Below are 230686 nucleotides of genomic sequence, written 5' to 3'. Positions count from 1 at the left end.
GGTATTTATCGTAGTGGTAAGCCTGCTATCTGTGGTCAACCTAAGCCACCAGCTACAGTTGCAGCGCACGCTGACGATATTAAGGCTGAGTTGTATCAAGTCGGTATTCAATACACCTACGATGTGGATGGCGATACTTGGAACTGGCGCAGCGGTGCATTCCAATTAGAATCTCTACCTATTCCAAGCCTACCGCTACCAAACGCAGCAACCGCGTTGATGGCATTGGGCACTTCAGAACTTAGCATCAGTGATGTGAATGTCGTTAATGGCATGAAGAACGCACAGCTTCCAGGGCGTATGCAGCAAATTAGCGATCAACCTGTGATTGTTCTTGATGTGGCGCATAACCCACATTCAGCCGAGTACTTTGCGCAGCAAGTAACGAAGCAATACGCAGACAAAAATTTACACGTTGTAGTCGCTATGCTTCATGACAAAGATATTCCAGCGACATTGGAAGTATTAGCTCCTATCACAACACATTGGTATCCAGCTTCGTTGCAAGGCCCACGCGCAGCAACAGCGGCTGAACTGTGTAAAAGTCTACCTCAAGGCGTAGAGCAGTATTCAAACCCTGTCTCAGCGTTTGAAGCGGCTTTAGCTGCTGTTCAAGGCGACGATGTTGTGTTGGTGGTCGGTTCTTTCCATACCGTAGGTGAAGTCTTGGAGCATTGGCAGAAAAAAGGAAACTAAATGGCAAGTAAATTCCAAAGCCGATTAGTCGGCACCATCATTTTAGTGGCCATTGGCGTGATTGTATTGCCAGATGTGCTCGATGGTAAGAAGCTCCACTATAAAGAAGAGTTTGCAAGCATTCCGATTAAGCCAGAGCTTGATAGTAATGTTGAAGTGTTTGAAGTACTCGATCCTGTTGAAGATCAGATAGCGTTACCGGACTCTCCGGTCGAGCGAGTGGTCGAAAGCGGTGTTGATGATCATTCAGATACGCAAACGGCGTCGGCTTCTGAAAAAGAAGCAGACAAAGTGGCAGTGGTGGTTAAGCCGGTACCAGAAAAAAATGAATACCAAGACAGCGCTTGGATCATTCAATTGATGGCTTTAAAGAATGCTGACAACGCAAAAAACGTTGTTAAGGATTTACAGAAGCGTGGTTACCAAGCTCACACCAAGCAAGAAAAAACTTTTACGCGAGTAATTATTGGCCCGGATGTGTCTAAATCCAAACTTGAGCGACAAATTAAGGAATTAGAAAAAATTACGGGTTCAAAAGGCCAATTGCTCAAATTTAAACCGTTAAATCCATAAGAAAACGTTTGCGTCAGCATTTTTTCTGTTAAAATGCGCGCCAACTTAAGATGAAGAATTCATGAATTGGTTAGATTTTGTCATTTTAGGCGTGATCGGCTTCTCTGCCGTGATCAGTTTAGTTCGTGGTTTCGCTAAAGAAGCCTTGTCACTCGTAATTTGGTTTGGAGCATTTTTCATTGCTAGCCAGTACTACGCTAAATTAGCGATGTACTTCACCAATATCGAAGATGAGATGTTTCGAAACGGAACTGCGATAGCAGCATTGTTTGTTGCAACGTTAGTTGTTGGTGCCTTAGTTAACTATGTCATCGGTCAGCTAGTTCAGAAAACAGGCCTGTCAGGTACAGACAGAATCCTCGGTGTCGTCTTTGGTGGCTTACGTGGTGTTTTGATTGTTTCTGCAGTGTTGTTTTTCATGGATGCGTTTACTGCATTCCCAAGTTCTGAGTGGTGGAAGAATTCGCAGTTGGTTCCGGAGTTTAGTCGAATCATTGCGCCGTTCTTCGAGCATTTACAAGCAACATCTAGTTTCTTATCTGGCGCGCTCTAGCGCCAGTTAATGTCGAAAAATCGAGGATTAGGACATGTGTGGTATTGTTGGAATCGTGGGTTCAACACCTGTAAACCAGTCTATTTATGACGCTTTAACGGTATTGCAGCATCGTGGCCAAGATGCCGCTGGTATTTGTACCATAGAAAGCAATCGTTTCCGTCTGCGTAAGGCGAACGGTTTAGTAAAAGATGTTTTTGAAGCAAAACACATGCAACGCCTCCAAGGTAACGTTGGTATTGGCCATGTTCGTTACCCGACAGCAGGTAGCTCAAGCGCGTCGGAAGCTCAGCCTTTCTACGTAAACTCGCCTTTTGGCATCACATTGGCTCACAACGGCAACCTAACGAACGCAAATGAAGTTCGTGAGAAGTTGTTCGAGAAAGACCGTCGTCATGTAAACACAACGTCTGACTCTGAAGTTCTACTGAACGTATTAGCTCATGAGATCGATACCGTTAAAGGTAACGTGACTTCTGACGACGTTTTCCGTGCTGTATCTAATGTACACCGCACGATTCGTGGTGCTTACGCAGTAACGGCAATGATCATCGGCCACGGTATGATTGCATTCCGTGACCCACATGGCATTCGTCCACTGTGTCTTGGTAAGCGTGAAGTTAATGGTAAAACAGAGTACATGGTTGCATCTGAATCGGTAGCACTTGATGCTGTTGGTTTTGATTTCATGCGCGACGTAGCACCTGGTGAAGCTATCTACGCAACGTTCGACGGTGAACTTTTCACTAAGCAATGTGCAGACAATCCACAACTAAACCCATGTATCTTTGAGTTTGTATACTTTGCACGCCCAGATTCATTCATCGACAAAATCTCGGTTTACAGCGCACGCGTTGAGATGGGTGAGATGCTAGGTAAGCGTATTAAAGAAGAGTATGCAGACTTAGACATTGATGTGGTTATCCCAATTCCTGAAACATCGAACGATATTGCGCTACGTATCGCTCAAGCGATCAATAAGCCATACCGTCAAGGTTTCGTAAAAAACCGTTATGTTGGCCGTACGTTCATCATGCCTGGTCAACAACAGCGTAAGAAGTCGGTTCGTCGTAAGCTGAATGCAATCCGTTCTGAGTTTAAAGATAAGAACGTTCTATTGGTTGATGACTCTATTGTTCGCGGTACAACATCAGAGCAAATCATTGAGATGGCTCGTGATTCGGGCGCTAACAAAGTCTTCATGGTTTCAGCTGCTCCAGAGGTTCGCTTCCCTAACGTTTACGGTATTGATATGCCGAGCGCGACAGAGCTGATTGCTCATGGTCGTGACAACGAAACGATTTGTAAGCAGATTGGCGCAGACGCTTTGATCTTCCAAACGCTACCAGACTTAATCTCTGCAGTAGGTATGGGCAACCAAGACATCTCTCGTTTTGATACTTCGGTATTTAACGGTGAGTATGTAACGGGCGATATCGACCAAGCGTACCTAGATTTCCTAGACTCTTTGCGTAACGACGATTCAAAGGTTCAACGTGAGATTCAACAGGATCTAGCGAACCTAGAGCTACACAACGAAGGCGCTTAGTTTTCGTTAGTATTGAAAGTATAAAAAACCAGAGCATCGGCTCTGGTTTTTTGTTTTTGAGATAGGGGGTTAATCTAATGAATGTGGTACGCGATCACAAAATCAATAAACAATCTAACTTTCTCTGGTAGGTGGTCTTTGTGGTTATAAAGCATGTAAATATCACGAGGGTTAGCACTCCAGTCTTCTAGGACTTGCACTAAGCTGCCATCTTCAATGTATTCACGAATCATCACGTCAGGCATCAGGGTGATACCTAGACCTTCAGAACACGCTTGTCTCACAACATTTAGCGCGTTCGCATTGAAACGACCTTTCTCGCTGTTCACCACCGTCTCTTCATTCGAATTGCTCAGCTGCCACTTAATCAGTGGGTAGCCTTTTAGAAGAGAGTGGTTAGCCAGTTCTTCAGCGTGGCTTGGTGCCGGGTTCTTCGCTAAGTACTCAGGGCTAGCAATAAGAATGTCTTTTACTTCACTGATCTTTCTCGCGATTAGGCTTGAGTCACGTTGTGGTCCGACACGGAAAATCACGTCCCACTCGGTTGGATCAAGCTGATCGGCTTGGTTGTTCATCATCAACTCAATATTAATATCAGGGTATTGAGTCATGAAGTCGCTGAACATTGGCATCATCATGCGCTTGGTCAGGTTGGAGGGTGCCGTAATACGAATCTTACCGGAAGCTCCTTTGCACACGTCGGTGAGCTCTTCTGCAGTAGAAGACAGACGTTGCAATAGCGGAGAGCATTCATTGAAAAAACGTTCGCCAGCCTCTGTTAAAGAGAGTTTACGCGCGTGTCTATTGAGAAGCCTCAGGTTCAGTGAGTCTTCTAAGGCTTGGATGCGTCGTGTAATGGTCGCAACCGGAATCATAGTCTTGCGCGATGTTGCGGTGTAGCTCCCATTTTCAACGACGAGTCGAAAGAGGTTTAAATCATCTAATTTCATAAATCCAGACACATTTGTTTACAATCTCATCTAATTTATACGTAACAGTGAGATCAATGTTTGCGTTACGTCAACTCGTTGCATTATTTACAAGTATTCCAACCCTCGTCACGAATTACCAGTAAAGAGTGCAAATTTGTGTATTTAGCATTTTATTACTAAGTTTTATATTAGTTCTTAGAACAGATAACAATAATAATTCGACTTAGTTTTGTGAGGTTATAGATTATGTACAAAACTCACAGTCAGCCAGTAATGACCTCGGCTCAGGAAGTAATTAACCAAAAATGCGTAATGTTGGTTGATGATGATCCTATTTTTCGCCGTATAACCAGCGCGTATTTAGACAAGATTGGTTATAAAGTGGTTGAGGCTGAAAATGGGCTGGACGCTCTGCAGAAACTTAGAGACTCAGCACCAGATTTAATTGTGTGTGACTTATCAATGCCGATCCTGGACGGCATCGAGCTAGTAGAAGAGCTCAGTTTAGAATATCCGTCACTGCCTATGATCGTTGTGTCTGCTACCGACGACATGTCTGATGTGGCGAAAGCATTACGATTTGGTATTAAAGACTTTTTGGCAAAACCTTTAGAGGATCACGGTCACTTAGGAAGCGCGATAGCGAATACGTTAAAAGATTCATTCGACAATATTTCAGACCAGCGAGATTTTTCAAGCCAATGGTTCTGTGTGGATGACGGAGGAGAGATCCCTGAAGACCAGGAACTGCATTGGCATCTTAACTACCTACAAGATAACCCGAGCGCGGCAAAAGACTTACTGCATGCCTTGCTTCCTGAAAAAGACACAAGACAAGGCTCATGGCGTTGTAGTTACCGACTGCTGCAATCAACAGAGATGATGCCACTCGTGTTTGATTACGCTTGGATGATGAATGGGCAGTTTGCCTTTTACCTCGTCGATTCGTCTTCTTCTGATAATGGCAGTTCAGCGTCAACACTGTTGGTGAGAGCCTTATTCCACGATTACATAAGAAATCGAAAAGATTTTAATGTTGATCTCAAAGATATTGCCGAAATTTTAGAGAAGGGGATTGAGTGCTCTAAATGTGCCACGGCCGTTAATGCGTTATTTGGTGTTGCCAATCTTGCTGAGGGTACCATCTCTATTTTACCGGCGGGTTTAGATGGACGTTGGTCGAATGGTGAGATGAATCAACACATTGCCGCAGGTGAGCGCTTAGGCGAAAACTGTAAGAAGAATTTCATTACGAGAGACTTGCCGATTGAGCAAGGCTGCCAACTTTCATTAAGTCTGCTTGGAGCAGCGAGTTTTAGTTTAGACATACACCAAGGGTCTACCGATTAACCCTATATTTCCTCGGTTTTTGTGAATAATTGATTAAGGTATAGTTGCGCAAATGGTGTGGCTATGCCTTTTTTGTTAAATGTTGATTTAGCAAAGCGGGTTTGGTTCGCCAGATACTTACCTTTACTAACAAAAACAAGAAGCAATCATGGCAGATAACAAAGACTTTCAAGACCCGTTTAATGTATTCTACTTTTTAGGATTTTTAGCCGCATTTTTAATGATTCCATTGCTACCAGCAACACTTACGTTGATCCGAGTATTCAATGGTTACGCAACATTCTAGTTAAGCTGTCATCGCAGACTGGTGATAGCTGACTCAAGGAGGCCACAATTAGCGTTCGAGTTTTAAGCCTGAATATAGCTGGTGGCCTTTGCATATTTCTCGCAGTTCTAGGGATAGTTTTACCTGTTCTGCCAACCACTCCTTTTCTCCTTCTTGCTAGCGCATGCTTCATGCGAAGTAATCCGAAAGTTCATAAATGGATGCACGAGCACAAAACGCTGGGTCCTTTACTGAACAATTGGTACCAACATGGCGCCGTCACCAAACAAGTTAAAACGCGTGGCGTATTCTTTATCTTGTTGAGTTTTGCGTTATCCATCTACTTTGCCCCTATCATTTGGGTCAAGGCTTTCCTAATTTGTGTACTTGTTATTCTTCTCACATGGTTTATGCGACTTCCAACCCATGAGTTGGTTGCTGACAGCAAAGAAAATCACTACCATTAAGCCAGTGTGCCTGCTTGTATAGCGGGCGTTTATTATTTCAGCAATCAGAGTTATGACTCTCGTTGCAATGAATACCAATCGTACCTTTCCTTAATTCCAAGCGTTGATGTTTGATTCGTTAACGAGAGTTTGGAAAGCGGCCTAATGAAGTGCATAAGATTATGAACACAGAAAAAATCTCTCTGATCAAAGCAAGCATCAAAAGCATTCCTGATTACCCTAAAGCAGGTATTTTGTTCCGTGACGTAACAAGCTTGATGGAAGACCCAGCGGCTTACAAAGCGACTATCGACCTGCTAGCGGAAACATATAAGGACATGGGCTTTACTAAGATCGTTGGTACTGAAGCTCGTGGTTTCTTATTTGGTGCGCCTTTGGCACTAGAGCTAGGTGTTGGTTTCATTCCTGTTCGTAAACCGGGCAAACTGCCTCGTGAAACGGTGGCACAATCTTATGAGCTTGAGTACGGCACAGATACGCTAGAAATCCATACTGACGCTATCGTTGAAGGCGATAAAGTGTTGATGGTTGATGATTTGCTAGCAACGGGCGGTACGATTGAAGCAACAACAAAGTTGATTCGTCAGCTAGGTGGTGTGGTAGAGCACGCTGCATTTGTTATTAACCTTCCAGAAATCGGTGGTGACAAGCGCTTACAAGGCTTAGGTCTAGAAGTGTTTAGCATCTGCGAATTCGACGGTCACTAATCCTTTTCGGAATTATTCATGAGCTATCTTGCGTTAGCGCGAAAATGGCGACCAACCAAATTCAAAGAAGTGGTTGGTCAAGCCCATGTTTTAACAGCACTAGAGAATGCCCTTAGCCAGAATAGGTTGCACCATGCATACCTGTTCAGCGGTACACGAGGTGTTGGTAAAACAACCATCGGCCGTTTGTTTGCTAAGGGACTCAACTGTGAAACAGGCATTACCTCAACCCCTTGTGGTGAATGTGCAACCTGTAAAGAGATCGACGAAGGTCGTTTTGTTGACCTGCTAGAGATTGATGCGGCATCACGTACAAAGGTAGAAGATACCCGCGAGCTTCTGGACAATGTTCAGTACAAGCCGGCACGTGGTCGCTTCAAGGTTTACCTTATCGATGAAGTACACATGCTTTCTAGGCACAGTTTCAACGCGCTTCTAAAGACGTTAGAAGAACCGCCTGAGTATGTGAAATTCTTGCTCGCAACGACCGATCCACAAAAGCTTCCTGTGACGATTTTGTCGCGTTGTCTGCAGTTTCATCTTAAGCCGATCAGCGTTGATAATATTCACGAACAGCTTGACCACATTCTTGAACAAGAGAATGTGACGTCTGAATCTCGTGCGCTTGGGATGATTGCTCATGCTGCTGACGGCAGTATGCGTGATGCTCTGAGTTTAACGGATCAAGCTATTGCATTAGGCAACGGCAATGTTGTGACAGACACCGTGGCTCACATGCTCGGCACGCTAGACACCGACCAAGCCATTCACTTGCTTGAAGCGATCAGCAGTAAGCAGCCTCAACTGGCAATGGCCTGTATTCAGAATCTTGCTGAGAATGGTGTAGAGTGGGATGGTTTGTTGAATCAGCTTGCGACTCAACTGCATCGTTTGGCGATGTTCCAAGCTCTGCCGTCAACATTAGATAAAGCACAGCCGGATGCTGAGAAGCTAGAACTGTTGAGTAAGGCACTAAGCCCTCAAGACATTCAGCTTTATTACCAGATCGTGTTGAAAGGTCGCGAAGACTTACCGTTGTCGCCAACCGCTCGTGTTGGTATTGAGATGGTAGTTTTACGCATGTTGGCCTTTAGACCTGCTGCACTAACGGTTGCAACAGCAATCTCGACTCAGTCGACAAACACTGCGCCAGCACCAGTAGCTCAAGCTCAAGCTCAAGCTCAAGCTCAAGCTCAGGGCGTTGCTCAACCTGTGAGCCAACCTGCGCCAATGGCAGCTCCGAGACAGCCTCAGATGCAACAACAGGCGCCTCAACAGCAAGCTATGCCGCAGCAACACGTACAACAGGCTCCGCAGCAGAGTCCGGCACAGTATTCAGATTCGCAAGGTTACGCTGACCATTCAGGCAACCAAGGTTATCCTGAGCAGGATTACCCACACAGTCAGTATGATGCACCACCGGCTTATGACGAACGTCCTAGCTACGGTGCAGAGCAGCCTCAACAAGCGAATTATCAGAATCAAGCTCCTGCTCAGCCACAGAACGTTGCGCCTTCTGCGCCACCTGCTTCTGCTGCTCCGCAAGGACAATCAGAACGACCTGCTTCGCCTGTCAGTGGTTTACGCCACCAATTGCGTTCTCAGCGTAGAGGCAGTGCGGCGCCGGAAAACAAAGGTTCAGCGCCAAAAAAGGCTAAAGCGACACCAGCTAAAACTTCAGTTCTTGACCGAGTTGCTCAGCAACACGGTGGTTCTGAGCGGGTGTCGCCAGCTTCTTTATCTGCCTCTTCTGCAGAAAAGGTAACCAATGATAATGAACCTTATCGCTGGAAACCGTCTAAACCTGTAGTGAAAGAGGTGAGCAAAGAGCTTACACCTACTCAGATCAAGCGTGCGTTAGAGCATATTAAGACACCAGAAATGGTCGATAAATTGCTACAAGAGTCGATTGCTCAAGATGAATGGTCCGCCACGATTCAAAAGCTAGAGACAGCCAAGCTTGTTGAACAGTTAGCATTGAACTCAGTGTTTGCTAAAAACGACACATCAATCACTTTAACGTTAAGAGCGAGCCAAGCTCACTTGAATACGGACCGCGCACAGAGCGAACTATTACAGTCGCTCAATACTGTGCTCGGAGAAGAGTGTCATTTGAGTGTTGAAATCGGTGATGGTGGAGAAACGCCACTAGAATTACGAGAAAGGTTGTACCAAGGTAAGTTGAAAGACGCGTTTACCAGTTTGGAAAACGATGCCAACGTACAGTTTATCGAAAGACGTTTTGCTGCAGAACTCGACAGAGACAGCGTTCGTCCTATCTAGAACATTTTCTCGTTTAGTGACTTGTATATCATCCCAGACAAGCAAATCTGAGAACTGAACATCGAGGGGTTGAATCGCACTGGCTTAACCCCCATTTAAGCACGTATAGCTTAATTAATTTTAATAAACCAATTAGACCAGAGAGTATTAACATGTTTGGTAAAGGCGGTATGGGCAACATGATGAAGCAAGCCCAGCAAATGCAAGAGCGCATGCAAAAGCTTCAAGAAGAAATCGCAAATATGGAAGTTACAGGTGAGTCAGGTGCTGGCCTTGTAAAAGTAACGATCACTGGTAGCCACAGCGTTCGCCGTGTTGATATCGATGAAAGCCTAATGGAAGACGATAAAGAGATGCTTGAAGATCTTATCGCTGCTGCTTTTAACGATGCGGCTCGTCGCGTTGAAGAAACTCAAAAAGAGAAAATGGCTAGCGTAACTGGCGGAATGCAACTTCCACCAGGTATGAAGATGCCTTTCTAAGAAACTATTTCTAAAGGTTTATTCAAGCTGCGGTTTATCTTGAGTAAATCGTTACTTGAAAATTAGAACGGTTAAATATGCGTACCAGTCATATGCTGGAGCATTTGATGGAGGCCTTACGTTGTCTACCTGGGGTTGGCCCCAAGTCGGCGCAGCGTATGGCCTTTCATTTGTTACAGCGCGATAGAAAAGGCGGCCTACAGTTGGCTGAAGCTCTTAGCCAAGCAATGACCGAAATTGGTCACTGTAATGAGTGCCGTACTTTTACTGAAGAAGATACCTGCCACATTTGTACCAATCCTAAACGTCAGGAAAATGGTCAAATCTGTGTAGTAGAGAGCCCTGCAGACATTGCAGCTATCGAAGCAACTGGCCAATATTCTGGTCGTTACTTTGTGCTTATGGGTCACCTTTCACCACTTGATGGTATTGGTCCAAGTGATATCGGTCTCGATGTTCTGGACTACCGCTTACGCCGTGGTGATATCTCTGAAGTAATCCTAGCGACCAACCCGACAGTTGAAGGGGAAGCGACAGCGCACTACATTGCAGAGCTATGTAATGCCCATGAAGTGAACGCAAGCCGTATCGCCCATGGTGTTCCCGTTGGTGGTGAGCTAGAGCTGGTGGATGGCACCACGCTTTCGCACTCCTTACTCGGTCGTCATAAGATCTAAAAAAGCCGCTTGGTGAATCATCACTAAGCGGCTTTTTCTTTTATGGCTTTCAAAGGTTTCTATTTCAAAACACTTCTCTGAGCTTAATCTGAACCTCTCACTGCTTTGTATATCATCGCGCCAATCACGGCACCGATAATTGGTGCAATCCAGAATAGCCATAGTTGCGAAACTGCCCAATCACCAACAAATACAGCCACGCCGGTACTTCGAGCGGGGTTCACAGAGGTGTTCGTTACAGGGATACTGATAAGGTGGATTAAGGTTAGACAGAGACCAATTGCGATAGGAGCAAACCCAGCAGGTGCTTTTGAATCCGTCGCGCCCATAATCACGAATAGGAACACCATGGTCATGACCACTTCACAAACGAGAGCCGCTGTGAGCGAGTAGCCGCCCGGTGAGTGTTCTCCATAACCATTGGAAGCAAAGCCAGAGGCAGCAGCATCAAAGCCAGCTTGGCCTGAAGCAATCACAAATAACACGCCACCTGCGATAATACCGCCAATCACTTGGGCAATAATATAAGGTGCGACATCTTTGGCATCGAAGCGCCCGCCACTCCAAAGGCCGATAGTAACGGCAGGGTTAAGGTGACAACCGGATATGTGGCCAATAGCAAAAGCCATAGTGAGCACAGTTAAACCAAAGGCAAGAGAGACTCCGAGTAAGCCAATTCCTACATCGGGAAAAGCAGCGGCTAAGACGGCACTACCACAACCACCCAACACCAACCAAAACGTACCAAACATTTCTGCGATATACCTATTCATAACGATCCTTATTAATCTGTACCAGTATCAACAAGATAGTTTAGATTTCGCAACTTTGTGAAATCTTGGGCATATAGGAGGTAGAAAAGGGTAAATATGCTTAGGTAATTGCTTCTAATTCGATCAGGTTATCAAGGGCTTCTTGGTCGGTCTTACCACAAATGACAGGGCAGGCTTTGAATTGATGACACACTTTAGGGCGTGAAGCTTGACCGAATAACTTACACAGATCTTGTTCATTTAATTGAATGCAACGCACGCCTGCAGGCTTGCCATTAGGCATTCCAGGAATAGCAGATGTAATACTTGGAGCGATACAACAAGCTCCACAACCTAAACGACATTCCATCAAATTAAACTCACTAAATAACAGGGTGCGCGATAGTAGCAAAAAATAATGGGAGTGACAGCTATTGATTGGATCAAAGAATGAACAATTATTATCCTTGAACTTTTTATGGGCTAGCGGTATAACACGCACCCCAGTAAAAGAGTAAGAAGTAATCCTATGACGAATCCATTTTGGCAAGAAAAAACACTAGAGCAGATGACCGAGAATGAGTGGGAATCACTGTGTGACGGCTGTGGTAAGTGTTGCCTACATAAGCTAATGGATGAAGATAGCGATGAAGTGTACTACACCAACGTGGCGTGTAGCTGGTTAAACGACAAAACATGTTCATGTAAAGATTACCCAAACCGCTTCACTTCAGGTGAAGAGTGTTTGAAGCTAACTCGTGACAAGATCGATGAGTTTCACTGGTTACCAGACACTTGTGCTTACCGTCTTCTATCAGAATCTAAACCGATTCCTGAGTGGCACCCATTGATCACCGGATCAAAAACAGAGATGCATGCAGCAGGTGAAAGCGTTCGTAACAAAGTGGTATACGAAATTGATGTTGTCGATTGGGAAGACCACATCTTAAACCACCCGAACCGTTAGTTACTTATTAGTAGCAAATGACCCGAATAAAAAAAGGCTCACATTTCTGTGAGCCTTTGTCGTATTTAGGAGGGTCCAAATCAATGGACTGCGTCATGGCTAATGTCAAGCAAGCGGTAAGTCTGCAACCACCTGATTGAACGTGATACGAGCATTCTGAGCTTGCTCAGATAACTCGATCTTTTTCGCTTGTGCGGCACTAAGATTACTCTCGGCCTGCTCAAGTGCTTGTTGTAGGTTCTCTGGTAACTCGTGAGTTTCCATTTGCGAACCTTGCTCTAACACATAAGCGCGAATTTCTTTTTTCACTGCGGCAAGTTCTGTGTAAGCAACACGCTCAAGTTCTGCGGCTTCTTGTGCTGCATCTCTTTCTTTCTCAAATTGAGCCAACGCCATACCTTCTGCAGACCATGGATCCATGTCTGGCAGTTCTTCGATGTTAATCGTTGGTTCGATGTACGCGTCTTGATGGCGCAGGTCGAGGTTAGTTGCACGAACTGCAGATATCATCAGCATCACAGAGATAGCCAATAACGGTAAACCACCAACAATTGCTGCAGTTTGTAGTGTACTTAGGCCACCCAGGAACATCAGAATCGTTGGTAAGAACGACAGAGTGAATGCCCAGAACATACGGTTCCAACGCATTGGCTCTTCAGTCACATTGTTTTGAACCACAGATGCAAGGATGTATGAGATAGAGTCAAACGTCGTTGCTGTAAAGATGATACAAAGCAAAGTGAATACTGCGATAACTAGAGTGCTCATCGGCAACTGCGCTAGCATTGAGAAGATTGCTTTGGTTGCGCCTTCAGCATTTAGAATTGCAACTACATCTAATTCACCAGAAAGCTGAAGTGATAAGCCGTAGTTACCTAGAATCATGAAGAATAAGAAACAACCCAGTGAACCGAAGAAGATCGAACCTGACACCATTTGTTTGATGGTTCTGCCGCGAGAAATGCGCGCAACAAATAGACCCATACTCGGTGCAAATACTAGCCACCATGCCCAGTAGAAAATTGTCCAGTCTTGTGGGAAGTGGGTGTTTTCAAATGTACCGTAGCCACCAAATGGTTCCGCCCATGTCGCCATCACGAAGAAGTTAGACAGTAGACGACCAATTGAATCTAGACCGGTTTCAAGCATGAAGATAGTTGGACCCGCAATCAGTACGAAAACCAACAGACCCATAGCACCCCAGAAGTTGATATTACTTAGGATCTTGATGCCTTTTTCCAATCCAGCATAAGAAGAGTAAGCAAAAATCGCAGTACAAACTAAAAGCACCATCACTTGCGTTAGGTTGTTTTTAGGTAGACCGAATAGGTGATTCAGACCTTCAGTAATAAGAGGAGCGGCTAAACCTAATGTTGTTGCTGCGCCGCCAAGTAGACCGAAAATGAAAAGGATATCGACGATTTTTCCAGGTACGCCTTTACTGCGGTGCTCACCAAGAACTGGCATTAACGCGCTAGAGATCTTTAGAACAGGCTGTTTACGTACGTAGAAAAAGTAAGCAATAGGAATTGCAGGGATTAGGTAGATAGACCAAGCAATTGGTCCCCAGTGGAACAAACCGTAAGTTGCTGCCCAACGAACTGCCTCTTCACTGCCCGGCTCTAGTTGGAAAGGAGGTGATTGGTAGTAGTAAGCCCACTCAATACAGCCCCAGTACAAGATACTTGCACCGATACCACCACAAAATAGCATTGCTGCCCATGATGCAGTTTTGAATTCAGGCTCTTCATCAGCTTCGCCCAGTTTAATCTGTCCCATATCACTGAACACAACGTAAACCATAAATGCACAAGCCGCGAGACCTAGCGCAAGATATAGAAATCCTAGTTGATCAGTCATGAATGTTTTCGCAACCGCAATCCAGTCTGCACCCTGAGTCGGGAACAAAATGAGCGGGAAAACTATCGTGAGTAGGAGTGCAATAGCACCAAAGAAGGTTGGCTTATCAATAAGCTCAAAAGTGTTTTTCACGAGTATTATTCCATTAAAATGAGAGAGGAATTATGAAGTGAACTCGTTTTTTAGAACAAATCGGGTCTATTGTCGTGACGACAAATTGCTTTTGGCAAAGAGTAATAGGCAAGGCATGAGGTGCCAATGCAAAAGAGGGCAGTGGAAGGGATAGTGTAGAGTGAGGGTAACGTTAAATCAGAGCGAGAAGAATGCCACCAACGGTTGCCGCTGCGGACAGGTATTGCCCTGCTGAATAAGAACCATCGTCTTCTTCTTCAATCTTATCAGGGTGATCCATACCTAGTGCGCCGTGAGCAAATGACTCAACCTTATCGGTCACGGTTTCGTTTTCCGCTTCGATTTTCTTCGCTTCTTTATCGATCTCTTTAAGAGCCGATAATAGGGCTTTGCCCTCATCAGAGAGCTTAACGGTATTTTGCTCAACCTTAAGAGGGGCGGGCTTTTCAGCTTCGGTACTCTTGGTTTGTGTGTTCATTTGCGACGGTGAATACAGCTGAGTGTTACTCGTTCCTACTGGCGTCATATCGCTCTCCTTACCTATCCTTAAATATAGTATCGGCAGAGGTGTGAAAAACTTGTGCAATTAATCATCGATAGTGATGTTTTTTATTCGCACATTACATTTACTTCTGCTTAATCAAAACTGCTTGGTATTTAAGCAATTCCTATGCCGATATTTATATTTGTCTTGGAGCGTTTTTGAGCAAATTCTTAAGGTGTCAGACTTAAACTTAAAATAAGCTTAAGTCTGAATCGCGAGTTTAATCGCACTTAAGATCGGCACCACGCTTAGATAGGTGTTTGTATGCCTTCATTCGGTTCTCTTTTTGAACAAAGCGTGCCGGTGGAGAAAGTACTTTTAGTTGGTAATCAGTCGTATCCGATGAGAACTCAGCAACCGGGCTAATAACTGCTACTTTTAGATCTGGGTTACGACGTAGAATCGAAGCCGCCGTGCCTAAGCCACCTTCAGTGTGGAACTTGCCTGCTACATGAATTACTTGCTTATTTGGATTTGACGCTAGGTAATTAACAATCGATTCAGCCATGGTCTCGTCCCACGTAACCTGAGCGGCAAACTGCTTTTCTGTTTGCTCTGGCGTACCGTGATGCATGGAAGCCATGAACTTTTCTTTGTAAGGGCTATCGCCAATATTAACCTCAGTCGCAACCCAATTTCGTTGTTCTGAAGAAAGCTGTTCTAGGTAAGGTAATCCCTTACGGCCAATACACTGAACGAAAGGCTTTGGAGCGTTTGCTGCGATAACATCTAAATCATTCGCTTTAGCAAACTCAACCAGTGCGCGGTAATCACTTTCGTAATTTGGCCAAGCAGCTGCCTTGGAGATAAGCACTTGCTCACCAATTTCACCGTTTAAGTATTGGTTTAGCGTGTCTTGATGTTCTCGAGTGAACTGTTCCATTGAAAGCGCAATGTTTGATGTTGCGTTGCGGCGCGCTTTTAAGAAGTCGGTTTGGAAACGATGAATTGCCGAGTGAGTGTGCCATTCGCCAATAAGGATCACATCAGCGTCAATCAACTGTTCGGGTAAAGCATTGAGAGAAAGCGTTTCACCTTGTGGAGACGCAAACTGGTAATCATAGAATGTGGAAACGGTGTCCGTTTGCGTGTTAGCCACTTGTTGAGAAGTGCTGTTTGAAGGTTGATTAGCACAAGCCGTAAGCAGGGTAGCTAATCCGATAAGAATAATACGTTGCATGAAATGCCTCCTTGAAGAACACGCATATTAAAGGAGGCAAGATGACATTTCAATGCAAACGATAATCAATATCAGTTAAATCTGTTTGCGATACACTCTCAGCATAAAGTCCGCTTCACAGTTGAATTGCTCAGCTTTGGTGAGTTGTTGTTTAAACTCCTCTGTCGCTTTCCAAGCAAACGGCGTCATCTGTAGCAGGTCGAATGCATCTGACCCCGATAGTTCCATCATATAGTTTAGTTGCTCTTGGTGCTCAAGCGTAAAACCTTCGATCACTTCTGGATCTTCGTCATGCAAGCGAACGCCGTCATAAATCGCATCACGCAGTTGGTATAGGTGTCGACTGGCTGGTGTCACGGTGATCACGACGCCATTGTCTTTGATGGTACGTTGGAGCTCTTCTGCCTTACATGGTGCATAAATGCGTAGAATGCCGTCTAAGCTGTTTTCAGCGAAGGGTAGACGATGACTAGAGGCAACAGAGAAGTCGACAGCAGGGTAGCGCTTAGCGGCGTATTTGATAGCAATCTTAGAAATATCTAGGCCAAAAATCGCGCCGTTTTTATTTTGAAGGTTCAACGCGATTTCGTTGGTGTAATACCCTTCGCCACAGCCAATATCCAACAGGCTAGGGTCAGCGTCTGGCAGGTAGCTAGAGCATAAGCCAACGACTGCTTGGCGCATTGGAGCGTAATGGTTGCCTTCAAGGAAGCGACGACGTGCCTGCATCATCTCTTTATTGTCACCTGGATCTTTTGAGCGTTTGTGGTGTGCTGGCATCAAATTGACATAGCCTTCTTTCGCTAGGTCGAACTGATGGTTCTTTTCACACTTAAACGTACGATCGTGTTGAGATAAAGGTTGGTGACACAAAGGGCATTGGTAAGTCATTGCGAACTCGAGGTAGAAATTTCAAGTCCAAAATTTTAACAGGAAGCATAGTGGGGCGCTAGAATAAACGCAGTTGTCTTAGCTAGTGATAATTCATGAAGAGATAGAGCCAACGATGGCTGGCTCTATTGATGCTTAGTGAGTTGTTTAATGGAACGTCTATTAATAATTAGCTAAAGAAGTTCACTTGATTTTTCAACGATTCCGCTTGCTTTTGAAGCTCATCAGCACTTCGAGATGTCTGAGCGCTGGTCTCACGGCTTTGTTGGTTGAGGTCGCTTATCGCATGCGCGTTGGCCGCAATTTCTTGAGAAACCTGAGCTTGCTCCTCTGATGTAGCAGCAATTGTTTCAGCTTGAGAAGCGATTGACTCAACTTGAGAAGCAATAGACTCCAATGCCGTACCCGCTTCTTGCGCTTTATCAAGTACTTGGTTGGCATTTGATTGGCTTTGTGTCATCAAGTTCACGGCATTGTTGGTCGAAGACTTTAGCTTCTCGATGATGCTTACTACGTCTTGCACTGATGTTTGAGTACGATGAGCGAGTGTTCTTACTTCATCAGCAACAACAGCAAAACCACGGCCTTGTTCACCTGCACGTGCGGCTTCGATCGCAGCGTTTAGCGCTAACAGGTTAGTTTGCTCGGCGATATCGTCGATCATCTTAGTGACGGTTTGTATGCTTTCGCTGTCTGCACTTACTTGCTCGATGGCAGATGCAGATTTATCGAGTTGGTCATTTAACTGAGCAACATCGATACATACTCCCTCAACCACCTCTAGACCTTGTTGACTGTCTTCATTCGCAAGTCGAACGTTTTCAGCAATGCTATTGACTTGCTGTGCTACGGATTCCGCAGAGGTCGCCATCTCTTCGATTGCTGTCACCACTTGTTCCACTTGCGCCTGTTGGCGGTCAGACTGCGTTAAGTTGTGGCTGGCATCTTGTGACACACTGCTCGAGCTGTTTTGGACTTGATCGCTGGTCGCGCGAATCTCGCCTACTAGGGTGTTCAGCTGAGCTGCCATAGTTGCAACGCCAGTATTAAGGTTGCTGATCTCGTTTTTAGTTTGCTTGCCGGTGTTTGGAATGTGCAGGCTGACTTCACCTTTACCTAATCGAAGCATGTATTCGTTTAAAGTCGTTAGCGGCGTGAGCGTGCGATTCAATACGAAGGTTAACGCTACGATTGTCGCGGCGGCAATCAAGGCCGAAATGATCGCGATAAGTTTTAGCAGATCGTCACTGCCCTTGGTCACCTCTTTAATGAATGTACCGCCAAGTAGTTTCCAGTCCCAACCGGGAACTTCGGTATATACCAGGTACTTTTCACCAACCGTTTCTTGGAATTTATATGGGTATCGAATCAATCCAGATGATTGTTCGAATATCTGGTAGAAAGGTTTATTCCCGTCGTAATCAGCAACGTCAATTATCGATTTACCGCCGCCAGCGTGAGTAGGGTGCAGTAAGTACTGGCCTTGGTGCTCTTGCTCATTATCAACAATGATGGTGTAACCAGTATCGCCCCATGATACCGAGCGCAAAGATTCAAACAGGCTTTGTGTTGCTTCCTCAACCGGTAAGCCGATAAAGGATACACCATTGACCTTACCTTGTGCGTTCATAAGAGGCGCGTAATAGGTAATGTAGCGTTGACCGAAAAGTTTTACTTGAGCGTAATAAGGTTGGCCACTTTTCAGTTTGCTGTAACCGGGATGATCTTTGCCGAGAGTTGTGGCAACTACACGCTCGCCTGAAGGTTTTTTTAGAGAGGTAGATACGCGGATAAAATCGTCACCAAATGGGGCAAATAGGGTAGCAACGGCTCCTGTGTCTCGGGTAAAGCTATCCACTAGTTTGGTATCGTTGATCAGGCTCTCACCATATTGAGTCATGTTTGGTATGGAGTGACCGCTAAACTCAACATCATAGTTTTCTACGTAAACACCTGCTAAGTAACCGTTGCGAAAGGTAGATTCTAAAACTTTGGCGGTATGCAGGTAGGCGTCAAATTGGCCGGATATGGTTTTGGCCATCGCTTCTACTTTTGATTGATGCTCCTTTAATGTGTTCTCTAAAAGTACCTGTGAGGCATTACGATAAACGAGGGTCGCTATCGAGCTAAAGGCGATAAGCAAGCACAATAAAATGACCAACTTAAGTTGGAAGCCAACACTTTGATTTTTGTATTTCTCGAGCATGAATTCACTATCCTGTCTTCATTGAGGTGTTGTTAAGTGGTTTTAGGTAAATTTGTTATTGAGTTTTCTATCATAGGAACTTATTTATCGGTAGTAATTGATAAGAATTAATGAATTGATAGTTATATTTATAAATTAAATGAATAAATCGTAAGCTGGCGTTGATTTGAACAGATGAGGATTCTATTTCGGTGAAAAGATTCAGTTGCTTAGGTGTGAGCGAGATTAGACGGATAAAAAAATGCAGCCAATATGGCTGCATTTTTGTTTCGAACTAGATTACTTAGGAGCTTATTTTTAAGCCTCGTTTGAAGAGAGCACCGTAATCAGCTGGTGACTTTCACCTGGCTGTAACGTTTTGCCTGCTTCTAGGCTTGGTGCGTGCAGTGTTGATTCAACACATAGCATGGTTAGGTAACCGTCGTCTTGCATGTCGCCCATACTAGTAGCTCCTTCCGCCCACGGGTTCCACAATACTGCAGAGTTATGGCCGTGGTTTTCAACCGTTAGAGTACGATCCAGCTTCTTGTCAGCAACAAAGATTTGCGCTTCTGGCTGAGTGTAAACACGGTCAATCGTATCGGTTAGCACAAGTTCAGCACCACCTTGGCAGATCTTGCTACCTTGTAGGCTATCGATGTACTCAGCACCCATACCTGTGGTCGTTGTGTTGTGGATATCGCCGACGTTTAGGTAAGTGTGCAGCGCGCCAGAGAAAGTCCATGGTTGAGAATCTGTGTTCTTCACATCTAATGTTACTTTCAGCTCATCGCCAATCTCAATATTTAAACGTGCATCAAACTGATGAGGCCATACTGCCAGCGTCTCTTCGCTAGGCTTAAGACCTAAGCTTACAATCACACCAGCTTCGCTTTCGCGGTGCTCAACTAATTGCCACTCGCTTGAACGAGCAAAACCATGTGCAGGTGCTGCAATGCGGCCAAACCAAGGCCAACATACTGGAATACCACCGCGCAGTGCTGTTTTGCCATCAAACTTAGCTTGTTGGCTCATCCAAATAAGGTCTTCTTGGCCTTGCGGTTGGAACGACACAACATGGCCGCCAAACAGTGAAATCGCTGCGTTTGCTTTATCGTGGATAACGCGAACCAGTTTTACACCTTCGTGTTCAACGATAGTGACGTTGTCAGAAAGTACAGCCAGTGCAGGTAGAGTTGATAAATCCATTACATGATCCTTCTAAGGAAATTGAATTCAAATGCTGACTAGAGCGGTGCTTGTACTTTCGTGAGTAACAAGCAAGAGTCAGTATTAGAATTGAATTTTGCGTTTGGGCTATCTCGATGAAGTTAGATAGACGCGGTTTAAAAGATAGCAGGTATTAAAAAGGCGACACTAAGGTCGCCTTTTTCAAAGTCTGCTCAAAACAGTCTTCGCTAATGCTTATCTAAAGCTATTTCTAAAAAGAAATTACTTAGAGATGTGAGCGATTAGGTCTAGAACTTTGTTTGAGTAACCGATTTCGTTGTCGTACCAAGATACAACTTTAACGAATTTGTCAGTTAGAGCAACACCAGCTTTAGCATCGAATACTGAAGTTTGAGTTTCGCCGATGAAGTCTTGAGAAACAACTTGGTCTTCTGTGTAACCTAGAACGCCAGCCATTTCGCCTTCAGAAGCTTCTTTCATTGCAGCACAAATTTCTTCGTAAGATGCAGCTTCTTTTAGGTTAACTGTTAGGTCAACTACAGATACGTTAGCAGTTGGTACACGGAAAGCCATACCAGTTAGAAGGCCGTTTAGTTCTGGAAGAACAACGCCTACAGCTTTAGCAGCACCAGTTGAAGATGGGATGATGTTTTGAGAAGCACCACGGCCACCGCGCCAGTCTTTAGCAGAAGGGCCATCTACAGTTTTTTGAGTTGCTGTAGTAGCGTGAACTGTAGTCATAAGACCAGACTCAATGCCCCACTTATCGTTAAGTACTTTAGCGATAGGTGCAAGACAGTTAGTAGTACAAGAAGCGTTAGAAACGATGTCTTGACCAGCGTAAGATGCTTGGTTAACGCCCATTACGAACATTGGAGTTGCATCTTTAGAAGGACCAGTAAGAACAACTTTCTTAGCACCAGCAGTGATGTGCTTACGTGCAGTCTCGTCAGTTAGGAAAAGACCAGTAGCTTCAGCAACAACGTCTACGTTGATTGCGTCCCACTTAAGTTCTTCTGGGTTACGCTCAGCTGTAACACGTACAGTTTTACCGTTAACGATTAGGTTACCGCCTTCAACTTCAACAGTACCGTTGAAACGGCCGTGAGTTGAGTCGTACTTAAGCATGTATGCCATGTATTCAACGTCGATAAGGTCGTTGATACCAACAACTTCGATGTCATTGCGCTCTTGCGCTGCACGGAATACGAAACGACCGATACGGCCAAAACCATTAATACCTACTTTGATAGTCATTGTAGTTGCTCCACAACTTAATTTCTGATTAAAGATAACTGGTAGTAAAATTACAGAATCCAGTATACATCTGCAATAGATAATCCGACTTAACTTGTTTAATGTCAAAAAAAAGCGACGCTTTTCTTAACAATTGGGTGTAAGTGGTTGAAAATTGACCATTGCGAGTGGCTCTGTACCCTTCCAGTTGGGTAAAATACCCCTAAATGATGATTCACTTATGAGTGTATATGTACAATGTTTTCTAGTGAGAAAGTATGTGCTACAAAACGACTCATATGCAAGCCTTTATAGAAAAAAGTAAATATAATAAATGAGAATGTGGAGAGATATTAACGTGATTCAAAAGGGAGGAAATATGATAAAGCCTGATGAATACTGGCGTGAACGCCTATCAGACGACGAGTTTGCAGTATGTCGTCAACGTGGTACTGAAGCCCCATATAGCGGTAAGTTACTACACAACCAAGACACAGGTGTCTATAGCTGTACATGTTGCGAAAGCCCTTTGTTTCTGTCGGATAACAAATACGACTCTGGATGCGGTTGGCCTAGCTTTGATGCACCAGTGAATGACGAAGCTGTACGCTATATAGAGGATCTAAGTCACGGAATGAAGCGTGTAGAGATCCGTTGTACCGCTTGTGATAGCCATTTAGGTCACGTTTTTCCTGATGGACCGAAGACAACCGGTGAACGTTTCTGTGTTAATTCGGTGTCGTTAATTTTCAACAAAAATGACAAAAGTACGAAATAACTTGTAACTATTGTTTAATCCTTACAGGTCGCATTTGCTGATCGACTATTACTGAATTGCCCAAGACTTCAGAATTTCAGAGTTAACTTTAGTACAAATAAAAACAGCTACCATGATGGTAGCTGTTTTTTTATGTATATAGACGGTGCGATCAATAACTCGGGACGATCGTTGGGCTGTAGACACCATCCTCAATAGCTTCGACAATTTTGTCGGCGTCTTTATTTAACTGTTTGTATTTTGAATCTTCAAAACGATAGAGAACGGCCAGTTCCGCTTCTGATGCAATTGGTACATCAAACTCTTTGGCAACCATTGCCCAGACATACGCTTTTTCCATATGGCCCAAACTATGGTTGATGCTGGCCATCGACTTAAAGATCTCAGTATTAACGGCTGAGTTGCTCGACAAAGTTAAGGCATTATTAAGCAGCTTAAGCGTTTTAGTATGATCTCTGGTGGTATAGAAGGTGGCTAGGGCGTATTGCATATCTGCCGTGTTTAATGCTTCTGTTCCTTCTAACTGTAAGAAACTGCGCCTTGCGTTGGTGTCGCCAGTTTGTGACCATAGGAAGTAGAGTGTTTCAGGCGTGTCTGATTGAGCTAGCTCTTCAACAATGCGTTCAGACTCTTCAATACTGTGCATTAAAGAGGTAAAGCGGCGTTCTTGCAGTTTAGATTGGTCAATCGTTTCAATCTGTGCAGCAAGCTCTAAGCATTTTTTATAAGCCGTAACTAACTTGAACTCTTTAATCTTGTTGATTTCGGTAGGTTGCTTTTGAACTTCAAAGCGATGCCAGATTAAGTCGGTACGTGCGACACGACATTGCCCATCGTTCATGTTCAACTGTTCGCACTGAAGCCCTGGGTTACTTTGGCACAGTTGATCGGTATTTTTGTTCCCTTCAAGACACCCAACCAGAGTGAAAGGCAATAGGCTCATCGCCAACCATTTCATAATTTTCATATTCCTTCACTTGTGATCAAATACACTTATTTTCGGTCAGGTTCTTGACTCAATTCTGTTACGGGTTATTTTCTGGTGAAAATTGTTAAAACTAAGGCTCTACCATGGATGCAGAACAACTTCTTAGCGCAATGACACCCGAGGTCTACGAACGTTTAACTTACGCAGTTGAGACGGGTAAATGGCCAGAAGGTACGGCGCTCTCAAAAGAACAGCGCGACTCGTGTATGCAGGCGGTTATGTTATACCAATCTAAACATAACTCTGAAGCTCAGCACATGACAATTGCAGCTGGTGGTGAGATTAGCTTTAAATCTAAGTCTGAACTCAAGAAACAGTTTAAGTCAGACCAAGAAGATATTGTTAGGGTTAACCCGAATCATTAAGCTTAAATTACAACAAAGGGGTGGCAATGTGCCACCCCTTTTGCTGTTAAGCCGTTTATTTATAAGCAGTAAAACGATTTAGTTCACGTTAAACCGTTTTATTCGCATTCAAGCGTTCTGTTTACTCGCATTTAAGCGAAGGCTTATAAGCTCATCTCACCACGCAACACTTGTTGCATCTGAGTCTTCACTTCTTCGTAGCTTAGGTTTTGGCTTAATAGGTAGTGTAACTTCGCCAGCGCCGCTTCTGGTGTCATATCATAGCCACTCACCACGCCAGCTTCTGCAAGTGCACAACCCGTCGCGTAACCACCCATGTTCACTTTACCCGCCAAACATTGAGTTAAGTTCACCACAATTACACCGCGCTCGGATGCGTCTTTTAGGTGTTGAAGTAGCTCTGGGTTTTGTGGGGCATTACCGACACCAAAAGTAAGCAGAATCATTGCGTTAACAGGCTGTAGTAGCGTGTTACGGATCACTTCGTGTGAGATGCCCGGATACATAGTGATTACGCCGATAGGTTGCGGAGTAATGTTATGAACCTTGAACGCACCTTTAGGTTGCTCATTTACCACAACGTTATTGCTAATTTGGATGTTGATACCCGCTTCTAGCAATGGATTTAGGTTTGGAGACGTAAACGCATTGAAGCCATCAGCGTGAGATTTGGTGCTGCGGTTACCACGCATCAACTTGTTGTTGAAGAACAGTGTCACTTCATTGATTGGGTAGTTAGCTGCAATGTGCAGTGCATTCAGTAGGTTTGCTTGTCCGTCTGAACGTAGCTCTGCCAGAGGGATCTGAGAGCCGGTTACAATCACTGGTTTGCCAAGGTTTTCTAACATGAACGACAGCGCAGACGCGGTGTAGGCCATTGTGTCAGTACCGTGCAGGATAACGAAACCATCGTACTTATCGTAGTTCGCGCGAATATCATCAGCGATAGTCTGCCAATCCAATGGTGTCATATCTGATGAATCCATTAATGGAGAGTATTCATGAATGGTGTATTCAGGCATCTCTGGGCGATGGAATTCAGGCATGCCAGCAAGCTGCTTATCCATGAAACCTGCGACTGGAACATAACCGTGGTCAATAGACTTTTGCATGCCAATTGTGCCGCCGGTGTACGCGATATAGATGTGTTTTCTTTCCATGGCGATTAATACTTAGTGTGATGTAGGGAACAGGTGGGCGATTATAGCGAATTATCATGCAATAAAAAGAGGCGCCTAACACACAGGCGCCTCTTGGTTTATGACTTATAGGTTTAACTTATTGAACTTGGCAGTTTAGGCAGAAAGCGTAACGGCCTTGTGGGTCGTTAAAGTTACCTAATAGTTGGCTATCTTGAGCTAACTGCTGCGTAACAGGCTGTAAACTGCTTGGAATCATTGACTGAATATCTAGCCCAATCGACATCTGAACTTGGTTCATAAATTCTTGAATAAATTGTTCAGTTGCTGAAAGTGGCTTTTCTACCCAGTAAATGTTGTAGCTTTCAAGCTCTGCAAGTGAAGCCGCTGCTGCAATCGCATCGTCAAAGTCACCAATCTCATCGACCAAGCCTTTCTGCATTGCATCTTGACCTGTCCATACACGACCTTGAGCGATTTCGTCGACAGCATTAACGTCCATACCGCGATTTTCTCCAACCAAGCTGATGAAACGGCGGTAACCATTTTCAATACCCATTTGGAAAGCGTCTTTAGCACCATCAGTTAAGCCTGTTGTGATACCAAGGCCAGAGAAAGGTGAGGTGCCTACACCATCGGTGTAAACGCCGATATCGTTCAAGCCTTTCTCAAAGGTTGTGATAACGCTGAAAATACCAATCGAGCCTGTTAGCGTGGTCGGTTGAGCTAAGATCTTGTCTGCGCCCATCGAGATCCAGTAACCACCAGAAGCAGCAAGGCTAGACATAGAAACCACAACCGGTTTACCTGCTTGTTTGATCGCTTCGATTTCATTGCGAATAACTTCAGAAGCAAACGCACTGCCACCTGGGCTGTCTACACGAAGTACAACTGCTTTAACTTTGTCGTCATTACGAGCTTGGCGAAGTAGGGCTGCGGTGGTATCACCACCAACAGTGCCGCGAGGTTGTTTACCATCCATAATGGCACCGCTTGCCACAATCACAGCAACATCGTGTGATTCGCTGTTCATGTCTGGAAGCATAGTTGTACGGTATTCGTAGTAACCAAATGCGTTGTAGCTGTCTTGACCGTCACTGCCGAACACGTCTGCAAGTTCTAGTCGAACTTGTTGGCGGGTCGCTAGTTCATCCACTAAGCCCAGTTTTTCGGCCAGTTTCGCGATATCACCATCGACAGACTCAAGCTCTTTCAAGAAAGTGTCCATGCTTGGGTTCAGCGTTTTCGCGTCTATTTGGCGGTTATGGCTCACATCATCAACGTAAGCACCCCATAGTTGGCCTAACCAACGAGAAGCCGATTCTTTTGCCGCGTCTGACATGTCATCACGAATGAAAGGTTCGATGGCAGACTTGTAAGTACCTACACGGAACACATGGGTGTTCACGTCTAATTTCTCTAATAAGGTTTTGTAGTAAAGCGAGTAAGCGCTGTAGCCTTTAAGAAGCACACCACCATCTGGCGATAAGTATACTTTGGTCGCGTAGCTGGCTAGGTAGTATTGGCTCTGGTTGTAAAAATCACCCACCGCATAAATCGGCTTACCCGCTGCTTTAAACTCGTTCAGTGCTTTAGCAATATAACGAAGCTTGGTCAGGTTAGTTTCTGGTAGCTCTTTAAGCGCTAATACAATGCCCGTTACGTTCTCGTCATCTTTGGCATAGCGAATCGTTTCAACGATATCAAACAGAACGTTTTCTTTTGGAAGGTCTTTGCCAAGCAGTGAACCTGTCACGGAATCCATCGGGTTGATATAGCGGCTTTGTTCTACAATCGGACCAGAAAGGTTGAGCACCAAAGCCGATTGTTGTGGAACCGTTGGCTGAGCCGTATCTGAGTGGAAGTACACAAAGTAGATGATGGCAATACTGAGTAAAAAGATGATGTTAACAAGCGCAAGACGCACAAACGTAATGAGCTTCCAAATCCCTTTAAAGATCATGCCTATAAATTTGAATATTTTTTTCATTCTGTCTCCGCAGTGAGATCACGTCGCTTTAACAAGCCGTAGTACCATTAATCTCAATAATATGAACTGCTTAGTATCCTACGATAATTCCCAAGCTCAAACTATACCAAGAATTGTTAATCGATATATATTCTCATTAAGTGTAGTCAAATTAAGGACTTTTGAACGATTAATACGCTCTGCATTATGATCGGTGTTACAAAAATGTAAACGGTTGTTTGAACTTTTGGTAATTGAACTATACTGTGGTCAGACCACGAGGATAAAATAATAGAAGTGATGTCTGCCATGTACCCACATTTACTTGAACCACTCGATCTTGGATTTACTCAGTTACGTAACCGTGTATTGATGGGATCAATGCACACAGGTTTAGAAGAAAATAAAGAAGGCCTACACAAACTCGCCGCGTTTTATGAAGAGCGAGCAAAAGGAGGCGTTGGTCTTATTGTTACAGGTGGTTTCTCTCCTAATTTACGTGGCAGATTAACCCCATTCAGTGCTGAATTCAGTAAAGTAAAGCACGCTAAAGCGCACCAAGTTGTTACCGAAGCCGTCCACAAGCACGGCGGTAAAATTGCGCTTCAACTATTGCATGCAGGTCGTTATGCGATGCACCCATTCGCGCAAAGTGCTTCTGGCATTAAAGCGCCTATCGCTAAGTTCGCTCCGAGTGAGATGAGCCCTCGTCAAATCAAAAAGACCATTGGTGCCTTTGCCAACAGTGCCGAACTTGCTCAAGTCGCGGGTTACGACGGCATTGAGATCATGGGTTCTGAAGGTTACTTGATTAACCAATTCATCTGTAAACGTACCAATATGCGTTACGACGAATGGGGCGGTTCTTATGAGAAGCGTATGCGTTTCCCACTGGAGATCGTTAAATCGATTCGCGAAGCAGTAGGTGACGACTTCATTATTATTTTCCGACTGTCGATGCTCGATTTGGTTGAGCAAGGCAGCACCTTTGAAGATGTTGTTCTCTTGGCTCAAAAGCTTGAAGAAGCAGGCGTTACCATTATCAATACCGGTATCGGTTGGCATGAAGCACGTATTCCGACTATCGCGACACAAGTACCACGTGGTGCGTTCTCATGGGTAACCGAGAAAGTTAAACCGCACGTTTCTATCCCGGTGATCACTTGTAACCGTATCAATACACCAGAAGAAGCAGAACGTATTCTTAGCTCTGGGCAGGCTGATATGGTGTCTATGGCTCGTCCGTTCTTGGCGGACCCTGATTTCGTCAACAAAGCGGCTCAAGACCAAGCTCAGTTCATCAATACCTGTATCGGTTGTAACCAAGCCTGTTTGGATAACGTGTTTAAAGGTAAACGCGCGAGCTGTTTGGTTAACCCACGCGCGTGTTACGAAACTGAAATTGTTGTTCAGCCAGCGCAAGCGACTAAGACCATTGCGGTAGTCGGTGCAGGCCCTGCAGGTTTAGCTTGTGCGACAACGTTAGCGCAGCGCGGACACAAGGTTGATTTGATTGAGAAAAATGACCGTATCGGCGGCCAGTTCAGATTGGCAATGCAGATCCCGGGTAAAGAAGAGTTCAGAGAAACGATTCGTTATTTTGCTAACCAAATAGACGCATCGGGTGTGAATTTGAAATTGGATACCGAAGCAACGTTTGAGATGTTGTTGAAGTACGATGAAGTCGTGATGGCGGCCGGCGTAGAGCCAAGAAAGCTCGATATTGAGGGTATTGACCAAGAAAACGTGGTCGATTACCAAACCTTGATTCGCGAAAAGACACCAGTAGGCGAAAAGGTCGCGATTGTTGGTGCTGGTGGTATCGGTGTCGATGTGGCAACCATGCTGACAGAGCCGACGTCACACAGCCTAGACGATTGGCTGCATGAGTGGGGCATTGATAAGAATATGGAACACCCAGGCGGACTTTACCCTTACCCTGATTCGTTCAGCGATAAGACAGTCTGGGTAATGCAGCGTAAAGCGGGTCGTGTTGGTAAAGGTCCGGGTAAAACAACGGGCTGGATTCACAAACGCACACTAGAAAAACGCGGTGTGAATCTACTGGGCGGTGTAAGCTACAACAAGATTGATGACCAAGGTCTGCATATCAGCGTTGGTAAGCAAGAACAGGTACTTGATGCCGATTCCGTCATCGTGTGTGCAGGTCAGGTATCGGTTCGACCATTCGAAGATATGTGGCAAGAGTTTGGTGGCAAACTGCACGTGATAGGCGGTGCCGATTATGCCGGTGAGCTGGATGCAGTACGTGCTATCCGTCAAGGTGTTGAGCTAGCGATTAAGTTATAGAATCAACTATCAAGCTATAATGTTATCGGAAGATATTGTTATTTAGTTTGCTGAGTTAGATTTTGAACAAGGCTCCTAAGTCATAGATTTAGGAGCCTTTATTGTCTCTAATCTAACCTAAATGGGCGGTGGTTGAGATTTATTATCGTTTGTATTCTGTGCTAAAGTTCAAGTATACAAATAATAAAGAAATAGTAAGGACTTCAAATGGATGCTTTGGATCTATTGCTCAACAGACGCTCTATCGCAAAACTCTCTGATCCGGCACCTGAAGGTGTAGCGTTGGAAAACATCATCAAAGCGGGCTTACGTGCTCCTGACCACGGTGCGTTAACACCTTGGCGCTTTGTCATCGCGCAAGGTTCAGGGCTACAGAAACTTTCTGATATCTTAGTTCGTGCCGCTGAAGCGGATGAAAGCGAAGAAGCGGTGATCGAGAAAGTTAAGAAAGCGCCGTTCCGAGCTCCTATGGTGATCACCGTGATTGCTAAAGTGACTGAGCACGAGAAAGTACCAGCGATTGAGCAACATCTTTCTGCAGGTTGCGCGGCACAAGCAATGCAAATGGCCGCTGTCGCACAAGGTTTCCAAGGCTTTTGGCGTTCAGGTAAATGGATGTTCCACCCAGAAGTGCATCAAGCATTTGGCCTAGAAGGCGACGACGAAATCGTTGGTTTCCTTTACCTAGGTACTCCGGGCTGTACACCAATGAAAGTACCAGAGCGCGACTTCGCTAAGTTCGTTGAGTTCTTATAAAGAGCACTACGTTGAAAATGACTTAGGTCTGTGGGGAATTGTGAACTTGTTGGTTATGAATTCTATTGAATTGAATATTCAGTGCAGCACATCATTTTTAGAAAGAACCTTGCTAGACAGGACTTCATGAAAGCAAGCAGTGATACAGCCCACTAGGGGCTGATTCGATCACTAGACTGTTAGCGTACTTGTTAAGTCCAACATGATAAGTGGTATAAGCACAAGATAGTAGATTGTTCTTACCACGTTGAGTAAAACAGTTGTTAACTCAATCAACTTCATAAACACCGCCTTCGTTATGCGATTGTCGAATGTTGTCTTTAGCGTGAACTTTGATATGATTATTAATGTAATATGTCATCGTACTCTCAGTTCAGAAGACTGCAATCTTCTTGCTAAAAACGTGTATGTGACTGATAAATCAGCCCGCCTTTGTGTGGGCTTTTTTATTGCTTAGACTCTTGCATCTTACCTCCCGTAATTCGATTTGTCCTTAGTACAACATGTTGTGTTCGTTTGATTTTTTTGTCCTTTATTTTGTGTTATTTATCTGCTTTCTTGTGTCGTATTTAACGAGAACCACCAACTTTTAGTTTTGATTCAGATCAATAAAAAGAGAACGCTGAATAAGATCAATTCAATATTATTACGCTAGTTCTCGCTTTAGAAAAAATAAATAAAACCAATAATATAGTGTAAAAATCGTTGCTTTTTCTAGAGTCATTGCCGGCTGTGGCCGCATAGTTATTGGTAGATTCAAAACAACGCAGTTGGTTACTAAAGTTTGTATAAGGCATGTTTTAATTAGTGCATATTTAGTAGTCAGTAGTTTTTTGAATGTTAACTGTATAAACAACCAGTTTTTCTTGATTTATTAGGGTCACATTAGATAATGTGACCCTAATTGTTTGTAGCATCTGGAAAAACATGTCTCGCCTTATTATTGCTGAAAAACCAAGCCTCGGCCGCGCGATCGCCGCTGCACTGCCTAATCCACAGAAGAAAGACCAAGGGTTTATCAAATGTGGCAATGGAGATGTGGTGACTTGGTGTATTGGACACTTATTGGAGCAGGTTGAGCCAGATGCTTATGACGACCGTTATAAGAAATGGAACTTGGCCGATCTTCCTATCGTGCCAGAGCAGTGGCAGCTAAGACCTCGTAAGACATCGAGTAAACAGCTCACGGTGATCCGAAAGCTATTGAAGGACGCTACTCAAATCGTTCACGCCGGAGACCCAGACAGAGAAGGGCAGCTACTGGTTGATGAAGTGATCGATTACTGCAAAGTCTCTAAGGCTAAGAAAGAGTCGATGGACAGGCTACTGATTAGTGACTTGAACTTACCTGCCGTAAAACGTGCGCTCTCTCAAATGCGCAGTAACCGCGACTTTATCCCACTATCTATTTCTGCGTTAGCACGCTCTAGAGCCGATTGGTTGTATGGCATGAATATGACTCGCGCCTATACTTTGCTTGGTCAAAAAGCGGGTTACCAAGGCGTCTTGTCGGTAGGGCGTGTGCAGACTCCAGTACTTGGCTTGGTGGTGAGGCGTGATGAAGAAATCGAGAACTTCATTCCGAAAGATTATTTCACTCTGCATGCCTTGATTCCTTACCACAACAACGGTCAGAGCTTTGATATTCGTGCTCGTTGGAAGCCAAGCGAAGCATGTAAGCCGTGGCAAGATGAAGAAGGTCGTGTGCTCAATCGAAAGCTGGTTGAAAACGTCGCTCAGCGAATTGCGAATCAACCTGCGACCGTGATGGAATCAGAGCAGAAGCAAAGCAAACAAGCCGCGCCGCTTCCTTACTCTCTATCAGCCCTGCAGATTGATGCGTCTAAACGTTTTGGTATGAGTGCTCAACAGGTATTAGACACTTGTCAGTCTTTATATGAGAAGCACAAACTCATCACTTACCCGCGTTCTGACAGCCGCTATCTTCCTAAAGAACACTACTCGCAGCGAGAGTCGATCGTAGACGCCATCGCTAATAATGCGAAAGAGCTGCAAAGTGGTGCTCAAGGCGCAGATCTTTCACTTAAATCCAAAGCATGGAACGACAGCAAGGTTGATGCTCACCACGCGATTATTCCTACTCCGAAGAAATCATCGGTAAATGGTTTGTCTGCCAATGAGATGAAAATCTATCAACAAATCGCCCGCCAGTATCTGATGCAGTTCTACCCACCGGCTGTTTTTGCAGACGCTAAGTTGGTTTTTGATATCGCTGGTGGCGTGTTCATCGCGAAAGGACGTCAGCTTATCAACCCTGGCTGGAAAGTGTTGATGGGCAAAACGGACACCGAAGAGAAAGGTGATGGTACTGATACGGTTCCACCGCTAGATAAAGGGACTGTGCTCACCTGTCGTGAAGGTGTCATTGGCGATAAGAAAACCGAGCCGCCAAAACACTTTACAGAAGCGACGTTGCTGCAAGCGATGACGGGTATTGCGCGTTTTGTTGCGAACAAAGACCTGAAAGCCATTTTGAAAGAGACGGACGGTCTTGGAACAGAAGCGACTCGTGCAGGCATTCTAGACACTCTCTTTAAAAGGCAGCTGCTCACGCGCCAAGGTAAGAGTATTCATAGTAGCCCTGCTGGTCGAGGCTTGATTCATGCCTTACCTGAGGATTCGACCTTTCCTGACATGACAGCTCATTGGGAACACCAGTTGCAAGGCATGGCAGAACGCAATCAAGCGTATCAACCTTTCATGCAAGCGCTGGAAAGCAAGATAGATGGTTTGATGGGCAAGGTAAAAACTGGAGAGGTTCCTGAATCACTCCGCCACCTTCCTAAAGTCGACAGACCTGCTTTTAAACGTCGTAAAGGAGGTGGTGCGAAGAAGTCTTATACCAAGAACGGGTCGTATGCGAAGAAAGGTACTTCCGCTAAAAAGGGCACTAAGAGCTAGTACTTATCGGTAGAGGGATTAGCGTCCAACCTTGCGTCCACAACGCTTAAACAACTGCTGCCAGTAATCCACATGGCGGCGAGTCGATGTGCGAAAGGCTTGGTGCGTATCTTGGATGGGAAAGTAATAGCTGTGCAATTCTGGCTGAGCATCAAACATAACAAGCTGCGATGCTAACTGCTGATAATAGCCATCCAGTTGTGCCATGTAAGGTTGAACCTTACCAATATACTGTTGTTCGAACACATTGTTGAGATAACGAAACTTAGTAGTGTCTCGTTGTTTCCCGCAGATGATATTGGCATCAAAGGTTGTGAGTTGCTTGGTGATGGTATCGAGTTCAATTGAGGCTCGAGCGAGTGAGTAGTACAAATCTCCAAGCGTTGAACTCTTCTCCAGAACTTCTTGAACTTCAATGGTTTTGCCCGAAACGAGCGACGTGTTTAACGCTTGATTGATATGTTTTAGGGCGTCACTTGTCTGTCTCACTTGATCGCCAATATCAGCACGTAACCACTGACTCCCCCGCATTTGCGACTGCATAGCATCACTGGCATAGATGAGATTCCATTGATGTAGTGGAAACTGTGCGAGTTTCTGCTGCTCAATTTCTTTTAGTAATTCTACGATCTCTGGGTCTAATTCGTTATTCGCTAAACATTGCCCCACACCTTCCAGTAGAGCGACTTGATAATCATAATTTCGGAACTCGTCCGCGACTTTTCCGAGAACTGAGTTCCTTTCGGCAATCAGGTTGAACAATCCACATTGGCGAAGCTGATAGCTGTCAATGAGCCCGATAGAGAGCGAAGGGACATCCAGTAACAGCTCTCGTTTTCTCGGTAGGCTTTCAAATTCCCAGTTCTCTTTTATCTCGTCAGCGTCTTGTACTCTGGCTATTTTAGTTTGGTAGTCGTCAAACAAGTCTCCAGGGCCTTCCCCAAAACACCCACCGATCACCACGGTTAACAAAACCAGTGGTGAACGTCGCAGTAAATTTGGAAGAAGGCGAGGATTCATATGGAGCCTACCAGTCTATTTCAGTGCCATCGAAATTGAAGAAGTGACCACTTACTTCGGTATTAGCAGATTCGATGACTTTGATAAGGCCAGATGCCGAAGTGTCGGTGTCGATGAGAGCGTTTGGCCCACCCATTTCGGTTTGTACCCAACCTGGGTGCAGTGCTAACACAGTAAAGCCACCATCGGTTAGGTCGTTGCTTAAACTCTTCACAACGGAGTTGAGAGCCGCTTTAGAGGAGCGATAGATGTAGCCTCCGCCGGAGGTGTTCTCTGTCATGCTGCCTACTCGAGAAGACAAGCAAGCGACCTTTTTCACGTCACTTTTTTCTAGAACAGGTAATAGCGTTTCGACAAGCTTCAATGGCGCAATCGTATTGACTTCAAAAACACGTCGCCACTCTTCTACATCGGTATTACCCAATCCATAACCTTTTGGCCCATAGTAGCCAGCGTTGTTAATCAAGATATCAATCGACGGAATTTGAGAGGGAAGTTGGTTCACCGTTTGGTAATCGGTTATTTCTAACTGAATGCAGGTTAGGTCGCTGTTGTGATCTGCAAGTGAGAGCAGTTCTGTTGCTGAAGCGGCGTCACGGTAGGTTGCGTATACCTTGTGGTTACCTTGCAAGTATCGTTGAGTCAGACTTAAGCCAATGCCGCGGTTCGCTCCAGTAATAAAAATAACGCTCATGGTGATTCCTTTTCAGTTCAATTAGTTAAGTTTGATGGCTTAACACCAGAAAATCAACGGCCCACCAACTGGCCATTAGCATTCCGACAAAAATCATTACTGCTGTCGCTGAGCCACAGATCACCCCAAGGGTAAGTATTAAGTTTTTCATTACTTTCTCTGAATATATTTAAAGATAATGATAATTGTTATCATTAATTTGTGTTGTCGCCAAGTCTGAGGCTGTTATGATTTTGAGAAAGATAAGCAATTAACCCGATTATGATTCCTTTAATTTACCACCCAATTTATTCGCAGTTGCCTTTACCTGAGGGCCATCGTTACCCAATCAACAAATACCAGTTGTTACATAGCGCAGTTGAGGCGTTAATAGATAGCGATCCACTATGGAACAGCAAGTTTGAAGTGTTCCAACCAACGCCCGTTTCGGTTGAGCAAGTCAAACAGGTACACGATAGCGAGTATGTGGATTTGCTTGTTTCTGGAAACCTACCTGCGGCAAAGATGAGGCGTATAGGCTTTCCGTGGAGTGAGCAACTGATTGAAAGAACGCTCTACTCCAGCGGAGGAACTTGTTTGGCCGCAGAAATGGCGATAGAGAGTGGTTTAGCGATTCATTTGAGTGGTGGCTACCATCACGCGCATCATGATTTTGGCAGTGGTTTTTGTCTGTTGAATGATCTTGTGCTGGCAGCAAAGCAAGCGTTGACCTTTGAGCACATAGATAAAGTGTTGATTGTCGATAGTGATGTTCATCATGGCGATGGCACAGCGACTCTTTGCCAAGATAGCGATGAGATTATTACTCTGTCTTTCCACTGTGATAAAAACTTCCCGGCACGTAAACCTCTGTCGGATTTAGATGTGCCGTTAAGTCGTGAAACTGAAGATGAAGAGTTTCTAAGGTGTTTCGAACAAGTCACCAAGCTGGCGATTGCTCATCACCAACCTGACCTCATCATCTATGATGCGGGCATCGATATCCATCAAGACGATGAACTGGGCTATTTGAATGTGTCTACTCAAGGCATATTTGAACGCGACTGCTTGATGATTGAATTAGCGAAATCAGAATCTATTCCGATGGCGTGTGTTGTTGGTGGTGGCTATCGAACACAGCATGAAGATCTGGTTCCTATTCACATGCAACTATTGAAAGCGGCTCATCATGTTTACGATTAGCTTCTCAAATTAACCACTGAAATCTCATTAAAAAGGTGATAATGAAGAAGCATCTGCTGCACCAAAAAAGACATGGCTTGCACCACCTTGATGCGCAAAAATTACTTTTTTATTAATTAGTTACGTATTTGTGTGATTAATTCTGGTCTGTAAATTGCTTTACCCATGTGAATATAAAAACACAAGGGATGTAAATGAACCTGACGGACAAGGAACGCAGTTGGCTTAAGTGGTTTGGCGTAACAGGTAAACTGGCAATGCGTAGAGCCTGTTTTCTAAATCGAAGTAGGACAGAAGAGCTCGAGCAAACATTTGAAAGTATCGCCCATACTCGAGTGCAACTTCTTCATAATTGGGTGAAGAACCAATGGGACTTTTTAGAAGACTCTGCCGTTTATTTGGCAAGTCGAACGGAAGAACAGGCGGAAGGTACATTATCAAGTCTTCTTAAACGTGGCACGGATTTCTCTGAGCTGGCGATCGTCGATTCTAAAGGTGTCGCGCAAGCATCGAGTTATCACGACCATATCGGAGCCACTCTCGCAGATAAGAAGGCTTTAGCCGAAGGGGCATCGAAGCGTTATCTACACGGGCCGTATATGGACCCACGCACGTTGAACGTAGGAGCTTCGAGTTCATCGTTTCATGATCAAGTCACGCTGATGTTTTATGTGCCCTTTTCTCGGGACGAAGGGACTCAGCAGTTCTTATGTGGTCGTGTTCCTAATGATGTCATTGGTGACATTATTCAGCGAGAAGCGGGGCATATTTATAGTGAGTCGGGTGATAACTATATCTTTATGGTCGACTCTATTCATGACCCTCAAATTCAGCCAGGTGTTGCGCTCTCTCGCTCCCGCTTTGAAGATAATACCTTTTCACATGGCGAGAACTTAAAACAAGGGATTCATACTGACTGGGGAACGGTTAAGATCCAACAGCACACCGAATTTGAGATTCGATTTACGGATCCTGCCACGAATCAACTTCATCCCGGCGTCAGAGAAACCATCAAAAATGGCAGCAACCTGTTTATCGGTTACCCAGGGTATTCCGACTATCGCCACATACCGGTTATCGGCAAAGGTATTACTTTTCAGCTCGACGGTTCACCAGACACCTTCGGCATGATGTGTGAGTCCGACTTAGAAGAGGTCTATAGAGATCGAAGTCTCAGTTACACCTTATCTAAACATTTTATCGGCTGCATGTTATTGCCTTTGTCTGTTCCATTGCTGCTTGCTAACTTTTATACGTTAACTCCTCTTCTACACAGCGGTGTCATGTTCGCTTGCGCGCTTCTCGCTCTCGGTTTATTCCGTCTAGTGAGTGCTAAACCGTTAGCAAATAAGGTTCATGAAATGACTGGGGTGATGCAAACCTTAGCCGAAGGTGATGGCAATTTAAGTAGGAGGCTTGACCCAACCACATTCAGTCATAATGAACTTGGTAATTTGGGGCGATGGACTAACAGCTTTATCGATAACTTAGATAGCACGGTGAGTGACTTGATTCATGCGAGCCACGAAGTTAGGGAAGTATCGGAATCGATGTTTCGTCGCAGTGTCGTGATGAAGCAAACCAGTGATGATGCATCACAGGCGCTCAGTAATATGTTGGACCTAAGTCAGTATCAACAGAGTGAAATTACCCATGCGACCGTTTCGGCTACGCAAATGGATACAGTAATGAAGCAAGCCGTTCTTAATGCGGAGAAGGAATACAATCAATCAGTTGAAGGCATGGAGATTGTGCGGAATATTGTAGAAAGCTCAGCCCACAGCGTGAATGAGGTGAATAATGAAATGACCAAAGTGTCTGACATTATAGACATCATTACCGACATTACAGCGCAGACGAACCTTCTGGCATTGAACGCGGCCATAGAATCAGCAAGAGCAGGTGAACACGGAAGAGGATTTTCTGTGGTTGCCTCTGAAGTAAGAACTTTAGCTGACCGAACTTCACAAGCCGCCAACCATATTAGTGACTTAATGAAAGAGCTGCATACTAAGTCTCGCAGCGCAGTAGAGTCTATGGAGCGAGGCGTCGAGAATGTGAGTAAAGGTAATTTAACCGTCGACTCGAACGCACGCAGTGAGCAAATTCAAGCAGCAGTAGCCGATCTTTTTACGACCATGTCAAACCTAGATGAGAACAGTCAGAAAAATGGACAAACGGCAGACAAAGCCCAACGTTCTATCTCTGACCTACAACTGTCGACGAAACAACTCGCACGCCGAGTTTCGTTAATGGGTAATGCATTGAGCCGCTTAGACCAACTGATAGGACGCTTTGAAGTGAGCCGAAAGGTGGCGTAGTGAAAAGGCTGTGTAAGCCTGATACGTAAACTTCAGATACAAAAAAGCCGCTGATTTCTCAGCGGCTTTCTTTAATGTGGTGGAGGGATAGGGATTTGAACCCTAGAACCGCTATTAACGGTTGCCGGTTTTCAAGACCGGTGCTTTCGACCACTCAGCCATCCCTCCGATGGCGCGTATAATATAAGGGTGGCTTTCGCTTGTAAATACCCTTATCAACTGACTGCTTTTTTTATGAACGCTTTTCGATAATTTTGTGCTGAATGGCTATTTGTTGTGCTTTTTATCGAACGTGGAGGCGAAGTTCTGCGGTTAAAAATCATCTTTGTAATGTTGGCGATGAGCTTTGTTTGTGTGATAAACCAATCGCAGGCTATAGATGGTCTGGTTTAGATATCGATTTGTTGGCTGAGCGCGAATTGAGGACAACAATAAAGTACGACAGATAAGACTGGTGGGTTTGTGGCTTTTTGTGACAAGGATGAAAGTCGATAACCTAGTTTCCAATATTAAAAAGCTTCAGATGCAAAAAAGCCGCTGATTTCTCAGCGGCTTTCTTTAATGTGGTGGAGGGATAGGGATTTGAACCCTAGAACCGCTATTAACGGTTGCCGGTTTTCAAGACCGGTGCTTTCGACCACTCAGCCATCCCTCCAGTGGCGTGAATAATATAAGGGGCGGAGGATCTTGTAAACCCTTAATTTTCATAATTTTGTTTTGTTGCTTGTTTTCTAATCATTCACGGCAATAAAAAAGGGAAGCCACTGGCTTCCCTTTTCTCATTGATGATCATTTAGTCATTTTTTGTGTAGAAACGCTGCAGCTCTGTGAGGCCTTGCATCAACACTGGTAAGCGAGGGCTTACGTTTTTCAGGCGTTTGTAGTTCTGGTCGTACAATTTGTAGTTACCAAATTTATCTAACACCGTTGTTTGCTGATCAGTAACCAGTGCAAGCTCGCGAGAATCACCCGCTAGAATCCATTTTCTCTTACGCTCATCAAACAGGCTGCGACCGCTACTGAAGTCCGTTGGGTTCGATGACACGCCTAACAGCTCCTGCATTAGCGTTACCGACACATCTAGGTGACTAGAGCGGTGAGTGTATTCAGAAGCAGACTTACCAGGCCAGTTGATGAATAGAGGCACCTGTAATTGGTAACGGCTGTAGTTAGAGTTTGCACCCCAGCTGTTGGTTTTGGTTTCGTTAAACTCAGTACCGTGGTTAGAAGTAATGATAACCACCGTATTGTCGATAAGATCTAAGCGCTCTAGTTCAGCGTAGATAGTCGCTAGTTGAGCATCGGCCGCTTGAGCAGATTTCTGATAGTCTGCCGCAAAACGTTCTGCTGTGCTCAATGTCGAATCTGATTCAGAACTTGAATCGTAGCTAGAGAAGTTATCCAGCGTGGTCAGTTCAATAAAGTTAAACCAAGGGCGTTTAGCTTGTGGTGATTGAATCCAATCCGACCAAGCTTGTATCGCGCTTTGGTCATCATAAGTTGCTTGCTCTGGCATCACGTCACGGCCTCGGAATATGATTTCCGAGTAAAGTGCATCGTCAAAGTTGTCGCCACTGAAAGCGGCAAACTTATAATTATGATTGTCTAAAACATCTAACAGTACTGCGCTTGAGCCTTGTGCTTCGATGCTGCTTGCGTAGCTGCTCGGAAGGCCATAGAACAGGCCGAAAATACCAAACATATCGTTACTTGAACTGTAATGGTTGGTGAAATTGATCGACTGTTGCGCGTAAGCGTAGCTGTTTGGCATCGCTGTGGCATTAAGTGCATCAGAGCGAAGGTTGTTTACACTCACCATCAGGATATTCAGATCATCACTGCGGCGGTTGTATTGAATTTTTTCTAGCGGGTAGCTAACTATGTTTACGTTCTCTTTGTTCGCTTCTAAACGCTGTAGATACTCTTCACGGTCTAATAGGCCATGTTTTTCCATAAAGCTTTTCGCTGTCATTGGGTAAGACAGTGGGAAGTTCGCTTTTTGGCTAGTAATCGGGTTATAGAAATACGCATCAGCCCACATGTAGGTCAAGTGGCTGCTGATGAAACACAAGAAGAATACGGCGGTAATTGGACGGCCGATGTGTTTATGAGACAGTTTACGCTGCTTACGCCAAACCCACTCAGACAGACCGAGTTGCAGTAGGAAGATAAGCGGCATAACAATGAAGAGGTGCTGCAAGTCAGATGTGAATGCAGACTCCTCTCCACTGAATAAAACCTCCCACACGACAGGCGTCAGGTGGAGGTTTATATTTTGATACGTTTGGGTATCAATCAGTAGGACAGTTAAACCTATGGTCGCGAAACAAACGGCAACCAAACGTAATAACTTCCTCGACGGAAGAATAAAAGTGAGCGGGAACAGCACTAATAGATAGAGCGCGAACACTAAAAAGCCGAAATGACCAACCCACGATGCAGCCAAATAGAATTGACCCAGCAAGGTTTCTGGCCAAGCAGATTGAGTAATATAACGAGTACCAATCAACATCGCAGCAATGATGTTGAAAAATGCAAACCAGTGACCCCAACCAACCAGTCGAGATACACGATCGCTATATGAGTTTGCGCTGTCTACCATTTATAATTCTTTTATCCGTCAATCAAATTTAGTGAGACTTTTTATCTTCAAGAGAAGAAATTAAAGCCTCGGCAAATTTTTCAGCAATTCCTTTGCGTTGTGAAGCAGCAACATTCTGATTTAAGACATTGGTTGCGATATTTCCAGCGATCATCAGTGAAAGTTCTGGTGAAGCTTTGTGCTTAGATAGTACAGCACCTACTTCAGCTAGGATTTTTTCAACTTGTTCATCTGTGTATTTAGATATAATCGGCATAAGGACTCTAATAATGATAGTAAAAGCGGCTTATGATAACCTACTATGCACGACAACTGAAACCTGAACGGTAATATTTTCACTATGAGCCTTCACCTTTCCAACGTAATTTTACACCAGCTGAGCAAGAACGATCAGGATGAACTGATTGTTAACTATCGTGCTGAATCTCTAGAAAACGATGCTTCATCTGAAAGCCTAGTTGCTGAACTTCACCGTGTTTTTAATTCAAAAGCAGGCAAAGGGTTTGGTTCTTTCAAATCTGACAGCGAATTTCAGCAGTGGTTGCATCAACTTCGTGCTGGTGAGACAAACTTTTACGATTTTTCTCAAAAGAGTGCGCAACGTCTAAAAGACGAGCTATCAAAGTACCCATTCGCTGACGAAGGTATCTTGGTAATGGCTGAATATCAGTCACTTGCGACAGATTACCTTTTCATCGGTCTGCTGCCTTCAAACCAAAGCTTAAAGGTGACAGAAGGGCTAGATATTAGCGCAACTGACTACCTAGATATCTCTAAAATGGATATCGCAGCTCGCCTAGACCTGTCGACTTATGAGACAGACAAAGAGTCAAACCGTTACTTAACTTATATTAAAGGACGTGTTGGCCGTAAAGTCGCGGATTTCTTCCTAGATTTTCTTCAGGCTGAAGTTGGCTTAGATGCTAAACAGCAAAACCAAGTGTTGATGCAAGCGGTAGAAGATTTTGTTTCTGACTCTAAATTAGAGAAAGAAGAAGCGATCAGCTACAAAAAGCAGGTTGCAGACTACTGTAACGAGCAGCTAAAAGCGGGCGATGAAGTGCAAGTTCGTGAGCTTTCTGGCGAATTACCAGCAAGCACAGATGGCACGAGCTTCTTTGACTATACTAGTGAGCAAGGCTATGAGTTAGAAGATAGCTTCCCAGCCGATCGCGCAACTATGCGTAAACTAACAAAATTTGTTGGTGCTGGTGGCGGTTTGAATGTTAGTTTTGATAGTCTGCTTCTAGGCGAGCGTATCTTCTACGATCCGGAGACAGACACGCTAACAATTAAAGGCACACCACCGAACTTACGTGATCAACTGACTCGCAATAAGTCATAGTCCGAAGTTAACGGGTAGAAGCGGCAGCAGGATGTTGTCGCTTGTTCTGTGCTGAGTCTTTTAGCTACCAATAATGGCTGACAGCAAATACGCACAAGGAATATAGATGGAACAATCAGTAGCAAAGCCCAATCGCTTTAAAAAACCAGCCACTTTCTTGGTTGTGCTCTTGGCTCTGTGGCTACTGCCTTCATTAGCACTTCTCAATCTAAGCCGTTCCTACACACATTCTCTTGCTCAAATTGAAGAACTCGGTATTCGCGTTAATGAACTAAGGCAATCGCTTTATTTCTCGGAGCCACTGCGTGTGTCTCGAATCAATGACCTCGCACTTGATGCTCAATTGGTTTACTCGATCAGGCTGCAGATTGAATCTGATTTCCAACACGCCTTCTTTCGTCCTGATGTGAATCAACTGCTTTACGTTGCGGACCAATTTCTAGAAAAGTTTGATGAGTTCATCCCAATCGAAAGTCAGGTTCAAGACATTGTAGATAACATCAAGCTCTTGCGTGCCGATACTGAGCTCTCTCCTAAGCTAAAACCGCTACTGAATGAATTTGGAGTGGTGGTTTTCGAAGCAATGTATTCTGATAATCAAAGCTCGTCTGCCACTTATCGCGCCTTTGATTCTATTCTTGATAAGTCGTATGCATTAGAAACCGAAGAACAAGATGCTATTCAACAGTTGCTGGCAGATGCATCTGCATTGCTGAGTGATTACGCTCAACTTAACTATTTGGTTGATAAGATTAAGAAAAATTCGGTCAACGAGCAGATCATCAAGCTTGAAGCTGAGTTTCACGATCGTCAATTTAACCTATTATTGGTGATGCTTGGTTTAAGCTTAGTGGCGATGATAGCGTTGGTTTTATGGGGCGCTAATGCAAAAAAATTGACAAAAGAAACAGACGAAGAATTCAATCCTGAGCCTGAAATCGAACCAAGTAAGCCAAGTGCTTCCCGAACTTCTCATGCGGAGGTTGAGCTAGGAGAAGCCGATTCTGGAAATGTTGCTCGCGAAAAAGACAGCGTATCTCATGAATCGAATCACAGTGCCGCTTCCTCGGTCTTAAAACCGGCTGGTAACGCTTCTGAAGTTGCAGATAGCCAACATTCCGATTTTCAATCACAGCAGAATTTTAGTGTGCCGAGTCACTCCGCGATCCAACAAAATATTGAAGATACGCCAGTAGTAGAGAAACACGTCGCCAGTGTCACGGATTCAAAACCTGCGATTGATATTGAAGACATGTTAGAAACACTCGATGGTGACGCAGAGTCTGTCGAATTGTTGCTTGGTGTCTTTGTACAAGATCACGCTGATGATTATGAGAAGTTTAAATCGCTACTGACCAAAGATGAAACCTCAGCTGCTCGTGTTGTGCATAGCCTAAAAGGCGTGGCGGGTAGCATCAAAGCCTCTCGATTAGCAATCATTGCGGCGAGTATCGAAATGACGATGAAGCAATCAAGAGCCATCAGTGAGCATGATTTAACAGAGCTAGAGCAGGCAATAAAAGCCTCAGTAGATTCTGCTCATGCATATTTAGATAATCAACGTTAACTTTTGTAGGAATTTTGACAATACTCTGACGAAGTGCTCATACAATCCGCGCCCTTAGTCTTTGTCAGAGGTTTATATGTTACGAGTTTCGAGTCGAAGTTGGATGGTGTTGGTGCTTAGCATTGTGCTAAGTGGTTGTTCTCTCTTAGAAGTTAAGTTAGATAGTCAGACGACGCCTCTCACTCAACAAGAGCTGAATGCTCGCCTCATGACGCGTGAATACGCCAAGATGTTTTTCACACGAGTAGAAGACTCGGCGGACGTAATCGCGCAATCTTACCCGGCTGATGACACTTTGCATCAATCTTATGTGTTGCTTTGGAAGATCCACGCAGAGCAAGGCTTACAGCAAGCGGCTTATCAAACTTCTCCTATGTCAGCCTTAATTGACTCGTGGGTGTTCACTGCACAAATGAATCAGTTTTACGCCCAAGGTGACGGTGCTGACTTGTTTGTGACCGATGATGCTGTAGAAACAGCGCGTTTTCTTGACCAAGAAGCTGAGAAGCTAGCAAAGGGCGTATTGAGCTCAAGTGATTTCAAGAAGAGCAAAGCATTCGTTGCAGAGTTTGCCGCGAGTAATCCTTTTAAAGATCTAACCTTCAGAAGTACGCCTGCTTATCGTGAATGGCTAACTTATCTGGGTAAAGACGAATCTCAAATCGTTCAGAGCCTAGGTACTATGCCAGAAGCCATGAGCGATGCATCAGACCGCTTAAGCTTAATGGCTGACCAAACGCCAAAATTGATGACCTGGAAAGCCGAGTTGGTTGCAATGAACAGCTCACTCACGGGTGAAGATTTGTCGATGACACTGGAAAGCCTTCGTCAAACGTCAGCAAGCATGCAGGACTTCATTGAGAACAACCCTGAATACATGCAAACACTGGCTTCTATTATGTCGACAGAAATGCAGCCATTGCTAAACGACCTCAGCGATAAAACAGACCAAAAGTTAGCAATGCTGAGCGATGAGCGTGTAGCACTGGAAAAGATGGTGACGCGTGAGAGAGAAGCTCTGGTTCAGATGATTGAGAAAGAACGCATCGAGATTGCTGGTATCGTGACATCTGAAAGAGAACTGTTCACTCAGGATTTAGATCGTGTATCTCAAGAGGTGGTCGTGCTTGCGATTGATAAGCTGATGGAGCTGATCAAAGGTGTGATTATCTACTTCATCTTGTTTATCTTAGTGGTGTTCTTTGCACCGTTAGGTATCGGCTATTGGTTGGGTAAACGAACCGCCAACAAATAAGTAAATCAAGCAGATAAAAAAGAGCGCTCTAGGGCGCTCTTTTTGCATTTATACCATTAACGTTTTGTTTTACGTTCTAACGCCCTGAACGATGAAGTGCTAGGCTTGTTGCTTAGTCAGCTCAGATGCTTCTTCAGTTTCAAGTGCTGGCGCCGTTGGTTCACACTTATCAACGAACCAGCCCATGTAAGACGTCACGATAGTCACGATGATACAGATGAAGCTTAACCACATGAACGGCGCGTAAGACAGCGTCGCAACGCCTAGAATACTCGCCATGTAGATGCCGTTATCACTCCAAGGCACCATACCCGACGTTAGCGTGCCGCCAAACTCAGCGTTACGAGACAGGTTCTTACGTTTGTAGCCTAAACGGTCGTAGTTCTTCGCACAGATTTTTGGCGTAAGGATTAACGATACATACATCGCAGAACCGAACACGTTACCCATGAACGCCGTACCAATGGTGCTGGTTGCTAGTGAGCCTGCGCTGTTTACGCGGCGCTCGAATACCTTAGCGACAGTCTCTAGCACACCGACTTTATCTAGTAAGCCACCAAAACCTAAACCAAATACAATAACCGCAACCGAACCCAGCATTGAAGACATGCCGCCACGGTTAAGAATTGAATCAATGAACTCGACACCTGAAGAGATAGAGAACGGTGCCCAAGCTGTGTTGAATGCTGTTAGGAAGTCTATCTCTTGAATCATCACTGCCCAGATAATACCTAGCAGAGAACCGAAGCTGATCACTGGGAATGAAGGCATGCGGAAAGCCAGTAGGCCAAGCACGATCAACACTGGAACGAATGAATAAGGCGTGATGTAGAACTGTACTTCCATTGCTTTGATTACAGACTCTACTTGGCTCATATCAACGTTGCCCGCGTAGTGGAAGCCAAACGCAGTAAACATGATGCCGGTAATTACGTAGCTGATTAACGCAACTGGCAACATACCTTTAATGTGCTCTACAACTTCAACATTCGACATTGAAGAAGCAAGAATCACTGAATCAGATAACGGAGACATCTTGTCACCGAAGTAACAACCAGAAAGTACCGCACCTGCCGTGATTGGTGCTGGAACACCAAGGCCTTGGCCAATACCCATCATCGCAATACCCGCTGTACCCGCTGCGCCCCAAGAAGTACCGGTAGCCAATGCAGTTAGAGAACAGATGATCATGGTCGCTAAAAGGAAGATAGAAGGGTGGATAGCTTTCAGACCATAGTAAATGATGGTCGGTACGATCCCGCCTGAGATCCAAGTACCAACAAGAGCGCCAACGGCTAAAAGTATTAAAACTGCGCCTAAGCCATTAGATATTCCTTTGAGTGCTGCTTTTTCTAAGTCTTTGTATTGATGACCAAGACGAACACCAAGAACCATGATAATGAACCAGCCAATATACAAGGCAAGTTGGATTGGAAGGTCAAACTTTGCAGTAAAGGAAAAAGCAAGGGATAGAAATAGTCCTAACGCGATGAATACCTGTAATAGGTTCGGTAGGCAAGTTTTACTCTGCTTCATAAAAGCCTCTTGTGATTTCGAGCATTTATAGTGCTTCGTTATAGTGTGTGGTACGAAACGGACACTACAGTAATTAGTTTATTATATCGAAAAAATACGTCTAAGTTGTGATATTTGACTGTTAACTCAATCAATTGTGGTTTCATAATCTAAAATATTGTTAAATTCATGATTGTTACATGTTGATTTCTGTCGCACGTTGTTTTCGTTTTGTAAAATATAATGCTGAGTAACCTTGATTTAAAAGAGGGAATTACTGTTTGTGATCAGGCTGAATTTCAACGATTTCTACCGTGCAAATGTTTGAATTTGCCGATATTGAGATCTTTATGGGTGATGAGGATATTGAGTGTCGACACAGGGATAACTGCACGATTCATTACGTTCACTTAAAAGAAACGAAAAAGTTACACTTTTTGACAAAAAGCACTTGAGTTCTGTTTCTGAAAAACTTATAGATGGGGGAGAGCAATTTTTAATTTTATACATGGAGAGTGAGCGATGAGAGTAGGTCTAGTTGGTTGGCGCGGTATGGTTGGTTCTGTACTGATGCAACGTATGGTTGAAGAGAAAGACTTCGACCTGATTGAGCCTGTTTATTACAGCACATCTCAGATTGGTATTCCTGCCCCTGTTTTAGGCGGTAAAGATGCTGGTCTACTTCAAGACGCTTTTGATATTGATAGCCTAAAACAGCTAGATGCAGTGATTACCTGTCAAGGTGGCGACTACACGTCAAAAGTATACCCAGCGCTGCGTCAAGCAGGTTGGAAAGGCTACTGGATTGATGCGGCTTCTACTCTGCGTATGGACGCTGATTCAATCATCACTCTTGATCCTGTTAACTTGGCTCAAATCCAACAAGGTATTCATAGCGGCACCAACACTTTCGTTGGCGGTAACTGTACTGTGAGCTTGATGCTTATGGCACTAGGCGGCCTATATGAAAAAGGCATGGTCGAGTGGATGAGTGCGATGACTTACCAAGCGGCATCGGGCGCTGGCGCTAAAAACATGCGTGAGCTTATCTCACAGATGGGCGTGATCAACGACAGCGTAAGCTCTGAACTAGCAAACCCATCAAGCTCAATTCTTGATATTGATAAGAAGGTCGCGGATACGATTCGTTCATCTTCATTCCCAACAGACCAATTTGGTGCTCCTCTTGCTGGCTCACTGATTCCTTGGATCGATGTGAAGCGTGAAAACGGCCAGAGCAAGGAAGAGTGGAAAGCGGGCGTTGAAGCGAACAAGATTCTTGGCCTAGATGGTCAGCCAATCCCTATCGATGGCACTTGTGTACGTATCGGTGCAATGCGTTGTCACGCTCAAGCACTAACGATCAAGCTTAAGCAAGACGTTCCAATGGACGAAATCGAAGAGATCATCGCGACGCACAACGATTGGGTTAAAGTGATTCCTAATGACCGTGACATCACTGCGCAAGAACTGACTCCGGCTAAAGTAACAGGCACGATGTCTGTACCAGTAGGTCGTCTACGTAAGATGTCTATGGGTAACGACTTCTTAAACGCATTCACAGTTGGTGACCAACTGCTTTGGGGTGCTGCAGAACCACTACGTCGTACATTACGTATTATTCTCGCTGAGAAAGCGTAACTGCCTCATTTCTGAGAATAATTAAAGAAGAAGCGCCTTAGGGCGCTTTTTTTGTATCTGATGACAGAGGTCTGACTTTAAAACCTTACATTTCGTGCGTCTTAAAGTTGGAGCTAGAAAATGAAAGCAAACCTCAAAGGTTTTACTCTGATCGAGTTAGTTGTTGTTATCGTCATTATTGGTGTTTTAGCGGTTGTTGCAGCGCCTAAGTTTTTAAACATACAACATGATGCTAGAGCTTCGGTTATAGAAGGGTTGGGAGCATCGGTTCACACAGCCTCTGATTTGGCATTCGAAAAAGCCGCTGTTGAGGGTATGGAAGATCAAGAGTCTTATCTGATCTCTGACTACGGGCGTGTGACGTTTGGTTACCCCGCAGTTGAGAAGGGGGGAATGGAAAACTTTTTAGCGATTGAATCTGGGTTTCATGACCTAACTACAGAGTGGACGTGGGCTGCGCATAATAATGGTCCTGTAAGTGACCCTGACTTATGGCTGATTACCCGATCGGAATATTTGTCGGATGTTCTTCCAAATGATTTCAACAGCGCGATCGAGAAAACGCAGTGTTATGTAAAGTATACGGCTGCAATGGAAGCCAACGATGACTATAAAGTCGAAGTGTTTACCGACGGTTGTTAGTTGCTTTAGTCTGATAGTTAAGAAAACAAAAAGAGCTCTTAGGAGCTCTTTTTTGTGGGCGTTTATTCTTTATCTTCAGTAACGACTCGTTTGTCGGGATCAGCCAACTCACTAGCACAGTGTTTACAATAGATGGCATCAGAATCGTGGCCTGAACGGTTGCAGTTTGGACATTTGACCAACTCTTTGTGCGAGTTCATTTCATTACTGAGTTCTGCGGTAATAATCCCGGTCGGCACAGCTAAGATTGAGTAACCCAAAAGCATAGTCAGAGATGCGATAGCCTTACCTAATGCGGTTTGCGGCACCATGTCACCGTAACCCACAGTTGTGATGGTCACGATTGCCCAGTAGATACTGTGAGGAATACTGGTGAAGCCATTCTCTGGGCCTTCAATAACAAAGATCAAAGCACCAAAGATAACGACCAAGATGCCGACTGTACTGAAGAAGATCAGAATCTTTCGTCTCGCCATCAATAATGAGCGCAGCAATATGTTGGAATCTTGTAGGTAGCGAACCAATTTTAGGATACGGAAGATACGCATCACACGAAGCAGTCTCACCACACCCATAAATGAAGCACCCGGGAAGATGATCGCTAGGTAAGTTGGGAGAATCGCTAACAGGTCAACGACACCATAAAAGCTGGTGGCATAAGATTTTGGTTTTGGAGAGCAATAGAGCCTCAACAGATACTCAAGCGTAAAGAGGGCAGTAAAGCTGTATTCAATGTAACGCAACTGTTGTGACCACTCGGTCATCACATTAGGGATCGACTCTAAGATAAGCACCAACAGCGAAGCCAAGATTGCAACGATCAGTGAAATATCAAATGCGCGTCCGGCTGGAGTGTGAGTGCCAAAGATAATGACGTACAAATGATGCTTAAGTGGCTTACGTGACATAAGGAGAGGTTCATCTTCTGTTAAATGTATTAACAGTCATTATACAAGCTTCATAATAACGAGGCGAGTGAAAGCCCAATCGCTTTACTCGCCTCATCTATATATCAATCTTGATTGCTCGCAATACACGAGCCAATTTCGCTAAACGTTATGCTAACCCTGGGAATAGGTTACGTAAGCCGTTGGCGATGAACTCGATGCCTAGCGCACCCAGGATCAAGCCCATGATACGTGTAATAACGTTGATGCCGGTTTGACCTAGGAAGCGAACGATAACTGGCGCTGAACGGAATAAAAGCCAAGAACAGGTAGCGAAAGCAATGATGCTAATGCCGATGCCTACCGTATCAATAGCAGCAGGGTAGCGAGAACCGTAAACAATCGTCGAGCTGATTGCACCCGGACCAGCCATTAGAGGCATAGCCAGTGGAACCACGCCGATCTGCTCTTTACTGATGTATTCCGATTTCTCTTGTTTGTTCTGCTTATCTTCACCGAGCTTACCGCTCATCATCGAAAATGCGATGCTCAATAACAGTAAACCGCCTGCAACGCGGAATGAATCCAACGAGATGCTAAACATATCAAGAAGCATTTGCCCTGCAACAAGCGAGACAATCAAGATAACGGCAACAGCAATGTTGGCTTGTAAGGCTGTCCTGTTTCGCTCTTCTGGTGGCATATGAGCAGTTAAAGAAACAAAAACAGGCATGATGCCGATTGGGTTTACGGCTGCAACAAGCCCAAGGAAGAATTGCATAAAGATTGCGAGTTCTAAACCTTGCATGAGAGCGATCTCCAGTAACGTTAAGTAGGATAGTGGGTTTGATCTGACCTTTGTCAGAGTGCGTAATGTAAGGGACAAATTCAATGAGAGCGAATGAAAAAAACTAACTTGAAGAAGGGGCTATTTTTTAGAAAAACTAATTGAGTGTGAGATGTGTAATGTCAGTGTTGCAAAATGTTTTCTCGTGTTTCGTGTTGTAACTTGATTTGAACTAAATGTTATCTCACGCACGCTTTTAATAAAAATTATGACAGTTTCTAGCTCGTTGCAACGGTATGGATATACTCTCAGTAGCACAGTTTTGGCCGTATACATGTAAGTGAGCTGACTAAAAATGAAACTTTTTTACAGTTTATGACGCAATGTAGAAAAAAGTTGTCTGTTTGCTTGTTTTTTGCACGAACGAAAAGTGTGATATTAAGCCATATAAATCATAGTCTTAAGTTTATTTTTGCGATTGCCTTACTACTTTCTGGTTAATTCTTTTTGGGTAACTGATCTGGGTCAATTTTTTTCACACTGTGAAATAATATACTCAGCCCTGAAAGCAATTTACTAAGAACGCTGGTGTTTAAGGTTAACGGCAAGCAGCGAATTTAATAAAAAGTTTTTAATATTTATTATTTTAGGAGATCCACCATGCCTGTAACTAACTTAGCGGAACTTGATGCTCTAGTAGCTCGCGTTAAAGCAGCACAAGAAGAGTTTGCAACATTCTCTCAAGAGAAAGTAGACGCAATCTTCCGCGCAGCTTCTCTTGCTGCTAACCACGCTCGTATTCCACTTGCACAACAAGCAGTTGCTGAATCTGGAATGGGTATTGTTGAAGATAAGGTTATCAAAAACCACTTTGCATCTGAATTTATCTACAACAAATACAAAGACGAAAAAACATGTGGCATCTTAGAAGAAGATGATAACCTAGGCACAATGACTATCGCTGAGCCTGTAGGTATCATCTGTGGTATCGTTCCAACAACGAACCCAACTTCTACAGCAATCTTCAAATCTCTAATTTCTCTTAAGACACGTAACGGCATCATCTTCTCGCCACACCCACGTGCAAAGAACTCAACTAACGACGCAGCGAAACTGGTTCTAGACGCAGCTGTTGCAGCTGGTGCTCCAAAAGACATCATCGGTTGGATCGACCAACCATCTGTAGAGCTTTCTAACGCGCTTATGAAGCACGACGGTATCGCACTTATCCTTGCTACTGGTGGTCCAGGCATGGTTAAAGCAGCATACTCTTCTGGTAAGCCTGCTATCGGTGTTGGTGCTGGTAACGTTCCTGTAGTTATCGATGAAACAGCTGACATCAAACGTGCTGTAGCATCTATCCTAATGTCTAAAACATTCGATAACGGCGTTGTATGTGCTTCTGAGCAAGCTGCAATTGTTGTTAGCGATGTATACGAAGAAGTTAAAGAGCGTTTCGCTTCTCACAAAGCTCACGTTCTGTCTAAAGCTGACGCAGATAAAGTACGTAAAGTGCTTCTTATCGACGGCAACCTAAACGCTAAAATCGTAGGTCAACCTGCTCCAGCAATCGCTGAAATGGCTGGTGTTAAAGTTCCTGCTGATACAAAAGTACTTGTAGGTGAAGGTCTTGGTAAAGTTTCTTACGATGACGAGTTCGCTCACGAGAAACTATCTCCAACTCTAGGTCTATTCCGCGCAGACGACTTCGAAGACGCTGTTGCTCAAGCGGTAACTATGGTTGAAATCGGTGGTATCGGTCACACATCTGGTCTTTACACTAACCAAGATACTAACGCAGACCGCATCCGTTACTTCGGTGACAAGATGAAAACTGCTCGTATCCTAATCAACATCCCTACTACTCACGGTGGTATCGGTGACCTGTACAACTTCAACGTTGCACCTTCTCTAACTCTAGGTTGTGGTTCATGGGGTGGTAACTCTATCTCTGAGAACGTAGGTCCTAAGCACCTTATCAACAAGAAAACTGTAGCGAAGCGAGCTGAAAACATGTTGTGGCACAAACTACCTAAGTCTATCTACTTCCGTCGTGGTAGCCTTCCAATCGCAATGAGCGACCTAGAAGGTAAGAAACGCGCATTCCTAGTAACTGACCGTTTCCTATTCAACAACGGTTACGCTGATGACGTAGTTAGCCTGCTTAAAGCACAAGGCATCGAAGTTCAAACTTTCTTCGACGTAGAAGCGGATCCAACGCTATCTGTTGTTGAGAAAGGCGCTGAAGCAATGAAGAGCTTCCAACCTGACGTAATCCTTGCTCTAGGTGGCGGTTCTCCAATGGATGCTGCTAAGATCATGTGGGTTATGTACGAGCACCCAGAAACTCACTTCGAAGAACTAGCAATGCGCTTTATGGATATCCGTAAACGTATCTACAAGTTCCCTAAAATGGGTCAAAAAGCTGAGCTTGTATGTATCACTACAACTTCAGGTACTGGTTCAGAGGTTACTCCATTCGCTGTTGTTACAGACGACAAGACTGGTGCTAAGTACCCACTAGCTGACTACGAAATCACGCCAAACATGGCTATCGTTGATGCGAACCTAGTAATGAACATGCCTAAGTCTCTAACAGCGTTCGGTGGTTACGATGCAGTAACTCACGCTCTTGAAGCTTACGTATCTGTTCTAGCGAACGAATACTCAGACGGTCAAGCTCTTCAAGCTCTTAAGATGCTTAAAGAATACCTACCATCAAGCTACAAAAATGGTGCGGCTGACCCAATCGCTCGTGAGAAAGTACACAACGCAGCAACTATCGCTGGTGTAGCATTTGCGAACGCATTCCTAGGTGTGTGTCACTCAATGGCTCACAAAATTGGTGCTGAGTTCCACCTACCACACGGTCTTGCTAACGCACTACTTATCTCAAACGTTGTACGTTACAACGCGAACGATAACCCAACTAAGCAGACTGCATTCTCTCAGTACGACCGTCCACAAGCACGTCGTCGTTACGCTGAAGTTGCTGACCACCTAGGCCTAAGCCAAGCTGGTGACCGTACTGCTCAGAAGATTGAACGTCTACTGACTTGGTTAGAAGAGCTTAAGAAAGACCTAGACATCCCACTATCTATCCAAGCTGCGGGTGTTAACGAGTCTGATTTCGTTGCTAAACTAGACGAGCTAGCTGTTGAAGCGTTCGATGACCAGTGTACAGGTGCTAACCCACGTTACCCACTTATCACTGAGCTTAAAGAAGTACTAACAACTTCTTACTACGGCGAAGCATACGTTGAAGGTGAAACTTTCGAAGGTACTACAGTTATCCTTAAGAAAGCTGACCAAAAACCAGCTGAAGCGAAAGCACCAAAAGCTAAAAAAGAAAAAGCTAACGCATAATAAGTAAGCATTAGTTTTGAGATAAGTTTTCGCTAGCACGATACTTATCTATCGGGAAAAGTTTAAAGCCCCAGTCGAAAGACTGGGGCTTTTTTTATGCTGTTGATTTGTGAATTGCCCTTAGATCAGGAACTTTATCTGAGCAGGAATAGGCGAGGCTAAACCTCTGCCGCAACAACACGCCCGCTAAAATAATCATTAGAGATAATGTACTCTGCGGTTCGGGTGAGTTCATCTTGCAGTTGTGCCCAATGACAACGGTTGAACTTGCCATCGGCATTGTGAATCGCGGGAACGACACCACCAACACGGATCTTAAACGGGGTGAGTTCTTTGGCCCAACTGTGTGTGAATCCGGTGATCATGGAGTTCGCGCTCTCTAAGCCAGATACGTCATGAAAATCATCGTGTGATATCACGTTCACAATCACGCCTTCTTTCTTTTCATCTCGTAATCTCTCTGCACTGATTTGACCAAATGCGAAAAGGGTCGATGCCATAGAAGAAAGATCATTAATAAAGCTGCTGACGGGCTGATCACCAATTAGGCTTGGCATTGGTGAGCTTATCCAGTTATTGACCAATACATCGGGTGTGGTGTTGAAAGTGGTTTGGATAAAATCAAACACGCTGAGAATCGATTGGTTGTCATGACTTTCGAGCGGGTAGTGGTAAACAGAATCAGAGAATCGGGCACACTGTAAATAGGTAGCCTGAAGTGCTTCGGTATCGTTATCACAAAGGATGACTGTGGCTCCAAGGTTAACAAAGTGGTTCGCAATCGTCCCTCCCAGTCGCGAGCCGGCAGATGTCACCAATATGATTGAGCTTTTTATTTCCATCCCAGTACCTAAACAAATCATCCGTGTCGGATAAGAATGGGTTAAATTTCATACAATGGGTGTGAATTGGTTCAAACTAAGGTGCGCCAATTAATAAGTTTTTATGAACTTAGTGGCACGTCACATTTTGTAGTAACTTCAAGCGGTAATCGACAACGGGTGTTTCGAGTATGCCCAAGGCTGGTGGCTCATATCACTCACGTGAATCATTTAAGAAAGTGAATTGAACAAAGTCGATAGAGAGGCAGAAATAAATCGAGAAAGCGGGGCTGAAGTTATACCTGAGCTTGAATTTGATACTGACGTTGGGCAGTCGATAGCTCGTTATAGAGTGTGGCATGAGGCAAGTCAGGGACATGCTTGTTCGCCAGTTTACGTCGATCGTGACCTGAAAGGTTTTGGTAAACCTCTTCCGGGAAGTCAGCCGTATCTTCAGGCATAAAAGCCAAGGCTTCGGGTTTCAAGTAATGGCTGAGTTTTGCGCTGGCAAGGCTAGCCTGATGAAAATGATTAGATTGTTGCGCTGAAATCTCATATGAAGATTGGTTTGAACGCAGTTGCTGTGGTTCTGCTACGCCAAATTGCTTGCGTAGGCGATCTTCGTTTGTTTCTGTAACTTCAATGGTATCGATGGGCGTGCAATCGCGAACATCATTAGAAAACATAGATAGCAGCAACGCGAAATCTGCACGGCGACCTTGCTCAACCGCTTGGCTGATTCCGATGCCGAACTTCAGTTCGTTGATGATTCCTGCTTTGTCTAAAGTATGTATTTGCATGACGCCTCTCGTTTGATACACCTTTAACGGCATGGAGTCGGCAAACTTTAGCCTTTAATTACAGGCGAATAGAGAATTTATGCAGGGCGATTAAGAAAGGTAAGAATAGGTTAAAAAGCAGGCTTGATTGGCTGATTTTTTTCGTCATGTTCGTATTGATAGGAATACGACAAATACAAAAAAGCTCACGCCGAGGCATGAGCTTTTAACAGGTAACTCGCTATAAATAGCGTAGCTTAAGTAATAGATTACTTAGCTAGGTTCTCTTCTACGAAAGACCAGTTTACTAGGTTCCAGAATGCAGCCATGTAGTCAGGGCGAACATTGCGGAAATCGATGTAGTAAGCGTGTTCCCATAGGTCAACAGTTAGAAGTGGAGTAACACCTTCTTCTGTTAGAGGAGTAGCAGCGTTAGAAGTGTTAACGATGTCTAGAGAACCGTCAGCTTTCTTAACTAACCAAGTCCAAGAAGAACCGAAGTTGTTGATTGCTGAATCAGTGAATTTCGCTTTGAATTCTTCGAAAGAACCGAATGCAGCGTTGATAGCTTCTGCAACAGCGCCAGTTGGTTCGCCGCCTGCTTTAGGAGCAAGACAGTGCCAGTAGAACGTGTGGTTCCAGATTTGAGCAGCGTTATTGAAAACACCACCAGTAGAAGTCTTAACGATCTCTTCTAGTGTTTTGCCTTCAAACTCAGTACCTGGGATAAGACCGTTTAGCTTAACAACGTAAGTGTTGTGGTGCTTACCGTGGTGGAAATCTAGCGTTTCTGCTGAGATGTGTGGTTCTAGTGCGTCTTTCGCGTAAGGAAGAGCCGGTAGTTCAAATGCCATTGCTCAATTCTCCATTGATATGAAAGAGTTAACTCTTTCGATTGCTTCCAGTGATATTATTATTCATGGCTCGCTATACTGCCAACCATGGTCAATTTGCTGACTTGCGATATAGTTTAGCAAGTTTTTACTTTATTAAAAGCTTATTTCATCACTTTTGTGTGAATTGTTAGCTTAGCTTGTTAACCGCTTTTTTTATATGGTTTTTATTCTTTTGGTTTGGGGTAGAATAAAGGCAATAAAAGCCGTAATCCATTAACGAGGAAGCAATGGAAACTATCGATAAAATCAAACAGCAAATTGAAGAAAACACTATTCTACTGTACATGAAAGGTTCTCCTAAGCTACCTAGCTGTGGTTTCTCTTCTCAAGCGTCTCAAGCTCTAATGGCATGTGGCGAGAAATTTGCTTACGTAGATATTCTACAAAACCCTGATATCCGTGCAGAGCTTCCAGCTTACGCACAATGGCCAACTTTCCCACAACTTTGGGTTGAAGGTGAGCTAATCGGTGGTTGTGACATCATTCTTGAGATGTTCCAAAAAGGCGAACTTCAGCCAATCATCAAAGAAGCAGCAGCTAAAGTTGCTGGTGATGACGCTGAGTAAGCTCTAGCCTTTGCGCTGAATAGTTAAAATGAGGGGCCTTAATCAGGCTCCTTTTTTGTTGGAATTGATAGAAGAGTCGACTCGATAAGGAACGAACAATGAACGTAAAACTTCATTATGTGCATGATCCAATGTGCAGTTGGTGTTGGGGATACAAGCCAACGCTTGAGTTGTTGAAGCAACAATTGCCTGCGAGCATTGAGTTTAACTATGTAGTGGGTGGCTTGGCTCCGGATTCTGATGAGCCGATGTCAGAAGAGATGAAAGGCAAGCTGCAAGCGATCTGGAAGCAGATCGAAGCTAAGCTAGGTACCGAGTTTAACCACGAATTTTGGACTGAGTGTAAGCCTGTTCGCAGCACTTACCCTGCGTGCCGTGCTGTAATTGCCGCAGGTTTTCAAGATCACTATGAAGCGATGCTGGAAGCGATTCAACATGCGTACTACCTTCGTGCGATGTTGCCACACAGTCAAGAAACGCACCTGCAGTTGGCTGAAGAGCTAGGCATGAACGTACAACAGTTTGAAAATGACCTTTCTAGTAAGTTATTGGAAAGTGAATTAGATGACCAGTTAGGCTTTAAAGAAGCGATGGGTGTGTTTTCTTACCCAACGTTAATGCTTGAAGTGAATGGCATTTTTAGTGAAGTTGAGTTGGATTACCATTCAACGGAAGCGACGCTTAAGTCTATTCGCGAAATTCTAGTGAATAACGCCCCCGCTGCATAATTCAGCGAGAGCTGTCTGTATTGACGCAACGACTTCTAAGGCTTACTCATAAGAGTAAGCCTTTTCTTTTGTCTGACGTAGTTGGTTTATCTCCTCTGTAAACCGTTCGAATGTTGCCAATACTTCTTCGATTGATGCGTCAATTGTTGATTCAACATTTTCTAAGTCCGTGGCTTCGGTTCCTAGATCGTTTGCTTGTGCCTCAATGATTGCGAGCGGAGAAGCAATCGTGTCACATGCCACCATTTTGGCCGCGCCTTTAAGTCGGTGTGCCGTGGTTTTAAGTTCTCGGTATTCCTTGTTAGCCCACAGCTCGTGTATCTGTTTATTCTCTTCAATGAAGCTTACGGCAAACTCATCAAGCAAGGTCATTACTACATCGTGATCTTCGAAGAGATCATAGAGTGCGGCGTAGTCGATCACTTGATTGTTTGTATCGCTGAAGGAGTCGTGGGTGCTTGCAGGAACGAGATCTTCGCTTGCCTCTAGGCTCTGATTATCCTCAAAGCTCTGTTCAATACCTTGGAACAGCATCGAAAATTCATTGACTTCTTCGTCTTTATTGGTTTCCTCGTCTTTAGGTGAAGAGTTTGATGAAGCACTGACTTCCTGGTTCTGTGTATCTAATTCCTCTGCATCGTAAACATCAGTTTCACGAGTCGGGTTGGAAGCGTCGGTTGTGGGTAACCACTTCTCAATGGTTAATCTCATCTGCTTAATAGATACGGGTTTAACCAAGAAGTCATCCATGCCGTGTGCGTAGCAGTTAGCATCTTCACCTTGCACTGCATTTGCCGTCAGCGCGACGATTGGCAGTCTTTGAGTTTCTTGATTAAGTTCCTCTTTGCGTTGTTCTATTTGACGAATGCTTGAGGCAAGTGTGTATCCGTCCATTTCGGGCATGTGGCAATCGGTTAGCAATAGGCCATAGCGTTTATCTTTCAAGGCGTTCAGAGCCAACACTCCGTTATCAACGATGTCGGCGTGGACACCGATATTTTCAAGCTGCTTAGCGATGACTTGTTGGTTGATGGGGTGATCTTCCGCGACCAGAATCAGCCTGCCGTTGAGTTCAGCTTGTTCGCGAGTCTCTGTGGCGATCGGCGCTTTAGTTTCGTTGTCTAATGGCGAGATTAGATTATCGTGACTGACGGGCTTCGTTAGAACGTGAACCAAGTTATCGGGCAGGAATGGATTAACCGACAAACACCACGAGTTGCCTAAAGGCTCAGGCGAGAGCATTGGATTTTGGTTGATCACGGTGAATCGTGTTGAGCTCGCATGTTGTTGAATCCAGGCATCGGTAATCGCCAACTGTTGCCATACAGACATTGCTACAAAGATGTGTTTTGGCTGATGTTTGACGACCATTTCTTTGAGCAGGTGCTTTTGATTAATATGCAGAACCTTAGGTTCAAGGCCGAAGTGTTTTAGATATCGACACAGCTCTTCTTGTTGAAGCACGTAACCAACCACATACACCTCGTAAGAGTGATTGCCCACACCTAGTTCAATAGTATTCTCAACATTCGAAGTACATAGCAGGGTTTGTGGCAGAGCCAAGGCGTTGCTGACTGCCTGTTCAGGCGTACAAGTTGGGAGGGTAACGGTAACTGTAAAGTGGCTGCCTTTTCCTTCTTCACTCGACAACTCTATCGTGCCATTCATCTGTTCAATTAACTTCAAGGCGATAGACAGCCCAAGCCCTGTGCCCCCAAAGCGGCGGCTGGTGGTTTTGTCGGCTTGTTCAAAAGGTTGGAATAAACTTTGTTGTCTGTCTTTCGGGATACCAATGCCCGTGTCTGAGACGGTGAGGCTAATTGTTTGTTGATGTTCGTTTTTCTCAATGACGTCGACATGTAATGAAATTGTCCCGTGTTCGGTGAACTTAATCGCATTATTGAGGAAGTTGTTCAGAATCTGATGGAGTCGTATGTCGTCCGCAAACAACCATTGAGCAAGGTTTGGGTCTTGCCAATAGTGGAAGGCCAAGCCTTTTTGCTGCGCGTGAATGGATTGCGGCTGTACGATGCGCGCTAGTACTTTGCCAAGTTCGATCTCGGTCGGGTTAAGCTCTAGTTTTCCCGCTTCAATCTTGGAGTAATCGAGTACGTCATTAACGATGTGCAGTAAGTTACGAGCAGACTGATTCAATCCTCCGTGTAAGTTGAGTAACTCTTCACTCAGCTGATGTTCTTGCATTAATTCCAGTAATCCTAAGATCCCACTGATTGGGGTGCGAACCTCATGGCTGATAGTCGCTAGGAATTGCGACTTAGCGGCGGTGGCACTTTCTGCTTTCTGGCGAGCATTGTCTAAAGCCTGTTGCTGTTTTTTCAGTAGGGTGATGTCTGTAATCACCGTGTTCCATTCGATAGCGTGGCCGTTTGATACTTGGCTATTAAATTTCACCCATTTCACTTCACCAGATTCTAACTGTACTTGCTGTTCGCTTTCCCAATGCCCGGTTTCAATAGCATCAAGCATACTGGCTTCAAACTGGGGCAAGTCCTCCTCAGAGATTAGACCAAACAGATTTTGAGGGTGCTCTTTTACACTATCCACGGATAAGCCGAACATATCGGTTACACCGGCACTGACGAAGCTAAACTGGATATTCAAAGGCTGTTGAGGGTGCGTTTGAATATGTTTTAGTACCACCCCATCAATGTTGTCGGCCAATGTTTGTAAATGGGCTTCTGCGGCTTTGGCGCGTTGTTCTGCGACTTTTCGCTGCTCGATTTCCGCCGCCATTTTACGGTTCCAGAATACGATCACGAAAATGACCACAAAGATCCCAAGCCCGATGATCACCGACCATTTAGCCACTTCGCGTGGCGACAAACCTTCTTGGTATTCATAGGTCAGCCATTTTTTCTCCAAGCGTTCAAGTTCATTGGCAGGCAATGCGCCAATGGCTTTGTTGAGAATACTCAACAGCATGGGGTGGCGGAAGTTAACGGCTAAAGCCAGTGGTGCGCTGTTTTGTTCGTTGATGGTGCCGGTGATTTTGAATTGCCCTACATAGTCTTGATGCAATAAAGGCGCGGCATGATGAAGTGAAGCAAGCGCAAAACTGATTTCGTCTTTCTGTAATGCTTGGAAAGCGCTGACGTGATTGATGTAAGGGACGGCTTGGCAAGTCAGGCAGAGAGAAGGTAGAACCGTTGTGCCTCCCGAACTTTCAATCACACCAATCGCTTCGGTGCCACTTGGCGCAAAGTTGCCTAATCGATCAGAGCGACTCAATAACACCCAAGGTTCAAAACTGTAAGCTTGAGTGAAGTCCATGTATCGGATTTTATCTGTGGTTGGCGTGATGTTGGTTAGCACCATAGTCTCACCATTATTGAATGCGACCTCTGCTGCTTCTGGTGTTAGGTAAGTGGTACTTTTAAATGACACGCCGAGCACATTACTTATTAGATTTAAGACGTCAGCAGATAAGCCGGAGTGTTGCTGTTGCTCGTTGGTAAAGTCGTAAGGATACCAATTGGAGTGTGTGCCTACAGGGATGGACGGGTTGTTATCAAGCCAGTTCTTTTCGTCTTGAGTTAAATTCAATGTTCCATAATCCAGCAACATCGAGTGTTGAGAGGGAGCAAGCCATTGATTGTAAATCGATTGCAGAGAACCTTCCTTGATGTCCTCTAAAGCGAAATTGATTCGGCTGAGTAGTTTGTGTTTTCCTTTTTTGACCGCAAAGTGCAAGTGATCGGCTGGCAAGTCGGGAAGGACCGACAGTGTAAGTGAGTCTTTAGGTTGTTCTCGCAGTAACGCAGAAAGCGCAAGTGCATCACCAATGTAAGCATCAACACGATTCTCTTCAATCGCTGTGAAGGCCGCTTGTGTGCTGTCTAGCGTGGTAATTCGACTCTCTGGAAGCAAACTAGGAAGAAGGTCATTGAGCGCAAACCCTTTCTCTAGCGCTAAGTTTGCGGTTGCCAGTTCACTCAAGTCGTTTATTTTCAGATTTTGAGTAATGACCGCTCGTCGAATCGAGAACATCGGCTCACTGAACGTCATATATTCTTGGCGCTCTTTGGTCGAAGAGACACCGACCAACAAATCCAATTCACCTCTTTCAAATGCACTGAGTACGCCGCTAAATGTTGGGTACAGCTCAATCTGATATTTGAAGCCAGCGTTCGCTGATACCTCGTCCAACATATTGATAAGTAGCCCTTCAGAAACAATGTTCCCAGAGGGCGTTTGATGTTGATAGCTATAAGGAACCATGTTGTAAGAAGGCAGGCCGACACGTAATACAACTTGGTTATTCGACGAGTTTTCTAGGGGTGTGCTTTCAGCAAGGCTGTGCAGTGGCCACATGAATACCGTAAGGCAACTCAATAGAAAGGCGACACACCACGTTTTCGTTTTTGTAGCATTGTTCTGCATAAAGACATCCTGTCGTTTACGTACTCATTTGGGTTTGACGGCATGCTCAACTAACGGCGGCCAAAGGTGCTTTGGTTAGTGTGGGTAATGCAAAATTGTCTGCTTGTTGTAATGCCATACGTTGCAAAAGGGCGAGGCTGGTGTGGTCTGCTTTTAGATGGATCTCAATTTGGCGCTTTATTTGATCGACTTTGTCTTGTAGACCCAAGGCTTGATAGCACAGTGCCAACAAGAAGAAGGCTTCGACATCATTGTCTGAGAACTCATTCATCGAAATGCTATCAATGCGCTCCTTTGCAACCTCATGTTGTTCGAGTTGAATGAGCTGTAAGGTGCGACAAAGCTTCAACAACGGCTTACTGAGTGCGTGTGACTTTTCAGAATGAGAGAGTCTTTGCCATGCACCTTCTGGTTTCCAAAGTGCTAGTTCTTTTTGAGTGAGGGTTAAACTGTCTGCCCATAAGATCAGTGCTCGCTTACCCGCAGAGTCCCAAATCGAGTGGGGAATGAGTTGAGCAAGCGATTTGAGGTGTAGGGTCGCTTGTTCAACGTTTTTATCTAATAGTTGTAGCCAAACCATGGTGTTGGTCAGCTCAATATTACTGCCATTTACGGTGAGCACTTGGTCGATTAGCTCGTTAGCCGATTCGAAGTCACTGGTATTGAGACAGATTTTGACCTTAAGTTGCTGCAATTTGATGTTACGTGGATTGTTTTCTATCAAGCCATCTATCTGACTGAGCGCGTCGTGATAATTCTGTTTATCGATATGGATTTCAACCAGCTTGACCTTGGCTGGCAAGTAATCATGGAGCTGCAACAATCCATTCAACATGGCTTGTGCTTCATCTAGGTGGTGATTCTTAATCAGAATGTTCGCCATGTAGATAATAGCGTCTTTCAATGTCGATGGGTCAGGAGCTTTACCAAAGAGTGGCTTTACCGCGTTGAGCCCATTCTTAAGATAGGCTTGCTCTAGTGCCGAAAAGTATTGCTGTCGACACAGGGCTGATGTCACTCGTTTTATGATGTCATCGGCTCTTATTGGTTTGATCAGGTAGCCATCAGGTTCGAAGTGAGCATAACCAAAGAAGATGTCTTGGCTATCATTACCCGTCACAATAAACACAAGGGTTTGTGGTTTGATTAACTCTTTCTGCTGCAAAAACTCAAGCAGCTGTAAGCCATTACTACCTGAGCCTAAATCATGGTCAATCAGTAAGATATCGAATCGATGTGCACGGCAAGCCTCAATCGCATTTTGGGCGTTGGAGGCGCTGATTACATTGTTGTTCGGAACACCGAGTTTGATAAGCAGTGCGCGTGTCGCACTTTGAATAACGCTGCTGTCATCAATGATGAGGTAGCGCGATCGGGCGAGTATATCCATATAGTAGCCTTCTGACGTATTGAGCCTTGCCACTTTATTACACCAATCGTAGTAAATAACTAATCATCCTAGCTGGTTAAAACGCTCGATAACTGCGTTAGAATTTTTGATTGTAGAATAACTACTTACCAAAAAATCTGCCTTGTTCTCGAACCTTTTTCCTGCGCTATTTCTGATCATTTACTTACTGTGATTGGTGTTCTCTATGAATTAGCGGCTTATTTATTAAACACTTAAGTGTAGAAGTGAATTTAATGAATAGCCATAAGTTGCATATCAATGCGCACGGAATAATGTATAGAAAGTGATGTTGGTTCAGAGGGTTAGCGCGTTTCTAAAGTTAGAGATAAAAGGGGAAAGAGGCTAGGGTCTGTTGACTTTTCGTGGTTAAATTTTGTTCGAGATAGAATCGTTTTAGGCGCGGCAAGGAGTATGTAGCCTAGTCACTCTAAGTAAATACTTCTTAACAAAGCATAAAACGATTCTAGCCGAACCCTTCGGGCAGCCTTTGTGGTTCATTTCTACTGCGTTATCGGCTTTTCATGTAGGCTTGCTACACTTCAAAGCCTCTGCCTTGTGGAAATTTCCCACAAAGCGCTGCAAAAATCAGCTCGAAAGGTCAACAGACCCTATATACAAAAAGACCGCACGAGGCGGTCTTTATAAAAGTGAGCGTAGGACTGTTTAACTGCAGAACCTAATTACAGAACCATGGCTGCAATCCAACCGAATACGATCAGTGGGATGTTGTAGTGCAGGAACGTCGGTACTACTGTTTCCCATACGTGTTCGTGTTGACCATCAGCATTAAGACCAGATGTTGGACCTAATGTTGAGTCAGAAGCAGGAGAACCCGCATCACCAAGCGCTGCAGCTGTACCTACTAGAGCGATCGTTGCCATTGGTGAGAAACCAAATGCTGCCGCTAGTGGAACGTAGATAGTTGCAAGGATTGGAATCGTAGAGAACGAAGAACCAATACCCATAGTCACCAATAGACCAACAATTAACATAAGCAGTGCAGCTAGAGGCTTGTTATCACCGATGCTGGTTGAAAGCGCTTCAACCAAAGATTCAACGCCGCCAGTTTGCTTCATTACTGCTGCGAAACCTGCCGCTGCAATCATGATGAAACCGATCATTGCCATCATGTGAACGCCCTTGGTGAAGACATCTTGTGTCTCTTTCCAAGCGATTACGCCACCGAATGTGAATACCATGAAACCAGCAAGAGCACCGATGATCATAGAACCCGTCGACAGTTGAACCGTTAGTGCTGCAACGATACCCGCCGCCGCTACTAGGATGTGCTTTTTGTTGATCTCTTTTGTCTCAGTTGAAACAATCGTGTGAGACGTTTCTTTGTACTGACGAGGCTTACGGTAAGTAAAGAATACTGCCGTTAGAAGACCGAAGATCATGCCGGCAGCTGGTAACAACATCGCCATTGGTACTTGGCTTGCTACAACGTTTTCAAGACCATTGTCGTGAAGGTTTTTAAGCAGGATGTTGTTTAGGAAGATACCACCAAAACCAATCGGCAAAACCATGTAAGGTGTAATCAAACCAAAAGTCAGCACACACGCAACCAGACGACGGTCTAGGTTCATTTTTGCGAATACGCCTAATAGAGGTGGGATTAAGATTGGGATGAAGGCGATATGTACCGGAATCACGTTTTGCGAAGACATGGTCACTAAGATCAACGACGCAAGGATGCCGTATTTAAGACCAGTCGATGCTGCACTGTTCTCTTTGCCGTGAATACGTTTGATAACGCTTTGAGCAAGTAGGTCTGTGATACCAGAACGTGAGATAGCAACAGCGAATGTACCAAGCATAGCGTAGCTAAGTGCAATCGTTGCACCGCCGCCTAATCCACTTTCGAACGCCGCAACTGCATCGTTCAAGCTCATACCAGAGGCTACGCCACCGATAATTGCACTGAACGTCAGAGCAACGACTACGTTTACACGCATCAAAGCTAAAACAAGCATGATGCAAACTGAAATTACAACAGGATTCATATTATTCTCGGGATGTTGTGTTTTTTATGAAGGCAATACGAAAAAACGTTTACCGACTCTATTTTTATTCTTCGTCAACAAGAGGCCAACCACCAAGGGCTTTCCATTTGTTTACTATGCCGCAAAATAACTCTGTGGTTTTTTGCGTATCATACAAAGCAGAGTGTGCTTCTTTGTTGTCAAATTCCATCCCTGCAGTGCGGCAAGCTTTAGCCAAAACGGTTTGACCGTAGGCAAGACCACTAAGAGCTGCAGTGTCAAAAGTTGCAAATGGATGGAACGGGACGCGTTTAAGCTTACAACGCTCACTTGCCGCATTAACGAAGTTCAAATCGAATGTAGCGTTGTGAGCTACCATGATTGCACGACTGCAATCTGAAGCTTTTTGTTCTTTTCTCACTAGCTTGTAGATTTCTTTAAGGGCTTCTTGTTCCGACACAGCACCACGTAATGGGCTAAATGGGTCTTTAATTCCGTTAAAGTCTAATGCTGCCTGCTCTATATTTGCGCCTTCAAAAGGCTCAATGTGAAAATGAAGCGTTGATGCAGGTTGCAGATCTCCGTTCTCATCCATTTTTAATGTAATGGCACAGATTTCTAATAATGCATCGGTTTCTGCGTTAAACCCTGCGGTTTCCACGTCGATGACCACTGGAAAATAGCCGCGAAAGCGTTTTTTTAGGGTCAGAGCTTCGTTTTCTACAGTCATGTTAGCCCAAATAAGTGTGATTAAGGCTGCATTATTGCAGATAATAGCAGTGATAAAAACTAGGGAAGGGCAATAAATCATAAATTAGCCGACCCATTGCGGCTTGATAATTGCATATTTAAACGCGAGAGAAAAATGCGGCAATTGGCTGCATTGTTAAACGAATTGCTTAAGAGATACTCCACTTTATGAAGAAACAACTCATAACAGGTTCAATGCTATTTTCGCTTCTTATGTCGTCATCGGTAATGGCACAAGAAAAGCGTTACGGAGCATCTCCTCAACAGTCTACGTGGGAGATGGTGGCTAACACGCCACTAGAATGTCGCTTAGTTCATCCAATCCCAAATTTTGGTGACGCTGAGTTTTCATCTCGTGCGAGTAAAAAAATCATTTTGGACTTTGAGCTTAAAATGCGCCGCCCAATGGGTGCGACACGCAATGTCAGCTTGATTTCAATGCCACCACCTTGGCGTCCGGGGGAAAGTGCTGATCGCATGACAACCATTAAGTTCTTCCAACAATTTGATGGCTACGTAGGTGGACAAACGGCTTGGGGTATCTTGAGTGAGCTGGAGAAAGGGCGTTACCCGACATTCAGCTACCAAGAGTGGCAAAGCCGAGATCAACGTATCGAAGTGTCCTTGTCGTCGGTGTTGTTCCAAGAAAAGTACAATGTGTTCAGTGATTGTGTTGCCAACTTACTGCCTTACAGCTTTGAAGATATCTCTTTCACTATCTTGCATTACGATCGTAACAGCGATCAGCTGAATAAGTCGTCACGTAAAAGGCTGAGCCAGATTGCTGATTATGTTCGCTACAACCAAGACATTGATCTTGTGCTGGTGGCAACGTACACCGATTCTGTGGACAGCAAAGGCATTAGCCAAAACCTTTCAGAAAGAAGAGCGGAGTCGTTGAGAGAATACTTCAAGTCTCTCGGCTTGCCAGAAGATCGTATTCAAGTACAAGGTTATGGTAAACGTCGTCCAATTGCCGACAACAACTCGCCAATTGGTAAAGACAAGAACCGACGCGTTGTTATCTCATTGGGCAGAACGCAGGTTTAGCTCTAAAAAATCTAAAGCTCAAATTAAAAAGCCCGTCGTCATGACGGGCTTTTTGTATCTGAATCAAAAGGCTAAATATTTCGTCTGCGAAAGGAGCTTGCTTAGTTTAAGCGGAAGCGAGCGATCATTTCACAATTGGTCGCGGTATCGATCTTTTCCACCATAGAAGCAATTTTAGGGTTGGGATGGCGTTTCATGAAATCGATAAGTGCTTTCTTACAACAACCAATAGAATCGATAAAGCTGGAACATTGCGTGTTAGGGCATTGAGGGATCAGAGTCAGCACTTTTTCTGAAGCTAATTGAAGATACTTAAGTTCGTACTCAGTATCACCGGCCCAGCGCCAGAATTGCGCAAGATTGTGACAAGAAATCACTGAAATCAGTAAGCGTTCATCTGCCTGAATATCGGTACGTTCTGTGATCTCTTCGCTTAAGTTCAATGCTTGCTGATAGTGAAGAATACTTCGTACAGGATCATCGAGCTGCAATGCCGTATCGGCGAGTAACGTGTGTTTTTCCCATTCGCTAATCATTGTATTACCTCACTAATCAATAGGTGGTTAATTTAAATGATAATCATTATCATGTAAAGTTTCATCAGTGAGATTGTTAATAATATATAGGGCGTGTTGACCTTTTGAGCTTGTTTTTGCAGCGAGTTGCTGGGTTTATATGGAAGGATGAGGCTTTGATATATTGTTTGTAAGAGAAGTTGATAACGTAGTCGTTAATAACCAGCAAACGCTGCCCAAAGGGTTCGGCAAAAAGCGTTTTTCTCTTTGTTGAGGGAGACTTGCTTAAAATGACTAGGCTACGTCTCCCTCGCCGCGATTAAAACGCTTTTATCTCGAACAAAATTCAACCGCAAAACATCAATAAGCCCTAATAAAGAATATCGATTATGGGGAGAGTGATAAAAAAGAAGCGAGCATAGTGCTCGCTTCTTTGTTCATTTTATCAGACGTTCTAGCCTAATCTTGCAAAGGTATTTAGGGATTAACCTTCTAAACCTGCGCTTGCTTGTTTGTTTTGAATCAACTCAATCATGTAGCCATCAGGATCTTTAACGAATGCGATGTGCGTAGAGCCACCTTTTACTGGGCCTGCTTCACGAGTCACGTTACCGCCTGCTGCTTTAATCGCGTCACACGTTGTGTAGATGTCATCAACACCGATAGCAACGTGGCCGAACGCAGAACCAAGGTCATATTCAGTCGTGCCCCAGTTGTACGTTAGTTCAATCACAGCGCCTTGAGATTCGTCGCCAAAGCCAACGAAAGCCAGTGTGTATTCGTACTCTTTGTTTTCGTTCTTACGTAATAGCTGCATGCCCATTACATTGGTGTAGAACTCGATAGACTTGTCTAGATCACCAACGCGTAGCATGGTGTGTAAAATACGACCGTTTGACATGATTTGCTCCTAGCTTTAACTATGTTTACGTTTTTGTAATTCGGTTCTTACCGCGAGAAAAATGCGGTGATATTTAGCTTCTTAGCTTCTTAGCTTCTTCAGCTTAGAGCTAGCCTAGACGTCAGTCTTCTCTTTGAACTCACATAGGTCTTCAATGATACAACTGCCACAGCGTGGTTTACGTGCAACACAGGTGTAACGTCCATGAAGAATGAGCCAGTGGTGGACATCCAGTTTGAATTCTTTTGGAATGACTTTGAGAAGCTTAGCCTCAACATCGTCGACCGTTTTACCCATTGCTAGCTTAGTACGGTTTGATACACGGTAGATATGAGTATCAACGGCAATGGTTGGCCAACCGAAAGCGGTGTTCAATACTACGTTAGCTGTCTTACGACCAACGCCAGGAAGGTCTTCTAATGCCGCACGATCTTCCGGTACTTCACCGTTGTGTAGGTCAAGCAGCATTCGACACGTTTTAATCGTGTTTTCTGCTTTTGAATTAAATAGGCCGATTGTCTTGATGTACTCTTTCAAGCCATCAACACCTAGGTCGAAAATGGCTTGTGGAGTATTAGCGACCGGGTAAAGCTTATCCGTTGCTTTGTTGACACTGACATCGGTGGCCTGTGCTGATAAAAGTACCGCGATCAGCAACTCGAAAGGGCTGTTCCAGTTAAGCTCAGTCTCTGGCTTTGGATTGTTTTCTCTTAAACGCTCAAGTATTTCTACTCGTTTTACATTGTTCATAGCGACATTACTTTCAAATAGTTAGGGCTTGAGTTCCGGAGTTGGTATTCAATAAACTCTCAATGCTCAGGCTTTATCATCGGTTACGCGCCCTTATGAGCGTCATTATTATGTGTACTTGGTCAATCTAATTACCTGCTGAGCGGTTGAGCTACTCATCAGGGGTTTAAGCTACTGTAACTTATTAAGCATTAGTAACGCGAGCGCGTTCAATGACTGGTTTTTCTTGTTTAGGCTGTCTAGATTTTGCTTGGTTGTCGATGATGTTTTTCAACGCAATCAAAAAACCAACACCAATAAAGGCACCTGGCGGAAGCAGGGCTAGCAAGAAGCTGTTATCAAATTGGAATATCTGGATTCGTAACACAGAAGCCCAATCACCAAGAAGCAGGTCTGCACCATCAAACAAGGTGCCGTTACCAATAACCTCACGCATTGCACCCAGTACAACCAGTACCGATGTCATGCCAAGACCCATCCAGAAACCATCTTGAGCAGCAGGCAGCACTTCGTTTTTAGAAGCGAAGGCTTCAGCTCGGCCAATGATGATACAGTTGGTTACGATCAGTGGGATGAAGATGCCCAAAGACAGGTAAAGGCCATACGCGTAAGCATTCATCAGAAGCTGAACACAGGTTACCAGTGATGCAATGATCATTACGAATACTGGAATACGCACTTCTTTTGGTACGTGGTTACGAACCAGAGAAACAGCAACGTTCGAACCGACCAATACAAGCAGAGTCGCAATACCCAGTCCAAGTGCGTTCGTCACCGTTGAAGACACAGCCAACAGAGGACATAAGCCAAGAAGTTGAACTAGGGCAGGGTTGTTAGCCCACATGCCATTTTTGATTAGTGTTTTATGGTCACTCATTATTCACCACCACAATTTAGAGGTTGAGCAAGCAATGCTTGGTTGTTTTGGTTAACGTACTGAACCGCTTTTTTAACCGACTTAACGACCGCTCTTGGCGTAATGGTTGCGCCAGTAAACTGGTCGAAGTCACCACCGTCTTTACGAACCTTCCAACGGTCTAGATTAGAGTCCGTCACTTGCTTACCTGCAAACGAAAGAATCCAATCACTCACACGTAGGTCAATCTTATCACCCAAGCCCGGAGTCTCTTGGTGTGAAAGCACGCGAGTGCCTAAAATCGTACCGTCGATTTTCATTCCAACAATGACTTTAATCGCGCCATTGTAGCCGTCTGGTGCAATCGCTTCGATAGCAATCGCGCTTGGCTCACCATTAAGTTTAGCGATGTAAGCTGGCATCGCTTGCTCAGTACCAAGCTCTTCTGCTTGAACCAAAGTACAAGACGAAAACAGTTCGTTGTCGTGAAGATCGTGCGGGATCACTTGGTTAAGTACAGACAGCAGTTGAGCCTGTTCTTGCTGTTTGATCTGATCTTTGGTTAGGTAGTGCGTTACCGCCACCAAACCTGTTGAAGCACAAGCAAAAATCGCGAGTACAAGGCCGTTTTTCTTAATAGCATTTAGCATGGTATCCGCTCCTTAGTGACCGTACGTACGAGGTTTGGTGTAGTAGTCAATCAGTGGAACACACATGTTGGCTAACAATACAGCAAACGCCACGCCATCAGGGAAGCCACCCCAACTGCGGATAATAAACACCAACGCGCCAATCAGAGCACCAAATACTAAGCGTCCCTTTACTGTCGTCGAAGCCGAAACCGGGTCGGTTGCAATGAAGAATGCACCAAGCATGGTTGCGCCAGACAATAGGTGAATGGTTGGGGAAGCGGTTTCACCTGGAGTTAGGATTAAGAACACTAGGCTAAACAACGCAAGGCTGCCGATGAACGCCACTGGAATATGCCATTGAATCACGCGTTGCTTGATCAGTACCAAGCCGCCAACGAGGTAAGCAAGGTTCACCCATTCCCAACCTACGCCAGCTAGCCAGCTAAATTGCGGTTGAGACAGAGCTTCAGAAGCGGTGTTACCTGCTGCCAATGCGGTTTTGAATGCATCAAGCGGCGTTGCCATTGTGGTGCCATCAATACCAAGACGTGCTTGTTGAAGAGACAAACCTTCGTTATTGAAACCGGTAAAGATCATCAAAAATGAGTCAACAAAGCTCGTTGCTTCAGCGGTTAAGCTAGTAGGAGCATTCCAACTGGTCATCTGAACTGGGAATGAGATCAGCAAAACAACGTAAGCGACCATCGCCGGGTTAAATGGGTTTTGCCCAAGCCCGCCATATAGGTGTTTCGCGATAATAATAGCGAAGAACATACCAATCACTAGAATCCACCACGGTGAGTGCGGAGGAATAGCGACACTGAGTAGCCAGGCGGTCACAACCGCACTGTAATCACGCAGCGCCATTACTGGCGGACGTTTTCTTAGTAGCATTACAGCTGCTTCAAAGGTAACAGCAAGTGCGATAGCAAATACTAACTGGATGAGCGTACCCCATCCAAAGAAGTAGGTTTGAGCTAGTAGACCTGGCAATGCACAAATAGCCACCCATTTCATTAGATCTGGGGTGCTTCTACGATTGTGTGCGTGCGGTGAGCTGGCGATAAAGAAGGCCACTACTCTTTCTCCTCATTGTTCTTTTTATCTTGCTCTTGCTGCGCTTTTCTTGCTTTAGCACGAGCAATTGCGGCAGCAACGGCTGCTTTCTTAGGATCGACGGGTTCTGATTGAGCCTCAGATTCAACCACAGTCTCTTTTTCAATTAATGGTTCAGCCACGGCTTCAGGAGTGATTTCTTCAGCTTCGACCTGCTTAGCTTGCTGTGCTTTCTTCGCTTTAGCACGTGCGACAGCGGCAGCAACCGCGGCTTTCTTAGGATCGACAGCTTCTGGTTGAGCATCAGCTACTACTTCGATCACTGGTTCTGGCGTTTCTGCTGTCTCAGCCTGTTTCGCTTGCTGGGCTTTCTTAGCTTTAGCGCGTGCAATAGCGGCAGCAACAGCCGCTTTTTTAGGATCGACTGACTCTTGTTGAGTTTCAGCTTCAACTTCAATTACCGGTTCAGGCGTTTCTACTGTTTCAGCTTGTTTTACTTGCTGAGCTTTCTTCGCTTTAGCGCGTGCAATGGCCGCAGCAACTGCGTCTTTTTTAGCATCGCCAGAGCTTCCAGTTGGAGCTTCACTTTCTGTTTGAATAGCCGATTCCGCTTGCTGTGCTTTCTTCGCTTTAGCACGTGCAATCGCAGCAGCAACCGCATCTTTCTTGGCATCACCAGTACTTTCAGCAGGAGCATCAGAAGCTGATTGCGCTTGTTGAGCTTTCTTCGCTTTAGCACGTGCAATCGCAGCAGCGACTGCATCTTTCTTGGCATCGCCAGTACTTTCAGCAGGAGCCTCAGAAGCAGATTCTGCTTGTTGTGCTTTCTTGGCTTTAGCACGGGCAATAGCTGCAGCAACTGCATCTTTCTTAGCGTCGCCAGAGTTTTCAGCAGGAGCGTCAGAAGCTGACTCTGCTTGTTGAGCTTTCTTCGCTTTAGCACGAGCGATGGCGGCAGCAACGGCATATTTCTTGCCGTCACCAGTACTTTCCGCCGGAGCATCAGAAGCTGATTCCGCTTGTTGAGCTTTCTTAGCTTTAGCACGAGCGATAGCTGCAGCGACAGCATCTTTCTTGCCATCACCAGAGCTTTCATCTGGAGCGTCAGCAGCAGCTTGTTGTGCCTTGCGTTCTCGAGCTTGACGCTTACGCTCTTCACGTAGCTTCGACATTTCAGAGTTGTCTGGTTCAGCACCGTCTGCTTTCTGAGCCGCAGCTTGTTTCGCTTTTGCTTTAGCAATCGCAGCTGCAACCGCAGGTTTCACTGCTGGCTCTTCACTTGGAGCCTGATCAGCAGCGGCTTTTTGTGCTTTAACTCGTGCAATCGCAGCAGCAATTGCATCGTCACCGTCTGCTGATTTCATGTCTTTGCGACGGTTATCCGCGGCTTTCTTGAAGCGGTTTTCGCGTTCTGCTTTGTCACGCTCCATACGAGCGTTTTTCTCTTCGAAACGAACCTTGGCGCGCTCTGCGGCCGTTGCTTCGTCTTTTCTTGTTTTGATTTCGGCTTTCGCTTGGCGATAGTACTGAACCAGAGGAATTTCACTTGGGCAAACAAACGCACAAGCACCACATTCAATACAGTCTTTAATATTTAGCTCTTCGCACTTGTCCAGCTCATTGGCTTTAGCGTGCCATTGCAGCTGTTGAGGCAGTAGGGAGGCAGGGCAAGCTTCGGCACAAGCACTGCATCGAATACATTCCATTTCGTAAGTGCTTGGAGAAATCTCACGACGCGTTGGCGCTAAAATACAGTTCGACGTTTTAGTGATTGGCACATTGGCATGTGGCAAGGTGAAGCCCATCATAGGGCCGCCCAAAATCAAACGCGGCAGCTTTTTATCGGCTTTGTAGCCAAACTCTTCAAGCAACTCATGTACTGGCGTGCCTAATAGCGCCCAAACGTTACGAGGTTGCTTAAAGGTCTTGCCGGTTAAAGTCACAACGCGGTTAACGACAGGTTCGCCGTCTATTACTGCTCTCTTAATCGAATAGAGAGAACCGACGTTCTGAACTAAAACACCAATGTCGGCAGGAATACCGCCAGCTGGAACCTCTTTATTGGTGAGGATCTTGATCAGTTGTTTCTCACCACCTGAAGGGTATTTTGTTGGGATAACACGAATGACGATATCTTTGTCTTTCGCTGCAATCTCAAGTGCTTTTATCGCGTCTGGCTTATTGTCTTCAATGCCAATCACGGTCAGTTTTGGTTGAAGGATGTGTTCAACCACTTCGATGCCTTTTAGTACTTCTTCGGCATGTTCTTGAAGCAACTTGTCATCAGAGGTGATGTAAGGTTCACACTCAGCAGCGTTGACGATCAAAATGTCAGTACGACCAAGTCCTGACTGAAGCTTTTTCGCAGTAGGAAAGCCTGCGCCGCCCATACCTGAAATACCAGCTTGGCGAATCACATCAAGCAGTTCGTCTGAGTTTTTTGTCGAAAAGTCTTCAACTGGGTGTTTTTCAATCCAAGTGTCTAAGCCGTCAGGTTTAATGACTACACTGAGTTCGCTTAAGCCTGAAGGGTGAGCGGTAGTTCTTGGTTCAATAGCGGTAATCACACCCGATGTTGGTGCGTGTACTGGTAACGTAAAACCCGTGTCCAAGGCTGTCAGTTGTTGGCCTTTTAGTACGGTGTCACCCGCAGCAACCAATAAGTTACCTGGCTTACCGATGTGCTGTTTTACCGGAAGAACGATTTCTTCAGGAAGCCTTGCGTGAACGATATCAGTGGTATTGGATTGTTTCTTGTTTTCAGCAGGGTGTACGCCGCCCGGGAAGTTCCAAATAGAGCCCGTGCGAATTTGTTCAATTAAAGAGATCATACTAACCCTACGCCTTAGGCTCTGACGCAGTCGCATCAGTTGCTTGGTTAGTGATATCTGTAACAGGAATGATGTTCATCTGCCATTTCCAATTTTCAGTCGTTGTTGCCACTGGAATCATTTCGATACAGTCAGTAGGGCACGGTGCGACACATAGATCACAACCTGTACATTCATCTTTGATTACTGTGTGCAGTGCCTTGGTGCCACCAACAATGGCGTCAACAGGACAAGCTTGAATACACTTGGTACAGCCGATACACATATCTTCATGAATGAAAGCAACGGTTTTTACTTTGTTATCTAAGTCATGAGCGGAGTCTTCAACTTCTACGCCCATTAAGTCTGCTAGCTTCTCAATGGTTGCTTGGCCGCCAGGAGGACATTTGTTGATCTTGTCTCCGTTAGCGATCGCCTCTGCGTATGGACGACAACCTGGGTAGCCACATTGGCCACATTGAGTTTGCGGTAAAATGGTGTCGATTTGATCGACGATAGGATCAGCTTCTACTTTAAATCGGATAGAAGCAAAGCCCAAAATAGCGCCAAAAACAGCGGCTAAAACGGCTAGCGCAATGATCGCAATTAAAATGGTACTCATGCTTATTTCACCAACCCAGTAAAGCCCATAAATGCCAGAGACATTAGGCCTGCTGTGATCATCGCAATTGATGCGCCTTTGAATGGCATTGGAACATCAGCAACCGCAATACGCTCACGCATCGCAGCAAATAGGATCAGAACAAGAGAGAAACCCACAGCCGCGCCAAAACCATAGATGATCGACTGGATGAAGTTGTGGTTTTCATTGATGTTCAAAAGTGCCACACCTAATACCGCGCAGTTGGTGGTGATAAGAGGTAGGAAGATACCCAATAGGCGATAAAGAGTCGGGCTGGTTTTGTGAACGACCATTTCCGTAAATTGAACAACTACCGCGATAACCAAGATGAAGCTCATGGTACGCAGGTATTCAATACCCAGAGGGGTAAGGATGTAGGTTTCTACTAGGTATGCAGATACCGACGCTAACGTCAGAACGAAAGTCGTCGCGAGGCCCATGCCAATCGCAGTCTCCAGTTTCTTGGAGACTCCCATGAAAGGACATAGCCCTAAAAACTTCACTAGCACAAAGTTATTGACTAGCACTGTGCCAACCAACAACAAAAGGTATTCGGTCATAATGGATTAATTCTTGAGATTCCGATCCCGATATTATCCTGCTTTGCTCACCTAATAACAACCAAGGATCACTAGGGATTTAGACACTTGGTGAAAAAATCAACGAGTAAACGTTTGATTAAGATAGATCAGGTTAAGTATAGGTGGGTATTTGATGGGAATGAAAAATAAGATTAACCGAATGATAACTCATCAAATCAATCCTATTTTCTTTGTTGTAAAAAGTGTCAGGAATCGAAAACACCAAGCCCGAGTAACTGTTCGTTTTATGAAGCTACGCTTTTAGTGCCCCGAGTATTCTTAACTGATGTTTCTAACCGAAGCTCTGCGCACCAGTATAGGCATAAACAACTTATGTTCTGACTGTTCTTTCGGTTCATCGCTTGCGAGTTGAAGAGATAATTTAACCGCTTGATTTGCCATGACTTGAATTGGGTAGCGAATGGTCGTCAATCTAGGGTAAATGAAGCGTGCAATGTGTCCATCATCAAACCCAATAACGGACATGTCTTCTGGAATTCGAATGCCGTTTTCTTGCAGCAGTGCCAAGCAGCCTGCAGCCATGTAATCGTTATAAGTGGCAATCGCTGTGATGTCGGTGTTTTTAGCCATTAGGTTAACCATGGCTTGTTCACCACCTAATTCGTCAGGCTCGCCGTATTCGATGTATTCGTCACTAGGTTCAATACCATTGTCTTTCAGTGCATCCAAATAACCCGCTAAGCGATCATGAGCATCTTCAATGTTGTGACTCGAGCAGATGTAACCGATGTGCTTGTGACCGTTTTTAATCAAATATTCCGTCGCGATGTAAGAGCCTCGGCGGTTGTCGAGAGCAATACAGCGGCTTTCGATATCGGGAACAATTCGGTTGATGAGAACCAAGCCGGGCACTTCATTCGCTAGCTTAACCAATTCTTCGTCGCTAATGCCTTTGCTATGAACCACGAGAGATTCGCAGCGGCTGTTGATCAGCAAGTTAATCGCATTGCGCTCTTTAGTCGCGTCATGATACCCACTGCCAATCAGTAACTGTTTTTCTTGTTCACTTGCCACGGTATCAATGGCTTTGATCATCGAGCCAAAGAAAGGGGCAGAAACATCATTAACCAGCACACCAATCGCGTTTGAAGACTTGCTGACCAGTGCACGAGCGTTGGCATTTGGGCGATAGCCAAGTTTCTCCATTGCCGCCTTTACTGCTGTAATGGCGGTTTCACTGGTGTGAGGCGCATTGTTGATCACTCGAGAGGTGGTCGCAATTGACACGCCTGCTTCTTTCGCAACATCTTTAATGGTAGCCATTCCGCTCTCTTATTCTAAATTTAACGCTGTGTGGTGGTGATGGTTGGACATTTAACACCGGATACTTAGGCAATTCAAACACTAAACGCTAAATATGACGGGGTTTGAGGGTTTATTTGGGAGTGTTCGACAGTTTAAAAATGAAAAGCCAAGCTCTTAGGTAGAACTTGGCTTTATAGTCACATTGGCGTGTGAATTAAGCGAATCAGGACATCGTAAAACCAAGCGGATTCAGGCTGACCCGCTGGTTTAACTTTGCCTATGATGTGCTTTTTAGTATTACCTGATAACGGTATTGGTTTTCAGTGAGTTGGAATTCTTGATGGACACTTGGGCTCCAAGAGTCATCACCGCCAACGCCCATATGTTTATGATCAACACGTACGTAAATTTTCTCTTCTCGAGTAAGATCATTGGTGTGTTTGGCACTCGTCAATTGTTGCTGACTGTATTGACCGACACTGAATGAGAAATCGCCTTCGACACTGATGTTACCGACGTTCAAATGCTTAGTACCACAACGTAAGCCACTGTCTGTTGGGAAGATATAAGGCGTGTGCATTTGATCTAAGGTTTGCTTGTGTGCCCCAAATCGAGCAGCAGCCAAACGGTCAGGGTAGTTTTCAAACGGCCCTAAACCTTGCCATGAAATTGGTGTTTTATTTGCGGTTTCGATTGGTAAAGGCAGTTCCATTTCAAGACCAATACGTGGCATTGGTGGTAAATGGTCGGCTAGGGTGACATCAACCGCTATGTGCATTTCACCTTGATTGTTTAACGTGTAGAGCCATTTTGTCACAGCTTGGATTTGACCATTAAACTGGTAAGCGAACACAGAAGTCACTTGTACCGAATCCGCGAGGCCTTGCATGACAAAGCTTGTACATTGACGTTCCCATTGACCAATTCCCGCGAGCTCCCATCGACAAGCCCATGCGTTCGGGTCGATGTTGTCGATTTCACTGATACCAATGTCGTTATCAAGTGGCGCGCGATAGAAATTATCTTCAGGGGCTTTGAGTACCTGAGGTTGTCCGTCGACAATCCAGTTGGTGAGTAATCCGCTTTGTGTATCCCATTGCCATTGATGTGTTTCATCTAGGCTAGACACCATAACGTGAGTGTCGTTTTGTTTCACTTGAGGTGCGAGGGCGTTCTTAGGCTCAGGAATTTGTAATCCAGCTTGGTTACGCAAGGCAAACTGTTCTGTTGCACAAACATGGCCTTTTTCTGCCCATTGGGTTGCATGAGTCAAAGTGATATCTGTGTTGAGATGATATTGAGTCTCTGTTTTTGGTGCGAACGAAAGATCTATTTCAAGCGCTTGCGAGCTGTCTGCAGCGATGGATAAAACTTGCTGGCCCGATTGAACCGCGATGCCATTTTCAAGCAATTGCCAGTTCAGTGTTTCATTGTCAGTCGCACGGAATAGGTTCTCATTGGTCACCGTTAGGCGGACTTGGTTTTCAGTTTGCTTATCCAAGGTCACGCTGATCATTCTTTGGCAGTATTTTGCTTCTTCCAAGGTTGGATGTACGCTGCGATCTGGGAAGATCAAACCATTGATGCAGAACTGACGATCGTTGATCGTGTCACCGAAGTCGCCACCGTATGCCCAGAAGTGTTCACCGTTTTCATCCCATTGGCTTAGACCTTGGTCAACCCAATCCCAGATGAAACCACCTTGCAGACGAGGGTACTCTCTGAATGCATCCCAGTAATCGTTAAAGCTGCCTAAACTGTTACCCATTGCATGCGCGTATTCGCAAAGGATCAGTGGGCGTTGCTCATTAGGCAAAGAAACCCATTTCTTGATAGACCATTTCGGAACTGCATCGTCTTCGATAGTGCTGTTAACGCGTGCGTACATAGGAGCAATGATGTCGGTTGCTGTGGTGTTTGAACCGCCGCCTTCGTATTGAACTGGGCGAGAAGGGTCATACTGTTTTGACCATGCATACATCGCATTGTGGCTGCTGCCGTGTCCGGACTCATTCCCCAAAGACCAAATGATAATTGAAGCGTGGTTTTTATCGCGCATCACCATTTGTGTATAGCGACTCATATACGCGTGTGCCCATTGTGGATCGGCAGATAATCGGTTCATCGGCTGCATGCCGTGAGTTTCGATGTTCGCTTCATCACACACATATAAACCGTATTCATCACACAGTTCGTACCATCGAGAATGATTAGGGTAGTGGGCTGTGCGCACCGCATTGAAGTTGTATTGCTTCATTAAGCAGATATCACGGATCATATCTTCTTCCGTCATTACATGCCCAAGCTCTGGGTGATGTTCATGACGATTCACACCACGGATCAATATTGGTTTTCCGTTTAGCTTCAGCTGACCGTCGGTCATTTCTACTTTTCGGAAACCGACTTGATAGGCTTCGCTTTCGATGTGGTTACCCTGTTTATCCAGTAGAGACACAACAACCCGGTAGAGATTAGGAACTTCTGCGCTCCATTTTTTTGGCTCTCGGACATGAAGAGTTTGGAATACCACATCATCATAAGTACCGCGTTCATCAATGCGGCGATTGTGTGGACGGTCGATAATCGGCTCGGTAACTGCGTTCTCGCCTTCAAACAATTGAACCTGTACTTGGAAGGTGTCTGGTGCCGTAATTTTTGTCACGATAGACAGAGAACCATCGCGATAGCATGCGTCTAGGTCTGGAGTAACGAATACATCTTCAATGCACTGCTTTGGTTTTGCTAGCAAGGTAACATCACGGAAAATACCGCTTAACCACCACATATCTTGGTCTTCAAGATAACTACCATCACACCAACGCATCACCATGACTGAAAGCGTATTTTCGCCAACGGTCAGGTACTGAGTTAGGTCAAACTCGGCAGGTAAACGGCTATCTTGGCTGTAGCCAACCCAGTCACCGTTACACCAGAGATGAAAAGCAGAGTTGACACCATCAAAGATAATACGTTGTGTGTTTTCTAAATCTTGTTCCATCAATATAACTTGAGTGCGGTAACAACCAGTTGGGTTATCCGCTGGAACAAACGGTGGATTCACTTCAAATGGGTATTTTACGTTGGCGTAAATCGGCTTATCGTAGCCTTGAAGTTGCCAGTTAGCAGGAACGGTTATTTCGTCCCATTGCGAGTCATCAAAACTCGTTTCGATGAACTCACCGTTAACGTGTTCCGGTGCATCAAAGTATTTGAACTTCCATTGTCCATTAAGAGATTTACGTTGTGATTCAATGCCGTCTCGAGCGTGTTCGAGGCTGCGGTAGCTTGATAATGGGCTGTGCGCATTTAGGCAGTGGATATTCACAGACTGCGGGTTTTCCCAATCGCGTCTTTGGATGATGTTTGAAAATGCCTTCATGGTATTCCTACTCTTAAAGTGTTCAATATTGATAATTATTCTATTGAGTCACCACTTTCTTAAGCTGTGGTGACCGTTGTTCAAATGGTTTGTATTACGTGTTTCTTTTGCTACTCAGCGAGTCGTTTTAGTAAATAATCTTTCGCTTGTGGCAAGCCCTGTTCGGCCGCTTGGTTAGCAATAAATGCGGCTTGTTTGACGTCGTTACTATCGAGTGCTTGGTCAATTTCTTGTTGAACGTTCAACCATTGTGCTTGTTGGTTCGTTTCGACAGGTGATGGCTGAGAAGGTGGCTGCGAACCTAAGGTTTCAGGTTGAGTATTTGATGAAACACCAAGCTTAGCCAAGAGAGTCAATACCGCACTGTTTGTAGATTCGCTCGCCGTAAGATCAATGATCCCAACATTGCTAAATGTGGCGGTTAGAGGCAGTTGCTTATTGCCGATGATTTGCTGAGATTCTGAATACAGCTCTTCAGGGTGAATACGACTGATAGTGCTGTCTAATTTGGTGCTATCGGCACTAACCACAACATATTGTGCATTGTCTCGTTGAGGCATAAGTGAAATGGATACCTCAATTCTTTCTAGCCCTTGCATAGCGGTTGGGTAATAAGTGAAGTCGTTCGCGCTGTACTGGCCGAGCAGTTGCCATTGCTTATCAAAGATATAGATCGATGGAGCGAACAAGCCATCATCTTTTATGTATGAGCGCACTAACAGTGAGAGCGATTCTGCATCGTCACTAATTTGATATGCGGTCGTTGGAAACCGTTGGTTGTTCGCTGCTACGTTTTCATTCAGTGTTGAAGCGGGCAGGGTCGGTAAATCACCGTCCATGATGACTTGCTGGTGGAATGGAATAGACAATTGAGTGACAGGGAGCGTGCTGAGTTGAGAGCAACATGCACTGCTATTGAAATCAGTATTGAGTTCTTGTTCTGGTATGCCGCTACATGCGCTTAAAGTTAATGCCGCGACAATGACTACCAATGATTTTAATTTCATCTGATTACTACCTTTGTAAAGGGGGAACCATCGGCTTCCCCATTAAATTGCTATTCCAGTTTCAAGCGCCAACTCAATGGTTGAATCAACGCTTGGTTTCTGTGTTTACCACCAAGTTTCTACGTTGAAACCAAAGGTAATTTCATCGACGGTCTCTGCATTGATGCTCGTCGCCGTGCCATACACTTCGTTACCACGGTCCCATTCGTTGTTGGATTCAGAGTACGTCGCAAAAATACGAATAGATGGACGAGCCCATACCCCTTTTCCAGCTTGGAACATTTGAGCCACGGTCACTTTATACATATCGTTGGTGCCCGAGCCGTTTTGAGCTTCTACCGTTTCGTAACCCACCTCTAATGCTGTCGACATGTAATCTGTCCAAGCATATTGAGGACGAGCTCCGACACTGAACCACTTCTCACCATCGTTGTTATCTAGGTTTTTGTCTTGATAAGCGATGGAGTACATCACTTGAACATCTTCACTGATATTCAAGTCACCGTGGTTAAATAGGCGCCAGCTAGAACCATCGTGTTCCACGCCCGTGCTGTATTTTCTGTTTGAGCCACCTTCAGCACTCATTAACCCGCCTGCCAACGCATCGGTACCATATTGGAAAGCCAAGGTGTTTGAACCGTAGTTCCAAGCTTGACGGTAAAGAGCAGAGAGCATTGCGCCAGAAGTAGTAATGTCTTTATCGTCGTAGCTTGAGTTCTGCGTAGTTACGTAGTTTAGGCCGAGTGTTAGGTCCGCAGTTTCACTCAGTTCAATGCCACTTAAGCGGGCATCGATGTTATGAAGGCTGCGTCCATCGTCACTTGAAGAGTTTGGTGCCATCCAAGCTAAGTGAGCATCAGCAAAGCCGAGATCCCAATCTTCAATACCAAGACCGGTGCTGGATGTATCCCAGTACTTCACATCTATCATGTGGACTTCGTGGCGACGGTAAAAACGTTCACCTGCCCAAATTTTTGCGTTGGGTTGGCCGTCGATAAGCCCATGGCCTGCTGACCAAAGCTGAATCGTACTCACGTCTCCCCAGCTATCACCACTACCTAGATAAATCGTGGTGTCAAAATAGGCGTCATTGTCACGCCATACATCGGCTTTCACCCCCGCTTCCCACCAATTTAGTTCATTACCTAAACGGTAGTTACCGTAACCTTGGCCTGCTCGAATAACGTCGTTGCGTTCTCCTTTGCCGTCGTTATGTTGGTCATTGTCGGTGTAGATGTTGCCCCATTTTGCATAACCAAAATACGTTACGTTCTCCACTGCAGCGAAGCTGACTAATGGGGCGAGGGACAGAGTGAATCCTAATGCTTTGACTAGCATTTTTTGTTTCATGAAGTGTCTCCATTATTTTTTATTTATGGATATTTTTATGTTTGAGTCCTAACTCGAGCGAGAGTGTAAATAAACTCTGGAAACGTTTTCATGATGAAGTTGGCATTTTCATGCTATTGATGGGTTTGTGATTATTTTGTGTGATTTTGATCTGATTATTGGGCTTGTAGAGACGGTTTTACGCAAGGATTTGTGACTTTTAAGTGGAATCGTTTTCTTTACTCAGTGCTGTGCGGTGGTTTAGAAGGAGTGATGATGCTGTTGTTTGTCTTGAAAGTAGAGGTGAAGTGGGCGTGGTGTGCTTTGAGTGTCAGTTGTTCGAGGGCTTTGGGGAAAAGTAGCCCAGTTAATGATAACTGGGCTCGTGAGACAAGGAAGTAAGTATCAAAGCAAATGCAGCAGCAAGGCTACAAGCATTGTGTTCTGTACCGTCAAGCTGGAATGTAAAAGTTAGGACCCAGAGAGACACTTCATAGATGTACTCGAAGATCTAAGAATACGAGTGTGATGTGATCAGTTCAAGAGGAAATGTATTTTAGCCTATGTGTTAATGGGAACTTTGATTTAATTTGCTGAATTTAAAGGATTAAATTGCCGTTAATTATCGTTTTATATTGCTTTATTTAGAGTGGAAAGTTCAATTCTACCTAGAGGTAGGCAATATGAGATGGAATGGTGGTCAATCTAAATCTTTGAATTAGGAGCTATTTACCAAAGTTATCAGTCTTAGATATTTACTGGAAACGTTTTCATGATTTCGAGTTTGATCACAGAAACTCTGGGCTCAATAACTATGATACGGGGTAATTAAACGCGTTAAGGTTAAAAAAATGACGAATAAATCCCTAATTGATATTACCGGTAAACACTCGCAACTGATTGTGGAACTTGGCGATTTTGCCGAAATTCTTCATTGGGGAGTCCCCGTTCGTGGTGATTTAGCCAACTTCCGTGTTTCTCTTGAAAGGCCTGTTCCATATGGCCGCCTTGATAATGATGTTGCAATGTCACTGAGTCCCGAGCTCGGACGTGGCGTTTTCAGCAGTCCTGCACTGGAAGGGCACCGAGATGGCATGGATTGGGCGCCAGTTTTTTCTATTACGGAGATTCAACAGACGCCATCGAGCTTACTCATTGAGAGTGAAGACCTACGAGCTGGCTTACGTTTGACAACGGAGCTATGCCTTGATGGACATGACGTCGTTAAATCCCGTCACACGCTAACCAATATGAAACCTGGGCTTTATCAGGTGAGCCGTCTGGCAAATACCTTGCCGTTACCTGCTAGAGCCAATGAGCTTATGACGTATTACGGCCGTTGGGTTCATGAGTTCCAAACGGTGCGTCAATCCTTACAACAAGGCGGGTATCAACAAGAAAACCGTCGCGGACGAACGTCTCATGAGCATTACCCTGCAATGGTTGTCGGTACATCCAACTTCAATGAAATGAACGGTGATGTATGGGGGATTCACTTCGCTTGGAGTGGAAACCACAGATTACGTGCTGATGTAAAAGCAGATGGTCGTCGCTATGTGCAAGCCGAAGTGATTTATCTTCCGGGCGAGATCGCATTGGATGAAGGCGAAACCTTAACAACGCCTTGGCTTTACGCGAGCTTCAGTGCTGCCGGCTTAAATGGAATGAGTCACCAATTCCATTCACACGTACGTCATTCAATTTTGCCGGAATCTTTCGTACAAAAACCTCGACCTATCCACCTGAATACATGGGAAGGTATCTATTTCGACCATGACCCTGATTACATTATGTCGATGGCTAGCCAAGCCGCTGAGATGGGAGTAGAGCGCTTTATCATTGATGATGGCTGGTTTAAAGGGCGTGATGGCGATAAAGCAGCATTAGGCGATTGGTTCTTAGATGAAGAAAAATACCCGAATGGTTTAAAGCCTGTTGTCGAACACGTGAATCAACTAGGTATGGAATTTGGCTTGTGGTTCGAGCCAGAGATGATCAACAAAGATTCAGACTTATATCGAGCGCATCCTGATTGGTTGCTGGCGGTTGACGGCTATGATCAGCCGACAGGGCGAAATCAATATGTTATCGATCTCCAGAATCAACAGGCATTCGACTTCTTATTTGAGCGTCTTGACCATTTTTTGAGCCAATACAATATCGCTTACATCAAGTGGGATATGAACCGAGAAGTTGTACAACCTGCACACTTGGGCAAAGCGGCGGCTCACCAACAAACGGCTCGCTATTATGAGCTGGTCGACAAAGTGCGAGCGAAACACCCAGCAGTCGATATCGAATCCTGTGCAGCGGGTGGTGGACGTATTGATTTTGAAGTCCTTAAGCGTACACAACGTTTTTGGGCATCTGATAACAATGATGCTCTGGAAAGACAAACGATTCAGCGTGGAATGAGTTACTTTTTCCCGCCAGAGGTGATGGGAAGCCATATCGGAGCAAGCCACTGCCACAGTACTCGTCGCCGCCATAGCATCGAGTTTCGGGGGCTCACGGCACTTTTTGGTCACATGGGTATTGAATTAGATCCTGTGAAAGAAGTCGAAGAAGAGAAACAGGGTTTTGAGCACTATATTCGTTTACATAAGATGTTGCGCCCATTGCTGCATAGTGGACGAACCTGGCGAATTCCGACAGACGATAACGCTCATCAAATACATGCGGTGGTGTCAGAAGATACATCAGAGGCTGTTATTATGGTGGCACAACTGGCGATGCCAACTAATTCACTGAGTGGGCACTTACGAATCCCTGGGTTAGATCCGCAAAGTATTTATAAGGTGTCTGTGATAGATAAGCCTGCTAATTACAGCGACATCGTTAATTATCAACCACCTTGGACGGAATCTGGTTGCGAGCTGTCTGGAGCATGGTGTGCTGAGGTTGGTTTGACAATGCCAATCCTTGATGCTGAAACCGCGATGTTGATTAAGTTTGAGCGTATCGATTAACTCATATAGATAATTTTGAAATCCATGAACCGCACAGGGAGACTTGTGCGGTTTTTTTATTGCCATTAACAACGTTACTTTTGCTACACAAAAATGAATCGAGCTCGTTATTGTCAGTAAGAACCCATGTTGATAACAGGTCGTAGCATTCGCTTTCTGTAATCGTTCTCATAAAGGTGAGTGCGTAGTAGATGATTTTCATGACTTAAATCGCGCTTTTTCTCTAAAAATAAGAGTGATTTATTGTTTGATCTCTCACTTTGATAATTGGACTGAAAACGTTTCCATGAAGTGGTTGTTGATCACAGTATCAATTAAGACTAATGGTTACATTAGCGTCGGACTTGATACTTGAGTGTTTTAAGAAGCGACCAAAGAGTGGCTCTAAAACGGAACTTAAGTGGATGAATTATTATAAATAAAAGGTGAGCGTTTCAACGTCTGTTAGGAGATGGGGTTACGTGCCTGAAGGAAATATTATGTCTGATCAAATTACTCTACAAACCAAATTATCTTATGGACTTGGGGCTCTCGGTAAAGACTTTGCCTGTGCTCCGATCTACATCTTCCTGATGTTCTATTTTACGGATGTTGCCGGGCTTTCAGCTGCGTTCGTGGGTACCATCTTTTTAGCCGCTCGTATCGTCGATGCGGTGACCGACCCAATGATGGGCGTTATCGTTGATAACACACGATCTAAGTTTGGTAAATTCCGACCTTGGATTGTGATTGGTACCTTATTAAATGCGGTAGTGCTCGTTGGTCTTTTCAGTACGCACATGTTCGAAGGCACTACGTTATACATTTATGCGGCTGCTGCTTATATCCTATGGGGTCTTACTTACACCATTATGGATATTCCATACTGGTCTATGATTCCTGCGCTATCAAGTTCTCGCCAAGAGCGTGAAAAGCTTGTGGTATGGCCAAGACTGTTTGCTAGCTTAGCGTGGTTTATTACGGGTACTTACGGGTTACACATTGTTGGTAAGTTGGGTGATGGTGACCAAGGACAAGGCTTCTTCAACGTTGCTATGTTGATTGCGGTATTGTTTGTGATGAGCGCATTCTTGATTGCTCGTAATGTAAAAGAAAAATCTGCACCAGCGAATGCTAAACCTGCTGAACGTTTTAGCTTTAAAGATGTACTGGTTATCATCGGCAAAAATGACCAACTAAAAGCACTTATCGGTACGGTATTGTCGTTCCAAATCGCTAACTTGCTAGTGGGTGGTTTTGCCATTTACTACTTCTCTTACGCATTAGGCAACGCAGACTTGTTCCCTGTTTATATGATGGTTGCAGGTATTGCTGAAGTTGCTGGTGTGTTCTTGTTCCCTCGTATTGCTTCTGCATTGCCACGTAAGCACCTATGGGTTATCGCTTGTGGTTTCCCTGTATTGTCTTGTATCACTCTGCTAATCATGGGCTTCATTGCTCCAGGTAACGCGATTTTAATTGGTATCGCAGGTGCGGCAATCAAGTTTGGTGTGGGCATCGCAAACGCACTTCAAACGGTTATGCTAGCGGATGTTGTGGATTACGGTGAGCATAAAACAGGTCGTCGTAGCGAGAGTGTTATTTTCTCTGTTCAAACTATGCTTGTGAAGTTTGCAGGTGCAGCGGGTGGTTTCATCGTGGGTATCGGCTTATCAATCGTGGGTTACGTACCAAACGTGGAACAGTCTGACAGCACAATTATGGGTTTACAATTTATGATGGTAGGACTGCCTGCCATTCTAATGACAGTAAGTGCTCTTGTTTACAAGCGTTACTACCATCTGCATGAAGGTTTTGATAAAGAACAAGCGGATCAACAGACACAGGTTAATGCGGTTACTGCTGAAGCATAACCACACTGTTTAACCTAGAATAAAGCTCAGTTTAGTCACTAAGCCAAACGCCTCCTTGTGAGGCGTTTTTTTATGGGTGTTAGCTAATCACAGCTGTGTCTGTTGAGCTTTTTTTTCGACTAAAACGCAAAAAGCCGCATCGAGTGATGCGGCTTCTTTAAATTTTGCCCCACTGTCGAGACTTGACCCGGGCGGGTGGGGCGGTCCGACGATTCGGGTGTGACATTAACTTGGAACAAGTTAGTCGCAATTATATACGAAAAAAGCCCAATCTTTCGATTGAGCTTTCTTCTAGAATTTGGCTCCCCTTGCAAGACTTGAACTTGCGACATACGGATTAACAGTCCGCCGTTCTACCAACTGAACTAAAGGGGAATTGCTTGTTAGCGACGCGAATTCTAATAACAGTCCGTTTTTCTGTCAACAAAAAATAGCAGAAAAAAGTAAGATAAAAAACTTTACTTTCTAGAACGCCTTATTGGATTTAGGTTTGCTTTAGTTATCCACCAAAATTGTGGATAAGTGTGTGTGTGAAACTTTAACAACAATAATTGGGATAAATCTGAAAATATAAAAATTGGATCTAACTTGATGTATTTAAAGAAATAGTATCAAAATATCACGGTTGTATAACTTTTCTAGATTATAAATTGAGCAGTAAAACAAGCGGTATTTTTAGGTTTTTTGGGGAAAAGTGGTGGATTAAAATTCGAGTAATTTAGCTGGGGAAACTTTGCAGGGGCACGGATAATACCAAGTTCTAAAAATAAAAGCTATAACTGATCTCGAATCTTAAGAAGCATTTCTCTAGATAATAGTTGCAACGACACTCCTCCTAGAGTGACAATGACCTGATTAAAAAAACAGTATGGAAATGGCGACCTATGAGTAAACTCTTTGACTTGGTATCGGACTACAGCCCGTCCGGTGACCAGCCGACAGCGATAACCAAATTACTAGATGGATTAGATTCTGGTTTGGCACATCAAACTCTACTAGGGGTAACGGGCTCAGGTAAAACTTTTACCCTTGCTAACGTCATTTCCCAATCTCAAAGACCTGCGATCTTGTTAGCACCTAATAAGACGTTAGCGGCGCAGTTGTATGGCGAGATGAAATCCTTCTTTCCTAATAATGCCGTTGAATATTTCGTGTCTTACTACGATTACTACCAACCAGAAGCCTACGTTCCGACAACAGACACATTCATCGAGAAAGATGCGTCTGTGAACGCCCATATCGAACAAATGAGGCTTTCGGCAACCAAGGCCTTGCTAGAACGTAAAGATGCCATCATCGTCGCGTCTGTATCGGCTATCTATGGTCTGGGTGACCCTAAGTCTTACCTGAAGATGATGCTTCATTTGAGTCGCGGTGAGGTCATGGACCAACGCGATATCTTACGCCGCTTGGCTGAGCTGCAATATTCAAGAAACGACGTCGTGTTCGAGCGTGGCCAGTTCCGCGTTCGTGGTGAAGTGATTGATATCTTCCCTGCTGAATCTGACCAAGATGCTGTGCGCATCGAAATGTTCGATGACGAAGTAGATTGCATCAGTATCTTTGACCCACTAACTGGTGCGGTCAAGCAAAGAGACTTACCGCGCTTTACTGTTTATCCGAAAACTCACTATGTAACGCCAAGGGAGAAAATCCTTGAGGCGATTGAGAACATTAAAGACGAACTTCGAGACCGAGCTCAATACCTAAAAGACAACAACAAGCTTTTGGAAGAGCAGCGTATTTCTCAGAGAACTCAGTTTGATATCGAGATGATGACCGAACTTGGTTTCTGCTCGGGTATCGAAAACTACTCACGATACTTAAGTGGCCGTGCCGAAGGGGAAGCGCCTCCGACGCTATTTGATTACTTACCTAATGATGGTCTGTTGATTATCGATGAGTCACACGTGACCGTGCCACAAATTGGCGCCATGTATAAAGGTGACCGCTCGCGTAAGGAAACTCTGGTTGAGTTTGGTTTCCGTTTGCCTTCTGCATTGGATAACCGTCCAATGAAGTTCGACGAGTTTGAATCGATCGCGCCGCAAACGATTTTTGTCTCTGCCACTCCGGGTAATTACGAGATTGAAAAATCAGATGGCGAGATTGCCGATCAAGTCGTTCGTCCTACTGGCCTGTTAGATCCAATTATTGAAGTAAGACCGGTTGCGACTCAGGTTGATGACTTGTTGTCTGAAATCAGAATCCGTTCAGCGAAAGAAGAGCGTGTTTTGGTTACCACGTTGACGAAGCGAATGGCGGAAGACTTAACCGAATACCTAAGCGAGCATGGCGTTAAGGTTCGTTACTTGCACTCGGATATCGATACGGTTGAGCGTGTAGAGATCATACGAGACCTGCGCTTGGGCGAGTTCGATGTGTTAGTGGGTATTAACTTACTTCGTGAAGGTTTGGATATGCCTGAAGTATCGCTGGTGGCGATTCTTGATGCAGACAAAGAGGGCTTCTTACGTTCTGAACGTTCTCTGATCCAAACCATTGGTCGTGCCGCACGTAACCTAGAAGGTAAAGCGATCCTATACGGTGACTCGATTACTAAGTCGATGAAAAAAGCGATTGATGAAACCGACCGTCGTAGAGAGAAACAGCAGGCTTACAACGAAGAGCAGGGTATTACGCCGCAAGCGCTTAAGCGTAATATCAAAGACATTATGGAACTGGGTGATATCACCAAGTCGAAACAACAGCGACAATCTAAACAAGTTCCGCTGTCTAAGGTGGCTGAGCCTTCAGAAAGTTATGCAGTGCTTACGCCGCAACAGCTTGATAAAGAGATCAGCAAGTTGGAAGCGGCAATGTATCAGCATGCTCAGAACTTGGAATTTGAATTGGCGGCACAGAAGCGTGATGAAATAGAGCAGTTAAGAAAGCAATTCATTACTAATAGCTAACTTCTCTTCAGCTAATCGCACTTCTTAACTCAAGTATTAACTAAAGAAGTTCGCCTCAAAAGACAACATTTGAGAGTGTTTCAGACAAAAAACAGCCAGTAGTAATTGTTCTACTGGCTTACGTTTGTGGACACTCAGTCCACTAACAACGTCAGTTGGCTAGGTGACCCGAAGGTCATCTGTATAATTGCATCGTTCGTGCCATATAGATAAAACATTGATTACTTGAAGCAAGTAAAAAAATACAATACAAATATTGTGGCTAATTTGCATAATGCAAAGCGGAATGCGACTATAATAAGAAATGCAAATTATAAATGGCTAGGATATGCAATCAAAAACGCTAGATAACAAATCAAAGTATTTGTTGATGGTGGAGGATACGGCTTCAGTCGCAGCGTTATATCGCTCGTATCTTACACCGCTCGAAATTGATATCAACATTGTCGGCACTGGCCGCGATGCAATTGAGAGTTTGAATCATCGAATCCCTGACCTCATTTTATTAGATTTACGTCTGCCTGATATGACGGGTATGGACGTGCTCTTTGCTGTAAAACAAAAATACCCTGAAGTGCCCGTTATCTTCATGACAGCGCACGGCTCTATCGATACTGCCGTAGAAGCGATGCGTCATGGCTCTCAGGACTTCCTTATCAAGCCGTGTGAAGCCGACCGACTTCGTATTACGGTGAACAACGCGATCCGCAAAGCGACCAAGCTCAAGAACAGCTCTGAACATCCGGGAAACCAGAATTACCAAGGCTTCATTGGCAGTAGTCAAACCATGCAGCAGGTTTACCGAACGATCGATTCTGCAGCATCAAGTAAAGCGAGTATTTTCATTACCGGTGAAAGTGGTACGGGTAAAGAGGTATGTGCAGAAGCGATTCACGCGGCTAGCAAGCGTGGCGATAAGCCTTTCATCGCCATCAACTGTGCGGCAATTCCTAAAGACTTGATTGAAAGTGAGCTGTTTGGCCACGTAAAAGGGGCGTTTACGGGGGCGGCAACCGATCGTCAAGGTGCTGCTGAGCTAGCTGATGGAGGCACACTGTTCCTCGATGAGCTGTGTGAGATGGATCTTGAACTGCAAACCAAGCTTCTGCGTTTTATTCAAACCGGTACTTTTCAAAAAGTGGGCTCTTCGAAGATGAAGAGTGTGGACGTTCGTTTTGTTTGTGCGACCAACCGTGACCCTTGGAAAGAAGTGCAAGAAGGTCGCTTTAGAGAAGACTTATACTACCGTTTGTACGTGATTCCTCTGCACTTGCCGCCATTGCGTGAGCGTGGTGAAGATGTTATCGAGATTGCATACTCACTGTTGGGTTATATGTCGGTTGAAGAAGGCAAGGCGTTTGTTCGTTTTGCGCAAGAAGTGTTGGATCGCTTTAACCAATATGAGTGGCCGGGTAACGTTCGTCAGCTACAAAACGTATTGCGGAATGTGGTGGTGTTGAATAATGGTAAAGAGATTACTCTGAACATGCTTCCGCCACCATTGAATCAGCCGATTGAAAACAGTCTGCGCCTGAAAGAGAAGCAGAGTGAAGACATCACAGTAAAAGATATTTTCCCATTGTGGATCACTGAGAAAACGGCAATCGAACAGGCCATAAAAGCGTGTGATGGCAACATCCCTCGCGCGGCTGGTTTCTTGGATGTCAGTCCATCAACGATATACCGTAAATTGCAAACGTGGAATGCGAAGCAGTAATCGCCAAACAATAAGAAAGAACGATGATGAAAGTATTAAATCAGCAAAAAGTTGATGAGCTTGCCGGTGAGATTGGGCAAGAGAATGTCCCAGTGTTATTGGAAATCTTTTTAGGTGAATTGAAAGGATACTACGAGCACCTAGAGCTAAATAAAGATACCGATACGTCTAAGTACTTGGCCGACATCAGCCATGCATTGAAGAGCAGTGCTGCGAGTTTTGGTGCTGATTCTCTGTGTAATTTTGCTATTAGCTTAGACGCAAAAGTGAAGCAAGCATTGCCCGTGACTGATATTGATTTTCAAGATATGCAGGAGCTTCTGCTATCGACTTATACTGAATATCAGCAGTTGATGACGGATCTCTAAAACGGTTAATTGCCAAATATACAAGTAGAGATACAGAGACTAAAAAAGGAGCATGATGCTCCTTTTTCGTTTTCTATCACTTGAACTTATGGACTAAGCCAGCTGAGCTTCGATCGCTTGTTGAAGCTTCACTCGGTCGTGTCGCCAATCTCGATTTGCAGATGCAAGATCCGTGGTCACACAATTCCATTGCCCTTCTAGTTCTGGGTGTGGTTCATTGCCTAGTACAACGTCTATTTTACGTGCTTTACAAGTACGTTCACACCACTCCAATTGCTCTTGAAGCGTCATTTTACCTGCAGGACCGTGTTCTGGAGACAGGTTTTCAATGAAGATAACTTTTGCTTTGGTGTTTTCTGAGATTGCTTTACCAATTTCTGGCAGTAGCAGCGGAGGCATCACACTGGTTAAAAAGCTGCCTGGGCCAAGCACAATACAGTCTGCTTCTTCCACCGCGGCAACGGCCTCTTTGGTTGCTGGTACTTCTGGCGACAGGTCCATCATGCGTAGCTTTTCTGTCATGTCATCAACGTTGGTTTCGCCGGTTACCCAGCGGCCGTCCATGGATAAGGCTGTGAGGTCAGAAGGGTGCTCGGTCATCGGAACGATATTGACGTCGACTTTGAGCATGCTACGAATTAGATTAATCGCTTCCAATGGGCGAACGGAAAGGTTGTCTAACGCCGTTAGCATTAGGTTACCTAAGTTGTGGCCGTCTAACTCACCTTGGCCGCGAAAGCGGTATTCAAACATCATCGAGCTGATTGAAGGTTCAGTGATCAATTGGTTGATACAGTTGCGTGTATCTCCCCAAGCGATACCACCTTGGCAGTCACGAATTCGTCCGGTTGAACCGCCATTATCCGTTGTTGCAACAATGCCAGTTGCGTTGTTACCAAAGTCTTTTAATGCAGCAAGCATACGACCTAAGCCATGGCCTCCACCGATTGCTACGACTTTCTTTGAAGAGTAAATATTCATTTTTTGTTCTTGTTAGATTATTACCAACTATAATTTAGGTTAAATGCTTCTCGCTATATACTCAACAAGAGTTATTTTGAGCGTTTGATACGTTTTTTTTGCCGATGTGACCCGTTTTTTACCATCAGAGCTAGATTCACGTACAAATATTAAGTATTTTATTACTCAGCTACTGCGCGTATGAATATAACGTGCGGTTGCCATAACTCCGAGCTCTCGCATGCTAAGTCGCACAGTGGTATTTGCTGTACCGATACGCATCAAGAGCCAGTGACATGTTGTCACAAGGGCTTAATTGGAAATGATTATGCCTCCCGTGTTTGGAAAGGTGTTCCGTGGCGCAACAATTCGAAGATAGATTCCATCGCAAGTTTTATTACTTGCGCTTGTCGGTTACAGACGTCTGTAACTTTAAATGTACTTACTGCTTGCCGGATGGTTATAAACCGTCAGGGCAAAAAAACTCGTCTTTTTTAAGTGTTCCCGAGATCAAACGCATTGTAAAAGCGTTTGCAGATTGTGGTACCTCAAAGATCCGCATTACAGGCGGAGAACCGAGTCTGCGTAAAGACTTTCCTGAAATCATACATACCGTTGCTTCTACTCCAGGCATCGAAAAAGTAGCCACGACAACAAATGGCTATCGCATGGAGAAACAAGTAGGGCAGTGGCGTGATGCTGGTTTAACCCATATAAACGTCAGCGTGGATAGCTTAGATTCACGTATGTTCCATCAGATCACTGGTGAGAATAAGTTCACTGAGGTTATGCGAGGTATTGATAAAGCGTTTGAGGTTGGCTATGAACAAGTCAAAGTCAACGTTGTATTGATGAAAGACCTCAACAGTCAGGAATTACCAGCCTTCCTTAATTGGATCAAAGACAAACCCATTCAATTACGTTTTATCGAGCTGATGAAAACCGGCGAGATGGACGAGTTGTTTGATAAACACCATGTATCGGGCGTTGCTATTCGCAATCAGCTTATTGCTAACGGTTGGCTACTGAAAGTCAAAGCCGTTAATGATGGGCCTGCACAAGTGTTTGTCCACCCAGACTACAAGGGTGAAATTGGTTTGATCATGCCTTACGAGAAAGACTTTTGTGAGAGTTGTAACCGCCTGCGTGTTTCTGCGACCGGTAAACTTCACCTATGTCTGTTTGGCGACCACGGTGTTGAACTGAGAGATCTGATTCAAGAAGATCAACAAGAGCAAGAGCTCATTGACCGAATTCAGGCTCAGCTTCAAACCAAGTCCGTTAGCCACTTCTTACATGATGGCAACAGCGGCATGACTCCAAACTTGGCGTCAATCGGCGGTTAACCCGCTATATACTCTAAAGCATTTTATCGCTCAGCTTCTTCAGGCTGGGCGAATCAGTCTAGGGCGTGTTGCTCTTTCGAGCTGATTTTTGCAGCGAGTTGCTGGGTATTTATACAAGGCAGAGGCTTTGATGTGTAGCTAGCCTACATGAGAAGCCGATAACGTAGTAGAAATGACCAGCAAACGCTGCCCGAAGGGTTCGACTAAAAGCGTTTTACTCTTTGTTGAGGGAGATTTACTTAGAATGACTAGGCTACTTCCCCCTCGCCGCGATTAAAACGCTTTTATCTCGAACAAAATTTAATCACGAAAGGTCAACACGCCCTCATAATTGAAAAATTTATATAGGTGAACAAATGGGTCACGCAGAAAGCAAATTCCAAGCAGCAAACATCGCAGTACTAACGGTTTCAGATACGCGTACAGAAGAAAATGACACATCAGGTGGTTACCTAGCGGAGCATGCTAAAGAAGCGGGTCACAACGTTGTTGATAAGCAAATCGTTATCGACGACATGTACAAGATCCGTGCGATCGTATCTAAGTGGATCGCTGATGAAAGCGTACAAGCGATCATGATCACTGGCGGTACGGGCTTCACTTCTCGTGACAGTACGCCTGAAGCGCTTAAGCCACTATTCGACAAAGAAGTAGAAGGCTTTGGTGAGCTATTCCGTCAAGTGTCTTACGAAGAAATCGGTACATCGACAATTCAATCTCGTGCGATCGCGGGCTTTGCTAACCACACAGTAATCTTTGCGATGCCAGGTTCTACAGGTGCTTGTCGCACAGGTTGGACTAAGATCATCAAGCAACAGATGGACGCTAGCCACCGCCCTTGTAACTTCATGCCACACCTTTCTGTATAAGGTGGTTTGAGTATGAGCCAATTTACACACATTAACGCGTCTGGCGAAGCAAACATGGTCGATGTATCGGCTAAAGCTGAGACAGTACGTGAAGCGAGAGCGGAAGCATTCGTTCAAATGTCTGCTGAAACGCTAGAACTGATTGTTTCTGGTAGCCACCATAAAGGTGATGTTTTCGCAACGGCACGTATTGCGGGTATTCAAGCGGCTAAGAAGACGTGGGATCTGATTCCACTGTGTCACCCTCTGCTATTAACTAAAGTAGAAGTGCAGCTTGAAGCTATCGAGTCTGAAAACAAGGTTCGCATCGAATCTGTTTGTAAGCTTGCAGGTAAGACAGGCGTAGAAATGGAAGCGCTAACGGCTGCTTCTGTTGCTGCGTTAACGATTTACGATATGTGTAAAGCTGTTCAGAAAGACATTGTTATCGAGAATGTACGCCTGTTAGAGAAGACGGGTGGTAAATCTGGTCACTTTAAGGTGGAATCATGATTACAGTACTTTTCTTTGCTCAAACTCGTGAGCTTGTTGGTGTGGACAGCGTTGAAGTTGATGCACAATTTAAGACGATTGAAGCGATTCGCAGCCACCTTGTAGCACAAGAAGGAAAATGGGATATCGCTTTGGAAGAGGGCAAGCTTCTGGCTGCGCTTAACCAATCTATCGTGCCTTTGACGACTGAAGTGAAAGACGGCGATGAAGTCGCTTTCTTCCCACCAGTGACTGGAGGCTAAGCATGGATCCAAGAGTATTAGTGACAGCAGAGGATTTCTCTGTAGGCGACGAATACGACTACTTGGCTCAAGGTACAGCTGCCGGAGCGATTGTGACGTTCGTTGGTAAAGTTCGCGACATGAACCTTGGCGACAATGTGATTGGCTTGTCTCTGGAGCACTACCCGGGTATGACAGAGAAATCACTGAGCGAGATCTGTGATCAAGCTGAGGCACGCTGGCCGATTCAAAAGATGCGAGTTATCCATCGTGTTGGTGACCTAGATATCGGTGACCAGATTGTTTACGTTGGTGTCTCCAGTGCACATCGCGGTGCGGCCTTTGAAGCCTGTGAGTTTGTGATGGACTTCCTGAAAACCAAAGCGCCGTTTTGGAAGAAGGAACGTACCACTGAAGAAACTCGTTGGGTTGACTCTCGAGATTCAGATGCGAAAGCTGCAGAGCGTTGGGAAAAATAACCACCTAAGGTTACTTACCTTCAGATCGAATATTAAAAGCCGACTATTAAAGTCGGTTTTTTTGTGCGTGCTACAAAGCTATTTATAAATAAGTGGTTTATTAATAAATGGTTAATCATTCAAGTTGCATATAAATTCGGTGCGTGATTTTGTCTGTCTTGGTGCATTTCTAAATCTGTTTTGGTGCAGTGCATTATGCTGTTTTGTATAAAGTGATAATCCTCACAAATAGTGGAGTCTATTTAGGGGGTATGTGATGTGCAATTAGATTTCATGTGGCATTAATGTTAATTTGCTGACCGTGTTCTAGCATAAGATGCTAAAAAAAAGTATCAATACAGATACATCAACACTAAAGGCTGTTTTTTAATTAATCCCTATGTGTAACTCACTATTCATTAGGTTTTTATTAGAGATTTACACTGTTACCTTGAATGATTCGGAGAATTATCCGATTTTTTGCGACTTGTTTATGGCAAATTACTTCAATGGTTGATAGTGTGTGCCTCAATCTTTGTAAGGTTTTAGGTTTTTATGCTTAAATTTTGAGCTAAATAAATCTAAATCACTGCCGTTCAGTGAACCAAGCAAAGAAGTCATGGATGCAATACATAAAACTTGGAGTTTATTAAATGTACAAGAATAAAATCACTCAGGCCCTTCTTCTAGGTGCTGGTTTGGCAGTGGCTGCCTCTTCTACTCTTTCTATTGCTGCTGAAGTTCCAGCAGGTACAGAACTGGCAAAAGTTCAGGAACTTGTTCGTGGTAACGGTACTGAAGTTGCGACAATCGACCCACACAAATCTCAAGGTGTACCAGAATCTCACGTAATCCGTGATCTTCTTGAAGGTCTAGTGAACCAAGACGGCGAAGGTAATACTATCCCTGGTGTTGCTGAAAGCTGGGAAACGACAGACAACAAAACATTCACTTTCCACCTACGTAAAGACGCAAAATGGTCTAACGGCGATCCTGTAACAGCTCAAGATTTCGTATACAGCTGGAAACGTGCAGTCGATCCTGCGACGGCTTCTCCATACGCTTGGTACATGGAATATACCAAGATGGCGAATGCGAAGGACATCGTAGCGGGTAAGAAAGACAAGAGTGAGCTAGGCGTTAAAGCTGTAGATGCAAACACGCTTGTTGTTGAATTAGAAACAGCGGTACCATACTTCGTAATGATGATGGGCCACACAACAATGAAGCCAGTACACCAGGCGACTGTTGAAAAATACGGTGACCAGTGGACTAAGCCAGAGCACTTTGTTGGCAATGGTGCATTCTCTGTTGATAAATGGGTTGTTAATGAGCGTCTAGTACTTAAGCGTAACGACCAATACTGGAACAACGATAAGACGGTTCTAAATAAAGTAACCTTCCTACCAATCGAAAACCAAGTAGCGGAAATGAACCGCTTCCTATCTGGCGAAATCGATTTCACAAACGAACTTCCAACTGAGCACTTCAAGCGTCTTCAAAAAGAATACGCGGAAGATGTATCTGTAGCGGGTAACCTATGTACTTACTACTACATCTTCAATACGAAGAAAGCACCATTTGATGATGTTCGTGTTCGTCAGGCAATCTCTTACGCAATCGACCGTGATATCGTAACAGGTGCTATCCTAGCGCAAGGTCAAAAACCTGCGTATTTCCTAACGCCTGAAATCACAGCTGGCTTCGATCCTGAGCTACCTGCTTACGGTAAGATGTCTCAGAAAGAGCGTAACGCAGAAGCGGAACGTCTTCTTGAAGAAGCGGGTTACGGTAAAGACAACCCACTTAAATTTAACCTACTTTACAACACTTCAGAGAACCACAAGAAGATTGCTGTAGCGCTAGGTTCTATGTGGAAGAAAACACTGGGTCTTTCTGTAACACTTGAGAACCAAGAGTGGAAAACGTACCTATCTTCTAAAGATTCTGGTGACTTCGAAGTAGCACGTGCTGGTTGGTGTGGTGACTACAACGAAGCGTCTTCGTTCCTAACGCTAATGAAGAGTAACAACACTACCGGTGGTGTTCACTACGACAGCGCGGCTTACGATCAAATCATCGATAAAGCACTTAACTCAACTTCAGAAGAAGAGCGTAAAGCACTTTACCTAGAAGCTGAGGCGCTAATGGCAAAAGACATGCCAATCGCTCCTATCTACCAATACGTTAAATCTCGTCTACTTAACCCGCATGTGGGTGGTTTCCCAATCAACAACGCGGAAGATAAGATCTTCTCGAAAGACCTATACATCAAAGCTCAATAATAAGCTTCGATTCTAAAAAGTTAATATAACTATAACGATACAGACACTACATGCGCAGGGCGCGCATGTAGCGTCTTTCTAATTTTAATTGTCACAGACTGAAAGAGTGAGTTTATGCTTAAATTCATTATGAAAAGGATATTTGAAGCGATTCCAACCATGTTGGTGTTGATCACTATATCTTTCTTTCTCATGCGTTTCGCACCGGGTAACCCGTTTTCAAGCGAACGTCCATTACCGCCAGAAGTTATGGCTAACATCGAAGCTAAATACGGCTTAGATAAACCAGTATTTGAACAATACACCACGTATTTGACAAATATCTTACAAGGTGACTTCGGTCCCTCGTTTAAATACCAAGATTACACAGTAAATGAGCTGATCGCGGTTGCACTTCCAGTATCTGCGAAGGTAGGTTTTGTTGCCTTTATCTTCACACTATTGATGGGGGTCACCGTCGGGACGATTGCTGCCTTGAAGCACAATACCTGGGTCGACTACACCATAATGTCGACCGCCATGCTCGGGGTGGTGATGCCATCCTTCGTGTTGGCACCGGCGCTTATTTACCTTTTCTCTCTGCACTGGAACATATTCCCAGCAGGTGGTTGGCATGGCGGTACATTCATGTACATCGTGCTGCCTGTTATCGCGATGTCTCTTCTTTACGTAGCAACCTTTGCTCGTATTACTCGCGGTAGCATGATTGAAACGCTAAACAGTAACTTTATCCGAACTGCACGTGCAAAAGGCCTAAGCTACCGTTATATCATTCTAAAACATGCACTTAAGCCAGCAATGCTGCCTGTTGTTTCTTACATGGGACCTGCGTTCGTAGGTATCATCACAGGTTCAGTTGTTGTTGAAACCATCTTCGGCCTACCAGGTATCGGTAAGCTGTTTGTTAACGCCGCGTTTAACCGTGACTACTCGCTAGTAATGGGTGTAACCATCTTGATTGGTTTCCTATTCATCTTGTTCAACGCAATCGTTGATATTTTGCTAGCGCTGATTGACCCGAAAATTCGCTACTAACAGGGACTGGTTATGTTGAAGAAAAAAGAAAATTTAGAAGCGATCGAAAAGTTCTCTGAGAGTTTAGAGATTGAAGGTCGTAGTTTGTGGCAGGATGCACGCATTCGTTTCATGCGTAACAAGGCAGCGATGGTCAGCCTGTTCATCCTTACTATTATGGTACTGGCGGTTATCTTCTTACCGATGCTAGCTCAGTACACTTATGATGATACTGACTGGTACGCAATGCACGTAGGTCCTAATGCGGATCACTGGTTTGGTACAGATAGCTTAGGCCGTGACTTGTATGTTCGTACGCTTATCGGTGGCCGTATCTCACTGATGGTTGGTGTGATGGGTGCCTTCGTAGCGGTACTGATTGGTACGCTTTACGGTGCAGCTTCTGGCTTCATCGGTGGCCGTACTGACCGAGTGATGATGCGTATCCTAGAGATTTTGTACGCGGTTCCATTCATGTTCCTAGTTATCGTTCTAGTAACATTCTTTGGTCGTAACATCATCCTAATCTTCGTTGCTATTGGTGCGATTGCTTGGCTAGATATGGCGCGTATTGTACGTGGCCAAACGCTGAGCTTACGTAGTAAAGAGTTCATTGAAGCAGCACACGTATGTGGTGTGAGCAAATGGAAGATCATTACACGTCACATCGTACCAAACGTACTGGGTATCGTAGCGGTTTACTCTACGCTGCTTATTCCAAGCATGATCCTTACAGAATCATTCTTATCTTTCCTTGGTCTTGGTGTTCAAGAGCCTATGACAAGCTGGGGCGCATTGCTTCAAGAAGGTTCGCAAACAATGGAAGTTGCAATTTGGCAACTGACATTCCCTGCGGCATTCATGGTAGTTACGCTGTTCTGCTTTAACTACGTAGGTGATGGTCTGCGCGACGCGCTTGATCCAAAAGACAGATAAAGAAATAGCAATTAAAAGCTATAAAAGATTAAGGAAGCAATAATGAGCTTATTAGATGTCAAAGATCTGCGCGTCGAATTTACCACGCAAGATGGTATCGTAACCGCAGTAAACGATCTGAACTTCTCACTCAACCAAGGCGAAACGCTGGGTATCGTGGGTGAGTCAGGTTCAGGTAAATCACAAACTGTATTCTCTATCATGGGTTTGCTGGCTAAGAACGGCATCATCTCGGGTAGCGCGAAGTTTGAAGGTAAAGAGATTCTTAACCTTCCAGAGAAAGAGCTGAACAAAGTTCGTGCTGAACAGATCGCTATGATCTTCCAAGATCCGATGACATCACTGAACCCTTACATGAAAGTAAGTGATCAGCTGATGGAAGTACTTATGCTGCACAAAGGCATGGGTAAAGCAGAGGCGTTTGAAGAATCAGTACGCATGCTTGAAGCGGTTAAAATCCCTGAAGCACGCAAGCGTATCACTATGTACCCACACGAATTTTCTGGCGGTATGCGTCAGCGTGTGATGATAGCAATGGCACTATTGTGTCGTCCTAAACTGCTTATCGCGGATGAACCAACAACCGCTTTGGATGTAACTATTCAAGCGCAAATCATGGAATTGCTGAACGAATTGAAAGATGAGTTCAACACGGCAATCATCATGATCACCCACGATTTGGGTGTGGTTGCAGGTTCATGTGACAAGGTACTTGTGATGTACGCTGGTCGTACAATGGAGTACGGCACGGTTGATGAAATCTTCTACGAGCCAAGTCACCCATACGCAGAAGGCCTACTGAAAGCGATTCCTCGTTTGGATACAGAAGGTGAAATTCTACCGACTATTCCAGGTAATCCACCAAACTTACTTCGCCTGCCAACAGGCTGTCCTTACCAAGACCGTTGTCACCGCGTAATGGATCGTTGTAAGCAAGAAGCACCTATTTTGACGCCATTTGGTAATGACCGTCAGCGTGCTTGTTTTTCTGACTGGGAGACTTGGACAAAATGAGTGTAGATAAGCAGTTATTACTAGATATTAAAGACCTGAAAGTTCACTTTAGCATCGCAGCTAAATCAGCGTGGCCTTGGGCAAAACCGTCAAACCTGAAAGCTGTTGATGGCGTTGATATTCACCTTTACGAAGGAGAAACGCTAGGTGTAGTAGGTGAGTCTGGTTGTGGTAAATCGACATTTGCTCGTGCAATCATTGGTTTGGTTGAAGCGACAGACGGCGAAGTTATGTGGTTAGGTCAAGACCTAACTAAAATGCAGGAAGTACAGCGTCGTGAAACTCGTAAAGAGATTCAGATGATCTTCCAAGACCCACTAGCATCGCTTAACCCGCGTATGTCTGTTGGTGACATCATCGCTGAGCCTCTAGAGACTTTTTACCCAGAACTTTCTAAACAGGAAGTGAAGGACCGAGTTAAAGAGATGATGGCAAAGGTTGGTCTACTACCAAACGTAATCAACCGTTACCCGCATGAGTTCTCAGGTGGTCAGTGTCAACGCATCGGTATCGCACGTGCACTTATATTGAAGCCTAAGATGATCATCTGTGATGAGCCAGTTTCAGCATTGGACGTATCTATCCAAGCTCAAGTAGTTAACCTTCTGAAGGAGCTACAAAAAGAGCTAGGTTTGTCTTTGGTATTCATCGCGCACGATTTGTCGGTTGTTAAACACATCTCTGATCGCGTGTTGGTGATGTACTTAGGCAATGCGGTAGAACTTGGCGAATCAGATGCATTGTTCTCTGATCCTAAGCACCCATACACCAAAGCGTTGATGTCTGCAGTTCCGATTCCAGACCCACGTTTAGAGCGCAGTAAAACCATTCAGATGCTGGAAGGTGATCTACCATCGCCAATCAACCCGCCATCAGGTTGTGTGTTCCGTACTCGTTGCCCACAAGCAACAGAGGCGTGTGCGCAAACTAAGCCATCGATTCAAGGCGATGACGTTCACGCAGTATCTTGCTTGCACGTACAAGTCTAGAGCCTATTTAAAACGGTTCAGCCTGTGACAGGCTTAAGCGCGACTAGTTATTAGAGTCGCGCTTTTTTTGTCTTAGGTTTAGGCTTATTGGTCCGCTCAACGAGCTTCATCAAAATATTCGAACAACTAAGCCAACTTCTTCTAGTTTTGAAAAAGTTGGCTTTTTTTATACTAGAGAAAAGTTAGCATCACAGAGGTTTGGATATGGGCAAGTTAGTTGAAGGTGTTTGGCACGATGTGTGGTACGACACCAAAGAAAGCGGTGGTAAGTTCGTTCGTGAAGATGCGGGCTTTCGCAACTGGGTTGAAAATAAAGCCGGAGCGCAATTTGAGCCAGAAAGTGGTCGTTACCACCTATACGTATCGTTAGCTTGTCCGTGGGCGCATCGCACGCTGATCTTCCGTGAATTGAAAGACCTAACCGATCATATTGATGTGACGGTGGTTTGCCCTGACATGATGAGCGAAGGATGGCAAATGGGCTTGCCTGAGCCTCTGTTCGGTCACACTCGCATGCACCAAATCTACACCCAAGCTAAATCGGACTATTCAGGTCGAGTCACGGTTCCTGTTTTATGGGATAAGAAAACCAACACCATCGTGAGCAACGAGTCGTCTGAAATCATCCGCATGTTCAATTCAGAATTTAATGAGTTAACAGGTAACACCGACGATTACTACCCATGGGAGTTGGCGAGCAAGATTGACGAATGGAACGACTACATCTATCCAAATATCAATAACGGCGTTTATCGTACCGGCTTTGCGACCACACAAGAGGCTTATGAAGAAGCGTATGACGCGTTATTTGACGCGTTAGACAAAGTGGACGCCTACCTTAGCGAACACCGTTATCTGGCGGGTAACGAGATTACAGAAGCGGATTGGAGGTTGTTTACGACCTTGGTTCGATTCGATGCTGTGTATGTAGGTCACTTCAAGTGTAACAAGCAGCGAATTGCGGACTATGCAAATATTCAGGGTTACCTAAAAGAGCTGTATCAGATCGAAGGCATCAAAGAGACGACTGATTTTTATCATATCAAACGTCACTACTATTACAGCCACACGGGCATTAACCCAACTCAGGTCGTTCCTAAAGGACCAGCGCTAGATTTAGAGTCCGATCATAGGCGTGTTCTCTAAGCGGGTAGGATAATATTCCGTCCTGACTCTTTGGCTTTATAGAGTGCTCTATCGGTATTTTGTAAAGCTTTATCTAATTGATACTGAGTACACTGGTTGGGTAGTTCGATTAGCCCTCCGCTGATCGTCACATTTAAACTGGATTGATTATTAAGTATTACGAGTTTCTCAATACTCGATCTCAGTTTTTCACTGTCTTCTAGTGCTTGTTGAAAGTCAGCGGTGCAAAAAATGACACAAAATTCTTCTCCGCCAATACGGTAAGTTTTGCTGGTGGGGATGACTCTCCCTACCTCTTTAACAATTGCTTTTAACACTTTGTCTCCGGCACTGTGGCCATAAGTATCATTAATGCGTTTGAACCAATCTAAGTCGAAGTGAAGAAGGTGACTTTTTGCACAACAGTGCAACTTGTAGGAAGCATCTTGCTGCAAAGCTAAACGGTTCCAGGCACCTGTAAGTGCATCTGTTCTTACCAGTTGTTCTAGACGCTTTTGCACGCCAATTCTCACTGTTTCATGGTTATAAGCAACAACCCAAATCATCACGTAAGGGATCATGAAATTTACGAAAGCAAATGGATAAGTACCCTCAATAAATAGGTTCGGGAAGTAAATGAATGTGGTTGCGATGAGCATTAAAAAGGTGGCGATAGAACCTAAAAGCCGATCGAAAAGTAGCTGATAAAGAGCCGGTAAAACGTAAACCCACATCACAATCGCAGAGTGCGGTTTTGTATGAGCGAAACCATAAAGTAATCCGATAGTCACCGCTGCAGCTATAGCAAATGGCTGCCAGGAAAGTGTTTGATTATTTTTAACTTTATAATAAACATGGAGAAAGGTCGTCGATATTAAGAGCTCCATTGCTCCTAAGATGTAATCATGGCTAATGAAAAAATTTGTCGCAGCTACTACAAGAACAAACAGCGCGAGTATAATGCTGACATTCTTGAGAACGAGATCTCTGATTGTGGTGTTATTGGCGAACTCTATAGACATGGGACTTACTTAATAAAATACCTTATCGGAATGGTATACCTTATTTAAGTCAAAAAAAACCCTAGATAAACATCTAGGGTTTTTGCTTTCTACTAAAGAAAAATTAGTTAATTACTTTTTCTTCAGCTTGAGCGGCTTGGTCTGCTTGGATAGCCGTGAGAGCTACTGTGTAAACGATGTCGTCTACTAGAGCGCCACGAGACAAGTCATTTACTGGCTTGCGCATACCTTGAAGCATTGGACCGATAGATACTAGATCTGCTGAACGCTGTACCGCTTTGTAAGTCGTGTTACCAGTGTTTAGGTCTGGGAATACGAATACTGTCGCTTTACCTGCTACTGGAGAGTTCGGAGCTTTAGAAGCTGCAACGTTTTCCATGATAGCCGCGTCGTACTGTAGAGGACCGTCGATTACTAGATCAGGACGTTTCTCTTGAGCAATCTTAGTTGCTTCACGTACTTTATCTACGTCTGCACCCTTACCAGATTCACCAGTAGAGTAAGAGATCATAGCAACGCGTGGGTCGATACCGAATGCCGCAGCAGAATCTGCAGATTGGATAGCGATTTCAGCAAGCTGTTCAGCTGTTGGATCTGGGTTGATCGCACAGTCACCGTATACAAGAACTTGATCAGGCAGAAGCATGAAGAAGATTGAAGATACGATAGAAGCATCAGGAGCAGTCTTGATGATCTGGAACGGAGGAACGATAGTGTTCGCCGTTGTGTGAACAGCACCAGAAACTAGGCCGTCAACTTCACCAGCTTCAAGCATCATAGTACCTAGGAATACTGAATCTTCTAGCTTCTCACGAGCTACAACTTCAGTCATACCTTTAGCGCCACGAAGTTCTACTAGACGAGCTACGTAGTTTTCGCGAACTGATGCAGAGTCGATGATTTCAACGCCAGCGCCAAGCTCAACACCTTGCTGTGCAGCAACACGACGGATTTCTTCTGGGTTACCTAGAAGTACACAAGTCGCGATACCGCGCTCAGCACAGATAGCCGCAGCTTTAACTGTACGTGGCTCATCACCTTCAGGAAGAACGATGCGCTTAGCCGCTTTACGAGCGAATTCAGTTAGCTGGTAACGGAATGCTGGTGGGCTTAGACGGCGGATGCCTTGAGTGCCTTCAGATAGAGAATCAATCCAAGGGCCATCGATGTGGCTTGCAACGTGATCGTTAACGAACTCGATACGCTCTTTATCGTCTGCAGGAACTTCTAGGTTGAAGCTCTGTAGGTTAAGAGAAGTCTGCCAAGTGTTACCTTGCGCTTTGAAGATCGGTAGACCTGAAGCGAATGCTGGTGCACATAGGTTAGCAATGCTTTCTGGGATGTCGTAACCGCCAGTAAGCAGGATTGCGCCAATCTCAACACCGTTTTTCGCAGCAAGAGCCGCAGCAACGATAACGTCAGGACGGTCTGCAGAAGTTACTAGCAGTGAACCTGGCTTAAAGTGCTCAATCATGTGCGGTAGAGAACGTGCACAGAAAGTGATGCTCTTAATACGACGAGTTGCGATTTCACCTTCGTTGATGATTTCAGCGTTAAGGTGCTTAGCCATATCAACCGCACGAGTTGCGATTAGGTCGATGCTCCATGGCACACAGCCAAGAACACGGATAGGGCTAGAGTTGAAGATTTGCATTACTTCAAGGTTCGCTTGCTGAGCTGTATCTGCATCGTCAAAGATTTCAGATAGGTCAGGGCGAGTACGGCCAGCTTCATCAACAGGAGCGTTAAGCTTGTTGATGATTACGCCTTTGATGTTTTTGTTTTTAGTACCGCCGAAGTTAGAACATGCTACTTCGATACGCTCTTTAAGTTGCGTAGGGTTGTCAGTACCAGGAGTCGCAACGAATACGATCTCCGCGCCAAGTGTCTTCGCGATTTCCGCGTTTACTTGGTTAGCAAATGGGTGCTTACGAGTAGGTACTAGACCTTCGATTAGCGTTACTTCTGCGTCTTTGTTGATCTTGTTGTATTGCTCAACAACAGACTCAAGAAGTACGTCCATTTTTTCGCTACCGATCAAAGCTTCAGCTTTAGTCATTGCGATTGGCTCACCAATCTTAATGTCGCTGTTTACGCTGATAATAGTAGACGTTAGATCGGGTTGATCACCACCGCTGCGAGGTTGAGCGATTGGCTTGTAGAAAGAAACACTTACGCCCTTACGCTCCATAGCGCGAAGAACACCCATGCTAACACTAGTAAGACCAACACCAGCGCTTGTAGGGATAAGCATAATAGTACGTGACATTGACGAACACCTTTGACTATTGGAAATAAAAAAAGCTCAACTGCTATTCCCACCGATATTTAAATTGGGGTAGGAATAGAAGTTGAGCCCCATTTTCTTGATATGAAAAACTGACTAGCTTCGAGTGAAGCTAGTTAGGAAAATCAATTAAAGACCTGCTAGTTTCGCAGTGTCTTCAGCAATTACTAGCTCTTCGTTAGTAGAGATAACCATTGCTGGGATACGGCTGTTAGCTGTAGTGATAGTACCTTCGCCGCCGAAACGAGCTTTAAGGTTAGCTTCACCGTCAACTTCGATGCCGAAGATGCCTAGGCGGTTAAGAACCATTTCACGGATTGGGCCAGAGTTCTCGCCGATGCCGCCAGTGAAAGTGATTGCGTCTAGACGACCTTCTAGAGTTGCAGTGTAACCAGCTACGTACTTAGCTAGACGGTGACAGAACACGTCCATTGCACGAGTTGCTTCTTCTTTCTCACCGTAGTTGTCTTCAACGAAACGACAGTCAGAAGTCACTTCAGTTAGACCAGCAAGACCAGACTCTTTAGTTAGCATGTTGTTGATTTCTTCAACAGAGTAACCAAGAGCGTCATGTAGGTGGAAGATGATCGCAGGATCTAGATCACCACAACGAGTACCCATTACAAGACCTTCAAGAGGAGTAAGACCCATAGAAGTATCTACAGATTGACCGTTCTTGATAGCACATACAGAAGCGCCGTTACCTAGGTGACAGTTGATGATGTTAACTTCTTCAACTGGCTTGTTTAGTAGGCCTGCAACTTCACGAGTGATGAATAGGTGAGAAGTACCGTGCATGCCGTAGCGACGGATGCCGTGCTCTTTGTACAGGTTGTACGGTAGAGCGTATAGGTAAGACTCTGAAGGCATTGTTTGGTGGAACGCAGTGTCGAATACAGCAACGTTTTTAAGGCCTGGGAAGTTCTGTTGAGCCGCTTCGATACCGATAAGGTGAGCTGGGTTGTGAAGAGGTGCGAAAGTCGCAGCGTCTTGAATACCCTTAAGTACTTCATCAGTGATAAGTGCAGAAGAAGTGAACTGCTCGCCACCGTGTACGATACGGTGACCGATAGCGCCAAGGTTAGCTTTAAGCTCAGGCTTAGAAGCAAGAATAGTTTCTACCATGAAAGATAGTGCTTCTACGTGAGCTGCGCCCGCGCCTAGTTGTGCTTCGTGCTTGCCATCAAGTTTCCACTTCATACGAGCTTCTGGAAGACCCAGACACTCAGCAAGACCAGTTAGGTGCTCAGCACCTGTTTCTGCATCAACCACAGCGAATTTAAGAGAAGAACTACCACAGTTTAAAACTAAAACTAGCTTAGACATTAATGACTACCTGTTAATTTTTCTGATCGAAATCAGTTAAGGATGAAAATTAATCTCAAGAATAGACGAAGCACGGTAGCTTGCGTACTAACCTTGGTCAAAAAAACGTTAATTTCCGTATAAAGTGAAAGCGCACTTTTTCAAAAAAAGAGGCTTGTGCATTCCTTGCAGAAGTCTTCTCAAAGTTGCTTAAATTGTAAATAAGGGCAACAATGAGATTGAGGTCTGCAAATAATAGCGATATTGTGCAAATATAACAAAAAAATTTGAAAGAATATTATTTTTCGTCAAATTTTTGTGTTTTTAGTTGATGATTTCAACTTTTTTTTAATGGGAGACTCATATGAGCAATAGAGTTGGTTTAGCTAGCAGTTTAAAAGATGGCCAAAAGTACATGGATCTCTGGCCTGTTCGAAAAGAGTTAAACGCTATTTTCCCTGAGCAACGCATCATTAAGGCGACGCGCTTTGGTGTTAAGGTGATGCCCGCGATAGCTGCTATCAGCGTTCTTACACAAATGGTCTTTAATAATTACCAAGCGATGCCACAAGCAGTGGTTATGGCTTTGTTTGCTATTAGTTTGCCACTTCAAGGCATGTGGTGGTTAGGTAACCGCTCCAATACACAACTTCCGCCAGCATTAGTATCGTGGTATCGCGAACTGCATGAGAAGATCACTGAAACGGGTTTTGCGTTAGAGCCAATGAAGCCACGCCCCCGTTATAAGGAATTGGCGATTATTCTGAATCGAGCATTCCGTCAGTTAGACAAATCTTCAATGGAACGCTGGTTCTAAGAAAACCTCACTTCTCCCTATCGTCTGAGAACAGCTATACAGAGTTGATGGCATGTTCTCAGATTCGTTCTTCTTGGCCCTGTTTGCTCATCTTACCCTTCGTTGTTTGTTTCATTTGCTTCTTGTTATTCACTTCGTTTCTTACCTATGGATTCAACCCAACCAGCCTTTTGACGCATAATTCGAGCTTTGTTGTGTTTTTGTTAAATATCACTTCAAGTTATCAAAAGTTACTGGTAATAATATCAATAGTGAATTTAATGTTGTGATCTCTCTAGATCGAGCAATAACAACGAGCGCTTGATGAAGGGAGTATTGATGGGTTCTGTAAGAAAAGTATTAACGGCTGCGTTAAGTGGCTGCCTATTGCTATGGGCTAGTAATGTAACAGCAAATATTGCCAAGGTATCGGTGTCACAAGTTGTAGATCATCCAGATCTAAATGCAACACGCTTAGGGCTTCTTGAAGGATTAAGAGCTAAAGGCTATGAACCCGGAAAGAACTTAGAGTTTTCTTATGAAATGGCGGATGGGAATCCAGCGCAAGCTGCCAAAATTGCCAGAGAGCTCGTCAGTGAAAATCCCCATGTATTGGTAGGTATCGCAACACCGACCTCACAAGCCTTAGTGTCGGCGACTCGCTCGATTCCTATCGTGTTTACCGCGGTTACGGATCCTATCGGCGCTAGGCTCGTTAAACAATTAGAAAAACCGGGGCGTAATGTCACGGGGCTTTCTGACTTATCTCCGATCACTCAGCATGTGTCATTAATCAAAGAACTGCTTCCTGAAGCTAACTCAATCGGTGTTGTGTACAACCCAGCAGAGGCAAATGCAGTTGCCTTGGTTGGACTGTTAAAGAAAGCGACACGAGACTTTGGTTTTACCCTTTATACAGAAAGAGCACTCACCATTGATGATGTGGAATCAAAAGCAGAATCAGTGGCAAAGAAATCGGATGTTATCTACGCCTTAACGGACAATACTGTTGCAAGCGGCATGGAAGGTCTTATCAACGCGGCTAACCAAGCTGATACGCCCGTCGTCGCAGGCGCTACATCTTATGTAGGAAAAGGCGCTATTGCAGGTTTAGGTCTAGATTACTATGACGTTGGTGTACAAACTGCGGATTATGTAGCGGCTATTCTCAATGGACAAAAGCCTGGAAAATTGAGCGTTAAAACCGCACAAAGCTCACAGCTGGTGGTGAATTTGGAAGCTGCTCGTGAGTTAGGTGTGACATTGCCTCAATCAGTCATCGACCGCGCGGTAGTCAGTCGTTAATAGGTCTACTTCAAACGCGATCTACGCTTGGTAACAGGCTTATTCATTTGATCATTTTGAGAGAAATCGTCTTACTGAAAACAAAGTGGGTCTACAAAGCGTGATCGACTTTGACTGACGATGTTTTTCTGATTGTCGCCAACAAAAAATTTCATATCTTAAGCAAATTAAACATTGCTCGAGAACCACTATGAAGCCATTTATCTTTCATGCTCAAACCTCCGATTACTTCCACGAAAAAGACGGCATTCTGACCGTTAAGTTAATGACTGACCGCAGTGATTGGAATAGGGTTCTGTTGAGGCATGAGCCGGATAACGAAGAGTATCTGCTTGATATGGTCAAGGTTGGTACTGAAGGTCGATTGACGGTTTGGCAAGTCTCTTTTCCAGTTAATTCAGACAGAGATATTACTCACTATGTGTTCAAGTTAGTCGACTCAACAGAACAGCACTGGCTTGATGCTAGGGGCGTACATAGTCGCGTTCCAAGCCGTGAGTTTCATTTCAAGTTTAATGCCCATCACCGCCCACCATCATGGGTCTCGGAGCAGGTCTTCTACCAAATCTTCCCAGAACGCTTTTGCAATGGTAACCCGAGTATCAGTGTTAAAGCCGGGGAATATCGCCTAAAAGAAAACACATTAGATGTCGTTGTTAAAGAGTGGGGCGATTCTGTTGAAGGGCACAATGGAACAGGAGCTGCTGAGTTTTTTGGTGGCGACTTAGCGGGCATTCACAACAAGCTAGACTACTTACAAGACCTAGGTATTACCGCTTTGTACCTCAACCCGATCTTTCAATCACCGAGTAATCACAAATACGACACGACCGATTACTACAAAGTCGACCCTCACTTTGGTACGAATGAAGAGTTCGCAACGCTCTCTAGCGATATTCACGCTCGTGACATGAAAATTGTCTTAGATGCCGTGTTTAACCATACGTCAGTAGAGCACCCTTGGTTTGATAAACTAAACACTCACAGTTCAAATCTGAACTCAGAGAAAGGGGCTTATGGTCATTCTGATTCTCCTTATCATGACTACTATTTTTTCGAACCAAGTGATTCGACTCAGTACGTAGGATGGAAAGGTATCTCATCGCTCCCTGTTTTAAATTTCTCTAACGAAGCAGTTCGAGATCATATCTACCAATCCGAAGAGTCGGTAATCAAACACTGGCTGAAAGCGCCTTACCACATAGATGGTTGGCGTTTCGATGTGATCCATATGCTAGGGGAAGGTGAGGGAGCCTATAACAATGCGCATTATGTAAAGGCATTCCGTGACTCAGCTAAGGACGAGAATTCAGAGGCTTATATCTTGGGAGAGCATTTCTTTGAGGCCAGCCAATGGTTACAGGGAGAGCAAGAAGACGGGTCAATGAACTACTACGGTTTTGCCCATCCTGTACGCGCGTTATTGGCGAAGCAAGATATCGCTTATGAGCCCATCAATATTGATATGTTCACTTTCTCTGATTGGTTAGCAGAAGCAAGAGCTAAGGTGCCATGGCTTAATCAATTATCGCAACTGAATCAGTTGGATAGCCACGATACGGCAAGGCTTTTGACGCTTCTCAATGGCGATGAAGCGAAACAAAAATTGGCTCTGACTTTGTTATTCACTTACGTTGGGACACCGTGTTTGTATTATGGAACCGAGGTGGGCTTAGAAGGTGGTCAAGACCCGGATAATCGCAGATGTTTTCCGTGGGGAGCAGAGCAAACCTCTCATTGGTTCTCATTCCATCAAGCGTTGATAAGTTTGCGAACTGAACGCAGAAGCTTACAAAGTGGTGCTTACTTAGAGTTGTATTGTGACGCTGAAACTTTAGTGTTTGCGCGTTGCCTGAAAGGGGAAAAGACCTTAGTTGTACTAAACTTGTCTAACAAAGAAAAGTCGCTAGTTTTACCTGTATGGATGCTTGGACAAGAGCAAGGTGAACTGGTCGCTTTGCTTGGTCAAATAGAACGTGTTTTGATCTGTAACGGTACCGTAGATATTGTTATTCCAGCGATGCAGTCGATGATTTTTGACGTCGGCAATAAACTGGATTAAATCACTCAAGACTAGCCCTGCTTAGTCTGGGCTAGCTTTTAAAGCTTCGAGTGAATGGGAAAGATCGATTCATATCAATTTACACTCTTTTACCTCGTGGGAAATGACAATTAATGTAATAATATTAATGGGGTAAATGAAAATAGCTGAGCGCTAAGAGCAAATTATATGAAAGTAAATAGGCACTTTAGCCTTACCTTTATCTTCGGGTTTCCCGCGGTGATCGCGACGATGCTGCTTGGCTTAATCGGAAAGAACCATTTTGATTCGGTTAAAAAAGACATCGACAGCGAGTTCCACCGTATCGAAGAGGTGTTCAAAAGAACCACAAAAGTGGTGACTGCTCTAGATTACAGCTTCTCCAACTACTACAAATCCGGAAACCCTCTCTTTCTCGATCACAACAAACAAGTTGTGGATGGGCTGTGCCAAATCTGGCCTATTGATGTGTTACTCCTAGCGGATGGTAAAACTTCAGACATTCCTTCTGTCGATATCGACTATATGCTGGTCGGCCAAGAATCCCTGTGTTCAGAAACCAGTGACAGCTACAAGAGCGCCTCAGAGAAGATAGCTCTAGCTCCTATTCTTTCGTTTTTATCTCAGCTTGACGAATACCACGACGGCGTGCATTTTATTGATACGAGTGGCTATGTGATCTCTTCGCCGGAAGATTTTGCCAAAGGGCTGAGTAAAGAGCTGCTCTCGACTATAAAGAGTCGTCCTTACTGGCAGAAAACCGCCAACAACCCTGACCAACTCACGCTCTCTGGCCCTGGCTATCGTTTTGATTCCCTTGACCGCATGATCAGTATGACCATCCCTGTGTTCCATAAAGGTGTTCACCAAGGGATGCTGTCGGTGGATATTAATGCTGGTAGGTTGCTTGAGAACTCTAATGAGCATCTGGCTGGCCGGATAGATATTATCGATACCACTCGCTCTGCGCCGATTGATAGCGCGGCTTTCTATCATGAGATTAACCTCGAAGGTGTCGCATCCCACCATGCCATGTACTACGAGTTGGATATTGCCAAAGAGATCGAACACTTTTTCGTGTATGAGAAAGACAGCCTTATCGTTGCTATCATTGTCTATCTTTTCTCTGTAACGATCTTTTTCTACGTCAATTCGACTATTGAACGGGGTTACTTCAAAGAGCTCGCTGCGAAAGACCCTATGACGGGGCTGTTAAACCGACGTGGTTTAGAAGCGTTTTGGCGAAGCGTAGACCACGATCAGTTGTTTGCCTTAACGGTATTTGATATCGATGATTTCAAGTTAATCAATGATACTTATGGCCATGACAAAGGTGATGATGTGATTCGTTATATGTCGCGCCAGATCAGTAACAGTGTTCGCAGCAGCGATGTGGCCGCAAGGTTTGGTGGAGAAGAGTTTGTCGTTTACATGAAAGGCGATGACCGTGAAACTCTAATGAGAACACTAGAGCGCGTTAAAAACGCAATCAGTGCTAAATCAGTCGATATTGTTCCGAATGGGTTCACCGTGTCTGGCGGTGTCTGCATTGTAGAAACAGAGCAAAGTAAGCTCAACTTTGAAGAGATATTTAAGTACGCCGATGAAAAGCTTTACGTGGCTAAGACGACGGGTAAAGATCGTCTAGAATTTTAACCACGTTATTTAATCGGCGTATTGTTAGAAGGCGGGAACAGCCAACTTGTTTGGAGATTTAAACAGGTTGGCAGTATTGCTCTTGATAACGTTTAATCTGCTCGACAATCGGAGCCGCTTTTTTATAGGTTCTGATCTCACGAAATAGCTCTTCAGCTTCCGGGTATTCTTTGCGTAGATACACAAACCACTGTTTTACGCGGTTCGGATAATACAGACCTTTATCACCCTCAATTTCAAACTCAGAGTAACGCAGCAGCAGTGCAATCACTTGTTGCCAAGGCATTGGCTGGTGGTTGTGTTTAACGACGTTACCAAGGTTTGGAACATTGAATGCACCACGACATACCATTAATGAATCAATGCCTGTGGTTTTGATACAATTTTGACCATCTTGGTAATTCCAGATCTCACCATTTGCAATCAACGGCAGAGAGGTTTTCTGACGGATTTGATTGATGTAATCCCATTTGATTTCACTGGCCTTGTAACCACCGGTTTTGGTTCTAGCATGCACAGTCAGTTCGTCGGCTTTTGCTTGTTCAATAGCATCGACAATCTCAAAGCACTCATCTGGGTGCTCCCAACCTAAGCGAATCTTCGCGGAAACAGGAATATGTGCAGGCACGGCTTCTCGAGTTGCTTTGACTACTTGGTAGATAAGCTCTGGTTCTTTCAACAGAGACGCACCACCGTTACTTTTGTTTACCGCTTTTGCTGGGCAACCAAAGTTAAGGTCGATACCTTTCGCACCAAGGCTTGCAGCTTGGATAGCGTTCTCTGCCATCCATTTGGGGTGTTGTCCAAGCAGTTGAACGTGAACAGGAACACCAGCCATGGTTTGTGAGCCTTGGTGGAGTTCTGGACACAAGCGGTGGAATACATGCGGTGGCAGTAATTGATCCGTAACGCGGACAAATTCAGTGACACAGAGATCGTAATCATTGATCTCTGTGAGAATTTCACGCATTAGGTGGTCTAGAACGCCCTCCATCGGGCCAAGTATTACTCGCATGCTGATCTACCGAAACATCTCTGTCCTGAAATTAAGAGGCGTGATTGTACGGTGTGCTTACAGGATTGTCACTATGAGCTCGGACTATCTGCTGTAATGGTTACTTCTCCGGTTAGTGGGAAGTAGTTGAGTCTCGGGATATCTTCGCCAAATGAAAAACCACTCGTGTAATAGTAATAGCAGCTTGGATCTGCAGTATACCAGCCGACGATATTCTCTTCAGATGGAAAAACGGAACTTCCATGGGCTCTTATTGTTAGGTCAGTAGTCATTAGTGCATTCCAAAGCTCAACACAGTCGTCACCAGATAATCCTACACCAGCGCTGACTGGAGCATTACCAACGGCGAATGGAAACCCTGAAGAAGAAGGATAAATGTCACCCTGACCGTAATTCACCACTTGATCAAAGCCGGGCTCTCCATCAACAAGCCATTGAGAATGGTACATATCAATGCTGTTTCTGAACGCAGCAAATGCGCCTTGTGCTAATGCTTCATGAGCGTCTCTCTGAACACCAAGAAATCGAGGTGCAGCGGTCACTGCCAATATTCCTAGAATAACGATCACAACGACAAGTTCGAGTAATGTAAAACCTTGGGATTTTGATTTCATGTTGACAACGCCTAAATGTAACTAAATGTTTATGGTAGCGTTTTACACCCAAGGTTCTGATTATCAAAGCGAAATAAGTGAAATCTCGCCAATATCTGAATAGCAATGGTTTGCGTATCGTTATCGGTTAGAAAACAGAGGGAAGTGGTTGGCGACATCTTAGCGGGGATAACGTTATAATATCGAAAATGCCCAAATATCCAGAGCTTTCATGACATATCAATTATTAAGCCTACCAGAATCTATTTCAGACATTACGCCGCAGTTTATCGAAGGTGCTATCCTTGCGTCTAACTTAGCGACAAAGCCGCTCGATCCTGAAGAGTGGATTGCTATCGTAGCTCCTGAAGCGGGCAAAGAGCTTGTAACATTAGTGACGGAACAGATTAATCGCCAGCACAACCTGATTCAGCGTAGTGAATACTTACTGACTGATGTGTTTACAGAAGGTGACTTCAATGAGCAGTTCGCAGATTTTGCGGAAGGTTTTATGATGGTTTGGCCGACAGTGGAAGAACAGTGGCAAAGCATTACGGTTGCGGACGGCACTCTGCGCATGCTGCAAGCTCTGTTGACGACATTAATGTTAGCGATTGATGAAGAGCAAACTCAACAACAAATGGTAGCGGCTGGGCTTCAAACCCCGCCATCGCTTGCCGATTTAGTGGGTCAGGTCGATCTGATGATCTCAGAAGTGGCAATGGCGGCTGATGAGGCGATGCTCGGTAATAAATCGCAGAGCGTGAATCCATTTAAAGATATCGGCCGCAACGATGCTTGCCCATGTGAAAGTGGTAAAAAGTTCAAACAATGTTGTGGTAAAAACAGCTAATCGCAGTTTGTTGATGAACATTACTTGAGTCAGTAACAGACTCTCTTTATATGTTCAAAAGCTTAAGTAATAAAAAGTCGACCTCATGGTCGACTTTTTTGTTGTCCAAGTTTCAACGGCTTACTGTTAGTCGTTTTTCGACTTAACAAATTGAGAAATAACCACAATACCGAAAGCAACCAAGTTACCTGCGAATATAATCACTAACCACTGCGGCATAGAAAGATCAAAGAACTGCCACACCACCTTGCTGCAATCGCCGTAAGCTTCAAACATCCACGGAGCCCATTGGTTTAAAGGCGCCCAGCTAGGGAAGGTGACGAATAAGTCGCAGGTTGCGAAAGGAGACGGATTGAATTGGTAATCGACGTGCTCTAAAGCAAGCATCAAACCTTTGTATGCGCCAAATCCCCAACCAGCAAGGCCTAACCAACGTGATATTGGGTTATTCGGGGCAATAGCACCAATCATGGCAGCGACACCGATAGCGAGCATAGCAACGCGCTCATAGATACACATCACACAAGGACCAAGCATCATCACGTGTTGGAAGAAGAGAGCGCACGCTTCAAAAAAGACAATAAAAGCCAGCAGTAAAAGCCAAGATAAACGTCCCTTAGAGAAGTCTTTGATCATTGCTAAAAAGTTCACGAATTGAATCCTGTCTATAAAATAAAAAAGCCCTGATTACTCAGAGCTTTTTATCTTGGATAAGTTTCCTAATCAACTAATATTTTTGATTAGTTAGATACACTTATTGTGCTTTACAACACAAAGTCAGATTAGTGACCGCCAGAGATAACTGGAGCAACAACTTCACCAGTGCGCTGAATGATCCAACCTGCATCATAGAACCATGCTGTCATCGGTTCTACGAAGAACACGATACCAGCAAGGCCAACCAGTGCTAACACGATGGTGTATGGCAGAGCCATGAGAACCATGCGGCCGTAAGATAGTCGAATTAACGGAGCAAGTGCTGATGTTAATAGGAATAGGAATGCAGCCTGGCCGTTTGGCGTCGCAACAGAAGGTAGGTTAGTACCTGTGTTGATAGCAACAGCAAGTAGGTCGAATTGGTCACGGGTGATGATGCCTTCCACTAATGCAGTTTTCACTTCGTTGATGTAAACCGTACCTACGAATACGTTATCTGAAACCATCGATAGAATACCGTTGGCAACATAGAAGAGAGCGAGTTGTGCGCCTTTGTCTTCAACATGAAGTACAGCATCGATTACTGGCTTAAATAGAGCTTGGTCGATGATTACAGCAACAACAGCGAAGAAAACGGCAAGAAGTGCAGTAAATGGTAGCGCTTCTTCAAATGCTTTACCCATAGAGTGCTCTTCAATAACACCCGTAAATGCTGTTGCTAAGATGATCACAGAAAGACCAATCAAACCTACTTCAGCAACGTGAAGTGCAAGGCCAACAATAAGCCAAACTGCAATGGCACTTTGAACCCATAGTTTTGCTACGTCTTGCTTGGTGCGGTTTGCGCGTTCTTTGTTGTCGAACTCAACCAAGATTTGGCGAACATTCGTTGGCAGCTCAGAACCGTAACCAAATACTTTGAATTTTTCTACTAGCGCACAAGTCACAATACCGCAGAAGAAAACAGGCAGTGTAACTGGCAGCATGCGGATAATAAACTCACCGAATTCCCAGCCTGCTTGTTTAGCAATTACCAAGTTTTGTGGTTCACCTACCATGGTCATTACACCACCCAGTGCTGTACCAACACCAGCGTGCATAAGCAGTGAACGTAGGAAAGCACGGTAGTTTTCTAAGTCATCACGAGTTAGCTCAGAGATCTCTTCATCATGCGTATGGTCGTGTGCAGACGTTGTGCCTTTACCCGATGCAACTTTGTGATAAATAGAGTAGAAGCCGACCGCAACGCTAATAACTACGGCGATTACTGTTAGTGCATCTAGGAATGCTGATAAGAAAGCGGCAGCAACACAGAAAGCAACAGAGAGTAAAATTTTAGATTGGATACCAAGCAAGATCTTCGTGAAAATGAACAAAAGCAGTTCTTTCATGAAGTAAATGCCAGCAACCATGAATACGAGCAAGAGTAATACAGGAAGGTTTGCTTGCAGCTCGTGATAAACCATTTCTGGTTTGGTCATGCCAATGGCGACTGCTTGAATAGCTAATAGACCACCCGGTTGAAGAGGGTAGCATTTGAGAGCCATAGCTAGAGTGAAAATAAACTCAACCACCAATAGCCAGCCCGCAACAAATGGGTCAACTAGGAAGAAAACAAACGGGTTGATGATTAAAAAGGAAATGATGGCAAGTTTATACCAATCAGGAGCTTTACCAAGGAAGTTCTTGATAAAAGCGTTTCCGAGAGACATCGGCATGTTAATACTCTTTTATGTTGATTATGAATAGACAAGCAATACAACATTTTGAGAATCGAGCTATAGAAATTGTTAAAAACTATAACTAACAGTGACTTAGAAAAACTACATTCCATGTAATGTTCTGTGGTCTTGCCAAGTCACTCCCTTAGAAACTCAAGCACTGCTTATTTTTGAGCGCAACTCTACTCTTAGATAACATTTAGTCAACAGGAAAAGCCCTGTAGCACTAAAAATACCTCTTTTTTGTTGAGAAACGCGATCAAAGTAGCGGAAGCATACCACTTAAAATGTGATAAAAACCGACTAGAATCAATATTTCAGCGAAATGATTGAAATTTACAGAATAAAGACGGTTTATATATGATTATTACAACTTAATATTGCAATTTAATGGCTTTAAAATTATGACCAATCTCATTGATTTTAAAGAAAATTTGTTGTGTTAATGATTTGTTGAAATAGTGATTTATAGTCGCTTGCTTTCTAAACCTAGAGTGCAAACGTGTGCTGAACTTTAGAGTTTTAACTCTACTGATGTTTTGAGTGAGTAAAATTTTTGAGGGTGTTTCCGCTAGGTGTTAACTAGTGGTATGATGAGTAAATTAGAACAGAATAATTAAATTGGATTGAAGTGTAGATGGTCATTAAGGCGAAGAGCCCGGCAGGATTTGCAGAAAAGTATATCATTGAAAGTATTTGGAATGGCCGTTTCCCTCCAGGTTCTATCTTGCCAGCAGAGCGTGAGCTTTCTGAGCTAATTGGTGTTACACGTACTACGCTTCGTGAAGTACTTCAACGTCTTGCTCGTGATGGTTGGTTGACAATCCAACACGGCAAACCAACCAAAGTTAACCAGTTTATGGAGACATCAGGTCTTCACATCCTAGATACGCTAATGACGTTGGACGTTGATAACGCAAGCAAGATGGTAGAAGACTTACTTGCTGCTCGTACTAATATCAGCCCGATCTTTATGCGTTATGCATTCAAAGCAAACAAAGAAGCTTCAGAGCGCACTATTAGTAACGTGATTGAATCTTGTGAAGCGCTACTTGCGGCACCAACATGGGATGAGTTCTTAGAATCATCGCCATACGCTGACAAGATCAAGCAAGCAGTAAAAGAAGATTCAGAGAAAGATGAAGCGAAACGTCAGACGATCTTAATCGCGAAGACTTTCAACTTCTACGATTACATGCTTTTCCAACGTTTAGCATTCCATTCAGGCAACCAAATTTACGGCCTGATCTTCAACGGTGTACGTAAACTGTATGATCGTATTGGTAGCTACTACTTCTCTAACCCAGAAGCACGACGTTTAGCGATGGACTTCTATAAAGAGTTGTTCGTTATCTGTGAGAGCGGCCAACGTGAAAACTTGCCATTGGTGATCCGTAATTACGGTATCGCAAGCGCGCAGGTTTGGAACGAAATGAAAACAACGCTGCCAACGAACTTCACTGAAGACGACAGCTAATCTTTTGGGCTAACTAAATAGCGTTAAAGAAAGAACAAAAAAAGCGGCGAGATAATTCAATTATCTCGCCGCTTTTTATTTATAAAGAATCTGGCTAGTTTACCAGTAGGTTGTTTTTAACCTGCAAACTCTTCTGAGTCAGGGCGGTTAGTAAACTGAACGCCATTTAGGAAGTCGCAAAGTAATTGGTCTTCACACACTTTGTAGTTTTTGTTCTCTGGCTTACGGAAGTAGGCACCAATCTCATATTTACTTAGACTTACGCCAACCACTTCTAACACGTCTAGCACATCTTCTGCTTTCATGTTTAACGCGATACGTAGCTTCATGAAAATCATGTTGTTTGTCAGTGCTACCTCAGGTTTAGGCTGAGCACCTTCTTTTTTACCACGCTTCAGGTTGATGAAACCATTTAGGAATACCGCTAGCTCTTTATCTTTCATCTTAGAGCATGACTTGTCATTGTCGTCTTTCAGCCAGTTAATCACTTGGTCATGAGCAACAGTCACATCAGCTTGTTCGATAGCTTTGATGATTTGTGCATTTTTAAGGTTTAGTGCGTGCTGAATACGACGCAAGATTTCATTGTTAGTCACTGAGGTGTCCTAAAGAGGTTTAGAGAGTAAAGTGGATTCAAATGGCGCTTTGCCATTCATAAACCATTTCATACTTTACTTAGCATAGTTGACGGCGACTCTAACAGAGAACGCCTATTTTCGGTAGATATAAAAAATCCCCAATGCTGGTTAGCTCTTTCAAGCTAAAAGTGCATTAGGGATTTTGCTATGAGTGTTGTCTATCTGACTGAAGTCAGAATTACATTACACGCATACCAGGTTGAGCACCTTCGTGTGGCTCAAGGATCCATAGGTCGCTGCCGCCAGGGCCAGCTGCTAGGATCATACCTTCAGACATACCAAACTTCATCTTACGAGGTTTTAGGTTTGCTACCATAACAGTTAGCTTGCCTTCTAGCTCTTCAGGTTTGTATGCTGATTTGATGCCAGAGAATACTTGGCGCGTTTCACCACCGATGTCCAATTGGAATTTCAGTAGTTTGTTCGCTTTTGGTACTTCTTCACAAGAGATGATACGAGCAATACGCATATCAACTGCAGCAAAGGCATCAAACTCAATCTCATCTGCGATTGGCTCTTTGTCTAGCTCAGTTTGGCTTGCTTGCTCTTTCTCTGCGTCTGCTTTTTCTTTTGCTGCTGCTTCAGCGGCTGCATCTTCTTTAGAAGACTCGATCATCGCTTCCACTTTCTTAGGGTCAATACGGCTAAATAGCGCTTTGAACTTAGTGATTTCGTGATCAGTTAGCGGCGATGCAACACCTTCCCACGTTAGCTCTTCGTTTAGGAAAGCTTCAGTGCGAGCCGCAAGCTCAGGCATAACTGGTTTCAGGTAAGCCATTAGTACGCGGAATAGGTTGATACCAACAGAAGAAACTTCTTGAAGCTCTTTCTCTTTACCTTCTTCTTTTGCAAGAACCCAAGGTGCTTTCTCATCGATGTACTGGTTAGCTTTGTCTGCTAGTGCAGTAATTTCACGGATAGCGCGGCTGAACTCACGAGTTTCGTATAGCTCACCAATACGATCAGCAGCAGCAACGAATTCGTTGTAAAGTTCTGGTTCTGCAAATTCAGCAGAAAGCTTGCCTTCAAAACGCTTAGTGATGAAGCCAGCGTTACGCGAAGCTAGGTTAACAATCTTGTTTACTACATCAGCGTTTACACGTTGAGTGAAGTCTTCAAGGTTAAGGTCTAAATCATCGATACGGCTGTTTAACTTAGCAGCGTAGTAGTAACGTAAACACTCAGGGTCTAGGTGGTTTAGGTACGTGCTTGCTTTGATGAATGTGCCTTTCGACTTAGACATCTTCGCGCCGTTCACAGTTACGTAACCGTGTACGAATACGTTGTTTGGCTTACGGAACCCCGCGCCGTCTAGCATTGCTGGCCAGAATAGGCTGTGGAAGTAAACGATGTCTTTACCGATGAAGTGGTAAAGTTCAGCAGTGCTGTCTTTCTTCCAGTATTCGTCGAAGTTTAGGTCGTCACGCTTGTCACATAGGTTCTTGAAAGAAGCCATGTAGCCAACAGGTGCATCTAGCCATACGTAGAAGAACTTGTCTTTTTCGCCTGGGATTTCGAAGCCGAAGTAAGGTGCGTCACGTGAGATATCCCACTGTTGTAGGCCAGACTCGAACCATTCCTGCATTTTGTTTGCAGTTTCGTTCTGTAGAGAGCCAGAACGAGTCCACTCTTTAAGCATGCTTTCGAACTGAGGTAGGTCGAAGAAGAAGTGCTCAGAGTCTTTCATTACTGGAGTTGCGCCAGAAACCGCTGATTTAGGGTTAATCAGTTCAGTTGGGCTGTATGTCTCACCACAGTTATCACAGTTATCACCGTACTGGTCTTCTGACTTACACTTAGGGCAAGTACCTTTTACGAAGCGGTCTGGTAAGAACATCTCTTTCTCAGGATCGAAAAGCTGAGAAATAGTACGGCTAGAAATGAAGCCGTTCTTTTTAAGTTCTAGGTAGATGTGAGAAGCCAGTTCACGGTTCTCTTCGCTGTGTGTGCTGTGGTAGTTATCAAAGCTGATATCAAAGCCAGCGAAGTCTTTTTGGTGCTCTTCACTAACAGCAGCGATCATCTCTTCTGGTGTGATACCCATCTGTTGAGCTTTAAGCATAATTGGCGTGCCGTGAGCATCGTCAGCACAGATGAAGTTTACAGTGTTGCCACGTAGACGCTGGTATCGAACCCAGATATCAGCTTGGATATGCTCAAGCATATGGCCAAGGTGAATAGAGCCGTTAGCGTACGGAAGCGCACAAGTTACCAAAAGTTGTCTTGGATCAGTTGCCATACTTAATAATTCGCTTTTTTGATAGGTATAAATTTGAGAGGTAATACTACTTTATAACGTGTGATACGCCAAGGTATCAGACAAAGGATTCCCCTAGTTTTTTAGGGGTTCAGTCTTCATCTCGTGGGTGATAGCATAAATAAAAAAAGGAGCCCCAATGCGTAACTTTACTTCGAAGCAAGATTTCTGTTCATGGTTGAATGAGTTTGAGTCACCAATCCTCATCCCAGAGTGGGCGCTACACCAAAACATCGTCTCTGTTGATCCCCGAGGATCATTTGTTATTACCTTGCCTTTCGCGGCTAACCAGCTTGCTGTTGATCTTGAAGATTGGATTAATGCCCAAATTGAGCAAAAGCTTGTGAGTGCTTTCCAATTTGAAGTGAAGGTGAAGCCATCTGCGTTAGAAACGACAGTAGCGACACCATTGAAGGGCGTGAAGAACATCATCGCCGTGACGTCTGCAAAGGGTGGGGTGGGGAAATCGACGACTTCAGTCAACCTTGCTCTGGCTTTATCTAAGTCTGGTTCAAAAGTGGGTTTATTGGATGCCGATATCTATGGCCCTTCTGTACCTATGATGCTTGGCCAATTAGATGCGAAACCAGAAGTCCAGAATAACAAGTGGATGATGCCAATCGAAGCGCACGGCATTTTCACTCACTCTATCGGTTACCTTGTTTCGAAAGATGATGCTGCAATTTGGCGTGGCCCAATGGCGGCCAAGGCTTTAGGTCAGCTTGTTAACGAAACCGTATGGCCAGAGTTGGATTACCTAGTTATCGACATGCCACCGGGTACGGGTGATATTCAGTTAACTCTATCTCAGCAAATCCCAGTAACAGGCGCGGTTGTTGTTACTACTCCTCAAGATTTGGCATTAGCAGACGCACGTAAAGGTGTTGCGATGTTTGATAAAGTGAGCGTGCCAGTTGCGGGCTTAGTTGAAAACATGAGCTACCATATCTGTAGTCACTGTGGTGAGAAAGAGCATATCTTTGGTGCGGGTGGTGCAGAAGCGATGTCAGAAGAGTTTTACCTCGATATCTTAGCGCAAATTCCACTGCACATTGACGTTCGTGAAGACATCGATGCTGGTTGCCCGACAGTCGTTCGTCGCCCTGATAGCGAACATACTCGTCACTATTTAGAGCTTGCAGAGAATGTGGCTGCGAAGATGTTTTGGACGGGCAAGGCGAGACCAGAGGCGATTAACTTTTCTATGATTGAATAGCGAATATATAGTTGAATAGCGCAAGTTAATCACAAAGTCGTTTAAATATTGTTTGGATTAGATAAACAGCGGTGGATTTAATCCAATATCCATTGGGCTTGTGCAAATAGTTGTAGGCAAGTTATTTGAAAGCAAACGATTGTCTTAAGTAAATGTATTGAGATCATCAATTTGACTGCAATTAGCTAAAATGGTGACTAGAATCTATGTGCTTTAGCCCCTATAATCAGGCGGTTTATCTATTCCCACCACCAAACCATATCGGGTGCAAAATAATGTCTGATAATAATCAATGTGTCATCGTAGGTATCGCTGGCGCTTCAGCTTCAGGAAAAAGTCTGATTGCTAGTACGATTTATAATGAGCTGCGCGAAAAAGTAGGCGACCATCAAATTGGTGTTATCACGGAAGATTGCTATTACAGCGACCAAAGCCACTTGAGTATGGAAGAGCGAGTTAAAACTAACTACGATCACCCAAATGCACTAGATCATGACCTTTTATGTGAACATCTACAGCAGCTAATGAGTGGCAATGCCGTAGAAGTTCCTGAATACAGCTACACAGAGCACACACGTACTTCTGAAACGACTACACTTACTCCTAAGAAAGTGATCATTTTAGAAGGTATTCTGCTTCTTACAGACCCGCGTCTTCGTAAACTAATGCACGCAAGCGTGTTTATGGATACACCGTTAGACATCTGTCTACTACGCCGTGTTAAGCGTGATGTGGAAGAGCGTGGTCGTACAATGGACACAGTACTTAAGCAATACCAAGAAACGGTACGTCCAATGTTCATGCAGTTTATCGAGCCTTCAAAACAACATGCAGACATCATCGTTCCTCGTGGTGGTAAAAACCGTATTGCGATTGATGTGCTAAAAGCCCACATTGCGAAGTTGTTGAAGTCTTAATCGAATAAAAATTTGCCTAAGTGACTCACTTAGCTTTATTTTTTACCGAATCAGTGGCACTTTTATAGTGCCACTTTCTTTTGGAATCTAAGCAAGGAATATGCGGATGAAGAAACTACTCATTTTCATAGCTGTACCAGTGTTTGTTGTTATTGCAGCAATTCTGGCACTAGTGCTGTTAGTGAATCCCAACAAATTTAAGCCATTAATTGTCGAACAAGCCCAAAAACACACAGGCCTAGAGCTAGTGATCGAGGGCGATATCAGCTGGCAATTCTTCCCATCTATTGGCTTTGAACTTGGTCAAACTGAATTACGTAACCCAGAAGGGTTCACCCAACCGAACCTATTCAAGGTTGATACCGTTGGCGTTGATGTTTCGGTTACTCCGCTGTTTAGCAACCAACTAGAGATCGGCAACATCACTCTAGACGGTGCAGAGTTCTATTTAGAAACGCTTAAAGATGGTCGTAAGAACATCGATGCGTTAACACAAGCCTCAGCGCCTCAAGAATCTGAGACTGCTGTTGCAGACACAACCCCTGAATCAGCTCCAGCACCTCAAGAACAAAGTGCAACGGAAGCATCTGGTTGGACGATTAACCTTGCAGGTGTCACTGTCTCAAACGCACTGTTTGAAATGGACGACAAGCAAGCGGGTTCATTCACTAAGTTGTACGATGTGTCTTTGAATTTATCTGAATTTGCTGTGGATACATGGACAACGGCAACTTTCGCTGCTTCTGGTGAAAACAATCAACAGAAATTCTCTGCAAACGGCAGTGCTGAATTTAAACTAGCGGAAGGTTTCGCAAGTTACGCACTACGCAATATTGACCTCAATGCGAAATTCAATGATCCAGCAACGTCGATTGACTCAGCGAAGATTGGCTTGGATACGTTTGAATTCGATAAGGTGAACCAACTGACTTACGCTGTGGTAGGTAAAGCTGCGGGTCTTGACCTAGACCTGAAAGGTGGCGGTGAGTTAACTGTTGATAGCGCGATTTCAAAAGTGACACTGAATAAGCTAACGCTTGACTCAACATTCAAAGGTGACACGCTTCCGCAATCACCAATGAAAGTCGATATGTTGTCTGATTTGAGCTTTGACCTAACTAAGAGCCACTTGAGCTTCGTGTTAGAGAAGCTACAAGCAAACTCGATCGCGCTAGATGGTAAAGCTGACGTAACCCTGTCTGAAATTCCAAAGGTTCGTTTCTCCCTTCATAGTCCGAACATCGACCTTGATGAGTTCTTAGGCTTAGGTAACACAACAGGAACGGCGAGCACGGCTCCTTCTGAGTCTGCTGGTGGTTCAACGTCAAACTCAGGTAGCTCTGAACCTGCGAAAGAAGTAGAACCTGATCTGTCGGCACTGAAAACGTTAGACGTTAAAGGTGATATCACGATTGATAAGTTCAAGGCGAGCAATGCGAAAATGCAGAATGTTAAAACAGCATTCTCGGTTAACCGCGGTATCGCAGAACTTACCTCATTCACATCGAACCTTTACCAAGGCTCTATTTCTGCAACAGCTAAGTTAGATGCACGTAAAACACCAGCGACTTACACAGCTAAGAAGAAAATCAAAGGCGTGAAAGTTCAGCCGTTACTGGTTGATGTTGCAGATAACGATATGCTGGAAGGTACCGGTAATATCGATGTTAACGTGAAAGGTAAGAGCCTGACTCCGACGGGTATTAAGAAGAACCTAGTCGGTACTATCGCGATTAACTTTGAAGATGGTGCGGTTAACGGTATCAACGTTGCGCAATTGATTCGTGAGAATTACGCGAAGATCAAAGGCGAGAAAGTTGAAAGCACAAATGAAGCTCAAAAAACGGACTTCAGTGCAATGAAAGCGACGCTGAAGGTCGACAAAGGTTGGGTTTCAACCAACGACTTATCGGCACAGTCACCACTACTGCGCGTTACTGGCCAAGGTAAAGCGAACTTCATTAATGAGACTGTAGACTTCCTAGTAAGAACGTCGATCGTTGGTTCGTTAGAAGGTCAGGGTGGTAAGAGCATTGATGACCTGAAAGATGTGACTATCCCAACTAAGGTAACTGGCCAGTGGGCAGACCCGAAATTTGCACTTGTTTTTGATGATGTATTGAAACAGAAAGCACAGAAAGAAATTGATCGTGGTTTAGAAAAGCTAGACGAAAAGTACGGTGACAAGATCAAAGATGAGAAAACAAGAGATGCAGTAAACGGCCTACTAAAAGGTTTGTTTAACTAGTCTTCATCTCATTTGAAAAAGAATAAAGCGCCATTCCTGTTATAGGAATGGCGCTTTTTATTTTGGTTTAGATAATCTTAAAGAGAGATTCACTATGGTACTCGTTCCTCGCTCTAGGGAATGACGATAGGCCGTCGTCCGTCGTCCTTTGTTCAAGAGCGTAACGGCCTAGTGGTCGTCATCCTCGAGAGGGAAGAATGACCGAGTCGGGGATCTCTAGTTGAAGACTATTACCAATCCACGCCTTGTAGCGCTTTAACACCAGATTCGAAAGCGTGTTTCACGTTACGAACTTCAGATACAGTATCTGCCATCTCTGTAAGAGTACGGTGCGCGCCACGGCCTGTAATGATTACAGACTGCATCTTCGGACGGTTATTCAACGCCTCAACTACTTCATCGAGTTCGATGTAACCGTAGCTGACCATGTAAGTCAGCTCATCAAACAGAATCACATCAATCGACTCGTCAGCTAGCATGCGCTGACACTCTTTCCATACACGCTGCGCGGCTTCAATATCTTGCGCTTTGTTCTGAGTTTCCCAAGTAAAACCTGTGCCCATCACTTGGAACTCGACATCGAGCTTTTGCAGAACGTTTTTTTCGCCGTTATCCCAAGTGCCTTTAACAAACTGAGCAACGGCACATTTCTTACCGTGACCCACAGCGCGAGTAATGGTGCCGAAACCTGATGTCGACTTACCTTTACCGTTACCAGTGATCACCAATAATAGGCCTTTGACTTCTTGTGCTGCAGCCACACGTGCGTCGACTTGTTCTTTTACTTTCTGTTGTCTTGCTTTATGACGTTGTTCTTTGCTGTCTTCGGTCGACATAACAAATCCTTTTAAGTTGTGATTGCGTCTATCATAGCCTAACTTAACGATAGCAAAAACCATCGGAAGAACAGGTGATTACGGATGAAAAAGATACTCGTGGTTTGCATGGGGAATATTTGTCGCTCGCCAACAGGTGAGGCGGTACTCAGAGAGAAAGCGCAACAGCTAGATATTGATGTTGTAGTCGACTCTGCGGGGACGATTGGTTTCCATCAAGGAAACCCACCGGATTCGCGTTCAAAGGCAGCTGGCGAGAAGCGAGGCTACAGCTTCAAGGGCATTACCTCTCGTAAAGTCGTCATGAATGACTTCGAAGAGTTTGACCTGATACTCGCGGCAGATAAGGCCAATTTAGATGACTTAATGAGTCAGTGCCCAGCGCATCTGCAATACAAGCTTGCGTTATTTTTGAGTTTTGGAGAATCGGACTATCAAGAGGTTCCGGATCCATATTATGGAGAGGGCGATGGTTTTGAGCTGGTTTTGGATTTAATTGAAGAGTCTAGTGATGCAATACTCCGGTCTATTTAACATCAAAGCTATGTTCAGTGCTTTACTGCCTAGTGACTAAATACGACGTATAAAAAAGGCCGACATTTAATGTCGGCCTTTTAAATCTAGCTTTACGTTCTGCCTAAGATTACTTAGACATTACTTTGTAGATTGGGTCTTCTGCAACGTTCGCTTCAACTAAGCTACCGGCTTTGTGCAGCATAGCAACACAGTCTTGGCTTAGGTGGCGAAGGTGAAGCGTTTTACCTAGTGCTGCGTAACGCTCTGCAATAGTATCAATCGCTTCAATAGCTGAGTGGTCGGTAACGCGTGAGTTTGCGAAATCAACGATAACATCTTGTGGATCGTTGTATGCGTCAAACAACTCTAGGAAGTTAGCCGTTGAACCAAAGAAGATTGGGCCATTAACTTTGTACTCTTTAGAGCCTTTGTCGTTTACCGATGTGTCTGCGTAGATATGCTTAGCATGTTGCCATGCAAACATTAGTGCAGATGCAATTACACCTACAAATACAGCAACCGCTAGGTCTGTCATTACAGTTACAACCGTAACCAGAACGATAACGAAGAAGTCTTGCTTAGGTACGCGACGTGCAAGCTTGAAGGTTGCCCATTCGAATGTACCAATTACAACCATGAACATTACACCCACTAGCGCTGCTAGAGGAATCATCTCGATAAGTGCAGAGCCGAATAGGATGAACATCAGTAGTGCAACGGCAGCAACGATACCAGAAAGACGACCACGACCACCTGAGTTTACGTTGATCATCGATTGACCGATCATCGCACAACCACCCATCGCGCCAAATACTGAACACGTCACGTTTGCCATACCTTGACCAACACATTCACGGTTAGATTGACCACGAGTGTTTGTCATTTCGTCTAGTACGGTAAGCGTCAATAGTGATTCGATTAGACCAATCGCTGCCAGAATCACTGCGTAAGGCAGGATGATGTATAGCGTTTCTAGGCTAAATGGTACTGCTGGAATAGAGAATGTTGGTAGAGAGCCCGCTAGTGTTGCTGCTTCGTCACCAGACATAGTGCGCAAGAAATCGACAACAGTACGAGTTTCTAGGTCAAGGCCAACAACCAAAGCCGTTACCGTAACAATAGCAACCAATGACGATGGTACCGCTGTTGTTAGTTTAGGTAGGAAGTGGATGATTGCCATAGTCAGAGCTACAAGGCCTAACATCAGTGTCATTTGACCGCTTGGTAACCAAGTTAGCGCACCTGTTACGTCTGGTGCTTTAAATTGTCCAAGCTGTGCTAGGAAGATAACGATCGCTAAACCGTTCACGAAACCAATCATTACTGGGTGCGGAACGATACGGATGAATTTACCTAGCTTAAATACACCCGCTGCAATTTGCAGAAGGCCGGCTAGCATAACTGCCGCAAATAGGTATTGAACGCCATGGGTTGCTACTAGGCTCACCATTACAACAGCCATTGCGCCAGTTGCACCAGAAATCATACCTGGACGACCGCCGAAGACAGAAGTAATTAAACCTATGATGAATGCTGCGTAAAGACCAACCATTGGGTCAACGCCTGCAACAAAGGCGAATGCTACGGCTTCAGGTACTAGAGCTAGGGCTACTGTAAGACCTGAAAGCACATCATTCTTTACAGAGTGCTTTGAAAATTGTGGGAATTCGAACATGTTTGCTCAGCTATGCTTTAGATGGATTTACCCGACACGAGTGTATTGCGTAGCCAAACGGTGATTGAAAAGAGCGGCAATAGCGAAGTGTCGAAAAGATAAGTGCGCGAATGCTACCCAAAAATGTGATTAAGTTCAAGGTTGAACCTAACTTTGAGTAATATATCTATTAATTTTTATTCGATTAGCAGATATGAAAAAGGCTGCTTTAATAAGCAGCCTTTGATTCGATTTTCTAGTGATTACTTAGCAGTAAACGCTAGTAGTTTGGCTTAGTCATGCCTGCGCCAGCTTTGTTTGACGCTGCTTGACTGCCTGCACCTTTCGGTACAAAACGCTCAGTACGGAATGGAGCAGCAACAACTTCAATCTCTTTGATCTCTTGAGGACCAGGAGCTTTAGTCATTGGCGAACCCGCTTGTTTCTTAGCAACTGCCGCTTTTGGTGCTGCTTCTGAAACTGGTGTTTCTACCACCGGAGCTTCTTCAACTTTCACACTTTCAGCTTTAGGCGCTTCAACTGCTGTTGGTTCAACGACAGGCGCTTCAGTTTCAACTGCTGGTGCTTCAACAACCGCTTCCTCTGCTTTCACAGTCTCAACAGGTGCTTCAACTACTGCAGTTTCAACGACAGGAGCCTCAACTTTCACTTCAGCAACCACTGGAGCTTCTTCAACTACAGCAGGAGTCTCAGCTACTTGAGCTTCAACAGCAGCGTCTTCGCGACGGATAATCACTTTGCCCATAGCCAGTTCAGGACATGCAAAGCCGCCTGCCATTGCTACGTTGCTTTGTGGAGCCGTCTCTTGAGCTACGTTTTGCTCTTGTTCTTTAACAGAAACTTGAGTTTCAACTGCTACTTGAACTTCAGCCACTTCAGGTTTTGCCTGTTTGTGGTGAGGTTTTGGAATGAAGCGAGGCATCACTTTACCCATAGCCATCTCTGGAGAAGCTACACCACCTTTACGTAGGCGGAATGGGTTAGGGCGACGATCACGACCGCGACGACGACGTTGACCACTTGCACGTAGGTGACGTGGAGAACGACGGTTACGACGTTGCTTCGGCTCTTCCTGTTCAGTTTGCTCAGCATTTGCTTGAGTTGCTTCTACTTGTTCCGCAACTTTTTGCTCTTGAGCGACTGATTGTTCTTTCGAAACAGCTTGTTCTTTTGACGCGTTGTCTTCAGCTTGAGCTTGTTGGTCTTTAACACGAACTTGCTTGTTCAGTTTACGACGTTGACGACGCTCTTTGATCTTAGCTGCTTTCGCTTCAGGCTTAGCTTTAGGCGCTTCTGGCTTATCAGCTTGAGCTTCTGCCGCTAGCTGTAGACCTTCTTCTGCTAGCTTAGAAGGAACTTGCTCTTCGCGTTGCTTCTGCTCATCACGTGGCTTGTTGCGACGATCTTGCTTAGGCTTGCGAGGTTGACGATTTTGCTGTGGAGCTGCTTCTTTCTGCTCTTCAGGCTTCTCGTCACGAGCTGGCTTACGACGGCGCTTGTTGTCACGGTTTTCGTTACGATTGTCACCACGCTCACCACGTTGGTTGCGACGACGGTTATCGTTACGATCACGGCGTTGACGGTTGCCGTTGTTGCGATTGTTCTTAGGTTTTTCTTCTTCTTTCTTCTCTTCTTCTTTCTTCTCTTCTTGAGTTGAAGAGCCGAATAAGAAGCTACCGATAGCTTTGAAGAAACGACCAATTAGACCTGGTTCTTGAGTCGCTGCTGGCTCAGCTTTCTTCTCTTCTACAGCTTTAGGTGCTGGAGCAGGAGTTGGTGCTGATTGAGCAGGGGCTGCGAAACCTTTCAGAGCTGGCTCTTCGATCTTCTTAGGACGAATAGTCTGTTCTGCTGGTTCTTTGCTTTCTGCTTCTTTAAGAGCGTCTAGCTTCTTAGGAAGTAGGTAAGACAGTAGATCGAACTCTTCGCCTTCACGAACACGGATAACCTCAAAGTGTGGTGTTTCCATGTCTGAGTTAGGAACAACAGTGATCTTAACTTCTTGGTTCTTCTCGATGTGGTTTACTGAGCGACGTTTTTCGTTCAGAAGGTAAGAAGCGATTGGCACAGGCACAACAGCAAGCACTTGCGCTGTGTTGTCTTTTAGAGCTTCTTCTTCGATCAAACGTAGAACAGACAGTGCTAGAGATTCGTTATCACGAACAACACCAGTACCTGTACAACGAGGACAAATGTGGTGGCTTGCTTCCGCTAGTGATGGGCTCAAACGTTGACGAGACATCTCTAGAAGACCAAAGCGAGAAATACGACCAATCTGAACACGTGCACGATCTAAACGAACGGCATCACGTAGACGGCTTTCTACTTCGCGTTGGTGGCGAACCGGAGTCATATCGATGAAGTCGATAACAACAAGACCACCTAGGTCACGTAGACGTAATTGACGTGCAATTTCATCCGCTGCTTCTAGGTTAGTGTTTAGCGCTGTTTCTTCGATATCGCCGCCCTTTGTTGCACGAGCAGAGTTGATATCGATAGAAGTTAGAGCTTCTGTTGGGTCGATTACGATAGAACCACCAGATGGAAGACGAACTTCACGTTGGAAAGCTGATTCGATCTGGCTTTCAATCTGGTAATGGCTGAATAGTGGCACTTCACCATCGTATTTCTTAACGCGATTCATGAAATCTGGGCGTATTAATTGAATGTGCGCTTGTGCACGTTCAAAAATAGTGTTGCTGTCGATTAGAATCTCGCCGATGTCACGACGTAGGTAGTCACGAATCGCGCGAACGATAACGTTACTTTCTTGGTGAATTAGGAAAGGAGCTGCATTTGAATCAGAAGCTTGCTTGATAGCGCCCCAGTGATTCAATAGAACATTCAGGTCCCACTCTAACTCTTCTGCACTTTTGCCAACACCTGCTGTACGCACGATTAAGCCCATACCTTGAGGAAGCTCAAGAGTGCTTAATGCTGCTTTCAGTTGAGTGCGCTCATCACCTTCGATACGACGAGAAATACCGCCAGCACGAGGGTTATTAGGCATCAAAACTAAGTAGCTACCCGCCAAAGAGATGAAAGTTGTCAGTGCAGCACCTTTGCTACCACGTTCTTCTTTCTCTACTTGTACGATTACTTCTTGGCCTTCTTTTAGCACTTCTTTAATGCTAGGACGGCCTTGGTATGTATAACCTTCAGGGAAGTATTCGCGGGCAATTTCTTTAAGAGGGAGGAAACCGTGACGTTCTGCGCCGTAATCAACAAATGCCGCTTCTAGGCTTGGCTCAATACGGGTAATACGTCCTTTGTAGATATTCGCTTTTTTTGACTCGTGACCTGGACTTTCGATATCTAGATCGAACAGTCGCTGGCCATCAACCAAAGCGACACGCAACTCTTCTTTTTGAGTTGCGTTAATTAACATTCTTTTCATTTAGAAATTCTCATTGTCTTTTCTTATTTTCATCATTGTTCTTATCGCTTTATTTCGTTTCTCATGGTGCCAGATCCCATGGCTTTATCGGTGCAGCCTCCCGGCTGGAGAGGGATGCTCTGGGGCACGTCAGTCATCATAGGGAGTTAGCCTATGATCCGCGATGTGGCGGTGAATACTCAACATGAGCGTACGTGAGTAGAGCGATAAGGAACTCAGTTGACCGTGTCTTACGCCGATTGCAGCACTGTCTAATCTGAGTTATCTACTCATTTACTTGCTTATGAATGGTTAGCTGTTTAAATAATAGTCAAACCACTGATAGCAGCTGTGAACTATAGCAGCGGTCGGTAAACACAGCAATCTGCTTTGTCGGAATGCTGTAAAAAAAACAGTTTTTGTTTGGGTTTTGATAGCTCTAACTCACTGTCTATAAATAATTTATCAATTGATATTTTAATTTGCAGGAATCTTGGTGCTTTTTTGTTCGAAGAATCAAAGAAATATAGAACTTCAACGAGCATTTGAGGATAGATCGGTAGGGATTATGGATAAATAAGTTCGGAATCGAGCTAAGAAAATCTCAATTATCAAAAGTGACAGTGATACAATAGCCCAATGAGCGAAATTAGAACCCAAGTCCAATTTGTCGACATTGACGAAGATATGGCTGGTCAGCGTATTGATAACTTCTTACGCAACCAATTAAAAAACATCCCGAAAAGCATGATTTACCGAATCGTGCGTAAAGGCGAAGTCCGCGTAAATAAAAAACGCATCAAGGCTGAGTACAAACTAAAAGCTGGTGATTTAGTTCGTATCCCGCCAGTCACGATTGAAGAGAAAACTGAAGAGAACGTGCCAAGCACGAAACTCAACAAGGTTTCAGAATTAGAACAGTGCATCATTTATGAAGATGATCACATGCTGATTCTAAACAAACCTTCGGGCACTGCTGTTCATGGTGGCAGTGGGTTGAAGTTTGGCGCAATCGAAGCATTGCGTGCACTTCGTCCTGATGCTCGTTTTCTAGAGTTAGTGCATCGTATTGATAGAGATACATCTGGCATTTTGCTTGTTGCTAAGAAGCGCTCGGCGCTAAGACACCTTCAAGCACAGTTCCGTGAAAAAACGGTTCAAAAATATTACTTCGCTTTAGTCATGGGCGAATGGAAGAACAGCTGTAAGGTTGTTAACGCTCCATTATTGAAAAACGAAGTGAACAGCATTGTTCGTGTGAACCCGAATGGTAAAGCCTCTGAGACGCGCTTTAGAGTTTTAGAAAAATTCAAAGATGCGACGTTAGTTCAAGCAAGTCCAATTACGGGGCGTACACACCAAATCCGTGTGCACACTCAATATACTGGCCACCCAATCGCTTGGGATGATCGCTACGGTGATCGTCGTTTTGATGCTTACACGGGTAAGGTTGGCTTGGATCGTTTGTTCCTACACGCAGCAAACATTAAGTTCACGCACCCAGGTAGTGAAGAGAAGATGGATATCTCTGCACCAATGGAAACGAGACTTGAAAAAGCACTGACCGGATTGCGTAAGATCTAAAAAGTTACGAGATACGAAAGGGAGAATTCTTTCGGGATTTACTCTCAGCTATATGAAAATGGTAAAGGTTGACGAATATCGTCAACCTTTTTTGTTTGTGCCTACTGTAGAAGATCCCCAACTCGCTCGTGCCTCGCTCTTGAGGATGACGACACATTGCATTATTAATGACTGAATAAAGAAAAAGCCCTCGGGACTGTAACAATCATTAGTCTTCGTCATTCCCTAGACTGACGAAGGAAGGAGTAGGGAATCTCTGTAAGTGTGACAAGCGCCAGTTAAAGCACACTCATTCCTTGTACTTCGAGCATATTGACCAAGTCGATCAGTGGCAGGCCAATCAAGGTGTTCGGATCTTTGCCTTCCATCTGTTTAAATAATGCAATACCTAACCCTTCGCACATAAAACTGCCCGCGCAGTAATAAGGCTCTTCTTTCTCAACGTAAGAGATGATCTGTTGTTTGGTTAAATCACGGAAATGAACGATGAAGGTGTCGAGACGCGTGTCAGCTTTGTTGGTCTCGCTGTTCCAAACAGAAAGGCCAGTATAGAAAGTGATGCTCTTGCCGCTTTGACGGGATAACTGTTCAATTGCTTTTTCACGAGTATGTGGCTTACCAATGATCTCTCCATCAATCACACAAACTTGATCAGAGCCAATCACCAAGCTCGGTTGCTCGACCGCGCAAGACTTAGCTTTGGTCTCAGCAAGGCGCATGACTAACTGTTGAGGCGTCTCATTTGAAAGTGGCGTTTCATCGCAGTCTGGTTTGGCGGTAATGAAGCTTAACTGTAGTTTTTTGAGGATCTCTTGCCTAAATGGTGATGTAGAGGCTAAAACTAGTTGGTAATTTCTCATTTTAATTTACAATTCAAGGAAGCATTTATCTCAGGATAACGTAACTTGTCCTGCTATTCATAATGCTCTGAATAGGAAAGGCAGGAAAGTACATTTTTTTTGCCATTTCCTTTGACTAAACATGATTTGGAAGATAAGATTCGCGCCCTATGCAAAAGGAAAAAATACCGCGTACAGTTGATCCGGCAAGAACGGCTCAAAAACGACTGGATATGAATGGCATCATTCAAGTCAGTCTTTTAAAGCGTTTAACTGAAGCAACTGAAGGCGTAAAACGTGACGCGCAAGTCTCAATGTCATTTGGGCTTGATGAACAACGATTAGTCGTTATCTCTGGTAAAGCTAACGTCGAAGTCGATTTAGAGTGTCAACGTTGTAATGAGGTTTTCGCACATGAGTGCGATGTCCAATTTACTTATACTCCTGTTTACAGCGAGAAAAGTGAAGAGGAAGCACCGGAAGAGTACGATTTGGTAGATCTGAACGAGTACGGTGAGTTAGACCTGATTCAATTAGTTGAAGACGAGTTCATCCTTGGATTGCCACAAATAGCAATGCACGACGATGCGGACTGTAGCGTTAACTCAAATAATTTGGTGTTTGGCGAACTTCCTGAAGAAATTGAGGAAGATAAAAAGCCGAATCCATTTGATGTTTTAAAAAGCTTGAAGAAGTAACAGCTTCTTTAAGAATTTACATAGGAGTAGGGTCAATGGCCGTACAAAAGAGCAAGAAATCACGTTCAATGCGTGGCATGCGTCGTTCACACGATGCACTAACTACAGCTGCACTTTCTGTAGACGCAACTTCAGGTGAAACTCACCTACGTCACAACGTGACTGCCGAAGGTTTCTACCGCGGCAAAAAGGTTATCAACAAGTAAGGTTGACCTTTGCAAAATCTAACCGTTGCGCTTGATGCAATGGGCGGGGACTTCGGTCCTCGTGTAACAGTGCCTGCCGCCGTGCAGGCACTGTCGTATTTCCCAGAGCTAAAAGTCATTCTCATAGGTGATCGAAACGCGATCACATCTCAATTATCTTCATTAGGTCGAATGCCTGATTCTCGTTTGAGCATCCAGCATTGTGATCGAGTGATTTCCAATTCTGAAAAACCTTCACTAGCCTTACGTAATAGTCAGGGCAGTTCTATGCGTGCCGCTATCGATCTGGTTGCCGAATCACAGGCTGATGCTTGTGTGAGTGGTGGTAACACTGGCGCACTGATGGCTTTGTCTCGTTTCCGACTTAAACTCCTTCCTGGTATTGATAGGCCTGCATTGGTTTCAGCTTTGCCTACCGCATCAGGGAATCGCACATGGATGCTTGATTTAGGGGCGAACGTTTCTAGTGACGCGGATTCACTCTTTCAGTTTGCCGTGATGGGCAGTGCATTAGCGGAACAACATTTAGGTCGCGCTCCACGTGTCGCTATATTGAATATCGGTGCAGAAGAAATCAAAGGCAATGACCTTGTAAAACGATGCGCTGAAATGTTGTCGAATACTCAGTCTGTGAACTTCATAGGCTATATTGAAGGTAATCAATTACTTCAAGATGCTGCTGATGTCGTCGTATGTGATGGTTTTGTGGGCAATGTCTGCTTAAAAACGTGCGAAGGTACAGCTCAGCTCTTTATTGATAAGCTAAAAACGCGCATGATGGCTTCAACAATAAAGGGTTGGATAGCCAGAATGTTGTTTTCTGAGCTATTTACTGAATTAAAAACCTTGAACCCCGACCAGTATAACGGCGCAAGTTTGTTAGGATTGCGCGGCATTGTCATTAAAAGTCATGGAAGTGCTGATGTGTCTGCAGTCGTCAACGCGATTGGTGAAGCAGTACACGAGGTCAAACGACAAGTCCCCAGCCGCATTAGCGATCGTTTGGAAGCGGTTTTACTCGAGAGGCATTATTAGTCTTCATGTATAGCAAAATTTTAGGTACTGGCAGCTACTTGCCATCTCAGGTGCGTACAAACGCAGACTTAGAGAAAATGGTAGAGACTAGCGATGAGTGGATTGTTGCTAGAACAGGTATTAAAGAGCGTCGTATTTCAGCGGAAAACGAAACCGTTGCTGATATGGCGTTTTACGCTGCTGAGAATGCCATTGAGATGGCAGGTATCGACAAAGAAGATATTGATTTAATCATCGTTGCGACAACCAGCAGTAGCCACACATTCCCGTCTTCGGCATGTCAGGTACAAGGTAAGCTTGGTATTAAAGGCTGCCCTGCGTTTGATTTGGCTGCAGCGTGTTCTGGTTTTGTTTACGCACTGTCTGTTGCTGATCAACACATCAAGACTGGCATGTGTAAGAACGTTTTGGTAATTGGTGCGGACGCACTGTCAAAAACCTGTGATCCGACTGACCGCTCTACTATCATCCTATTTGGTGATGCAGCAGGCGCGGTGGTTGTAGGCGCAAGCGAAGAGCCAGGTATTTTGTCTACTCATATTTACTCTGATGGTAAATACGGTGAGCTTCTAAGCCTAGAAGTACCAGAGCGCGGTGGTGATGCAGACAAATGGCTGCACATGGCGGGCAACGAAGTATTTAAAGTGGCGGTAACTCAGCTTTCTAAGCTAGTTAAAGACACATTAGCTGCGAATAATATGGACAAGTCAGAGCTTGATTGGTTAGTTCCACACCAAGCGAACTACCGTATTATCTCGGCAACGGCTAAAAAGCTGACAATGTCGCTTGATCAGGTGGTGATTACCCTTGATAAGCACGGCAATACGTCAGCAGCTACCGTACCAACAGCACTCGATGAGGCTGTTCGCGACGGGCGAATTAAACGTGGTCAAACGCTTCTTCTTGAAGCCTTTGGTGGCGGCTTCACTTGGGGTTCTGCGTTAGTTAAATTCTAACCTCAAGCGATAATCAACAAACAAGGCACATAACTTATGTGCCTTATTCAATTTTTTGCTTTGCTTAAAGGATAATTACAATGAGCAAGTTTGCTATCGTATTCCCAGGCCAAGGCTCTCAAGCTATCGGTATGCTTGCTGACCTAGGCGAACAGTATGATGTTGTTAAACAAACATTTGCTGAAGCTTCAGAAGCACTTGGTTACGATCTATGGGCATTGGTTCAAGATGGTCCAGTAGAAAATCTAAATGAAACTTTCCGCACTCAACCGGCTCTCTTAACAGCGTCTGTTGCAATTTGGCGTGTATGGCAAGAGCTTGGCCTAGAGCAACCTGTAAACCTAGCAGGTCACAGCCTAGGCGAATACTCTGCACTCGTATGTGCTGGCGTTATCGACTTTAAAGAAGCGATCAAGCTGGTTGAACTACGTGGTCAACTGATGCAAGAAGCAGTGCCAGCGGGTGTTGGTGCAATGTACGCAATCATCGGTCTAGATGATGAAGCGATTGCTAAAGCGTGTGAAGAAGCTGCGCAAGACGAAGTTGTGTCTCCAGTTAACTTTAACTCTCCAGGCCAAGTTGTTATTGCAGGTAACAAAGCAGCAGTTGAACGTGCTGGTGCACTATGTAAAGAAGCAGGTGCTAAGCGTGCACTTCCTTTACCTGTTTCTGTGCCATCTCACTGTGCACTGATGAAGCCTGCAGCAGACAAGCTAGCGGTGGCTCTAGAAGCTCTAGAGTTCAACACGCCAGCACTGCCTGTTATCAATAACGTTGATGTTATTGCTGAAACAGACCCTGCAAAAATCAAAGACGCACTTGTTCGTCAGCTATATAGCCCAGTTCGTTGGACTGAAGGCGTACAAGCAATGAACGAGCAAGGCGTTGAGAAGCTATTAGAATTAGGTCCAGGTAAGGTTCTTACTGGTCTAACAAAACGAATCGTAAAAACTATGACAGCTGCTGCAGTTAATGACACTGCATCACTAGAAGCTGCTAAGTAAATAACCACTTAATAGAGAAGTTATGATGAATTTAGAAGGCAAAGTTGCACTCGTTACAGGCGCAAGCCGTGGCATTGGTCGTGCAATCGCTGAACTTTTAGTTGAGCGTGGTGCTAAAGTTATCGGTACTGCTACTTCTGAAGGCGGCGCTGCTGCAATCAGCGAGTACCTTGGTGAGAACGGTAAAGGTCTTGCTCTTAACGTAACGGATGTTGACTCAATTGCAGCTACACTGAAAACCATCAACGATGAGTTCGGTGCGATTGATATTCTAGTTAACAACGCAGGTATCACTCGTGATAACCTTCTTATGCGTATGAAAGACGACGAATGGAATGACATCATCGATACTAACCTAACGCCTATCTTCCGCATGTCTAAAGCTGTATTGCGTGGCATGATGAAGAAGCGTCAAGGTCGTATTGTAAACGTTGGTTCTGTAGTAGGTACTATGGGTAACGCTGGTCAAGCTAACTACGCAGCTGCTAAAGCTGGTGTAATTGGCTTTACTAAATCAATGGCTCGTGAAGTTGCATCTCGTGGCGTTACAGTGAACACTGTTGCTCCAGGTTTCATCGAAACTGATATGACTAAAGCGCTAAATGATGACCAACGTGCAGCAACTTTGGCGAATGTACCAGCAGGTCGACTAGGTGACCCTCGCGAAATCGCTGAAGCTGTGGTATTTTTGGCGTCACCTGCGGCAGCTTATATCACAGGTGAAACACTTCACGTCAATGGCGGTATGTACATGGTGTAAATTATGTGCAACATTTGTGCATGATTTAAGTCAAGATCATACGTAATTTCGGTTAAAATCGTGAAAATTGTGGTTTGACCAGAAAAGTTGACCTTGCAACTTTCAATAGATTGAATAAACTACGGAAAACATCGCATAAAGCGAACTCTGTAAAGGAAAAGAAAAAATGAGCAACCTCGAAGAACGCGTAAAGAAAATCATTGTTGAACAGCTAGGTGTAGACGAAGCTGAAGTTAAAAACGAAGCTTCTTTCGTTGATGACCTAGGTGCAGATTCTCTAGACACAGTTGAGCTAGTAATGGCTCTAGAAGAAGAATTCGACACTGAAATCCCAGATGAAGAAGCTGAGAAAATTACTACTGTTCAAGCAGCTATCGATTACGTAACTAGCGCTCAGTAATAATCTCTCCCAGGCGGTCACCTCGACCGCCTGTGTTTTATCTAACTCATCTATCCTCATCTTAAATCACCTCAATCTCCGGAGTGTAAAATCGTGTCCAAGCGTCGTGTAGTTGTCACTGGCATGGGTATGTTGTCACCGGTAGGCAACACTGTAGAATCTTCTTGGAAAGCCCTGCTAGCTGGTCAAAGTGGTATCGTTAATATCGAGCACTTTGATGCAACCAATTTCTCAACTCGTTTTGCAGGTCTAGTTAAAGACTTTAACTGCGAAGAGTATATGTCTAAAAAAGATGCTCGTAAGATGGACTTGTTCATCCAGTACGGCGTCGCAGCAGGTATTCAAGCTTTAGATGATTCAGCCCTAACTATTACTGAAGAAAACGCTCCACGTGTGGGTGTTGCAATCGGTTCTGGTATTGGTGGTCTTGGTTTGATCGAAGCAGGTCACCAAGCTCTAACTGAAAAAGGCCCTCGTAAGATCAGCCCGTTCTTCGTACCGTCGACGATCGTGAATATGATTGCTGGTCACATGTCTATCATGCGCGGCCTACGCGGTCCAAACATCGCGATCTCTACTGCATGTACGACTGGCCTACATAACATTGGTCACGCGGCACGTATGATTGCATACGGCGATGCTGACGCAATGCTAGCGGGTGGTGCTGAAAAAGCATCTACACCACTAGGTATGGGCGGTTTTGGTGCGGCTAAAGCACTGTCTACTCGTAACGATGAGCCTCAAAAAGCTTCTCGTCCATGGGACAAAGGCCGTGACGGCTTCGTTCTTGGTGACGGTGCAGGCATGATGGTTCTTGAAGAGTACGAACATGCGAAAGCTCGTGGCGCTAAGATTTACTGTGAGCTAGTTGGCTTCGGTATGTCGGGTGACGCTTACCACATGACATCTCCAAGTGAAGATGGCTCTGGTGGTGCACTAGCGATGGAAGCGGCTATGCGTGATGCTGGCATTACTGGTGAACAAATCGGTTATGTTAACGCACACGGTACATCGACTCCTGCGGGTGACGTAGCGGAAGTTAAGGGCATTAAGCGTGCTCTTGGCGAAGCAGGCAGCAAGCAAGTATTGGTTTCTTCTACGAAATCGATGACTGGTCACCTTCTAGGTGCTGCCGGTTCTGCTGAAGCTATCATCACGGCTATGTCTCTGGTTGACCAAATTGTTCCACCAACAATCAACCTAGATGATCCTGAAGAAGGCTTAGATATTGACTTAGTACCTCACACTGCGCGTGAAGTTAGCAACATGGAATATGCTGCATGTAACTCATTCGGTTTCGGTGGTACAAACGGCTGTTTGATCTTCAAAAAGATTTAATCATCTTATTAAAGACGTAAACACTCGTAGATAGTCACAATTAGACTTGTTTTTAAACGGCTTGATGCTTTAGCATTGAGCCGTTTCTTTTTATGGGGAAAAACATGTTTTGGGTTGATGGAGAAAGACAGCAAACTGTCGATATCTTGGACCGCTCGTTTCAGTACGGAGATGGCTGTTTTACCACCATGCTTGTTCAAGGTGGCCAGATTCAACATTTTCACGATCATCAGCGTCGTGTCGATGAATGCCTGAAAGCGTTACGCATTTCTGCTCTTGATTGGGATGTGGTTAATGTTTGGCTCGATTGTGCGCTTCAACATATCCAAAACAACGCGCTTCATGGGACAAAGAGCCTTGATGGTTCAGAGAATCGCTATGAGGCAAACAAGCCTCATGATGAAAAAGCAGGAATAAAGCTGCACGTTAGTCGCGGTTCTGGTGGCAGAGGTTATAGCACCAAGAATATCGCTAAACCCACGATCACTATCAGTACGTTTGATTTCCCAAGCCATTATTCAGCGTTTCAAGATTCTGGTGTTGAACTCGGTATCTGCCAACAAGCTTTAGGTTTGAGCCCATTGCTTGCAGGGCATAAGCACAACAATCGCCTTGAGCAAATCTTGATGAAAGATGAAATGGATCAGGCCAATGAAGTCGATGGTGTGGTGCTTGATATTTCAGGTAATGTCATTGAAACCACTATGGCTAATCTGTTTTGGAGAAAAGGGGACACCATCTACACACCTCAACTGACGCAGAGTGGCGTCGCAGGGGTTATGCGTAAGCAAGTGTTAACCGCGCTGAATCAAGCTGAACTTTCCGTTACTATTAGTGACTACTGCTTATCTCAACTCATGCAAGCTGATGAGGTTTTCATGACCAACTCCATTTTAGGGGTTGCCCCAGTTACCCGTATTAGTGAAACCCAATTTAACATTGGAACCGTTACTCGTAGCCTTCAAGGACAACTAAACTCGTGATCAAAAAGTTATTTATTTTTCTTATCTTGTGCCTAATCGCAGCGGGCGCTGCTGGGTTCTATGTTTACAACCAAGCGCAAGATAACCTGAAACAAGTCATCCAATTGGAAAAACCACAGGTCGTAACCGTTGCTTCAGGTAGCAGCTTTAATCGTGTTCTGGCACAGTTGATAAATGAGGGGCTATTTGAGGCTTCTCCTTATGAGAAATTAATCCGTAAGTTGCATCCTGAGCTGGTTGACGTAAAAGCAGGTACATTCCTGCTAGAGCCGGGGTTGACTCTAGAGCAGGCACTACAAGTACTGGTTGAGGGTAAAGAGCACCAATTCACAATTACTTTCGTTGAAGGCAGTCGCTTTGATGAATGGCTAGTGCAGCTAAAAGACAACGAATTCATTCAACAGACGTTAGATGGTGTATCTGAAAAAGAGATCGCTGAAAAGCTGGGCATCGAAAATGAGAAGCTAGAAGGTCTTTTCTTAGCGGAAACCTATCACTACACCTACGGCACAACCGATTTAGATTTGTTGAAACGCGCCCATCGTGACCTAATGAACGTTGTGAACGATGAATGGGAAAACAGAGCGGATAAACTGCCTCTTAAGTCACCTTATGAAGCTCTGATTCTTGCGTCTATCATTGAGAAAGAAACCGCCGTTGCTTCAGAGCGCGAGCGTGTGTCTTCTGTATTCGTTAACCGTTTGAACAAGCGTATGCGTTTGCAAACTGATCCAACGGTTATCTATGGCATGGGCGACAGCTACAAAGGTAATATCCGTAAGAAAGATCTGCGCACGCCAACACCGTACAACACATACACAATGAGCGGTTTGCCACCAACGCCGATTGCTATGGCGGGTCGAGCGTCAATTAATGCGGCTCTGAATCCAGAGAACAGCAACTACCTGTATTTTGTTGCGAGCGGAACAGGCGGTCACGTATTTTCAAAGAGTTTGGCTGAGCACAACCGTGCAGTACGAGCTTACTTAAAGCAATTAAGAAAAAACAAATAAAGAAAGAATTATGAATCAGTCGAAATTTATCGTGGTTGAAGGCCTTGAAGGCGCGGGCAAAAGCACTGCAATCAATGCTATCGTAGAAACATTGAAAGCATCTGGTGTAGAAGAACTCGTCAACACTCGTGAACCGGGCGGTACCGTGTTGGCAGAAAAGATGCGTTCACTGGTTAAAGAAGAGCACGAAGGCGAAAAGCTTCAAGACATGACTGAGTTACTGCTGATGTACGCTGCACGCGTTCAATTAGTAGAAAACGTTATCAAGCCTGCACTAGACAGTGGTAAGTGGGTATTGGGTGATCGCCATGATATGTCTTCTCAGGCTTATCAAGGTGGTGGTCGTCAGATCGCACGCACAACGATGGAATCATTGAAAGCAACCACGCTAGGCGATTTTAAGCCAGATCTAACCCTATACTTGGACTTAGACCCTAGAGTAGGGCTGGAACGTGCTAGAGGTCGTGGTGAGCTAGATAGAATCGAAAAGATGGATATCTCATTTTTCGATCGTACACGTGAGCGTTACCTAGAGATTGCCGCACAAGACGACACGGTGCTTGTGATTAATGCGCAACAAGAGATAGATCAAGTGGCTGCGGATATTAAGCAAGCGCTTGGTGTTTGGCTCGACAAACAGTAGGTAGTCATGGCTGAAGTGTATTCTTGGCTCACTCCCGTATGGAATGAGTGGAAAAAAAGTCTCGATGCTGAGCGTTTTCCTAATTCGGTGATTGTTAATGCGCCGGAAGGGCTTGGTGTTGATGCGTTGATTGATCAACTTACCGCAGCATTAATGTGCACTAACTACGAAAGTGAGTCGTGCGGGTTTTGTCATAGCTGTGAATTAATGAAGTCGGGCAGTCATCCTGATTTTCACGTTATCTCGCCAGAGAAAGAAGGTAAGTCGATCACCGTTGATCAAGTGCGTGCCAGTAACCGCTGGGCTCAAGAGTCATCTCAATTGGGTGGCTTACGCGTTATCTTGCTTAATCCGGCAGAGGCAATGAATGAGTCGGCCTCTAACGCGTTGCTGAAAACGCTGGAAGAGCCATCAAGCAAGTGTATCTTCATTCTTTCTACTCGTAACAGTAACCGTTTGATGCCGACTATCATTAGCCGTTGCCAACAATTTAATGTGGTAAGCCCACAGTTGGAGGCAGGGTCGGCTTGGTTAGATGGTGAAGTTGGTAAGGCTGTTCCACAATATATTTTAGCGCTTAATGACAACGCGCCTTTAAAAGCAAAAGCGATGTTTGAGCAGGGCGGCGTAGAGGCTTCTACCAAAGTGCTCGATGGCTTTGTTAATGTCATCAAGGGCACTCAACCTGACATGCTAAAATTCTCGACAGAGCTTAGCAAAGACCCTTTGATTCAATTGGGTTGGCTATGGCACTTATTGTCTGACGTACAGAAGCTGCATTTTGGCTTGGCGAATCAGGCGATCACTCCCAGCGCGAAAGCACTGGTTGAAGTGATGTCTTATCAAAGTGCTTATGCAGCATCGAATAAGCTGCTCATATTGATTGAGCAGTTAAAGCAACACCCTGGGCTCAATACGGAGCTACTCATAATGAATTGGCTGATAGCCACTTGCGAGGAAACATGTTCGTAGATTCCCACTGTCATTTAGACAAACTGGATTACCAAGATTTACACACCAGCGTAGAAGACGTTGTGAACAAGGCGAAAGCAGCGAATGTTGACCAACTACTTTCTGTAGGTGTGACACTTGACTCGTTTGAAAATATGCTCGAGATGATCTCGCCGTTTGATAACGTTAAAGCCTCTTGTGGCGTTCATCCTCTCGATGTAGAGAGTGATTTTTGCTTAGAGAGAATGCGTGAATACGCGAGCAACCCAAAAGTTGTTGCGATTGGTGAGACAGGCTTAGATTACCATTACCAACCAGAGACGGCGGAATTGCAACAACTGCGATTCAAGCAACATGTCGCGTTGGCCGTAGAGCTGAACAAGCCTTTGATCATCCATACACGTAACTCACGTGAAGACACTCTCGCGATTCTGCGTGATGGTGGTGCTGAGAAGTGTGGTGGTGTGATTCACTGCTTTACCGAAGATCAAGCGTTCGCTGAAGCGGCAATGGAATTAGGTTTCTATATCTCAATTTCAGGCATTGTGACCTTTAAGCAGGCAACAGAACTTAAAGAAGTTGTTAAGAACCTACCGCTAGACAGGTTGCTGATCGAGACAGATTCTCCATACTTGGCGCCAATCCCATATCGTGGGAAGCAGAATCAACCTGCATATGTCGTGGAAGTGGCGGCCTATATTGCGCAGTTGAAAGGTGTATCGATGAAAGAGGTTGCTGAACAAACGACCAAAAACTATCAAAAACTTTTTTTGCGATAAAAAACTAAGTAAACAAATAAAAGGGAGCGAAAGCTCCCTTTTTGTGTTTTTGATCACCAAAAATGCGTTTTTTTTTAATGTTTACGAATTATGTTGAACTTGAGAGCGCTAATTATAACATTTGTAATTTTGTTACTAAAAATAACATTCCCTCCTATTTTATTTACCCAGTAAAATAATAGCGTTCTTGAAAAATAACCATATATTTCAACTAATTAAACTCTTGTAAAGCATTGCATTTCTAGATTTGACATGTGATCCAAGACGTGTTTTGAAACTAAATTTCGTAAGTGACTAGAAAGTTAGTTCCCCATCAATATATATTTAGCGGCAGAAAATATAATGCAATACATGGTTACATTTTCGCAGGGTGCTAACATATAGGCTACGGGGGTGTGCCGTTAGTACCCATATAATTATTTTATCTTTATCAGGAGCATAAACATGTTTAAGAACCTTTTTGCTAGCCTGCAGAAAGTTGGTAAGTCTCTGATGCTTCCAGTATCAGTTTTACCAGTTGCGGGTATTTTGCTAGGTGTCGGTGCAGCAGATCTTCCTTTCATTCCAGAAATCGTTTCAAACTTAATGGAACAAGCTGGTGGTTCAGTATTCGGTCAAATGGCACTACTGTTCGCAGTAGGTGTTGCACTTGGCTTTACTAACAACGATGGTGTAGCTGGTCTAGCTGCAATCGTTGGTTACGGCATCATGACTGCTACACTTGGCGTAATGGCTGGTGTAATGGGCGTTGATAAAATCGATACTGGCGTACTAGGTGGTATCCTAGTCGGTGGTGTTGCTGCTTGGGCATTCAACCGTTTCTTCCGTATTCAACTACCAGAGTACCTTGGCTTCTTCGCTGGTAAGCGTGCTGTGCCAATCATCACAGGTTTCTCTGCGATTGGTCTAGCAATCCTACTATCTATCGTATGGCCACCAGTTGGCGGCGCAATCTCTGCGTTCTCTGATTGGGCTGCTCACCAAAACCCACAAGTGGCGTTTGGTATCTACGGTATCGTTGAGCGTTCTCTGATTCCATTTGGTCTTCACCACGTTTGGAACGTACCTTTCTTCTTTGAAGCTGGTACTTGTGTAAACGCTGCTGGCGAAACTCAAAACGGTGTTCTTACTTGTTACCTAGTTGCTGATGACGCATCTCGTGCAGCGGGCAATGGCTTCGGTCAGCTAGCTGGTGGTTACATGTTCAAGATGTTCGGTCTACCTGCTGCTGCAATCGCTATTGCACACTCAGCTAAGCCTGAAAACCGCGCTAAAGTAATGGGTATCATGGCTTCTGCTGCGTTAACTTCATTCCTAACGGGTATCACTGAACCAATCGAATTCTCATTCCTATTCGTTGCTCCTGTACTGTACGCAATCCACGCTCTACTAGCTGGTTCTGCTTACGTTCTTGCGAACACTCTAGGTTTTGTACACGGTACATCTTTCTCACACGGTCTAATCGACTTCCTAGTTCTATCTGGTAACGCGTCTAAGATGGGCCTAATGGTTGTATGTGGTATTGCTTACGCTGCAATTTACTACATCGTATTCCGCACTGTGATTAAAGCTCTAGACCTTAAAACTCCAGGCCGTGAAGACGAGACTGAAGAAGAGTCAGTTGCGACTGGTTCTGAACTTGCTGGTGAGCTAGTTGCTGCATTCGGTGGCAAAGCGAACATCACTGGTCTTGACGCTTGTATTACTCGTCTACGTGTTGCAGTTGCTGATACAGCAGTTGTTGACCAAGACAAACTGAAGAAACTAGGCGCAGCAGGTGTTGTTGTAGTTGCTGGTGGCGTTCAAGCTATCTTCGGTACTAAGTCTGACAACCTTAAGACAGACATGGATGAGTGGATCCGTAACAACGGTTAATTCACTGATTCAATAAATTGAAAGGAGGCCGAGAGGCCTCCTTTTTTGTTTTCTGCCTTATGACAGTCCTTCCTGCACTTATTCTTTTCCACTCAATCGGTTATCGAACAACTCGATGTTCTGATGCTCTATTCCCCGCTTTGGGTACCTCTTATCTTTAACTTTATGATGACAACATCCGTTGTGATTTAAGTAATCTACCGTTTTTAAACACATTCTGAGAATATTATGAAACATCGTTACTTGATTGGCCTTATGTGCGGCAGCCTTGCCTCGTTAGCTCACGCTTCTGAAGCTCCTGCGTTAGAAGTTGGTCTAGCCGTTGACCAAGATCTGAGTGCCGTTGTTGAGTTTGACCAGAAATACCGTGTCACCATTGGTAATGACGGCGCTGCATTTGATTACATCTGGAAGCGAGGTCAGTTCGAGACTGAAGCTCCGTTGAGCTGGTACGTCGGCGCGGGTGCTTGGGCTGAATGGAATGACGATTTTGGCTTGCGTTTGCCATTAGGCGTGAAAGTGAATTTCTACGAAGGCTGGAATGCTTACGCACAAGTTCACCCTGAGCTAGACATGTACAAAGGCGTTGAGCTGCAAGTCGGTGGTGCACTGGGTGTGACTTATAAGTTCTAAAATGAACTTACACCGTTTTTATAATGAAAAAGCCAGCATCTCGCTGGCTTTTTCGTATTATCAGCTACAGTAATTAGAACGTAAAACTCAGTCCGACATTGGCTTGGAATTGATTCATCCAATCAGTATCAAAGCGGATAATACAGTCTTGACCTGTGCTAGGGATGTTACATACACCAGATGTGTCGTTATCAACAACCGTACCCAACCAACGTATTTGTGTGTTGAGTGCTAAACGGTCGCTGAATTTGTATTCCAAGCCGCCAAAGATAGAAGTCGAAAAGCCATACTTATCTTTCGCCCAGTCAACATCCACGTAAGAAGCACCAAGACCTAATCCAAGGTATCCGGATAACACAGGCGAAGCCGGGTAGTAGATGCTGCTTTGCAAGTGCAGGTATTGGATTGAGGAGCTTAGATTGAGCGTTTCTAGCTCAGAGCTCTGGTTAGAATAGAAAAAGCCGATGCGACCTTTATCAAGTGGTGTTTCAATGGCAAAGGTGTAGTTTTCAGACGCTTTCATGTCGTAGGTTTTGCCATCCTGGTCTTCGACACTACCACCGCCGGTATAACCTACCATTGGGGTAATGATGATCTCCGGCGAAGCATACACGATCGATACAGAGAAAAGCGCGATAAGCGCTATCATATTTGCTTTGTTATTCATGAGTATATCCTTATCCATACACTTACTAATTGTGATGGTTACATCAATATTGTGCGACTAATTTCGACGATTCTTGAAGATACTTCACACACCTGATAGTACTTAAATAGAGACTCGACAAATTAATAATAAGCCAGAGGTGTCTATGGACCATAATCTGAAAAATGCCCTACAAATTACCGTGTTTATTTACATGATCATTCTTTCATTTGGCTTTATTGCGATTGGTAGTTAATACCATCTATTGCGAGGCTGAGTTTTGATACTCAGGGACTAATGAATAGTGGGCTTGTAACCAATATTGATACAGCAATAGACTTGGATTACTACGCTAAGTTTATTGCTGGAAAAACAGCACTGGTCGCTCAAGGTGGCGGACAGAGAAGTATTTTTACTTCAGGTGTGCTGGATGCTTTTCTTCTTTCTAATTTTGACCCCTTCGATGAATTTTTTGGTACCTCTGCAGGTGCCCTTAACCTGTGTGCGTATCTTTGCCGCGATAAAGGCCTTGGCCGCTCTTTCGTGCTCGACCTCACCACCTCACCAGAATTCTTCAATATCTTCTCCTATATACGACACAGGAAGAATCTGGGATTAGAGTGGGCTTTAGAACAAATCATGGCTTACCCCTATAAGCTGGATCTTGATTTAGGGCGACAAACCTTAGGCGACCGACATTTCTACGCGGCAGTGACAGACTCTAAAGATCTACGCGATCACTACTTCCCGTTATTGGGAGAAGATTGGTACAAGGTGATGATCGCCACCTGTGCGATTCCTCGTTTGTACAATGATGAGATCTTCATTGGCGACAGTGCTTATGTTGACGGTGGTGTGTCTGCTTGTATCCCAGTTCAAGAAGCTTGGCGTAGACAAGCTCGTTCTATTGTTGTGATTCGTACTGAACCTGTAGTCGAGGAGGGAGGTGAACTCTTGGTTGAAGCTCCTAGTCGCGGCACCGCAGTGAAAGCGCCTAAGCCTATATCTACGGAAGAGCTGGAATGGTTCAGAGAGTCTTTCGACAGTGTTCAAGATCACTGGCAACAGAAAGTGGAACAATGGAAAACCGATTGGACTTCTTTCTTCCAACAACAAATTCTTCGCTCTAAAGAGCAGAAGCGCGATCGTGGACACTTGGACCTGCTCAACGGTGGGCGATGGTTGTTTGGCGCTGATGATATCTACCGCTTAAGTCATCTAATCGGTGATAAATTTGATTCAGGCTTGGCAGACATGTTGATGGTGCACTATCAAACTTACTCCTTAACTCAGGACTTTTTAAACTCTCCTCCGGACGATGCGTTTGTTGTGCAGATAGCACCTAGTAAACCACTAAAGTCGAGTTCATTAATGAGTGATAAAGAAGACTTGTTGCATGATTACGACCTGGGGCTAGAAGCAGGTTATCGATTTGTCGAAACCTATACCTCAACAGAGAATGCTCGTAATTCACACATACCAAAGTTGGCAACCAGTGCCGCGGATAAATGATATGTTAAGTGGGCAAATCAATGTGTGGTTAGCTCACTCTATTCAAAAAGAAAAAGGGGTATTGAACTTGGTTCGATAACCCTTTTTTTTGTACTTGCTAGCTAATTATTTATACAAGCTCTTAGTGTTCAGAGTCAGGTGACCGGTAAGATTCGCATACAGTTGGTTGAGCCCGCGACGTCCATAATATCGCCTTGAGTGACGATCACTAAGTCGCCAAACTTCAAGTGTCCCGCCTCTTTCAGACAAGCAAGAGTCGACAGTGCTATATCGAAGCTGTCTTCGGCTTCAGTTTCGAAGTAGATAGGTGTCACGCCTCGGTACAAAGTACAGCGATTTAGCGTTCCTTCGTTACGAGACAGCGCGTAGATAGGCATGTCGGCACTGAGTCGCGACATCATCAAGGCTGTGCGCCCTGACTCGGTAAGCGTGACCACGCCCTTGATGCCTTCCATGTGGTTGGCAGAGTAGATGGTCGCCATCGAAACGGTCTCTTCTGCCGTCACAAAGGTACGGTCAATACGGTAATTCGATTGGTTAATACCCGCCATCTTTTCAGCACCGATACACACTTCGGCCATGGATTTCACGGTCTCGACTGGGTAAGCACCCGCAGCGGTTTCACCTGAAAGCATCACGGCATCGGTACCATCTAATACCGCGTTAGCAACGTCCATCACTTCGGCACGGGTTGGCATTGGCGCGGAGATCATCGACTCCATCATTTGAGTTGCAGTGATCACTGTTCGGTTAAGCGCTCTAGCACGGCGTATAAGCTGTTTTTGTACCCCGACCAACTCTGGGTCGCCTATTTCCACTCCAAGGTCACCACGGGCCACCATGACCACATCTGAGGCCATTATGATGTCATCCATGTTCTCTACGGTCGCAACGGTCTCTGCTCGCTCGACTTTAGCAACTAAGTGAGCTTCTAACCCTGCTTCTCGTGCTAATTGGCGAGCGTAGTGCATGTCTTCGCCATTACGTGGGAACGAGACTGCCAGGTAATCGACTTGAATTTGAGCGGCGGTGACGATGTCTCGCTTGTCTTTGTCGGTCAGTGCTTCAGCAGAAAGGCCGCCCCCTTTTTTGTTGATGCCTTTGTTGTTCGAGAGAGGGCCGCCAATAATCACTTCGGTATGAACGCGACAGCCTTCCACTTTGGTTACTTTGAGTTGAACACGACCATCGTCAAGCAACAGGATATCGCCGGCGGATACGTCGTTAGGCAGTTCTTTATAATCAAGGCCAACGGCTTCTTGGTTGCCTTCGCCTAAACCTAGGCTGCTATCGAGAGTGAACAGGTCGCCCACGGCAAGTTGGATCTTGCCATCTTTGAATGTCGACACACGAATCTTGGGACCTTGCAAGTCTCCGAGAATGGCGATTTGAGTGCCGAGTCTTTTTGCTATCGCTCTGACTTTTTCTGCGCGTTGGATGTGGTCGTCGCTGCTGCCGTGAGAAAAGTTCATACGGACGATATTGGCACCGGCTTTGATGATTTCTTCAAGCACGTTACCTTTATCTGTTGAAGGGCCTAACGTTGTGACGATTTTCGTTTTTCTTAATTCGGCTGTCATGAATACTCCTAGAGTGAGACCAAGTAATCTTTTACAAGACTGAATTAAGTATATGCATTAATTGATAATTTATTGGGAGCTAGGAAGATATTTCTGTATTTACTGATATTTATTGTACTTAGTACTCAAGCGCGATGTTTTTTTATGAAAATTAAGTCTCGATTTATCGATGTGGGTGTTAATTTTCCTCGAACTATTTGACTCGATACACAAAGATTCATGTATATACGTGATACTGGTCACGGCGATATACCAAGTGACTTCACAATTACTTCGCAAAGTAAAAAAATTACCTCGTTGATGATTTCTGGAGCGTAAAATGTACATGGCTCAACCGGGCCATATTGATCATATCAAACAGGTCAATGCTGGTCGTGTATATAAACTAATTGACCTTAAAGGTCCTATTTCTCGTATCGATCTGTCCAAGCAAAGTGAGTTGGCTCCGGCGAGTATTACTAAAATTACCCGTGAACTCATTGAAGCTCACCTTATTCACGAAACCACGGTTCAAGAAGCCACGACTCGTGGGCGTCCTGCTGTCGGTCTGCAAACCAATAACGAAGGTTGGCAATTTTTGTCGATGCGTCTTGGTCGTGGTTACCTCACGATCGCGCTCCATGAATTGGGTGGCGACGTGCTTATCGATACCAAAATTGATATCCATGAACGTGATCAAGATGATGTGCTTGCACGTCTTCTCCATGAAATCGATGAGTTCTTCCAAACCTATGCCGAGCAACTCGACAGGGTGACGAGCATTGCCATCACACTGCCTGGTCTTGTGAATTCAGAGCAAGGTATTGTGCTACAAATGCCACATTACAACGTTGAAAATCTAGCGTTGGGTCCGGAGATCTACAAAGAAACCGGTCTGCCAGTCTTTATTGCCAATGACACCCGAGCTTGGGCACTAGCAGAAAAGCTATTTGGTAATTCACAAGACAACGACAACTCTGTTCTTATCTCTATTCACCATGGTTTAGGTGCCGGGATCATTCTTGATGGCCGCGTTCTTCAAGGGCGTCACGGTAACATCGGTGAACTGGGTCATATCCAGATCGATAAAGAGGGCAAGCTTTGCCATTGTGGTAACCGAGGCTGTTTAGAAACGGTCGCGAGTTCACAGGCGATCCGTGAGCAAGTGAAAGAGCGATTAGCCAATGGTGAAGAATCAACGCTGACTGTGTTTGAGGATGTTACGATTGAGCAAATCTGTGCTGCTGCGGCTGATGGCGACCCTCTGGCTGTTGAAGTGATTGAACAGTTAGGTCGTTACTTAGGCTCTGCGATTGCTATTGTGATTAATCTGTTTAACCCAGAGAAAATCTTGGTCGGTGGTGTTATTAATCAGGCTAAGAGCGTGTTGTACCCTGCGATTCAAAAGTGTATCGAAGAGCAGAGTTTATCGGTTTACCATCAAGACTTAGAGCTGGTGGAATCTCGATTCTATAAGCAGGCAACCATGCCAGGCGCTGCACTTATTAAGCAGGCCTTGTATGACGGTCAGCTGTTAATGAAAGTTATTGAAGGCTAACTCTTTTTCTCTTCTTTTAGCCTTACCCCAAATCTTTCCATGTACTTAAGCTTTGTATAACATCATTTGTTGTACTTAGTTTAAGCATTCTGTGCATTAGCGCTTTGCTTTAACCCATTGAAGTAGGCTATTGTAGCCACAGTTATTATTTGTCACTAAGGTGTTGTATGTCTGGCGTTTTAAATTCGGTTGATCAGAGAACCAAGCTAGTCGGTGAAAACCGTCTGGAACTCTTATTATTCAGCTTAAATAGTCGTCAACTATTTGCGATTAACGTATTTAAAGTGAAAGAAGTCCTAAAAGTGCCTGTACTTACTCGCTTACCGGGCTCTCACCACCACATTACCGGTGTTGCTTCTTTACGTGGTGAATCGGTGCCTGTGATTGATCTGCGCAGTGCGATTGGCTTTCCACCGTCACGTGCAGAGGCTCAGGAGAGCAACCTGATCATTACTGAATACAACCGAACCGTACAAGGTTTCTTGGTTGGGCAAGTGCGTAATATCGTTAATACAACTTGGACTGAAATCCAGCCGCCGCCAAAGACCACGGGTCGTGCAAACTACCTAACGGCTATCACGCATATTCAAGAAGAAGAGCAGCACAAAATCGTTGAGATCATCGATGTTGAAAAAGTGCTAGCAGAGATCATCGATTACGATGTGTCGATCTCTGAAGGTGTGTTAGATGAGCAGTTAGCCAACGAAATGATTGGTCGAAACGTGCTTATCGTTGATGACTCTTCAACCGCACGTAACCAGATTAAAGGTACCTTGTCTCAGCTTGGTTTAAACATTATTGAGTGTTGTGATGGCTTAGAAGCACTGAACCTACTTAAGGGGTGGTGTGATGAAGGTAAAGACATCAATCAAGAGATTTTGTTGATGATCACCGATGCCGAAATGCCTGAAATGGACGGTTATAAACTGACTCACGAAGTACGCACTGACCCGAGAATGCATGACCTGTTTATTACGCTAAATACCTCATTAAGCGGAAGTTTTAATGAGGCTATGGTTGAGAAAGTAGGGTGTAACCGCTTTATTTCTAAGTTCCAACCGGACCTCTTAGTTGAAGTGACTCAAGAGCGAATGCGTCAACTTTTATAATTAATACTGCTGTACGGTTTGTTTTGAGTGACCTGATAGAAAACGTTTGCTAATATTGATGCAGCATATTAATCGACACGAAATATGCCCACTACTAACGTAACTTTTCATGCACAATCTAAGGTAGTTCCTCTTAATGATATGGTTAACGTCTAAAGTCGTTATGACTTTGAGCTTATTACTATATAGGGAATTTAAGAAAAGACGTACGGAAGCTGACGTTGAGGTATAACTCAACAATTTGAAATGAAGGGAAGCAGATGCTTCCCTTTTTCGTTTCTAGCGTTTCTAGGGGGAAAGCGATTTGAGTCGCTAATGAAAATCTCGTGATTTGGTTTTCAACCCAACAATCTCATCGGTAATATCGATGAGCTTCCCGGCAATCACATGCACAACTTCACCTTCTTTTTCTAATATTCCTTGTACCTTTAATGCCTTGGCTGTGAGATAAGCTTGCTGTTGAGCACGCGCTGTGGCTCCCCATACCACCACATTGATATTGCCAGTGCTGTCTTCCAGTGTGACAAAGGTGACACCTGCCGCAGTACCTGGTGATTGCTTACCTGTAACTAGCCCGACAACGGTAACCATGGATTTGTGTCTTTGCTGTATCAAGTCTTTCATATGAGTGAATCGACCTAATCGATTTGCTTCTTCTAACAAAGTGATAGGGTGCTTGTTTAATGAAATCCCGACACTGGTGAAGTCCTCGAGTAAATCCTGCATCTCATTGGGTTTATGCCGTGTGTGTTCGCCATGACCATCTTTAGTATCGTCATAGACTTGGCTAAACAAAGGTAGGTCAGAAGCGGAATCCATTATCGCCCAGCGCGTCTGGAAACGGTCTCCCGAAACGTTGTGCAGCGCGTTGGCTGATGCGAGTAACTCAATGTCCTTCTTATTCATCGATAGCTGTTTTACTTGGCTAGGATGGCGATAACCAGAATGCGGGCGATTGGCAAGTACGCTCTGGATACCGTGCTCACTCAAACCTTTGATTTGTCGCAGCCCTAATCGAATCGCTAAACCATTCTGTTGAGAGACAACCGTGTGGTCGTTTTGAGAAGCGTTCACACATACTGGAAGTATCGTCACATTGTGTCGCTGTGCATCTTGAACCAACTGCGATGGACTATAAAAGCCCATGGGTTGGCTATTCAACAAAGAAGCATAGAAGCACTCTGGGTAGTAGCATTTCAACCAAGCTGAACAATAGGCTAATACCGCAAAGGAAGCCGAATGGCTTTCAGGGAAACCGTATTCACCAAAGCCACATATCTGTTTAAAAATCTGTTCGGCAAACTCGGTTTCGTAGCCTCGCTTTTGCATGCCTTCGATGAGCTTGGTTTTGAACTTAAAGACGTTGCCATTTTTTTTCCAAGCGGCCATTGCGCGTCTGAGCTGATCCGCTTCACCCCCTGTGAAACCTGCGGCCACCATCGCGAGCTTAATCACTTGCTCTTGAAATATCGGCACGCCTAAGGTACGCGAGAGTACCGATTCAACATCCTTAGATGGGTAGCTGATTGGCTCAATACCATCGCGACGCTTTAAGAACGGATGAACCATATCGCCTTGAATCGGCCCTGGGCGCACGATCGCGATTTGAATCACTAGGTCGTAATAAGTTCTCGGCTTAAGCCTTGGTAGCATGCTCATTTGCGCGCGTGATTCAATTTGGAATATACCGACCGTGTCTGCTCGTTGAATCATGCCGTAAACCTGAGGATCATCCTTAAGGCGAGTGATCTCTGCGATCGTTAACGAGCGGCCATAAATACGCTTGATCAGGTCGAAACATTTTCGAATTGCAGACAGCATACCCAGTGCTAGCACATCCACTTTTAGTAACCCTAAGGTTTCAAGATCATCCTTATCCCATTGAATAATGGTGCGATCGTGCATCGCCGCATTTTCGACAGGAACCAATTCATACAGAGGGCCAGAAGAGATCACGAAGCCGCCCACATGCTGAGACAGATGACGTGGAAAGCCGATAATTTCATTCACTAAATGGATAAACTGCTGACCTTTCAAAGAATCTGGTTGCAGCCCCAATTGAGTGAGTTGAGCTTGCCAACCTAGGCTTTTGTCTCTGCGATTGGTGTTCTTAATGAAGTAATCAAGCTGGGTTTCTTGCAGCCCTAATGCTTTTCCGACATCCCTTACCGCGCTTTTGAAGCGATAAGAAATGACCGTAGCAGCAAGCGCAGCACGTTCTCGGCCGTATTTTTGATAGATGTATTGGATGACTTCCTCACGGCGTTCGTGTTCAAAATCGACATCAATATCAGGCGGCTCGTCACGCTCTTTACTGATGAAGCGTTCAAACAGCACCGAGATTTGTCTTGGGTCGACAGAGGTGATCTCTAGGCAATAACAGACCACGGAGTTAGCCGCTGACCCTCGACCTTGGTAAAGAATCCCTTGGCTTTTAGCAAACATCACGATGTCGTGAATCGTGAGAAAAAAGAAAGGGTAGTCGAGCTCGCCAATCAGCCCTAGTTCTTTATCTATGATCTGTTGGATGTCATGAGGGACACCTTGTGGGAAGCGAGCCTTTTTTCCTTTCTCGACCAACATGCGCAGATAACTCATGGGTGTCTCCCCTTGAGGTATCAGCTCACTTGGGTATTCGTAGCGTAGGCTATCTAAATCAAAGTCGCACAGCTCAGAGATTCGGTTGCTCTCTTCTAACCACTCAGCTTTGAAGATATGAGAGAGCTTATTGATGCTTCGCAAACAGCGCTCGGCATTCGCCAGTAAGTGACTGCCAACTTCGGTCACTGATTTTTGATATTTAATCGCGGTGAGTGAGTGCTGTAAGGGCAAGCGATTAGCATTGTGCATCAACACGCCACCACAAGCAGTGATCGGAAGATGGTGATGTTTTGACAGCTCAACGCAGTAATCTGTGTATTGCTGATCGGTCTGTTTTAGGTGTCGCTGTAAGCCAATCCACAACCGACCGGAATGATGTTGAGAAAGCCACTGTCCCCAATGTGCGTCTTCATTTTTTTGTTGCGGTAGCCACAGGATGAAGCAGTGCTTAGCCGACATGATATCCCACTCAGAGAGCTGATAATGTCCTTTGCTGCTACGACGTCTCGCATTGGTAATAATGCGGCACAGCTCGGCATAGGCTTGTCTGTTTGGGCATAACAATACTACTTGGCACTCTTCATTTAGCCAAAACATGCTCCCGACAATTTGTTTGAGCGACAGCTTGTGTTGCTTGATTGCAGAGTGAACCTTCACGATGCCCGCGACCGAGCATTCATCAGTAACAGCGAGTGCTTTGTAACGTAAAAAGTCGGCCTGTAAAACTAGCTCTTCCGCGTGTGAAGCCCCCTCAAGAAAGGAGTAATTACTTTGACAGAAAAGCTCTGAGTATTGCTGAGACATAATGGAATCTCACTTAACCGTTGCGAGTGAACATGATTGAAAAGGGGCGTTTTAATGGGACAAATCGCAATAACTACTTACCACATTAACTAGCTGAATAAGCCGTGTAAGAACCACTGTTTATCGGGTGTTCTGAACACCCATAGCCATCGACCGTTTTCACTGTGAGCAATAAAGTAGTCTCGAATGATTTTTTCGCCATCCCACCACCCAGAAACGATACGCTCAGGCCCCTGAGATAAGGTAACGTTCTCGGTTAATGCTTCAGGTTCTGGCAGTAAAATACTGGGCCTGAGTCGCTGTTGGTTAATGCTGTTCGTTGCTGTGGTTTGTTGATTGAGTTCTTGTGGAGCTAGCCCCTTTTTCGCCGTATGACTTAGTGTTGGTAGCGAATATTGATTGGCTTTCTCTGGCCTAGGATCTTGCTGTATTTTCGGCGTTTGAATACAGGCCTGCCCAAGCTTTGCTTGTAACAGTGAAAGTAGGTCTAGTGCAGCAAGCGTTCCGGTATTGCCATCAAAAAGATCATGGTAGGCCATTTGAGGCTCACCATGACGAGTTAACGAGAGAGTGAGTCCTTGAACGGGGGCTATGATCTTCAGTGACTCTAAGGTGAGATGCGTTAGGTTCGCCCATTTGCTGGCAAGATAATCGCCCTGCGCTGAATAGAAAGAGACATGATGATCGTCTCTATCTCTTAGATGCAGAGTCAGCGTTAACTCAAACGCCACTCTGTCACGTAGCTTCAAAAAGCATTCCAGTTGATTCAATAATTTCAGCAGTGGCTTTTCGATAAATAGAATATTTTCAATATCAAACAGCAGCTCCAGATATTGCTGGAAGCTTTCTGGTGGATGATAAAAATCAATTGGGTGCTTGAACTGCCCATTAAGGCGACCAACATAATTCACCAAGTCGATATCAAAGCGACGTGCGACTTCTTGCAAAGGCAGTTTCAATAGGTCTTCAACGATATTAATGCCGACACGGTTCAGGCGTTCAACTTGCTTAGGCGGTAGCTCACTAGAACTCAGAGCTTGTTGGTTAACCCAAGTCTTCATGTGTTGAACATTGTTCGTTGCTTGGTTGATCGCTTGTTTGCCCAAAAGGATCGCAGAAAGCGGCGAATAACCCGTCGCAAAGCTGAACTGGATGTTGAGTGCTTCTAAATGATTTTTGAGTTCATGCCAGTAATTATCTAGTCCGTCGTAAAGTGACAACATGTTAGAGGCTTTAATCAACAAACCATTAGGCGGCAATAACGCCATATCAGAAGTGACCAGATACGCCCATTGAGCTATCTCTTTCAGCTTATTTTTCTCTAGCTCAATACTGTAAGGGTGGACGTGTAAGTGATGGCAAAGCGCCGCCGCAGACCCTAGCCCCATGTCCAGTGTAATGCCTGAGTCCAGCGCGGCTTGATTAGCTTGCAGTACACGATGATCTTTTTCATCCACGATGATAATAGGTTGCTCATGTGATTCTTCGTTCGAACCCAATTCATTAGAGTTAAATAAAGTATCTAACTGCAGAGATGGAAAGTGCAGATAAAGCCACAGCATGCGCTAACCTTGCTTCGCAATAGGAAAGGCCAACACAGTATTACCTGACAGACCGTGATGTGAACTGTCGGTGCTGATGACTTTCTCTGTCAGTAACGGCCAATTGTGGGTCATATCGAGAATAAAGCTGCCATACGACCAACTGCCTTTTCTCTTAGTCACCTCAACCTTTAAACCCTGCGCGTGAGAAGAGAGTTTCATGCTTAAAGAAACGGGCAGGGATAATTGATTATGGCTGGTGGTTTTAAAGTGAAATTGCAGGCACTTGCCCGTTTCACTTGCGGCTTGTAGGCGTTTGGTTTGGTGGATTTCGAGATCGGCTCCCCATAACAATACTGAATGACAAGCACCGCTTTTGAGGCATTGTTCAGCAGCCCACAAGGCATCGAGATCGCGTTGAGGCTCAATCACCAAGATGTTATTGAGCTCAATCCCTTGGCTGCTAAAAAACTCGGCACAGATCTTCCCTGGCGGGTTAATGAATATGGCTAGCTTCTGTGAGTTTTGCTGAGCTAAATAGGGCGTAAGCAGGCGCAGTTCGCCAATCCCTTGTTGTGATTCAACTTCAATAACGCCGTGTGTAGGAAAGCCACCATCAAGCTGTTTATCCAATTGCGGATAGCCTGTCGAAGTGGTACTTCCTTGCGTTGTTGATTGCAGCCCTTTCCAGATTAGCTGGCGGTCTTGTAAGTTTTTTATGAGTTCATGCATAATTAAATACCTGTATATTTATACAGTATATTTAACAATGAAAAAGATGCAAAGCAAAATGATGAAAATTAGCAGAAGTAAGTGCTAGTAGATTGATTTAGATACAAAAAAAAGCCGCTATTAAAGCGACTTTTTACGATTGGTTATAATATCAACTACTTAGGTTGAGCGTCGATACATTGGCCATTAATGTCTGTCACACTTGGGTTCATTAAGTGTAGGTACAGTGGGATGATGTCCAGTGGCGTTTTCAGCTTGTTAGCATCTTCACCTGGGTACGCTTTTGCACGCATACGTGTTTGCGTGCCGCCTGGATTGATCGCGTTAACACGGATGTTTGTGTCTTCAAGCTCATCCGCTAAGATCTGCATCATACCTTCGGTAGCAAACTTAGAAATCGCGTAAGTGCCCCAGAATGCACGGCCAGAGTGACCAACGGTAGAAGAGGTGAATACGATACGACCCGCTTCCGCTTTCTTAAGTGCAGGTAAAAGTGCTTGAGTCATCAAGAACTCAGACTTCACATTGATCTGCATAACATCATCAAAGGTTTCTTCATCAATCTGCTCAAACGGGCTCAGCGTACCTAAAACGCCAGCGTTATGAAGTAGACCATCTAAACGACCAAACTGCGATTCAATGGTTTCAGCCATATCAATGTAGTTCTGTTTTGTCGCACCTTTTAAATCCAATGGGATAATTGCAGGCTGCGGGTAACCAGCGCTTTCGATTTCATCGTAAATGAATTCTAGGTTTTTTACATTGCGGCCTAACAGAATGACAGTTGCGCCATGTTGAGCGAAGCTTAGTGCGGCTTGGCGACCAATGCCAGCACCGGCACCTGTAACCAAAATTACTTTATCTTTGAGGGCATCTGTAGAGATTGGGTAATCCACTGTGCTTATCCTTCTTTCTTTTATTATGTTCGTCATTCCATTGATGTTTAATCACACAGATAACCGCAGGAATGATGAGAAATTCTTGGTAATCGTGACAAGATGGTTACAATACACTAATTCATACAATAGGGGATATGACATTGGAATTTTTGTTGGACTACGGCTTGTTTTTAGCCAAGATTGCGACCGTTGTAATCGCCATCATTGCAATTTTAGTCATTGCTAAATCTGTGGGTGGAAAATCAAGCGCGATTAAAGGTGAGCTGGAAATCACGAACCTATCTGAACACCATAAACAGACAATCGAACAATTAGAGCACCATCTACACGATGATGCTTTCATCAAAGTCCGTGATAAAGCAGAAAAGAAAGCGGAAAAAGAGAAAGTAAAATCACGCGGTAAAGAAGTGAAGAAAGCAGCGAAAGAGGGTGAGCTTGACAGCAAGCGAGAGCCACACCTATTCGTTCTTGATTTTAATGGCAGCATTGATGCGAAAGAAGTGGCTTCATTACGTGAAGAGGTAACGGCGGTTCTGGCTGTGGCTCGTGAAGGCGATGAAGTATTGCTTAAGCTTGAATCTGGCGGTGGCATGGTTCACGGCTATGGTTTGGCGTCTTCTCAACTTGATCGTATTAAAGCAGCAGGTTTGCCTTTGACTATCTCGGTAGACAAAGTAGCAGCAAGTGGCGGTTACATGATGGCATGTATCGCAGACAAAATTGTGTCAGCACCTTTCGCTATCGTTGGCTCTATTGGTGTTATTGCTCAACTGCCAAACTTCAACAAATTGCTTAAAAAGCACGACATTGAGTTTGAACAGTTAACTGCGGGTGAGTATAAGCGCACTCTAACCATGTTTGGTGAGAACAGCGATAAAGCTCGTGAGAAGTTCAAAGAAGAGCTAGAAGAGACACATGGTCTATTCAAAGACTTCATTCGTGATCACCGCCCAGCGCTAGACCTTGATAAGGTTGCAACGGGTGAGCATTGGTTTGGTACACAAGCACATGAACTTGGGCTGGTGGATGAGATCCGTACTTCTGATGACTTAGTTGTTGAAGCATGCAAAGACAAGACGGTTCTGGCGATTCACTACGTACAGAAGAAAAAGCTGTCAGACAAATTAGCTGGCGTGGCAGGTAAATCTGCAGACAGCGTGTTGATGAAGCTGATTGAACGCGGTCAAAAGCCGATTATTTAAGCTTATTTAGTTCGAGTGCCTCACGTTTATTTAAAAACGTTTGAGCCTTGAAAAGAAAGCGCATAAGTCATCAGACTTATGCGCTTTTTTATTGCTCCACTTCCGAGCGGGTGACCACTATGTTGTAGGGGGAGCGGAGTTTTATACCCATTATCTACTTACTATGATGGATATTAAATCTTGGCTCCATAATCATTGCGTTTCGGACAAGTGGTCAGGATTTCTCGATGACCTGTGTCTTTGAGCTCCTCAAGAATTACGTCAAAGCCCCACAAGCGATAGAGATGCTTCATTACTTCGTCGTAGCCTTTATCAAGCGGGATACGGTCATGAGGTACATATTGCAGCGTCATTGAGCGATCGCCACGTACATCAACGTTAAACACCTGAATATTCGGTTCAAGGTTGCTGAGGTTGTATTGCGCCGCAAGCTTTTCACGAATCAGGCGATAGCCAGGATCATCGTGAATCGCACTCACTTCAATGGTGTTTTTTCGGTCATCATCAAGCACAGAAAACAGCTTAAAGTCACGAATGATCTTTGGAGAAAGATATTGGCTGATAAAGCTTTCATCTTTGAAATTGTGCATTGCAAAGTGTACCGCTTCTAACCAATCACTTCCGGCGAGTTCAGGGAACCACTCTTTGTCTTCATCGGTTGGCTCTTCACAGATGCGTCGAATGTCTCTAAACATCGCAAAGCCGAGTGCGTAAGGGTTTATCCCGCTGAAGTAAGGGCTATTATAAGCAGGTTGTGCGACTACACTGGTATGGCTGTGCAGGAACTCTAAGATGAATTTGTCACTCACCAAACCTTCGTCATAAAGGTGATTCAGAATGGTGTAGTGCCAGAAGGTCGCCCAACCTTCATTCATCACTTGCGTTTGTTTCTGAGGATAGAAGTACTGGCTCACTTTACGAACAATACGAACACACTCACGTTGCCAAGGTTCAAGTAGTGGGGCGTTCTTCTCAATAAAGTAGAGAATGTTCTCTTGAGGCTCGCTAGGGAAGCGGATTTTGGTCTCTTCTTCCTTACTTTTGTTTTGAGGAACAGTTCTCCAAAGCTCGTTCACTTGAGACTGTAGATAAGCTTCACGCTCTTCTTGTCTTGCCGTTTCTTCTGCAATGGAAATCTTTTCAGGGCGTTTGTACCTGTCTACGCCGTAATTCATCAGCGCATGACAAGAATCAAGCAGTTGTTCAACTTCAGCCACGCCATACTTCTCTTCACAATCATTGATGTACTTTTTCGCGAACAGCAAGTAATCGATGATGGAGCTCGCATCTGTCCAGGTTTGGAATAGGTAGTTACCCTTAAAGAACGAGTTATGGCCGTAACAGGCGTGCGCCATCACTAGTGCCTGCATTGTTACCGTGTTCTCTTCCATCAGGTAAGCGATACAAGGATCGGAATTGATCACGATTTCGTACGCGAGTCCCATCTGGCCGTGCTTGTAGTTTTGTTCGGTTTGAATGAATTTCTTACCAAACGACCAATGATTATAATTGATGGGCATACCGATACTGGAGTAAGCATCCATCATCTGTTCTGAGGTAATCACTTCAATTTGGTTTGGGTAAGTGTCTAAACGGTAATGCTGCGCCACACGCTTAATTTCTACGTGATATTGCTCTAAGAGGTTGAACGTCCAATCTGGACCATCAGGCAGCATCTTGTCGTTTTTCTTTTGTGCAGCTTTTTTCTCTGCAACGTTTGATTTCGCTGTCATGGCAAGCCCCCTTACGCTGTCTCTTTCTGGAACAGTTCTCTAAACACAGGAAAGATATCATCCACCGTTTTGATGTTTTTCATTGCGAAGTTGTCGAAGCTTGCTTCTAACTTCTCATACTCGTGCCAAAGCGTCTGGTGAGAGCGGCGTGTGATTTCGATATAAGAGTAATACTGACAAGTTGGTAGAAGCGTATTGACCAACAGTTCTTTACAACGAGGTGAGTCATCAGCCCAGTTATCACCATCAGAAGCTTGTGCCGCATAGATATTCCACTCATTAGCTGGGTAACGGTCTGCGACAATTTCTTTCATTAATTTCAGTGCACTAGAAACGATGGTGCCACCGGTTTCTTGTGAGTAGAAGAACTCATGTTCGTCGACTTCTTTTGCTTGAGTATGGTGACGAATAAACACCACATCGACGTTTTCGTAGGTACGATTGAGGAACAAATAAAGCAGTACGTAGAAGCGTTTTGCGATGTCTTTGGTGGCTTGATCCATTGAGCCGGACACATCCATCAAACAGAACATTACCGCTTGGCTAGATGGAATAGGGCGCTTCTCATAGTTTTTGAAACGTAAGTCGAAGGTGTCAATGAATGGCACGTTTTCAATTTTTTTGCGTAGCTCGGCAATCTCTTCTTTTAAGCGACTTTCTTCGAAGGGTTGTGCCGGTTCCGTCATTTTAACTTGGTCAAGTTGCTCCATCAGTAGGTTAAGCTCACGCTTTTTACCGGCTGTCATTGCGGTTCTGCGAGCTAGAGATTGCTGCAGTGAACGAACAATAGCGATGTTGGAAGGAATCCCCGCACTTTGGTAACCAGAGCGGTGAGTTTTCCATTCGGTGATTTTGTTGACCTGATTCTTCTCTAGATTAGGCAGAGCTAAATCTTCAAAGAGAATATCAAGATACTCATCTTTTGAAATTTGGAAGGTAAATTCATCTTGGCCTTCGCCATCAGGGCTTGCATCACCTTGGCCTGAACCGCCACCTTGCCCGCCACCTTTAGGACGCTCAATTTTGTCGCCCGTGATGAACTGATCATTACCAGGGTGAACACGTTCTCTTACGCCGCCTTGACCTTGATGAAAGCTTGGCTCTTTGATGTCTTTATGAGGAATAGTGACGTCCTCACCGGTTTCAGTATTGGTGATTGAGCGTCGGTTGACTGCATCGGCCACAGATTCTTTGATTTGCTCTTTATGGCGTCGTAAGAATCGCTGTCTATTTACAGCACTCTTATTCTTGCCATTGAGCCTCCGATCGATAAATTGTGCCATAAGAACTCCCTCTCAGCTGATGTCACGATCCTACTTTTTATTAGGGTATAAGAGTTATTAGGATATAAGAGTTATTGCTTTGTACGAGCTGCTCACGTGAGCAGCTCAATACAGTTTGGTTTATGAGGATTTACGAACTCTTAGATACCACTCAGATAGCAGTCTAACTTGTTTCTCGGTGTAGCCTTTTTCCATCATACGAGCAACGAAGTCGTCGTGTTTTTTCTGATCATCCGTTGAGGTCTTAGCATTGAACGAAATAACAGGAAGCAGCTCTTCTGTGTTAGAGAACATTTTCTTCTCAATCACAGTGCGCAGTTTTTCGTAGCTCGTCCAAACTGGGTTTTGACCGTTATTGTTGGCTTTGGCACGAAGCACAAAGTTCACAATCTCATTTCGGAAGTCTTTAGGGTTACTGATACCGGCTGTTTTCTCGATTTTCTCTAGTTCACCATTTAGAGAAGCACGATCAAATAGCTGGCCTGTTTCTGGATCGCGGTACTCTTGGTCTTGAATCCAGAAGTCAGCGTAGGTGACATAGCGGTCGAAGATATTCTGACCGTACTCAGAGTAAGACTCTAGGTATGCGGTTTGAATTTCTTTACCGATAAACTCTACGTAGCGTGGCACTAGGTATCCTTTCAAGAACTCTAGGTACTTCTCAGCAGTTTCTTGAGGGAATTGCTCACGTTCGATTTGCTGTTCAATCACGTAGAACAGATGCACTGGGTTTGCAGCCACTTCGGCTTGGTCGAAGTTAAACACACGAGACAGGATCTTAAAGGCGAAACGCGTTGATAGACCAGACATGCCTTCATCAACACCCGCATAGTCACGGTACTCTTGGTAGCTCTTCGCTTTTGGATCGGTGTCTTTTAGGGTTTCACCATCGTAAACACGCATCTTAGAGAATAGAGAAGAGTTTTCAGGCTCTTTCAGTCTCGATAGGATGCTGAATTGCGATAGCAGATCGAGTGTGCTTGGTGAGCAAGGCGCTTGGGATAGTTCACTGTGCTCAAGCAGTTTCTTGTAGATCTTAACTTCTTCAGACACACGCAGACAGTAAGGGACTTTTACAATGTACACACGGTCGAGGAAGGCTTCATTGTTCTTGTTGTTACGGAAGGTCTGCCACTCGGATTCGTTCGAGTGAGCCAGAATCATACCGTCGAATGGCAATGCAGAAAGCCCTTCAGTACCGTTGAAGTTACCTTCTTGAGTCGCTGTTAGTAGAGGGTGCAATACCTTGATTGGTGCCTTGAACATCTCCACGAATTCCATCAGACCTTGGTTTGCTTTACATAGCGCACCAGAGTAGCTGTAGGCATCAGGATCATCTTGAGAGAAGTGCTCAAGCTTGCGAATATCAACTTTACCTACCAGAGATGAGATATCTTGGTTGTTTTCATCACCTGGCTCTGTTTTCGCAATCGCGACTTGATCGAGAATAGAAGGGCGCAGTTTGATGACTTTGAATTTAGAAATATCGCCGCCAAAATCATGGAGACGTTTCGCTGCCCACGGAGACATAATCGAGCGAAGGTAGCGTTTCTCAATGCCATATTCGTTCTTCAGTAAGTCACCGTCTTCGTTGACATCGAACAGACAGAATGGGTGATCGTTTACTGGGCTTCGTTCACCGTCAGCAGACAACACATAAATTGGCAGCTTTTGCATCAGGGCTTTGAGTTTTTCAGCAAGCGAAGATTTACCACCGCCCACAGGGCCAAGTAGGTAAAGGATCTGTTTGCGTTCTTCTAAGCCTTGAGCCGCATGTTTTAGATAAGAAACAATCTGTTCAATCGCGTCTTCCATGCCGTAAAAATCTTCAAATTCACGGTAGCGAGATATGACTCGGTTCGAGAAAATACGACTGAGATGAGGGTCTTGAGCGGTGTCAATGACCTCCGGTTCGCCGATGGCAAGAAGTAAGCGTTCCGCAGCGTTAGCGTAAGCACTTTTATCGTCTTTACACAGCGCCAAGAACTCTTGCAGTGTCAGCTCTTCTTCCTTGGCTGCTTCATAACGTGATTGATAGTGGTCAAATATACTCATAGTCACATTCCCCTTGTTAACCAGTCAAAACTGACGAGCGATTGAAAAATAGGCTCTCCCTACATTTTAAGGTTAGACCCGCTTCCACAATTTTGCTTAACAATTATGTATTTATTTACAATTTTGCGTGTTGAATGGCTAACGAAAGCAATGGGCAACTTGAGCCGAGAGGAATCGAATTATTTTACATTCATGGGGTATCGACGGTTTGTTTTATGATTTTAGGAGGCTTTCCAATTCTTGCCGTGGATTTCTGGGTGTTAGATGTATAACGAAGCCTTATTGATTTTTTGGAATGAAATACCATATAATGCGCGGCGTTATCAAAAATCGCTTAAAAAATAGGTAGAAATAGTGAAGAGTCTCTGGTTAAAGATCGCCTTTGTTGGAACGACAATGCTCATGGCGACAACTACACATGCAAAAATATCGCAATGGTCATTGGGTGTGGCTGCTTCCTATTCCCCTGCTGTTTATAAAGATACGCCGTCAAACCGCGCAGTTATTCCAATGATTGGTTATGAAGGCGAGCACTTTTTCATGCGTGGTTTCAGTGCTGGCTATCGTTTATTCCCTGCGGGTTCACCGCAAAACATCGTCTTTCGTGCTGTATACGACTCTAGAACATTAAAGCCGGGTGATTCTGATAACATTGATATTCAAAAATTAGATGAGCGTGAAGCTTCAGTGTTAGGTGGCGTAAGCTATCAAGTGATCACTATGGTGGGAATGTTTGAAGCGACGGCGGGGTCGGATCTAGGCTTTAAACACAACGGTATTTATGCGGAAGCAGCGTGGCGTCTTCCTATTCGTCGCAATGGCTGGGCGATTACTCCATCTATTGGTTACGCTTATAACAGTGAACGCTTGAACAACCACTTGTATGGTGTGAGCTCGGCAGAAGCGTCTAGAACGAACTTGAATGAGTTCGATGCAGATTGGGACGGTCAGTACTTTATTGGCTTAGGTGGTTACTTACATGTAACGCCGAATGTTCGAGTGACTGGTGGCGTTCGTTACACCAATTTAGAAGGTGATATCGAGAACAGCCCAATCCTAGAAAGCGGGATTAATATGGCTGCCAACGTCGGTGTTGCTTACGTTTTCTAGTTAAAAAGAAGCGAATACAAAAAAGGGTTACTCATGTTGAGTAACCCTTTTTATTTGAAACTTTATAAGCCAAATTAAGGCTTATCTTTTTATGCATTAAGCACTGAAGATTTGAGACAGCTCTGTCGCACATAGGTGGTACTGACGAGGGCAGTTGCGCCATGTTGTTAGCATGCGACGGTATTTGTCTAGCATTGGCATTTGGCTATTGAAGTGGTGATCAGCTTTGTCGAATTGAGGGTAAAGACCTTCAGAGTCAACAAGGAAACGCACGTAGTGTACGATTTGCGCTTCAGAAGCGATATCAAAACCTAAGAACTGCAGGCGGCGTTGATCAACTTCAGCGCGCTCTTGTTCTGCTAGCATTTTGTTTGACTCTTGCATTGCATGGTACATCTCCATGATGTCGATAATTTCGCGACATTCTGCTTCAGTCAAACAACCAAATTCTTTGTTAAGCTCACGCATTTGGAGTTCGTAACCACGCTCTACAATCGTTTGTAGGCGTTGGTATTTAGCTGAGTTCTCAGGATCCATTTGAGACATTAGGTAGTATTGATTTGATAGAATTAGACGCTGAGCATTGGTCATTTCCATGGGAGAAGCCTCACTAAAAAACTAAATGTTGTATTCTTTTGTTGCAGTAAGAGTAACAGCATTCCTACGAGTGGAAACATGATCTCAACACGGATTTAATATGATTTTTTGAATTGATAAACAAAAGTTGTAAAGAAAAGTGAAAGGATTGTTTTGATACCAATCACAGTAGGTAAGTGAGCATAAATAGCGCAGGAAAAAGGCTTAAGAACAAGGCAGAAATTTTCGATAAGTAGTTATCCTACAATCAAAATTTCTAACGCAGTTATTGAGCGTTTTAACCAGCTAGGATGACCAGTTATTTACTACGATTGGTATAAGCGTAAAAGAAAACGCCCCAATCGAAATTGAGGCGTTTGAAACAGGCTTTGAAAACCGTAGGGATTAGTATTTTACGTTTGAGTGGTACTGACTAAGAACAGCGACAATCTCATCCATTTTTTCTTTACTTGGCGGGTTAACACCATCAAGTGGGTAGTCGTGACCCAGCGCTTCCCATTTGTGAGCACCAAGCTTGTGGTATGGAAGAAGTTCTACTTTCTCGATGTTGTCCATATCTTTAATGAATTCACCAAGAAGATGCGCATCTTCAGCTGTATCTGTGTAGCCAGGAACAATTACATAGCGAATCCAAGTTGTCTTGCCGATTTTGTGCAGGTAGCGTGCAAAATCGAGAGTACGTCGGTTTGATACACCAATGAAATCGTGGTGAATCTCGTCTCGCATGTGCTTAAGATCAAGCATCACTAGATCAGACGCTTCTAGTACTTCATCAACCACTTCTGTGTGTTTACGAATGTAGCCATTAGTATCAAGACAAGTGTGAATGCCTTCGGCTTGAGCTGCGCGGAAAAAGTCACGAACAAACTCAGGTTGTAGCATCGCTTCGCCACCTGAACAAGTGATACCACCGCCAGAAGCTTTCATGAAATGACGGTATGATTTTGCTTCGTTAATGATCTCTTCGACCGTTACTTCCTTTCCGTCATGAAGATCCCATGTATCGCGATTGTGGCAGTACATACAGCGCATTAAGCAGCCTTGAAGAAACACAATAAAGCGGATACCAGGGCCATCGACAGTACCACAAGATTCGAATGAGTGAATGCGACCAGTTGTAGACATGAGCTATTCTCGTAGAGGAATTTATACCCTTTATTTTATTACAAAAACGGTACATAAAATAGGGTCAAATGGTAACGAGGTCTTTAAAAATAAGGGCTATCACCTGTGAAGATGATTGCCCTTATTAAACTTGAACCGTGAAGGACGAAAGCCTTTGCTGGTGGCTAGAAGAACGCAAACATTGTGATACCGCCGGTGGTGTACACCGACTCTTTTGCTTCTTTGTAATCAGGTGTTTTTGCCGTAAGTGCGAAGGATGCACCAACGTATTGGTTATACCAAGCCACACCTAGCACAGCGGTTGCTTGAACGTTCTCTAATGTCACATCGTAAATAGCAGGATCTAGACCGTTTTTATCAGAATATTCATCTACACCAGAGCGATCGCCTTCGATTGTTAAGTCGTTAAATCGGTAACGACCTTCAAGGCCTGCATAGGTAAACCAACCTGTGTTTGATGCGCCGATCATACCGGCTTTGAATGGGTTTTCGGTGCTGATGTTCGCCGCACCAAAGTTACCACCTAGGTCTGTACCCCAACGGAACATGAAGCCCGTTGAAATGTCACTTCGAAAGTTACCGACGTTGATCTCTGAAACGTTAGAGATCTCGAAGTCTGTATTTGCTAGTGCTTGATTACGCATTAAGTTGAAATGGCTTAGGTAACCAACGCTTCCCGCCCACTCATCATCAACTTGATATTCCCAACCCATAGGCTCATCTGATTTTGTGATTGAGTGAACCAGCTTTTGAGCATCTTCAGACAATGCACGTTCGCCTGTTGTACCAAACGTGATGTTAAAACGCTGAGCTTGTTGTGGGTTCAAGCTGATGTAGTTGAATTCTGTGTGGAGGTAACCTGCATACGGACGATCATTGGCAGATGGAGTCTCCAACTCAATATCTGAAGGCGTATACATCTTGTGGCCAATCGTGATTTCCCACTTATCTAGAGAGCTTGCGCCCCAGTAAGAAAGGCTCAGTGGTTTTACCCAATTGTATGGCGTAATACTTGATGATGTGTAACCCAGAAATAGACCGTTGGTATAGTCTTGGTCGACACCAAAAATACCATCATTATCTAAAGCAAAAGTCAGCGTCGAACGCTCAGATGCTAAAGATGAGAAAGAGAGAAGAATCAGGGGTAAACAACGCAGGTATTTCATGGAGCAGTTACTCTTAAATTATGAACCGCGATATTACCGTAATTTGACAGAATTTGTGGAAAAAAAGTGAATGGCAGGGTGCTTTTTTGCTCAATCTAACACTTCGAGGGATGGGTTAAGCTTGTGCGATTTACAACGGATATAAAAAAGCCCCGCACATTGGCGAGGCTAATATTATTTACTGTCTATTAAGCGGTGAGCTTATAGAGACTCAGTAAATGTACGTGCGATTACGTCAGCTTGTTGCTCTGCAGTTAGAGAGTTAAAGCGAACAGCGTAACCAGATACACGGATTGTTAGCTGAGGGTATTTCTCAGGGTGCTTAACTGCGTCTTCTAGAGTGTCGCGGTTAAGAACGTTAACGTTAAGGTGTTGACCACCTTCAATGCCAGCTTCGTGGTGGAAGTAACCATCCATTAGGCCTGCAAGGTTAGCACGTTGGCTATCAAGTTCTTTACCTAGTGCGTTTGGCACGATAGAGAACGTGTAAGAGATACCATCTTGTGCGTCAGCAAACGGTAGTTTACCTACAGACGTTAGTGAAGCTACAGCACCTTTCTCATCGCGACCGTGCATTGGGTTTGCACCAGGAGCGAAAGGAGCGCCAGCACGACGACCGTCTGGAGTGTTACCAGTTTTCTTACCGTATACAACGTTAGACGTGATAGTAAGAACTGACTGTGTAGGGATAGAGTTACGGTAAGTCTTAAGCTTACGGATCTTGTTCATGAACGTAGAAACTAGTTCACAAGCGATATCATCTACACGAGAGTCGTTGTTACCGTATTTAGGGTAATCGCCTTCGATTTCGAAGTCAGTTGCGATACCGTCTTCGTCACGGATTGGCTTCACTTTAGCAAACTTAATTGCAGACAGTGAGTCAGCAGCAACAGAAAGACCAGCGATACCACAAGCCATAGTACGACGAACGTCACGGTCATGAAGAGCCATTAGAGACGCTTCGTAGCTGTACTTGTCGTGCATGTAGTGAATGCTGTTTAGTGCAGTCACGTATTGCTTAGCTAACCAGTCCATGAATGTGTCTAGGCGACCCATTACGTCATCGTAGTTAAGAACTTCGTCAGTGATCTTGTCTGAAACAGGACCAACTTGCATCTTAAGTTTCTCGTCCACACCGCCGTTGATTGCGTAAAGCATTGTTTTCGCAAGGTTAGCACGAGCACCGAAGAACTGCATTTGCTTACCAACGATCATTGGAGATACACAACAAGCGATAGCGTAATCATCAGACTCTAGGTCAGGACGCATTAGGTCATCATTTTCGTACTGGATAGAAGAAGTATCGATAGATACCTTCGCACAGAAACGCTTGAAGCCGTCAGGTAGTTGCTCAGACCAAAGAACAGTGATGTTTGGCTCTGGAGAAGGACCCATAGTGTATAGAGAGTTTAGGAAACGGAAGTTCGAACGCGTTACTAGCGTACGACCGTCGATACCCATACCACCCATAGACTCTGTTGCCCAGATTGGGTCGCCAGAGAATAGCTCATCGTACTCAGGAGTACGTAGGAAACGAACCATACGCAGCTTCATTACGAAGTGGTCGATCATTTCTTGTGCTTGTTCTTCAGTGATCTTGCCAGCAGCGATATCACGCTCGATGTAGATGTCTAGGAAGCTCGAAGTACGGCCTAGAGACATTGCAGCACCGTTTTGAGATTTAACAGCAGCTAGGTAGCCGAAGTAAGTCCACTGGATAGCTTCTTGAGCAGTTTGAGCTGGCTCAGAGATATCGAAACCGTATTTCTCAGCCATTTGCTTGATTTGACCTAGAGCACGGTGTTGCTCAGAGATCTCTTCACGCAGTTGCATTGTTGCAGAAAGATCTTCGCCGTTTTCGAACTGCTCTTGAAGAGAAGCGAATTGAGCAGCTTTGTCTTTCATTAGGAAATCAATACCGTAAAGTGCAACACGACGGTAGTCACCAATGATACGACCACGGCCGTAAGCATCAGGAAGACCAGTCAGAACACCAGACTTACGACATTTTAGGATATCAGGAGTGTAGATATCGAAAACGCCAGCATTGTGTGTTTTGCGGTATTCTGAGTAGATTTTTGAAACCATTGGGTCAAGAGTTTCACCGTATGCTTTACAAGAACCTTCAACCATACGTACACCACCGTTAGGGATGATTGCACGTTTTAGTGGCTTCTCAGTTTGTAGACCAACGATAGTCTCAAGATCTTTCTCAATGTAACCTGCATCGTGAGCAGTAATGGTAGAGATAACAGAAGTATCGAAATCTACAGGTGCTTTAGTTGCGTTTTCCTGTTTGATACCTTCCATTACCGAAGACCAAAGCTTGTTAGTTGCTTCAGTACCCTCAGAAACTAGGAAAGACTCGTCGCCTTCATACGGCGTGTAGTTCTTTTGAATGAAATCACGAACGTTTACTTCGCTTTGCCACTCACCTGCAGCAAAATCTTCCCAAGCTTTAGCAAATTGCTCTGCCATGACATACCTACCTTTTTAGTAGAAAAAATACGTACATTAACACTGTTGAGCCAGCGCCCCTCGTAAGGGTAGTACACTCTTATTAATAACAATATATATGAGCATATAAGCGTCATATGGTTATATATATTGTCACTACTTTTTATATGTTGTCTTTACTCTATGAATTCAAGACTACGCTAAAAAATTCCTGCAAACCTTAAACTAAATCAATAAATGCCAAAAAAAGTTGAAAAAATTTGAGTGACAGGGGTTGCCACCCAAACTTTTTTTTAATCCGAATACTACTTTTGTGTAGTAAGCACTATTATAGCCAAGCTTTTAGACCATATTGGCTTTCTAGCATACCAACTGCAAGCATTGCTACTAGACAGATAACTAAAACACCAACTGGGATAACAATCTTGTCTACAAATGATAGACGCTTAGCACGCTCTTTATCGCCAATTAGACCGTTGTTATCTAGAAGCATAGTCAATGCCCATGCTAGTACTGGGTTAACAACCGCTGAACCGAAGATACAGATACCAGCCGCTTGAGAATCTTTAGAATCCTTAACCATTTGCATACCCGCTTCAAGTAGAGGTAGAGATACACCTACAAGTAGCGCAACACGCATCACTGGTGGCCATACTGCAACGTCCATTGGGAAACCAAGAATTGCAACAATAATACATAGAGAACCAAGTAAGATTGCGCCGCCAGGAATTGGACGTTTCGCGATAGCTGCTGGGATCATGTAAGTACCCCAAGAAGAAGTGATGTTACCACCACCAACCGCAGTACCAACCATTTGACGAACTGAACACATAGTCATTGTGTCATCTACGTCCATAAGAACTTTTTCAGACTTTTTAGGGTAGTTAAGTTCTTGGAAGATACGGTGACCTAGGAAGTCAGGTGACCACATTGCTACAGCAAGGATTGCAAATGGTAGAGATGCAATGAAGTGTTCAACGTTTGGCAAGCCAAGCATCCAACCTTCAGAAGTAGAACCCCACCAGTAAACTGGGTTTAGGTTTGGAATGCCCATTTCAGTTTCGAATACGATGTCGAAGCCTGCGCCTAATACTAATGCAATAGCAAGGCCAGTGAATGCACACACTGGGATAGCCAACCAACGCTTGTTCACTTTTGCTAGGAAAGCGTAAATAGCAATAGTAATAGCAAGAACGATTAAACCAACGTAACCCATGCTGCCCGCTTCAACAGTAGAAGATTGAAGACCAACCGCCCATTCTTGAATTGAGTTGATTTGGCTCATTGTACCGGTTAGGCCTAAGAAAATGAGCAAGCCACCAGCGGTACCTTCAGAAGTCAGGTTAACCAGCTTGGAGCCGCCTTTTAGGAAACTTAGGATAAGACCAAAGACACCGATAAGGATTGCCAATGCAAGAGGGTGAGCACCAGCTAGAGCGATGGTACCAATAAGAGGAATCATTGGGCCGTGGTTACCGGCAAGGTTTGCTTTAGGGTTAAAGAAACCAGAAGCTAGGATACAGAACAGCAGTGCAGGGATAAGCATTTCTACACGAGCGACTTCAATCGCAAACTCTTTACCTAGGTTTACGTGATCCCAAGCTTGAGTTAGGCCGTCAGCCCAAGACATCATTACTGCAGAGTACATTGCGATAATACCAATAGTACCAGCAAGTGCAGGAACAAGATCTTCAAGTTCAAAGCGGAAGTCACGACCAGGAAGGTTTAGGCCGAAGCGGCGAGGCTTCATGATTTGAAGCTCGTGATCTAGATAATCTGAGCGGCTCTCAAATTCAGAAGCAGGACGGTGTAGCTCTTTATAGCTTTTCTCTTCTACTTCAGAGTTCGCATTATTCACAACGTCTGACATAGATTCCTCATATTTTTATGTTAGTAATTCTAAAATTGAATTCTATAATTTCGCGTAATTGCGTTATTTCTTAGTTATAACTCATTAACATTATGTTGCACGGTTTTGATGTGCTTTTATGCAGCTAAGTTAAAAGAAATGTTTGGCATTTTTAATGCCTTATTCTTTGCTCAGGAGTCTAACAAGCTTACCCTTTAGGGTGATTGATCTTGATCACTTTATGAGTGTATGTGAAAGAAAGCTACAAAACGAAGCGATTCATTAACGTACCATTGATGAATCGTGTAATTAGTTTTCACAAATTGACGTTTACCTATCTTCTTCGAGCCTTTGTCTTCATAGCTCGAGCTCAATGTCCAATTCTTACTGAGTTATTTCACTATTACTTGCTTCCTAACCGTTCCCGGTGAAATGCTTACAATGTAATAACCTTAAAATAATTTTGTCTTATGGTGTGTATGTAGCGTTGAGCGTGCAGATTATATTTTGCAGATCTCGGCGTATCTAAGTTCACAAAACTTGTTTTTCTTGTGAGACATCAAGCTACGGGAATCTCATTTTGGTTAACTTTATTTAAACAATGTAAGGGGTGTAATTACAGCTTATTGATAGAACTCATTCATTAAATTGAGGCGAAAACGCTACCTTTTGCATAATAAGTCAGAGTGAATCGCTATTTATTCCAATTTATTAGGTTAATAATTTGTTGCATGTTGTTTCGTGTGGTGCTAGTTTGTATCGCATGAAAAGGTCGGAGTACCTTGCATTTTCACAAACTTGGGAGAGAAAGCGCATGAAAGATGTACCAGCGCTGGACATAAAGGATCTACACAAAACGTTTGGTCAAAATGAAGTTTTAAAGGGAATTTCACTTTCTGCGCATAAAGGCGATGTTGTATCGATTATCGGATCTTCAGGGTCGGGTAAAAGTACTTTCCTTAGATGTATCAACCTTTTAGAGACACCAACCGCAGGCGAGATTTGGGTTAATGGCGAATTAATTCAAATGAAAAACAACCGCCAAGGTGTATCTGTTCCTGCCAATGAAAAACAAGTACAGCGAATCCGTTCTCGCTTAGCGATGGTTTTTCAAGGCTTCAATCTTTGGTCTCACCTGACCGTTCTCGAAAATGTTATCGAAGCACCCGTTCACGTATTAGGTGTACCTAAAGCTCAAGCGATTGAAAATGCAGAACTACTACTTAAAAAAGTAGGTTTGTATGAGCGTAAAGATTACTACCCAGGCCATTTATCAGGTGGACAACAACAACGTGCGGCAATTGCTCGAGCGTTAGCCGTTGATCCGGAAGTGATGCTGTTTGATGAACCAACATCGGCACTTGACCCTGAGTTAGTAGGGGAAGTACTTGGTGTTATGCGCGATCTAGCAGAAGAAGGAAGAACCATGCTTGTGGTAACACATGAAATGGCTTTTGCTCGTGACGTATCAAACCATGTGATGTTCCTGCACCAAGGTCTAGTGGAAGAACAGGGCGATCCAGCTAAACTGTTTACGGAACCTGAATCTGAGCGTTTACAACAATTTATCTCATCGATTTACTAATCAGAATTGAAATGCCGTTGCCAAGGTAAATAGCGACGGTGTGAACAATAAAACACAACAAGTAAGTTAATAAGCAACAACAAACACAATATAAAATTAGCAAAACATAAAAACCTAAATCACAGGAGTAGGGATATGAAAAAGTGGTTATTAGTCGCGGCACTTGCTGCAACTGCTGCAACGGGCGTAGCTCAAGCAAAAGAATGGAAAACAGTACGCTTTGGTATTGAAGGTGCTTATCCTCCATTTAGCTGGACAGAAGCTGACGGTTCACTGAAAGGCTTTGATGTCGATATGGCTAACGCGCTTTGTACTGAAATGCAGGTGCAGTGTAAGATCGTTGCACAAGACTGGGATGGTATTATTCCTTCTCTACTTGCTCGTAAATATGATGCGATCATCGCGGCAATGTCTATCACGGAAGAACGTAAGAAAAAAATCGACTTCACTGGTAAATACGCACTTATCCCAAACAAGTTCATCGCTAAGAAAGGTGCAGGCCTTAACTTTGATGATCTAAGCGGTCAAAAAATTGCCGTTCAACGTGCAACAACTCACGATAAATACCTAACAGACAACTACGGCGACACAGTAGAGATCGTTCGTTACGGTTCATTCGACGAAGCTTACCTTGATCTAGCAAACGGTCGTGTTGCAGCTGTACTAGGTGATGCATCTGCTCTAGAAGAAGGCGTGCTAAACAAAGCTGGTGGTGAAGACTACGAGTTCGTTGGTCCATCACTAACTGATCCTAAGTGGTTCGGCGAAGGTTTTGGTATTGCTCTACGTAAGCAAGACAAAGATCTGACTAAGCAATTAGATGCGGCAATCCTTTCACTACGTGAAAAAGGCATCTACCAAGATATCGCGGCTAAATACTTCAACTACGACGTATACGGTCAGTAATCTTTAGCGTCAATTCTTAAGGGAGAGGTTCTCCTCTCCCTGTCTTACCAACTTTTTCGCAGTTCTGTTGGAATCCATTATGTTTGATTTACAAGGATATGAAGCGTCGATCCTGAAAGGGGCGGTGCTCACAATCGAAGTTGCCTTGCTGTCGCTAATTTTAGCTATGGTTCTTGGTATGCTAGGTGCCTTAGCAAAACTCGCGCCTTATCGCTGGGCTCGTGCTATTGCAACCCTCTACACAACCGTCATTCGAGGCATTCCAGATCTCGTACTGATGATGCTGATTTTCTTTGGTGGACAAATCCTTTTAAACAACAGTTTGTATTCCATCAATGAGTGGCTCAACGAGTGGTTCACGTCAAGTAATCCTAACCACGAATGGACCTCTTACCTACCTGATTACATTGACGTCAGCCCATTTGTTGCTGGTGTCTTAACCATAGGCTTCATTTTTGGCGCTTACATGGCAGAAACATTCCGCGGTGCCATCATGGCAGTTGACAGCGGTGAGATGGAAGCGGCAAAAGCTTATGGTATGGGACCTGTACTAGCGTTCCGTCGTATTCTATTGCCACAAATGATTCGTCACGCCTTACCGGGTTTTGGTAACAACTGGCTGGTACTACTTAAAACCACCGCGCTGGTTTCGATTATTGGCCTAGAAGACATGGTACGTGTTAGCGCACTGGCGGCAGGTTCAACCAAAATGCCATTTACCTTTTACATGACTGTGGCGATTATCTTCTTATTCTTCACCAGTGTTTCGACGGGCTTACTCAAGCTGGTTGAACGTAAATTCAGTATCCACGCGAGGTAGTTATGGACTTTTCATTGATAATTGAAAGCCTGCCGATTTACCTTGGTGGTTTATGGACAACGGCTTGGATGGTTTGCGTCGCTTTGATCATTGGCTTATTCGTAGCCATACCATTAGCTATCGCTCGCAACAGTCCGAATATGCTGATTAATGCTCCGGCTTGGTCATTCATCTATTTCTTCCGTGGTACGCCATTACTGGTTCAGCTGTACCTGATTTACTACGGTATGGACCAATTCTTCCCAGTGAAAGACACATTATGGGAAAACGCGTGGTTCTGTGCTTTGGTGGCATTCATTCTTAACACGTCAGCTTATACCGCAGAGATCATTCGTGGTGCGATTAACGGCTTACCGAAAGGTGAAGTGGAAGCAGCAAAAGCTTACGGCATGAGTACGCCGAAAACTTACCGTCGTATCATTTTACCAAGTGCTCTACGTCGCGCACTGCCTGCCTACAGTAACGAAGTTATCTTCATGCTTCACGGTTCAGCCGTTGCGGGTATCGTAACGATTATGGACTTAACAGGTGCTGCACGTTTGGTTAACTCACGTTACTACGCTCCATTCGAGTCTTTCTTAACAGCAGGTCTGTTCTATATGGCGCTAACGTTCATCATCATTGCGATTTTTAAATTCGCAGAGAAACGTTTCCTTGCTTACCTAAGACCACTTAGCTAATTGCATTTTACATAGTTAACAAAACGGCGCTCATTGAGCGCCGTTTTTTTGTATCACAAGAAAGCTCAGTGATGGCTTTGGATAGGTTCACCTTGGAGAGCTATCGATTTTTAAAAACAGTTAACTTGCTTCAAATTGTGCTTACACATTCATTAGAATAATTGCTTTAGATTTAACTATAGATAGACTCGGCGAAATTTTGTTGTTGTATGGAATAATGATGAAAAAGAGTAACTTACTATCCAATTTGGTTCTTTGTGTTATTACCCTATCACTTTTAGGATGCGGAGGTGGTAGCGGCGGTGAAAGTGCCCAAACTGGTTCTGGTGGTTCTGGTGGTTCTGGTGGTTCTGGTGGTTCTGGTGGAGAAGGGAGCGGAGGTGACGGAAGCGATGACCCTGATATTACACCGACTCCACAAACAGCAGTACAAAAGGCATTGTCCACGGGCGATGCCTTGTATGTAACTGACTCTAATGAATTTATTGAAGCTAGCCAAGCTTTAGTGGCTCGATACAACTCGGATTACAATCTGATTAAACAAGCTTTATCTCAAAACTCAGATGGGGAGCCGTTACGCAATCTTCATTGGGATCCAACCCATGACACAGCAATTATCTTACCTACCTATGGCTTTAATGATGTCATCTTAAAAACTAATAAAGCGATGATTGATGGATATGATGCTCAAGAGTTAGTGATAGGTATTGCTGGTTATACATCAGACAACAGTCGCTATGCAGCATTGGCGAGTAACCCTTTTAGAACGAAGCAACGTTTCCCTGATTCTGTTAATGACGAGATGAACACTTGGTTGAAGAATTTGGTTACTTGGGTTTCAGGTACTGATGCGCCCCAGAATGTTGTGTTAGCTCAGCTTGATCAGTCTCATTACTTTCCTGATGATCAAGCGACACGAAACTGGTTAACAGACAATGTTAACGCTTCTATGGCTATCAACGCTGACAACGCTTGTGACGGCAGCCAGTTAAGCCAGTGTCTTGAAGCTAATAACCCTGATTTGTTGATCGTGTCTCAAAAGCTTATTGCTGGCGATAGCATAGACGATGTTCTTAAGGGCGTACGCCTCGCGTTCAGCAACAATATTCCTGTGTTATACCTGCATCTTGATGGTGGTATGACGGACTTAGGTAATGCCTTGTTCGCTGAAATGCACATGACCTACGTTGGTGATAACTATTGGCGCAAGCTCGGCCTGTCTAATTGGGATTCTACACAGCTTATTAATCAGGTTCCGGATAACATTATTCAACAACAAGCACTTTTACAGAGATTGAAAGACGATAGTTTTACTGTTGACCTGAATACCTGTGATGACAAATCTTGCCCTGCTGAATCCAATATGGATGAAGAGTTCTATATTGCAGCAAACAGTATTCGTTCCCATCTAACATCGCTTGATAGTAAGAAAGTGGATCTGTTTACAACGGATGATTACGAATATGAAAAGCTGTTACTGCTACTTGCTGACCATTACCGTCAAGACGTTCAGTACCCAATGGGTAAAGGCGTGACAGAGAGAATTGATTTTCTTCGCTCTTATTACAGTGATTATGCGGTATACAACAGTCGCGTGTATAACGCGGCGCAACCAAGTCTAGGGAACTTTAGTACCAAGAGTTTTGAGAATGTACCGCTCGTCTCGAAAACCATTGCCTTGGAGTCCAAAAGAAACTTCCGATCCGCTGGCGTGTATGCCTTGCCTGGTAAGACAATCAAGGTGACTCGCTTAGACAATAACGATGTGGCTACGTCTATTGCATTTAATACATTGCGTAGCGGCGCGACACACGAGTTTTCAGGCAATGACGGTTACGCTCGGCCAAAATTTCTCACCTCGGTAACCTACCCAGTGAAAACGGGAGAGACGATTTATCTCACTTCAGCCTATGGTGGAACATTACAGGTTCATTTTGATACCAATGATATTGATGTGGAGCTGCGTTTTGAAAATGTCGCGCAACACCCCGTTTGGCGCAGTGAGGCAGACAACGACAGTTTTGTTGCACAGCTTGAGGAAGGAAACTTTGATTGGGCCGAGCTGATTACTCCGGGGTTTGAAGTTCACTCAAAGCTAGAAAAAATGCAGGATTCAGTAAGCCCTGCGCGATGGGATAAGCCACAAGATATGGCATTAGCAACAGAGCGTTACGTTCATAACTTACCTCATGCGCTTGCTGGTTTTGAAGGCCCTGGAATTGATGTCATTAATGAAATTCAGCAATACGCAAAAAATCAGGGTTGGCAGGTTGAAACCATTGATATTGTGAAGCATATGAACGCCGACCAAGCGAACTGTGGTTACGGTTGTTCAGGAAACCCTTATGATGCTTATTGGTCTTTTGACCCTCTAGGGCATGGTGATCTACATGAATTAGGGCATGGGCTTGAGAAGAGTCGCTTTCGTTTCTCTGGTTGGGAAGGTCACTCAACAACGAACTACTACTCCTATTACAGTAAGTCTCGTTATTACCAAGAGACAGGAAAGATATCTGCTTGCCAAGGTTTAGACTTCAAAGGTCAATTTGAGATACTTAAACAGAGTCGTTTGGAGGCAGATCCGAACGCTTATATGGCTACTCAGAACCAAGCGAATTGGAGTTGGGGCGCGCGCATCTATATTCAGATGATGATGTTGGCACAAGAGCAGGGGATTTTGACAACGGGTTGGCACTTATTGGGGCGCTTGCATACGATAGAGCGAGAGTTTAATCGTTTGGCAAAATCAGAAGAACTATGGAACGCGAAAAGAAGCTCGATAGGTTTCTCTGATTACACACTGGAAGAGGCAAAAGCTATCTCTAATGATGATTGGCAATTGATCGCGATGAGCTATGTCACTCAACGAGATATGCGAGCGCACTTGGATATGTGGGGCTTTAGTTTTGAGAATAAGGCGAAACAGCAAGTTGGAAGTTTGAATTTAGCTATCATGCCTCTTAAGTATTTTGCATCAGATGATACTGGCTATTGTTTGGATGACTTTGCGAAGTATCCATTGGATGTTGATGGAAGCGCTGTTTGGCCACTTTGAAAGCTCGGTAGCAACCGATTTGCTTGAGCGATAAATATGGATATGAAAAAGGAGAGTGGGTAATTCCAACTCTCCTTTCTTTTTGAGTAGTTAAACTAGAAAACGAGTAAAACGAGCTAATTACTTAAACGTCGACCAAATTGGCGCGTGATCAGATGGTTTTTCGATACCACGTAGTTCGTAGTCGATGCCAGCTTCAGTACATTTATCAGCAAGCTTTTGAGTCGCTAGGACTACATCAATACGCAGGCCGCGGTTGTCTACGAAACCTTTTGAGCGGTAATCAAACCACGAGTATTGATCGTTTACTTCAGGGTGTAGCAAACGGAAACTGTCTACAAAACCCCAATCCATCAATGTTTTCAACCATTCGCGCTCTTCTGGTTGGAAAGAACACTTACCGGTTTTCAGCCAACGTTTTGCATTAGGTTCACCAATGCCGATGTCAGCATCAATTGGGCTGATATTAATGTCGCCCATTACGATCACTTGTTCATCTTTATTGTGGTAATCGTTTAGGTAAGTCATCAAGTCTTTGTAGAACTCGCGCTTGTACGGGTATTTGGTTTCATGCTTGATGTTATCCCCTTGAGGGAAGTAACCATTTAGTACTGTAACCTTTTCACCGTTTTCATCTTCAAACGTCGCCATGATCATACGTTTTTGATGGTCTTCATTGTCGGTTGGAAAACCTTTCTGAACCGAGATTGGCTCTTGCTTACACAGCATAGCCACACCGTAGTGTGCTTTTTGGCCGTGAAAGTAAACCTTGTAGCCCATTGCTTCAACATCAGCAATAGGGAAGGCTTCATCGTGTACTTTTATCTCTTGCAGACCAATCACGTCCGGTTGGTGTTTGTCGATAACAGCTTGCAGTTGATGAAGGCGGGCTCTTAGGCCGTTGATGTTGAAGCTAATTACTTTCATTTGTTTTTATACCTCTCGTAAACCTTTGTCACTGCGAGTTTTCAAAGGTTTTTTGATTTGGTGGATTTCATGGTTCATCGTATTTAACCATGCTTAATAATTTCTGTCGCCATTTTGTCGAGACTAAATGGCGACGTTAAATTGTGCGAATACCTACAGTTACGCTGAGTCTACTGAGTTTTTAGTAAGTCTAAAAAGAAGGCGTATTCAAGAGCATCTTCTTTTAATCGCTTAAATCGACCAGACGCGCCACCGTGACCGGCTTCCATATCGGTTTTGAACACCAATACATTGTTGCCTGTTTTCATTTCACGCAGTTTCGCTACCCACTTCATTGGTTCAAAGTATTGCACTTGTGAATCATGTAGACCTGTTGTCACCAACATGTTCGGGTAGTTTTGTACCTTAATGTTGTCGTACGGTGAGTAACTCAGCATGTAGTCATAGTAGGTTTTATTGTTAGGGTTGCCCCATTCATCGTACTCGTTAGTCGTAAGAGGGATCGACTCGTCAAGCATGGTTGTTACTACATCAACAAAAGGAACATGTGCTCCAATGCCTTTATACAATTCAGGCGCTTGGTTGATGATTGCTCCCATTAATAGACCGCCGGCTGAACCGCCTACCGCAAATACTTTGTCTTTAGCGCCATAACCTTCTTCAACTAGGTCTTTAGTTACATCGATAAAGTCATTGAACGTGTTTTGCTTGGACAGTTTTTTGCCGTCTTCATACCAAGGTCGCCCTAGCATTTCTGAACCGCGGATGTGAGCAATCGCAAAAACGAAACCTCTATCAAGCAGGCTGAGACGAGTTGAGCTGAACGTCGGTTCAATGGTTGAACCGTAAGATCCGTAGCCGTATTGGTAAATTGGGTTAGTGCCGTCTTTCTTGAATAAATCTTTGCGATACACCAAAGAGACTGGTACTTGCTTGCCATCGCGAGCCGTAACCATGATTCGCTCTGATTGGTAGTTATCCGCTTCGAAATCACCTAATACTGGTGTTTGCTTTTTGATTTCTGACTCACCCGTGCTTAGGTCGAAATCATAGTAAGTTCCTGGCGTAGTCAAGCTGCTGTAATAGATTCGAACTTTTGAGTTATCTAATTCATAGTTACTTGTTAGGTAAGCAGCGAAAGCGGTGTCGTTAAATTCAAGTGGGAACTCTTTGCCTGTTGAGAGTTGGCGAACCGTGACTGTCGACAAGCCATCCGCACGTTGCTCGTAAATAAGGTGGTCATCAAACAACTCGAAATCAACAAGCTGAGTGTTATCGTCTGCTGCAATGACATCGACCCATTTTGAGCGGTCATGCATGTCATCAGCTGCGACTTTCATTAAACGAAAGTTGACTGCTTGGTAGTTGGTGTAGATGTAATACCAATCACCCAGTTTAGCGATGCTGTACTCTATGCCTGTCTCTTTTGGGTAGAAAGCTTTGGCTTTAGCCTGTGGATTGTTGGCATCAATGACTGAAACACCACTGGTTTCTGTGCTCGAGTGCCAAATGTAGACCTCTTCACCATCTTTGCTTTTGCTCAATGAGGTGTAGTAAGCGCTGTCGGTTTCTTCGTAGATTAACTCATCGCTAGTTTGAGGTGTGCCTAAAATGTGGCGGTAAACTTGGTAACCCAGCAGTGTTTGTGGATCTTTCTTGATGTAGTAAAAGGCTTGGTTATCGTTTTGCCACGCAATAGCACTCGAAGCACCTTCAATTTCATCGTTTAAGTACTCACCAGTGGTGAGGTCTTTAATCTTGATGGTGTAAATGCGGCGGCTCAGGGTATCTTCGCCATACGCCAACAAGTTTTCGTCTGGGCTGATTGTTAGGCCACCGATACTGAAGAATTCGTGTTCTTTTGCTAGTTCGTTAACGTCTAAGATGACTTGCTTGTCTGTGCCTAAAAAGTCTTTTTCACGCAAGTGAACTGGATATTCGTTGTCTCCTGTGACTTTATTCGAGTAGTAGTAGCTGCCTTTGCGAACCGGTACTGAATTGTCGTCTTTCGCGATTCGGCCTTTGATCTCTTCAAGTAACTGTTTTTGTGTTGATTCGGTATGCTTCAGCACGGTCTCTGCGTACTGGTTCTCTTGTTCAAGATGCTGCAAGATCTCTGGATCTTGGCGTTCATCATCGCGCATCCAGTAGTAATTATCGATTCGAGTATCACCATGAATCGTCATTGCATGAGGGACTTTCTTAGCAACAGGAGCTTGTGTCTGCTGAGCGACGAGTTGCGATGGAGAGTAGTGTTTCATGGTTGTTATTCCTTGATTGCTGCATCCAGCGACAAGCGCCACCGATACGGCTAATGTGGTTAAAGCGAAACGCATCTGTATATCCTTAGTGTGCACCTTACTCGTTTTAATGCCAGCATCCTTTTCTATCAGAGCCTAGGTATCTTGGTGTTCTTCCAGTGATATTATTTATAATTGGATTCTGGATATGCACTTTCAAGGTAAGTGTCTGTTATTGTTTTCAAAAAATCAAAGTAATGTTAAATGAAATTGATGATAGATGTGGGCAAGTGGAAACGGGTAACAAAAAGGGACACACTTATCAGTATGTCCCTTTTCTTCGTTTGGGAAGGATTCGAATTTTACTTTAGATAGCCAATGGCATTTCGTTTGAGTGGTCAGGTTTACGATTGACCCAACGTAAACCAAGCATCACGATAAATGACATTGCAATCATCAAACAACCGAGTGGCAGTTGGTCTTGAGCCGGGAAGAACGATGCCAATAGTGTTGCGATACCAGCACCTAGGTTTTGCATCCCGCCTAAGATCGCGCCTCCTGTACCTGCATGGTATGGGAATGGCGAAAGTGCACCTGTAGTTGCCGCTGGGAATAAGATACCGGCACCCAAGAAGTAAATGGTTGCACCGCCAATCAAAGTTAGTGCTGTTGTTTGACCAAACAGACCCGGTATCAGCACCACCGCTGAGCCGACTAAGATCGACACCAGACCAACATTCAGTGCGCGGCGCTCAGAGCGACGTTGTGCAATGTAGCTAGATAGGCCAGCACCGACTAAGTAGCCTGGAATAGGCAAAACAAACAACAAGCTTACTGTGGTTGCCGGTAAACCCAGCACGCCACCAAGTAGTACACCTGCCGCTGCTTCAAATACTGCGACGCCCGCAAATGTTGCCACTAATACTAGTAAGAAACCTTGGAAGCGTTTGTCAGACAGAACGAATTTGTAGCTGTTTACAACAGACTCGTTTTTGCGTCGTTCTTTTGGCAGAGTTTCCATCATGCTCGTCATCATGGTGATCACTACAGCGATACCAAACAGTGCTAGGAACAAGTAGCTAGAACGCCAACCGAAAGCTTCTGTTAGGTAACCACCCAGAACAGGCGCCATTAATGGTGAGAAAATCACACACATGCTGATTAAGCTATTTGCACGGTGCAGCTCTGCGCCTTCAAAACAGTCACGAGTCAATGTACGAGACATCGCACCGCCACAACCGATGCCTAAGCCTTGGATAAAGCTACCCACTAGGAACCATTGATACTCATGAGCGAACAACGCCACCAAAGTACCTATGATGTAGATGATCAAACCTGCAACGATGATAGGTTTACGACCTAGGCGATCAGAAAGCGGGCCGTAAACAAATTGCGACAGACCATAAGGGATCAAGTAGCACGCCATCACAGCTTGAAGTGAAGACGCAGAAACCAAGAACTCACCCGCCATATGACCGATAGAAGGCACGTACATCGTTTGAGTCATTTGACCTACGGCTGTCAGAATAGCGATTAAAAAGGTAAGTTTCGCTAATGGAAACGAGGCAGACATTTGCGTATCTCTCCAAAAATTAAAGACGTAAAAAGCCTTAGCGCTCCATTAAGGAGAGCCAAAAGAATAAAGTATTCAGGGAATCTAGGCGCGAGATATTAGAGCTTGATTGACGACTTAGCAATCAAAAAATGTGAAGTTGATCAAGATAAAAATCTATAACTTGGATTAGAAAAAATAATCCGAAATCACTGTGTTCTAGGTATGTAGAGTGTGGGGGATGGGCTTCCTTGAAATGTCTCTTTGATAAAGCAATATTCCCATTAATAGTGTTAGTTCAAACATCTCTCTAAGTTGCGAATACCGCTAGTTGGGCGTTCTTGCTTCAATAGTTTAACTTGGCGTGACAAGCTGAAAGCTCTTGAAATCACAGTAACAAAAGACAAAAAACACGACTTATTAACATTTATGTAAACTTTCGTTTTATATGTGTGCAAATTGTGCTGTAATCATCCGCTAAGCTATTCGTCTAACTCATTAACATTGTAGACAGCAATTCGTTATCAATGTGAGAGTTATGGTTAAGGAAGTCTTTTGGCTTAAATAAGGATATTAAATGCGCTCTCTATCGGTACAGTGGAAAATAACCCTCTTAGCAGGTTGTTGCCTAATCATTACTTCACTGTCTCTTATTGGTTTCTCGATCTACAACGCGACGAGTAATCAACAAGTCATCAAATCTCAAAGCTCAGAATCAGTTATCAATAAAACTCAGCAGTTGTTGGCGTCTGTTTCTCAGCTTAATGCTCAAGAAACTCAACGTTACGTCGACGAAGCGATTTACCGCGCAGAGATGCTAGCGGCGAGTGCTCAGTTTTTAAAGAACAATGCCGATGAAAACTTTACGCCAAGTGAAGAGCTTCGTACTGCGTTGGACGAGATGGTGCGTCGTTCAGTTTTAAACTTTGATTCGATTCAAGGGGCGTATTTAGTCTTTAAGCCAGACTTACTCGATAGTGAAGACGCGAACTACGTTGATGCCGATTATGTCGGATCTAACGAAAAAGGCCGCTTTGCACCTTATTGGAAGGTGGCAGACAATGGTGAGAATGTTCTGCCGAATGTGCTTTCAGAATCGACTTTGAGTGACGATAGCAACAGTGAGCGTTTCTACTGTCCTTTGTCATCAGGGCAAACATGTATTAGTACGCCAAGAGTTGTAAACAGCGGGGGTAAAACCTTACTGACTTCTTCAATCTCTGTGCCTATCTTAGTCGATGATATGGCGATTGGTTTCTTAGGGATTGATCTAAGACTCGATGGCTTAACCAATGTAGTGACTCAATCTGACCAAAGCTTGTTCGATGGCGCAGGTGCGGTTTACGTGGTGAGCCTAGACGGTTCTGTTATTGCTTCTGATGATTCAAGCATTGCAGTTGGTTCGAGCTTCCAAAGTAACAACACAAACAGCGACTTGATGACCGATTTTATCTTTGGTGGCGAAGTGACAACGCAATGGAGTGAGAACGGTGAGTGGTTACTCGCATTTGCGCCTGTTGTCGCTGCGAACCAAACTTGGGGTGTGTTGTTCGAGATCCCAAGAGAGAGTGTCGTCGCCGATGCAAATAAATTGGATTCCATCATTAGTACTAAGTTAAGTGAAGGCATCAAGACAGAAGTGATCGCAGGTACTGTGTTTATTTTCTTTGGTCTAGCTATTATTGCATTTGCTTCACTGTCTATTGTTAAGCCAATTCGACAGGTGGTAGAAAGGTTGAATGATATTGCTTCTGGTGAAGGCGATTTAACGCAGCGCTTAGAAGTGAAATCTCAGGATGAAATCGGCCAGTTATCGAAAGGGTTTAACCTGTTCTTAGATAAGCTTCAGCACACAATCAAAGAAGTGGTTCTAACAACGGAGCAGGTAGCGAGCACAACTAGCCAAGCGAAAGCGTCTGCATCAAGCACACGTGAAAGCAGCGAATCTCAATTCAAAGAAGTCGATTTAGTTGCAACAGCGGCAGAAGAGATGACTCAAACCGCAGGTTTAGTGGTACAAAACGCAGAAGTTGCCGTGGACGCAGCGTGCGAAGCGAACCGTTCTGCTCAGCAAGGGCAAGAAGTTATCGAGCTTTCAGCCGGTGAAATGAGAAAGCTGGTGGAGCGTATGTCGAGTGCTGTGCCTATTGTTGAAGAGCTAGCGAAGAATAATGGAAACATCACTGAGATCTTAAGTGTTATCGAGGGGATCTCTGAACAGACTAACCTACTAGCACTGAATGCTGCGATTGAAGCGGCAAGGGCGGGTGAGCAAGGTCGAGGCTTTGCGGTTGTTGCTGATGAAGTAAGAAACCTAGCAAGCCGCACACAATCATCAGTTGGTGAAATCAGAGCGGTTATCGATAAGGTTCATGCAGGTACTCAAGATGTTGTTGAGGCGATACAAGAAGGCAATATTCTCGCCAATGACACTGCCTTACATGTCCAAAAAGCGGTTGAGGATCTGGGTTCGATCTTTACTTCGATAGAAGCGATCAGTGATATGAACAATCAGATCGTAAGAGCGGCAGAAGAGCAGCAATCTGTGTCTGGTGAAGTGAATCAAAGTGTGGTTAACATTCGAGACTTGAGTGCGAAGATCTTGGAACAAGCCGCGGCTTCTGAGCAAGTGGGTAATGAAATTGATCAGCTGTCTCAACAGCAGCAGAAATTAGTTAATCAGTTCAAAGTATAACGATTAAGACCTAACCAACTCTTGAATTGAAAAAGGGACAAATGAAATCTTCATTTGTCCCTTTTTTTATATCTTGCTACCAAAGTGAGTCGATAACGAGTGGTTGATACTGTTTACTCTTCGATGAACCAGTAGCCTTTGTTCACTAATTCAGTCACGACCGTTATACCAGAAGAAGATAGGGCAGTAGCCGAAGTAATTACAGTCTCATCGCAAAGTATGTTGAGTAAAGAAGAATCCGCTTCATCAACCTTAACCACTTCACCATTGATGTAAGCTGTGTTGCTTTCATTTTCGTGGTAGAGCGCTTTTAAGCCTGACACTCGGTGGATTTCACCTTCTGACTCCAAGTGTTGAGCAATCTCTTCTTGAGTCCATAGTGGCTCTGGGGCAACGATATCAAGTTGATGGCGTGATTGGCTCAGTAAACAACCCATGAAATCACTCACGGTTTCAGGCTGTTCTAATGCGGACTTCAACATATCAGTTAGGTTACTCAAATCTGACGAACGAATCTTGCCGTAGCCATCTTGCGTTTTGAACTCTGGATCATGCAGGTGCACGTCGCCCATATCATGAGCAAGCACAAAGTCGGCAAAGTTACTGATTAGCTCTTGCTCTTTAGGAGAGCGGTAGCCAATCGAGTAGCTCATTGATGGTTCAAGCGTGTTGCCTTCGTGTGGGAAGCCTGGCGGGATATAAAGGATATCACCTGGCTCTAAGGTTTCATCAATGATTGGCTCAAAGCCTTCTATTTGGCGTAGAGCAGAAGCTTGTACGGTCTCTTTGTATTGACCAACATCTTTTTCGCCCACTTTCCATTGACGCTTACCTTGGCCTTGAATGATGAATACATCGTATTGATCAATGTGAGGGCCAACACCGCCTTCAGGTGCTGAGTAGCAAATCATCAGATCGTCGAACAACCAGTTTGGTAGTTGTTGGAACGCTTCAGTCAGTTGATTTGCACCTTGATGCCAATGGTTGGCTGCTTGAACGATCAATTGCCAATGCGTTTCAGTGAGTTCCCCAAACTTCTCTTCAGTGAATGGACCGTGTTCGGCTGTCCATTTGTTGTCGAGGTTAGAAACAAAGCGAGAATCCACTTCTTCTTCCATCGATAAACCAGCAAGTTCTTCCGGCGAAATTGGGTCGACGAAATTTTGCAAGCCACCTTTTAAGATGGTTGGTTTTTTATGCCAGTAGTTTTCAAGAAACTCGGGCATAGAAAAGCTAAGTTGGTACATGTGAATCCTGTATATTTTTATGCTAGATGCTAGATGCTAGATGCTAGTTTGGCTTGTAAATCTTGCTGGACAATCTTAATTGCTTCTAACGCAACCTTAGGATCGATCTCGTTGCTTTCGAGTAAGTAGATAAGGTCGACAGCTAACTTAACTTCTTCAGGTGCATTATCCAGTGGTGATGATGTGTTATCAGTGCTCATTTCGCTTAGGGTTCTCTAAGTTAATCAATCTCTCAATGTTCTTCATTGAGTCCTCACAGCGTTCCAATCGTTCTTTTGCGAGTTGCCAAGCCTCTTCCGCTTTTTTCTTATGGTGGCGTGGCGCAGAATCAAACGCTAATTTTCGTGTTTGAACTAAATCGACGAGTCGCTTCTGCCAATCTTGGTGTTGTGCGAGTTCGTTGTACAAGTCGTTTAAGCTTTTCCCTGATTTACTTTTCCTATCTAGGCGCAAATCGTGGTTGGCTAACTCTCGCTGAATCGCTGCAATCTGGTTGGTTAGCCTTTCTGTCAGATAATTTGCTCGTGATGAAGTGAGCTGATTGGTGCTCTGTTCACGAATAATGGTGTTATAAGTCGCCTGAGTTTCAAGGGCATAGGGAAGAAGAGTCGAGGCTCCACACTTAAACAAGGCTCGATCGAACAGCGCTTGATGATAAGCGCCACGAGACTTATCGACCTGAGAGCAATGGCCTATCAAGGTATCGATAACACTTTTGAGCTTTGAAAACTGATTCATTTTGCTTCCCGTTTGCTGGTGGCTATAAGTTTACAAACCACGCTTCATAAGCCAGTTTAATTGCAAGCACGCTGACCACAGTCACAAACACAGGTCGTATAAATGTCGCACCAAAACGAATTGCAGAGTGTGCACCAACGAATGCCCCGGCCATTAAGCAAACGCCCATGGTTAAACCAAGAACCCAATCAATATGACCAAGAATTGCAAAGGTCACTAAAGAAGTGAAGTTACTGGTAAAGTTCATTGCTTTGGACAGGCCTGAAGCAAGTAAGATGTTTAGGCGATAAAGCACCATAGAACTTACTGTCCAAAATGCGCCAGTTCCCGGGCCTGCAACGCCATCGTAAAAGCCAAGAATGAAACCTTGATACTTTTGCTTTTTCTTAAGCACAGGGCAAGGTTTCGGTGACACGTTGTGATTGGCATTCGGTGTCTTGTGAAAAATGGTATAGACCGCTGCAGCAAGAATAACTAATGGTAGTACTTTCTCTAGCCACTCAGTGCTTATCGCATCAACGGTTAAAGTACCAATAGTCGCGCCTATCAAGGTGGCAATGAATGCGTTGATCCAACATTCGGGCTTAAATAGCTTTTTACGATAGTAAGTAAAGGCTGCGGTCGATGAGGCAAATGTTGCAGCGAGCTTGTTTGTCCCTAGTGCAATATGTGGCGGCAGGCCAAGCGACAGCAAAGCTGGGACGGTTAACATCCCACCACCACCAGCGACAGCATCAATAAAGCCCGCTGCAAATGCAACTAGAGCGAGGATAACCAACATGGTTGGCTCAATCATTTCCATAAATAGCTAGTGTTCTCGTTATTGGCTGTTGAGGCAGCCACACGAATAATCGATGGATTAATCATGTTGGGTTGTGAATGCAGGGCCTAGCGATAACTGGCCCATAACTACCTTTAGGGTAGGAAAATTAGTATTTTATTGTTCTTTTAAAAGGCGGTAGTGAGTCGAGTAGGGACTTCCCGTATCGCTTCGTGACTATGCGTCTATCAAGGATCGTGACTTTACCAGAATCTCGTTCTTTACGCAGTAGTCGACCGACAGATTGAATAAGCTTTTTACTCGCTTCTGGAACAGTTATCTGCATAAAAGGATTACCGCCACGTGATTCAATATATTCTGAATGCGCTTGTTCTACAGGTGACGTAGGAACGCCAAAAGGAATCTTGGTAATAACCAGGTTTTCAAGAAGCTCTCCTGGTAGATCAAGACCCTCTGAAAAGCTGCCAGTTCCAAAAAGAACGCTTGTTTTACCTTGGTCTATAAGCTTTTTATGTTTTTTTAGGATTTCGGTGCGTGAAGTATCACCTTGAACCTGTAAAGCCCATGACTTTTTAACGAAATCTGTTGCCAAAGCTTCTGCAACTTTATTCATTTGCCAGTAAGAAGAGAATAGAACGAGATTGGCTTTGTTGTCTTCTATTACCTTAGGCAAAATTTCAATAAGATATTCGGTAAACTGAGGCGCCTGCGGTTCGTATTTCATGGCAGGCACAATCAGCTCCGCCTGATTTTGATAATCGAACGGAGATGCCAAAGCCAGAAATTGCACGCCATCGTCTTCTTTTTGACTGATCCCCGCTTGGTGACAGAAAAAGCTGAACGAGTTGAGAGCTCTCATGGTCGCAGAAACTAACACCGCACCGACACAACGACTCCAAATCTGTTGGTCAAGCTGCCAGCCAACTTCGAGTGGTGAAACATTCACGACGAAATCGCCTTCACTCTCTTTATTGAGTTCAAGCCAGCGAGCTAAAGGCGCGCCTTTTTCGCGTTTAGGTTCGGCCATTAAGCGCCAAACTTGCGCTAGGTTTTCTGTTCTCTGTATATAGAAGCCGATTTCTGCAAGTGCAGGCTCGGCTAATTTCGCTGAAAGTTCTCCATCTTTAACACGTTCAGCAATAAGGTCAGCAATCTTCGCGACAGCCTGACTTGCTTTTTGACTCAATTGTTTGAGGTCTTTAGATTCGTTCTCTAACCATTCTGGTAAGTCACCATGTTCAAAACGGTACAATCCATCTTCAAAATGGGTGGCGTCAAACTGCTTGCTTAGCTGAGTCAGAGTAGGAATTAGCTGTTGTACAGAATCTTGCAATTCATTTCTGAATCGACCCACTCGTTTTTCATCCGCCAAGCCTGAAAGCTTGGTGATGGATTGATTTAAACGCTCTAGCCATGAGGCGGCACCTTTTAAGCTTGCCGCCGCAGACGAGTGATCTCTCGCTACGTGTGGTAAGTGGTGAGCCTCATCGAATATATAGATGCTGTTTTCTGGCTCTGGCAGTATCACGCCGCCACCTAAGTCAGCGTCTGCCATCACCAAGCTGTGATTGGCAATAATCACGTCTGCTTTATCTAGCTCTGAGCGTGCTTTTTGGAAAGGGCAGTCTCTATGAGTAGGCATACTGTTATTACAGCTGTGCTTATCACTGACAATCATTTGCCAAATCATATTGTCGATTGGTTTCGGCCATGAATCACGGTCACCATCCCATTTACCTTGAGTCAAACTGCGGTACATGGTCTGTAATTGTTCGATGTCTTTTTGCTTTGGCTTGGATTCGAACATAGCCATCTGACCACCATCAACCCCACAAGCAGCGGCTAGCTTTTCGGCACAGCAATAACGCTGTCTACCTTTGGCGAGTATAAAAGAGAACTCTCTATCAGTTAGTCTTCTATATAGAGGGAGATCTTTATTTACGAGTTGTTCTTGAAGTGCAACTGTCGCTGTTGAAATGACGATTTTTCGATTGTTGAGTACCGCAACCGGGATCGTCGCCATTAAATAAGCAAGTGATTTACCAATCCCCGTTCCTGCTTCAGCAACAATCATGCGATTACTTTTGTGGTATTGACCACAAAGTGTCTTCGCGATTTCTGCAACAAGGTAATTTTGAGCACGTCTAGGTACAAAGTTGTCCAACTGATCTTGGAGGTTTTGATAACTGGTGCGAATAGAATTTTGAATTTTAGTAGTTAGCATACTGTGACCTACGTAACGGAGCGAGGATAGTAGCACATATCACTAGTCGGTACATTTACCGTGAAATAGCTTGCTTTTGAACCAAAGGTAGATCTTGTTCACAAAAAAAAACTGAACCATCAGGAACTTAACGATTTTATTTATCTTGCGAAATATAAATATTAAAAAAGACTGGCTTGTAGGTGTTAAACTCTGATTGTTGGTTGTTTTTTAGATTGTTGGTGGTGTTTAATTCTGTTTTGTTCTTTTTTTGGGTTATTATATTTCCTGGTAAAACTAAGGATAACCTGCTCGTAAAACAATGAAAAAAAATGTAAGTCTTTGATTTTGATTGATTTATGTTTTTTTTAGGTTTGTTTTTAGTTTATTTGACACGCAGGATAATCTTTTGCAATCTAGACCTCGAAATTTAGTGACGGTGATTAACCAACAAAGAGTGGTGATGACCAGTCATAAAAAATAAAAGGGAACCGGGCAAGGATCTCCCATTCTTAGAAAAGGCAGTGGATTTATTATGAAAAAGACTCTATTAGCGCTAGCTATCGCAGCGGTATCAACTTCTGCATTCGCAGTTGAAACAAGTTCTCAAAACTCTAAGCCAATGTTTGAGTTTGAAGACATGCACAAAGACCAATTCTCAGTATCTGGTGCTTGGGGTGTTGGTGGTTACTACGATTCATACTCTGGTGCATTCTACGATGATTGGGCAACTGCTCTAACACTAGCTGTAAGCTACAAAAACAACCGTTGGGTTGGTTACTTTGAAACTGACTTAATGATGAACTACATTTCTGACACAAACGAGTCAGCTAAAGTTTCAGAAGTATACGGCGGCATCGAGTCTGGTCCAAATACTGACGTTGATAAAGCATGGTTAGGTTTTGACACTGGTTTTGGTGTTGCATCTTTCGGTTGGGAAAATGATACAGCTCTAGATAAAGTTGATGGTGCTGGTGATATGACTTACGAGTTTGGTGCTTCTGCTGGCGATGCTTCTGATGCATTCAACGTTGTTAAGTTCCAAGGTGCTACTTCTGGTTTTGCTTACGGTGTTTCTTACTTTGAAACAGACGAAAGCCACTCTGCTGCTGACAAAGGTGTGAACGGTTACGTTGGTTTCGAACACGAAATCTTCAACATCTACGCTGGTTACGAAGATCGTGACGAAGCAGATTACACGGTAACCTCTGTTTCTGGTAATGTTAAAGTTGGCGATGCTGTAAAACTAGGTTTCAATACTTGGATTGATGACGGTGAGAAAGACGCAAGCAAAACAAATGCAACAAATAAGAAGAACACTGGTTACTACCTATCAGGCGCATTCACTGCATCTGAGCAAGTAACTGTTGCTGCTGGTTACGGTGCAAACACTAAAGAGCAAGATTTTGTTGCTGACAAAGATTACAGCTACATGAACGTTGCAGTAATGTACACGCACAGCGATCGCCTAGACATGGGTATCGATATCAAGCAAGAGCTTGACGTACCACAAGGTGTTCGTGCTGAGAGCTCTGACGAAGAGACATTCGTATTCGCAGCTGCTTACTACTACTTCTAATAGTCTAACTCTTAGTTAAGTAACGCTGTAAAAGCCAGTCTTATGACTGGCTTTTTTGTGTCTGATATTTGTCAACGCATATAAAAATGGCCGCTCAAACTAGCGGCCATTTTTATATTCTCGGTATTTAGACTTTAAATCTCTTTCCACTCACCAGGCTGAAGCTGACCTACGTTCATGTCACCCATTGAATAGCGAATAAGGCGCAGGGTAGGGAAGCCGATATTTGCTGTCATGCGTCTTACCTGACGGTTGCGCCCTTCAATGATAGTAATTGCTAACCAGGTTGTTGGTATAGCGGCTCTAAACCTTACTGGAGGAGTTCTCTCCCAAACAGCAGGTTCAGACATTAACTCCACCTTAGCAGGTAACGTCATACCATCTTTTAGTTCTACACCTTTTCTCAATTTATCTAAATCTTCCTCAGAAGGTGCGCCTTCAACCTGTACCCAGTAAGTCTTTGGTGATTTTGAGTTCGGTTGAGTCAGCTTAGCTTGAAATATGCCATCGTTGGTCAAGACCAATAGCCCTTCGCTGTCACGATCAAGTCGGCCTGCGGCATAAACATCTTTAACTGGAATAAAATCAGCCAGTGTTTTTCTGCCTTCTCCATCAGTGAATTGGCTTAAGGTATCGAATGGCTTGTTGAACAAAATAACCTTGCGATCTTCGAGTGCAATTTTAGGTTTTGCGTTCGCAGGTTTCGCTTTGTATCTGTGTTTACTTGAGTGCGATTTCTTATGCGAATTACCAGTGTTATTTTTATCACCGTTTCGGCCTTGTCTGTTGCCGCTTTGTTTTAATGTGGCGCCAGAACGAGCGGGTTTGTCTGAACGAGATGCGCTGCGTGAGCGAGTAGACATGTTAACTACCTTGCAAAAATGTAAACGAAGTGTGCTGAAAAGTTTTCACTGAAACGGAATTGAGCTATCATTTGCGCGCCTAAAAGACACAAAATAGAACAAGTTTATGGACTCTTAAGCCTGATTTGTTTAATTATACCTACGTGTTTTATTATAACAACGCACTCACGGATTTGGTTCATGCTGTCATTAGATTGCATGAAAAATAAGATAGAGTACGACTATCGAGTAAGCAGTTTTCACTCATAGAGTGGCTTACTGGTCAATTTATAACATTCTCACTATTTTAAGTGAGCTTGTCAGAACTATAGGGAAATTTCATGCCTACTGAAAAACCAACTATCATCTATACCATTACAGACGAAGCTCCGGCACTAGCAACTTATTCTTTGCTGCCAATCATTCAATCTTTTACGGCTTCTTCTGGTATTGACGTTGATACTCGCGACATTTCACTTGCAGGGCGCATTATTGCCAACTTCCCTGATTACTTGAATGAAGAGCAACGTATTGGTGATGCATTAGCAGAACTAGGTGAATTGGCTAAGACACCAGAAGCGAACATCATTAAGCTTCCAAACATCTCTGCATCCGTACCTCAACTTCAAGCAACCATCAAAGAGCTACAGTCAAAAGGCTACGCACTTCCTAACTACCCAGAAGAAGCAAACACTGACGAAGAGAAAGCAGTAAAAGCGACTTACGACAAGATCAAAGGCAGTGCTGTAAACCCAGTACTGCGCGAAGGTAACTCTGACCGTCGTGCACCACTTTCAGTTAAAAACTACGCAAAGAAAAACCCACACTCAATGGGTGCTTGGTCTGCAGATTCTAAGTCTCACGTTTCAAGTATGGACGACAAAGACTTCTTTGGTAGCGAGAAATCAACAACAATCGAAGGTGCTACTGAAGTTAGCATTGAGTTTGTAGGTAAAGATGGCGCTAAGAAAACACTCAAGCCAGCTTTTGCACTGCAAGATAAAGAAATCATCGATGCGTCAGTAATGAACAAAGCTGCTTTGGTTGCGTTCTTTGAAAAAGAGATCGCATCGGCTAAAGAGCAAGGTGTACTGCTTTCTCTTCACATGAAAGCGACGATGATGAAAGTATCTGACCCAGTGATCTTCGGTCACGCGGTTAAGGTTTACTACAAAGACGTATTCGCTAAACACGGTCAGCTGTTTGAAGAGTTAGGTGTTGATGTTAACAACGGCATTGGCGACGTGTACGCTAAAATTGCGGCACTTCCTCAAGATCAAAAAGAAGCAATCGAAGCTGACCTACAAGCGGTATACGAGACTCAACCTCCACTAGCGATGGTTGATTCGGACCGTGGTATCACCAATCTACACGTACCAAGCGATATCATTGTTGATGCATCTATGCCTGCAATGCTGCGTTCTTCAGGTCAAATGTGGGATCCAGAAGGCAAGCAAAAAGATACCAAAGCAATGATCCCAGATCGCAGCTACGCGAGCATCTACCAAGCGGTTATTGATTTCTGTAAAGAGAACGGTGCGTTCGACCCAACAACCATGGGTAGCGTACCAAACGTTGGTCTGATGGCTCAAAAAGCAGAAGAGTACGGTTCTCACGATAAGACTTTCATCCTAGAAGCTGCTGGTCAGGTTCAAGTGGTTGATGCTTCTGGTGCAGTACTTCTTGAGCAAGAGGTAGAGGAAGGCGATATCTTCCGTATGTGTCAGGTGAAAGACGCACCGATTCAAGACTGGGTTAAGCTTGCGGTAACGCGCGCGCGCGCTACAGGTGTTCCAGCTGTATTCTGGCTAGATGCTTCTCGTGCACACGATGCAGAGCTTATTAAGAAAGTAGAAGCTTACCTTCCTGAGCACGATACAGATGGTCTTGAACTTAAGATTCTTGCTCCGCTAGAAGCAACTCAATACTCACTAGTTCGTATCAAAGAAGGTCTAGATACTATTTCGGTTACAGGTAACGTATTACGTGATTACCTAACTGACTTGTTCCCAATTCTAGAACTTGGTACATCAGCTAAGATGCTATCGATTGTTCCACTAATGAACGGTGGTGGTCTGTTTGAAACAGGTGCTGGCGGTTCTGCTCCTAAGCACGTGCAACAAGTAGAGAAAGAGAACCACCTTCGTTGGGATTCTCTGGGTGAGTTCTTAGCATTAGCAGCATCACTAGAGCACTTAAGCGTAGTAACTGGTAACGCTAAAGCACAGGTTCTGGCTGACGCACTTGATAAAGCCACGGGTGAATTCCTAGACAACAACAAGTCACCTTCACGTAAAGTGGGCGAGCTTGATAACCGTGGCAGCCACTACTACCTAGCAGCTTACTGGGCTAAAGCGCTTGCCGAGCAAACGGTTGATGCTGACCTAGCTGCGGAGTTCGCGGGTGTTGCAAGCCAACTGGCTGAAAGTGAAGAAGTGATTGTTGCTGAGTTGAACAACGCGCAAGGTGTTGCGGGTGATTTAGGTGGTTACTACCTACTTAATGATGCACTGGTTTCAACACTAATGCGCCCAAGCTCAACACTAAACGCATTTATTGATGCATAGTGATCGGACTCATCGTTAGTAACTCATGAACGTGATTTGTTAATGAGTTACTTAGTTTGATGGCTAAGTAATAGATAAAGTCAAAACGAGAGACGCTTTAACGGTAACGTTAAAGCGTCTTTTTTGTTCTTTTGTCATCTCCTAGGCCTGGCTTGGTAGGAACACATCCTCGAACTCATTGTTTAGTGGGGAATCTTAGAGCTCCCAAAACGAAAAAACCGCTCACGTAATCCTGTATTACAGGTATTAAATGAGCGGTTTCAATATTCTGTTTACCTGTCAGCCGTTAAGCACGACGTATGAAGGTTAACATGAGTTGGCATTCGCCTATTTTGCGGCGCTGCCTTCTACAGGAACAACAGAGCTAGCGTGCGAGCCTTTAGGTCCACTTTCTACTTCATAGTCGACCTGCTGACCAGCCTTTAAGGTTCGATAACCTTCCATTTGTATTGTGGAGTAGTGCGCGAAAATATCGCCGTCTTCACCTTCTGGACAAATAAAGCCAAACCCTTTGGCATTGTTAAACCATTTTACTGTACCTGTAGCCATGCTATACATCCCTCATGCATTTTGTTACTAACGTTGTTATATCAATTGTTGTAAGTCAGATTGATATCATTCCTATCACCTAAAGAATTTCAGCTGATAGCTTGAATCTCATACATTGCTTACGGAAATTAACGCTACCCTGCGTAATTATTCCTTATTGTTAAGTTTTAAAGCGTGTTACTGGTTTTAAATCATGTTGCAAAAATGTATTAAAAAACCTTTTAGCTCCAATGTAGCTAATGATTGAGCACAGTCAATAGCAAATTGGTATAAAATTGATCAAATTTAATAACAAATCACATTCGAGATTAACTGCAAATTATTAACTAAATAGTAACTTAGCGGTGATCTTATCGTCAGTATCAATAGTTATGGCGTCTTTTTAATCAATCACATATGTTAATCCTGTTAATCGAGATCTTTTATTTGCAGCGATGGAAATGGTGGATTAGGCTCAGTATAGAGGAATATTTTTTGGTACTGTTTCTCGGTGCAGTTTCTTAGTACACCGTAAAGCGTGAATGTGGTAAATTTGAATTAGGCAAACACTCACGACTTCCGAAAAATAACCCTTAGCAAAGCGATATGAGCAGAAACTTTGAATGGGCATCTCCAGGCTCAGATTTACTGGAGAAAGAAGCAACAAAAGTAAAGCCACCGGCAATGTATAACGTTGTGTTAAATAACGATGACTACACGCCCATGGACTTTGTAATCGAGATCCTAGAGCGATTCTTCTCACTAGATATCGAAAAAGCAACGGAAGTGATGCTCAAGGTTCATTATGAAGGTAAAGCTATATGCGGCACGTACAGTGCTGAAATAGCGGAAACAAAGGTAGCGCAGGTCACGATGTACTCAAAGGAAAATGAGCATCCGCTACTATGTACAATGGAGCAAGTATAAATTGCTCGAACAACACTGTTGTTCCCTTAGGAGGTACTTATGCTAAATAAAGAATTAGAGTCGAGTTTAAATGGCGCATTTGCTCGTGCGCGAGACAAGCGACATGAGTTTATGACTGTCGAACACCTCCTACTAGCATTATTAGAAAATGATGCGGCCAAGGAAGCGCTCCAAGCTTGTCAGGCTGATCTCGATGCTCTTCGCAATGAGCTCGATATTTTTATCGATCAAACGACCCCACTTATCCCTGAAAGCGACGAAACTCGTGAAACTCAGCCAACATTGAGCTTTCAACGAGTACTTCAGCGCGCTGTTTTTCATGTTCAATCTTCAGGTCGCAGCGAAGTAACAGGTGCAAACGTACTTGTGGCTATTTTTAGTGAGCAAGAGTCTCACGCGGCGTATCTTCTTAAGAAAAACGACATCAGTCGCTTAGACATCGTTAACTTCATCTCACACGGCATTACTAAAGCCAGCAACGAAGGCGATAGTGCTTCATCATCGGATTCATTTGGTGGTGCAGAAAATGCTGAAGAAGCAAACTCCGAAGATCGTTTAGAAAATTTCGCGACCAACCTTAACGAAGTTGCGAAGCAGGGTAATATTGACCCTCTAATTGGCCGTGACAAAGAGCTTGAACGTACTATTCAAGTCCTATGTCGTCGTCGTAAGAATAACCCTCTACTAGTGGGCGAAGCGGGTGTAGGTAAAACTGCCATCGCTGAAGGTCTTGCGTGGCGCATTGTTGAAGGTCAAGTGCCTGAAATTATTCAGAGCAGCGTGATTTACTCTTTAGATATTGGTTCACTGCTTGCGGGAACGAAATATCGTGGTGATTTTGAGAAACGTTTTAAAGCGATTCTTAAGCAACTCGAGAAAGAAGAAGACGCGATCCTATTCATCGATGAGATCCACACCATTATTGGTGCGGGTGCAGCATCGGGCGGTCAGGTTGATGCCGCAAACTTAATTAAGCCGCTATTAAGCAGCGGTAAGTTACGTTGCATCGGCTCAACAACTTACCAAGAGTACAGCAGTATTTTTGAGAAGGAGCGTGCGCTATCTCGTCGTTTCCAGAAAATCGATATTGTTGAACCATCATTAGATGACACGACTAAGATTCTGATTGGTCTTAAGCCAAAATACGAAGCTCACCACGAAGTACGTTACACCAACAAAGCGTTGCGTGCGGCTGTGGAACTGTCTGCTAAATACATAAACGAACGTCACCTACCTGATAAGGCGATTGACGTAATTGATGAAGCAGGCGCTCGTAGTCGTTTAGCACCAGCAAGCCGTCGTAAGAAAACGGTAAGTGTGGCTGATATTGAGTCAATGGTTGCGAAAATGGCGCGTATTCCTGAGAAGTCAGTATCGTCTTCAGACAAAGATACGCTGCAGAAACTGGATGACCGCATGAAAATGTTGGTATTCGGACAAGACCCAGCTATCGATGTATTGAGCGAGGCGATCAAGCTAACTCGTGCAGGGCTAGGTGCAGACAATAAACCGGTTGGTTCATTCCTATTTGCTGGTCCTACTGGTGTCGGTAAAACCGAGGTTACGGTTCAACTGTCTAAACTGATGGGCATTGAGCTGCTGCGCTTTGATATGTCTGAGTACGGTGAACGTCACTCAGTGAGCCGTCTAATCGGTGCTCCTCCTGGTTATGTTGGTTATGACCAAGGTGGTCTACTGACTGACGCGGTAATCAAGAATCCACACTCTGTTGTGCTACTTGATGAGATCGAAAAAGCGCACCCAGATATCTTCAACCTGTTACTGCAGGTGATGGATAACGGCACACTAACTGATAACAACGGCCGTAAAGCGGATTTCCGTAACGTGATCTTGGTGATGACAACCAATGCTGGTGTTGCTGAAACTGAGAAGAAATCGATCGGCCTGATCCAACAAGATCATGCACCAGATGCGATGGGCGAAATTAAGAAGGTATTTACTCCTGAATTCCGTAACCGTCTTGATAACATCATTTGGTTCAACAGCTTGGATCCAAGTGTGATTAGCCAAGTAGTCGACAAGTTCATTGTTGAGCTTCAGGTTCAACTGGACGCACGTGGCGTATCTCTAGAGGTTTCTGAAGATGCTCGTCACTGGTTGGCAGACAAAGGCTACGACAAGACCATGGGCGCTCGTCCTATGGGACGTGTGATTCAAGAGAAGCTTAAGAAGCCTCTTGCGAATGAATTGCTGTTCGGTAGCTTGGTTGATGGCGGTACGGTGAAAGTATCTCTGAAGAAAGACGAACTTGACTTCATCTATGTTGGTGCAAAAGAAGAGGTTATGCACTAACTAACTGATGGGTAGTTCAAAAGCTTAACTATAAAACGCATGACTTAGGTTGTGCGTTTTTTTATGCTTGCGAGATGCGAGATGCGAGATGCGAGATGCGAGATGCGAGATGCGAGATGCGAGATGCGAGATGCGAGATGCGAGATGTAAAGGGCAATGTTCAGGCGATAAAAAACGGAGCATTAAGCTCCGCTTCTTATTGTATCCGCTAATTAATAATTAATAATTAATAATTAACGAGCACGGAAGACGATGCGGCCTTTAGAAAGGTCGTATGGAGTCATCTCAACAGTTACTTTATCACCAGTAAGAATACGGATGTAGTTCTTACGCATTTTACCAGAGATGTGTGCTGTCACTACGTGACCGTTTTCAAGCTCAACACGGAACATTGTGTTTGGTAGAGTATCAAGGACAGTGCCTTGCATCTCGATTACGTCTTCTTTAGCCATCTAATCCTCTTTCGAAATTTGGCGGTTTTCAACGGCTTGATTGTGCCGTTAAAATCAAAATATGTAAAGTTGTCGCGTATTCTACCCTTGCCACCGCTGATTTACTAGCCTTTGATGACGTTGAAATCGTACTTTATAGTTCATCGCAGGGCATTCATCGATTTGATAACCCAAATATAACCACTGTTTTTGCTCTTTCTGGGCATGTTGGATCTGGAATAGAACGCCAAGTGTTCCCATGGATATATCGATATCAGGATCGAAGAAGGTATAAAACGCGCTGGTGCTATGAGCCATAACATCGGTAACCGCGATTCCGATTAACTTGTTCTCGTCATAGATATGCATAAACTTTGTTGTAAGCCACTCATTTTGTGAGAATTGTAGAAACTCTTCCTTCTTTGGTGGGTACATAGTGCCCGAACGATGGCGAGCGGTAATATAGCGGCTATATAAATCGAACCAGTTGTCATCCATCGTGTCTTTTAGTTCCCAACGAAGTGACTTTGCCTTGTTGAGGACGCGTCGTTGGCTCTTAGAAAACTTAACTTCTGGAATAGAAAGACGAATGGCTTGGCACGCTGAGCAATTATCGCAATGTGGCTTATAGATCGTTGACCCGCTACGACGAAACCCGTTGGCAAGTAGAACTTCATAGTTATCTGAGGTGTGCATGTGTTCATCAAGCGTGACTGCCACTCTTTCTTCGAGGTGAGGTAAGTAGCTGCAAGCGTGATTGTCGGTTAATCCAATTCTGATTTGTTGTAAATCTGGATTCATTAAGGCGTTTCCTCTAGCCATTGGCTTTCAAAGCATGCATCGTCAACGGGCGTTTCTTTGAGTGACTGTAGAGAGCTCAGAAATTCGTCTCTCTCGACCTCGATAGCGCCTAAGGATTCCAAGTGAGGATTCATAACTTGGCAATCGATGAGCTTGCCACCGAATCGGGTAAAGTGTTTACAAAAGTACCATAGCGCAATTTTAGAGGCATTGGTCTTCAAGCTAAACATCGATTCACCGCAAAAGACTTGGCCTCTTTGTAAGCCATAAAGCCCGCCGATCAGTTCATCGCCTTGCCACACTTCAACGGAATGACAGAATCCTAATGAAGCGAGTTCACAATAGGCTGACTGCATGTCATTGTTCAGCCACGTTTCTTCTTCAGGCCTTAGTGACGAGCAGTAACCAATCACTTTGTCAGTCGCTTGGTTTATGCTGACACGATAATTGTGTTTTCTTTGAAACTTTTTAAGACTTTTTGACGGTTCAAATGTCTTAGGATTAAATACCGCTCGCGGTGCTGGGCTCCACCAAAGTATAGGCTCACCTGGGCCATACCATGGAAATATACCTTGGCTATAAGCATTTAAAATTCGCATTGGTGACAAGTCACCACCAAAGGCGAGCAGACCGTTGGGTTCATCAAGCGCGTCGAAGGGCGAAGGAAACTCTATACTAGTAGTATCAAGTTCGGTTAGGTATATAGTCATAAGTACCGCGTTACAGATTAATCACTGACCAAGAGGTCTTTAGGAGTTTTACCATGAAGAAGTTGCTTTGGATTTTACTTGTTTTGCCCATGTTGGCAAATGCAGCTTACAACAGAAACGAAGCTCGACCAGTGAACGAAGTCGTTTATGGTGAGATCGATACGGTTAGATACATCACTCAACAAGAGATCGCTGAATCGAAAGCGAATGGTTGGGAAACCTTATTGGGTGCTGCGATCGGCGGCTTGATCGGTAACCAGTTTGGTGGTGGTACCGGCAAAGAAGTAGCGACGGCTGTTGGTGCTGTGGCTGGTGCAGGGATTGCTCGAAATCGAGGCAATACACAATATAAAATCGAGTACAAACTTGTCGAGTTATTGGTCAAAACCAAAGACAACAAGTTAGTTAACATCATCCAAGATGTCGATAATTCGATGTTGTTTAACCGAGGCGACGATGTGCGAATTCTGTATTTTTCCGATGGCGTACGTGTTGATCTAGCGTACTAGTATGTAAATACGATTGATTGGCTAATTAATCACCTTTATAAGGGGGATTAGCTCTGGAGTTCGTCGGAAAAGTTCGTTAGTCTGCAAGTACGAAGAATTATTCATCACCCGAAAATAAATACGCGCCAGTGACTTCGGGTGGTACAAGGACTATAAGATTTAATGGAAAGCCTTACGTTACAACCAATTCAAAAAGTGAGTGGGGAAGTTAACCTACCTGGCTCAAAAAGTGTTTCTAACCGTGCACTTCTTTTGGCTGCACTTTCAACTGGAACGACTCGCCTAACAAACTTGCTAGACAGTGATGACATTCGTCATATGCTGAATGCCTTGACTCAACTAGGTGTTAATTATCAGCTGTCTGCTGACAAAACTGTTTGTGAAGTAACAGGTGTTGGTGGTGCATTCTCAAGCGATAAAGCCCTTGAACTTTTCTTAGGTAACGCAGGTACGGCGATGCGCCCGCTTGCTGCAGCATTGTGTTTAGGCCGTGGTGAATACGTTCTGACAGGCGAGCCTCGTATGAAAGAGCGTCCGATTGGTCACTTAGTAACGGCACTACGAGAAGCCGGCGCTGAAGTCGAATATCTAGAAAACGAAAACTACCCACCATTGAAGATCACAGGTACTGGTCTTAAGAGTGGAACGGTTTCAATCGACGGTTCTATCTCTAGCCAGTTTTTGACGGCATTTTTGATGGCCGCACCGTTAGCTGACGGCGAAGTGACCATCAAAATTGACGGTGAATTGGTTTCTAAACCTTACATTGATATCACGCTACACATCATGAAACAATTTGGTGTGGACGTGATCAATAACGATTACCAAGAGTTCGTGATTCCGACTGGTCAATCTTACACAGCTCCGGGTGACTTCTTAGTTGAAGGCGATGCATCTTCTGCTTCTTATTTTCTTGCGGCAGCAGCGATTAAAGGCGGCGAGATCAAGGTGACGGGTATTGGTAAAAACAGTATCCAAGGTGATATCCAATTCGCTGATGCCCTTGAAAAAATGGGTGCTGAAATCGAATGGGGTGATGACTACGTTATCTCTCGTTGTGGTGAGCTGAAAGGCATTGATATGGACTATAACCATATTCCTGATGCTGCGATGACTATTGCGACAACGGCTCTGTTTGCGAAAGGCACAACGGCTATCCGTAACGTCTACAACTGGCGTGTGAAAGAGACTGACCGTTTGGCTGCGATGGCAACCGAATTACGTAAAGTCGGTGCTGAGGTTGAAGAGGGTGAAGATTACATCATCGTTAACCCAGTTACTGAACTGACACACGCGGCGATTGATACCTATGATGACCACCGCATGGCGATGTGCTTCTCACTAGTGGCTCTGAGCGACACGCCTGTGACCATTAATGATCCAGGTTGTACGTCAAAGACATTCCCTGATTACTTCGACAAGCTGAAAATGCTGAGTCAATAAAATACGAAGTATATAAAGGTTCAGGAAGTAAAAAAGCTTGCCTAAATGGCAAGCTTTTTAATTATTGCTGAAGCGTAAACTCTTTCGAAAGATGGTGCGCTAAGTATTTAAACATGTTAAACACTGCGGTTGTATTCTCTGTCGGCATTCCATTGCTGTCTAGGAAGTATTCACCTTTGAAGATGAGTACATCGTCTTTCTCTACTACGCTGTTTGTGCGCATGCCTTCAATGTAGTCATCATGTGATTGGATAATTTGGTTTGCGATAAGCAGTAAATCAAATTCTGCTATTACTTTCTTTGTCATGAGTTTATCTCTGATAACTGAATATAACGTTGAGTTTATGGTGTCGAACTAGAAATTCAATGATTTCACAACCGATTAAGAGAGTCTTTTCGGATATCCACAATTTATTTTGTGATTTACGGCAAAAATAATTGAATGGGGCTCGCGTTAGATTCGCGGACAAGCTTAGTATGAGCCCGTTTAGACGTAATGCCTGATGAATAGGCTCTTGCAAGTATTCTTAATGAGTACTTTATAGCTTCTTTATATTGTGCCCCTTTTATCTATGAGTCGTCGAATTGTCGAGCGATCAGATCCAATTTTGAAAAAAGCGGTTGATCTTCTAGTAATCTCGCACAATAGTAAAAAAAGAAGCAATGAATTTAGAATATCATGCGTAAAAGCCCACAAGTTAAATTGTTGGTGCTGAAGCATCGTGATTAAGGACGTTAGAGTCAATATGGGTAAATCGCTCGTTATAGTGGAGTCGCCGGCCAAGGCTAAAACTATCAATAAATACCTTGGCAAAGACTTTGTCGTTAAGTCGAGTGTAGGTCACGTACGTGATTTACCAACGGCTGGTCAAAGTACTGGTAAAAAGGCTGCTGCAGTTTCAACAAAGGGTATGAGCCCAGAAGAAAAAGCTCGTATCAAGAAAGAAAAAGATCGCAAAGCTCTTATCAAAAAAATGGGTATCAACCCGTATAAAGAGTGGGAAGCGAACTACCAAGTACTGCCTGGTAAAGAAAAAGTCGTTGCTGAATTGCAAAAACTGGCTGAGAACGCAGACCATGTTTATCTCGCAACCGATTTGGACCGCGAAGGAGAAGCTATCGCATGGCACCTTCGTGAGATCATCGGTGGCGATGAAACGCGATACAAGCGAGTGGTTTTTAACGAAATCACCAAGAATGCTATTCAACAAGCTTTCGAAACTCCTGGTGAGTTAAATATTGATGGCGTAAATGCACAGCAAGCACGACGTTTTATGGACCGTGTTGTTGGCTTTATGGTGTCACCTCTGCTTTGGAAGAAAGTAGCACGAGGCCTATCCGCTGGCCGTGTTCAATCAGTAGCTGTAAAACTATTGGTAGAGCGTGAGCGCGAGATTAATGCCTTTATCCCTGAAGAGTTCTGGGATGTGCATGCTGATACAAAAACAGCAGAAAAAACCGACTTCAGACTGCAAGTTGCACAGAAAGACGGTGTTGCGTTTAAACCTGAAAATGAAGCGCAAACTCAAGCTGCAGTTAGTGTTTTAGAAAAAGCGCAATACGAAGTATGTAAACGTGAAGACCGCCCAACGAAGAGTAAGCCGTCGGCACCTTACATTACATCGACACTGCAACAAGCGGCGAGTACGCGTCTTGGTTACGGCGTAAAGAAAACCATGATGCTGGCTCAACGTCTGTATGAAGCGGGTTACATTACTTATATGCGTACTGACTCGACCAACTTGAGTTCAGAAGCGGTAGAAGCGGCTCGTGAATACATTGGTTCTGAGTTTGGTGCTCAATATCTTCCACCGAAAGCACTGGCATACGGCAGCAAAGAGGGCGCTCAAGAGGCCCACGAAGCGATTCGTCCTTCAAGTGTGGATGTTAAGTCGGAAGATCTAAACGGCGTAGACGCAGACGCACACAAGCTTTACTCGCTGATTTGGAATCAATTTGTTGCTTGTCAAATGACACCTGCGCAATACGATTCAACAACAGTGAGCGTTAAGGCTGACGAATACACGCTAAAAGCGAAAGGTCGTATTCTTAAGTTTGATGGTTGGACTCGCGTTCAACGCCCAATGGGTAAAAACGAAGATACGATTCTTCCAGCAGTTCAAATTGGCGATAAGCTTGACCTGATTGCTTTAGACCCTAAGCAGCACTTCACTAAGCCACCCGCTCGTTTCACTGAAGCGGCGCTTGTTAAAGAGCTTGAGAAGCGTGGTATCGGTCGTCCTTCAACGTATGCATCGATCATCTCGACGATCCAAGATCGTGGTTACGTGAAAATTGAACAACGCCGTTTCTATGCTGAGAAGATGGGTGAGATTGTTACTGACCGTCTAGATGGCAGTTTCAATGACCTAATGAACTATGACTTTACAGCTCGTATGGAGCAAAAGTTAGACCAAATTGCTGAAGGCGAAGCAAGCTGGAAAGGCGTGCTGGATAACTTCTTTGAAGACTTCACTGGCGATTTGGAAAAAGCGGATCTTGATGAAGACGCGGGCGGCATGAAGCCAAACCACATCGTAGAAACTGATATCGAGTGTCCGACTTGTGGTCGTAAAATGGGTATCCGTACTGCTTCGACAGGCGTATTCTTAGGCTGTTCTGGCTATGCACTTCCACCTAAAGAGCGTTGTAAGACAACGATCAATCTTGGTGACGAAGAAGGCATTATCAACGTGCTTGAAGAAGACGTTGAAACAGCAGCACTTCGAGCTAAGAAACGTTGTCCTATCTGTGAGACGGCAATGGATGCTTATCTGATTGATGATAAGCGCAAGATGCACGTATGTGGTAACAACCCTAACTGTGAAGGTTATGTGGTTGAGCACGGTGAGTTCAAAGTGAAAGGCTACGATGGTCCGCTTGTTGAGTGTGACAAGTGTGGCTCTGATATGGTTCTAAAGAATGGTCGTTTCGGTAAGTACATGGATTGTACCAATGACGATTGTAAGAACACTCGTAAGATTCTAAAGAATGGCGAAGTTGCGCCACCAAAAGAAGACCCAGTGCACTTCCCTGAACTTCCATGTGAAAACTCAGACGCGTACTTCGTGCTTCGTGACGGTGCTTCTGGTCTGTTTATGGCGGCGAGCAATTTCCCTAAATCACGTGAAACACGTGCACCATTAGTGGAAGAGCTGGTTCGTTTTAAAGACCGCATTTCACCTAAGTTCCAGTACCTGACGTCAGCACCAGTTGCTGATCCTGATGGTAAGCCGGCAGTGGTTCGTTTTAGTCGTAAGACAAAAGAAAACTACGTTCGTACTGAAGTAGATGGAAAACCATCTGGTTGGACCGCTCTGTATATCGACGGTAAATGGGAAGTTACGGATAAACGTAAAAAGCCCAAAGAAAAGTAACTGAAGATTAATCGATTAAAAAAGCAGCCACTGGCTGCTTTTTTTTGATCTCAATATGACTAATTATGCAACTTGTTGAGTTGGTCTTTCGTCTGCGAGAATTTATTAAATTCACACCGTAAAATAAATGATGGCAATTAATCAAATCTTCTTATGCAACTTTAACGAGAATGTAACTTAATTAAAATATTGTAAGTCACAGATCAGTGTTTAGTTGTATACCTGATGTGTGTCGGGTGTTAATGTAATGTTTCGCTCAGACGGTGTAATGTGAGCTGCTTTAAGTCTTAGGAAAGCAATCAGCTTACGTAGCACAGAATGGCGTATTAAAAATTGAAATCGGCAGGAAAGTCGATAACGTATATAAAACCAAGTGCAAAGAATAGTGCACGGACAACAACGTTTGGCTTAGGATACTGTCACTGTATGTGAATGGATATTCGCTAAGTACCGAAATAAGTGTTGGTGCTCATCCCCCAGAGGAAGATACCTCTACGAGCACTGACATCGACAAGCTATAAATATATGGAGAATAAAATGGCTGGTGTATTGGGAATGATTCTTGCTGGTGGTGAAGGCTCTCGCTTAAGACCTTTAACTGAATCTCGCAGCAAACCCTCGGTTCCTTTCGGTGGTAGCTACCGCTTAATTGATTTCGCTTTGAACAACTTCGTTAATGCTGATCTTATGAAGATCTATGTATTAACACAATTCAAGTCACAATCTCTGTTCCACCATATGAAAAAAGGTTGGAATATCAGTGGCATAACAGACCGTTTTATCGACCCAATTCCTGCGCAAATGCGTACGGGTAAGCGTTGGTATGAAGGTACTGCGGATGCTATCTATCAAAACCTTCGCTTCATGCAGTTGGAAGAACCAGATCAAGTTTGTATTTTTGGTTCAGATCATATTTACAAAATGGACATTAAGCAGATGCTTGATTTCCACAAAGAAAAGAAAGCTGCGCTAACGGTTTCTGCACTGCGTATGCCGCTTGCTGAAGCATCAGAGTTTGGTGTTATCGAAGTGGATGCGGAAGGTCGTATGATTGGTTTTGAAGAAAAACCAGCTAACCCTAAGTCAATTCCGGGCGACCCAGAATCTGCGCTTGTTTCTATGGGTAACTACGTATTTGAAGCAAACGAGCTTTTCGCTGAGCTTGTTGAAGATGCAGATAAAGAAGATTCGACGCACGACTTCGGCAAAGACATCATTCCAAACATGGTTCCACGCGGTGATGTGTTTGTTTACGACTTCAGCACGAACCGTATTACTGGTGAGAAAGAAGAAGTTTACTGGCGCGATGTAGGTACGATTGACGCGTACTGGCAAGCTCACATGGACCTTCTTGAAAAAGATGCGCCATTCTCTCTATACAACCGCAAGTGGCCACTACATACTTATTACCCGCCATTACCACCTGCGACGTTTACTGATTCGGCAAATGGCCGTGTTCAGATCATCGACAGCTTAGTGTGTAACGGTAGTTACGTACGCGGTTCTCGTATTGAGAAGTGTGTACTGGGTTTCCGCAGCAATATCGCATCAGCGTGTGATATTAGCGAAAGTATCTTATTGGGCGATGTGAAAGTGGGCGAGGGCTGTGTACTTCGTCGTGTTATCGTTGATAAAGATGCAGACATCGCACCTGGTACACAGATCGGCGTTAACCTGAAAGAAGATAAAAAGCATTACCACGTCTCTGACGATGGTGTAGTAGTTATTCCTAAAGGAGCACGAGTTGGTTACTAAGACTCTCTCGGTACTTTTTGTAGCGTCTGAAGTTGAAGGCTTGATTAAAAGTGGTGGCTTGGCTGATGTAGCCAAGGCACTGCCGAAAGCGTTACAAACACTCGAACAGGACGTTCGAGTGACCATCCCCGCTTATCGCAACATCCCAAATATTGATTCAGCAGAAGTCATCTTAGCGACTGAGCTCGACCATTGGCCTCATACCGCTTATCAAGTAAAAAAACTGAGTGTAGAAGGCGTTCAAGTCTTTGGTATTGAATGTGCCAAGTATTTTGACCGTCCAGAAATGTATGCAGAAAATAATCAAGCTTACGCTGATAACGGAGAGCGTTTCTCGTTCTTCAGTGCAGCGAGTCTCGATATGCTTCCTAAGCTTGGCTTCCAACCTGATATCATTCACGCGAACGACTGGCATACTGGTTTTGTACCTTTCTTGCTTAAATCGCGTTACCAACAGCACGACTTCTTTGAAAATACGCGCAGTGTTATCTCAATTCACAATGCGGTTTTCAAAGGTGTGTTCTCTTACGATGAGTTGCAGTCTCTTCCTGAGATGCACAGCTACAATGTTCCAGAAGCTTCGGTAAGTGATACTCATGTCACCATGCTAAAAGCCGGTGTGATGTGTGCAGACAAAGTGAATGCAGTAAGCCCAACCTATGCAGAAGAGCTCAAAACTGAGCTGGGCAGCCATGGTATGGCGGCAGAGTTTCAACACAGGTCTTCTGACTTAGTCGGTATTCTGAATGGCTGTGATTACGGCGCTTGGAACCCTGAAACGGATGCTTTCTTGCCTCGTAAATACAAAGCAACTAAGCACAGCATGGTTCGCGGAAAGTCAGCTTGTAAGCAAAAACTGCAACAAGATGTTGGTCTGCCAGTCATCGATTGCGCTGTGTATGGCATGGTTTGTCGTCTGACAAATCAAAAAGGCGTGCATTACTTATTGCCTATCATTGAGCAGTTTTTGAAGAACGATCTTCAGATCGTGATTGTAGGAACAGGCGATCCGGTGTTGGCGAGTCAGTTGAAAGAACTATCGGCACTTCACTCAGACAAGTTCTCGTTCGTAGAAGCATACAACAACGAGCTAGCGCATTTGGTTGAAGCGGGCTCCGATTTCTTCTTGATGCCTTCCGAATTCGAACCTTGTGGTTTAAACCAGATCTACAGTATGGCTTACGGTACTTTACCGATTGTTCGTTCTGTGGGTGGTTTAAAAGACAGTGTGAATGATTACGACCAGGCTCCTGAGGTAGCGACTGGATTTGCTTTTGAAGAGCCGACGCCACAAGCGTTATTGGCTGTACTGCATCGTTCATTACTGCTTTATGCACAAAATCCATCTGAAATTAAGCGTGTTCAGCTTTATGCGATGCAGAAAGATTTTAGTTGGGAAGATGCAGCAAAAGAGTATCTTGCGATGTATCACTCTGCATTTTAACAATCTGTTTTAGCTACTAAAGTTAGCGGATGCACAGCAATTGTCTTTAATGAAAAAGGCGCTCTCACAATAGGGTGCCTTTTTGTTTTCTAGTCAGATCACATCACGTTTACAAAGACAAAGCTTGCAAACTCATTTTAGTCAGGTAGAAAAGGTGGGGTTGGTATTCACATGACTAATGACAGGTTTGACACTATTATCACTTAAAGTTCTTAATTGCGTGATATCCTTAGTCATCGCCTCGTGATGAGGCATAGCTCCATTTTAATTATTAAAGCGATAGGTATGTCTGAGAGTTTATTATTTCATAAAACATTTACTCACCCTACGAGCGATGAGTGGGTTGTATTTGTGCATGGCGCAGGAGGCAGCTCCTCTATCTGGTTTAAACAGATTAAAGCGTATAAGCAGCACTTCAACTTGCTTCTCATTGACCTGAGAGGGCATGGTAAATCAGACAACATACTTAAAGAGCTGATTTCGAATCGCTATACGTTCAAATCGGTCACGCTCGATATTCTTAAAGTGTTAGATCATCTTAAAATCCGTTCAGCACACTTCGTGGGCATGTCTCTTGGGACTATTATTGTTCGTAACGTTGCAGAGCTAGCAGCAGGACGTGTTCGTTCAATGGTTCTTGGTGGGGCGGTAACCAAACTCAATACTCGTTCGCAAGTGTTGGTCAAACTCGGTAACCTGAGTAAGCACATCATTCCTTACATGTGGCTGTATAGCCTGTTTGCTTACATTGTGATGCCGCAAAAAAGCCAGAAAGAATCGCGCCACTTGTTTATCCGCGAAGCCAAAAAGCTTTGTCAAAAAGAGTTCAAACGTTGGTTCATCCTGACGGCCGATGTAAACCCTCTGATGAAGTACTTTAAAGATAGAGAGCTACCAATCCCGACTCTCTACTTGATGGGAGAACGTGACTACATGTTCATCAAGCCCGTTAAAGAAATGGTTGAGGCACATGAGTCGAGTGAACTGGTTGAAATCGCAAACTGCGGTCACGTGTGTAATGTTGAAAACCCTGAAGAATTCAACCAACATTCTATCGAGTTTATCCAAAAGCAAATCCAGTGATTTTTTAGGTTCATTCTCTAAGCCGAGAGTTAAATCGAATTGAAATAAAAACGGGAAGCTAACTTAGTTAGCTTCCCGTTTTTTATTTGGAGGAGGTATCTGACCGAATCTCAGACTGTCGTCGTAAGATATTATTCAGGAGAAGCTGCGCCACACTGCCAACAAGAACCGAATTGCGCTTCATTGACTTCATGACACTCACCACAACGCCACTCTTCATAGATGATCGAATCTTGTTGTTTTTGGTAGTCATTGACAATAGTGCGAGCTTTACTGGCCAATTCTGGCTCATATAGCCATACGTAAGGGTCAGTTTCTTCGGTAAATGGGATTTCCCCTTTTAAACCAAACAAACCTTCACCACGGACTTCACACGCAATATTCTCACTTTCTAACAACCCACAGATGATATGGGCTTCTGTTGGATTCGATGCACTGAAGATTTTCATTGAGATAGAACCTTATTCGGCTTTAGGTGTTAGTCAGCTATATACGTTATTCAGCGACAGGTGTTGAGCGAAACTTGCTCATCAACCATTTGGCAATAATTGGGAATACACCCAGTAATGCAAACGATAGTAGTACTGAAGGTGAAACGATACCTGAAAGTGAATCAATTTCTGCGAGTTGAGTACCAGCATTCAAGAAAACAGCAGTACCAGGTAGCATGCCTATTTGGCTCGTAATGTAGTAACGAGAAACTGACATTGGGGTTAAACCCATCAGTAGATTGATAAGGAAAAACGGGAACACAGGGATCAGGCGAAGCGAGAATAAGTAAAATGCCCCGTCTTTTTCTACGCCCTTGTTAATCGTCGCTAATTTGTCACCAAATTTGGTTTGGATCCAATCACGTAGTAGGTAACGGCTACTCAGGAAGGCAAGGGTCGCACCAATAGCGCTTGCGAAAGATACCAGTAGCAAACTGTTCCAGAAGCCAAACAGTGCAGCCCCTAAAAGCGTGACAACCGCAGCTCCAGGAATAGAGAAAGCAGTGATCATTACGTACGCGACAAAATAGATAGCAGCGGCGGCAATAAAGTTGCTGTCAATGTAGTCATTCAAAACGGCTTGTTGGGCCTTGGCATTTTCAAGCGTTAGGTACTGGCCAAAATTGACGCCTAACAATATGATGGTTACGACCAACACAATACCCAATATCATTTTCTTACTCATTGATACTTCCTCTAATTTTCAATGCATACCATTAGTATAGATAGACAGGCAAAGCATAGATTAACTTTCAACAGATATAAAAAAAGCCGCAAAAAATGCGGCTTAGTTATATAAGTAGTTTGAACTGACAAAGTTAATTGACGCGATTGATAAGCTCTTCACGACGCTGCTGCGGTATAACAGACCAATGTGTTCCATTGATCGCACCTTCTAGCGCCCACAGTAATTCAATACTGACAGAGGACGCATGCGATTCCTTGATGGCGTTAAAGGCGTTTACAGAGCCAGATTCATATAAACGTTCAACGGAATCGATTCCTGCTTTTTTCAACATACGCTCAGTGGCGAGTCGAAGATTCGGCAGATCTTTGAGTCGAGTTGGCTTAGCAGAAGACTGTTCAGCTTTTTCTTCTTTAGCAAAACCCAGAGACGTTGTTGCGAGTTCCAAGATTTTCTCTTGGTCTTGCCACAGGCCTTCAGGCAAAGCGAAATATTTAGTAACGACAGGGAAACCACGTTTTTTGTAGACGTACGGTTGAAACCCTTGTTGTTCGAATTGCTTCGTTGTGCATTTGTCTGCCCGTATATGCAACTGGTCATTAACAACCAGAGCAAACATAGTGTCATCAGCAAAAAGACCGAATCCACCAAACATTGAGCGTGACTTAATTTTTCCTAGGGGCTCAAATAACTTCATTGAGTCCTTTAGTATCGGTTTATCCATGTTATTTATCTCGGTGTATTTGAACTACGCCACCAAATAAGCAGGTCCGAGAGATTAGCAAAATGTTGCAATTAAATTGTCAATAGGCTGTAAATTACTAAATTGTCAGTAGTTACTGCATTTTGCCATCGGTAACCCCGCTACCATACCAACGAGTGGTTTAGGCCGGAAGCTTTGCGTCCCACTTTTTCAAGTGGTTTGCCCTGTGCGTGACTGATTGAATAGAATAAAGTTTTTGTTGAATGAGGCTCACACTTGTTATTTCAAAATGTGACATTGCTTCAATTAATGATCTTTCTGTTGTGCATATAGGTTCATTATAGTTGTTGATAAAAAAAGCGCACCCAAAGGTGCGCTTAATGAAATAAAACTCGTTTTATCAATTAATTTAACGTTTTAACTGTACTTCGTTCAACAATCTCAGGGTGCATTTCGAAGACACGCTTCTCGTGATCTTTATCTTTTATACGTTCTAATAAAATCTCGAATGCATTCTTACCAACACGACGTTTAGGTTGGTGAACCGTTGTTAACGGTGGAGAGAAGTACTCAGCTAGTTCGATGTTGTCGTAACCAATGACTGAAATATCTTCAGGGATACGAATGCCTTTTTCTTGCAATCGGCTCATTAAGCCCAGCGCCATTGTATCGTTGAAACAGAATACTGCTGTTGGGCGATCTTTCATGTCAACGATTTGCTCTGCAGCAAGAACAGCAGTATCACACTCGAAGTTACCTTCAATGATCATGTTGTCATCGGCAGTAATCTTAGCTTCATTGAGTGCGCGTTTGTAGCCTGCGATACGTTCTACACAGGCCGCTTTGTCTAAGTGGCCACTTAAACAAGCAATCTTAGAGTGACCGCGCTCAATAAGGTATTTGGTTGCTAGGTAGCCACCTTCTTCAGAGTTATCGATGATCTTGTCAGCTTGAGAACTCTCTGGGCCCCAGTCCATAATCACTTTAGGGATGTCAGCGTGACGATCTAACATCTCTCTTAGTTCTTCAGTTAGGTCTGAACACATAACTAAGATGCCATCTACACGTTTCTCTGCAAGCATTCGAATGTAGTCACGTTGCTTCTCATAGATACCACCCGTGTTACACAGAATCAAAGTGTAACCTTGACGGTAGCAGTAGCTCTCAACACCATCGATAACTTCAGAGAAGAATAGGTTGGTTGATTGAGTAACAAGCATGCCGATAGTGCGTGTTGTATTGCACTTCAAACTACGAGCAACCGCGCTTGGTGCATAGTTCAGTTCATCTACGGCTTTGTTTACTTTTTCTTGAGTCGCTTCTGCAACAAAACGTGTTTTGTTGATTACGTGAGAAACGGTTGTTGTTGATACGCCGGCTAAGCGAGCGACATCTTTTATAGTGGCCATGGTTTTATCCTATTAGAAGCTACTTTCCCAAAGTACGGAATGAAGTAGCCGTTAAGCTACCTAACTAAGAGCTTAAATTTGTAGGGCTCTTTGGGTACTAAAGTGCTAAAAAACAAAAAACCGCTATGAGCGGCTTGTCTTAACACCGAAATGCTCTGAACTTTAATAAGCATAGCATTTCGTGAATGTTTCATATTTTATCGTTTGCGGTCACAATTTTAGACTGACTAGAAATTACTCGCAATAAAATTCACCCAGAAATCCGGGTGAATTGTCACATTCTACTGAATTTATTTACTTAGTCGCCCAATAAGCTATTCACCGGCTAAATATTGAGTGTCCAATTGACAGAATGCGAGTAGCAGAGATGAGACTGAAGCGTAGAAACCGAATTCATCAACGTCATGACATTTAACGTTGAATTTTGGTACCCAAGTTAGGAGTTGTTGCTCGATAAACTGTTGTTGAACAGCAAATGATTTCTCTAGCTCTTCTTCAAGCTCTGTTTCGTTAGAACGGATGATCAAGTTACCAAGGAAATCGAGTTCGATAGCAATGTGGTCTGCTGGCTCTTTCAGGTCTTGGTTAACCACTAAATTGTGTTTAGCCATGATCTCTTCCATCTCTTTTGCAGGCTTATCGTTTAATAGGCCAGTCTCACCGATGTACATAGAAGCGTATGGAAGGGCACCATGTTTATCCGTCTTTAAGAAAAGGTCACAAAAGTCAGCAGACAGTTCTAGCTGAGCGTCTTCACGTGTTTGCAGACGATTTAGCGCATCAACTAAGCTATCAATCGCAGGCTTTAGTGTTTCATTTTCACCTAAACCAGTTAGGAAAGAACGAATCTCAACAGAGTGGTAGTGATCGAGTTCTTCTTGAGTGAGCTCTTTGGCGAATAAGCTTGATAGCCACCAGTAGATTTCTGCTCTTTGCTCGTTGAACGCTTTCGTATCTTTCATTTCTTGGATCCTGATTTAGTCTTGCGGCGTTTGCATACTCAATATCGTCAAGTGATTTGGGATATAAACACCAAGGCTGAATAACAAGGTTATTTGCGAAACGCAAAGTTACTCGTTAGTAGTAATGCCTATATTGAATTGCGATGGGCGATAAATAGCAAGGTTTAAGATTGTCTTGTATCAAAAAAGATTCATCTTTCTGGCTTTTATCTTCTGTAACACTAGAATTGTTACTAGTTATGAATAGAATAGTTACTGAAACTATTAAATAAGAAAAGTGGTGTAGATGAGCTATCACGTATTAGTCGTAGAAGATGATGTGGTAACCCGCAGTAAACTGGTTGGATACTTCCAGAACGAAGGTTACACAGTGAGCGAAGCAGAAAGCGGCGCTCAAATGAGAAACGTGTTAGATGAAAACAACGTTGATCTCATTATGCTGGACATCAACTTACCAGGCGAAGATGGATTGATGCTAACTCGCGAATTACGCAGTCAATCAGACATTGGAATTATTTTAGTTACTGGACGCACGGATAGCATCGACAAAATCGTTGGCCTTGAAATGGGCGCGGACGATTACGTTACTAAACCTTTCGAACTTCGCGAGTTATTGGTTCGAGTTAAAAACCTACTTTGGCGTATTTCTGCCGCTCGTAAAACGGCAGCAGGCGCAGTAGAAGAAACATCAGACGAGTCTGTGGTTCGTTTCGGTGAGTGGACATTTGATATCCCTCGTCGTGCGCTAAGCAAAAACGGCGAGCCAGTGAAACTGACTAAAGCTGAATATGAATTGTTGGTGGCTTTGTCTTCTTACCCTAACCAAGTATTAAGTCGCGAACGTATTCTGAATATGATCAGCCACCGAGTGGACGCACCGAATGACCGTACGATCGATGTACTGATTCGTCGCATGCGTGCAAAAATGGAATTCGACCCTAAGAACCCACAAATCTTTGTGACGGTTCACGGTGAAGGTTACATGTTCGCTGGTGACTAATGTTCTGAGTGAACTTCTAGTCAGCAACGACATATGAACGAAAAAGCCGAGACATCATTGATGCCTCGGCTTTTTTATTACTTAGCTTTTGTCGTTATCGAACTGACAGCCTACGAATTGTTTTACGATTCTGCCTGCCAATAAGCTGATTTAAATATTAGGCTGAGTTAGACATAAGCAGAGAGAAACATCAGGTTGGTTTACTGCGCTGCAGAAACTTCACCGTCTTCTTCAATTAAGCTCGAAGGCTCAGGAACAACAATTGGCTCTTCCGAAATATCGTTACTGGTGTCTAGCCAATCACGCAGGCTTTGCCAAACCAATCCCATGGTCTCGTGCCAGTAACGCTCTGTCTGTTCTAGATAGATCGCTTTAGGCATGTACTTATTCCAAGGTTCAACAATGCCTTCTTGAGCAAGGTAGTTGGTTGGCGCTGGTAATGGTTTCATGCCAGCCGCGTGGAATTCATTCAATGCACGAGTCATGTGGCTCGCAGATGTCACCAATACCATCTTTTTGTTTTTAACAAACGCGGCAGCTTGGCGAGCTTCTTCCCAAGTGTCTTTTGCTGTCTCAAGCAAAATGATGTCAGGTTTTGCAACACCAAGGGCTAGGGCAACCTTAGCCATCATTCTTGCGTTGCTCACTTCTGTACCAGCACCGTAGCCAGACAAAATAAGCTTGGCACCAGGGTAAAGACGTAGAATACGAATCCCCTCGCTCAAACGCATCAAACCAGTGCGGCTAAGCTCTGATGTTGGTGGGATTTGGTCGTCAACAACATGACCACTTCCAAGCACCATAACGTAATCGACGGTGTCGTCGACAGGTAAAAAAGCGGTGTGTTGCCTTTCCATTGGCATTAAAAGTTGGCTAGAAACTGGCTGGAAAGCGATTAGGAAAATACCACAGAGGGCTGAAAGGGTAATTAGGCAACCAGTCTTCCTTTTGGTAGTAAACATCACTAGGGCTAAGCCCAGAAAAGCGAGAATTAACATTGCTGGCAGTGGCATCAATAGTGAAGACACTACTTTTTTCAGCTCAAACATATCCGAATAGTCCGAAAAAACATCACTTAGTAGTAAAAAGAGACATCGCCTCTTTATTCCTGAAATTCCTGTGACAGAATAGCAGGCACGATAGGACATAATAACTCAAGTAGCCGTGACTGAAGACCGTAATTTCGACGATATTGCCCACAAATTTGCAAAAAATATTTACGGCTCTGACAAAGGAGAGATCCGTCAGATCATCGTATGGGAAGATTTAGAACAAGCTTTGAGCCAATTTGAGCATTCAGCGTCACCGCTGCATGTGCTTGATGCCGGAGGTGGTCTTGCACAGATGTCGCAGAAAATCGCCGCGCTTGGACATAAGGTTTCTTTGTGCGACCTCTCTTCTGAGATGCTTAAGCTTGCCGAAGAAAGTATCAACGAAGCGGGTTTGTTAGAGCAGTATCGATTTATCCATTCTCCAGTGCAAAAGGTGTCAGAACACCTCGATGAGAAAGTCGATGTTGTGATGTTTCATGCCGTAATGGAATGGCTGGCTGACCCGAAAGAGGCGCTTGATTTATTGCTTGAACAAGTCAAACCGGGTGGCGTTGCCTCGATAATGTTTTACAACCACCACGGATTAGTCCTGAAAAATGTGATTTGTGGCAACATTCCTCATGTATTGAATGGGATGCCACATCGAAAACGGTTTAAGCTGCAACCACAAAAAGGCTTGAAGCCAGAAGAAGTTTACCAATGGATAGAAGACGCTGGTCTAGAAATCTGTGGTAAATCAGGCATTCGCTCGTTCAGTGACTACATAGGTAATATGGAGTACATGGGCGATTACCAATTTGAAGATGTATTGGAACTAGAAAAACAGCTATGTCGCCAAGAGCCATATCTGTCGCTAGGCCGTTATATTCACGTTTGGGCTCAAAAACCTGCGCAATAACAGCGGTGAATGTGGTAAAAGAAGCCACAACATGCGCTATGCAATCGTAAGAAGCCCGCGTCATAAAGAAATAGGCGTCATATCTAACATGTTCGATATGACGAAGAACAGTAACAGGAACCACAATGAGTGAAATGACTCAAACTGCCGAAGAGCAGCCAATTGATGAGTTGGTGGGCTGGGTCAAGCAGCATGATTTTTCATTAAACTTGCCGCCAGAGCGCTTAGCATTTTTGATTGCTATCGCAGTACTAAGCAATGAAAGGTTCGATGAAGAGTTGGGCGAAGGTGAACTGCACGATGCATTTACCATCGTCACTCGACTGTTTGAAGATACTGGCGAAGCGTCTGCGTTTCGTGCCAACAACGCCATCAATGAGTTGGTCAAACAGAAGCTGATTAGCCGCTTTACTAGCGAAATCACCGATGGTGCGAGCATTTACCGTTTGTCGCCATTAGCGATTGGTATCTCGGATTATTACTTACGCCACCGTCAGTTCTCAAAATTAAAATTGTCTATCCAGCTTTCTATGGTTGCGGACGAGATGGCGAAAGCCATTGAAGCTGCGCAGAAGGGCGGAACTCCAGGACATTGGAGAAAGAACGTTTACGGCGTGCTCAAGTATTCTGTTGGTGAAATTTTCGATCAGATTGATCTTAACCAACGTGTTATGGATGAACAGCAGCAAACCGTTAAGCAGCAAATTGCCGACCTTTTAAATAAGGATTGGCGAGAGGCGATCAACAACTGTGAAACCTTGCTATCAGAAACCTCCTCCACGCTAAAAGAGTTGCAAGACACCTTGCAAGCTGCGGGTGATGAACTGCAAACACAGATCCTCGATATTCAAGAAATTGTTTACGGTGACGATGAACTCGAGTTCGTTGGCGAAACCCTATTCGGCTTGCAGATGAAGCTCGACCGAATCACTAGTTGGGGTCAGCAAGCGATCGATTTGTGGATCGGTTACGACCGCCACGTTCACAAGTTTATCCGTACCGCGATTGATATGGATAAAAACCGTGCCTTTAGCCAACGCTTGCGTCAGTCGGTTACCGACTACTTTGATGCGCCTTGGTTATTGACCTACGCCGATGCTGAAAAGCTCACCGATTTACGTGATGAAGCCTTGGTACTTCGTGATGATGAAGTCATGGGTCAAGCACCAATCGACGTAGAATACGAAGAATTTGAGCAAGTGAATGATCTACTTTCAGACCGAATTGCAGAGATGTTAAAAGCTCACAAACAGCAAGGTGCGCCAATTGATCTTGGCCTTGTGCTACGCGATTACCTCGCGGCACACCCTCGCACACACCATTTTGATTTAGCCAGAATTGTTGTCGACCAAGCCGTGCGCTTAGGTTACTCAGAGTCTGACTATCAGGCTATTCAGCCAGATTGGCAGGCAATCAACGATTTCGGTGCAAAGGTACAAGCAAATGTCATTAACAAGTACTGATGATTACATGCCAGAGAAACTGGTAAAAGCGATAGCGAACCCATTGTTCCCTGCGCTAGACAGCATGCTGCGTTCAGGTAAGCATATTTCAACAGAAGACCTAGATAACCACGCGTTACTTTCTGATTTTGAAGTTGAGCTTCAGCATTTCTACCAACGCTACAACACCGAGCTTGTGAAAGCGCCAGAAGGCTTCTTTTACCTGCGTCCGCGTTCTACGTCGCTAATCGGTCGTAGCGTTTTGTCTGAGCTGGACATGCTCGTTGGTAAGGTACTGTGTTTCTTGTACCTAAGCCCGGAGCGTCTAGCACACGAAGGTATCTTTACTAACCAAGAGCTGTTTGATGAGTTGATGTCGTTAGCGGATGAGAAAAAACTCATGAAGCTAGCAACCAACCGTGCGTCGGGTTCTGACTTAGACAAAGAAAAGCTGTTTGAAAAAGTGCGTACTTCTCTACGTCGCTTACGTCGTATCGGCATGTTGATTGCGATCGGTGAGACGGGCAAATTCCGTATCAGCGAAGCGGTATTCCGCTTTGGTGCTGATGTACGTGTTGGCGATGACATGAAAGAAGCTCAACTGCGTCTTATCCGTGATGGTGAAGCTGTGGTGCATACTCAAGAGCCTAACCAAGGAAGCTTGTTGAATGAAGAGCAAGCAGAAGCTGCATCAGGAGTCGATGCAGGCGTAGACGAAAACGGTCAACAAGACATTTTTAACGATCAAGCTGGCTTTGACCTTGAGTCAAACGACGGCGAACAAACAAAAGTAGAAGGTGAAGCATGATTGAAAGAGGTAAGTATCAATCATTAACCATGGTCAACTGGAACGGCTTCTTCGCGCGTACTTTTGATATTGATGGATTGGTTACAACGCTTTCTGGCGGTAACGGTGCAGGTAAGTCGACCACAATGGCGGCATTCATCACAGCACTTATCCCTGACCAAAGCCTTCTGCATTTCCGTAACACAACGGAAGCGGGTAGCTCACAGTCATCTCGTGATAAAGGTCTTTACGGTAAGCTTCAACCTGGCGCGTGTTATGCAGCGCTGGATGTAGTGAACTCTCGTAATCAACGTCTGTTGTTTGCAGTAAAACTGCAGCAAGTTGCGGGTCGTGATAAGAAAGTAGACATCAAGCCGTTCGTTATTCAAGGCCTTCCAAGCCATGTGAAACCAACGGACGTGCTGATTCAGAACGTTTCAGACAGCCACGCTCGTGTATGTCAGCTAAATGATGTGAAAGCCGCTGTTGCACAGTACGAAGGGGCGCACTTTAAGGCGTTTTCTTCGATTGTTGATTACCACTCACAGATGTTTGAGTACGGTGTAGTACCGAAGAAACTGCGTAACAGCAGCGACCGTTCTAAGTTCTACCGTCTAATTGAAGCATCACTTTACGGTGGTATATCAAGTGCGATTACACGTTCTTTGCGTGATTACCTTCTACCGCAAAATGGTGGCGTGAAGAAAGCATTCCAAGATATGGAATCGGCACTGCGCGAGAACCGCATGACGCTAGAAGCGATCAAGACAACTCAGTCGGATCGTGACTTGTTCAAACACTTGATCACTGAATCTACGAACTACGTGGCTGCGGACTACATGCGCCATGCCAACGATCGTCGTAACAAGTTAGATCAAACCATGAAGTTCCGTGGTGAACTGTTTGGTTCTCGCGAAACTTTGCTTGATCAAAACAACCTGTTGAATCGTGTTCAAGAAGAACTCGAACTGCTGGTGGATCAAGAGTCAGCGCTAGAGCAAGATTACCAAGCGGCTTCGGATCATCTTCAATTGGTTCAAACTGCACTTCGTCAGCAAGAGAAAATTGCTCGCTATAGCGAAGATCTAGAAGAGCTTAATGAGCGTCTAGAAGAGCAGATGATGGTGGTTGAAGAAGCTCAAGAACGCGTACTTCTGGCTGAAGAGCAGGCAACCATTACTGAAGAAGAAGTGGATAGCCTGAAAACTCAGCTTGCTGATTACCAACAAGCGTTGGATGTTCAGCAGACTCGTGCTCTTCAATACCAGCAAGCCGTGCAAGCATTAGAGAAAACCAAGCAGTTGCTAGGTGATGACTCTATTACTGCAGAAAGCGCGTTAACCTTGGTTTCTGAGCTAAAAGCACAAGAAGAATCTAGCACGCAGACGTTACTGTCTACTAAGCACAAGCTCGACATGTCTTCTGCAGCTTCTGCACAGTTCGATAAAGCACTGTCTTTGGTTAAGAGCATCGTTGGTGACGTAGAGCGTAAAGAAGCGTCTTACAGCGCCAAGCAAGCTCTAGAAAAAGGCCGTAACGCGAAACACGTTGTTGAGAACGAACAGCAATGGCGTGCTCAGCATCGCGACATGGCTCGTGATGTCGCGCAGCAACGTCAAGCGAAAGAGCTAGCGACTGAATACCAAAAGCAACACAACATTTCACTGACTGACGAAGCGGTTTTCGAAGAAGAACGTGAACGTCATGCAATGCAGATCGAAACGCTTGAGTATGCTCAAGAAGAGTTACGTGAAGCGAAAAGTGAACAACGTCGTGTGCAACAAAACCACGATCAAGAGATTCAAAAGCTAGAATCTATTGCTCCTGCTTGGATCACAGCAAACGATGCCCTTGAAGCGCTAAGAGATCAAACCGAAGCTGAGCTAGAAGATAGCCAAGCGGTAATGACTCAAATGCAGCAAGTACTTGAAGACGAAAAATCTCAAGCGGTTGCTAAAGATCAACTGGCAACTCGCCGAGCTGAACTTGAGCAAGAAATTGAGCGTCTAGCCTCTCCAGGTGGTTCTAACGATCCTCGCCTGAAAGGCCTAGCGGACACCCTTGGTGGCGTGTTGCTTTCTGAGATCTACGACGACATCACGATTGGCGATGCGCCATACTTCAGTGCGATGTACGGCCCGGCTCGTCATGCGATTGTGGTTTCAGATCTTGATGGCATCAAAGAGAAACTGATTGATCTTGATGATTGTCCAGAAGACCTTTACATCCTAGAAGGTGATGTAGACGCGTTTGATGACAGCTCATTCAACGCGGATGAGTTAGAAGGCGCGGTGTGTGTTCAGTTGAACGATCGCCAAATGCGTTACTCTCGCTTCCCTGAGATCCCACTGTTTGGTCGCGCTGCTCGTGAACAACGCCTTGAAAAATTGCGTGAAGAGCGTGATGTAGTTGTTGAGAACCACGCCAAAGCAGCGTTTGATTCTCAAAAACTGAATCGCCTATACCAAGCATTCAACAGCTTTGTTGCGAAGCACCTGCACGTTGCGTTCAACGCTGATCCAGAGCAGGCGCTAGCGTCTATTCGTGATAAGCGTAACCAAATTGTTCGTTCTCTGGCAGATCTAGATTCTAAAGAGCAACAACAACGCAGTCAGCTTCTACAAAGCAAACAGGCACTTGGTGCATTAGACAAACTCGCGCCTATGGTTCGTATTCTTGAAGACGAAACATTAGCTGAACGTCTCGCTGAATTAGAAGCACAACTAGAGCGTTTAAGCGAAGCGAAGTCTTACTTGAACACTCACGGCAAAGCGCTGACTTCATTAGAGCAAATTGTTTCTGCACTCGACGCTGATCCAGAGCAATTTGAAGCTTTGGAAGCAGAGTACCGTCAAGCAGACAACGCACTGCAAACGCTAAAAGGCAAAGTGTTCGCACTGTCTGATCTGATTGAGCGTCGTCACTACTTTGCTTACGCAGACTCTGTTGACCTGCTTAACAAGAGCAGCGAACTGAGCGAGCAGTTGAAAGCGAAACTGGTTCAAGCGGAACAAGCAAGAGCGAAAGGTCGTGATGGCCTGAAACAAGCTCGTGAACAGATGAACCAGTACAACCAAGTATTGGCAGCACTGAAGAGCTCGCACCAAGCGAAGCAAGAGACGGTTCAAGAGTTCAAGCAAGAGCTTCAAGAGTTCGGTGTTAACGCTGATGAAGGCGCAGAAGAACGCGCTGTACGTCGTCGTGACGAGCTTCAAGAGCGTCTACACACGTCTCGAAGCCGTAAGAGTGAATACGAGCGTACGATTACTTCAACTGAACTTGAGATGAAAGCGCTGGCTAAGCGTCTTAAGAAAGTACAGAAAGAGTACACAGAGCTTCGTACCTTTGTGGTTGCAGCAAAAGCAGGTTGGTGTTCAGTACTTCGTCTAGCTCGTGAGAATGACGTTGAACGTCGTCTACACAAGCGTGAACTGGCTTACCTAACGGCTGGTGAACTTCGCTCAATGTCGGATAAATCACTGGGTGCGCTACGTTTGGCTGTGGCTGACAATGAAGACCTACGTGATTCGCTGCGTCTATCGGAAGATAATGCACATCCAGAGCGTAAGGTTCTGTTCTACATTGCGGTTTACCAACATCTTCGTGAGCGTATTCGCCAAGACATCATTCATACGGATGATCCGGTTGAAGCAATCGAAGAGATGGAAGTTGAGCTAGCTCGATTAACAGAAGAACTGACCCAGCGTGAAA

At 44.4% G+C, this 230686-nt stretch carries 184 protein-coding genes, 3 tRNA genes, 2 pseudogenes and 2 riboswitches (2 of these 191 running past the window's edge); of the genes and pseudogenes, 98 read left to right on the top strand and 91 right to left on the bottom strand.

The genetic code is table 11. The features are described 5' to 3' along the window. The 4 genes from folC to purF all read left to right on the top strand — a co-directional run. Nucleotides 1-696, top strand: partial view of a bifunctional tetrahydrofolate synthase/dihydrofolate synthase gene (folC, locus tag OCV12_RS11530; protein WP_261884706.1) — the 3' portion only. The gene continues 567 nt to the left of window position 1, outside the view; only the last 696 of its 1263 coding nucleotides appear in the window; the start codon falls outside the window, past its left edge; its stop codon occupies nt 694-696. Next, nucleotides 697-1269: an SPOR domain-containing protein gene (locus OCV12_RS11525; protein ID WP_176680225.1), complete on the top strand. Its 573-nt coding sequence runs from the start codon at nt 697-699 to the stop codon at nt 1267-1269. It abuts the gene before it with no gap. A gap of 61 nt (nt 1270-1330) precedes the next feature. After that, complete coding sequence (locus OCV12_RS11520; RefSeq protein WP_009848678.1) at nt 1331-1822, top strand: CvpA family protein; 492 nt, start codon at nt 1331-1333, stop codon at nt 1820-1822. Between the two features lie 34 nt (nt 1823-1856). Further along, a complete protein-coding gene (gene purF, locus OCV12_RS11515) occupies nt 1857-3371 on the top strand; it encodes an amidophosphoribosyltransferase (RefSeq protein ID WP_017629925.1) in 1515 nt (504 codons plus the stop codon). A gap of 74 nt (nt 3372-3445) precedes the next feature. Here purF and OCV12_RS11510 read toward each other — a convergent pair whose 3' ends face one another. Continuing rightward, nucleotides 3446-4321: a LysR family transcriptional regulator gene (locus tag OCV12_RS11510; protein ID WP_060982248.1), complete on the bottom strand. Its 876-nt coding sequence runs from the start codon at nt 4319-4321 to the stop codon at nt 3446-3448. 228 nt (nt 4322-4549) lie between these two features. Between OCV12_RS11510 and OCV12_RS11505 the strand changes: the two genes are divergently transcribed. The 7 genes from OCV12_RS11505 (at nt 4550) to recR (ending at nt 10534) form a co-directional block, all read left to right on the top strand. Then, nucleotides 4550-5653 carry a response regulator gene (locus tag OCV12_RS11505; protein ID WP_261884705.1) on the top strand — a complete coding sequence of 368 codons (1104 nt, stop codon included), beginning with the start codon at nt 4550-4552 and terminating at the stop codon, nt 5651-5653. 148 nt (nt 5654-5801) lie between these two features. Further along, nucleotides 5802-5939 carry a hypothetical protein gene (locus OCV12_RS11500; protein WP_017067606.1) on the top strand — a complete coding sequence of 46 codons (138 nt, stop codon included), beginning with the start codon at nt 5802-5804 and terminating at the stop codon, nt 5937-5939. A gap of 74 nt (nt 5940-6013) precedes the next feature. Continuing rightward, on the top strand, nt 6014-6385 hold the full coding sequence (locus tag OCV12_RS11495) for a YbaN family protein (RefSeq protein ID WP_029225617.1): 372 nt from the start codon (nt 6014-6016) through the stop codon (nt 6383-6385). Nucleotides 6386-6546: 161 nt separating this feature from the next. Then, complete coding sequence (gene apt / locus OCV12_RS11490; RefSeq protein ID WP_019823185.1) at nt 6547-7092, top strand: adenine phosphoribosyltransferase; 546 nt, start codon at nt 6547-6549, stop codon at nt 7090-7092. An 18-nt stretch (nt 7093-7110) separates the two neighbouring features. Continuing rightward, entirely contained in the window at nt 7111-9375 is a 2265-nt protein-coding gene (dnaX, locus tag OCV12_RS11485; protein ID WP_261884704.1) for a DNA polymerase III subunit gamma/tau, read from the top strand. Between the two features lie 152 nt (nt 9376-9527). After that, a complete protein-coding gene (locus OCV12_RS11480) occupies nt 9528-9857 on the top strand; it encodes a YbaB/EbfC family nucleoid-associated protein (protein ID WP_017062338.1) in 330 nt (109 codons plus the stop codon). A 77-nt stretch (nt 9858-9934) separates the two neighbouring features. Further along, nucleotides 9935-10534, top strand: coding sequence for a recombination mediator RecR (recR, locus tag OCV12_RS11475; RefSeq protein ID WP_019823189.1), 600 nt, complete (start codon nt 9935-9937; stop codon nt 10532-10534). Nucleotides 10535-10617: 83 nt separating this feature from the next. Here recR and aqpZ read toward each other — a convergent pair whose 3' ends face one another. Further along, a complete protein-coding gene (aqpZ, locus tag OCV12_RS11470) occupies nt 10618-11307 on the bottom strand; it encodes an aquaporin Z (RefSeq protein ID WP_017099207.1) in 690 nt (229 codons plus the stop codon). Nucleotides 11308-11407: 100 nt separating this feature from the next. Further along, nucleotides 11408-11656: a YkgJ family cysteine cluster protein gene (locus tag OCV12_RS11465; protein ID WP_065677683.1), complete on the bottom strand. Its 249-nt coding sequence runs from the start codon at nt 11654-11656 to the stop codon at nt 11408-11410. A gap of 159 nt (nt 11657-11815) precedes the next feature. Here OCV12_RS11465 and OCV12_RS11460 point away from each other — a divergent pair, with 159 nt between their 5' ends. Next, nucleotides 11816-12253, top strand: a complete 438-nt coding sequence (locus OCV12_RS11460; protein WP_017059388.1) for a YcgN family cysteine cluster protein — start codon at nt 11816-11818, stop codon at nt 12251-12253. A 105-nt stretch (nt 12254-12358) separates the two neighbouring features. Here the strand turns inward: OCV12_RS11460 and OCV12_RS11455 are convergent, their stop codons facing one another. The 7 genes from OCV12_RS11455 to gap form a co-directional block, all read right to left on the bottom strand. Further along, on the bottom strand, nt 12359-14245 hold the full coding sequence (locus tag OCV12_RS11455) for a BCCT family transporter (protein WP_239828828.1): 1887 nt from the start codon (nt 14243-14245) through the stop codon (nt 12359-12361). A 172-nt stretch (nt 14246-14417) separates the two neighbouring features. Continuing rightward, complete coding sequence (locus OCV12_RS11450) at nt 14418-14771, bottom strand: hypothetical protein (RefSeq protein WP_017630993.1); 354 nt, start codon at nt 14769-14771, stop codon at nt 14418-14420. Nucleotides 14772-15009: 238 nt separating this feature from the next. Beyond that, a complete protein-coding gene (locus tag OCV12_RS11445; protein ID WP_261884703.1) occupies nt 15010-15969 on the bottom strand; it encodes a ChaN family lipoprotein in 960 nt (319 codons plus the stop codon). Nucleotides 15970-16044: 75 nt separating this feature from the next. After that, nucleotides 16045-16860: a 23S rRNA (guanine(745)-N(1))-methyltransferase gene (gene rlmA / locus OCV12_RS11440; protein ID WP_261884702.1), complete on the bottom strand. Its 816-nt coding sequence runs from the start codon at nt 16858-16860 to the stop codon at nt 16045-16047. 169 nt (nt 16861-17029) lie between these two features. Beyond that, on the bottom strand, nt 17030-19066 hold the full coding sequence (locus OCV12_RS11435) for a methyl-accepting chemotaxis protein (RefSeq protein ID WP_261884701.1): 2037 nt from the start codon (nt 19064-19066) through the stop codon (nt 17030-17032). 297 nt (nt 19067-19363) lie between these two features. Further along, a complete protein-coding gene (locus OCV12_RS11430) occupies nt 19364-20254 on the bottom strand; it encodes a D-hexose-6-phosphate mutarotase (protein ID WP_261884700.1) in 891 nt (296 codons plus the stop codon). Between the two features lie 243 nt (nt 20255-20497). Then, nucleotides 20498-21493, bottom strand: a complete 996-nt coding sequence (gap, locus tag OCV12_RS11425) for a type I glyceraldehyde-3-phosphate dehydrogenase (protein WP_017630988.1) — start codon at nt 21491-21493, stop codon at nt 20498-20500. A 319-nt stretch (nt 21494-21812) separates the two neighbouring features. Between gap and msrB the strand changes: the two genes are divergently transcribed. Beyond that, nucleotides 21813-22250: a peptide-methionine (R)-S-oxide reductase MsrB gene (gene msrB / locus OCV12_RS11420; protein ID WP_239847922.1), complete on the top strand. Its 438-nt coding sequence runs from the start codon at nt 21813-21815 to the stop codon at nt 22248-22250. Nucleotides 22251-22401: 151 nt separating this feature from the next. Here the strand turns inward: msrB and OCV12_RS11415 are convergent, their stop codons facing one another. Next, entirely contained in the window at nt 22402-23208 is an 807-nt protein-coding gene (locus tag OCV12_RS11415; RefSeq protein WP_261885955.1) for a DUF2989 domain-containing protein, read from the bottom strand. A gap of 113 nt (nt 23209-23321) precedes the next feature. On the opposite strand from OCV12_RS11415, the gene OCV12_RS11410 reads away from it, so the two are divergent. After that, a complete protein-coding gene (locus tag OCV12_RS11410) occupies nt 23322-23603 on the top strand; it encodes a YeaC family protein (RefSeq protein ID WP_010437067.1) in 282 nt (93 codons plus the stop codon). 143 nt (nt 23604-23746) lie between these two features. Here OCV12_RS11410 and ansA read toward each other — a convergent pair whose 3' ends face one another. Both ansA and sppA read right to left on the bottom strand, forming a co-directional pair. Then, on the bottom strand, nt 23747-24763 hold the full coding sequence (gene ansA / locus OCV12_RS11405; protein WP_239847870.1) for an asparaginase: 1017 nt from the start codon (nt 24761-24763) through the stop codon (nt 23747-23749). 118 nt (nt 24764-24881) lie between these two features. Then, nucleotides 24882-26732, bottom strand: coding sequence for a signal peptide peptidase SppA (gene sppA, locus OCV12_RS11400; protein ID WP_261884699.1), 1851 nt, complete (start codon nt 26730-26732; stop codon nt 24882-24884). A 279-nt stretch (nt 26733-27011) separates the two neighbouring features. Between sppA and OCV12_RS11395 the strand changes: the two genes are divergently transcribed. From OCV12_RS11395 to OCV12_RS11385, 3 genes are all read left to right on the top strand, one after another. Beyond that, the gene (locus OCV12_RS11395) at nt 27012-29021 is read left to right on the top strand and encodes an NADPH-dependent 2,4-dienoyl-CoA reductase (RefSeq protein WP_176680215.1); all 2010 of its coding nucleotides are present in this window, start codon (nt 27012-27014) and stop codon (nt 29019-29021) included. A 207-nt stretch (nt 29022-29228) separates the two neighbouring features. Continuing rightward, a complete protein-coding gene (locus OCV12_RS11390; RefSeq protein ID WP_017631353.1) occupies nt 29229-29777 on the top strand; it encodes an NAD(P)H nitroreductase in 549 nt (182 codons plus the stop codon). Nucleotides 29778-30704: 927 nt separating this feature from the next. Then, on the top strand, nt 30705-32699 hold the full coding sequence (locus OCV12_RS11385; RefSeq protein WP_261884698.1) for a DNA topoisomerase III: 1995 nt from the start codon (nt 30705-30707) through the stop codon (nt 32697-32699). Between the two features lie 18 nt (nt 32700-32717). Here OCV12_RS11385 and OCV12_RS11380 read toward each other — a convergent pair whose 3' ends face one another. Next, nucleotides 32718-33719, bottom strand: a complete 1002-nt coding sequence (locus OCV12_RS11380; protein ID WP_261884697.1) for a DUF3080 domain-containing protein — start codon at nt 33717-33719, stop codon at nt 32718-32720. A gap of 7 nt (nt 33720-33726) precedes the next feature. Continuing rightward, nucleotides 33727-34413, bottom strand: coding sequence for an SDR family oxidoreductase (locus OCV12_RS11375; protein WP_261884696.1), 687 nt, complete (start codon nt 34411-34413; stop codon nt 33727-33729). Nucleotides 34414-34674: 261 nt separating this feature from the next. Between OCV12_RS11375 and OCV12_RS11370 the strand changes: the two genes are divergently transcribed. Both OCV12_RS11370 and OCV12_RS11365 read left to right on the top strand, forming a co-directional pair. Continuing rightward, entirely contained in the window at nt 34675-35595 is a 921-nt protein-coding gene (locus OCV12_RS11370; RefSeq protein ID WP_261884695.1) for a histone deacetylase family protein, read from the top strand. Between the two features lie 194 nt (nt 35596-35789). Further along, a complete protein-coding gene (locus OCV12_RS11365) occupies nt 35790-37916 on the top strand; it encodes a methyl-accepting chemotaxis protein (protein WP_261884694.1) in 2127 nt (708 codons plus the stop codon). Nucleotides 37917-37993: 77 nt separating this feature from the next. Here the strand turns inward: OCV12_RS11365 and OCV12_RS11360 are convergent. The 4 genes from OCV12_RS11360 to OCV12_RS11345 form a co-directional block, all read right to left on the bottom strand. Next, nucleotides 37994-38084 (bottom strand) — tRNA-Ser (locus OCV12_RS11360). Between the two features lie 396 nt (nt 38085-38480). Beyond that, a tRNA-Ser gene (locus tag OCV12_RS11355) sits at nt 38481-38571 on the bottom strand. 138 nt (nt 38572-38709) lie between these two features. Continuing rightward, on the bottom strand, nt 38710-40518 hold the full coding sequence (locus tag OCV12_RS11350) for a DUF3413 domain-containing protein (protein WP_261884693.1): 1809 nt from the start codon (nt 40516-40518) through the stop codon (nt 38710-38712). Nucleotides 40519-40546: 28 nt separating this feature from the next. Further along, nucleotides 40547-40774, bottom strand: a complete 228-nt coding sequence (locus tag OCV12_RS11345) for a YejL family protein (RefSeq protein WP_004740674.1) — start codon at nt 40772-40774, stop codon at nt 40547-40549. 84 nt (nt 40775-40858) lie between these two features. On the opposite strand from OCV12_RS11345, the gene yejK reads away from it, so the two are divergent. The 4 genes and pseudogenes from yejK (at nt 40859) to OCV12_RS11330 (ending at nt 44685) form a co-directional block, all read left to right on the top strand. Then, entirely contained in the window at nt 40859-41863 is a 1005-nt protein-coding gene (yejK, locus tag OCV12_RS11340) for a nucleoid-associated protein YejK (protein ID WP_017061190.1), read from the top strand. 106 nt (nt 41864-41969) lie between these two features. Further along, nucleotides 41970-42741: pseudogene (locus tag OCV12_RS24970) on the top strand (Hpt domain-containing protein); the annotation flags it as partial. Between the two features lie 323 nt (nt 42742-43064). Beyond that, a pseudogene (locus OCV12_RS24965) lies at nt 43065-43430 on the top strand (Hpt domain-containing protein); the annotation flags it as partial. Nucleotides 43431-43506: 76 nt separating this feature from the next. Then, nucleotides 43507-44685 carry a chemotaxis protein gene (locus OCV12_RS11330; RefSeq protein ID WP_261884691.1) on the top strand — a complete coding sequence of 393 codons (1179 nt, stop codon included), beginning with the start codon at nt 43507-43509 and terminating at the stop codon, nt 44683-44685. 99 nt (nt 44686-44784) lie between these two features. Here the strand turns inward: OCV12_RS11330 and nhaC are convergent, their stop codons facing one another. Further along, complete coding sequence (gene nhaC, locus OCV12_RS11325) at nt 44785-46221, bottom strand: Na+/H+ antiporter NhaC (RefSeq protein WP_261884690.1); 1437 nt, start codon at nt 46219-46221, stop codon at nt 44785-44787. A gap of 501 nt (nt 46222-46722) precedes the next feature. Between nhaC and asd the strand changes: the two genes are divergently transcribed. Together asd and OCV12_RS11315 are read left to right on the top strand one after the other, a co-directional pair. Continuing rightward, on the top strand, nt 46723-47841 hold the full coding sequence (gene asd / locus OCV12_RS11320; RefSeq protein ID WP_017629874.1) for an aspartate-semialdehyde dehydrogenase: 1119 nt from the start codon (nt 46723-46725) through the stop codon (nt 47839-47841). 120 nt (nt 47842-47961) lie between these two features. Beyond that, a complete protein-coding gene (locus OCV12_RS11315; protein ID WP_261884689.1) occupies nt 47962-48483 on the top strand; it encodes a prepilin-type N-terminal cleavage/methylation domain-containing protein in 522 nt (173 codons plus the stop codon). 62 nt (nt 48484-48545) lie between these two features. Here OCV12_RS11315 and OCV12_RS11310 read toward each other — a convergent pair whose 3' ends face one another. Further along, on the bottom strand, nt 48546-49391 hold the full coding sequence (locus OCV12_RS11310; RefSeq protein WP_261884688.1) for an ion transporter: 846 nt from the start codon (nt 49389-49391) through the stop codon (nt 48546-48548). A gap of 148 nt (nt 49392-49539) precedes the next feature. Next, nucleotides 49540-50178: a YchE family NAAT transporter gene (locus OCV12_RS11305; protein ID WP_004734056.1), complete on the bottom strand. Its 639-nt coding sequence runs from the start codon at nt 50176-50178 to the stop codon at nt 49540-49542. A 639-nt stretch (nt 50179-50817) separates the two neighbouring features. Between OCV12_RS11305 and adhE the strand changes: the two genes are divergently transcribed. Continuing rightward, on the top strand, nt 50818-53523 hold the full coding sequence (adhE, locus tag OCV12_RS11300) for a bifunctional acetaldehyde-CoA/alcohol dehydrogenase (protein ID WP_132761999.1): 2706 nt from the start codon (nt 50818-50820) through the stop codon (nt 53521-53523). A 158-nt stretch (nt 53524-53681) separates the two neighbouring features. Here adhE and OCV12_RS11295 read toward each other — a convergent pair whose 3' ends face one another. The 3 genes from OCV12_RS11295 to sodB all read right to left on the bottom strand — a co-directional run bounded on the left by OCV12_RS11295 (nt 53682) and on the right by sodB (nt 55977). After that, complete coding sequence (locus OCV12_RS11295; protein WP_017632527.1) at nt 53682-54365, bottom strand: SDR family oxidoreductase; 684 nt, start codon at nt 54363-54365, stop codon at nt 53682-53684. A gap of 275 nt (nt 54366-54640) precedes the next feature. Continuing rightward, a complete protein-coding gene (locus OCV12_RS11290) occupies nt 54641-55144 on the bottom strand; it encodes a VC2046/SO_2500 family protein (RefSeq protein ID WP_261884687.1) in 504 nt (167 codons plus the stop codon). 248 nt (nt 55145-55392) lie between these two features. Next, nucleotides 55393-55977 (bottom strand): superoxide dismutase [Fe], encoded by a 585-nt coding sequence (gene sodB / locus OCV12_RS11285; protein ID WP_004734050.1) that lies wholly within the window; start codon nt 55975-55977, stop codon nt 55393-55395. A 269-nt stretch (nt 55978-56246) separates the two neighbouring features. Between sodB and OCV12_RS11280 the strand changes: the two genes are divergently transcribed. Next, nucleotides 56247-56585 (top strand): Grx4 family monothiol glutaredoxin, encoded by a 339-nt coding sequence (locus tag OCV12_RS11280; protein WP_004741702.1) that lies wholly within the window; start codon nt 56247-56249, stop codon nt 56583-56585. Between the two features lie 98 nt (nt 56586-56683). Further along, complete coding sequence (locus OCV12_RS11275) at nt 56684-57313, top strand: DsbA family protein (protein ID WP_132761995.1); 630 nt, start codon at nt 56684-56686, stop codon at nt 57311-57313. A gap of 42 nt (nt 57314-57355) precedes the next feature. Here OCV12_RS11275 and OCV12_RS11270 read toward each other — a convergent pair whose 3' ends face one another. The 4 genes from OCV12_RS11270 to rnt all read right to left on the bottom strand — a co-directional run bounded on the left by OCV12_RS11270 (nt 57356) and on the right by rnt (nt 65840). Continuing rightward, nucleotides 57356-61714 carry a transporter substrate-binding domain-containing protein gene (locus tag OCV12_RS11270; RefSeq protein WP_261884686.1) on the bottom strand — a complete coding sequence of 1453 codons (4359 nt, stop codon included), beginning with the start codon at nt 61712-61714 and terminating at the stop codon, nt 57356-57358. A 46-nt stretch (nt 61715-61760) separates the two neighbouring features. Further along, nucleotides 61761-63104 carry a response regulator gene (locus OCV12_RS11265; RefSeq protein WP_261884685.1) on the bottom strand — a complete coding sequence of 448 codons (1344 nt, stop codon included), beginning with the start codon at nt 63102-63104 and terminating at the stop codon, nt 61761-61763. Nucleotides 63105-63805: 701 nt separating this feature from the next. Beyond that, nucleotides 63806-65131 (bottom strand): Na+/H+ antiporter family protein, encoded by a 1326-nt coding sequence (locus OCV12_RS11260; protein ID WP_026084414.1) that lies wholly within the window; start codon nt 65129-65131, stop codon nt 63806-63808. Nucleotides 65132-65195: 64 nt separating this feature from the next. Continuing rightward, nucleotides 65196-65840, bottom strand: coding sequence for a ribonuclease T (gene rnt, locus OCV12_RS11255; RefSeq protein WP_017632534.1), 645 nt, complete (start codon nt 65838-65840; stop codon nt 65196-65198). 188 nt (nt 65841-66028) lie between these two features. On the opposite strand from rnt, the gene motY reads away from it, so the two are divergent. Continuing rightward, a complete protein-coding gene (motY, locus tag OCV12_RS11250; protein WP_017632535.1) occupies nt 66029-66910 on the top strand; it encodes a flagellar protein MotY in 882 nt (293 codons plus the stop codon). Nucleotides 66911-67011: 101 nt separating this feature from the next. Here the strand turns inward: motY and OCV12_RS11245 are convergent, their stop codons facing one another. The 13 genes from OCV12_RS11245 to OCV12_RS11185 all read right to left on the bottom strand — a co-directional run bounded on the left by OCV12_RS11245 (nt 67012) and on the right by OCV12_RS11185 (nt 82656). Further along, on the bottom strand, nt 67012-67446 hold the full coding sequence (locus OCV12_RS11245) for a DUF2753 domain-containing protein (RefSeq protein ID WP_004734047.1): 435 nt from the start codon (nt 67444-67446) through the stop codon (nt 67012-67014). A gap of 463 nt (nt 67447-67909) precedes the next feature. Continuing rightward, complete coding sequence (gloA, locus tag OCV12_RS11240; protein WP_004734046.1) at nt 67910-68326, bottom strand: lactoylglutathione lyase; 417 nt, start codon at nt 68324-68326, stop codon at nt 67910-67912. Nucleotides 68327-68440: 114 nt separating this feature from the next. Continuing rightward, nucleotides 68441-69076 carry an endonuclease III gene (gene nth, locus OCV12_RS11235; protein ID WP_210442762.1) on the bottom strand — a complete coding sequence of 212 codons (636 nt, stop codon included), beginning with the start codon at nt 69074-69076 and terminating at the stop codon, nt 68441-68443. A gap of 184 nt (nt 69077-69260) precedes the next feature. Further along, on the bottom strand, nt 69261-69953 hold the full coding sequence (locus OCV12_RS11230) for an electron transport complex subunit E (RefSeq protein WP_076656929.1): 693 nt from the start codon (nt 69951-69953) through the stop codon (nt 69261-69263). Continuing rightward, entirely contained in the window at nt 69953-70582 is a 630-nt protein-coding gene (gene rsxG / locus OCV12_RS11225; RefSeq protein WP_261884684.1) for an electron transport complex subunit RsxG, read from the bottom strand. The genes OCV12_RS11230 and rsxG overlap by 1 nt, the downstream gene beginning before the upstream one ends. Before the next feature lie 12 nt (nt 70583-70594). Continuing rightward, nucleotides 70595-71641 carry an electron transport complex subunit RsxD gene (gene rsxD, locus OCV12_RS11220; RefSeq protein ID WP_261884683.1) on the bottom strand — a complete coding sequence of 349 codons (1047 nt, stop codon included), beginning with the start codon at nt 71639-71641 and terminating at the stop codon, nt 70595-70597. Further along, the gene (gene rsxC / locus OCV12_RS11215) at nt 71641-74451 is read right to left on the bottom strand and encodes an electron transport complex subunit RsxC (RefSeq protein WP_261884682.1); all 2811 of its coding nucleotides are present in this window, start codon (nt 74449-74451) and stop codon (nt 71641-71643) included. The genes rsxD and rsxC overlap by 1 nt, the downstream gene beginning before the upstream one ends. Before the next feature lie 7 nt (nt 74452-74458). Then, a complete protein-coding gene (gene rsxB / locus OCV12_RS11210; RefSeq protein ID WP_004734040.1) occupies nt 74459-75052 on the bottom strand; it encodes an electron transport complex subunit RsxB in 594 nt (197 codons plus the stop codon). 2 nt (nt 75053-75054) lie between these two features. Further along, entirely contained in the window at nt 75055-75633 is a 579-nt protein-coding gene (gene rsxA, locus OCV12_RS11205) for an electron transport complex subunit RsxA (RefSeq protein ID WP_004734039.1), read from the bottom strand. 300 nt (nt 75634-75933) lie between these two features. Next, a complete protein-coding gene (locus OCV12_RS11200) occupies nt 75934-76938 on the bottom strand; it encodes a substrate-binding domain-containing protein (RefSeq protein WP_261884681.1) in 1005 nt (334 codons plus the stop codon). 259 nt (nt 76939-77197) lie between these two features. Further along, on the bottom strand, nt 77198-80299 hold the full coding sequence (locus OCV12_RS11195) for a beta-galactosidase (RefSeq protein WP_261884680.1): 3102 nt from the start codon (nt 80297-80299) through the stop codon (nt 77198-77200). Nucleotides 80300-80409: 110 nt separating this feature from the next. After that, the gene (locus OCV12_RS11190; protein WP_261884679.1) at nt 80410-81306 is read right to left on the bottom strand and encodes a MalM family protein; all 897 of its coding nucleotides are present in this window, start codon (nt 81304-81306) and stop codon (nt 80410-80412) included. Between the two features lie 105 nt (nt 81307-81411). Beyond that, nucleotides 81412-82656 (bottom strand): carbohydrate porin, encoded by a 1245-nt coding sequence (locus OCV12_RS11185; protein ID WP_136973539.1) that lies wholly within the window; start codon nt 82654-82656, stop codon nt 81412-81414. Nucleotides 82657-83486: 830 nt separating this feature from the next. Here OCV12_RS11185 and OCV12_RS11180 point away from each other — a divergent pair. Continuing rightward, entirely contained in the window at nt 83487-85604 is a 2118-nt protein-coding gene (locus tag OCV12_RS11180) for an alpha-galactosidase (RefSeq protein ID WP_261884678.1), read from the top strand. A 479-nt stretch (nt 85605-86083) separates the two neighbouring features. After that, the gene (melB, locus tag OCV12_RS11175; protein WP_261884677.1) at nt 86084-87457 is read left to right on the top strand and encodes a melibiose:sodium transporter MelB; all 1374 of its coding nucleotides are present in this window, start codon (nt 86084-86086) and stop codon (nt 87455-87457) included. 299 nt (nt 87458-87756) lie between these two features. Here the strand turns inward: melB and OCV12_RS11170 are convergent. Further along, nucleotides 87757-87832: transfer RNA gene (locus OCV12_RS11170), tRNA-Asn, on the bottom strand. Nucleotides 87833-88341: 509 nt separating this feature from the next. Between OCV12_RS11170 and uvrB the strand changes: the two genes are divergently transcribed. From uvrB to luxU, 3 genes are all read left to right on the top strand, one after another. Continuing rightward, on the top strand, nt 88342-90372 hold the full coding sequence (gene uvrB, locus OCV12_RS11165; RefSeq protein ID WP_261884676.1) for an excinuclease ABC subunit UvrB: 2031 nt from the start codon (nt 88342-88344) through the stop codon (nt 90370-90372). 328 nt (nt 90373-90700) lie between these two features. Further along, nucleotides 90701-92089, top strand: coding sequence for a quorum-sensing sigma-54 dependent transcriptional regulator LuxO (luxO, locus tag OCV12_RS11160; protein WP_017632950.1), 1389 nt, complete (start codon nt 90701-90703; stop codon nt 92087-92089). 23 nt (nt 92090-92112) lie between these two features. Then, entirely contained in the window at nt 92113-92457 is a 345-nt protein-coding gene (gene luxU, locus OCV12_RS11155) for a quorum-sensing phosphorelay protein LuxU (RefSeq protein ID WP_017632949.1), read from the top strand. 93 nt (nt 92458-92550) lie between these two features. Here the strand turns inward: luxU and OCV12_RS11150 are convergent, their stop codons facing one another. Then, entirely contained in the window at nt 92551-93438 is an 888-nt protein-coding gene (locus OCV12_RS11150) for a YvcK family protein (protein ID WP_261884675.1), read from the bottom strand. Nucleotides 93439-93632: 194 nt separating this feature from the next. Beyond that, nucleotides 93633-93785, top strand: a riboswitch (molybdenum cofactor riboswitch). Here OCV12_RS11150 and moaA point away from each other — a divergent pair. The 11 genes from moaA to OCV12_RS11095 all read left to right on the top strand — a co-directional run bounded on the left by moaA (nt 93774) and on the right by OCV12_RS11095 (nt 104187). After that, complete coding sequence (moaA, locus tag OCV12_RS11145; protein ID WP_029406079.1) at nt 93774-94763, top strand: GTP 3',8-cyclase MoaA; 990 nt, start codon at nt 93774-93776, stop codon at nt 94761-94763. It overlaps the preceding riboswitch by 12 nt. Nucleotides 94764-95119: 356 nt before the next feature. Beyond that, nucleotides 95120-95632: a molybdenum cofactor biosynthesis protein B gene (moaB, locus tag OCV12_RS11140; RefSeq protein ID WP_004734027.1), complete on the top strand. Its 513-nt coding sequence runs from the start codon at nt 95120-95122 to the stop codon at nt 95630-95632. Nucleotides 95633-95644: 12 nt separating this feature from the next. Further along, nucleotides 95645-96124 carry a cyclic pyranopterin monophosphate synthase MoaC gene (gene moaC, locus OCV12_RS11135; protein ID WP_004734026.1) on the top strand — a complete coding sequence of 160 codons (480 nt, stop codon included), beginning with the start codon at nt 95645-95647 and terminating at the stop codon, nt 96122-96124. After that, nucleotides 96121-96366, top strand: a complete 246-nt coding sequence (gene moaD, locus OCV12_RS11130) for a molybdopterin synthase sulfur carrier subunit (protein ID WP_017632501.1) — start codon at nt 96121-96123, stop codon at nt 96364-96366. The genes moaC and moaD overlap by 4 nt, the downstream gene beginning before the upstream one ends. 2 nt (nt 96367-96368) lie before the next feature. After that, on the top strand, nt 96369-96824 hold the full coding sequence (gene moaE / locus OCV12_RS11125) for a molybdopterin synthase catalytic subunit MoaE (RefSeq protein WP_017632502.1): 456 nt from the start codon (nt 96369-96371) through the stop codon (nt 96822-96824). A gap of 632 nt (nt 96825-97456) precedes the next feature. Continuing rightward, nucleotides 97457-99088, top strand: coding sequence for an ABC transporter substrate-binding protein (locus OCV12_RS11120; protein ID WP_048659735.1), 1632 nt, complete (start codon nt 97457-97459; stop codon nt 99086-99088). Between the two features lie 114 nt (nt 99089-99202). Further along, nucleotides 99203-100123 (top strand): oligopeptide ABC transporter permease OppB, encoded by a 921-nt coding sequence (gene oppB, locus OCV12_RS11115; RefSeq protein ID WP_017062174.1) that lies wholly within the window; start codon nt 99203-99205, stop codon nt 100121-100123. Between the two features lie 12 nt (nt 100124-100135). Then, complete coding sequence (oppC, locus tag OCV12_RS11110) at nt 100136-101038, top strand: oligopeptide ABC transporter permease OppC (protein ID WP_048662067.1); 903 nt, start codon at nt 100136-100138, stop codon at nt 101036-101038. Between the two features lie 42 nt (nt 101039-101080). Then, the gene (gene oppD / locus OCV12_RS11105) at nt 101081-102052 is read left to right on the top strand and encodes an ABC transporter ATP-binding protein (RefSeq protein ID WP_048659733.1); all 972 of its coding nucleotides are present in this window, start codon (nt 101081-101083) and stop codon (nt 102050-102052) included. Next, a complete protein-coding gene (gene oppF / locus OCV12_RS11100) occupies nt 102049-103041 on the top strand; it encodes a murein tripeptide/oligopeptide ABC transporter ATP binding protein OppF (RefSeq protein ID WP_239847890.1) in 993 nt (330 codons plus the stop codon). The genes oppD and oppF overlap by 4 nt, the downstream gene beginning before the upstream one ends. Nucleotides 103042-103245: 204 nt before the next feature. Continuing rightward, nucleotides 103246-104187 carry a glutathione S-transferase family protein gene (locus OCV12_RS11095; protein WP_261884674.1) on the top strand — a complete coding sequence of 314 codons (942 nt, stop codon included), beginning with the start codon at nt 103246-103248 and terminating at the stop codon, nt 104185-104187. Here the strand turns inward: OCV12_RS11095 and OCV12_RS11090 are convergent. The 3 genes from OCV12_RS11090 to OCV12_RS11080 all read right to left on the bottom strand — a co-directional run bounded on the left by OCV12_RS11090 (nt 104184) and on the right by OCV12_RS11080 (nt 108801). Continuing rightward, complete coding sequence (locus OCV12_RS11090; protein ID WP_261884673.1) at nt 104184-105188, bottom strand: GGDEF domain-containing protein; 1005 nt, start codon at nt 105186-105188, stop codon at nt 104184-104186. The genes OCV12_RS11095 and OCV12_RS11090 overlap by 4 nt on opposite strands. Nucleotides 105189-105291: 103 nt before the next feature. Then, the gene (gene pta, locus OCV12_RS11085) at nt 105292-107457 is read right to left on the bottom strand and encodes a phosphate acetyltransferase (protein WP_017632510.1); all 2166 of its coding nucleotides are present in this window, start codon (nt 107455-107457) and stop codon (nt 105292-105294) included. A 147-nt stretch (nt 107458-107604) separates the two neighbouring features. Further along, nucleotides 107605-108801, bottom strand: coding sequence for an acetate kinase (locus OCV12_RS11080; protein ID WP_010437209.1), 1197 nt, complete (start codon nt 108799-108801; stop codon nt 107605-107607). A 343-nt stretch (nt 108802-109144) separates the two neighbouring features. On the opposite strand from OCV12_RS11080, the gene yfbV reads away from it, so the two are divergent. The 4 genes from yfbV to OCV12_RS11060 all read left to right on the top strand — a co-directional run bounded on the left by yfbV (nt 109145) and on the right by OCV12_RS11060 (nt 114578). Continuing rightward, nucleotides 109145-109597, top strand: a complete 453-nt coding sequence (gene yfbV / locus OCV12_RS11075) for a terminus macrodomain insulation protein YfbV (RefSeq protein WP_017062168.1) — start codon at nt 109145-109147, stop codon at nt 109595-109597. Between the two features lie 318 nt (nt 109598-109915). After that, nucleotides 109916-110881: an ABC transporter substrate-binding protein gene (locus tag OCV12_RS11070; RefSeq protein WP_261884672.1), complete on the top strand. Its 966-nt coding sequence runs from the start codon at nt 109916-109918 to the stop codon at nt 110879-110881. A gap of 190 nt (nt 110882-111071) precedes the next feature. Beyond that, nucleotides 111072-112943, top strand: coding sequence for a maltodextrin glucosidase (gene malZ / locus OCV12_RS11065; protein WP_261884671.1), 1872 nt, complete (start codon nt 111072-111074; stop codon nt 112941-112943). 168 nt (nt 112944-113111) lie between these two features. Continuing rightward, nucleotides 113112-114578, top strand: coding sequence for a GGDEF domain-containing protein (locus OCV12_RS11060; protein WP_057621877.1), 1467 nt, complete (start codon nt 113112-113114; stop codon nt 114576-114578). 58 nt (nt 114579-114636) lie between these two features. Here the strand turns inward: OCV12_RS11060 and dusC are convergent, their stop codons facing one another. Next, nucleotides 114637-115593, bottom strand: a complete 957-nt coding sequence (gene dusC, locus OCV12_RS11055) for a tRNA dihydrouridine(16) synthase DusC (RefSeq protein WP_261884670.1) — start codon at nt 115591-115593, stop codon at nt 114637-114639. Between the two features lie 71 nt (nt 115594-115664). Beyond that, a complete protein-coding gene (locus OCV12_RS11050) occupies nt 115665-116207 on the bottom strand; it encodes a type II secretion system protein (RefSeq protein WP_261884669.1) in 543 nt (180 codons plus the stop codon). 211 nt (nt 116208-116418) lie between these two features. On the opposite strand from OCV12_RS11050, the gene OCV12_RS11045 reads away from it, so the two are divergent. After that, entirely contained in the window at nt 116419-117039 is a 621-nt protein-coding gene (locus OCV12_RS11045) for a YecA family protein (RefSeq protein WP_261884668.1), read from the top strand. Between the two features lie 126 nt (nt 117040-117165). On the opposite strand, the gene dsbB is transcribed toward OCV12_RS11045, so the two are convergent. Next, complete coding sequence (gene dsbB, locus OCV12_RS11040; protein ID WP_026084412.1) at nt 117166-117675, bottom strand: disulfide bond formation protein DsbB; 510 nt, start codon at nt 117673-117675, stop codon at nt 117166-117168. A gap of 146 nt (nt 117676-117821) precedes the next feature. Next, complete coding sequence (gene nhaB, locus OCV12_RS11035) at nt 117822-119414, bottom strand: Na(+)/H(+) antiporter NhaB (RefSeq protein WP_261884667.1); 1593 nt, start codon at nt 119412-119414, stop codon at nt 117822-117824. A 640-nt stretch (nt 119415-120054) separates the two neighbouring features. Here nhaB and fadR point away from each other — a divergent pair. Continuing rightward, the gene (gene fadR, locus OCV12_RS11030; protein WP_019823572.1) at nt 120055-120894 is read left to right on the top strand and encodes a fatty acid metabolism transcriptional regulator FadR; all 840 of its coding nucleotides are present in this window, start codon (nt 120055-120057) and stop codon (nt 120892-120894) included. Nucleotides 120895-121010: 116 nt separating this feature from the next. Here the strand turns inward: fadR and OCV12_RS11025 are convergent, their stop codons facing one another. Next, entirely contained in the window at nt 121011-121490 is a 480-nt protein-coding gene (locus OCV12_RS11025; protein WP_176680183.1) for a YehS family protein, read from the bottom strand. Between the two features lie 220 nt (nt 121491-121710). Beyond that, entirely contained in the window at nt 121711-123771 is a 2061-nt protein-coding gene (metG, locus tag OCV12_RS11020) for a methionine--tRNA ligase (RefSeq protein ID WP_261884666.1), read from the bottom strand. Between the two features lie 157 nt (nt 123772-123928). Here metG and apbC point away from each other — a divergent pair, with 157 nt between their 5' ends. The 3 genes from apbC (at nt 123929) to OCV12_RS11005 (ending at nt 128170) form a co-directional block, all read left to right on the top strand. Beyond that, the gene (gene apbC, locus OCV12_RS11015) at nt 123929-125005 is read left to right on the top strand and encodes an iron-sulfur cluster carrier protein ApbC (protein WP_261884665.1); all 1077 of its coding nucleotides are present in this window, start codon (nt 123929-123931) and stop codon (nt 125003-125005) included. Nucleotides 125006-125280: 275 nt separating this feature from the next. Then, nucleotides 125281-125922 carry a uridine kinase gene (gene udk, locus OCV12_RS11010; protein WP_004734002.1) on the top strand — a complete coding sequence of 214 codons (642 nt, stop codon included), beginning with the start codon at nt 125281-125283 and terminating at the stop codon, nt 125920-125922. A gap of 106 nt (nt 125923-126028) precedes the next feature. Continuing rightward, the gene (locus OCV12_RS11005) at nt 126029-128170 is read left to right on the top strand and encodes an AsmA family protein (RefSeq protein WP_261884664.1); all 2142 of its coding nucleotides are present in this window, start codon (nt 126029-126031) and stop codon (nt 128168-128170) included. Between the two features lie 230 nt (nt 128171-128400). On the opposite strand, the gene cobO is transcribed toward OCV12_RS11005, so the two are convergent. After that, a complete protein-coding gene (gene cobO / locus OCV12_RS11000; RefSeq protein ID WP_261884663.1) occupies nt 128401-129006 on the bottom strand; it encodes a cob(I)yrinic acid a,c-diamide adenosyltransferase in 606 nt (201 codons plus the stop codon). An 84-nt stretch (nt 129007-129090) separates the two neighbouring features. Here cobO and OCV12_RS10995 point away from each other — a divergent pair, with 84 nt between their 5' ends. Further along, entirely contained in the window at nt 129091-129540 is a 450-nt protein-coding gene (locus tag OCV12_RS10995) for a low molecular weight protein-tyrosine-phosphatase (RefSeq protein WP_261884662.1), read from the top strand. A 109-nt stretch (nt 129541-129649) separates the two neighbouring features. Here the strand turns inward: OCV12_RS10995 and OCV12_RS10990 are convergent, their stop codons facing one another. Beyond that, nucleotides 129650-131197 carry a SulP family inorganic anion transporter gene (locus tag OCV12_RS10990; protein WP_261884661.1) on the bottom strand — a complete coding sequence of 516 codons (1548 nt, stop codon included), beginning with the start codon at nt 131195-131197 and terminating at the stop codon, nt 129650-129652. 259 nt (nt 131198-131456) lie between these two features. Further along, on the bottom strand, nt 131457-134594 hold the full coding sequence (gene rne, locus OCV12_RS10985; RefSeq protein WP_261884660.1) for a ribonuclease E: 3138 nt from the start codon (nt 134592-134594) through the stop codon (nt 131457-131459). A 618-nt stretch (nt 134595-135212) separates the two neighbouring features. Here rne and rluC point away from each other — a divergent pair. Beyond that, nucleotides 135213-136157, top strand: coding sequence for a 23S rRNA pseudouridine(955/2504/2580) synthase RluC (gene rluC, locus OCV12_RS10980; protein ID WP_261884659.1), 945 nt, complete (start codon nt 135213-135215; stop codon nt 136155-136157). Nucleotides 136158-136435: 278 nt separating this feature from the next. Here the strand turns inward: rluC and OCV12_RS10975 are convergent, their stop codons facing one another. After that, complete coding sequence (locus tag OCV12_RS10975) at nt 136436-137017, bottom strand: Maf family protein (RefSeq protein WP_261884658.1); 582 nt, start codon at nt 137015-137017, stop codon at nt 136436-136438. Between the two features lie 149 nt (nt 137018-137166). On the opposite strand from OCV12_RS10975, the gene yceD reads away from it, so the two are divergent. The 15 genes from yceD to OCV12_RS10900 all read left to right on the top strand — a co-directional run bounded on the left by yceD (nt 137167) and on the right by OCV12_RS10900 (nt 150270). Next, complete coding sequence (gene yceD, locus OCV12_RS10970) at nt 137167-137694, top strand: 23S rRNA accumulation protein YceD (RefSeq protein ID WP_017630536.1); 528 nt, start codon at nt 137167-137169, stop codon at nt 137692-137694. Between the two features lie 35 nt (nt 137695-137729). Then, a complete protein-coding gene (rpmF, locus tag OCV12_RS10965; protein ID WP_004737376.1) occupies nt 137730-137900 on the top strand; it encodes a 50S ribosomal protein L32 in 171 nt (56 codons plus the stop codon). Nucleotides 137901-137909: 9 nt separating this feature from the next. Continuing rightward, nucleotides 137910-138935, top strand: a complete 1026-nt coding sequence (plsX, locus tag OCV12_RS10960) for a phosphate acyltransferase PlsX (RefSeq protein ID WP_017062152.1) — start codon at nt 137910-137912, stop codon at nt 138933-138935. 5 nt (nt 138936-138940) lie between these two features. Continuing rightward, on the top strand, nt 138941-139891 hold the full coding sequence (locus tag OCV12_RS10955) for a beta-ketoacyl-ACP synthase III (RefSeq protein WP_010437276.1): 951 nt from the start codon (nt 138941-138943) through the stop codon (nt 139889-139891). 80 nt (nt 139892-139971) lie between these two features. After that, entirely contained in the window at nt 139972-140895 is a 924-nt protein-coding gene (gene fabD, locus OCV12_RS10950; protein WP_017630537.1) for an ACP S-malonyltransferase, read from the top strand. Nucleotides 140896-140920: 25 nt separating this feature from the next. After that, the gene (gene fabG / locus OCV12_RS10945; RefSeq protein ID WP_026084209.1) at nt 140921-141655 is read left to right on the top strand and encodes a 3-oxoacyl-ACP reductase FabG; all 735 of its coding nucleotides are present in this window, start codon (nt 140921-140923) and stop codon (nt 141653-141655) included. 166 nt (nt 141656-141821) lie between these two features. Beyond that, on the top strand, nt 141822-142055 hold the full coding sequence (gene acpP, locus OCV12_RS10940; protein WP_004737381.1) for an acyl carrier protein: 234 nt from the start codon (nt 141822-141824) through the stop codon (nt 142053-142055). A 93-nt stretch (nt 142056-142148) separates the two neighbouring features. Further along, nucleotides 142149-143393 (top strand): beta-ketoacyl-ACP synthase II, encoded by a 1245-nt coding sequence (gene fabF, locus OCV12_RS10935; protein WP_017630538.1) that lies wholly within the window; start codon nt 142149-142151, stop codon nt 143391-143393. 104 nt (nt 143394-143497) lie between these two features. Further along, entirely contained in the window at nt 143498-144376 is an 879-nt protein-coding gene (gene pabC, locus OCV12_RS10930) for an aminodeoxychorismate lyase (protein ID WP_261884657.1), read from the top strand. Then, nucleotides 144373-145389, top strand: coding sequence for an endolytic transglycosylase MltG (gene mltG, locus OCV12_RS10925; RefSeq protein ID WP_132743046.1), 1017 nt, complete (start codon nt 144373-144375; stop codon nt 145387-145389). The genes pabC and mltG overlap by 4 nt, the downstream gene beginning before the upstream one ends. A gap of 10 nt (nt 145390-145399) precedes the next feature. Further along, nucleotides 145400-146032: a dTMP kinase gene (gene tmk / locus OCV12_RS10920; protein WP_261884656.1), complete on the top strand. Its 633-nt coding sequence runs from the start codon at nt 145400-145402 to the stop codon at nt 146030-146032. Between the two features lie 6 nt (nt 146033-146038). Continuing rightward, nucleotides 146039-147004 (top strand): DNA polymerase III subunit delta', encoded by a 966-nt coding sequence (locus OCV12_RS10915; protein ID WP_261884655.1) that lies wholly within the window; start codon nt 146039-146041, stop codon nt 147002-147004. Continuing rightward, nucleotides 146995-147762 (top strand): TatD family hydrolase, encoded by a 768-nt coding sequence (locus tag OCV12_RS10910; RefSeq protein WP_261884654.1) that lies wholly within the window; start codon nt 146995-146997, stop codon nt 147760-147762. Before OCV12_RS10915 ends, OCV12_RS10910 begins: the two co-directional genes overlap by 10 nt. A gap of 444 nt (nt 147763-148206) precedes the next feature. Beyond that, the gene (ptsG, locus tag OCV12_RS10905) at nt 148207-149637 is read left to right on the top strand and encodes a PTS glucose transporter subunit IIBC (RefSeq protein WP_017630544.1); all 1431 of its coding nucleotides are present in this window, start codon (nt 148207-148209) and stop codon (nt 149635-149637) included. A 228-nt stretch (nt 149638-149865) separates the two neighbouring features. Continuing rightward, nucleotides 149866-150270 carry a hypothetical protein gene (locus tag OCV12_RS10900; RefSeq protein WP_132761978.1) on the top strand — a complete coding sequence of 135 codons (405 nt, stop codon included), beginning with the start codon at nt 149866-149868 and terminating at the stop codon, nt 150268-150270. Between the two features lie 73 nt (nt 150271-150343). On the opposite strand, the gene OCV12_RS10895 is transcribed toward OCV12_RS10900, so the two are convergent. Continuing rightward, nucleotides 150344-150937: a porin family protein gene (locus OCV12_RS10895; RefSeq protein ID WP_261884653.1), complete on the bottom strand. Its 594-nt coding sequence runs from the start codon at nt 150935-150937 to the stop codon at nt 150344-150346. Between the two features lie 145 nt (nt 150938-151082). Here OCV12_RS10895 and cydH point away from each other — a divergent pair, with 145 nt between their 5' ends. Together cydH and OCV12_RS10885 are read left to right on the top strand one after the other, a co-directional pair. Further along, nucleotides 151083-151172: a cytochrome bd-I oxidase subunit CydH gene (gene cydH / locus OCV12_RS10890; protein WP_100214626.1), complete on the top strand. Its 90-nt coding sequence runs from the start codon at nt 151083-151085 to the stop codon at nt 151170-151172. Nucleotides 151173-151213: 41 nt separating this feature from the next. Further along, the gene (locus OCV12_RS10885) at nt 151214-152428 is read left to right on the top strand and encodes a patatin-like phospholipase family protein (protein WP_261884652.1); all 1215 of its coding nucleotides are present in this window, start codon (nt 151214-151216) and stop codon (nt 152426-152428) included. A gap of 134 nt (nt 152429-152562) precedes the next feature. Here OCV12_RS10885 and pyk read toward each other — a convergent pair whose 3' ends face one another. Next, nucleotides 152563-154008 (bottom strand): pyruvate kinase, encoded by a 1446-nt coding sequence (pyk, locus tag OCV12_RS10880; RefSeq protein WP_017632358.1) that lies wholly within the window; start codon nt 154006-154008, stop codon nt 152563-152565. Between the two features lie 319 nt (nt 154009-154327). Here pyk and mlc point away from each other — a divergent pair, with 319 nt between their 5' ends. Both mlc and OCV12_RS10870 read left to right on the top strand, forming a co-directional pair. Next, nucleotides 154328-155545 (top strand): sugar metabolism global transcriptional regulator Mlc, encoded by a 1218-nt coding sequence (gene mlc, locus OCV12_RS10875; RefSeq protein WP_017632359.1) that lies wholly within the window; start codon nt 154328-154330, stop codon nt 155543-155545. Between the two features lie 167 nt (nt 155546-155712). After that, on the top strand, nt 155713-156654 hold the full coding sequence (locus OCV12_RS10870) for a chemotaxis protein CheV (protein WP_176680166.1): 942 nt from the start codon (nt 155713-155715) through the stop codon (nt 156652-156654). Nucleotides 156655-156966: 312 nt separating this feature from the next. On the opposite strand, the gene OCV12_RS10865 is transcribed toward OCV12_RS10870, so the two are convergent. The 4 genes from OCV12_RS10865 to OCV12_RS10850 form a co-directional block, all read right to left on the bottom strand. Then, nucleotides 156967-160059, bottom strand: a complete 3093-nt coding sequence (locus tag OCV12_RS10865) for an error-prone DNA polymerase (RefSeq protein WP_261884651.1) — start codon at nt 160057-160059, stop codon at nt 156967-156969. 89 nt (nt 160060-160148) lie between these two features. Continuing rightward, nucleotides 160149-161621: a Y-family DNA polymerase gene (locus tag OCV12_RS10860; protein WP_261884650.1), complete on the bottom strand. Its 1473-nt coding sequence runs from the start codon at nt 161619-161621 to the stop codon at nt 160149-160151. 3 nt (nt 161622-161624) lie between these two features. Then, the gene (gene imuA, locus OCV12_RS10855; RefSeq protein ID WP_261884649.1) at nt 161625-162332 is read right to left on the bottom strand and encodes a translesion DNA synthesis-associated protein ImuA; all 708 of its coding nucleotides are present in this window, start codon (nt 162330-162332) and stop codon (nt 161625-161627) included. A gap of 155 nt (nt 162333-162487) precedes the next feature. Beyond that, nucleotides 162488-163228: a YciK family oxidoreductase gene (locus OCV12_RS10850; RefSeq protein WP_017629695.1), complete on the bottom strand. Its 741-nt coding sequence runs from the start codon at nt 163226-163228 to the stop codon at nt 162488-162490. Nucleotides 163229-163365: 137 nt separating this feature from the next. On the opposite strand from OCV12_RS10850, the gene sohB reads away from it, so the two are divergent. Next, a complete protein-coding gene (gene sohB / locus OCV12_RS10845; protein ID WP_261884648.1) occupies nt 163366-164433 on the top strand; it encodes a protease SohB in 1068 nt (355 codons plus the stop codon). A 173-nt stretch (nt 164434-164606) separates the two neighbouring features. Here the strand turns inward: sohB and OCV12_RS10840 are convergent, their stop codons facing one another. From OCV12_RS10840 to OCV12_RS10830, 3 genes are all read right to left on the bottom strand, one after another. Beyond that, the gene (locus OCV12_RS10840; RefSeq protein ID WP_261884647.1) at nt 164607-166166 is read right to left on the bottom strand and encodes a SpoVR family protein; all 1560 of its coding nucleotides are present in this window, start codon (nt 166164-166166) and stop codon (nt 164607-164609) included. A gap of 11 nt (nt 166167-166177) precedes the next feature. Next, on the bottom strand, nt 166178-167449 hold the full coding sequence (locus OCV12_RS10835) for a YeaH/YhbH family protein (protein WP_048659698.1): 1272 nt from the start codon (nt 167447-167449) through the stop codon (nt 166178-166180). 120 nt (nt 167450-167569) lie between these two features. Continuing rightward, entirely contained in the window at nt 167570-169504 is a 1935-nt protein-coding gene (locus tag OCV12_RS10830) for a PrkA family serine protein kinase (protein WP_017631239.1), read from the bottom strand. 396 nt (nt 169505-169900) lie between these two features. Between OCV12_RS10830 and OCV12_RS10825 the strand changes: the two genes are divergently transcribed. Then, nucleotides 169901-170614, top strand: coding sequence for a MipA/OmpV family protein (locus tag OCV12_RS10825; protein WP_261885954.1), 714 nt, complete (start codon nt 169901-169903; stop codon nt 170612-170614). Between the two features lie 96 nt (nt 170615-170710). Here the strand turns inward: OCV12_RS10825 and OCV12_RS10820 are convergent, their stop codons facing one another. The 5 genes from OCV12_RS10820 to OCV12_RS10800 all read right to left on the bottom strand — a co-directional run bounded on the left by OCV12_RS10820 (nt 170711) and on the right by OCV12_RS10800 (nt 177829). Further along, the gene (locus tag OCV12_RS10820; protein WP_017631241.1) at nt 170711-171211 is read right to left on the bottom strand and encodes a YfbU family protein; all 501 of its coding nucleotides are present in this window, start codon (nt 171209-171211) and stop codon (nt 170711-170713) included. A 384-nt stretch (nt 171212-171595) separates the two neighbouring features. Further along, nucleotides 171596-172336, bottom strand: a complete 741-nt coding sequence (pflA, locus tag OCV12_RS10815) for a pyruvate formate lyase 1-activating protein (protein WP_261884646.1) — start codon at nt 172334-172336, stop codon at nt 171596-171598. A 164-nt stretch (nt 172337-172500) separates the two neighbouring features. Further along, nucleotides 172501-173502 carry a lipid A deacylase LpxR family protein gene (locus OCV12_RS10810; RefSeq protein WP_261884645.1) on the bottom strand — a complete coding sequence of 334 codons (1002 nt, stop codon included), beginning with the start codon at nt 173500-173502 and terminating at the stop codon, nt 172501-172503. A gap of 201 nt (nt 173503-173703) precedes the next feature. Then, nucleotides 173704-175980: a formate C-acetyltransferase gene (pflB, locus tag OCV12_RS10805; protein WP_017631244.1), complete on the bottom strand. Its 2277-nt coding sequence runs from the start codon at nt 175978-175980 to the stop codon at nt 173704-173706. A 307-nt stretch (nt 175981-176287) separates the two neighbouring features. Continuing rightward, a complete protein-coding gene (locus OCV12_RS10800; protein WP_017630432.1) occupies nt 176288-177829 on the bottom strand; it encodes a DUF3360 family protein in 1542 nt (513 codons plus the stop codon). Between the two features lie 793 nt (nt 177830-178622). Between OCV12_RS10800 and OCV12_RS10795 the strand changes: the two genes are divergently transcribed. The 5 genes from OCV12_RS10795 to OCV12_RS10775 all read left to right on the top strand — a co-directional run bounded on the left by OCV12_RS10795 (nt 178623) and on the right by OCV12_RS10775 (nt 184854). Next, nucleotides 178623-179393, top strand: coding sequence for an ABC transporter ATP-binding protein (locus OCV12_RS10795; RefSeq protein WP_004736532.1), 771 nt, complete (start codon nt 178623-178625; stop codon nt 179391-179393). A gap of 135 nt (nt 179394-179528) precedes the next feature. Beyond that, nucleotides 179529-180299: an ABC transporter substrate-binding protein gene (locus tag OCV12_RS10790; RefSeq protein WP_010437364.1), complete on the top strand. Its 771-nt coding sequence runs from the start codon at nt 179529-179531 to the stop codon at nt 180297-180299. 79 nt (nt 180300-180378) lie between these two features. Then, nucleotides 180379-181119, top strand: a complete 741-nt coding sequence (locus OCV12_RS10785) for an ABC transporter permease (RefSeq protein ID WP_261884644.1) — start codon at nt 180379-180381, stop codon at nt 181117-181119. A 2-nt stretch (nt 181120-181121) separates the two neighbouring features. Continuing rightward, nucleotides 181122-181799, top strand: coding sequence for an ABC transporter permease (locus tag OCV12_RS10780; RefSeq protein ID WP_017062123.1), 678 nt, complete (start codon nt 181122-181124; stop codon nt 181797-181799). Between the two features lie 220 nt (nt 181800-182019). Beyond that, nucleotides 182020-184854 (top strand): ImpA family metalloprotease, encoded by a 2835-nt coding sequence (locus tag OCV12_RS10775; RefSeq protein ID WP_261884643.1) that lies wholly within the window; start codon nt 182020-182022, stop codon nt 184852-184854. Nucleotides 184855-184974: 120 nt separating this feature from the next. Here the strand turns inward: OCV12_RS10775 and xthA are convergent, their stop codons facing one another. The 3 genes from xthA to emrD all read right to left on the bottom strand — a co-directional run bounded on the left by xthA (nt 184975) and on the right by emrD (nt 189594). After that, nucleotides 184975-185781, bottom strand: coding sequence for an exodeoxyribonuclease III (gene xthA, locus OCV12_RS10770; RefSeq protein WP_057621890.1), 807 nt, complete (start codon nt 185779-185781; stop codon nt 184975-184977). A gap of 170 nt (nt 185782-185951) precedes the next feature. After that, nucleotides 185952-188042, bottom strand: a complete 2091-nt coding sequence (locus OCV12_RS10765; RefSeq protein ID WP_261885953.1) for a S9 family peptidase — start codon at nt 188040-188042, stop codon at nt 185952-185954. Between the two features lie 346 nt (nt 188043-188388). Continuing rightward, a complete protein-coding gene (emrD, locus tag OCV12_RS10760) occupies nt 188389-189594 on the bottom strand; it encodes a multidrug efflux MFS transporter EmrD (RefSeq protein WP_239847915.1) in 1206 nt (401 codons plus the stop codon). A 556-nt stretch (nt 189595-190150) separates the two neighbouring features. Between emrD and OCV12_RS10755 the strand changes: the two genes are divergently transcribed. Further along, nucleotides 190151-192268, top strand: coding sequence for a methyl-accepting chemotaxis protein (locus OCV12_RS10755; protein ID WP_261884642.1), 2118 nt, complete (start codon nt 190151-190153; stop codon nt 192266-192268). Between the two features lie 113 nt (nt 192269-192381). On the opposite strand, the gene OCV12_RS10750 is transcribed toward OCV12_RS10755, so the two are convergent. The 5 genes from OCV12_RS10750 to dinG form a co-directional block, all read right to left on the bottom strand. Next, on the bottom strand, nt 192382-193515 hold the full coding sequence (locus tag OCV12_RS10750; protein ID WP_261884641.1) for a ribosomal protein uL16 3-hydroxylase: 1134 nt from the start codon (nt 193513-193515) through the stop codon (nt 192382-192384). A 29-nt stretch (nt 193516-193544) separates the two neighbouring features. Next, nucleotides 193545-193715 (bottom strand): pleiotropic regulatory protein RsmS, encoded by a 171-nt coding sequence (gene rsmS, locus OCV12_RS10745; protein WP_017111064.1) that lies wholly within the window; start codon nt 193713-193715, stop codon nt 193545-193547. Further along, entirely contained in the window at nt 193705-194253 is a 549-nt protein-coding gene (locus OCV12_RS10740; RefSeq protein ID WP_048659684.1) for a primosomal replication protein, read from the bottom strand. Before OCV12_RS10740 ends, rsmS begins: the two co-directional genes overlap by 11 nt. A gap of 22 nt (nt 194254-194275) precedes the next feature. After that, on the bottom strand, nt 194276-195055 hold the full coding sequence (locus tag OCV12_RS10735) for a sulfite exporter TauE/SafE family protein (RefSeq protein WP_261884640.1): 780 nt from the start codon (nt 195053-195055) through the stop codon (nt 194276-194278). Nucleotides 195056-195182: 127 nt separating this feature from the next. Then, entirely contained in the window at nt 195183-197258 is a 2076-nt protein-coding gene (dinG, locus tag OCV12_RS10730) for an ATP-dependent DNA helicase DinG (protein ID WP_261884639.1), read from the bottom strand. A gap of 514 nt (nt 197259-197772) precedes the next feature. Here dinG and OCV12_RS10725 point away from each other — a divergent pair. Next, nucleotides 197773-198816, top strand: a complete 1044-nt coding sequence (locus OCV12_RS10725; RefSeq protein WP_176680153.1) for a porin — start codon at nt 197773-197775, stop codon at nt 198814-198816. A 134-nt stretch (nt 198817-198950) separates the two neighbouring features. On the opposite strand, the gene OCV12_RS10720 is transcribed toward OCV12_RS10725, so the two are convergent. Further along, nucleotides 198951-199679 carry a pseudouridine synthase gene (locus tag OCV12_RS10720; RefSeq protein WP_176680152.1) on the bottom strand — a complete coding sequence of 243 codons (729 nt, stop codon included), beginning with the start codon at nt 199677-199679 and terminating at the stop codon, nt 198951-198953. A 320-nt stretch (nt 199680-199999) separates the two neighbouring features. Here OCV12_RS10720 and OCV12_RS10715 point away from each other — a divergent pair, with 320 nt between their 5' ends. Beyond that, complete coding sequence (locus OCV12_RS10715) at nt 200000-202225, top strand: NADP-dependent isocitrate dehydrogenase (protein ID WP_261884638.1); 2226 nt, start codon at nt 200000-200002, stop codon at nt 202223-202225. A 327-nt stretch (nt 202226-202552) separates the two neighbouring features. Here OCV12_RS10715 and cspD read toward each other — a convergent pair whose 3' ends face one another. Further along, the gene (cspD, locus tag OCV12_RS10710) at nt 202553-202774 is read right to left on the bottom strand and encodes a cold shock domain-containing protein CspD (protein ID WP_004736548.1); all 222 of its coding nucleotides are present in this window, start codon (nt 202772-202774) and stop codon (nt 202553-202555) included. Nucleotides 202775-203359: 585 nt separating this feature from the next. On the opposite strand from cspD, the gene clpS reads away from it, so the two are divergent. Together clpS and clpA are read left to right on the top strand one after the other, a co-directional pair. Next, nucleotides 203360-203680, top strand: coding sequence for an ATP-dependent Clp protease adapter ClpS (gene clpS / locus OCV12_RS10705; RefSeq protein ID WP_004737430.1), 321 nt, complete (start codon nt 203360-203362; stop codon nt 203678-203680). 39 nt (nt 203681-203719) lie between these two features. Beyond that, on the top strand, nt 203720-205993 hold the full coding sequence (gene clpA, locus OCV12_RS10700; protein WP_176680149.1) for an ATP-dependent Clp protease ATP-binding subunit ClpA: 2274 nt from the start codon (nt 203720-203722) through the stop codon (nt 205991-205993). 233 nt (nt 205994-206226) lie between these two features. Here clpA and infA read toward each other — a convergent pair whose 3' ends face one another. The 3 genes from infA to aat form a co-directional block, all read right to left on the bottom strand. Further along, a complete protein-coding gene (gene infA / locus OCV12_RS10695; protein WP_001040192.1) occupies nt 206227-206445 on the bottom strand; it encodes a translation initiation factor IF-1 in 219 nt (72 codons plus the stop codon). Between the two features lie 81 nt (nt 206446-206526). Beyond that, complete coding sequence (locus OCV12_RS10690) at nt 206527-207225, bottom strand: arginyltransferase (protein ID WP_261884637.1); 699 nt, start codon at nt 207223-207225, stop codon at nt 206527-206529. Next, nucleotides 207225-207935, bottom strand: coding sequence for a leucyl/phenylalanyl-tRNA--protein transferase (gene aat / locus OCV12_RS10685; protein WP_261884636.1), 711 nt, complete (start codon nt 207933-207935; stop codon nt 207225-207227). Before aat ends, OCV12_RS10690 begins: the two co-directional genes overlap by 1 nt. Before the next feature lie 53 nt (nt 207936-207988). Between aat and OCV12_RS10680 the strand changes: the two genes are divergently transcribed. Continuing rightward, on the top strand, nt 207989-208444 hold the full coding sequence (locus OCV12_RS10680; RefSeq protein WP_261884635.1) for an outer membrane lipoprotein: 456 nt from the start codon (nt 207989-207991) through the stop codon (nt 208442-208444). A gap of 162 nt (nt 208445-208606) precedes the next feature. Beyond that, complete coding sequence (aroA, locus tag OCV12_RS10675) at nt 208607-209887, top strand: 3-phosphoshikimate 1-carboxyvinyltransferase (RefSeq protein WP_261884634.1); 1281 nt, start codon at nt 208607-208609, stop codon at nt 209885-209887. Nucleotides 209888-209948: 61 nt separating this feature from the next. On the opposite strand, the gene OCV12_RS10670 is transcribed toward aroA, so the two are convergent. Beyond that, entirely contained in the window at nt 209949-210194 is a 246-nt protein-coding gene (locus OCV12_RS10670) for a YciN family protein (protein ID WP_017630857.1), read from the bottom strand. A 439-nt stretch (nt 210195-210633) separates the two neighbouring features. Between OCV12_RS10670 and topA the strand changes: the two genes are divergently transcribed. From topA to OCV12_RS10650, 4 genes are all read left to right on the top strand, one after another. Further along, complete coding sequence (gene topA / locus OCV12_RS10665; RefSeq protein ID WP_261884633.1) at nt 210634-213264, top strand: type I DNA topoisomerase; 2631 nt, start codon at nt 210634-210636, stop codon at nt 213262-213264. Between the two features lie 537 nt (nt 213265-213801). After that, entirely contained in the window at nt 213802-215019 is a 1218-nt protein-coding gene (gene glgC / locus OCV12_RS10660; RefSeq protein ID WP_017630855.1) for a glucose-1-phosphate adenylyltransferase, read from the top strand. Continuing rightward, nucleotides 215009-216463 (top strand): glycogen synthase GlgA, encoded by a 1455-nt coding sequence (glgA, locus tag OCV12_RS10655; RefSeq protein WP_261884632.1) that lies wholly within the window; start codon nt 215009-215011, stop codon nt 216461-216463. Before glgC ends, glgA begins: the two co-directional genes overlap by 11 nt. Before the next feature lie 285 nt (nt 216464-216748). Beyond that, nucleotides 216749-217546 (top strand): alpha/beta fold hydrolase, encoded by a 798-nt coding sequence (locus tag OCV12_RS10650; protein WP_017630854.1) that lies wholly within the window; start codon nt 216749-216751, stop codon nt 217544-217546. 131 nt (nt 217547-217677) lie between these two features. Here OCV12_RS10650 and OCV12_RS10645 read toward each other — a convergent pair whose 3' ends face one another. The 5 genes from OCV12_RS10645 to torD form a co-directional block, all read right to left on the bottom strand. Beyond that, on the bottom strand, nt 217678-217995 hold the full coding sequence (locus tag OCV12_RS10645) for a putative signal transducing protein (protein WP_017111051.1): 318 nt from the start codon (nt 217993-217995) through the stop codon (nt 217678-217680). Nucleotides 217996-218041: 46 nt separating this feature from the next. Then, nucleotides 218042-218722, bottom strand: a complete 681-nt coding sequence (locus tag OCV12_RS10640; protein ID WP_261884631.1) for a TVP38/TMEM64 family protein — start codon at nt 218720-218722, stop codon at nt 218042-218044. A 133-nt stretch (nt 218723-218855) separates the two neighbouring features. Next, nucleotides 218856-219446, bottom strand: coding sequence for a TfoX/Sxy family DNA transformation protein (locus OCV12_RS10635; RefSeq protein WP_176680141.1), 591 nt, complete (start codon nt 219444-219446; stop codon nt 218856-218858). 127 nt (nt 219447-219573) lie between these two features. Then, nucleotides 219574-219659: riboswitch (cyclic di-GMP riboswitch) on the bottom strand. 170 nt (nt 219660-219829) lie between these two features. After that, nucleotides 219830-220834, bottom strand: a complete 1005-nt coding sequence (gene purR, locus OCV12_RS10630) for an HTH-type transcriptional repressor PurR (protein ID WP_261884630.1) — start codon at nt 220832-220834, stop codon at nt 219830-219832. Between the two features lie 314 nt (nt 220835-221148). Next, complete coding sequence (gene torD, locus OCV12_RS10625; RefSeq protein WP_239830207.1) at nt 221149-221796, bottom strand: molecular chaperone TorD; 648 nt, start codon at nt 221794-221796, stop codon at nt 221149-221151. Nucleotides 221797-222082: 286 nt separating this feature from the next. On the opposite strand from torD, the gene torR reads away from it, so the two are divergent. Next, the gene (gene torR, locus OCV12_RS10620) at nt 222083-222796 is read left to right on the top strand and encodes a two-component system response regulator TorR (RefSeq protein ID WP_017631175.1); all 714 of its coding nucleotides are present in this window, start codon (nt 222083-222085) and stop codon (nt 222794-222796) included. 200 nt (nt 222797-222996) lie between these two features. On the opposite strand, the gene elyC is transcribed toward torR, so the two are convergent. Continuing rightward, nucleotides 222997-223845 carry an envelope biogenesis factor ElyC gene (gene elyC, locus OCV12_RS10615; protein WP_261884629.1) on the bottom strand — a complete coding sequence of 283 codons (849 nt, stop codon included), beginning with the start codon at nt 223843-223845 and terminating at the stop codon, nt 222997-222999. A 115-nt stretch (nt 223846-223960) separates the two neighbouring features. Between elyC and cmoM the strand changes: the two genes are divergently transcribed. The 4 genes from cmoM to mukB all read left to right on the top strand — a co-directional run. Next, complete coding sequence (gene cmoM, locus OCV12_RS10610) at nt 223961-224746, top strand: tRNA uridine 5-oxyacetic acid(34) methyltransferase CmoM (protein ID WP_261884628.1); 786 nt, start codon at nt 223961-223963, stop codon at nt 224744-224746. Nucleotides 224747-224871: 125 nt separating this feature from the next. Further along, nucleotides 224872-226209, top strand: coding sequence for a chromosome partition protein MukF (gene mukF / locus OCV12_RS10605; RefSeq protein WP_017055049.1), 1338 nt, complete (start codon nt 224872-224874; stop codon nt 226207-226209). Next, entirely contained in the window at nt 226190-226996 is an 807-nt protein-coding gene (gene mukE / locus OCV12_RS10600) for a chromosome partition protein MukE (RefSeq protein WP_261884627.1), read from the top strand. The genes mukF and mukE overlap by 20 nt, the downstream gene beginning before the upstream one ends. After that, nucleotides 226993-230686 carry the 5' portion of a chromosome partition protein MukB gene (mukB, locus tag OCV12_RS10595; RefSeq protein WP_261884626.1) on the top strand. The gene runs 767 nt beyond the window's last position, so the window shows 3694 of its 4461 coding nt (coding positions 1-3694); its start codon is at nt 226993-226995; the stop codon falls past the right edge of the window. Before mukE ends, mukB begins: the two co-directional genes overlap by 4 nt.

This window comes from Vibrio pomeroyi (assembly GCF_024347595.1).
GTDB lineage: Bacteria > Pseudomonadota > Gammaproteobacteria > Enterobacterales > Vibrionaceae > Vibrio > Vibrio pomeroyi.
The sequence above is the reverse complement of the archived record's forward strand: the minus strand, read 5'-3'. Positions and strand labels throughout refer to the sequence as shown.

Bases quoted from the DNA above. Each gene is read 5' to 3' on its own strand.
- OCV12_RS11525 (WP_176680225.1), top strand. From the start codon at position 697: ATGGCAAGTAAATTCCAAAGCCGATTAGTCGGCACCATCATTTTAGTG.
- OCV12_RS11520 (WP_009848678.1), top strand. From the start codon at position 1,331: ATGAATTGGTTAGATTTTGTCATTTTAGGCGTGATCGGCTTCTCTGCC.
- purF (WP_017629925.1), top strand. From the start codon at position 1,857: ATGTGTGGTATTGTTGGAATCGTGGGTTCAACACCTGTAAACCAGTCT.
- OCV12_RS11510 (WP_060982248.1), bottom strand. From the start codon at position 4,321: ATGAAATTAGATGATTTAAACCTCTTTCGACTCGTCGTTGAAAATGGG.
- OCV12_RS11505 (WP_261884705.1), top strand. From the start codon at position 4,550: ATGTACAAAACTCACAGTCAGCCAGTAATGACCTCGGCTCAGGAAGTA.
- OCV12_RS11500 (WP_017067606.1), top strand. From the start codon at position 5,802: ATGGCAGATAACAAAGACTTTCAAGACCCGTTTAATGTATTCTACTTT.
- apt (WP_019823185.1), top strand. From the start codon at position 6,547: ATGAACACAGAAAAAATCTCTCTGATCAAAGCAAGCATCAAAAGCATT.
- dnaX (WP_261884704.1), top strand. From the start codon at position 7,111: ATGAGCTATCTTGCGTTAGCGCGAAAATGGCGACCAACCAAATTCAAA.
- OCV12_RS11480 (WP_017062338.1), top strand. From the start codon at position 9,528: ATGTTTGGTAAAGGCGGTATGGGCAACATGATGAAGCAAGCCCAGCAA.
- recR (WP_019823189.1), top strand. From the start codon at position 9,935: ATGCGTACCAGTCATATGCTGGAGCATTTGATGGAGGCCTTACGTTGT.
- aqpZ (WP_017099207.1), bottom strand. From the start codon at position 11,307: ATGAATAGGTATATCGCAGAAATGTTTGGTACGTTTTGGTTGGTGTTG.
- OCV12_RS11465 (WP_065677683.1), bottom strand. From the start codon at position 11,656: ATGGAATGTCGTTTAGGTTGTGGAGCTTGTTGTATCGCTCCAAGTATT.
- OCV12_RS11460 (WP_017059388.1), top strand. From the start codon at position 11,816: ATGACGAATCCATTTTGGCAAGAAAAAACACTAGAGCAGATGACCGAG.
- OCV12_RS11450 (WP_017630993.1), bottom strand. From the start codon at position 14,771: ATGACGCCAGTAGGAACGAGTAACACTCAGCTGTATTCACCGTCGCAA.
- OCV12_RS11445 (WP_261884703.1), bottom strand. From the start codon at position 15,969: ATGCAACGTATTATTCTTATCGGATTAGCTACCCTGCTTACGGCTTGT.
- rlmA (WP_261884702.1), bottom strand. From the start codon at position 16,860: ATGACTTACCAATGCCCTTTGTGTCACCAACCTTTATCTCAACACGAT.
- OCV12_RS11435 (WP_261884701.1), bottom strand. From the start codon at position 19,066: ATGCTCGAGAAATACAAAAATCAAAGTGTTGGCTTCCAACTTAAGTTG.
- OCV12_RS11430 (WP_261884700.1), bottom strand. From the start codon at position 20,254: ATGGATTTATCAACTCTACCTGCACTGGCTGTACTTTCTGACAACGTC.
- gap (WP_017630988.1), bottom strand. From the start codon at position 21,493: ATGACTATCAAAGTAGGTATTAATGGTTTTGGCCGTATCGGTCGTTTC.
- msrB (WP_239847922.1), top strand. From the start codon at position 21,813: ATGTGGAGAGATATTAACGTGATTCAAAAGGGAGGAAATATGATAAAG.
- OCV12_RS11415 (WP_261885955.1), bottom strand. From the start codon at position 23,208: ATGAAATGGTTGGCGATGAGCCTATTGCCTTTCACTCTGGTTGGGTGT.
- OCV12_RS11410 (WP_010437067.1), top strand. From the start codon at position 23,322: ATGGATGCAGAACAACTTCTTAGCGCAATGACACCCGAGGTCTACGAA.
- ansA (WP_239847870.1), bottom strand. From the start codon at position 24,763: ATGGAAAGAAAACACATCTATATCGCGTACACCGGCGGCACAATTGGC.
- sppA (WP_261884699.1), bottom strand. From the start codon at position 26,732: ATGAAAAAAATATTCAAATTTATAGGCATGATCTTTAAAGGGATTTGG.
- OCV12_RS11395 (WP_176680215.1), top strand. From the start codon at position 27,012: ATGTCTGCCATGTACCCACATTTACTTGAACCACTCGATCTTGGATTT.
- OCV12_RS11390 (WP_017631353.1), top strand. From the start codon at position 29,229: ATGGATGCTTTGGATCTATTGCTCAACAGACGCTCTATCGCAAAACTC.
- OCV12_RS11385 (WP_261884698.1), top strand. From the start codon at position 30,705: ATGTCTCGCCTTATTATTGCTGAAAAACCAAGCCTCGGCCGCGCGATC.
- OCV12_RS11380 (WP_261884697.1), bottom strand. From the start codon at position 33,719: ATGAATCCTCGCCTTCTTCCAAATTTACTGCGACGTTCACCACTGGTT.
- OCV12_RS11375 (WP_261884696.1), bottom strand. From the start codon at position 34,413: ATGAGCGTTATTTTTATTACTGGAGCGAACCGCGGCATTGGCTTAAGT.
- OCV12_RS11370 (WP_261884695.1), top strand. From the start codon at position 34,675: ATGATTCCTTTAATTTACCACCCAATTTATTCGCAGTTGCCTTTACCT.
- OCV12_RS11365 (WP_261884694.1), top strand. From the start codon at position 35,790: ATGAACCTGACGGACAAGGAACGCAGTTGGCTTAAGTGGTTTGGCGTA.
- OCV12_RS11350 (WP_261884693.1), bottom strand. From the start codon at position 40,518: ATGGTAGACAGCGCAAACTCATATAGCGATCGTGTATCTCGACTGGTT.
- OCV12_RS11345 (WP_004740674.1), bottom strand. From the start codon at position 40,774: ATGCCGATTATATCTAAATACACAGATGAACAAGTTGAAAAAATCCTA.
- yejK (WP_017061190.1), top strand. From the start codon at position 40,859: ATGAGCCTTCACCTTTCCAACGTAATTTTACACCAGCTGAGCAAGAAC.
- OCV12_RS11330 (WP_261884691.1), top strand. From the start codon at position 43,507: ATGTTACGAGTTTCGAGTCGAAGTTGGATGGTGTTGGTGCTTAGCATT.
- nhaC (WP_261884690.1), bottom strand. From the start codon at position 46,221: ATGAAGCAGAGTAAAACTTGCCTACCGAACCTATTACAGGTATTCATC.
- asd (WP_017629874.1), top strand. From the start codon at position 46,723: ATGAGAGTAGGTCTAGTTGGTTGGCGCGGTATGGTTGGTTCTGTACTG.
- OCV12_RS11315 (WP_261884689.1), top strand. From the start codon at position 47,962: ATGAAAGCAAACCTCAAAGGTTTTACTCTGATCGAGTTAGTTGTTGTT.
- OCV12_RS11310 (WP_261884688.1), bottom strand. From the start codon at position 49,391: ATGTCACGTAAGCCACTTAAGCATCATTTGTACGTCATTATCTTTGGC.
- OCV12_RS11305 (WP_004734056.1), bottom strand. From the start codon at position 50,178: ATGCAAGGTTTAGAACTCGCAATCTTTATGCAATTCTTCCTTGGGCTT.
- adhE (WP_132761999.1), top strand. From the start codon at position 50,818: ATGCCTGTAACTAACTTAGCGGAACTTGATGCTCTAGTAGCTCGCGTT.
- OCV12_RS11295 (WP_017632527.1), bottom strand. From the start codon at position 54,365: ATGGAAATAAAAAGCTCAATCATATTGGTGACATCTGCCGGCTCGCGA.
- OCV12_RS11290 (WP_261884687.1), bottom strand. From the start codon at position 55,144: ATGCAAATACATACTTTAGACAAAGCAGGAATCATCAACGAACTGAAG.
- sodB (WP_004734050.1), bottom strand. From the start codon at position 55,977: ATGGCATTTGAACTACCGGCTCTTCCTTACGCGAAAGACGCACTAGAA.
- OCV12_RS11280 (WP_004741702.1), top strand. From the start codon at position 56,247: ATGGAAACTATCGATAAAATCAAACAGCAAATTGAAGAAAACACTATT.
- OCV12_RS11275 (WP_132761995.1), top strand. From the start codon at position 56,684: ATGAACGTAAAACTTCATTATGTGCATGATCCAATGTGCAGTTGGTGT.
- OCV12_RS11270 (WP_261884686.1), bottom strand. From the start codon at position 61,714: ATGCAGAACAATGCTACAAAAACGAAAACGTGGTGTGTCGCCTTTCTA.
- OCV12_RS11265 (WP_261884685.1), bottom strand. From the start codon at position 63,104: ATGGATATACTCGCCCGATCGCGCTACCTCATCATTGATGACAGCAGC.
- OCV12_RS11260 (WP_026084414.1), bottom strand. From the start codon at position 65,131: ATGAATCCTGTTGTAATTTCAGTTTGCATCATGCTTGTTTTAGCTTTG.
- rnt (WP_017632534.1), bottom strand. From the start codon at position 65,840: ATGACTGTAGAAAACGAAGCTCTGACCCTAAAAAAACGCTTTCGCGGC.
- motY (WP_017632535.1), top strand. From the start codon at position 66,029: ATGAAGAAACAACTCATAACAGGTTCAATGCTATTTTCGCTTCTTATG.
- OCV12_RS11245 (WP_004734047.1), bottom strand. From the start codon at position 67,446: ATGATTAGCGAATGGGAAAAACACACGTTACTCGCCGATACGGCATTG.
- gloA (WP_004734046.1), bottom strand. From the start codon at position 68,326: ATGTCAAACGGTCGTATTTTACACACCATGCTACGCGTTGGTGATCTA.
- nth (WP_210442762.1), bottom strand. From the start codon at position 69,076: ATGAACAATGTAAAACGAGTAGAAATACTTGAGCGTTTAAGAGAAAAC.
- OCV12_RS11230 (WP_076656929.1), bottom strand. From the start codon at position 69,953: ATGAGTGACCATAAAACACTAATCAAAAATGGCATGTGGGCTAACAAC.
- rsxG (WP_261884684.1), bottom strand. From the start codon at position 70,582: ATGCTAAATGCTATTAAGAAAAACGGCCTTGTACTCGCGATTTTTGCT.
- rsxC (WP_261884682.1), bottom strand. From the start codon at position 74,451: ATGATCTCTTTAATTGAACAAATTCGCACGGGCTCTATTTGGAACTTC.
- rsxB (WP_004734040.1), bottom strand. From the start codon at position 75,052: ATGAGTACCATTTTAATTGCGATCATTGCGCTAGCCGTTTTAGCCGCT.
- rsxA (WP_004734039.1), bottom strand. From the start codon at position 75,633: ATGACCGAATACCTTTTGTTGTTGGTTGGCACAGTGCTAGTCAATAAC.
- OCV12_RS11200 (WP_261884681.1), bottom strand. From the start codon at position 76,938: ATGGCTACCATTAAAGATGTTGCGAAAGAAGCAGGCGTGTCAATTGCG.
- OCV12_RS11195 (WP_261884680.1), bottom strand. From the start codon at position 80,299: ATGAAGGCATTTTCAAACATCATCCAAAGACGCGATTGGGAAAACCCG.
- OCV12_RS11190 (WP_261884679.1), bottom strand. From the start codon at position 81,306: ATGAAATTAAAATCATTGGTAGTCATTGTCGCGGCATTAACTTTAAGC.
- OCV12_RS11185 (WP_136973539.1), bottom strand. From the start codon at position 82,656: ATGAAACAAAAAATGCTAGTCAAAGCATTAGGATTCACTCTGTCCCTC.
- OCV12_RS11180 (WP_261884678.1), top strand. From the start codon at position 83,487: ATGACGAATAAATCCCTAATTGATATTACCGGTAAACACTCGCAACTG.
- melB (WP_261884677.1), top strand. From the start codon at position 86,084: ATGTCTGATCAAATTACTCTACAAACCAAATTATCTTATGGACTTGGG.
- uvrB (WP_261884676.1), top strand. From the start codon at position 88,342: ATGAGTAAACTCTTTGACTTGGTATCGGACTACAGCCCGTCCGGTGAC.
- luxO (WP_017632950.1), top strand. From the start codon at position 90,701: ATGCAATCAAAAACGCTAGATAACAAATCAAAGTATTTGTTGATGGTG.
- luxU (WP_017632949.1), top strand. From the start codon at position 92,113: ATGATGAAAGTATTAAATCAGCAAAAAGTTGATGAGCTTGCCGGTGAG.
- OCV12_RS11150 (WP_261884675.1), bottom strand. From the start codon at position 93,438: ATGAATATTTACTCTTCAAAGAAAGTCGTAGCAATCGGTGGAGGCCAT.
- moaB (WP_004734027.1), top strand. From the start codon at position 95,120: ATGGGTCACGCAGAAAGCAAATTCCAAGCAGCAAACATCGCAGTACTA.
- moaC (WP_004734026.1), top strand. From the start codon at position 95,645: ATGAGCCAATTTACACACATTAACGCGTCTGGCGAAGCAAACATGGTC.
- moaD (WP_017632501.1), top strand. From the start codon at position 96,121: ATGATTACAGTACTTTTCTTTGCTCAAACTCGTGAGCTTGTTGGTGTG.
- moaE (WP_017632502.1), top strand. From the start codon at position 96,369: ATGGATCCAAGAGTATTAGTGACAGCAGAGGATTTCTCTGTAGGCGAC.
- OCV12_RS11120 (WP_048659735.1), top strand. From the start codon at position 97,457: ATGTACAAGAATAAAATCACTCAGGCCCTTCTTCTAGGTGCTGGTTTG.
- oppB (WP_017062174.1), top strand. From the start codon at position 99,203: ATGCTTAAATTCATTATGAAAAGGATATTTGAAGCGATTCCAACCATG.
- oppC (WP_048662067.1), top strand. From the start codon at position 100,136: ATGTTGAAGAAAAAAGAAAATTTAGAAGCGATCGAAAAGTTCTCTGAG.
- oppD (WP_048659733.1), top strand. From the start codon at position 101,081: ATGAGCTTATTAGATGTCAAAGATCTGCGCGTCGAATTTACCACGCAA.
- oppF (WP_239847890.1), top strand. From the start codon at position 102,049: ATGAGTGTAGATAAGCAGTTATTACTAGATATTAAAGACCTGAAAGTT.
- OCV12_RS11095 (WP_261884674.1), top strand. From the start codon at position 103,246: ATGGGCAAGTTAGTTGAAGGTGTTTGGCACGATGTGTGGTACGACACC.
- OCV12_RS11090 (WP_261884673.1), bottom strand. From the start codon at position 105,188: ATGTCTATAGAGTTCGCCAATAACACCACAATCAGAGATCTCGTTCTC.
- pta (WP_017632510.1), bottom strand. From the start codon at position 107,457: ATGTCACGTACTATTATGCTTATCCCTACAAGCGCTGGTGTTGGTCTT.
- OCV12_RS11080 (WP_010437209.1), bottom strand. From the start codon at position 108,801: ATGTCTAAGCTAGTTTTAGTTTTAAACTGTGGTAGTTCTTCTCTTAAA.
- yfbV (WP_017062168.1), top strand. From the start codon at position 109,145: ATGAGCAATAGAGTTGGTTTAGCTAGCAGTTTAAAAGATGGCCAAAAG.
- OCV12_RS11070 (WP_261884672.1), top strand. From the start codon at position 109,916: ATGGGTTCTGTAAGAAAAGTATTAACGGCTGCGTTAAGTGGCTGCCTA.
- malZ (WP_261884671.1), top strand. From the start codon at position 111,072: ATGAAGCCATTTATCTTTCATGCTCAAACCTCCGATTACTTCCACGAA.
- OCV12_RS11060 (WP_057621877.1), top strand. From the start codon at position 113,112: ATGAAAGTAAATAGGCACTTTAGCCTTACCTTTATCTTCGGGTTTCCC.
- dusC (WP_261884670.1), bottom strand. From the start codon at position 115,593: ATGCGAGTAATACTTGGCCCGATGGAGGGCGTTCTAGACCACCTAATG.
- OCV12_RS11050 (WP_261884669.1), bottom strand. From the start codon at position 116,207: ATGAAATCAAAATCCCAAGGTTTTACATTACTCGAACTTGTCGTTGTG.
- OCV12_RS11045 (WP_261884668.1), top strand. From the start codon at position 116,419: ATGACATATCAATTATTAAGCCTACCAGAATCTATTTCAGACATTACG.
- dsbB (WP_026084412.1), bottom strand. From the start codon at position 117,675: ATGATCAAAGACTTCTCTAAGGGACGTTTATCTTGGCTTTTACTGCTG.
- nhaB (WP_261884667.1), bottom strand. From the start codon at position 119,414: ATGCCGATGTCTCTCGGAAACGCTTTTATCAAGAACTTCCTTGGTAAA.
- fadR (WP_019823572.1), top strand. From the start codon at position 120,055: ATGGTCATTAAGGCGAAGAGCCCGGCAGGATTTGCAGAAAAGTATATC.
- metG (WP_261884666.1), bottom strand. From the start codon at position 123,771: ATGGCAACTGATCCAAGACAACTTTTGGTAACTTGTGCGCTTCCGTAC.
- apbC (WP_261884665.1), top strand. From the start codon at position 123,929: ATGCGTAACTTTACTTCGAAGCAAGATTTCTGTTCATGGTTGAATGAG.
- udk (WP_004734002.1), top strand. From the start codon at position 125,281: ATGTCTGATAATAATCAATGTGTCATCGTAGGTATCGCTGGCGCTTCA.
- OCV12_RS11005 (WP_261884664.1), top strand. From the start codon at position 126,029: ATGAAGAAACTACTCATTTTCATAGCTGTACCAGTGTTTGTTGTTATT.
- cobO (WP_261884663.1), bottom strand. From the start codon at position 129,006: ATGTCGACCGAAGACAGCAAAGAACAACGTCATAAAGCAAGACAACAG.
- OCV12_RS10995 (WP_261884662.1), top strand. From the start codon at position 129,091: ATGAAAAAGATACTCGTGGTTTGCATGGGGAATATTTGTCGCTCGCCA.
- OCV12_RS10990 (WP_261884661.1), bottom strand. From the start codon at position 131,197: ATGTTCGAATTCCCACAATTTTCAAAGCACTCTGTAAAGAATGATGTG.
- rne (WP_261884660.1), bottom strand. From the start codon at position 134,594: ATGAAAAGAATGTTAATTAACGCAACTCAAAAAGAAGAGTTGCGTGTC.
- rluC (WP_261884659.1), top strand. From the start codon at position 135,213: ATGAGCGAAATTAGAACCCAAGTCCAATTTGTCGACATTGACGAAGAT.
- OCV12_RS10975 (WP_261884658.1), bottom strand. From the start codon at position 137,017: ATGAGAAATTACCAACTAGTTTTAGCCTCTACATCACCATTTAGGCAA.
- yceD (WP_017630536.1), top strand. From the start codon at position 137,167: ATGCAAAAGGAAAAAATACCGCGTACAGTTGATCCGGCAAGAACGGCT.
- rpmF (WP_004737376.1), top strand. From the start codon at position 137,730: ATGGCCGTACAAAAGAGCAAGAAATCACGTTCAATGCGTGGCATGCGT.
- OCV12_RS10955 (WP_010437276.1), top strand. From the start codon at position 138,941: ATGTATAGCAAAATTTTAGGTACTGGCAGCTACTTGCCATCTCAGGTG.
- fabD (WP_017630537.1), top strand. From the start codon at position 139,972: ATGAGCAAGTTTGCTATCGTATTCCCAGGCCAAGGCTCTCAAGCTATC.
- fabG (WP_026084209.1), top strand. From the start codon at position 140,921: ATGAATTTAGAAGGCAAAGTTGCACTCGTTACAGGCGCAAGCCGTGGC.
- acpP (WP_004737381.1), top strand. From the start codon at position 141,822: ATGAGCAACCTCGAAGAACGCGTAAAGAAAATCATTGTTGAACAGCTA.
- pabC (WP_261884657.1), top strand. From the start codon at position 143,498: ATGTTTTGGGTTGATGGAGAAAGACAGCAAACTGTCGATATCTTGGAC.
- tmk (WP_261884656.1), top strand. From the start codon at position 145,400: ATGAATCAGTCGAAATTTATCGTGGTTGAAGGCCTTGAAGGCGCGGGC.
- OCV12_RS10915 (WP_261884655.1), top strand. From the start codon at position 146,039: ATGGCTGAAGTGTATTCTTGGCTCACTCCCGTATGGAATGAGTGGAAA.
- OCV12_RS10910 (WP_261884654.1), top strand. From the start codon at position 146,995: ATGTTCGTAGATTCCCACTGTCATTTAGACAAACTGGATTACCAAGAT.
- ptsG (WP_017630544.1), top strand. From the start codon at position 148,207: ATGTTTAAGAACCTTTTTGCTAGCCTGCAGAAAGTTGGTAAGTCTCTG.
- OCV12_RS10900 (WP_132761978.1), top strand. From the start codon at position 149,866: ATGAAACATCGTTACTTGATTGGCCTTATGTGCGGCAGCCTTGCCTCG.
- OCV12_RS10895 (WP_261884653.1), bottom strand. From the start codon at position 150,937: ATGAATAACAAAGCAAATATGATAGCGCTTATCGCGCTTTTCTCTGTA.
- cydH (WP_100214626.1), top strand. From the start codon at position 151,083: ATGGACCATAATCTGAAAAATGCCCTACAAATTACCGTGTTTATTTAC.
- OCV12_RS10885 (WP_261884652.1), top strand. From the start codon at position 151,214: ATGAATAGTGGGCTTGTAACCAATATTGATACAGCAATAGACTTGGAT.
- pyk (WP_017632358.1), bottom strand. From the start codon at position 154,008: ATGACAGCCGAATTAAGAAAAACGAAAATCGTCACAACGTTAGGCCCT.
- mlc (WP_017632359.1), top strand. From the start codon at position 154,328: ATGTACATGGCTCAACCGGGCCATATTGATCATATCAAACAGGTCAAT.
- OCV12_RS10870 (WP_176680166.1), top strand. From the start codon at position 155,713: ATGTCTGGCGTTTTAAATTCGGTTGATCAGAGAACCAAGCTAGTCGGT.
- OCV12_RS10865 (WP_261884651.1), bottom strand. From the start codon at position 160,059: ATGTCTCAGCAATACTCAGAGCTTTTCTGTCAAAGTAATTACTCCTTT.
- OCV12_RS10860 (WP_261884650.1), bottom strand. From the start codon at position 161,621: ATGCTGTGGCTTTATCTGCACTTTCCATCTCTGCAGTTAGATACTTTA.
- imuA (WP_261884649.1), bottom strand. From the start codon at position 162,332: ATGCATGAACTCATAAAAAACTTACAAGACCGCCAGCTAATCTGGAAA.
- sohB (WP_261884648.1), top strand. From the start codon at position 163,366: ATGACATTGGAATTTTTGTTGGACTACGGCTTGTTTTTAGCCAAGATT.
- OCV12_RS10840 (WP_261884647.1), bottom strand. From the start codon at position 166,166: ATGACAGCGAAATCAAACGTTGCAGAGAAAAAAGCTGCACAAAAGAAA.
- OCV12_RS10835 (WP_048659698.1), bottom strand. From the start codon at position 167,449: ATGGCACAATTTATCGATCGGAGGCTCAATGGCAAGAATAAGAGTGCT.
- OCV12_RS10830 (WP_017631239.1), bottom strand. From the start codon at position 169,504: ATGAGTATATTTGACCACTATCAATCACGTTATGAAGCAGCCAAGGAA.
- OCV12_RS10825 (WP_261885954.1), top strand. From the start codon at position 169,901: ATGCTCATGGCGACAACTACACATGCAAAAATATCGCAATGGTCATTG.
- OCV12_RS10820 (WP_017631241.1), bottom strand. From the start codon at position 171,211: ATGGAAATGACCAATGCTCAGCGTCTAATTCTATCAAATCAATACTAC.
- pflA (WP_261884646.1), bottom strand. From the start codon at position 172,336: ATGTCTACAACTGGTCGCATTCACTCATTCGAATCTTGTGGTACTGTC.
- OCV12_RS10810 (WP_261884645.1), bottom strand. From the start codon at position 173,502: ATGAAATACCTGCGTTGTTTACCCCTGATTCTTCTCTCTTTCTCATCT.
- pflB (WP_017631244.1), bottom strand. From the start codon at position 175,980: ATGGCAGAGCAATTTGCTAAAGCTTGGGAAGATTTTGCTGCAGGTGAG.
- OCV12_RS10800 (WP_017630432.1), bottom strand. From the start codon at position 177,829: ATGTCAGACGTTGTGAATAATGCGAACTCTGAAGTAGAAGAGAAAAGC.
- OCV12_RS10795 (WP_004736532.1), top strand. From the start codon at position 178,623: ATGAAAGATGTACCAGCGCTGGACATAAAGGATCTACACAAAACGTTT.
- OCV12_RS10790 (WP_010437364.1), top strand. From the start codon at position 179,529: ATGAAAAAGTGGTTATTAGTCGCGGCACTTGCTGCAACTGCTGCAACG.
- OCV12_RS10785 (WP_261884644.1), top strand. From the start codon at position 180,379: ATGTTTGATTTACAAGGATATGAAGCGTCGATCCTGAAAGGGGCGGTG.
- OCV12_RS10780 (WP_017062123.1), top strand. From the start codon at position 181,122: ATGGACTTTTCATTGATAATTGAAAGCCTGCCGATTTACCTTGGTGGT.
- OCV12_RS10775 (WP_261884643.1), top strand. From the start codon at position 182,020: ATGAAAAAGAGTAACTTACTATCCAATTTGGTTCTTTGTGTTATTACC.
- xthA (WP_057621890.1), bottom strand. From the start codon at position 185,781: ATGAAAGTAATTAGCTTCAACATCAACGGCCTAAGAGCCCGCCTTCAT.
- OCV12_RS10765 (WP_261885953.1), bottom strand. From the start codon at position 188,042: ATGAAACACTACTCTCCATCGCAACTCGTCGCTCAGCAGACACAAGCT.
- emrD (WP_239847915.1), bottom strand. From the start codon at position 189,594: ATGTCTGCCTCGTTTCCATTAGCGAAACTTACCTTTTTAATCGCTATT.
- OCV12_RS10755 (WP_261884642.1), top strand. From the start codon at position 190,151: ATGCGCTCTCTATCGGTACAGTGGAAAATAACCCTCTTAGCAGGTTGT.
- OCV12_RS10750 (WP_261884641.1), bottom strand. From the start codon at position 193,515: ATGTACCAACTTAGCTTTTCTATGCCCGAGTTTCTTGAAAACTACTGG.
- rsmS (WP_017111064.1), bottom strand. From the start codon at position 193,715: ATGAGCACTGATAACACATCATCACCACTGGATAATGCACCTGAAGAA.
- OCV12_RS10740 (WP_048659684.1), bottom strand. From the start codon at position 194,253: ATGAATCAGTTTTCAAAGCTCAAAAGTGTTATCGATACCTTGATAGGC.
- OCV12_RS10735 (WP_261884640.1), bottom strand. From the start codon at position 195,055: ATGGAAATGATTGAGCCAACCATGTTGGTTATCCTCGCTCTAGTTGCA.
- dinG (WP_261884639.1), bottom strand. From the start codon at position 197,258: ATGCTAACTACTAAAATTCAAAATTCTATTCGCACCAGTTATCAAAAC.
- OCV12_RS10725 (WP_176680153.1), top strand. From the start codon at position 197,773: ATGAAAAAGACTCTATTAGCGCTAGCTATCGCAGCGGTATCAACTTCT.
- OCV12_RS10720 (WP_176680152.1), bottom strand. From the start codon at position 199,679: ATGTCTACTCGCTCACGCAGCGCATCTCGTTCAGACAAACCCGCTCGT.
- OCV12_RS10715 (WP_261884638.1), top strand. From the start codon at position 200,000: ATGCCTACTGAAAAACCAACTATCATCTATACCATTACAGACGAAGCT.
- cspD (WP_004736548.1), bottom strand. From the start codon at position 202,774: ATGGCTACAGGTACAGTAAAATGGTTTAACAATGCCAAAGGGTTTGGC.
- clpS (WP_004737430.1), top strand. From the start codon at position 203,360: ATGAGCAGAAACTTTGAATGGGCATCTCCAGGCTCAGATTTACTGGAG.
- clpA (WP_176680149.1), top strand. From the start codon at position 203,720: ATGCTAAATAAAGAATTAGAGTCGAGTTTAAATGGCGCATTTGCTCGT.
- infA (WP_001040192.1), bottom strand. From the start codon at position 206,445: ATGGCTAAAGAAGACGTAATCGAGATGCAAGGCACTGTCCTTGATACT.
- OCV12_RS10690 (WP_261884637.1), bottom strand. From the start codon at position 207,225: ATGAATCCAGATTTACAACAAATCAGAATTGGATTAACCGACAATCAC.
- aat (WP_261884636.1), bottom strand. From the start codon at position 207,935: ATGACTATATACCTAACCGAACTTGATACTACTAGTATAGAGTTTCCT.
- OCV12_RS10680 (WP_261884635.1), top strand. From the start codon at position 207,989: ATGAAGAAGTTGCTTTGGATTTTACTTGTTTTGCCCATGTTGGCAAAT.
- aroA (WP_261884634.1), top strand. From the start codon at position 208,607: ATGGAAAGCCTTACGTTACAACCAATTCAAAAAGTGAGTGGGGAAGTT.
- OCV12_RS10670 (WP_017630857.1), bottom strand. From the start codon at position 210,194: ATGACAAAGAAAGTAATAGCAGAATTTGATTTACTGCTTATCGCAAAC.
- topA (WP_261884633.1), top strand. From the start codon at position 210,634: ATGGGTAAATCGCTCGTTATAGTGGAGTCGCCGGCCAAGGCTAAAACT.
- glgC (WP_017630855.1), top strand. From the start codon at position 213,802: ATGGCTGGTGTATTGGGAATGATTCTTGCTGGTGGTGAAGGCTCTCGC.
- OCV12_RS10650 (WP_017630854.1), top strand. From the start codon at position 216,749: ATGTCTGAGAGTTTATTATTTCATAAAACATTTACTCACCCTACGAGC.
- OCV12_RS10645 (WP_017111051.1), bottom strand. From the start codon at position 217,995: ATGAAAATCTTCAGTGCATCGAATCCAACAGAAGCCCATATCATCTGT.
- OCV12_RS10640 (WP_261884631.1), bottom strand. From the start codon at position 218,722: ATGAGTAAGAAAATGATATTGGGTATTGTGTTGGTCGTAACCATCATA.
- OCV12_RS10635 (WP_176680141.1), bottom strand. From the start codon at position 219,446: ATGGATAAACCGATACTAAAGGACTCAATGAAGTTATTTGAGCCCCTA.
- purR (WP_261884630.1), bottom strand. From the start codon at position 220,834: ATGGCCACTATAAAAGATGTCGCTCGCTTAGCCGGCGTATCAACAACA.
- torD (WP_239830207.1), bottom strand. From the start codon at position 221,796: ATGAAAGATACGAAAGCGTTCAACGAGCAAAGAGCAGAAATCTACTGG.
- torR (WP_017631175.1), top strand. From the start codon at position 222,083: ATGAGCTATCACGTATTAGTCGTAGAAGATGATGTGGTAACCCGCAGT.
- elyC (WP_261884629.1), bottom strand. From the start codon at position 223,845: ATGTTTGAGCTGAAAAAAGTAGTGTCTTCACTATTGATGCCACTGCCA.
- mukF (WP_017055049.1), top strand. From the start codon at position 224,872: ATGAGTGAAATGACTCAAACTGCCGAAGAGCAGCCAATTGATGAGTTG.
- mukE (WP_261884627.1), top strand. From the start codon at position 226,190: ATGTCATTAACAAGTACTGATGATTACATGCCAGAGAAACTGGTAAAA.